This window comes from Zoogloea sp. 1C4 (assembly GCF_009469605.1).
Taxonomy (GTDB): Bacteria; Pseudomonadota; Gammaproteobacteria; order Burkholderiales; family Rhodocyclaceae; genus Zoogloea; species Zoogloea oryzae.
Genome location: NZ_SSXU01000004.1, coordinates 110,957 through 330,327 on the forward strand (window position 1 = coordinate 110,957; position 219,371 = coordinate 330,327).

Genomic DNA, 219,371 nt, shown 5'->3' on the forward strand with positions numbered 1-219,371 from the left:
AGCATTTCAGGTGCCCGGCAAGCGCATTCCGGGTAGAGTCCGCGCCATGCCAGACGCCCGCTCCGCCCCCGCTGCCGCCACCGATCGCCTGCTGATCCTGTCGGTGTTCGTCGTCGCCTCCTGCGGGCTCGCCTACGAGCTGATCGCCGGGGCGCTGTCGAGCTATCTGCTGGGCGATTCGGTGCTGCAGTTCTCGTCGATCATCGGCTGCTACCTGTTCGCGATGGGGGTCGGCTCGCACCTTTCCAAATACGTGCGCGACGAGGACGCGCTGGCCCGCTTCATCGACATCGAGCTCTTGGTGGGCATCGTCGGCGGCGTGTCGGCCACCCTGCTGTTCCTGCTCTTCGCGTGGATGTCGGCGCCTTTCCGCACGGTGCTGTACGCGCTGGTGTTTGCCCTGGGCGTGCTGGTGGGGATGGAGATTCCGCTGGTGATGCGGGTGCTCCACAACCGGCAGGCGCAGTTCTCCGAGCTGGTGAGCCGGGTGCTCACCTTTGATTACCTGGGCGCGCTGGTGGTGTCGCTGCTCTTTCCGCTGGTGCTGGCGCCCAAACTGGGGCTATCGCGCACCGGCTTCCTGTTCGGCATGGCCAACGCCGCGGTGGCGCTGTGGACGCTGTGGCATTACCGCGCCGAGGTGCCCGGCGCCCGCGGCCGCTTCACCCGCGGCGTGCTGGCGATGGCGTTTCTGGTGATCGGGCTGGCGGCCTCGGAGCACCTCACCCGCTGGGCCGAACGCGGGCTGTTCGGCGACGAGGTGATCTACGCCACCACCACGCCTTATCAGCGTATCGTCGTCACCCGCTGGAAGGACGACACGCGCCTGCACATCAACGGCAACCTGCAGTTTTCCAGCCGCGACGAGCACCGCTACCACGAGGCGCTGGTGCATCCGGCGCTGGCCAGCATGCCGTGGGCGCGGCGGGTGCTGGTGCTGGGCGGCGGCGATGGGCTGGCGGTGCGCGAGATCCTGCGCTACCCCAACATCGAGCACATCACGCTGGTGGACCTGGACCCGGCGATGACCGATCTCTTCACCCGCAACGCGTATCTTGCCGGGCTCAACGGCGGCGCACTCTCCGATCCGCGTGTCACGGTCATCAACGCCGACGCCGGCCAGTGGCTGGATGAAAACGCCGAGGTGTTCGACCTGATCGTCGCGGACTTCCCCGACCCGTCCAACTTCGGCCTCGGCAAGCTCTACTCGGTGCCCATCTACCGGCTGATGGCCAAGCACCTGTCGGCAAACGGCGCGCTGGTGGTGCAATCCACCTCGCCGTGGTTCGCGCCCAGGAGCTACTGGTGCATCGACGCGACGCTTCGCGAGGCCGGCTTCGTCACCCAGCCTTACCACGCCTACGTGCCGTCCTTCGGCGAGTGGGGCTTCAACCTCGCCACCCGCCGGCCGGGCTTCGTGCCGCCGGAGAGCTACCCGGTGCCCACCCGCTTCCTCGACGCCGACACCACCCGGGCGATGTTCCGCTTTCCGCCCGACATGCGCCCGCCGGCGGTCGAGCCGAACCACCTCAACAGCCAGACCCTGGTGCATTACTTCGAGCAGGACTGGCGCAACGTGGTGCGCTGATGGACCGCCGCCGGTTGATCCAGGCCGGGCTCGCCGCCGGCGCGCTCCTCGCCCTGCCCGGCTGCCGGCAGCTGCGCGACTTCGGCATCCCGATCACCGTGCTGCGCCCGGGCATGAGCGAAGGCCACGCCCTGCGCGACGCCACTACTCTCCCCGCCCCAACACGGGAGATCCGCTGCGGCGTGGCGATCCTCGGTAGCGGTATCGCCGGGCTCAGCGCCGCGTGGCGGCTGGCGAAGGAAGGCGTCGATGACTTCCTGCTGGTGGAAGGCCCGGAGCCCCTCGGCAACGCCGCCGCCGGCGCGATGATGAGCCCCACCGGCCCCATCCCGCACCCCCGCGGCGCCCACTATCTGCCGCTGCCGTCGCGGGAATCGGCCACCGTGCGGGAGATCCTCTTCGAGCAGGGCTTGATCGAGGCTGACCCGTTCGCCGAGCGCCCGCGCTTTGCCGAGACGGCGCTGGTGCACGCCCCGGACGAGCGCCTGCTGTTTGGCGGGCAGTGGCACGAAGGCCTGCTGCCCACCGACGCCGTCGGGCCGATTGAGGCCGCCCAGCACCGGCGCTTCCTGGCCTTCGTGGCGGATCTCACCCACCGCCGTGGCCGCGACGGCAAACGCCTGTTCTGCGTGCCAATGGTGGAATCCAGCCGCGATGCCGACTGGCGCCGCCTGGATGGCGTGCCCTTCCGCGATTGGCTCATCGCCCAGGGCTACACCTCGCCGACGCTCCACGCCTGGCTCGACTACGTGTGCCGGGACGAATACGGCGCGGGGTCAGATCGCGTGTCGGCGTGGTTCGGGCTGCATTACTTCGCCAGCCGCGGCGGCCATGCTGCCAACGCGGCCGACGGCGCGCTGATCACCTGGCCCGACGGCCTCGCCGGGATCGCCCGCGGCCTGCTGGCCCGGGTACCCACCGAGCGCCGGCTGGCCGGCCACGCGCTGCGGGTGGAGGAAGCCCGCGGCGGGGTGACGATCCTCTGCCACACGCCCGCCGGCGTCGTCCGCATCCACGCCCGCCGCGCCATCTGCGCGATGCCCCTGCACGTGGCGGCGCATGTCGTGCCGACGATCCGCGCACTGGGCCTCGACCCGGCCCGCCATCTGCCGCCCCAGGCCCCGTGGCTGGTGGCCAACTTTCTGCTGGATGGCTTTCCGCAAGAATCCGGCGACGAGCCGCTGGCCTGGGACAACGTGATCCACGCCAGCCCGGGCCTGGGCTGGGTGGTCGCCACCCATCAGCTGATCCGCGCCGCGCGGCCCGCCCACACGGTGTTCACCACCTACCGGGCGCTGGCCGACGCCTCACCCACCGAGGCCCGCCAGCGCCTCGCCACCGCAAGCGCCGACGAGTTGCTCGACCTCGCCGGCATCGACCTGCGCGCGGCCTATGGCGAGCTGGAACTGTGGCGGCGCACCCGCGCGGTGGAGATCACCGTGCGCGGCCACGGCATGTCCACACCGGTGCCGGGCAGCCTCGCCAACGCCGGGCTCGCCGCGCTGCGGGAGGCGGACGGACCGGTGCTGTTCGCCCATGCGGATCTGTCGGGCTTTTCGGTGTTCGAGGAGGCGGTGTGGTGGGGCGAGCAGGCGGCGCGGAAGGCGCTCTGACGCCCGGGGCACGACAGCCCCCTCAGCGGGCCACCACGTTCATGCCGGGCGTCACGTCGGCTTCGTCGATGTAGCCCACAGCGCCGGGCCTGGTGGACACCAGCCGGATCACGTCGGCCGTCGAGGCCACCTCCAGCGGGGGCACGCCCTTGCCCACGTAGCGGCGTACCGTCCAGTAGGCGGTGTAGCGGGCCTCGTCGCGGCTCAGCCAGCGGGAGAGAAAGCGGCTGCGCACGGGACTGTCGGGGGGCAGGTCAAGGGGCATGATGCGCTGGTCGCCCACCTCGACGATCTTGCCGGTGTAGATGCGCTCGACCGCCATCCGGTCGAGGCGCGGCACCGACGGATGGCCGATCAGGACCACATTGCCAGCCGCCCGGAGCGGCACCGGGCCAACCCCGGCAAAGAGGCCCACGACAAAGAGCAGGAGTCGTTTCAGCATCGTCTCCCCTCAGAACGAAAAGCTGTAGGAGAGGGAGAAGACATCCAGCTGACGGCTACCTTCGGGCGTGCCCTCCGGCACGTCGAGGAAGGCGGACTTGCGGCCGACATGGGTGCGCTGCCATTCGGCCTTGAGTACCTGCCCACTGGCGAGCGCGTAGCTCGTGCCCACCGCCCAGGTGCGCTGGTCCGAGAGGATCACCGTGTCGGCGCCCCAGATCTGGCTGGCGTTGAGCAGGGCGGCGTCCGGCACGCTGTCGGGAACCCGGCTGCCATTGAGCTTGGCGTAGAGCTTGCGGGCGCGGGACGACGAACGCAGGCTCGCGGCATAGACGTAGGGCGTCCATGCGCCGGTCGGGCGTAGCAGGGAAAGATAGCCGCCCCAGGCGTCGGTGCCGGCGGCCAGATCCACCCGCTCGCCCCACCGCAGCACGCCCTCGCCCACCGCCCGGAAGCCCGCAGGCAGTTCGTTCTCGAAGCCGACGCTGACGATCTGGGAGCGGATGCGGTCGCGCATCACCACACCGGGGCCGGGCAGGGCGTTGCTGGTCTGGTAGTAGCCGGTGCCCGGGGCGATGGGCACGTAGGGGTACTCCTTGCCGAAGCGCATGGTGTCGAGCCGGGCATCCCAGGCCAGCACGCCCAGGCGGTAGCGGTTGTCGCCCCGGCGGACGGTGAGCACGGTGCCGGCAAGCGCGCCGTGGATGCCCTCGTACCACGCGACAGGCCCATCCGAGCCCGGCCGGTTACGCACATAGACGCGCGCCGACGTGCGGGACCAGCCGGCAAAGCCATCCAGATCCACCTCCAGCGCGCCGGGCGTCCAGTGGCCGCTGGCCGAGACACCGTAGAAATCCCAGGAAGGCAGGATCGCGTAGATCTCCACCGGCAGGCGGGCGAAGGGGAAGGTCGCGCCCACGTCGATGTTCTCGGCGTAGAGCAGCACCGGCAGGCGCATCTTGCCGGCCTGGATGGTGAGCGCGTTGTCGGGCCGCCACGAAAGGAAGGCCCACGGCAGGCGCAGGTTCACTTCCTCGTCGTTGTTGCCGGCCGGCGCCAGGCGGGCCTGGACGGTGGCGCCGAGCTCGGGGGTCAGCGCGGCATCGATCTGCGCGCCGAGCAGGGAGTCGCGCGCCAGCGTGCCATCGTTATCGACGGCACGCTGGTAACGGTGCTCGTCGGTGGATCGGGCGTAGCCGATGGTTCCGAAGGCCGAGTAGCGTACATCCTGGGCGGCGGACGCCTGGGCCAGCAGGGCCAGGCCGACACACAGGATTCGAAGGAAAAGACTCATCGCGGAAGAATGTGGGCATCCCTGGCCAGGCGCCGGGATCGCGGCACATTCTCTCCCGCGCCGCCGGGACGGTTGGCAACAAACTGTCACGAAAAAGCCTCACGGCATAAAACGGCACCGTGAGCGGATAGCATGGCCCCGACCTTCGATGAAGCGCGAGCTGGTCACGCGGTGATCGGGCCGGGCAGCCCGGCGCGGGCGGCCGGCAGCCGCCACGCCCCCGTCAGACGCTTCCCGGGGGGGACGTCTGATCGGGCGACGCGGGCTGCGGGTCGGTCTCGCCGACATCGGGCAGCAGCGCCTTGCCCAGGCCATCGACGAGGGAACGCATCTGGTTCTCGAGCTCGGTGAGCGCGGTCATCGCGCGGAGCGGGTCACCCGCCCGGGCGGCGGCCTCGAGCCGGCCGGACATCATCGAGATCCCGTTCATGCCGAGCAGGCCGGCCCGGCCCTTGAGGGTGTGCGACGACAGCGCCACCGCCGCCCAGTCCCGCGCCGCCACGTCCTTGCGCAGGGCCACCGGACCGTCGGCGAACTGGGCGCGGAACTTGGCGAGCAGGCGCGGGTAGAGGGTCGGGCTGATCCCGGTGTCGTTGATCGCGCAGTTGGGGTCGAGCCCGGGCACCGCTTCGAGCCCCATCAGCGCCGGGCCGCCGGCGGGCACCGGCGCCGGAACCGGTGCGAACTCGGGCCGGTAATGCCGGCTCAACACGTCGAACAGTTCGGGCAGCTCGTAGGGCTTGTTGAGGCAGCCGTTCATGCCCAGCGCGAGGCAGTGCTCCAGCACGCTGCGCCCCCGGTGGGCCGACAGGGCATACACCGGCAGGTTGCCGAATTCAGGCCGGGCGCGGATCTGGCGGATGGCCTCGTAGCCGTCCATCACCGGCATCTGCAGGTCCATCAGCACCAGGGCGTAGTAATCCGGCGCCTCGGCGCCCAGCTGGGCGAGGGCGTCGCGGCCGTCGGCGGCGGTGTCCACCTCGACCCCCCAGCGGCCCAGCAGCGCCACCGCCACGTCGCGGCTGGTGGCGTTGTCCTCGACGAGCAGCACGCGCATCCCGTCCAGGGCGCCGGTGGCCACACCACCGCCCGACTCCTTCGTCTGCAGGCCCAGCACGACGCCACACAGCTGGCGCAGGGTACCGGGCAGGAGCGGGCGGTCGCAGAAGTGCAGGCCGCCGGGGCGCAGCTCGGCGACGTCCTCGCCGAGGGTCCGCGGCACCGACATCAGGGCGATGTGGGCGGGCACCAGCTCGGGCTGCTCGCCGAGGGCGCGCATGATGGCGCCGCCGTCGAGATCGGGCAGCGACCAGTCGAGGAACATCAGGTCGTAGGGACGATCCGTGGCCCGCGCAGCGCGCAGGCAGGCCATCACCTCGCCGCCGCTGCTGACCGCTTCCACATCGTCGATGCCTTCGATGTTGAGCAGGTCGATGAGGGCAAGCCGGGCCTCGGGGTAATCCTCGGCGATCAGCACACGCATCGGCGGCAGGGGCGGCGGGCTCGCCGGCTCGTCGCCGTCGCGGGCCAGGGGGATCTGGATCTGGAAGCGGCTGCCGGCGCGCGGCGCGCTCTGCACGCGGATCTCGCCCCCCATCGCCTCGACCAGCCGGCGGACGATGGCGAGCCCCAGGCCGGTGCCACCGTACTGGCGGGTGGTCGCACCGTCGGCCTGGACGAAGTCGTCGAAGAGGTGCTCGATCTGCTCAGGCCGCATGCCGATGCCGGTATCTTCAACGGTGAGGCTGACCAGGTGACGCCCATCGGCCGTCGCCATGCTGTCGATCCGCAGCGACACGTGCCCGGAGGGGGTGAACTTGACCGCATTGGAGAGCAGGTTGGCGAGCACCTGACCGATGCGCAGGGGGTCGCCCTTCAGGCGTTCGCCAAGCAGGGTCGCGCTGGCGGGACGGACATCGAAGAGCAGCTCGACGCCCTTCTCGAGGGCCGTGCGCTCCACCAGCAGGAAGGCGTTGGCAACCACCTGCTCGAGCCGGAAGGGGATGTCTTCCAGCTCCAGCCGGCCGGCTTCGATCTTGGAAAAATCGAGGATGTCGTTGAGGGTGTCGAGCAGCGTGCGGCCGGCGATGCGGATCTTGCTGACGTAGTCGCGCTGGCGGGGGGAGAGCCGGCTGTGGAGGATCAGCTCGGCCATGCCGATCACCGCGTTGAGCGGGGTGCGGATCTCGTGGCTCATGTTGGCCAGGAACATCGACTTGGCCTGGGTGGCCTGCTCGGCGCGGGCGCGGGCCTCGACCAGCTCCTGGCGGATGTGCTCGCGGTCGAGGATGTCGCTCTCGATGGAGCCCGCCATCGAGTTGAAGGTGTCGCGCAGGGTGCGGATCTCCGCCACGCCGGCCACGTCGGGGATGCGCGCGTCGTACTCGCCGCGGGCCAGCCGGTCGGTGGCGGCGCACATGTCCTCGATGGGCTGGAGCACCCGCCGGCGCACCGTGAAGAAGCCCCGCACCACGAACAGCGCGGTCACCACCATGCCGATGATCGCCGTCACGATCCAGTCGCGCAGGCGGGCCCGGGCGTCGCTCACGGCCGCGCCGGTCCGGCGGTCGACCCGGCCCTTGAGTTCGGCCACCGCCTGGGCCATGCGGGCACGCAGGATGTCGTATTCGCGGTTATGGACGAACTTGACCGCCAGCTCGCGGTGGGGGACGCCTTCCGACACGAAGGTGTCGGCCTTGGGGTCGTAGAGCCCCTGGGTGGCGGCAAAGGCCACCTGCTCGTGGACCTTCAGCGCCTCGGCCTCGGACAGCACCTGCTGAAGGGCTTCGAGCTCGGTGCCGTCGAAGCCCAGGGAAATCATCCGGGCCCGCAGGGAAACCCCTGTCCCGGGCGGGCGCTGGACGAAAGGCGTGGTGCCGGCGATGACCCGGTCCCAGTAGGTGGTGGGGTCGTCATCGACAACCAGCGGCCGCTCGCCTTCGCGGATCGCCAGGATGGCGTAGTAGTACTTGAGGTAGCTCGTCTCGCCGGTGACCACGTAGCTGCGCACGAGACGGCTGAGCATTTCCATCTCGCGCCGCAGGTCATCAACCTGGCGCAGGGCGTCGGCACGGTTCTGCTGCACCGCCTGGACCTTGTCGAAGGCCGCCAGGGCGAGCAGCGAGATCGATCCGTTGATCCCCAGGATCAACAGCAGCACGACCGAGAAGATGAGCGAGAGCTTGGAGAGCTTCATTGGCAAATGCCAGCTTACACCGCCACCACCCTCAGGCAGTTGCAGCAACCCGGCGCCGTCGCACACTTTCACTGAGCAGATCGAGGACGCAATAGAACGCCCCGGCCGCCAGCGGCGGATTGCTCACCGGCCAGCCCAGCCCGGGCAGCGTCGCCCGCCAGGCCCAGTTGCCGAGCCAGGTGCCCCACAACTCCATGACCAGCGACAGCAGGAACATCGTCGCGTAAAGCCGCGGCGCCGGCCCCCAGCGCAGACAGGCCAGAAAGATCAGCAGGAGCGGCGGCCCGAGCCAGTCCACGCCGCCCAGCGCCAGCGCGCTGACGCCCGCCACCGCCAGCCACGCGGTGGCCGTGAGGAGCCGCCCGGGCAGGCGATCGGCGAGGTACAGGCCCAGCCAGTAGAGCAGCACATGCCCCGGCGGCACGAACAGCGGCAGGTTGCCGAGGCGGTAGTCGTAGAGCCCCCAGACCAGCGACAGCACCACCTCGCCCGCGGTGGCGATCACCAGGCAGGCCAGCAGACGCGTGCGCTGGGCCGGATGCGCCACCACCAGCAGCGCGCACAGGGCCCACACCCAGACGCTCACCAGCGGCTGGCCCCACGCGCCGCCAAAGCGATCCGCCACCAGCCCGAAGGCAATGGTGAGCGCGGAGAGCAGCGCAAGGATCGAAGGTTGCGGCATGGGGCTTACAGTCGGTGCGGAATGCGCGATGATACCGGGCAGGCGCCCATAGAGGCGCCGACAGTCGATCCGCCCGCCCGGCGCCGCCGCAAGGCCCGGGCAGGACACCCGAGGACGCCCCATGCCGATGTCCGCTCCTGCCTCACCCCGCTGCCGCATGCCCACGCCATGACTGACGCGGACCGCCCCGGCGCGGGTGACCATCCCTGGGCCCCGGCGGTCCGGCGGGGCTTTCTGCTGACCCTGCCGCTGGTGCTGAGCGGCGCCGTCGCCCTGCTCGTCCTCAACCTGCCGATCCCCGGTTACCAGGCCGCGATGGACGGCTGGTGGGGGCCCGACTGGCGCGCTGCCGTGCAGTCCGCCTGGCAGGCCAGCCTGGGGCTGCTGTCGATCGCCGTGGTGTTCGCCACCAGCCATGCGCTGGCGGCGCTTGTCGCGGCCCGGCAGCGCACCGACACAAGCCCGGTGGCGGTGGCCCTGATCGCCCTGTGCTGCTACTTCATCCTGGTCCTGCCGGGCAAGGGCCTGCTCTCCAGCGAGCTGGCGGTGCCGCGGGGGGTGTTCCTGTCGGTGCTGGTGGGCATCGCCGCCACCGAGCTCTTCCTGCGCCTGCGGCGCGTGCGCGGGCTCGACCTGTCCATGCTGGCCGAGGCGGACTCGGAACTCCCGGCGGTGCTCAAGTCCGTCCTCCCCGGCATGCTCACCATCGGGCTGTTCTGCGTGATCCAGCACGCCCTGATCGCGCCCTACGCCCAGTCGGCCGACGCCATCGGCGACCGGGCGCTGGGCTGGCTGTTCGGGCTGTCGGACAGCGCCCTGCTGCGCACCGTGCTGTTCACCGTGCTGGCCCACCTGCTGTGGTTCGTCGGCGTGCACGGCAACAACGCGCTGGAGCTGTTCTACCGCGACCACCTCTTCCCGGCCAGCGAAGCCAACATCCACGCCCTGCAGGCCGGGCAGGTGCCGCCGGAGATCATCACCAACGCCTTCGTGGATGCCTTCGTGCTGCTGGGCGGGTCGGGCGCCACGATCGGCCTGCTGATCCCGCTGCTGGCCGTCACCCGCGGCAGCCGTCGGCGCCTGAGCTGGCTGGCGGCACCGACGGCCCTGTTCAACATCAACGAGATCCTGATCTTCGGCCTGCCCATCGTCTTCAACCCGACGCTGCTGCTGCCCTTCCTGCTGGCGCCGCTGGCGAGCCTGCTGGTCGCCTGGGGTGCGGTGGCCGCCGGCCTCGTCCCGCCCAACGCCGGCCACGTGCCGTGGGCCACGCCGCTGCTGCTCAACGCCTGGCTCACCGCCGATTCGTGGCGGGGGGTTGCGCTGCAGCTGGTCAACATCGGGCTCTCGGTGGCGATCTACCTGCCCTTCGTGCGCCGCAACGACCGCCTCCAGCGCGCCCGCACCCGGGCCACCTTCGCGCGGCTGATCAGTTCGATGCAGGGTATTCTGGTTCAGCCGGGCCAGCAGCTGCTGGGTCGCACCGACGAGATCGGCAGCCTGGCGCGGAGCCTGGCGGCCCGGCTCGACCAGGATCTGCGCAGCGGCCGCATCCATCTGGCCTACCAGCCCAAGCTCGACCAGGCCGGGCGGGTCACCGGCGTCGAGGCCCTGCTGCGCTGGGATCACCCGCTGCTGGGCGGCGTGCCGGCCCACGTGGCGGTGGCGATCATCGAGGATGCGGGCAAGATCAACGAGGTGGGCGACCGGGTGCTCGAGATGGCCTGCCGGCAGCTGCAGCAGTGGCGCGAGACCGGCCTTTCCGGCATCGAGATGGCGGTGAATGTCTCGCCCCTGCAGCTCGAAGACCCGGCCTTCGCGGCGCGGGTCGAGCGCTGCCTCACGCGCCACCGGCTGGCGCCCGGGGCATTGGAGATCGAGATCACCGAAGGCCATCTGGTGAGCAGCACCGAAACCTCGGCGCACAACCTGTCAGCCCTGGGCGCGCTGGGCGTCAAGCTGGCGATGGACGATTTCGGGATGGGCTACAGCTCGCTGCTGTACATGCGGCGCTTCCGCATCGACGCGATCAAGCTGGATGGATCGCTGACGCGGGAGGTGCTGAACAACGCCAGCTGCCGCGAGATCATCGCCAGCGTCGGCCAGCTGTGCCGGAGCCAGGATGTGCGGCTGGTGGCCGAGTACGTGGAGACCCAGGCCCAGCGCGACCTGCTGGCGAGCCTGGGGTGCGACGGTTTCCAGGGCTGGCTGTACAGCCCGGCGGTGAGCCCGGAAGCCTGCCGCACCTACATCGAGGCGCAGCGGACGACGACCCGGCCGGAAAGCCGCGCCGTCGTCTGAAACCTGCCGGCGGGCTTACTCGATGCCCTGGCTGGCGAGGTATTCCTCGTAGGTGCCGCGGTAATCGACGATGTCGCCGGGGCCACGGATCTCGAGGATGCGGGTGGCGATGGACGACACGAACGCCCGGTCGTGGGAGACGAAGAACAGCGTGCCGCTGAAATCCGCGATGCCCGAGTTGAGGGATTCGATGGATTCCATGTCCATGTGGTTGGTCGGCTCATCCAGCAGCAGCACGTTCTTGCGCTGGAGCATGAGCTTGCCGAACAGCATCCGGCCCTGTTCGCCGCCCGAGATCACCTTGACCGACTTCTTCACGTCGTCGCCCTTGAAGAGCAGCCGGCCCAGCGTGCCGCGGATCAGGGTTTCGGCGTCGTCGCCTTCGTAGCCGCCCTCGCGCACGTAGCCGCTGATCCAGTCGGTGAGGTTTTCGCCGCTGGCGAAGTCATCGGCGTGATCCTGGGCGTAATAGCCGAGCTTGGCCTTCTCGGCCCACTTGACGGTGCCGAACTGGGGCGCCAGGCCGTGCAGGCCGGGGCCGACCAGCAGCTTGAGCAGGGTCGTCTTGCCGATGCCGTTCTCGCCGATGATCGCGATGCGGTCGTTGGCGTCGGCGGTGAAGGTGAAGTTCTTGATGATCGGGTTGGCCGGATCGTAGCCGAAGGTGAGGTTTTCGATCTCGACGGCCTGACGGTGCAGCTTTTCCTTCTCGTCGTAGTCGAAGCGGATCCACGGGTACTGGCGGGACGACGGCTTGAACTCCTCGATCTTGATCTTCTCGATCTGCTTGGCGCGGCTGGTGGCCTGACGGGCCTTGGACTTGTTGGCCGAAAAGCGGCGCACGAACTCCTGCAGCTCCTGGACCTTCTCCTTGGCCTTCTGGTTGGCGTTCGACTGGCGCTCGCGGGCCTGGGTGGACGCCTCGATGTAGTCATCCCACGTGCCCGGCCACACCTGGATACGGCCGTAGTCCAGATCCGCCATGTGGGTACACACCTGGTTCAGGAAGTGGCGGTCGTGGGAGATGATGATCATCGTGGAGTTGCGCTGGTTCAGCACGTCCTCCAGCCAGCGGATGGTGTTGATGTCGAGGTTGTTGGTCGGTTCGTCGAGCAGCAGGATGTCCGGGTTGGCGAACAGCGCCTGGGCCAGCAGCACGCGCAGCTTCCAGCCGGGGGCGACTTCGCGCATCGGGCCGTTGTGCTGTTCGGTGGGGATGCCGACACCGTGGAGGAGCTCGCCGGCACGGGCCTCGGCGGTATAGCCGTCGTACTCCGCGAAGTGGCCTTCCAGCTCGGCCGCCTTCATGTAGTCCTCTTCGGTGGCTTCCGGGTTGGCGTAGATGGCGTCCTTCTCCTGCATGCACGCCCACATCTCGGCGTGGCCCTGCATCACCACGTCGAGCACCCGCACGTCTTCGTAGGCGAACTGATCCTGCTTCAGGAAGGCCATGCGCTCGCCGCTGTCGAGGGCCACGTTACCGGCGGTGGGTTCCAGCACGCCGGCCAGGATCTTCATGAACGTGGACTTGCCGGCCCCGTTGGCGCCGATCAGGCCGTAGCGGTTGCCTTCGCCGAACTTGACGGAGACGTTCTCGAAAAGGGGCTTGGCCCCGAACTGCATGGTGATGTTGTTGGCGATGAGCACGACACGAATTCCTTAAATTCCGGCGGTCGCAGGCGGCGACACGGGCAAAACAAAGGCGCCGGCACGGGGCCGGCGCAGCTTGTCCGAAATTTATCATGTCTTTCAAGCACCTGAGAAATTTTCTCGGTGCTTGATGCAGCGCATCAGACCAGCGACGGCCCCGATACGATGGACGCCGCGTCGGACTCGGAGATCCGGATCGTCGCGGTGGAGATGACGTGGAGCGTCAGCCACTCGTGCAGACGGTCGGCCGCATCGCGGGAAAGGGTGACGAAACGGCAGCCCATCATCCCGCCGTCGGCCCCGAGCACGAAGTTGACGGTCTCGGCCATGCCGCGGATCACGTCGGGGATGCCCTCGAGCTGCATCACGAAAGGAAAGGCCTCCGGCTCGGCCAGCGGCGAGCCCCACGGCACGCTGAAACCTTCCAGGGACAGATCATTGACCGGCATGCGCTCGCCATCGATCACCACCCAGAAGCACACGTTCCCCCAACGCTTGGCCACGAAACGCTGGCGCTTGCGACGCTCACCGCGCGGAACGGCGGGAATGGCAGTCGCGGTCTGAAGCTCCATCACGGCAAACCCTTTCAAAATCTCTGATCCGACAGCTTTGCTCAAAATACAACAAATTCACAAGCAAAACGATATTTTTTACCTAAAAACTCAAATTCATCGGAGGGACGCGGAATTCGATTCGAATTTTCGTGGCACCCATCACGGATACACAGAAATTCACATCAACCTGTCGAGAATTTTTACAAACGAATTTCGGCAAACCAATTTATAAACTTAAGTGATTGATTTAACTAAAACGCCCCAAAGCGGGCACGCGTTTTGCTCAGATTGAGCCAGCAGTCGGGATCGCCCCCATTGCAAAATATTTTTGACGATTTTCAATCTGGAGTTTTCATATGAAAAAACTGCTCGCCTTCGCAGCAGGCTCGCTCATCTCCCTGAGCGTCGTTGCCGCCCCGCTGCTGACCACCCCTGAAACCCTCTCCACCGGCCTGAAGAACACCAACGGGCTCGACAACCCGCTGACCTTCGCCAAGTTCGACACCGCGCTCGGCACCCTGACCAGCGTTCATATCCAGCTGACCGGCTACGAAGAAACTGGCTACACCGCCACCGACCTGGGCGGCGCCAGCAACACCTTCGTGTTCACCAACGATGTGACCGTCAACCTGAAGACCCTGGCCGGCGACGCCCTGACCACGGTCCTGCCGACCGTCACCGACACCCAGACTGTTGGCGCGAACGGCACCTATTCGAGCGCCGGCTTCCCCGCCCGCGCCCTGACCAACACCGTCATCGGTCCTGAGGCTGTCTTCCTGGACGCCGCCACCCTGGCGCTGTTCGTTGGCCCAGGGTCCATCACCCTCAACACCTCCGCCACCTCCGCGAACTCGGTCATCGGCACGGGTGACATCACCTCGACCATCCTGACCCGCTACAACGCGACCGCCAGCGTCTGGTACGACTACGAAGTCCCGACCACCCCGGTTCCGGAACCCACCTCCATGGCCCTGGTTGGCCTTGGCGCTCTGGGCCTGGCCGCTGCCCGTCGCCGCAAGTAATTTGCCTTGCCTCCCGGCTTAGTCCGGGATGCGCTGCAAAGCAAAAAAGCCACCGCAAGGTGGCTTTTTTGTATCCGGCTTCCGCTTAGCGAAAGAACCAATCAGGCATCGTCCATCGCGGCAGAGGTGTACACCGCCTGCACGTCGTCGAGGGATTCCAGCGCGTCGAGCAGCTTCTGCATGCGCACCGCGTCGTCGCCGGCGAGTTCGGTGTCGTTGAGCGGCTTCATGGTCACTTCGCCAAACTCCGCCACAAAACCGGCCCTCTCGAGCGCTTCCTTCACTTCACCAAACTGGTACGGATCGGTCATCACCTCGATGGAGCCGTCGTCGTTGGGCACCACGTCGTCGGCACCGGCTTCGAGAGCGGCTTCCATCAGCGCGTCTTCCGACGTGCCCGGCGCAAACAGGATCTGGCCACAGTGCTTGAACTGGAAGGCCACGCAGCCGTCGGTGCCCATGTTGCCGCCGTACTTGTTGAAGGCGTGACGCACATCGGCCACGGTGCGGGTCTTGTTGTCGGTGAGGCAATCGACCATCACCGCCGCGCCGCCGATGCCGTAACCCTCGTAGCGGGCTTCCTCGTAGGTGACGCCTTCCAGCTCGCCGGTGCCCTTCTTGACGGCCCGGTCGATGTTGTCGGCCGGCATGTTCACCGCCTTGGCGCGATCCACCGCCAGGCGCAGGCGCGGATTGAAGGCGGCATCGCCCCCACCCATGCGTGCCGCAACCGTGATTTCCTTGGCCAGCCGGGAGAAGACCCGACCGCGCTTTTCATCCTGCCGGCCCTTGCGGTGCTGGATATTGGCCCACTTGGAATGACCCGCCATGATTCTGTGTCCTTGGATTGCAACTAAAAGCGGCGATTTTACCCCGCCGCCCGCCCTTCGCGCAGCCCGCGCTTGCCGCGGATCAATTTGCCAATCATTTTTTGGCGCGCCGGGGCAGATTTCATGCCCGTTGCGGGCAGTTGGCCGATAATTGCCGACTGATCCCATTTCGCCCACCCGGAGGATTCCATGACCGAGCCCCTCATCATCGCCAAGTCCAAGGACAAGGAAATTGCCCTGCTGCCCCAGCTTGCCAACCGCCACGGCCTGATCACCGGCGCCACCGGCACCGGCAAGACGGTGAGCCTGCAGAAGATGGCCGAATCCTTTGCCAGCATCGGCGTGCCGGTGTTCATGGCCGACGTGAAGGGTGATCTGTCGGGCATCGGCGCCGCGGGCGTCGAATCGCCCAAGCTCAAGGAGCGCCTGGCCGCCCTGGGCATCACCGAATTCACCCCGCGGGCCAACACCACGGTGTTCTGGGACGTCTTCGGCGAGGCCGGCCACCCGGTGCGCGCCACCGTCTCCGACATGGGCCCGATGCTGCTGGCGCGGCTGCTCAACCTCAACGACACCCAGGCCGGCGTGCTGCAGCTGGTCTTCAAGATCGCCGACGACCAGGGCCTGCTCATCATCGATCTCAAGGACCTGCGCGCCACCCTGCAATACGTGGGCGACAACGCCAAGGACTTCACCACCGAATACGGCAACATCTCCGCCGCGTCCATCGGCGCCATCCAGCGCGGCCTGATGGGCATCGAGGCCCAGGGCGGCGACAAATTCTTCGGCGAGCCGATGCTCGACATCGCCGACCTCATCCAGACCGACGCCGACGGCCGTGGCGTGATCAACATCCTGGCCGCCGACAAGCTCTACAACTCGCCCAAGCTGTACTCCACCTTCCTGCTGTGGATGCTGGCCGAGCTCTTCGAGCAGCTGCCGGAAGTAGGCGACGTGGACAAGCCCAAGCTGGTGTTCTTCTTCGACGAGGCCCACCTGCTGTTCAACGAGGCGCCCAAGGCCCTGCTCGAGAAGATCGAGCAGGTGGTGCGGCTGATCCGCTCGAAGGGCGTTGGCGTCTACTTCGTCACCCAGAACCCGCTGGACGTGCCCGAGACGGTGCTCGGCCAGCTCGGCAACCGCGTCCAGCACGCCCTGCGCGCCTTCACCCCGCGCGACCAGAAAGCCGTCAAGACCGCCGCCGAAACCATGCGCGCCAACCCCGAGTTCGACGCCGCCACGGTCATCACCGAGCTGGGCGTGGGCGAGGCGCTGATCTCCTTCCTCGACGAGAAGGGCCGCCCGCACATGGTGGAGCGCTGCTTCATCATCGCCCCCAACTCCCGCCTCGGGCCGCTCAGCGCCGCCGAGCGCAAGGCCGCCATCGAAAGCTCGGTGATCTACGGGCACTACGAGGAAATCATCGACCGCGAATCCGCCTTCGAGAAGCTCCGCGGCGGCGCGGCCCCGGCCGGCAATGGCGGTGGCGCCGCCCCGGCGGGCGCCCCGGCCGCGCAGGAGGAGGCAGGCGGCGGGTTGCTGGGCGGGCTTTCCAGCATCCTGTTCGGCACCACCGGCCCCCGCGGCGGACGCCATCCGGGCCTCGCCGAACAGGCCGCCCGCAGCGCGGTACGCACGGTCGGCTCGGCCATCGGCCGCGAGATCGTCCGCGGCGTGCTGGGCTCGATCCTCGGCGGAGGCGGCCGCCGCCGCTGACGCCCCCCCGCCCCGGTTCAGACCTTTTTGCTCCCGACCGGGAGCAAAATCGTCCCGACTGGGAGCTTTTTGCTCCCAGCCTGGAGCGGAATCATCCCAACCGGGCGCTTTCTGCTCCCATCGGTCCAGCCCCGCAAACCAGGCACATCCCCTTGGTGAGGCTCGAACTGTAGGTCGGACTTCAGTCCGACAAGACGCTGCACCCACGTCGTCGGACTGAAGTCCGACCTACAACCTGATCTGCACGTCCCCCTAATCCCACACGCCAAGCGCGACGAGCTGTTTGGTCGCCGCCTCCCTCCAGCCGCGGTTGGCCGCCGGGCTGGCCGGGCTGGGGTGGAGCACGCGGCCGAACTTCACCGGCATTCCGCCCAGCGCCTCCCGGGCGCGCTGTTCGGCCCAGGCGCCGACGCCGATCACCCAGTCGGGCTCAAGCGCCTCGGCCACGCGGCGCAGGTGGGCGTCGCAGGCCGCCAGCAGCGGGCCCTGCTCGGCCGCCGGGAGCTTGTCGGGCGTGAGGTTGCGGCCGTTGTCGAAGAAGGCGAGCGGGCAGTAGTTGGCCACAAAGTGATCGGCAAAGAAGGCCTCGGCGCTGCCGAAACGCTCGGCAAATAGCCCCCACAGGCGCCGCCCGCTCACCTCGGAGCGCGGGCAGGCGAAGCCCTCGATGGGGCGTTTGGGGTTCTCGACCGCGGGCTTCGTCACCGCCGCCTCGATGCCCATCCAGTCGCGCACCGCGGCGATCTCGCCGAAGGGCACGCCGGTCTGCACCATGCCGAAGGGGCCGGGGTTCATGCCCACGAAGATCACCTTCTTCTTGCCCTGGCCAAAGCGCTGCAGGTACAGCGCGTTGGGCGCCCAGGCGTAGTCGAGGGGGTTGTACACGTGGCTGACCGGCGCGGCGAAGCGCATCGGGTCGAGGGTGTCGCACAGGCTGCGGGCGGCGGATTCGAGGGGCGTCATGATGGGCATCAATGGAAAATCAGGCGACGGCCGCGGGCGTCTCGCGCCACGGCGCCACCTTGAACAGCAGCAGCATGCCGGGCACCGCCAGCACGCCGCACAGCAGGAAGAAATCGAACCAGCCGAAGTATTCCACCAGCCAGCCGGCCGAGGCGTTGATGAAGGTACGCGGCACCGCCATCAGGCTGGTGAACAGCGCCAGCTGGGTGGCCGTGTAGGCCGGGTGGGTGGTGCGCGCCATGTAGGCCACGAAGGCCGTGGTGCCGAGGCCCACGCCCAGCGCCTCCAGCCCGATCACCGCCGCCAGCACGCCCAGCCGGCCGGCGTCGGCCTCGGCCGGGCCGAGCCAGGCCAGCCACGCAAAGCCGAAGATCGCCAGCCACTGCACCACGCCGAACACCCACAGCGCCCGGTTGATGCCCAGCTTCACCATCCACAGCCCGCCCAGGATGCCGCCGATCACGCTGGGCCACAGGCCGGCGTTCTTGGCGACGAGGCCGATCTCGGTCTTGGAAAAACCCATGTCCAGATAGAACGGCGTGGCCAGCGCGGTGCACAGGGAGTCGCCCAGCTTGTAGAGAAAGATGAAGCCCAGCACCACCAGCGCCGAGCGCACGCCGTGGCGGCCGAAGAACTCGCGGAAGGGCTCGACCACCGCGTCGCGCAGGGTGCGCGGGGCGCCCCTGGCGGCGGCGGGCTCCTTCACCAGCAGCGTCATCACCAGCCCCGGCGCCATGAACAGCGCGGTGACCAGAAACACCTGCGACCACGGCAGGTGATCGGCCAGCACCAGCGACAGGCTGCCCGGCACCAGCCCGGCGAGCTTGTAGGCATTGACGTGGATGGCGTTGCCGATGCCCAGCTCGATCTCGGGCAGGAGTTCGCGCCGGTAAGCGTCGAGGACGATGTCCAGGGTGGCCGACAGGAAGGCGATCAGCGCCGTGAGGCCGATCACCAGCCCGAGCTGATGGGTGGGCGACAGGGTGCCGAGCCACGCCACCGCCGCCAGCAGGAGCAGCATCGTGAGCGCCATCCAGCCGCGCCGGCGGCCCAGCAGGGGCAGCGCGAAGCGGTCGAGAAAGGGCGACCAGACGAACTTCCAGGTATATGGAAACTGGATGAGTGCGAAGGCACCTATCGCCTTGAGTGATAGCCCCTCGGTCTTCAGCCACGCCGGAACCAGGTTGAGCAGCAGGTACAGCGGCAGGCCCGACGAGAAACCGGTGAGCACGCAGATCAGCATGCGGCGGTTGGCGAGGGCGCGCCAGGGGGATTCGGTCATGGGCGGAACGGGGAAGCGGAGGGAAGGATGCAGGCCAGCGGTGGATGATAACAATCGGTTACTTGATCTTGCCGCCGGGCCACCGAAAAATGCGTCAATCAGGGTGGAAAAATAACGAGGAGACCCGAATGTACACCGTCACCGTCGTGTTCCGGGCAGACCGGGAATACGAATTTCATGTGCACGCCGCCGACGTGGCCAATCTCACCAAGGCCAGCGCCCAGGACTGGCTCCACGATGAGTTCGACGAGCTGGAATGCACCCCGAGCAACCCGGTGGGCAAGGTGCTGATGCTCGACGTGATCCTCAACGTGGCCAAATACGGCGGCGAGCAGCGCTTCGCCCAGGGCGGCGAATGGGCGCGGAGCTTCGCCAGCAGCGTCGCGGTGGTGCTCGACCGTCCGGCCGTGCGAATCGACGTGCCGGGCTTCGTGGTGGGCTGAAACGCCACCCCTGCACCGCGCCGCCCCGAGGCCTAGAATGGCGGCTGGCGACGGCATCCGGCCGTCGAACGGGGATGACACGCGGTGGCAGGCACACGGACAGGCAACACGGCCCACGGCTTTCGCCGACGGGCGGATCTGATTTCCGGGGCGCGGCCCCACGCCGGGAGCCGGCCATGACGCGCCGCACGCCCTGGTGGAAAGGCCCACGGGGCGAATGGTATGTGGTCGCCCAGGGCGGCATCTTCGCGTTGATCGCTTTCGGGCCGTCGTCGCTGCCGGGCCTGCCGGCCTGGCCGCGAATGCTGGAATTTCCCGGGCGGGCGCTCGGCGCGATGCTGCTGGCCCTTGGCGTGACGATCTGCGCCGCTGCCGTGCTGCGTCTGGGCCGCAACCTCACGCCGCTGCCCCATCCGCGAGACGACTGCCGGCTGGTGGAAACCGGCCCCTACGGCTGGGTCCGTCACCCGATCTACTCCGGGCTGATCCTGGCCACCTTCGGCTGGGCGCTGATTGCCCAGGGCTGGCTCACCCTGCTGTGGGCCGCGCTGCTGCTGGTGTTCTTCGACATCAAGTCGCGGCGCGAGGAGGTCTGGCTGCTGGAGCGTTTTCCGGCCTACGCCGACTACCAGCGGCGCGTCCGCAAGCTGATCCCCTTGATCTACTGAGCCGCGTCAGCCCAGCTCGGCCCGGTTGCGGCCGTTCTGCTTGGCGCGGTAGAGGTTCGCGTCGGCGCGCCGGAACAACTGCGCCAGGGCACCTTCGGCGCGGCTCATGTGAACACCCCCCACCGACAGCGTGCTCACGCCCCACTCTGCATTGCGCGCATGGGCGATCCCCTGCCTGCACACCGCATCCACCGTGACCCGGGCGATCTCGGCGAGCGCTTCGGGGGTGCAGCGGGGCAGCATCATCGCGAACTCCTCGCCGCCATAACGCGCCACGAAGGCATCGTGGGCAAGGCGCCGGGCATTGACCTCCTCGACCACCTTCTGCAGCGTCGCGGCGATCGCCCGCAGGCAGTCGTCGCCCGCCAGGTGGCCGTAGTGGTCGTTGAACAGCTTGAAGTTGTCCACGTCCATCATCAGCAGCCCGAAGGGCGCGCCGCAGCGGATCGCCTCGCCCCACTGGTGGTCGAGCCGCAGATCCATGTAACGGCGGTTGAACAGGCCGGTCAGCCCGTCCTGGCTGGCCTGGGCCTCGAGCTTGCGGTTGGCGAGGGAGAGTTCGGCCCGCAGGCTGGCGATGCGCGCCATGGCCTTCATCTTGGCCTGGACCACGCCCTCGGGGGCCGACTTGGGGATGAAGTCGTCGCCGCCGGCCTCGATGGCCATGACGAGATTTTCCGGGGTGTCGGAGCCGGTGAGGAAGATGATCGGCGTCCACGCCCATTCCTGGGTGGCTTCGACGGCGCGGATCTGCTTGGCGGCCTCGAATCCGTTCATCACCGGCATCTCGATGTCCATCAGGACGAGATCGGGCGCCGACGCCTGGAAGCGCTCGACGGCAAGCTGCCCGTTCTCGGCGATGACCACCTCGTGGCCGATCTCGACGAGCCGCGCACCGAACACCGTCGTGATGGTTCGGGAGTCATCCACCACCAGAATCCGCATACTCCCTCCCGGAGCGTGTTCTTATATCTAAAGTAATATTAGACGGGAAACCTTTCGCATCTCTGACGGCATGCGCTGGCGCCGTCCGGGCTGGCACTTGGTGCAGATCAAGGCTGGCCGCCCGCCGCCCGCCGATACTCGCGGGCATGGACACCATCGCACCACCCCAGCCAGCCCCCCACCCGGCCAGCGCGCCGCCCGGTGATCTGGCGATCTGGTTCTTCATCCTCGCCGAGCTGCTCGCCTTCGGAGTCTTCTTTGCAGCCTATGCCTTCGGGCGCGCCCACAACGTCGAGCTCTTCAACACGATGCAGGAGACCCTCGACCGCCAGGCCGGTGCATTCAACACGGTGCTGCTGATCACCGGCAGCTGGTGCGTGGCCCGCGCGGTCGAGGCTGTCGGGCGGGCCCGCTCGCAGACCGGCGCCCGCTGGCTGCTGGCCGGCATTGCCTGCGGCGGCGGCTTTCTGGTGGTGAAGGGCTTTGAATACGCGGCCAAGTTTGGTGCGGGCATCAACCTGTCCACCAACACTTTCTACATGTTCTACCTGTCGCTCACCTTCTTCCACTTCATGCACGTCATCCTCGGGCTGGTGATCCTCACCGCCCTGTGGTGGAAGACCCGCCAGGGCGACTACGGCCCGGACAACATGAACGGCATCGAAACCGGCGCGGCCTACTGGCACATGGTCGATCTAGTGTGGATCGTGCTGTTTCCGCTCGTCTACGTGATGCGCTGAGGGATTGCGATGAACACCCGACACCTCAACATCGTGCTGGTCGTGCTGCTCGCCGCCACCGTCGCCACCTTCGAGATCGGCGAGCGCGGCGGCGCCGGAACGGCCGCGATGGCCGCGCTGCTCACCATCAGCTTCATCAAGGGCCGCCTCGTGGTGCTCGACTTCATGGGCCTGCGCGGGGTCAAATTCTTCTGGCGCGGCCTGCTGCTCGGCTGGCTGCTGCTCGTCTCGACGCTGATCGCCGTCGCCTACTGGATCTCCATCCCATGAATGCCCCGATGACCACCAACATCCCGTTCTACGAAGCCGCCGGCAACGAAGTGGAAGTCTTCGAGCAGGCCTGGAAAAACCGCCTGCCGCTGCTCATCAAGGGCCCCACCGGCGTGGGCAAGACCCGCTTCGTCGCCCACATGGCGGCGCGGCTGGGGCTGCCGCTATACACCGTGGCCTGCCACGACGATCTCACCGCGGCCGATCTGGTCGGCCGCCACCTGCTGGGCGACGGTCAGACGGTGTGGTGCGACGGCCCGCTGACCCGCGCGGTACGCGAAGGTGGCATCTGTTACCTGGATGAAGTGGTCGAAGCCCGCCGCGACACCACCGTGGTGATCCACCCGCTCGCCGACGACCGCCGCGTGCTGCCCATCGAGCGCACGGGCGAGCTGCTGCACGCGCCCGACAACTTCATGCTGGTGATGTCCTACAACCCGGGCTACCAGAACTTCCTGAAGGGCCTCAAGCCCTCCACCCGCCAGCGCTTCATCAGCCTGCGCTTCGAGTTTCCGAGCGCCGCGCGGGAGGAGTCCATCCTGCTGGGCGAAGCCGCCTGCGACCCGATGCTGGCGAAGCAGCTCGTCTCCATCGCTGCCCGCCTGCGCAGCCTGAAAGATGTGGATCTGGAAGAAGTGGTGTCCACCCGCCTGCTGGTTTATGCGGCCAAGCTGGTGAAGGTCGGCCTCGACCCCATCGAAGCCTGCCGCTCGGCGCTGGTGGAAAGCCTCACTGACGACACCGACGTGGCCGACGCGCTGCTGGAGGTGGTGAGGGCAACGTTCGGGCGGTGACGGCGGGCGGCATCGCGAGCACTAACGCTGCGGCGGCGCAAGCACGAGACGAACACCTGCGGCCTCAGCGAGGGCTGCAAGACGGCTGCGCTGCGCCTCATCGTCCAGCACCACGAGCAAAGACACGTCGGACACAGCCTTACCCTTGACGTCCTCCAACGCCCGGGCAACTGTTGCTGCAGTCAGGGCGTCATCGTCGCCGACAACCCCCAAGACCTTCACTTTAAATTTGCCCTCAAAAAACTGCCGCACGACACCGGAATTCCCTGAGGGAACGCCGGAATTGAGGGCGCCGACCATCAGCATCGTGGCGAGCGCATTATTGGCCTCCTCAATGCTGACCACAGTCACCGAGTTCTGACCCTGCTCGGCCGCCAGCCCCATGATCCGCTGGTGCTTGGTTTGAGACAGCGGATCAGCAAGTGCGACAACCGAAATCAGGCTGGCAACCAGAACAACCAGCAAGTTACGCAAGCAAAACATATATAAATAACACCAGCAATGAATTAAGCCATTCATCATACCCGATGTTATTTACGACGATCAAATACAGCAGCGATCAGCGCAGAGGTGGAAACCCACTCAATCCACTTTCGCTATGTGCTTGCGACCCGTTTGCGTGCGCGCCAGCTTGCCGTCGCGCATCAGCAGCCCGATCACGCTGTACGACAGATAGTCCTTCGACCCGCCGCCATAGTCGCTGCGCAGCCCCAGCAGGCTGGCGGCGTCGGAATTGGAGATGCCCTGCGGGTTGGCCTTGGCCAGTTCGAGCACGGCATCCTTGAGCAGCGCCAGTCCGATCTGCGCCTTCTCCCGGACACCCGCGGGCACAACCACGGCCGGCCGGCTCTTGCGAGCAAGCCCGGTTGGCATGACGGCATTGGTGAGCAGCCCGCCGGTTTCAAGCGTTCCGAACGCGGCGATCAGCTCGGCCTCGATCTTGAGCGCCTGCGCCTCTGTGAGCGCATCCACCAGCCGGGCCACCAGCACCTTGCCGCCCGCAGCTTCGATCTCCCGGATCCGCCGGCCCTTGGGCGAATCGTCGGGATTGACCAGATGGTCGTAGGAGCGCGTGCCGGTGCCCTTGCCGATGTAAAACGGCATGGCCGGCGATTGCCGGGGGTCTTTCAGTGCATAGACGTAGTACGACGTATCGGTGCTCATGCTCGCCCCCAGGCAAAGGCGGTCTGTTACAGCAACGGCGCCAGCCACCTTTCCGCTTCAGTCACCGTCATGCCGGTGCGCTGCGCCCAGTCTTCCAGCTGATCCCGCCCGATCTTGCTGACCGCGAAGTAGTGGCTGTCCGGGTGGGCAAAGTAGAAGCCGGAGACGGCTGCCGCCGGGGTCATCGCGAAGCTCTCGGTGAGGCCCATGCCGGTGTTGGCGGGCACGTCGAGCAGCTTGAAGAGGTCGCCCTTGACCGTGTGATCCGGGCAAGCCGGGTAGCCCGGCGCCGGGCGGATGCCCTGGTAGGCTTCCTTGATGAGCTCTTCGGTGCTGAAGGTCTCGGCCGCCGAATAGCCCCAGAACTCCTTGCGCACGCGGGTGTGCAGCCATTCGGCGGCGGCTTCGGCGAAGCGATCGGCGAGCGCCTTGAGCATGATCGCGTGGTAGTCGTCGTGGGTGCGCTCGTAGGCGGCGAGGCGGCCCTCGATGCCGAGGCCGGCGGTCACCGCGAAGACGCCCACGTAGTCGGCGACGCCGGATTCCTTGCCGGCGACGAAATCCGCCAGGCAGTAGTTGGGCTTGCCGGCGGGGCGTTCGTGCTGCTGGCGCAGGCCGTGCCAGGTCATCAGCACGTTGCTGCGGGATTCGTCGGCGTAGATCTCGATGTCGTCGCCCACCGCGTTGGCGGGGAACAGGCCGATCACGCCGCGGGCCTTGATCCACGGGTTGGTGTCCTGCTCGGCGACCATCCGGGCGAGCATCACCTCGGCGTCGGATTTGAGCTCGCGGGCGGTCTCGCCGACGATCTCGTCGTCGAGGATCTTCGGGTAGCTGCCGGCCAGATCCCAGGTCTGGAAGAACGGGCCCCAGTCGATGAAATCCACCAGCTCGGCGAGGTCGATGTCGAAGGCGTGCACACCCAGCTGGGCGGGCTTGGCCGGCGTGTAGGCCGGGTCGAGGTTCCACCGGAAGGCGTTGGCGCGGGCGGCGTCGAGCTTGACCATCGCGACGCCCTTCTTGCCGGCGTGCTGGGCGCGGATCTTCTCGTAGTCGGCGGCCACGTCGGCGGTGTAGCCGTCACGCTGGCCTTCGGAGAGCAGGCTGGTCACCACGCCCACCGCACGGCTGGCATCCGGCACGTAGATCACCGGCCCGCTGTAATGCGGGGCAATCTTGATCGCCGTGTGGGCGCGGCTGGTGGTGGCGCCGCCGATGAGCAGCGGGATCGACTGGCCGTCGGCAAAGCCCTGGCGCTGCATCTCCGCCGCCACGTGGCTCATCTCTTCGAGCGACGGGGTGATGAGGCCGGACAGGCCGATGGCCTGGGCGCCGTGTTCGCGGGCGGCGTGGAGGATCTTGTCGCAGGACACCATCACGCCCAGGTCCACCACGTCGTAGCCGTTGCAGCCGAGCACCACGCCGACGATGTTCTTGCCGATGTCGTGCACGTCGCCCTTCACGGTGGCGATGACGATCTTGCCCTTGCTGGTGGCGCCGGTGCGCAGCTTCTCGGCCTCGATGTAGGGGATGAGGTGGGCCACAGCCTGCTTCATCACCCGGGCCGACTTGACCACCTGGGGCAGGAACATCTTGCCGGCGCCGAAGAGGTCGCCCACCACGTTCATGCCGGCCATCAGCGGGCCTTCGATCACCGCCAGCGGCGGCTTGCCGTCGGCTTCGAGCTTGGCGCGCACTTCCTCGGTGTCGGCCACCACGAAATCGGTGATGCCCTTGACCAGCGCGTGGGAAAGGCGCGCCTCGACGGGCTGCTCGCGCCAGGACAGATCCGGCCCGGAATCCTTGGCCTTGCCTTCCTTCACCGTCTGGGCGAACTCCACCAGCGCCTCGCCGGCGCCCGGGTGGCGGTTGAGCACCACGTCCTCGACCTTGGCGCGCAGCTCGGGCTCCAGGTCGTCGTACACGCCCAGCATGCCGGCGTTGACGATGCCCATACTCATGCCGGCCTTGATGGCGTGGTACAGGAACACGGTGTGGATCGCCTCGCGCACCGGGTCGTTGCCGCGGAAGCTGAAGCTCACGTTGGAGACACCGCCGCTGATCTTGGCGTAGGGCAGGTTGGCCTTGATCCACGCCACCGCGTTGATGAAGTCCACGGCGTAGTTGTCGTGCTCCTCGATGCCGGTGGCGATGGCGAAGATGTTCGGGTCGAAGATGATGTCTTCCGGCGGGAAGCCGATGCCGGTGAGGAGCTGGTAGGCCTTGGCGCAGATCTCGGTCTTGCGGGCGAAGGTGTCGGCCTGGCCCTTCTCGTCGAAGGCCATCACGATCACCGCGGCACCGTACTGGCGGCACAGGCGCGCCTGGCGCAGGAACTCGGCCTCGCCTTCCTTCATCGAGATGGAATTGACGACGCCCTTGCCCTGGATGCACTTCAGGCCGGCCTCGATCACGCTCCACTTGGACGAATCGAGCATGATGGGCACGCGGGAGATGTCCGGCTCGGAGGCGATGAGCTTGAGGAACTTCTCCATCGCCGCGAGGGAGTCGAGCATCGCCTCGTCCATGTTGATGTCGATGACCTGGGCGCCGTTTTCCACCTGCTGGCGGGCCACCGCCAGGGCGTCGTCGAAGCGGCCTTCGAGGATCATTCGCGCAAAGGCGCGCGAGCCGGTGACGTTGGTGCGCTCGCCAACGTTGACGAACAGCGAATCGGCGCCCACGTTGAAAGGCTCCAGGCCCGACAGGCGCAGCTTCTTCTCGATATCCGGCACGCTGCGCGGGGTGACGAGGCTGACCGCCTCGGCGATCGCCTTGATGTGCGCCGGCGAGGTGCCGCAGCAGCCGCCGACGATGTTCACAAGGCCGGAGCGCGCCCATTCGACGATCTCGCTCGCCAGCTGCTCGGGGGTCTCGTCGTAGCCGGTGGGCGACAGGGGGTTGGGCAGGCCGGCGTTGGGGTGGGCCGAGACGAAGGTGTTGCAGACGTTGGAGAGCTCCTCCACGTACTGGCGGAGCTCCTTCGCGCCCAGCGCGCAGTTGAGACCGAAGCTGATCGGCTGGGCGTGGGAGAGGGAATTCCAGAAAGCCTCGGCGGTCTGGCCCGACAGGGTGCGGCCGGAGGCGTCGGTGATGGTGCCGGAGATCATCACCGGCACGCGCTTGCCCAGATCCGCGAACAGCTTTTCGACTGCGAACACCGCGGCCTTGGCGTTGAGGGTGTCGAAGATGGTCTCGATCAGCAGGATGTCGGCGCCGCCTTCCAGCAGCCCCTTGGCGGAGTCGTAGTAGTCGTCCACCAGCGCGTCGAAGCTCACGTTGCGGAAGCCCGGATCGTTCACGTCCGGCGAGATCGACAGGGTGCGCGAGGTGGGGCCGAGCACGCCAGCGCAGTAGCGCGGCTTGGCCGGGTTGGCGGCGGTGAACTCGTCGCACAGCTCGCGCACCAGGCGGGCGCCCTCGACGTTGAGCTCGTAGGCCACGTCGGCCAGGCCGTATTCGGCCTGGGAGATGCGCGTGGCGTTGAAGGTGCAGGTCTCGATGATGTCGGCGCCGGCCTCGAGGTAGGCCCGGTGGATGCCGCCCACCACATCCGGCCGGGTGAGCACCAGCAGGTCGTTGTTGCCCTTGAGATCCTTGCCGTGTTCGGCGAAACGCGTGCCCCGGTAGTCGGCTTCACCCAGCTTGTGCTGCTGGATCATCGTGCCCATCGCCCCGTCGAGGATCAGGATGCGGTGGGTCAGTTGATTGTGGAGTTCGGCGGTACGGTCGGGCTGCATGGCGGTTCCTAATAAAATCGGCCGGGGCGCGCAAAGAAAAACGGCGCAACAAACCGGTGAAGGTTTGTGAGCGCCGTTGATCGGTTGCCGAGCCTGGCCTGCTGGATCGAGGGGATCAGCAGGTCGCAACGCTCCTCGGCAAGCGACGGATTTTACAAGGCTTTCGACGTATCCGCCAGCAGTGCGCGGGCGTCGTCGCGCCACCAGCCGAGGGCCGCGTAGAAGCCCTCCCATACGCAGCCGTTGCAGCCGCGGCCGCAGCAGGCGGTGGGCGGCGGCGGCGGATTGCGGTGGTCGAGCCCGCGCCCGGCGAGGCGCTCGCGGATGGCGGCGATCTGCGCTTCGGCCTCGGCCAGGCTGGCGGGCCGGAAATCAAAAGGGTCGGCGGCGGCGTTCATCGGCGGCTCGGGCAGAAAAGGGGGCGAACATATCACCGGCGGCCAGCCGGCGAAAGCGCCCGCCCGCCGCCCGTTCATCTGCCCGTCATTGCCCGACAGCCGGTGGGGCCGTAGAATCCCGCCCGACACGCCATCGGGAAAGCACCTTGGAACCCGTCCATAACATCGTCTTCTTTGGCGAAACCCTGCCGGGCTACGACCGCAGCGTCGCCCGCATGCAGCTCCAGACCCTGCTCGGATGTTCCCACCAGACCATCCATCAGGTGTTCTCGGGCCAGCGCGTGCGTCTGCGCAAGGGCCTCTCCGCCGTCGAGGCCCAGCGCTACGAGCTGCGCCTGAAGGGCATCGGCCTGAAGGTGGCCATCGACCCACCCCTGCCGCCCGACATGCTGGACAAGCGCCTCAGCGCCGCCCGCGATGACACCACCCGCAGCAGCGCCTCGGGCCTGCCCCAGGTAGTCTGCCCGGCCTGTGGCGAGACCCAGCCCCTGCGCACCGTGTGCCGGGCGTGCTCGATCAACATGCCGGGATTTCTGGCCGCCCAGGCGGCCAAGAGCGCCAACGCCGCCCAGCCCCAGGGCGCGATGGACAAGACGGTGCCGGTTGCCAGCGAATTCCTCGGCGTCGGACTCAACGGGCGCTTCGGTCGCGGCCTGATGTTCCAGAGCTTCCTCGTGGGTCTGACCGCCATCAACCTGGGCCTCATCGCGCTCTTCACGCTCGGCTCCATGCCCCTGTGCGTGCTGGCCGGAGTCGCCGGCGGGCTCTTCAAGATCCGCGCCCTCATCCGCCGCAGCCACGATCTGGACTGGCGTGGATGGGTGTGGCTGGCCCAGCTGGTGCCTGTGCTCGGGCTGTATTTCACCTTCAAGCTGGCCTTCTGGCCCGGCCGCGCGGATGCCAACGAATGGGGCCCGCACCGACGCACCAGCCTGCCGGCCTTCCTGCTGGCGCTGGCCGCATACCTGGGCAGCCTCGGCTATCTGGCCCACGTCGCGCCGGCCGATGCGCCGCTGCTGCCGGGCGACGACGCAGGCGCCGTGTTCACCCGCGGGGCTGCACCGTCCGCCCCGGGCCGGGCGGCCGGCTGAACAACATCGGCTTGACGGGACGATAATCCGCTCATGACTGCCCCCCTGCCCCCCTGGCTGGAAGACTTCCGGGCGCGCCACGACGCGACGGTGATCGAGACCCACATCTCGTGGCTGCTGCTGGCCGGCGCGCTGGCCTGGAAGATCAAGAAGCCGATCAGCCTGCCCTTTCTCGATTACGGCAACACCGCGCGCCGACGCTGCTGCTGCGAGGCGGAACTGCGCCTCAACCGGCAGTTCGCGCCGGATCTATACCTGGGCACGGAGGCCATCGGCCACAGCGACGACGGCGAGGAATGGGCCGTGCGGATGCGCCGCTTCCCCGAAGCCCAGCGCCTCGACCGCGTGTGCGCCCACGGCCACCTGCGGCTCGACCAGCTGTCGGCCCTGGCTGCCACCCTGCACCGCTTTCACACCCGCACTGCGGTGGCCGGCCCCGAGAGCCCCTTCGGTGAGCCGGCGCAGGTGTTCGCCCAGGCCATCGAGAACTTCACCGAGCTCGTCACCCTGGCGCCAGCGCACGCCGATCGCCTCGCCGCGCTCGAAGCCTGGACCCGCGACGAGTTCGCGCGCGTCCGCTCAACCCTCGCCGCCCGCAAGGCAGCCGGCCGGGTGCGTGAATGCCACGGCGACCTGCACCTGGGCAATCTGGTGCTGCTGGACGACCGGATCACGCCCTTCGACTGCATCGAGTTCAACGACAGCCTGCGCTGGATCGACGTGGCTTCCGAGATCGCCTTCACCTACATCGACCTTCTCGACCACCGGCGCCCCGATCTGGCCACCTGGCTGCTCAACGAATGGCTGACCGTCTCGGGCGATTTCGAGGCCATGAAGGTGCTGCGCTTCTATGCGGTGTATAGGGCGATGGTGCGGGCCAAGGTGGCCGGGCTGGGCGGCGAGCGCGAAGGCGTGGACGCCTATCTGCGCCTCGCCGGCGAGATCGCATCCCCGCCGCCACCGCGGCTCACCATCACCTTCGGGGTGTCCGGCTCGGGCAAGACCACCGCCAGCGCCGATCTGCTCCTCGCCGATGCAAGCGCCACCACCCTGCGCCTGCGCTCGGATGTGGAGCGCAAAAGGCTGTTCGGCCTCGGCCCCCTGGGCGACAGCCGCACGGTGCCCGGCGGCATCTACACCCCGGACAGCACCCTGCGCACCTACACCATGCTCCACGATACCACCGGGCTGCTGTTGTCGGCCGGCTGGTCGGTGGTGGTGGATGCGGCCTTCCTGCGGCGCGACGAACGGACGAGTTTCCTCGCCCTCGCCAGCGCCAACGGCGCCCGGATGGACATCCTGGCCTGTTCGGCGCCCGACAGCGAACTCCGCCGCCGCCTGCTGGCGCGTCACGGGGATGCGTCGGAAGCCACCGTCGATGTGCTCGACCGGCAGCTTCGCTGGATGGAGACGCTGGACGCCGACGAACTGGCCCGGGTGGTCGGGCCGGCCTGACTAGCGCAGGGAACCCACGTAGCGATCCACCGGATGGGTCGCCGCCGGCCGGCTGGCACGCAGCCGCTCCAGCAGGCTGGCGCGGGCCGGGGCGTCGCTTTCCGGGGGCGGGTCGAGTTCCATGGCCGCCCGCAGGCGGCCGCACAGCTCGATGAGTTCGGCGTGGCCAGTTTCACCGGCGAGCCGCACGATCTCCCGGGCGTATTCCTTGTTGCTACGCATGTACTCCACATCGGTGATGCGGTTGGTCACCCGGCGCATGAGCACATGAATGCGGCCGAGCAGGCCGAGAATGACGGAATCCGATTCCATGACTGCTCTCTCTGATGTAGGTTTTTAACAAACCCACAGCAAATGCCGTGCCGCCCTGAAACCACGGAAATCCGGGCCTGCGCAGCACGGAAACGCCCCATGACGAAGCATTCCGGATGGCTGAAGCACCGCCGTGGTGCATGAAAGCACTTTGCCACCCTGAATGATGCTGCCTGCACCATGTCATGCCGGAAACCACCCCCGAAATGGGCATCGCGCACCGCACTACTCGACCAAAAACGAAAAGCCCGGCTTGCGCCGGGCTCGTCGTACCAACTTACCACCTGAAACAGCTTAAGCTGCGCGGCTCTTGGTCTCGCCGCCCACGAAGAAGCTGGCGATGTAGACCAGCAGACCCACCAGGAACATCACGCCAGTGCCTTCACGCAGCCAGTAGAAGATCGCCAGCTGGTCCTGCGCGGCCATGAACGGGATCGGCGTGGCGCTGTAGCGCTGCAGCCAGACCTGCAGGATGCCCGCGGCGGTCAGGAACAGGGTGATGAACACCATCGCGACGGTCATCAGCCAGAACGACCACATCTCCATCACCTGCGCCTTTTCGCTGTTGGCGGCGCGGCCCCGCAGGATCGGCATGGCATAGCTGATGATGGTGATGACGACCATGGCGTAGGCGCCGTAGAAGGCCATGTGACCGTGAGCCGCGGTGATCTGCGTGCCGTGGGTGTAGTAGTTCACCGGAGCCAGGGTGTGCAGGAAGCCCCACACGCCAGCGCCCAGGAAGGACATCACGCCGGTACCGAGGGCCCACAGGGTGGCAGCCTTGTTCGGGTGTTCGCGGCGGCGGCGGTTCACCATGTTGAAGGCGAACACGGTCATCGCGAAGAACGGGATCGGCTCGAGGGCGGAGAACACGGAACCCCACCACTGCCAGTATTCCGGCGTACCGATCCAGAAGTAGTGGTGGCCGGTACCGATGATGCCGGTGACGAGGGTCAGGGTGATGATCACGTACAGCCACTTCTCGATCACTTCGCGGTCAACACCGGTCACCTTGACCAGCACGAAGGCCAGCAGCGCACCGAGGATGAGTTCCCAGACGCCTTCGACCCAGAGGTGCACGACCCACCACCAGAAGTACTTGTCGAGCACCAGGTTGTGCGGGTTGTAGAACGAGAACAGGAACATCACCGCCAGGCCCCACAGGCCCATCATCAGCACGATGCCGATGGAGGTCTTGCGGCCCTTGAGCATGGTCATGGTCAGGTTGAACAGGAACACCAGCGCGACGACCACGATACCGATCTTGGTCAGCAGCGGCTGCTCGAGGAATTCCCGGCCCATCGTCTCGAGGATGTCATTGCCGGTGAACTTCGCCAGGGTGGCGTAGGGCACGAGCAGATAGCCGAGGATGGTGGCCGCACCGGCGACGAGGAAGACCCAGAACATGAGCAGCGCCAGTTTTGGCGAGTACAGCTCGGTCTCGGCCTCTTCCGGGATCATGTAGTAGGCCGCGCCCATGAAGCCGAAGAGCAGCCAGACGATCAGCAGGTTGGTGTGGACCATCCGGGCCACGTTGAACGGGATGGCGGGGAACAGGAAGTCGCCGATCACATACTGCAGGCCCATGATGAGGCCGAACAGGATCTGACCGAGGAACAGCCCGATGGCCGCGATGAAGTATGGCTTCGCGACCGACTGTGAGGAATATTGCATGGTGGATAGCTCCCTTTCAGATCGGCAATCAGCCTTCGATGTTGGGCGGCCAGTTGGCAGTGTTGATCTCGGACGTGTACTTCAGGAACTCGACGAGATCATTCAGCTGCTGCTCGGTCAGGTGGAAGTTCGGCATCTGCCGACGACCCGGCGTACCGGTCGGCTGGGACTGGATCCACGCCTTGATGAACTCGGGGCCGCGACGCTTGTAGACGTTGCCCAGCTCGGGAGCGAAATACGCGCCCTCGCCCAGCAGGGTGTGGCAACCGATGCAGTTATTGACCTCCCACACCTTCTTGCCCGCCGCGACAGCCGGCGTCAGGTTGGCCCGGTTGTCCCGCTTGGGAAGGGTCTGCATCGAATCGAAGGTCAGCGCGATGAACAGGAGCGCAAAGAAAACAGTGCCCCCGAAGAAGATGTTTCGCGCCATTGATTTTGTGAATGTCCCGCTCATGGAACCTCCCTGGATGGCATCGCTGCACGACGCAGCTTGGCCGGGATGGTGCGGGCTGGAGGGGGGACGAGTCCTTGATGGCGGTCAAGCGGGCCGGGCAGTGGCAGCACCTGACGCCCGCGAGCAGGCGGGAGCCCGCGCCACGACTGCGTTCTGGCGGCAGCCGCGGGGATGACAAAGGAACGGATTAAGGCTAATTCGGCCGTTCAGCCGAGCTCGGAAGCCCGTTGCCGCAGCCAGCAGAGGACGGTCGAGAAGACCCGGTCAGGATCGATCGGCTTGGCGATGAAGTCGTCCATGCCGGCAGCCAGGCACCGCGCCCGGTCTTCGGCGAAGGCGTTGGCGGTCATGGCGACGATGGGGATGTTCCGGCCCTGGAGCAGTTCGCGGATCTGCCGCGTGGCCTCCAGGCCGTCCATGTTGGGCATCTGCATGTCCATCAGGATCAGGTCGTACCCGGCGTCCTGCGCCACCCGCCGCACCGCCTCGGCGCCGTCCTCGGCGGTGTCAACCTGCAGGCCGGCGCCGACCAGCATCAGTTCAGCGATCTCACGGTTGATGGGCTCGTCGTCGGCGAGGAGAACCCTCCGTCCGGCAAAGGACTCCGTGAGGGTGGCCTCGGCGTCAGCGTCAGCGTCGAAGTGCACCGCAGGCAGACCGGCACGCTGACCACGCCCCAGCCGCGCAGTGAACCAGAAGGTGCTGCCCACCCCCGGACAGCTGGATGCGCCCGCAGCCCCGCCCATCCGCTCCGCCAGTTCGCGGGTGATCGCCAGCCCCAGGCCCGTCCCCCCGTGCTTGCGGGTCATGGTGTTGTCGGCCTGCTCGAAGGCGCGGAAGAGCCGGGACAGCACCTCCGGGTCGATGCCGATGCCGGAGTCCTCGACCTCGAAACGCAGCAGGGCAGCGTCGGGGCTTTCCTCCAGCAGCTTCACCCTCAGGATCACGCTGCCGCCTTCGGTGAACTTCACCGCGTTGGCCGCGTAATTGAGCAGCGCCTGCTGCAACAGCGTGGCGTCGCCCAGCAGATCGGCGGGCAGCGGATCGCACTGGGTGATCAGCCGCAGGCGCTTTTCGACGGCGCGGACATGGAGCATCGAGACGACGTTCTGCAGGACGCTCTCGACCCGCAGCGGCGCTTCGGACACGACGATCTTGCCGGCCTCGATCTTCGAGAGCTCGAGGACGCCATTGATGATCTTGAGGAGGTGCTCGCCCGCCCCCACCAGCTTGTCGAGCTGGGCAGCCTGCTCGGGCGTGAGCCCGCCGCGGCGGATGAGGTAGGCCATGCCGGTGATCGCGTTGAGCGGCGTGCGGATCTCATGGCTCATGTTGGCCAGAAAGGCACTCTTGGCCACGCTGGCGGCCTCGGCGGCCTCCTTGGCCTTCGACAGCTCGGCGGTCCGCTCGGCCACGAGCAGCTCCAGGCTGTCCCGATGACGGGCCAGCTCGTCCTGGGCGGCCTTGCTTTCGGTGATGTCGCGGGTGATCGACAGCAGGCAGGGTTCGCCGTTGAACTCCATCGGCGACACCGAGAACATGCCCCAGAAGATCTCCCCGTTCTTCTTGCGGAAACGGGCCTCCAGCCTGACCCGCGCCTGCTCCCGGCGCACCTTCTCGGCAAAGGACACGCGGTCGTTGGTGTCGGCCCAGATGCCAAGCTCCAGGGAGCTGCGGCCGATGAGCTCGTCGCGGCTGTATTGCGTGATGTCCACGAAAGCCTGGTTCACGTCCACGTAAACGCCGCCCGCCAGGGTCGTGATGGCGATCGCATCGAGGGTCGTCTGGAAGGCCGTGCGGTAGCACCGCTCGCTCGCTTCGATGGTCTGGATCGAGCGGACCACCTCGGTGACATCCCGGAAATACCAGATCCGGCCCAGCAGCTCGCCGTTGCCGGCCCGCCAGGGAATGGCATGCCCCCGGAGCGTTCGGCCATCCTTGAGGGGCACATCGCCGGAATCCACCTGCTCCATGAGCGGAAGCACATGGCGCACCCATTCCTGAAAGTGAGCGGGCGCAACAATCCGCGACAACACCGCGTCGTAGATCGGATCGAATGGACTGCGGAATAGCGCGGCCAGCGGTCCGGGCGGACGGGGCACGCCCCACACCGAGAAGAAACGCTCGTTGACGGCGACGAGGCGATTTTCCCGATCTGCCGCCAGCACGCCGTCCTCCGAGCCTTCGAGGATCGCGCTCAGCAGGCAGGCCTGGGATTCGTCATCATTCCGCATGGGAACCAAGAGAGGCCGACTCCGGAGTTCGGGAGAGAAAATGCCAGCCGGGACATCCGGCGGCAGGGGTTACCCGAATATTACTCCAGTCGCTTCACCCTGGCGGCAGTAGGCCTTTCTCCAGACGGAAAACGGGCCGCATGACGCGGCCCGCCTCCCCCCGTTCCCGAGCCTTGCGGCCCGGGGTGCTCCATGTCGGCGGATCAGCCTTTCGCGGCCTTGTCGGCCTCAGGCTTGGCCTCTTCAGGCTTGGGCGTGGGCGGATGGAATTCCTCCGGCGTCGCGCCTTCCTTCGGCGCGCCAATGGCCTGTTCGACTTCCGGCAGCGTGTGGGCGATGCCCTTGTGGCAGTCGATGCAGGTCTTGCCTTCGTTCAGGCCGGTCTGGTGCATCTTGGACGAACGACGGCCCTGCTCGGCGTAGTCGAAGCTGTCGAAATTGTGGCAGTTGCGGCATTCGCGGGAGTCGGTCTTCTTCATCCGCTCCCATTCATGCTTGGCGAGCTCCAGCCGCTTGGCGTTGAACTTCTCGGGCGTGTCGATCGAACCGAGCACCTTGTGCAGGACTTCGTTGGAAGCCTGGATCTTGCGGATGATCTTCGGGCCCCACTCCTTCGGCACGTGGCAGTCCGGGCAGGTGGCCCGCACGCCGGAGCGGTTGGAGGCGTGGATGGTGGAGCGGTACTCCTGATAGACGTTGTCCTTCATCTCGTGGCACGAGATGCAGAAGGCTTCCCGGTTGGTCCATTCCATGGCGGTGTTGAAGCCACCCCAGAACACGATGCCGGCGATGAACAGCATCGCCGCAAACCCCCAGCCGAGGGATCGGATGCGCCCGATCAGGCCCTTGTTGTTGGTATCCATTTGTCCGAACTCCCTTGTCTATCCGTCAACGCATCCCGGTGCCGGGCTTGAAGGTGTTGCCCACCAGCGGCTTGGCGTCGCTCTGGGGCACGTGGCACTGGTTGCAGAAGTAGCGGCGCGGCGACACGCTGGACAGCTCCTGGCCTTCCCGATCCTTGAAGTGGGTCACCGAGATCTTGGTGGCGCCGGTTTCCTTGGCGCGGGCCCAGGCGTGACAGTCGAGGCACTTGTTGAAATTCTTGGTGACCGTATAGCCCTTGATGGTGTGGGGGATCAGCGGCGGCTGCTGGACGAAATCCCGGGGCAACGGGGCGGAATCGCGGCCATAACGGGTGCCGTCGCCTTCCGGGTCGCTGGCGTTGATCTCGGCACCGCGCAGGGTCATGAGCTTGATGGCCGGCTCGCCAGCGGCAACAGCAGCGACAGGAGCAAGGAAAGTCTGGGCAAGGCACACGGCCAGGGCGGCTGCCCGCAGGCGGGCGGAATGGAAGGTCGGCTTGTTCATCACTCGCTCCTTTGATCGAACCTATGGGTCATTTTGAAAACTTGTTTGTCGCACACATCGATGCAGCGGCCGCAGGTGGTGCAGTCTGAGGCCAGGATCAGGGGGCTCTCCTGCCCGACCTGCTTGAGGGCCGGGCGGATCACCTGGGGTTCGGGGCACACCGCGAAGCAGTCCATGCAGTCGTCGCAGGCGGCGCGCTTGCTGGCGGAGACGCGCACCAGCGCCTTCCTGCCGAGCAGGCCGTAGAAGGCGCCCATCGGGCACAGGTGACCACACCAGCCGCGGCTGGCCACCAGCAGGTCGTACAGAAAGATGCCGGCGATCACGAACAGCCCGCCGCCCATGCCGAAGATCAGCCCCCGGTGCAGCAGCGACACCGGATTGACCCATTCCCAGGCCAGGCTGCCGGTGACGGCGGCGGCCACGAGCAGGCCGCCCAGCAGCCAGTAGCGGGTGGCGGCGTCCGGCACCCGGCCGGTCTTGATGCCGAGGCGGCGACGGCTCCAGGCGGCGGCGTCGGTGACCACATTCACCGGACACACCCAGCTGCAGAAGATCCGCCCGCCCACCAGCAGGTAGAAGCCGAGCACGATGGCCGCGCCGATCAACGCCGACGAATAGGGCAAGTGGCCAGTGACGAGGGTCTGCAGCACCAGCAGCGGATCGGTGAGGGGCAGCACGCCAAGGGTGAGGGACGAGGACAGGTTGCCCTTGACGAGCCACACCCCGAACCACGGCCCGGCGAGGAAGGCCAGCAGGATCAGCAGCTGGCTGGTGCGGCGGAGGATCAGCCAGCGCTGGCGCTGCCACAGGCTGCGGGCCGGGGCGCAGGCGGCGTCGGCCGGCTTGGCGGAGGAGATCGTGGTGGTCGCCATGATTTACGGCTTCCAGTGGGAGTTGATGCCGCCGGCGGCCTTCGCGGGCGGCGGTGGCGTGGCCGGCGCGGCAGGGGCCGGCGCCGGGCCAGTCGGGGCGACCACGGTTTCGGTGGCGGCGCGGCCGGCGGTGGGGCCTTCAAAGCCGCGCACCGGCAGTTCGACCTGATCGCCGATCAGCGACCCGCCGTGGCGGGCCTTTTCTTCCCAGCCCTTGCGGTAGTGGGCCGGCAGCGCACCCTGGGCCAGCTGGCGCGGGAAGACCTTGATCGCAGCCACCGGCAGCACGCAGGATTTCTCGCACTTGCCACAGCCGGTGCAGGCGTCGGAGTGCACCGTCGGCAGCAGCATCGCGTGGCGGTCGGAGCGCGGGTTGTGCTGGGTCTCGAGGGTGATCGCCTTGTCGATGACCGGGCACACCCGATAGCACACGTCGCAGCGCAGGCCGAGGAAGTTGAGGCAGCTCTCGTGGTCCACGAGGGCGGCGAGGCCCATCTGCGCCTTGTTGATGTCGGTGAGGCTGCGGTCGAGCGCGCCGGTGGGGCAGGCCTTCACGCAGGGGATGTCCTCGCACATCTCGCAAGGCACCTCGCGCGCGGTGAAATACGGCGTGCCGGTGACGACCGGGTCACCCAGGTCGGCGAGGTGGAGGGTGTCGTAGGGGCAGTCGCGCACGCACAGGCCACAGCGCACGCAGGCCGCGAGGAAGTCGGATTCGGGCAAGGCGCCGGGCGGACGCAGGGCCTGGGCCGGCAAGGCCGACGCGCTCTTCGCGTAAAGCCCCGCCCCGAGCGCCAACAGGCAGCCGCCGCCAGCCGCGGCAGCCACGCTGTTGATGAACTTGCGCCGGGCCGCCGACGCCGGGGAGGCGGCATCGGAGGGCTTGCGGGCGGGTTTCTTGCCGGTGTCCATGATTGTTCTGCTTTGATCCGGGTGGCGGCGACAGGCCAGGCGTCAGCCCAGCCTGCAGCCATTCACCTGGAAGATCAGGCGCGCACCACCTTGACGGCGCACTTCTTGTAGTCGGTTTCCTTCGAGATCGGGCAGGTGGCGTCGAGCGTGAGCTTGTTCACCAGCTTGGATTCGTCGAAGAAGGGCACGAAGATCAGACCGACCGGGGGCTTGTTGCGGCCCTTGGTCTCGATGCGGGCCATCATCTCGCCACGCCGGGACTGGACCTTCACCACCATGCCGCGCTGGAGGCCGCGCTTCTTGGCGTCATCCGGGTGCATGAAGACCTGCGCCTCGGGCACCGCCTTGTGCAGCTCGGGCACGCGACGGGTCATGGTGCCGGTGTGCCAGTGTTCGAGCACGCGGCCGGTGCACAGCCACAGGTCAAACTCGGCATCGGGCTTCTCGGGGGGGTCCTGGTAGGGCAGCGCGAAGATGACCGCCTTGCCGTCCTTGTGGCCGTAGAACTTCACGCCCTCGCCCGCCTTGACGTACGGGTCGTAACCCTCGCGGAAGCGCCACAGGGTTTCCTTGCCGTCGACCACCGGCCAGCGCAGGCCGCGGGCCTTGTGGTACATCTCGAACGGGGCCAGATCGTGGCCGTGGCCGCGGCCGAAGAGGGCGTATTCCTCGAACAGGCCCTTCTGGACGTAGTAGCCGAAGGCTTCGGATTCGTCGTTGGTGTAGTTTTTGATGGCGTGCTCGTTGGCCTTGGCGAGGTCGGCCTTCGGGAACTTGTTCACCACCTTGTTGGCGTAGAGCACGTCGTAGAGGGTCTTGCCCTTCAGCTCCGGCTTCTTGGCGATGAGCTCGGCCGGCCACACTTCCTCGACCTTGAAGCGCTTGGAGAACTCCATGTACTGCCACAGATCGGACTTGGCCTCGCCCGGCGCCTTGACCTGCTGGCGCCAGAACTGGGTGCGCCGCTCGGCGTTGCCGAAGGCGCCTTCCTTCTCGGTCCACATGGCGGACGGGAGGATCAGGTCGGCGGCGAGGGCCGAGACGGTGGGGTAGACATCCGACACCACCACGAAGGCCGCCGGGTTGCGCCAGCCCGGGTAGATCTCCTGGTTGACGTTGGGGCCGGCCTGCATGTTGTTGGTGGTGCTCGTCCAGTAGCACTTGAGCTTGCCGTCCTTCAGGGCGCGGCTCTGGGCCACGGCGTGGTAGCCGATCTTCTCGTTGATGGTGCCTTCGGGCAGCTGCCAGATCTCTTCGGTGTGGTGGCGGTGATCCGGGTTGGTCACCACCATGTCGGCGGGCAGGCGGTGGGCGAAGGTGCCCACTTCACGGGCGGTGCCGCAGGCCGACGGCTGGCCGGTGAGGGAGAACGGGCCGGAGCCCGGGGTGGAGATCTTGCCCACCAGCAGGTGGACGTTGTAGATCATGTTGTTCACCCAGGTGCCGCGGGTGTGCTGGTTGAAGCCCATCGTCCAGAAGCTGACGACCTTCTTCTTCGGGTCGGCGTAGAGCTCGGCCAGCTTCTGCAGGCGATCCTTGGGCACGCCGGAGAGCTTGGCGGTGTAGTCGAGGGTGTAGGTCGAGACGAACTTCTTGAAGTCCTCGAACGTGGCCGGCTTGGCGTCGTTCGGGTTGTTCTTGGGCTTGCCGTCGGCGCCGGGGTAGCCGTTGAACTTGGCGTCCTTCTCCAGCGCGTGGGCCGGGCGCAGGCCAAAGCCGATGTCGGTCTCGCCCATCTTGAAGTTCACGTTCTTCTTGACGAAGTCCTGGTTGACCTTGCCCGTCTGGATGATGTGGTTGCAGATGTAGTTGAGGATCGCCAGATCGGTCTGGGGCACGAAGATCATGCCGTTGTCGGCCAGCTCGAAGCTGCGGTGCTCGAAGGTGGACAGCACGTGCACCTGCACGTCGGTCTTGGTGAGGCGGCGGTCGGTGATGCGCGTCCACAGGATCGGGTGCATCTCGGCCATGTTGCTGCCCCACAGCACGAAGGCGTCGGCCTGCTCGATGTCGTCGTAGCAGCCCATCGGCTCGTCGATGCCGAAGGTGCGCATGAAGCCGGTGACCGCCGAGGCCATGCAGTGGCGGGCGTTCGGGTCGAGGTTGTTGGAACGGAAGCCGGCCTTCATCAGTTTGGCGGCGGCGTAGCCTTCCCAGATCGTCCATTGGCCGGAGCCGAACATGGCGATCGAGCCCGGGCCTTCGGCCTTCAGCGCGGTCTTCCACTTCTCGGCCATGATGTCGAAGGCCTGGTTCCAGGTGATCGGGGTGAACTCGCCGTCCTTGCTGTACTTGCCGTCCTTCATGCGCAGCAGCGGGCGGGTGAGGCGGTCCTCGCCGTACATGATCTTGGACAGGAAGTAGCCCTTGATGCAGTTGAGGCCGCGATTGACCTGGGAATCCGGATCACCCTGAGTGGCCACCACACGGCCGTTCTGCACGCCCACCAGCACCGAGCAGCCGGTGCCGCAGAAGCGGCAGGCCGCCTTGTCCCAGCGCACGGCGGTGGCGTTCTCGGCGGGTGCCGCGGCGTCCTCCTTCTTCGCTGCGAGGGCGGGCAACGAGATGCCGGCCGTGGCGGCGGCCGTGGCGATCGCCTGGGTCTTGATGAAGTCGCGTCGGTTGATGGTCATGATTGAGCCTCCTCGCAGGGGGATTTCAGGGCTTCCGGTTGATTCGAAACAGGGCTGTCGCCGTCCTCGACGCCGCAGTGCTCGTAGGCCAGGGTGGCGGCGAGCACCTGCGGCACGCGGTGCAGGGCGATGAGGGTGTCGGACATGGCGGCGCCTTCGGCGTCTTCGACGGTGACGACGAGCTTGCCGTCGTCCGACATGCCGTGGCATTCGACGCCGGGAAAGGCGGTCAGGGCCGCTTCGGCCTCCGCCCGGGTCTCCGGCTTGATGCGCAGGACGAGACTGACGATGTTCATGATTGCTCCAGGGCGGAAGGAAGGGCCTTGCGGGTCACCGCCACCACCGGGCAGGGCGCAATGCAGGCGCCGCAGCCAGTGCATGCGGCGAGATCGACATCGGGCAGCGGAACGCCACCGATACGGGGACGGAAACGGATCGCGCCGGCATCGCAGGCTTCGCCGCAGATGCGGCACTCGACGTTCTGGGCTGCCAGGCAGCCTTCGCCGATGACGACCCCGAACGACCAGGGCGGCTGCGTGGTGTCGCGGCCGATGGCGCCGCTGGCGCAGGCCTTGGCGCAGTCACCACAGAAAGTACAGGCCGCCGCCGAGAAATCGGCTACCGGATACCCCCCGCCACCCCGCTGCAGGAGCCCGGTGGGGCAAGCCTTCACGCAGTCGTCGCAGCGGGTGCAACGATCGAGGAAAGCGGCCTCCACGACACTCCACGGCGGACGAAACGGCGCCGGGCCGGGCGCACGGGCACCCAGAAAGCGGCGGCGGGAAACATCCATGTTCGGCTCGTGGTCATTGTCGGGAATGATTGATCCTATGCCTCTTCCCGACCGAAATCCTTGATCTATGCGAAGGATTTCCCAGGGTGTCACGCACGCCGCGTCCACCATGCGCACCCCGACCAGACCGCCAGAAACATCACAATCTGATAAAATAATCCATTGACATTTCCAAAGGGCATCACCTTGACACCCAGATCCTTGCCACCTGTGCGTATCCGCCCAAGTGGACTTCTGGCTGGCGTCAGGGACGCCTGGAGGCCGGCCGGGCTTGACGAGGCGCAGCTGCTCGAACGTCAGCTGGGCCGCGCCCGCACCTCGTTGTGGGTCACCGATCTGGCCATGCTGGCGGTCGCCGCGCTCTTCGTGTGGATGGCCGGGCCGTTGATCGACCCCTATCTGGCAGTGGCGTGGCTGGCCGCGATGGCCCTCAACCCCCTGTCGAAGTTCTGGCTGCCGCGCCTCGCCGGGGGCCTCGACAACCCCCGGCTGATCACGCCGGGGCTGGTCTGTCTGCAGGCGCTGGTCACCGCGCTGCTGTTCATCGTGATGACCAGCTGGCTGTTCCTGCGCGGCAACGACGAGCTGCGCATGCAGCTGGGCATCCTCAGCGCCGGCGTGCTGTTTGCCGAAGCCCTCAGCTACGCCCGGTTCCCCCCGGCCGGCATGGTGTGGCTCGGCACCCTGGTGTCGGCGGCCCTGATCACCCTCTGGCAGATCGACCGGGAGACCAGCCTCGCCGCGGCGGTGGCCGTGCTGCTCTACGCCGCCGTGGTCACCCGCGACATGCTCGCCACGTCCCGGGAGTTCGTCGAACGCTGCCTGGCCGAGTTCGAGGCCGAGCGCCAGACCCAGATGGTCGCCCTGCTGCTGAACGATTTCGAAGACGCCTCCCGCGACTGGTTCTGGGCATGCGACGCCCACGGGCGGCTCACCCACGCCTCGACGCGCCTCGCCGAAGCCCTCGGCCGTAGCGACGCCTCGCTGCTGGGCGTCGGGCTGATCGCCGCGCTGGAGACCGCCAACGCCACCCGCCGGACCGATCTCGCCAACGCCACCCGCCTGCTGGCCAGCCGGCTCGCCAGCCACCGGGCCTTCCGCGACCTGATCCTGCCACTGCAGACACCGGCGGGCAGCCAGTGGTGGTCGCTCAGCGGCAAGCCGCTGCTATCCGGCGGCGGCGAGGTGATCGGCTGGCGCGGGGTGGGCGTGGATGTCACCGCCGACCAGATCCACCGCCAGGAACTCGAACGGCTCGCCACCCGGGACAGCCTCACCGGGCTGGCCAATCGCCACGCCTTCAACCACGCCCTCGACGCCTGCTTCCACCCGGCCGGGCCGGCCCAGCCCGTCGGCCTGCTGGTGCTCGATCTGGACGCCTTCAAGGCCGTCAATCATGCCCACGGCCACGGGGTTGGCGACCGCCTGCTCGCGGCGGTCGCCCGCCGCCTCGAGAAGCCGCCCGGCGGCAGCCCCCGGCTGGCCCTGGCCCGCCTGGGGGGCGACGAGTTCGCCATCCTGCTGGCGGGCGGTGGCGGCCCGATGGCGATGGCGGACCACAGCCGGCGCGTCCTCGAAAACCTGAGCCACCCTTTCCTGATCGGCGATCTGCGCCTGGAGGTGCGTACCAGCGCCGGGCTGGCCTTCGCGCCGGCCCACGCCCACAACCGCACCGATCTGCTGCGCTGCGCCGACATGGCCCTCTACGCCGCCAAGATGAAGGGTCGCAACACCCTGGTGGTGTTCGACGAGGAGATCGGCACGCGGGTGTCGACGCGCCTGCGACGGACCCACGAGCTGTCCGAGGCGATCCGCCGCGGCACCCTGGAGGTGCATTACCAGCCCGTCTTCGAGGCCGGCGGCGGCCCGCCGGTGGCGGCCGAGGCGCTGCTGCGCTGGCGGCACCCGCACCTGGGCCTGCTGCCGCCATCCGAATTCCTGGAGCTGGCCGAGGAATCCGGCCTCATCGTGCCCATCGGGCTGTGGGTGCTGCGCCGGGCCTGCGCCGACGCGGTGGGCTGGGATCGCCCCCTGCGGGTCGCTGTCAATCTGTCGGTACGCCAGCTCAACGACCTGGGGCTGGTCGATGCGGTGCGCAAGGCGCTCGCCGACAGCGGCCTGCCGGCCCGCCGGCTGGAGCTGGAGATCACCGAATCGACCCTCGCCGACCGGCGCATCGCGCGCCGCGTGCTCGAAGCCCTGCGGGCGCTCGACGTGCAACTGGCGCTGGATGACTTCGGCACCGGCTTCTCGTCGCTGTCCTACCTGCAGCACTTCGGCTTCGACCGCCTGAAGATCGACCGGGCCTTCATCCAGCCCCTGCTCCAGCCTGGCGGCCAGGCGATGGCGATGCTGCGGGCGGTGATCGGGCTGGCCCGCGCCCTCCAGCTGCAGTGCACGGCCGAGGGCATCGAGGATGCGTTCCAGCTGCGCGCCCTGCAGGAGCTCGGCTGCGACGCCTTCCAGGGCTACCTGCTCGGCCGTCCGCTGACGAACGAGGCGTTCAACGCTCTGCTCGCCACGCCGGAGGCCGTGGGCGCCTGAGCGTCACGCCTTGGGCAGGCGGCCCATCAGGTAGAACTCGTCGTTGGGGCGCATCGAGGTGAGATTGGCCAGGCGGTTGCTCATGGCAAAGAAGGCGGTGATCGCGCCGATGTCCCAGATCGCCTCGTCGTCGAAGCCGTGGGCCTTGAGGGCCTCGATGTCGGCGTCGCCCACCGACGCGGAATCCAGCGCCAGCTTCATGGCGAAATCGAGCATCGCGCGCTGGCGCGGGGTGATCTCGGCCTTGCGGTAGTTGGTGGCGAGCTGATCGGCGACGCGGGGGTTCTTGGCGCGGATGCGCAGAATCGCCCCGTGGGCCACCACGCAGTACAGGCACTCGTTGGCGCCCGAGGTGGCGACGACGATCATCTCGCGCTCGGCCTTGGTGAGGCCCTCGTCCTTCTCCATCAGCGCGTCGTGATAGGCGAAGAAGGCGCGGAACTCGGCCGGGCGGTGGGCCAGGGTGAGGAACACGTTGGGCACGAAGCCGGCCTTCTCCTGCACGCCGAGGATGCGCTCGCGCACGTCGTCGGGCAGGCTGGCGAGATCGGGGATGGGGTAACGGCTGACGGGAAGCGTGGTCATGCAGGTCTCCTGATGTGGGTTGTTGTCACACCAGTGTACGACGCCCCGCCGGGCTGAAAACCCCGCCGGCTCAGATCGGCGGAAAGGTCAATCCGATTGACGGAATTTGCACTGCCCGCCTCAGAAACCCAGCCTGGCGGTGAGCATTGCGGTCCGCCCCAGCTGCGGCATCGTCCAGCGCGCGCCGGCAACGGTCGTGTCGCCGGCGGCGGGCTCGCTGAAGCGGACATCGAAAAGGTTGTACAGGCCCAGCGCCAGCTCCCACGCCTGACCGGCTGGCAGGTAGCGCAGGTTGAGGTTGGCGATGGCGTAGTCGGGGACACGCCGCCCGCCGTCACCGGTGAGCCGGGTGCTGACGTACTGGCCCTCGAGGCCGGCGATGAAACCGCCGCCCAGTTCGGCGCCCAGATTGGCCTTGAGCATGTGGCGCGGCGCGTTCTCCGGACGGCCGCCGTCGCCCCGGGGCTGCTGGAAGGTGTAGCCGGTGCGCAGGCTGTAGCGGTCGAGCCAGCGCTGCTCGTACTCCAGCTCCAGCCCCTGCCCGGTGAGCGGCCCGCTGTTGCGCACCACGCCGGTGTCGGCGTCCGGGGCGATCAGGTCCTTCAGGCGGAACAGATAGGCCGAAGCCATCAGCCGGCCGTTGCCGATCCGTTTTTCCCATGCCGCCTCGACCGACTGCATGCGCTCGGAGCGGAGCACGGGGTTGCCGTAGATGTAGGTCGGGGTGGTGTAGAAGCGCTCGAACACCGTCGGATCGCGGAAGGCGCTGGCGTAGAGCAGCTTGAAGATGCCGGCGTTTGCGGTTTCGTGGACCAGCCCGACGCGGGGGCTCCAGTGACGGTTGCCGCCAAAGCGCTGGTCGAAGCGCATCCCGAGGGTGAGCAAGGTGGCCGGGCCCAGGTTGATCTCGTTCTGGGCATACAGGTTGAACAGGCGACTTTGCTCGCGGCTGTCGAGGCAAGGGCTTGTCGACAGGCCGTAGCAGCCGTAGCCCGGGTCGGCGTTCTTCTGGTCCTGGCGCAGGTTCTCGCGCAGCTCGGCGCCGACCGTCCAGCGCTGGCCGGCCAGCGCACGGCTGACCACCCGCCCCTCCATGCCCCACCACTCGCCCACCACGTCGTCCCGGTTGAGGACGTAATCGGGGGCTTCGGTGTAGGGAAACACGCCCCGGTAACGATAGCGGCCGAAATACACCCGCTCGTGCACCGTGGTGTCACTGTCCAGCGCCTGCACGGCGCCGAGTTCGGCCAGGGTGAAGACGTCCTTCTCCCGGTGCGCCGGGTCGTTGAAATCGGTGGTGTAGCTGCCGGTGGGCACGATGCGGTCCCGCTCGGAGTGGGTCAGCGTGGCGCGCCAGTCGTTGCTGCGCAGCTGGGCGAACAGCCGCCCGCCGGTTTCGCCGCGCAGCCGGGTGGCGCGGGTGTCGATACCGGCCGCGCCCATCTCGGGAAAATCCATCCCCTGGCCCTGGGCATTGAACCCGCTGGCCGACACCAGGTAGCCGATGCCACCATCGGTCTCGCCGCCGCGGGTCAGGCGGGCGCGACGGTCCAGGCCGCTACCGAGCGACAGGGCCGCCTCGTTGCCGTTCAGGCTGTCGCCGCTGCGGGTGACCAGATTGACCACCCCGAACATCGAATCGCCGCCATACACCGAGGCGCTGGGCCCGCGGATCACCTCGATGCGCTCGACGAGGTCGAGATCGAGGGGAAAGGCCGAATCCACCGGCACGCTGGCAAAGACGTTCTCATTGACGCTCATCCCGTCGATGAGCACCTGGAAGCGCTGGCGGTAATCCCCCGGCGCCGACACGCCGCGCACGCCGGCGTACGAATAGGTGTGGTCGTCGGTGACGGTGAAGCCCTGCAGCGAGCGCAGCACGTCGGCCAGGGTGCGCCAGCCAAAAGTGCGGATGTCGGCGCGGGTGACGATGGAGATCGCCGACGGGGAATGTTCGGCGTCCTCGGCAAACTTGGGCGTGGCGAGGATGCGCACCTCGGCCAGCTCTTCGAGGGACATGGCGATGCCGTCGAGCCGGGCGGCGGCCAGGGCGGGCAGCGGCGCCAGGGTGGCGGCGAGCAGCGCCGCGAGCACACGCAGGCGGGGCGGCGGGGCACGGCGGAGGCGAGGTATGGGCATCATGATGCGGATGCACTCCGGAAAGGTCGGGCAATGTAGGTGGCGAAATCCGCCGCCGGCATCGGCCGGCCATACAGAAAGCCTTGAAGGATGTGGCAGCCGAGGCGGCGCAGGTGGCCGGCCTGGGCCTCGGTTTCGACCCCTTCGGCCACCACCGCCAGCCCCAGCGCCCGGCCGAGCCCGACGATGGCGCTCACCAGCGCCTGGTTGCCGGGGTTGCTGTCCAGGTCGGTGACGAAGGAGCGATCGACCTTGATCTCGTCGATGGGGAAGCGCTGGAGGTAGCCGAGGGACGAATAGCCGGTGCCGAAGTCGTCGAGGGAGATCCCGATCTGGCGCTCGCGCAGGGCGTTGAGCACCTGCAGCGCGGCCACGTGGTCGTGCATCAGGGTGCCTTCGGTGATCTCGACGACCAGCTGCGTCGCCGGCACGCCGGTGCGCGCAAGCACCTCGTCGATCAGCCGCACCACCCCGCCGCCATAGAAGCTGTGGGCCGACATGTTGATGCTGACCCGCCCCGGCGTGAGCCCCGCGGCCCGCCACGCGGCGATCTGATCCACCGCCCGGGCCAGCAGCCAGTCGGTCATCGGCCGGATGAGGCCGCTCTGTTCGGCCAGCGGGATGAACTCGCCGGGGCTGACCATGCCGCGCTCCGGGTGCTGCCAGCGCAGCAACACCTCGGCGCCGACCGGTGCCCCGGAGAGGGCGTCCACCTTGGGCTGGAAATACAGTTCGAGCTGGTCTCCGTGGTCGATGGCCACGCGGAGCTGGCGCTCCAGCAAGTGGCGGGCGGCCAGCTCGGCCTCGTGGGCGGGATCGAAGAACACCACCCGGTTGCCGCCCTCGACGGCGCCGCGGATGGCGCTGCGCATGGCGCAGTGGATCAGCCCATGGACATCGCGGGCGTCGGCCGGGCTGCGGCTCACGCCGATGGCGGGAGCCAGGCTGAAGGCCTCGCCCGGATCGTCGGCGGCCACTTCCAGCGGTGCGGCGATGGCCGCCAGCAGGGCCTCGGCGAAGCGCGCGAGCGCCGGCAGCGAATGGTCACCCGGAAGGCTCAGCATGAAATCGGCCTCGTCGTAGCGGCCCAGACCGACGCCTGCCAGGGCGTCGTCCGGCAGCCCGGCCAGGGCGGCGGCATCGGCGGCCAGAAAACGCCGCAGCCGCTCCACGAAGGCCCGCAGCGCCGCATCCGCGCGGGCCTGGCCAAACAGCAGGGCAAACTTGCGCAAGCCGGTGAGATGGACGAAGAACAGGTTGAGGACACCAGCCGCCCCGTCGGGCCCGGCCATCTCGTCGGCCATCAGCTCGACCATCCGCGAGCGGTTGCGCAGCCCGGTGAGGGGATCGAACCACGCCAGCCGACGCACCTGGGCCTCCACCTCGACGCGCTTGGTGATGTCCTGGGTGTAGCCGTGGGCGCCGGGCGGGGCGTCGGGGGCGTTGGGGTAGCCGACCTCCAGCAGGTGGGTGACGGCGCCGTCGGGCCCCACCAGCCGGTATTCGATCTCATAGCCGGCGCCGCCCCGCAGCCCGGCCCGGGCCGCCTCGACCCGCGCCCGATCCTCGGGATGGACGCGGGCCAGCAGCGCGCTGGCCGGACGCGGCGGCCGGCCGATGCCCAGCAGCGCCCGGAACTGCTCCGAACACTCGAGCAAGGCCCCGCTGCTGTCCAGCGTCCAGTCGCCCAGCCCGGCCAGCTTCTGGGTGTTGAGCAGGGTCTCGCGGCTCGTCATGAGCTGCTGGAAGGTCATCGCCGAGCGCAGCAGGTGGCGCACCCGGTGCGGCAGCAGCGGCATGTTGAGGGGCTTGGTGATGAAGTCGGTGGCGCCGCTGAAATAGGCCTCGTCGATGGATTTCTGGTCGTCGAGCGCCGTGAGCATCACGATCGGCAGGTGCTCGTAGCGGGCATCGGCGCGCAGCCGGCGGCAGGCTTCGTAACCGCTCATGCCGGGCATCACCACGTCGAGGAGGATCAGGTCGGGGCGGAAATCGTCGGCCAGGAGCGCAAAGGCCGCCTCGGCCGATTCGGCGGAGCGCACCGTGAAACCCTGGGCCTGCAGCACCTTGTCGGTGATGATGCGGGTCACCGGTTCGTCGTCCACCACCAGCACGCGCACTTCATTCATGGCGGGCCTCCCCTTCGTCCTGCAGGCGGGCAGCGACCGCGGCCCGGACTGGCTCGAAGGCCGCCACCAGCTCGGGGATGTGCCGGCGCATGGCGTCCCAGTCGTCCTCCCGCGCGGCCTGCTCGGCCACCCGGCACAGGGCCGAGAAGGCCTGGGCGCCGATGGCGGCGCTGGAGCTCTTCAGGTTGTGCAGGAGGCGGGTGACCAGCTGGCGGTCGAAGTCGTCGCCGATGCCCGCCAGGGTGTCGACATTCCGCCCGCCTTCGGTGAGATACGACGACAGCACCGCCGGCAGCACATCGGCCGCCCCTACGCCGAGGGTGGCCCGCAGGATCTCGACATCGAACACCGGCAGCGCCGCCTCGGCGGTGGTGACGGGCGCCACCGGCGCGGCGACCTCTCCGGCCTGGGCTTGCGCCAGCCGCCCCGCCGGCATCGAGCGGGTGAAGGCGGCGCGCAGGGCGTCGAAGGTGACCGGCTTGGCGACGTAGTCGTCCATGCCCGCCTCGATGCACATCTCCCGGTCGCCGGCGAGCGCGTTGGCGGTAAGGGCAATCACCAGCTGGCGGGGACGACCCTCGGCAGCTTCGCGGCGGCGCAGCTCGCGGGTCGCGGTGAGGCCGTCCATCACCGGCATCTGCATGTCCATCAGCACCACGTCGAACTGTTGCCCGGCGAGAATCGCCAGGGCCTCCTCGCCGTTGTCGGCGAGGGTGCACGCGCAGCCGCAGTTGCGCAGCATCTCGTTGAGCACCAGCTGATTCACCTGGTTGTCCTCGACCATCAGCACCCGCAGCCCGGCGGGCAGACCGCCCAGATCGGGGCGCACCCGGACAAAGCCGGTATCCACCCCCAGCAGCCCGGCCAGGCCGCGCCACAGGGCGATGTCGGAGACCGGCTCATGCACCTCGGCGCCAACCCACGCCGGCACCGCCAGACGCAGGTCTTCCGGGGTGGCGAAGCTGCGCACGAAGAGCACCGGCACGCCGGGCCCGACAAAATCGGGATGGGCGGCAGCCATGGCGAGGCACAGCGCCTCCTCGACGACCACCGCGTCCACCCGCCCGGCGGCCAGGGCGTCGAGGGCGGTGCTGCAGGCGCTGACGATGCTGGCGTCGATGCCGCCCATGGCCAGCGCGCCGGCACAGCGGGCGCCCCGCTCCAGGTCGGCACAGATCACCGTCACCCGCTGCCCGCGCAGCCCGCCCACCCAGGCCGGCAGGCGCCGCAGCCGGTCGATGGGCAGCAGGGGCAGCGCCAGCTCGAAGGTGGACCCGACGCCCACTTCGCTGCGCACGCTCACCTGGCCGCCCATCAGCGCCACCAGGTCATGGACGATCGCCAGCCCGAGGCCCGAGCCGCCGTAGCGCCGGCTGGTGGAGTTGTCGGCCTGGCGGAAGGGGTCGAAGATCCGCCCGATGGCCTCGGCGTCGATGCCGATGCCGCTGTCGCACACCGCCAGGCGCACGCAGGGCGCCGGCTCCCCGGAGACGAGCGCGCACTGGATGCGCACCTCGCCGCGCTCGGTGAACTTGATGGCGTTGCTGATGAGGTTGTTGAGGATCTGGCGCATCCGGTGCGGATCGCCGCGGAACAGATCGGGCATCGCCGGGGCGATGTCGAGGCACAGCTCGAAGCCCTTCTTGCGGGCAGCCGGCGCAAACACCGCCGCGGTCTGCTCGATGGTCTCGCGCAGGTTGAAGGGCACGGCCTCGAGCTGCAGGCTGCCGGCCTCCATCCGCGAAAAGTCGAGGATGTCGTTGAGCAGATGGAGCAGGGTCGTGGCCGACGAACGCTGGTTGGCGAGGAGATCCCGCTGACGGGCATCCAGCGTGCTGGCGTCGAGCAGCTCGGCGATGCCGATGATGCCGTTCATCGGGGTGCGGATCTCGTGGCTCATGTTGGCCAGGAACTGGCTCTTGGCCCGGTTGGCGCTCTCGGCCGCGTCCTTCGCGAGGCGCAGTTCGGCGGTGCGGGTGTGGACGGTCTCCTCGAGGCGCTCCCGGTGGGCGGCGAGCTCCCGGTCGCGGGTGGCCAGCTCGCCGAGCATGGTGTTGAAGGCGTCGGCCAGCTCGCCGATCTCGTCGCCGGTGGTGCGGGTGGCGCGCAGGGCAAAGTCGCGGGATTCGGACACCTGCCGGGCGGTCTCGGTGAGGGCGGTGATGGCACCGCTCATGGAGCGCTGGAGGCGCATCGCCACCGCCGTGGCCAGGACGAAGGCCAGCGCCAGCGCCACCCCGAAAAGCAGGAACTGCAGCGCGACGGCTCCCCACAGGTTGTCGAGCCGGCTGACCACCGCCAGCGATCCGATCAACTCGCCGCCGCTGTACATCGGCACCATCACCGACAGGGTGACCCAGTCGAAGTGGGTGGTGAAATGCTCGGCGAGGCGGGTCGTCGGCGGCGGCAGGGGCGCCTGCCAGCCCTTCGCCGTGTAGGTGTGGCTGAAACCACCGCCCTTCTGGACGAGGTGCGCCGCGACGATGTCGGGATCGCTTTCGAAGGCCCGGAAGAGGTTGGTGGCGCCGCCGGTGTCCTGAAAGTCGAGCACCGCCGAGGCGTTGAAGGCCACCACGTCGGCCACCGCGCGCAGCTTGGCCACCCGCGCCGCGTAGTTCTCGCGCAGCTCGCCGGCCCCGACGATCACGAACACGAAGGCGAGCCCGACCGCCACCGCGATGGCCACGATCAGCGTCAGCTTGCGGCGGATCGGGAGCGCGGCGATGCGGGCGTCGAGGGCGGGGCCGAAGCGGCTCATCGATGGCCTCCGACAACGTCCCGCGCAAGCCGCAGCATCTGCGGGCTGACCTTCAGCCCGGCCCGCTGCAGCACGGGCAGATTCACGTCGAACACCAGCCGGTTGTCCACCCGCACCAGAGCCACGCCGCCGCCCTGCTCGACAAAACGGGCGTTCTCGCCGACGGTGAGCACCGGCTGCCGGCCCAGGTTGCGGATCGCGCCGGCAAAGCGCTCTTCGTCGCCGTCCGGCACGAACACCTCCTGGCAGTCGGCCAGTTGCTCGGGCTGGCTGACCCGGCGGATGCGGATCTCCCGCCCCTGGATCAGCCGCCCTTCGTAGGACGCCAGCGGCCCGGCCAGGCTGTCACGGCCGAGCACACAGATGTTGGCCCCCGTGATGGCGGCGGGCCATTCGACGTATTTCAGGAAATTGACCAGATACGCGGCCCGGAGCTGGGCCTCGGACGCCGTCTCGGCCGCGGCGCCCCCCGGAAAGCAGGCCGCCAGCAACAGCAGGCCCGCAAGCGCAAGCCGGCTCAGGCGCGGAACCCGGCGCGGCGGCGTGGAGAAGGAAGAGGCCCCCACCGCAACGACGCCCGGAGGGTTGAGCCCCGGCGTCATCGGTCAGGCCGAAAAATGCGCGCAAATCATGACGGAGATAACGGCCGGACGGGTCGATTCTTGACCCCGCCCGGCCCTCCGTCAGTGCTCAGCCCTTGCCCGGCAGGCCCACCAGCACGGCACGGAAATCATTGACGTTGGTGAGCGTCGGGCCGGTGACGAGGGCGTCGCCCAGCGCCCCGAAGAAGCCATGCCCGTCGTTGGCGTCGAGGCTGTCGCGAGGGCGGATGCCCAGCGCCCAGGCGCGGGCGAGGGTGTCCGGGGTGACGAAGGCGCCGGCGATGTCCTCCAGGCCGTCCACGCCGTCGGTGTCACCGGCCACCGCGAAGATGTCCGGCGCCCCGTCGAGGGCCAGGGCGAGGCCGAGCAGGAACTCCACGTTGCGCCCGCCGCGCCCCGCGCCGCGCACGGTGACGGTCGTCTCGCCGCCCGACAGCAGCACGCAGGGCGCGCCGGCCGGCTGGCCATGGCGCTTTGCCTGGAGGGCAATGGCGGCGATCACCTTGGCCACGTCGCGGGCTTCGCCCTCGATGCTGTCGCCGAGGATCACCGGCGTGACGCCGGCCTTGCGAGCCACCTCTGCGGCGGCCTCGAGGGCCATCTGCGGGGTGGCGATGAGGTGGGTCTCGACCCGGGCGAGGCGCGGGTCATCCGGCTTCACCGTCTCGCCCTCGCCGGTCTCGAGCAGCCAGCGGGCGCCCTTGGGCAGCTCGATGGCGTAGCGGCGGACGATGTCGAGGGCGTCGGCGCAGGTGGTGGGGTCGCCCACCGTGGGGCCGGAGGCGATGTCCACCGGGTTGTCGCCGGGCACGTCGGAGATCAGCAGATTGACCACCCGCGCCGGATGGAAGGCCGCCGCCAGCCGGCCGCCCTTGACCGCCGACAGGTGGCGACGCACGCAGTTGATCTCGGAGATGGTCGCGCCGCTTTTGAGCAGCGCCCGGGAGATGGCCTGCTTGTCCTGCAGCATCATGTTGTCGCCGGGCAGCGGCAACAGAGCCGAGCCGCCGCCGGAGATCAGGCAGATCACCAGATCGTCGGCGGTCACCTGGCGCCCCATGTCGAGCATGCGGCCCGCCGCGGCGCGGCCGGCGCCATCCGGCACCGGGTGGGCGGCCTGGACGATCTGGATGCGCTCGCAGGGCACGGCGTGGCCGTAGCGGGTGACGACGAGGCCGGTGAGCTCGCCCGGCCAGTGACGTTCGAGCACCCGGGCCATCTCGGCCGAGGCCTTGCCGGCGCCGATCACGATGGTGCGGCCCTTCTTGGGCGGTTTGGGCAGGAAGCGGGGCAGACAATGCTCGGGCTGGGCGGCATTGACGGCTGCGGTGAACATCCGCGTCAGCAGGTCGCGGGGGGAAATCGACATCGGTTGTCTCCGGGGCGGGTCAGGCGCCGTCCGGCCAAGGGCGGCCGTGGCGTTTGCAGAAGTCCTGGATCAGCCAGAACGACAGGGTTGAACTGAAGCGGAAGGTCTTGGGCAACCGATCCACATGAAAGAAGGCGGCGTCCTCGATCTCGCGCGGGTCGCAGACGATCTCGCCGCCGGCCCACTGGGCCTGGAAACCGAGCATCAGCGAATGGGGAAACGGCCACGGCTGGCTGGTGAAGTAGCGCACGTCGCGGATGGCCAGAGCGGTCTCCTCGAAGATCTCCCGGTGCACGGCCTGCTCGGCGCTCTCGCCGGCATCCACGAAACCGGCCAGCACGCTGTAGACGCCCGGCGGGAAGTGATGGGAGCGCCCGAGGAGGATCTCCTCGCCGCGCTCGACGGCCATGATCACCACCGGCGAGACGCGCGGAAAGTGCTCGCGGCCGCAGGCATCGTTGCTGCAGTGGCGCACGATCCCCGCGCCACGGTGCTCGGTGGGCGCGCCGCAGCTGCCGCAGAAGCGGTGGGTGCGATCCCATTCGAGCACCTCCAGCGCCCGCGACAAGGGCGTGCGGGCCGGGAGCGGCAGGCTGTCGTAGAGGCGCTTCGGGTCGCCGAAGAAGCCGCCGAAGGGCGCATCCAGCGGCAGCTCGACGGCAAAGCACGGCATGCCGTCGAACTCGCCCACCTGCAGCGCCGGCAGCGGATCGAGCCCGAGCAGCGGGTTGGGGCCGCAGGGCACGCCGCCCGTCTCGTCGAGAAGGACTTCCCGGCCGCGCTGGACGAACCACCAGCCTCGGGCGTCGGCGAGTTGATCGGTATCGGAAAGAGGCGAATTCATCGGCAGATGGGCTTCGGGTGGTCGGGGGATATCAGGATTGTAGGCAAAGCGCGCGCCGCCGGGGGGCTCGCAGCGCACTGCAACACGGCTCGAAAGTACCCATTATGAATCACCCGGGGCATTACCTTCGATATATTTCGAAAGGCATAGGGGGTAGCGCCGTGATTTCACCCGGCGAAAGAACGCGGCGGCGCCTCCGGCGAGCCGGAAGAAGTTCGGGCAGAAAAGCGGGGGTCAGCGGCCGGATGACGCCCGGCGTGGGCCATGAAGGCGCGTGCCGAGGCCCCGGATCAGCCTCGGCCAGCCCGGGATCTGCGCTGCAAAGCGCGACGTGCGTTCAGCCGTCGGCGGGGGCGCCGCGGTCGGTGGCAGGCACGGGCGGGCGCTGGGGCATGAAGAGGATCTGCCGCTGGGCGGGCCCCAGCAGCTGGGCGAGGGTCACCTTGTCCAGCGACGCGAAGAAGGCCTCCAGCGCGTCGTCGAGCACGCCCCGCAGCTTGCAGCTCGAGGTGAGCAGGCAGCGGCTGGTGTCGGTGAAGCATTCCACCAGCGACAGGTCGGTCTCCATCTTGCGCACCACGTCGCCAATGCCGATCCCCGCTGGCGGCCGGGCCAGACGCAGGCCGCCGCCCTTGCCGCGGATGCCTTCCACAAAACCATTGCGGATCAGCTGATTGACCACCTTCATCAGGTGACTGCGCGAGATGTCGAAGCGCTCGGAGATTTCCTGGATCGTCGGCAGGCGCTCGTCGTTGGAGGCCAGGTAGATCAGGACGCGCAGAGCGTAGTCCGTGTGCAGGGTGATGTGCATGGTCGGCGGTCGCGATCCGGGGACGTGGGGTGATTGACCCTTCGATTATAGGGGATTTCCGTAAAGATTCATTTTCGTTGACTCTTTAAAAGATGCATTCTAGAGTCCACTTCAAACAACCCCAACGGAGAGCGCCATGATCGAGAAGAAGGACACCCCGCCCGAACACCCCGTGGTCGAGCAGGCCTGCGCCGTGATGCGGCGGGCCTACGAGCTGGGCTGGATCAGCACCCGCGACGGCAACGTGTCGGTGGCGATGACCGACCGCCGCGGCTTTCTGGTGTCGGCCAGCGGCGTGATCAAGCACGCGCTGGTGCCCACCCAGTTCGTGTTCGTCCCGGCCGACCAGACGCCCGCGCCGGACGCCTGGCCGCGGCCGTCGGGCGAACTGGAACTCCACCGCCGCCTGCAGGCCCTGTTCGCCAGCCGCAACCTCACGGTGCTGCACCTGCACCCGACCCACATCGTCGCGGCGCTCTACGCGGGGCACCGGCTGGCCGAGCTGTCGGCGGACTTCCCGGAGGTCACCCGCTACACCCGGGTCGGGCCTGACGTGCCGGCCCTGCCCGCCACCAGCGAGGAACTTGCCGAAGCCTGCGAGGCCGCGTTCAAGCCGGCCCTCGGCCCGGCGCCTCACATCGTCGGGCTCGACCGCCACGGCGTGGTGGCCGTCGGCAAGACGCCCTGGGAAGCCTTTGAACACGTGGAGCGGCTGGAGCACATCTGCCGCATCGCCCTCACCGCCGGCCAGCCGGCCACCGCCACCCAAGGAGCCCACCATGCCCAAGCCCGCCCCTGACCCGCGCCGGGTGCTCACCACCGGCCGGGCGATGATGGTCGTCGCCGGCCTCGGGATGATCGCCTCGACCGCCATCGCCTACCCGCTGGCCGACCGCTTCAGCATGGGCATCCAGATCGCCGGACACCTGGCGCTGCCCGTGTCGGCGGCCTTCTTCAAGCTCGGCTACGTGGCGATCCTGGCCGCCCAGCCCACCTAACGCGCGTTGCGCGCCGCCTGGTGGAAGGCATCGAGCAGCGGGGCGCAGTCGAGCAGGCGTGTCGCGCCGGCGGCGTGGAACTCGGGGTGCCATTGCACCCCGACCACGAAGCGGTGGCCGGAGTGCCTGATCGCCTCGATCATCCCGTCCTCGGGGGCCGTGGCCTCGACGACCAGATCGCGTCCCAGGGCACGGACGCACTGGTGGTGGATGGACACCACCTCCCCGCCACCCGGCGATCCGAACCACCGGGCGAACTGCCCGCCCTCGGTGAAGACCACTCCGTGACTGTGCATGTCATAGGCGTCGGCCTGATGCATGACGCCGGCCCCGAACTGGGTCGGGATGTCCTGGTGAAGCGAGCCCCCGAAGGCGACGTTGATCAGCTGCATGCCCCGGCAGATCCCCAGTACCGGCTTGCCCGCCTCGACAAACTCGTGCAGCAACTCCATCTCGTAGGCGTCCCGCACCCGGTCACCGGCCCAATCCGCCCGGAGAGGCTGCTCGCCGTAGGCTTCGGGGCTGACGTCAGCCCCGCCCTGGAGGACGAGCCCGTCGAGAAAATCCGCGTAATCCCGCAGACGGATGTCGCTGCGGTGGATCGGCCCGTCCTTGAGGATGGACGGCACCATCAGGACCAGCACGTTGCGGGACATCACCCAGTGGGCGATGGATTGCTCCAGCACCTGCAGCGTCTTCGACTGGAGACCGGTCGCGCCGTCCTGGGGATGGAACAGCCTCGCTGACAGGCCAATCCTGATTGTGGCATTGCGGGCCATGATGCCTCCTCCCGGGGCACGAGCCCCTGTTTCGTCAAAGATCGGACAGCGGACGCTCCGCAGACTGCTCATCCCGATCGGTGAGATTGGCCACCACCTGGGCGAGGTTCTGGTGCAACTGAGCCAGCACCTCGGACGGCAACCCCTGCAGCGCCTGGGGCAGCACGCCCTCGAACGGCCCGGGAGCCAGGGCCAGCACCCGGGCGGCCTCGTCCTGCAGATGCAGGCCGACGCGGCGCTGGTCATCCGGCTTGCGCACCTTGCTCACCAGCCCCTTGGCGATGAGCTTCTCGACCAGCTGGCTGCAGGTGGATTGGTGGATCGACAGCCGGCTGGCCAGCTCAGACACCCCGCAGCCAGGCGTTCGCGCAATCTCGTGGATCAGCCACAGCTGCGACCCGGACACCCCGCATCGCTGCTCGACATCCCGGAAGTGCTGGCGCACCGACCCGTAGATCACCCGGAACTGCTTGAGCACCACCAGGGGCATGGTGTCCATGGGCAGTTCATCGGCTGCGTCGGGCAAGCGCGGATTCGTGTTTGCAGAATTCATTGTCGTCAATTATATTTGTACCAATACAAATTTCAAACCGTGTCTCGATGTTGCAGGCTTTCGCCCCAGACATCACGCCCGCACCTGCCGGGCGAAGGCAGACCGGGCCGGTTTTCCCCCACCCGGACCAAGCACCCGCCGCGTTCATGCCGACTCAGCTCTACGCCTTCGAAGCCTCTCCCTTGCTGCTGTTCGGCCTGCTCCTCCTCGGCGGGCTGGCAAGCGGCGAGATCAGCCGTCGCGCCTTCGGGCTCCCGCGCACGACCGGCTTCGTGCTGTTCGGGGTCCTGATCGGTAACAGCGGGCTGCGCTGGATCGACCCCTACATTCTCGACGCCGCGCAGTTTTTCATCTACCCGGGGATCGGCCTGATCCTGTTCGAACTGGGCCACCACTTCCCGCTCACGGGGCGCCGCATCGACCGCCGTCTCGTACTGCTCAGCCTGGCGGAGACCAGCGCAGTCTTCGCAACGATCACGACTCTCATGTACCTGCTCGGTTTCGGGCTTGCCGGCGGGCTGTTCGCCGCCGCCATCGCCGCATCCACTTCGCCGGCGATCACCATCGCCACCACCCGCGACTCCGGCGCTGACGGGCCGTTCACCCGACGCCTGTTCGGCCTCGTGGCCCTGAACGGCTGCGTGGCCTTTGCCGCCGTCAGCGTGATCCTGCCGATGCTCGCTGCCAATGGCACCACCGAGCTGACGCCCGGCTACGCCACTGCGGCCGGCCACGTGCTGCTCTCCGTGCTGCTGGGCGCCGGACTGGCCCTCGCGGCCTGCGCGGCCGCCCGCCGGCTGGGCCCCCAGGTGGAGCACCAGCACCTCATGCTGCTTGGCCTCATCGTGGTCGGCACCGGGCTGCCCCTGACCCTGGAGATGTCGCCCCTGCTCACGCTGCTCACCTTCGGGATCGGCACCCGCATTGCCGACCGGCACAAGGCCGTGCTGGCCATCCGCATCTCGTCGGATGCCCGGGTCTTTCTGGTGGTGACCTTCGTGCTGGCCGGTGCCGCGCTGGAGATCGGCCTGCTCGCAGAATACGCAGCCACCGCCACGGCCTACGCACTGACGCGCTTCGGCGCCCGCTGGGCGGCCCTCCACCTGATGGGACGCCGACTGGGCATCGCCGCCAGGGAATCGCGCTTCACCGCCATCGGGCTGCTGCCCATGTCCAGCGTGGCCCTGGTCCTGCTCGGCGACGCCGGCCCCCTCGAAGGCGGCGTCGGCCCTGCGCTCTCGGGCACCCTCATGGGCGCCATCGTGCTGATGCAGCTGATCGGCCCGCTGTGCACCCAGGCCGCGCTCATCGCTGCCGGCGAGGCACGCCTCGGTGGCATTCCCGCGGCCCGGCACCCGGCCGACGGAGCCCCATCACGATGAGCACCGCACTGCGCCAGGGCTGGGAAGCCCTCCAGGACAGCCTGATCTTCCTGCCCCCCTTCCCCGACCAGCTCGACCCGCTGGTCCTGTTCTCGCTGCTCCTCGTCGGCGGCCTGATCGTCGGCGAGACGCTGTTCCGGACGCTCGGCCTGTCGCGCATCGTCGGCTACGTGCTGGCCGGCGCCATCAGCGGCCCCGGCGCCCTGGGCTGGCTCGACCGGGAGACCATCGCGCTCGCCAAACCGCTGGCCGACACCGCCCTGGGCCTGCTGCTGATGGAGACGGGACGCCACCTCGACCTGCGCTGGCTGAGCGCCAACCGCGGGCTGCTGGTGAGCGCGGCGGCCGAATCCGCGCTGGCATTCCTCACCATCTTCATCTTCGCGCTGCTGGCCGTCGGCCTCTCCCCCGGCTGGAGCGCGGCGACGGCCGCCATCACCATGGCCTCGGCCCCGGCGGTCGTGCTGCTCACCGCCGAGGAGAACCGCGCCCAGGGGCAGGTCACCCAGCGCACCCTGCTGCTCACGGCGATCAGCTGCGCCCTCTCCTTCGTGGTCTTCGCGGTGGTGCTCGGCCTGCTCCACGCAGAGCAGGCCGGCGACTGGCTCAACGCCATCGCCCACCCCCTGTGGGTGGTGGGCGGCGGCATCCTGATCGGCCTGCTCTGCGCCCGCCTGGCGCTGATCATCGCCGGCCGCCAGGCGCGCGGGTCGGTGGCCCGAGTGTTCGTCCTCGTGTCGACCGCCCTGATGGCCATCGGCATGGCGCGCATGCTCGCCGTGCCGGTTTTCCTGACCCTCTTCATGATGGGCGCCGCGCTCAACCTGGCTGACCGGGACAGAACCCTCGCCTACACCGGCCTGCCCCAGGGCCACTGGATTCTCGCCATCCTGCTGTTCGTGGTCACCGGCGCGATGCTGCCCCTGGGCGAGCTGGACTGGACCACCGGCGTCCAGGCGCTGGGCCTGATCCTGATGCGCGGCCTCGCCAAGTTCGTCGGCGTGGTGAGCACCGGCCGCCACGACCTGCCGCTCGACAAACGTCGGCTGGTGGGCATCGGCATCCAGCCGCTGTCGGCGACGGCCATCTTCATGGCCGCCGAGCTCGCTGCCCTGTACCCCGAGGTCAGCAGCCAGCCGCTGCTGCTCCCCCTGATCGCCGCCGCCATGATGGAGTTCGTCGGGCCCCAGCTATGCAAGCGGGCCCTCCAGCGCGCCGGCGAAACCGAACCCACCCGCCCGGAGCCTGCCCGATGAGCGACCTCTCGCAGCTCTCCTTTTCGTCCAGCCGCCCCCTGACCCTGGGCGTCGAACTCGAACTCCAGCTGGTCTCCCTGCGCGACTACGACCTCACCCGCGCCGCCACCGACCTGCTCGCCGGCCTGCGGTACGACGACCGCTTCGGCGAGGTGAAGCTAGAGATCACCGAAAGCATGATCGAGGTGAACTCCCGCCCCCGCCTCGACGCCACCGCCATCGCGGCCGACCTGGACGGCCTGCGCGACGTGCTCGTCACCCACTGCCGGCTGAACAACATCGCCGTGTGCGGCGGCGGCACCCATCCCTTCCACCGCTGGCCCGAGCGCCGGATCAGCCCGGGCGAACGCTTCGCGTTTCTGAACAACCGCTACGGCTATCTGAGCAAACAGTTCACGGTGTTCGGGCAGCACATCCACATCGGCGTCACCAGCGGCGACGACGCGATCTGGCTCACCCACGCCCTCAACCAGTACGTGCCCCACTTCGTCGCCCTGTCCGCCTCCTCGCCCTTCATCGACGCCACCGACACCGGCTTCGACTCGGCCCGGCTCAACGCCGTGTCGGCCTTTCCGCTGTCCGGCCAGTCGCCGGACGTGGCCGACTGGGCCGCCTTCCTCGACCACATGGCCCTGCTCCAGGCCTGCGGCGTGGCCGAGAGCATCAAGGACCTGTACTGGGACGTGCGACCCAAACCCGAATACGGCACCGTCGAGCTGCGCATCTGCGACACCCCGCTGACCATCGACCGGGCCGTCGAGCTTGCCGCCTTCGCCCAGTGTCTGGCCCGCCACCTGCTGCGCACGCGTCCGCCCATCGCCCCCGCCAGCCAGGCCCTGGTCGCCCGCTACAACAAGTTCCAGGCCAGCCGCTACGGCTTCGGCGCCACCCTGGCCGACCCGATCCGACGCCGCCGCGTGCCTATTGGCGACGCCCTGCGCGAGCTGATCGACAGCCTCACCGCCGACGCCGACGACCTGGGCTGCCGGAAGCAGCTCGAGCAACTGCGCGCCCTCGTCATCAGCGAGCGCAACGACAGCGCATGGCTGCGCGAAATCGCCAGGAACACCGGCAATCTGAACGACCTGACCCGGATGGCCGCCGAGCGCTTCGCCAGCCCGTCCTCCTATCGTCCTAACGTCTAGGGGATCACCGTGCGCCGCACGTATCTCATCCTCGCAGCCAGCCTGATCCCGGCAACGGTGCTCGCCGACGCTGCATGCACCCAGGCCCTCCACACCCCGCCAGCGGGGCTCGCCGGCAGCGCGGTCAATGGGAGCAACTGGCTCGACCCCGGCACTCTTCGCTACGGGCTGGGCCAGGCACCGCGCTTCATGCGCGGGATCGCCCTGACGCCCCCCGCGGGCGCTCCGGCGCGCACGCCAGCCCGACAACCCATCGACCCCGACCGGCGCACCGCCACCGACCCCGCCGACGGCGCCCAGCGCAGCTTGCGCCACCTGCCGGAGAACCGCATCGACGCCGACGGCGTGCTGATGCTCCAGCACGGCCAGGTGCTGCTCGACTACCGCCGCAGCGGCTTCGATCCAGCCCGCCCCCAGCTCCTCCTCGAAGCCACCCGCCCGCTGCTGGTCACGATGCTCGCCAAGGCCAGCGCCGAAGGGCGCTTCGCCCGCGGCAAGGCGATTCCCCGCCTGATACCGGAACTGGCGCCCAGCCGCGAGCTGGCCAAGCTCTCCATGCAACGACTGCTCGACGGGCGCACCGGGCTCCAGTGGTCCGACGCCGAGTTCCGCCAATGGCAGAAGGAAGGCGGCTGGATGCCCGCCGGCGGCGTTGGCGGCGTGCGGCCGTGGCTCGTTCGACGCAGCGCGTGGCCCCGGGTCTCCGGCGACCCCGGCAGCGACATGCGCGGCCCCGAAGGCGCCCTCCTGCTCTGGGCCACCGAGAAAGCCTGGAAGAAACCCGCCCCCGACGTACTCTGCGAGCTGCTCGCGATCAGCCGCGCCCGCAATCCCGCCTTCTGGGCAACCGACCCCGCCGGCACCCCCCTGGCCGACGGCCTCGCCCTCAGCCTTGAAGACTTCGCGGCCGTTGGCCAGAGCCTGCTCGACGCGCGCACCCCGTCGGGGCGCCGGACCATTGCCCCACGCTGGTTCGCCGACACCCTGGCCAGCCCGGGCAACCCGGCACAGCCCACGCCCGATGCAATCCGCGCCCTCGGCCCCGACACCACCTGGCAATACCGTTTCGCCCACCCGGGCAAGGGCCACCGCGCCGCCATCATCGGCGCCTACGGCAGCAGCCTCTACGTGGATTTCGATCACGGAACCGTCGTCGCGGTCTTCGCGTCCCATGCCCAGCGCCACTCGCCCCTGCTGATGGCCAGCCTGCGCAGCCTGTGGGATGCCGCCATCCGCACCAAGGAGTGACGATGTCCGATCGGCGACGCTTCAGATCCGGGCTGGCCTGGCTGACCCTGGCCCTGCTGCTGCCCGCCCACGGGCTGGCCCGGGCCGAACCCGCTCCACCCGCAACCATCGAAGCGCAGGCCGAAGACGCCGCCCCCGCCGGCCGGCTCGACCGCTTCAGCCGCGAAGCCGCCCTCGATCTCACCATTGATTCGGAACAGGCTCCCGACGGCACCTCGACCACCCGCGTGGTGATCGACACCCGGGCAGCTTTCGACACCAGACAGGACCGCCTGCGCCCCGACTACGCCCGCTTCCTGTCCCGCGTCGGCATCATGCTGCAACGGCATCGCGGCACCGTGGTCAAGGTGACCGGCTTCGCCCGGCACACCAGGGCCGACTACAACCCGGTCCTGCTCGGCCGGCGTGTGCGCGCCATCCAGGTATTCCTGGCAGAAAACGGCGCGCCCATCGACCAGATCAAGGCCCAGGTAAGAGGCGTGGACGACTACGACGGCCCCGCGGGCACCGCTGACCGTGCCGCCACCGGAACAATCATCATCCTTGACTTCAGCCACGGCTGACCGCCACGGACGCCCCCCACCGGGCTTTCAGCCTTGCCCGGCGCGGCCGTGCCGCCGCCACGCCACGTGATCTGCCCCAAGGCCTCTCGGCTCCGCTGACCCCTGCCTCACTTTGTAGTAGCCTTGGCCCCTTTTTTGCAGTTGGGCGTCGCCCGCCGGCATGACACAAGGCCTGTCCCGAACGCACTCCCATAGCGCCCGGCTGATCCGCGTGCTCGCCGATCTGGCCGTGGCGGAAGCCCCGGAATCCCGGCAGAGCTTTGCCGACCGGCTCGGCCTGTGGCTGGATTTCACCGACGCGATCGCGCTGTTTGCGGTGATCAACAGCGCCGCGGGCAGCGAACCGGTACGTGTGGCACCGTCGACCGCCGGGCGGGCCCTGCGCGACGACTTCACCCGCGTGCGCACCGGGCTGGAAGAATCCATCGCCATCGACGGGCTCCTCACGCCCGGCAAGGCGCGGGTCAAGCTACCCCGGCCGGACTGGCACCCGTCGATTGAAGGCGCGGCGGATTTCCTGCCCTACCAGCGCTATTACCTGGCCCACCAGCGTGACATGGGCGCAGCCATCACGCCGCTGCGGGCCAGCGCCCGGGCCGCGCTGGCCGCCCTGTCGCCGGCCCACAAGCAGCTGGCGCAGGTGGATGGGGTGATGGAACAGGCCCTCGGCCCCCGCGAGCGCAACCTGCTGACCAGCGTGCCGGTGGCGCTGGCCAGGCATTTCGAGCGCCTGCATCAGGCGCACCGGGCGGCCCGCGCCGAAGCCGGCGAGGCCGACAGCCCGGACCAATGGCTGCAGCCCGGCGGCTGGCTGGCCACTTTCTGCAAGGACATGAAGACCATACTGCAGGCGGAGCTCGACCTTCGCCTGCAACCGGTCGCGGGGCTCCTGGAAGCCCTTGGCAATGAGGTGACAAAGTAAGCATGAACAAGAAGATCTGCTGGACGGCCTTCTTCATCGGCCTGTTTGCGGTGGGCTGGGTGGGTGTCGGCTATATCGGCGGCAGCCCGCTGGCGCTCGCCATGACGGTCATCATCGGGCTTGTCTACGTGGCCGGCGCAGCCGAGCTGCGTCGTTTTTCGGCCGCCACCGACAGCCTCACCAAAGCCCTCGCGGCCATCCCCGACAACCTGCCCAGCCTCGACAACTGGCTGGCCGGCGTCGATCCGTCGCTGCAGAACGCCGTGCGCCTGCGCATCGAAGGCGAGCGCGTGGCCCTGCCCGGCCCGGCGATGACGCCTTATCTGGTGGGGATGCTGGTGCTGCTGGGCATGCTCGGCACCTTCCTCGGCATGGTCGTCACCCTCAACGGCGCGGTAATCGCGCTGGAGAGCACCACCGACCTGCACACCATCCGCGCCGCCCTCGCAGCACCGGTGAAGGGCCTGGGCGTGGCCTTCGGCACCTCGGTGGCGGGCGTGGCGGCGTCCACCCTGCTGGGCCTGATCTCGGCGCTACTGCGGCGCGACCGGCTCGCCGCCGGACGACTGCTCGACGCCCGCATCGCCACCGTGCTGCGCGGCTTCTCCCTCGCCCACCAGCGCGAGGAAACCTACCGCGCCCTGCAGGGCCAGGCCCAGGCCCTGCCCGAGATGGTGAGCACCCTGCAGACGATGATGAGCCAACTGGAACGCCACAACCAGCAGCTCTCCGAACAGCTCCTCGCCAACCAGCACAGCCACTACCAGGAAGCCACGCGCATCTACACGGGCCTCGCCGCGTCAGTGGATCAATCCCTGCGCGACAGCCTCACCGAAAGCGCCCGCATCGCCGGCGCCACCATCCAGCCGGTGGTCGAAGCCACCATGAGCGGCATCGCCCGCGAGACCAGCGCCCTCCACGCCCGCGTGGGCGACACCGTTCAGACCCAGCTCGACGGCCTCGCCGAGCGCTTCGGCAGCAGCGTTGCCACCGTCACCGAGGGCTGGACCACCGCCCTCGCCCGCCACGAAGCGGGCAACGACCGCCTCCACCAGCAGCTCGAGACGTCCCTCCAGGCCTTCGCCAACACCTTCGACACCCGCTCCACCGCGCTGGTGGCGAGCGTCGGCGACACCCACGCCCGCATCGCCGATACCGTGCAGACCCAGCTCGACGGCCTCGCCGGCCGCCTGGGCAGCAGCGTCGCCACCGTCACCGACGGCTGGGCCACCGCCCTCGCCCGCCACGAAGCCGGTAACGAGCGCCTCCACCAGCAGTTGCAGACGTCCCTCCAGGCTTACGCCGACACCTTCGATACCCGCTCCACCGCCCTCATCGCCGGCGTGCGCGACACCCACGCCGCGGTGCAGGCCGAGCTGGCCACCGCCCTCGCCGCCAGCCGCAGCGACACCCGCACGCTCCACGAACAGCTCGCCGGCAGCGTCGAAACCCAGCTCGACGGCCTGTCCACCCGCTTCGCCAGCGCGGTGGGCAGCGTGGCCGACACCTGGGCTGCCGCCCTCGCCGCCCACGAGCGCAGCACCGACACCCTCACCCGCGAGACCCGCGACGCGCTGGCCGCCTTCGCGGCGCGCTTCGAGGCCGGCGCCGCCGCGCTCCTCGCCACCCTCAAGGATTCCCACGCCACGCTGCAGGGCGAGCTCGCCGCCGCCGACACCCAGCGCCTCGCTGCGATGACCGGCTCGGTGGAAGCCCTCGCCGCCACCCTCAAGGCCGAATGGCAGAGCGTGGGCGAGCGCACCCTGGCCCAGCAGGAACAGATCTGCCAGACCCTCGGCGACACCGCCCGCGCCATGAGCGCCGACGCCCGCGCCCAGGCCAGCCAGACCATCGGCGAAGTCACCCGCCTGATGGAGACCGCCGCCGAAGCGCCCCGCGCCGCCGCCGCGGTCATCCAGCAGCTGCGCCAGGAGCTCTCCGCCAGCATGGCCCGGGACAACACCCTGCTCGAAGAGCGCAGCCGCATCATGGAAACCCTGGCCACGCTGCTCGACGCCATCAACCACGCCTCCACCGAGCAGCGCGGCGCCATCGACGCCCTGGTGGCCTCGTCCGCCAGCCTGCTGGAAGGCATCGGCAAGCGCTTCGAGGCCCAGGTGGACAGCGAATCCGCGAAGATCGCCGAAGCCACCACCCGCCTTACCGGCGGCGCCGTCGAGGTGGCCAGCCTGGGCGAAGCCTTCGGGCTGGCGGTGGAGTTGTTCAGCGAGTCCAGCGACAAGCTGATGGAAACCCTGCAGCGCATCGAAGGCTCGCTGGAAAAATCCGTCGCCCGCAGCGACGAGCAGCTCGCCTACTACGTTGCCCAGGCGCGGGAGATCATCGACCTGTCGGTGATGTCGCAAAAGCAGATCGTCGAGAACCTGCAGCAGCTTTCCAGCCGGCAGGCCAGCCTCGCCGGCGAGGCTTAACCAATGGAAAGCATCGACGACAACATCGAGCACAGCACGCCGGTCTGGGCCGTCTTTGGCGACCTGATGTCCGGCCTGCTGGGCGCCTTCGTGCTGATCCTGGTGGGCGTGCTGGGGGTGCAGCTGGAGCTCGCCAGCAGCCTCGAGGCCGAGGTGCACAAACGCCAGCAGGAAGAACAGCGCCGCGTGACGCTCGAGAAAGCCCTCGCCGGCCCGCTCGCCTCCGGCCGCGTCACGCTGGATAACGGGCGCATCGGCATCAGCGGCAGCGTGCTCTTCGCCCTCAACTCCGACGAGCTCCAGCCCGAAGGCCGGCAACTGCTGAAGAGCCTCGCCGCGCCGCTCGCCGCCTATCTGGGCACCCGCGACGAGATTCTGATGGTGAGCGGCTTCACCGACGATCGCCCGGTGCGCGACAGCAACCGCAAGTTTGCCGACAACTGGGAGCTCTCCGCCCAGCGCGCCCTCACCGTCACCCGCGCGATGATCGAGGAAGGCGTGCCCGCCGCGTCGATCTTCGCCGCCGCCTTCGGCCCCGAGCAGCCCGTCGCCTCCAACGCCGACGCCGAAGGCCGCGCCCGCAACCGCCGCGTGGAGATGGCCCCGGTGCCCCGCTCCGCCAAGGCCGCCGCCGAAGGCAAATGAGTCTGGCACCAGCCAACGATCCCGCCGCTACCCTAGCCGCCCTGCGCGCCGCGGGCGCCGCGCAGATCGACCCGGTGCGCCTGCGCTACCTCGAAGCCCTCGCCCGGCGCAGCGGCCACCCGCAGGGCGACGCCCGCCTCGCCACGCTGCTTGCCGACTACACCGCCCGCCTTGAAAAAGCCCGCAGCGAGGCCGACGCCCTCCTCGCCCGCGCCTGCGGTGAGTTTCCCGACGCCGCCGACGAACTCACCGCGCTCCACGCCGGCAATCACTTCGCCCAGCTGCGCCAGCGCATCGCCCGGCTGGAGGCCAGCCGGCGCGGCACCCTGCTCACCGACCTCATCACCCACCTCGACCAGCGCAAGCGGGCCGACGCCCCCGGCACCCCGGCCAGCCCCACGGACGACACCGACGCCCCGGTCGACATCAGTTCCCTCGCCTACTTCGAGAAGATCTGGGCCGAGCTGAAGGTCGAACAGCAACTCGCCGAAGCCCTCGCCCAGGCCCCGGAAAACGCCGGCCCCCTCAACTCCCACCTCCTCGCGCTGCAATCCCTCAAGCTCATGCGCGACCTCTCCCCCGGCTACCTCAAGCGCTTCGTCTCCTACGTGGATGCGCTGCTGTGGCTCGACCAGGCCGACAACGCCGGCAAGCCCGCCCCCAAAGGCGCCGCCAAGGGCGAGAAGGACAAGAAGCGCAAGGCCGCGCCCCGGGGCAGGAAAGCCTGACCGCGCCGCACCACGCGGGCGTTCAGAACCAGCCTTCGACCTTGCTCCGGCTCGGCACTCCGCCCGCATGAACCACCTGCCCGTCGATCACCACGCCGGGCGTCGACATCACGCCATAGCCCATGATGGCGGGCAGGTCTTCAACCTTCTCGAGGGTGATTTCCGCGCCGCGCGCCTTGGCGACCGCCTCGATCAGCGCGACGGTGTTGCGACAGTTGGCGCAGCCCGTACCCAGCACTTTGACGCTCTTCATTCGTTGCTCCCTTCCGCTTACAGAACCAGATTGAACACGTAGCCCACGAGCAGGATGCCCGCTGCCACCACACCGGCGAAGGTGGCAATGAGCCGTGGCTTGAGCACCTTGCGCAGGATGATCATCTCGGGCGCCGACAGGGCGATCACGGCCATCATGAAGGCCAGCACGGTGCCCAGCGCGGCGCCTTTGCCCAGCAAGGCCTCGACGATGGGAATGATGCCGGCGGCGTTGGTGTACATCGGCACCCCGAGCAATACCGCGGCGGGCACGGCCCACCACACATCCTTGCCCATGAAGGACGCCATGAAATCCTCCGGCACGTAGCCGTGGATGCCGGCCCCCAGCCCGATCCCTGCCAGCACGTAGGGCCAGACTTTGCCGACGATGCTCCGGACGTGGTCGCGGCCAGCCTCGAAGCGCGCCACCCAGTCCAGCGCCTCCGGCACATAGCTGGCGCGCTGGCCGTTCTGGATCTGCCGGACCCAATCCTCCAGATGCGCCTCCATGCGCAGCTGACCGATCACCAGCCCCGCCACGATGGCCACCGCCAGGCCCAGGCCGAGGTAGAGAAAGGCAACCTTCCAGCCGAACATCCCGAACAGCAGGACGAGCGCCACTTCATTGACCATCGGCGCCGAGATGAGGAAGGAGAAGGTGACCCCCAGCGGCACACCGGCAGAGAGGAAGCCGATGAACAGCGGCACCGCCGAACACGAGCAGAAGGGTGTGACGATGCCGAGCAGCGCGGCCAGCGCATTGCCCACCCCAACGCGCCTGCCCGCCAGCAGGGCCCGCGTGCGCTCTGGCGCGAAGAAGGTCTGGACGATGCCCATGACGAAGACGATGCCGGTGAGCAGCAGCAACACCTTGGGGGCGTCGTAGCAGAAGAAATGCACGGCCTCGCCCAGCGCGGTGTGGCGCGTCAGCCCCACGACGGCCAGTATCCCGTCGGCGAATTCCGTCAGGTGGGCGTAGGCGGCCAGCCAGAGCGCCGACACCGCACAAACGCCCATCAGCCAGGGCAACACGGGGCGCCGGACAGGGTTTTCCAGTGTAGGTTGCAGGGCCATTTGACGCTCCTCGAAGTCTGCTCTCACTTCAGGAGACGAAGGCGTGCGCCAAAGGATGCAGGCTGGGGTGAAACTATCCGCCCGCCGGAGGACGCGGTACAAAGCAGCAGACGTGCCCAAGCTCATCGAACTGCACCTGACAGGCGCTCACCATCTGCTCGCGCAGTCGCCGACGCGCCCGCTGGACACGGGATTTCGCGGCCGGCAACGACAGCCCCAGCCGATCGGCCAGGGCTTGCTGGGAAAGCCCTTCGATGTCGCACAAAGTGATGGCCTCCCGGTCTTCGGGGGACAACTCGCCAAGCACCCGCGGCAGGCACTGGGAGAGCGCCTCCACCGGCGCCAGGTCGTCCGCCACGTCCGCGAGGGCCGGCTCGTCGTCCAGGGGAATCTCGTCCCGGGCCATCCGGTAACGGTCGATCAGCAGATTCCTCGCCACCTGGAACAGCCAGGCACGACGATTCTCGACGCCACACAGGCCCTGATCGAGCCGCGTGGCCCGGAGAAAGACCTCCTGCACCAGGTCATGGGCCTCCTGGGAATCGGGGACACGGGCGGCGACAAAGCGCAGCAGCTCCGGATGGTGAGCATGCCACGCGTCGAGAATGCATTTCATGGTTGAAGTCGGGGCTCCCGCGGCGCCGCACGCGCGGATCACCCGACAGGGATGGAGCGGGCGTCCGCCGCGGCGCATAAGACGATCATAGATGAACCGCGCGGCCGGCTGTGGACCGACCGGCAGGAGCGACCGCCGCGGCCGGATCAGGCGGCCCCTCAAGCCCGACACAATCCGGCCGCCCCGCCCATCACGGCGTCTCGATATACGACTGCGTGCTCCGCTCCGCCACGGCCGGCTTGGTCAGCGTGCCCTTGCTGCGCACGTATTGCAGGAAGGAGTCGGCGTAATCCAGGAAGGTGTCTTCCCGCTGGGCGGCGGGAATGGTCTTGAAGGTGTCGTACTTGTCGCCGCCTTCGGCGGTGAAGTTGTTGGTGATGAGCTTGTAGCTGGCGGCCGGGTCGAGGGCGACCCACGCGCCGCCGGCGTTGCGGATTTCCAGGTTGCTCACCCGGTTGCCCTTGGTCTGGTTCATGTCCACCCGGAAGCGCAGGCCGCCGGTGTAGGGGTAGGCGCCGGTGCCGGTGCCGTTCATCACCGAATCCACGCCGTCTTCCAGCGCCGACTTGACCTGCGCGCCGGTGAGCACCAGCCGGTACAGGGTGTTCTTGAAGGGCAGCAGGGTGTAGATGCGGCCGACGGTGAGGTTGCCGGCAGCCAGATCGACACGCACGCCTCCGGCGTTCTGCAGGCTGATGTCGGCGCCGCCGAAGCGCTGGCCTTGTTCGAGGAAGGCGTCGGCCACGAGCTGCTGGATGTCGCCGCCCTGGGCGATCACGGTGGCGTCCTTGTTGCAGACGTCGCCCAGGCTAGAGCGGCTGGTGTCGCGCTTGGTGCCGGGCACGCGGCGCAGGCACAGGTTGTCGGCGGTGGTGCCGGCCACCTGGGTGCCGAGGGCGTCCTTGGCAGCCTTGAAGGGCGCCAGCGCCGCGGTGGCGGCGGCTGACGGGGTGGTGGTGCGGAACACGCCGGAGGCGTCGAGCTGACTGCGATAGGCGGTGGCGTCGGCCGCAGAGGCAGCCGTGCCGCCCACCTTGTAGGTGTCGCCGATGAGCACCTGGGGCTTGCCGGTGCAGCTGGTCACCACCCCGTCGGCGTCGAACTTCACGTCGAGCGCGCCCACCGCGTAGGCGTATTGCCAGGCCTGGGCGATGCACACCGGGCGGCCGTCCTTGTCGGTGCTGGCGGTGGGATAGGCGCCGGAGGGCGTGAGGCCGAAGTCCTTCATGCTGTCGGGGCCGAGCAGGGTGTGGGAATCACCGCCGACGATCACATCCACGCCGGACAGCCTGGGCGCGATGGCCTTGTCGGCGTCGTAACCCAGGTGGGACATCAGCACGATCTTGTTCACCCCGCGGGCACGCAGGGCGTCGATGGCGGCCTGGGCGGCGGTGGCTTCGTCGAGGAAGGCGGTGGTCGAATCCGGGCGCGAGGCGAACTGGGTCTTGTCCTTGACGGTGAGGCCGATCACGCCGATCTGCTGGCCGCTGCGCTGGATGATGGTGTAGTCGGCGATGCGCGCCGCCAGCGGCGAGCCGGCCGCCGGGCGGACGTTGGCCGACAGCACCGGCGTCTGGCAGCTGCCGGCGTGCAGGTAGTCGATGAACTTCACGAGGCCGGTGTCGGCGCTGTCGAATTCGTGGTTGCCGAGGGTGAAGGCGTCGAAGCACACGGTGTTCATCAGCACCGCGTCGGCCTGGCCTTCGCTCTGGGTGAAGTACAGGTCGCCAGTGATGGCGTCGCCCGCGTGGAGCTTGAGCACGTTGGTCTTGCCGGCGGCAAGCTGTTCGATGGCCGCGGTGACGCGGGCGAAGCCGCCCAGATCCACGGTGACCGAGCGGCTGGCGCCGGCGGCGTCCTTGAGGGTCAGCGCGGTGGTCTCGGCATCCAGGTGCGAGTGGTGGTCGTTGATGTGCAGGATGCTCAGGTCGAGAGGCTCGCCGTGATCGCTGCTGCCGCCACAGGCGGCAAGGGACAGGGCACACAGGGACGCGGCAAGGGTGCGCAGCGGGGTCGTGATTTGCATGGAGGGCATGGCCGTGGGCAGAAGTGGATTTCCCTGCAGGCTAACGGCCTCGCGTTAAACCCCCGTGAAACCAGCCCGGGCGCAAAAAAGCCAACGCCCGATTGGCACCGGGCGTTGGCTTTGGTGTGGCTTGCGGCCCTGCCGGGCCCGGCGCTTACTCGACAGTAACCGACTTGGCGAGGTTGCGCGGCTTGTCCACGTCGGTGCCCTTGACGAGGGCGGCGTGGTAGCTGAGGAGCTGCAGCGGGATCACGTGGAGGATCGGCGACAGCATGCCGTAGTGCTCGGGCATGTGCAGGATGTGCACGCCTTCGGATTCCGGGATCTCGGAGCCGGCGTCGGCAAACACGTAGAGCTCGCCGCCGCGGGCGCGGACTTCCTGGAGGTTGCTCTTGAGCTTTTCGAGCAACTCGTCGGCCGGGGCCACGGCGATGACGGGCATCTCCTTGTCCACCAGCGCCAGCGGGCCGTGCTTGAGTTCGCCGGCGGCGTAGCTTTCGGCGTGGATGTAGGAGATTTCCTTGAGCTTGAGGGCGCCTTCCATGGCGATGGGCCAATGGCTGCCACGGCCGAGGAAGAGCGCGTGGTGCTTGCCGGCGAAGCGCTGGGCCCACTTCTCGATCTCGGGTTCGAGCTCCAGCACCTTGCCCACGGCCACCGGCAGGTGACGCATCTGGGTGAGGTAGCCGGCTTCCTGCTCGGCGGAGAGGCGGCCGTTGATCTTGGCGAGCGCCAGGGTCAGCAGCGCCAGCGCGGCGAGCTGGGTGGTGAAGGCCTTGGTGGAGGCCACGCCGATCTCGGGGCCGGCACGGGTGATGAAGCGCAGCGCGGATTCACGGACGATGGCGGATTCGGGCACGTTGCAGATCGCCAGGGTCTTGGTCATGCCCAGGGCCTTGGCGTGCTTGAGGGCGGCCAGGGTGTCGGCGGTCTCGCCGGACTGGGAGATCACGACCACCAGGGTGTCGGATTCGGGCACCGATTCGCGGTAGCGGTATTCGGAGGCGATCTCGACGGTGCAGGGGATCTTGGCGACGGATTCGAGCCAGTAGCGGGCGGTGAAGCCGGAGTGGTAGCTGGTGCCGCAGGCCAGGATCAGCACGCGGCGGGTGGCCTTGAGGACGTCCACGGCCTCGGCGCCGAAGATCTGCGGGCTGATGGCGCCGGCGCCGGCGATCGGCTCGAGGGTGTTGGCCAGGGCCTGGGGCTGCTCGAAGATTTCCTTCTGCATGTAGTGGCGGTACTTGCCCAGCTCGACGGCGTCGGCCGACAGGCTGGAAATGTTCACCGCTCGCTCGACGGGGGTGCCGTCGGTGAGGGTGACACGGAAGCCGTCGAGGGTCAGCTCGGCCACGTCGCCGTCTTCGAGGTAAACCACCTTGCGGGTGACCTGCAGCAGCGCGGCGGTGTCGGAGGCGGCGTAGTGACCGTCCTCGCCGACGCCCAGGAGCAGCGGCGAGCCCTTGCGGGCGACGATCACGCGATGGGTGTCGATCTCGGCCACCACGCCGATGGCGTAGGCGCCGACCAGCTCGGCCACGGTGGCGCGAACGGCGTCGAAGAGGTCGGGGATGGTCTTGAGCTTGTCGTGCAGCAGGTGGGCGATGGCTTCGGTGTCGGTCTCGGACGTGAAGGTGTAGCCCTTGGCCTGCAGACCGCTGCGCAGCTCTTCGAAGTTCTCGATGATGCCGTTATGCACCACCGCCAGGCCACCGGAGATGTGCGGGTGGGCGTTGCGCTCGGAGGGCACGCCGTGGGTGGCCCAGCGGGTGTGGGCGATGCCGATGTTGGCAGTGAGGCCAGTGGCGTCGGCCTGGGCGGTCAGTTCGGCCACCCGGCCAACGGCGCGCAGGCGCATGACTTCGGGCTTGCCCTCGGTCTTGAGGACGGCGAGACCGGCGGAATCGTAGCCGCGGTATTCAAGCTTGCGCAGCCCTTCGAGCAGCACGGGAACGATGTTGCGACGGGCAATGGCGGTGACGATGCCACACATGAGCGGAAACCTTTCGAAAAGGCCCGACCATCATGGCCGGGCCGAAAAAATGAGGGGATCAGGCTTTCTTGACTTTGACCGGACGCTTCCAGCCCGGGATCGAGACCTGCTTGGCGCGGGAAACCGTGAGTTCGCCCGCCGGGGCATCCTTCGAGAGTGTGGTGCCGGCGCCGAGGGTGGCACCCTTGCCCACGCGGACGGGGGCGACGAGCTGGGTGTCGGACCCGATGAACACGTCGTCCTCGATGATGGTGCGGAACTTGTTCGCGCCATCGTAGTTGCAGGTGATGGTGCCGGCGCCCACATTGACCCGCTGGCCGATGTCGGCGTCGCCCACGTAGGCCAGGTGGTTGGCCTTGGAGTGGTTGGCGATCACGCTGTTCTTCACCTCGACAAAGTTGCCCAGGTGCACGTCTTCGCCCAGCACGGTGCCGGGGCGGGTACGGGCGTAGGGGCCGATGGCGCAGGCGGCGCCCATCGTGGTGTCCTCGATGTGAGAGAACGGGGCGATCTTCGTGCCGGCGCCGATGGTGGCGTTGCGGATCACGCAGTTGGCACCCACGCGCACACCGTCGGCGAGCTCGACCTTGCCTTCGAAGATGCAGTTCACGTCGATTTCGACGTCGCGGCCGCAGGTGAGCGTGCCGCGCACGTCGATGCGGGCCGGATCGATCACGGTGACGCCGGCGTCGGTGAGGCCACGGGCGATGTTGCGCTGGTGGATGCGCTCGAGTTCGGCGAGCTGGGTCTTGTTATTGACGCCGAGGGTTTCCTCGAAGGCGTCGGGCTGAGTGGTGACCACATCCAGGCCGTCGGCCACCGCCATGGCGATGATGTCGGTGAGGTAGTACTCGCCCTGGGCGTTGTCGTTCTTGAGGTTGGCGAGCCAGCCGCGCAGGCGCTCGACCGGTGCGGCGAGGATGCCGGTGTTCACCTCGCGCACCTGGCGCTGCTCGGGGCTGGCGTCCTTCTCCTCGACGATGCAGGTGACCTTGCCGGCGTCGTTGCGGATGATCCGGCCATAGCCGGTGGGGTCGTCCATATCCACGGTGAGGAGCGCCAGCTGGCGGTCGCTGGCGGCGGCCATCAGGCGCTGCAGGGTGGGCACGCCGATCAGCGGCACGTCGCCGTAGAGGATCAGCGCGATGTCGCCGTCTTCGACCAGCGGCATGGCTTGCTGCACCGCATGGCCGGTGCCCTGGGGCGGATCCTGACGGGCCCAAGCGAGATCGGGGGCATCGAGGGCTTCGCGCACCACTTCGCCGCCGTGGCCATACACCACCACGATGCGCCGGGCTTCCAGCACCCGTGCGGTGTCGAGCACATGGCCGAGCATCGGCTTGGCCGCGAGGGGCTGCAGCACCTTGGGCAACACCGAGCGCATGCGCTTACCCTGACCGGCGGCGAGAACGATCACTTCCATGGACATCCCTTAATGCGGTTTGAATTCGATTGCGGCCGATTCTAGCACGCGATGTTTAACGGATATTGCGGCGCAGTTCTCGGAACGGGGCCGGTCGCGCGCCAGGCCTGATGCAACGCAACAATCCTTTGATCTAGTGCTAAAGTTAGTTTCGCGTCTTTCCGTAGAATCGTCGTGCTGCAAGGCAATAATTCAGGACACATCATGACCAATCAAGCTCGCGATTTCATCCAGAACCGCACCTTTGACGAAATCGCCGTCGGCGACTCCGCCCAGCTCGTCCGCACCCTGCTCCCCGAGGACATCCACCTGTTCGCGGTGATGTCCGGCGACGTGAATCCCACCCACGTGGACCCGGAGTTCGCCCGTTCCAGCCAGTTCCGCGAGGTCGTCGGCCACTCCATGTGGGGTAGCATGCTGATCTCGTCGATCCTCGGCACCGAATTCCCCGGCCCCGGCACCGTGTATGTGGGCCAGACCCTCAAGTTCTGGCGCCCGATCACCATCGGCGACACCCTCACCGTCACCATCACCTGCGTCCAGCGCTTCGAGCACAACCACCATCTGCTGCTCGAATGTCTGTGCGTCAATCAGGACGGCCTCAAGGTCATCGACGGCACCGCCGAGGTCATGGCCCCCACCGAGAAGATCAAGCGCCCGCGCATGGCCCTGCCCGAGATCACCATCTCCGACCGCCAGCAGCGCTACCTGCACGTGCTCGAGATGACCAAGGGCATGGAGCCGATCCCCATCGCCGTGGCCCACCCCTGTGACACCGAATCCCTGCGCGGCCCGATCCAGGCCCGCGACGCCGGCCTCGTCATCCCGGTGCTGATCGGCCCCGAAAACAAGATCCGCGAAGTCGCCGAACGCGAGGGCATCGACCTCCACGGCGTGCGCATCGTCGACGTGCCCCACAGCCACGCCTCGGCCGAAACCGCGGTGCGCATGGCCCGCAACGGTGAAGTCGACGCGCTGATGAAGGGCTCGCTGCACACCGACGAGCTGATGAGCGAGGTCGTCGCCAAGGAGACCGGCCTGCGCACCTCGCGCCGCATCTCCCACGTCTTCATGGCCGACGTGCCGACCTACCCGCATCCGCTGCTCATCACCGATGCGGCGATCAACATCTCGCCGAGCCTCGAAGACAAGGTCCACATCATCCAGAACGCCATCGAACTGGCGATCATGATGGGCGTGCCCGAGCCCAAGGTGGCGATCCTCTCGGCGGTCGAGACCGTCAACGTGAAGATCCGCTCCACCCTCGACGCCGCCGCCCTGTGCAAGATGGCCGACCGCGGCCAGATCAAGGGCGGCCTGCTCGACGGCCCGCTGGCCTTCGACAACGCCGTGTCGCTGGTGGCCGCCAAGACCAAGGGCATCCGCTCCGCCGTCGCCGGCCAGGCCGACATCCTGGTGGTGCCCGATCTCGAATCCGGCAACATGGTCGCCAAGCAGCTCGAATACCTCGCCGACGCCCTGATGGCCGGCGTGGTGCTCGGCACCCGGGTGCCCATCGTGCTCACCAGCCGCGCCGATACCGCCGAAACCCGTACTGCATCCTGCGCCATCGCGCAGCTGATGGCCCACAAACGTCGCCAGGGAGTTCGCCTGTGAAAGCTGTCCTCATCCTCAACGCGGGCTCCTCCAGCCTGAAGTTCGCCCTCTTCCCGATGACCCCGAAGCTGGCCGACATGCCGCGCCTGTCGGGGCAGGTCGAAGGCATCGGTGCCGAACCGCTGATGACCGCCAAGGACACCAGCTCCGGCGAACGCTTCACCGAAGCGCTCACCGTGCCCGCTGGCACCGACCAGAACGGCCAGCACCGGCTCGCGCTGGAGTTCATCTTCGACTGGATCAACCGTCACAGCCCGGGCGTCGAGATCGTCGCCGCCGGCCACCGCATCGTGCATGGCGGCGACCACTACGGCGCGCCGGTGGTGCTCACGCCGGAAGTCGTCGCCGAGCTGGAAACCCTGATTCCCCTCGCGCCGCTCCACCAGCCCCACAACCTGCGCGCCATCAAGTCGCTGTTCGGGCTGATGCCGGACGTGCGCCAGGTAGGCTGCTTCGACACCGCCTTCCACCGCACCCGTCTGCCGGTGGCCGAGCGCTTCCCGCTGCCCCGCGCGCTGTTTAACGAAGGCGTGAAGCGCTACGGCTTCCACGGCCTGTCGTACGAATACGTGTCGCGTCAGCTACCGGATCTGCTGGGCGAAGAGAAGGCTCGCGGTGCCATCATCATCGCCCACCTGGGCAACGGCGCCAGCATGTGCGCGCTGAACGAAGGGCAGTCCCGCGACACCTCGATGGGCTTCACCGCCGTCGACGGCCTGATGATGGGCACCCGCACCGGCAGCCTCGACCCCGGCGTGATCCTCCACCTCATCGAGCAGAAGGGCATGGACGCCAAGGGGCTTTCCAACCTGATCTACAAGCAATCCGGCCTGCTGGGCGTCTCCGGCCTCAGCCAGGACATGCGCGCGCTGCTCGAATCCGACGAAGATTCAGCCAAGGAAGCCATCGAGCTGTTCTGCTACCGCGCGGCCTGCATGATCGGCCAGCTGTCGATGGCGGCCGGCGGCCTCGAGGCGCTGGTGTTCACCGGCGGCATCGGCGAACACGCCGCACCGATCCGCGCCCGCATTGCCGAGTGGCTCGAATGGACCGGCCTGCGCCTCTACCCGGCCGCCAACCAGCGCCACGCCACGCGCATCCACACCAAGGACAGCAAGGTCGAGGTGCTGGTGGTGCCGACCAACGAGGAATGGATGATCGGCCACCATGCCGTAAATCTCCTCGGGCTGGGCTGAGCCCTTCCCGACCCCGGCACATCGCCGGGGCAAAAACAAAAAGCCCGGGTCACCCCGGGCTTTTTGCTGGCTGCAATGATCGGTGGATCAGCGCGGCAGGACGGACGAACCCATCAGGAAAGCGTCGACCTCGCGGGCAGCCTGACGGCCTTCGCGGATCGCCCACACCACCAGGGACTGGCCACGACGCACGTCACCGGCAGCGAAGACCTTATCGACGTTGGTGCGGTAGCAGCCTTCGCCGTCGGTGGTCGCCTTGGCGTTGGCGCGGGCGTCCTTCTCGACACCGAAGGCGTCGAGCAGCGAGCCCACCGGGTTGGTGAAGCCCATCGCCAGGAAAGCAGCGTCGCAGGGCAGCTCGAACTCGGATCCGGCCACTTCGGCCATCTTGCCGTCCTTCCAGTCGAGGCGGACAGCCTTCAGCGCCTTCACGTTGCCCTTGCCGTCATCGACGAAGCCCTTGGTCGCCACCGCGAAATCGCGGGAGCAGCCTTCGTCGTGGGAGGACGAGGTGCGCAGCTTGTACGGCCAGTACGGCCAGGTCAGCGCCTTGTTCTCGGACTCCGGGGGCATCGGCATCAGTTCGAACTGGGTCACCGAGGCCGCGCCGTGGCGGTTGGAGGTGCCCACACAGTCGGAGCCGGTGTCGCCGCCACCGATCACGATGACGTGCTTGCCCTTGACGTTGATCGGGTTGGCGATGCCCTGCTGGACTTCCTTGTTCTGGGGAATCAGGAATTCCAGCGCGGCGTAGATGCCCTTCAGTTCGCGGCCCGGGACCGGCAGGTCGCGCGGCACTTCGGAGCCGGCGGCGAGGATCACGGCGTCGAACTCGGCCTTGAGCGCGTCAGCGGAGACGACTTCGGTAGCGTCGTTGTTGATGCCGGCGGGCAGGTTCTTGTCACCCACCAGCACCTTGGTCTTGAAGACCACGCCTTCGGCCTGCATCTGCTCGACGCGGCGGTCGATCACCGACTTGTCGAGCTTGAAGTCGGGGATGCCGAAACCGAGCAGACCGCCGATGCGGCTGCTCTTCTCGAACACGGTCACGTCGTGGCCGACGCGGGCCAGCTGCTGGGCAGCGGCCAGGCCGGCGGGGCCGGAACCGACGACCGCGACCTTCTTGCCGGTCTTGACGGCAGCCGGCTGGGGCTTGACCCAGCCGTTTTCCCAGGCCTTGTCGATGATCGCGTGCTCGATCGACTTGATGCCCACGGCTTCGGTGTTGATGTTGAGCGTGCAGGCGGCTTCACAGGGCGCCGGACAGATGCGTCCGGTGAAGTCCGGGAAGTTGTTGGTCGAGTGCAGGACCTCGATCGCTTCCTTCCAGTTGCCGCGGTAAACCAGATCATTCCAGTCGGGAATGATGTTGTTCACCGGACAGCCGTTGTTGCAGAACGGGATGCCGCAGTCCATGCAGCGCGCGCCCTGCTTGCTCGCTTCTTCGTCGGTCAGGGTGACGACGAATTCCTTGTAGTTCTTGAGACGTTGCTCGACCGGCGCATAAGCCTCGGAGAGGCGCTCAAATTCGAGGAACCCAGTTGGCTTGCCCATGTTACGCGGCCTCCAGTTCTTTCTGTTGTTGCGCGGCCATTTCGGCCAGCGCGCGACGGTATTCGTGCGGCATCACCTTGACGAACTTGCAGCGGTAGGCTGCCCAGTCGGCCAGGATGGCCTTGGCGCGTTCGCTGCCGGTGTAGGTGGCGTGACGTTCAATCAGCATCTTCAGCAGGGCCTCGTCGGCCATGCCCAGGTGACGTACGTCGACACGGCCGTGGCTTTCCAGGTCGTCGCCGGCCTCGGAACCCTTGCGGGCGGCGAACTCCTCCTCAACCGGCTCCAGGGCCACCTGGGCCATGTTGCAGCGGGACTCGAAAGTGCCGTCTTCGTCGAACACGTAGGCAACGCCACCGGACATGCCCGCCGCGAAGTTGCGGCCGGTCATGCCGAGCACAACCACCGTGCCGCCGGTCATGTATTCGCAGCCGTGGTCGCCCACGCCTTCGACGACCGTCGTCGCACCGGAGTTACGCACCGCGAAGCGCTCGCCGCCAACGCCGGCGAAGTAGGCTTCGCCTTCGGTGGCACCGTACAGCACGGTGTTGCCGATGATGATGTTGGACGGGGTGTCGCACTTGAAGCCGGCCGCCGGGCGGACGACGATGCGGCCACCGGAGAGGCCCTTGCCGACGTAGTCGTTGCCTTCACCCACCAGTTCGAGGGTCAGGCCGCGGGACAGGAAGGCACCGAAGCTCTGGCCGGCAGTGCCGTTGAGCTTGATATGCACGGTGTCGTCCGGCAGGCCGGCGTGACCGTACTTGGCGGCGAACTTGCCCGACAGCATCGCGCCGACGGTGCGGTTGATGTTGCGCACCGGCAGTTCGATATTGACCTTCTCGCCGTTCTCGAGGGCCGGCTTGGCCAGCTCGATGAGCTGGTTGTCCAGCGCCTTGCCCAGGTTGTGGTCCTGGGTTTCGGTGTGGATGCGGGGCACGTCGGCGGGGACGTTCGGCAGGTGGAAGATGCGGCTGTAATCCAGGCCGCTGGCCTTCCAGTGCTCGATGCCGGCACGCATGTCGAGGAGGTCGGCACGGCCGATCAGGTCTTCGAACTTGCGGATGCCCAGCTCGGCCATCAGCTCGCGAACTTCTTCGGCAACAAAGAAGAAGTAGTTCACCACGTGCTCCGGCTGGCCGGAGAAGCGCTTGCGAAGGGTCGGATCCTGAGTGGCCACGCCCACCGGACAGGTGTTCAGGTGGCACTTGCGCATCATGATGCAGCCTTCGACGACCAGCGGCGCGGTGGCGAAGCCGAACTCATCAGCACCCAGCAGGGCGCCGATGACCACGTCGCGACCGGTCTTGATCTGGCCGTCGACCTGCACGCGGATGCGGCTGCGCAGGCGGTTGAGCACCAGGGTCTGCTGGGTTTCGGCGAGGCCGAGCTCCCACGGCGAACCGGCGTACTTGATCGACGACAGGGGCGAGGCACCGGTACCGCCGTCGTGACCGGCGATCACCACGTGGTCGGCCTTGGCCTTGGCAACACCGGCGGCAACCGTGCCAACGCCCACTTCGGACACCAGCTTCACCGAGATGTCGGCGATCGGGTTGGTGTTCTTCAGGTCGTGGATCAGCTGGGCCAGATCCTCGATCGAGTAGATGTCGTGGTGCGGCGGGGGCGAGATCAGGCCGACGCCCGGCACCGAGTGGCGCAGGAAGCCGATGTACTCGGACACCTTGTGGCCGGGCAGCTGACCGCCTTCACCGGGCTTGGCGCCCTGGGCCATCTTGATCTGGATCTGGTCGGCGTTGACCAGGTATTCGGTGGTCACGCCAAAGCGGCCGGAAGCCACCTGCTTGATCGACGAACGCAGGCTGTCGCCGGCCTTCAGTTCGATGTCGCGCTCGACGCGGCTGGCGCCGATGACTTCGGACAGGGTCGTGTCCTTGGAAATCGGGAAGAAGCGCTTCGGATCTTCGCCGCCTTCACCGGTATTGGAACGACCGCCGATGCGGTTCATCGCCACGGCGAGGGTGGTGTGGGCTTCGGTGGAAATCGAGCCGAGGGACATCGCGCCGGTGGCAAAGCGCTTGACGATCTCCTTGGCGGATTCGACTTCTTCCAGCGGCACCGGGGCGCCAGCGGGCTTGAGGTCGAACAGGCCGCGCAGGGTCATGTGGCGCTTGCTCTGATCGTTGATGATCTTGGCGTATTCCTTGTACGTGTCGTACTTGCCGGAGCGGGTGGAGTGCTGGAGCTTGGCGATCGCGTCCGGGGTCCACATGTGCTCTTCGCCGCGGACACGGAAGGCGTACTCGCCGCCGGCGTCGAGGGCGTTGGCGAGCACCGGGTCGGCGCTGAAGGCCTGCTGGTGCAGGCGGATCGCCTCTTCCATCACCTCGAACACGCTGATGCCTTCAACCTGCGACGAGGTGCCGGTGAAGTACTTTTCGACCAGCGACTTCTGGAGGCCGATGGCTTCGAAGATCTGCGCGCCGGTGTAGGACATGAAGGTGGAGATGCCCATCTTGGACATGACCTTCATGAGGCCCTTGCCGACACCCTTGATGAAGTGCTTGGTGTACTTCTCGGTGAGTTCGGCGTCGCCCTTGGCGATCTGGGCGAGGGTTTCGAGGGCCAGGTACGGATGCACCGCCTCGGCGCCGTAGCCGGCGAGCACGGCGAAGTGGTGGGTCTCACGGACGGAGCCGGTCTCGACGACCAGACCGGTGCGGGTACGCAGGCCCTGGGTGACGAGGTGCTGGTGGATCGCCGAGGTGGCGAGCAGCGCCGGGATCGCAACGTTGTCGGCATCAACCTTGCGGTCGGAGACGATCAGGATGTTGGAGCCGTTGAGCACCGCGTTCTCGGCTTCGGCGCACAGGGAGGCCAGGCGCGCTTCAACGCCCTGCTTGCCCCAGGCGAGCGGGTAGCAGATGTCGAGTTCGGCGGAGCGGAACTTGTTGCCGGTGTAGCCGGCGATGCCACGCAGCTTCGCCATGTCGGCGAAGGTGAGCACCGGCTGGGTGACTTCCAGGCGGTACGGCGGGTTGATTTCGTTGATGCCGAGCAGGTTCGGACGCGGGCCGACGAAGGACACCAGCGACATGACCAGCTGTTCGCGGATCGGGTCGATCGGCGGGTTGGTCACCTGGGCGAACAGCTGACGGAAGTAGTTGTAGATCGGCTTGTTGCGCGAGGACAGGACGGCCAGCGGGCTGTCGTTGCCCATCGAGCCGGCGGCTTCCTCACCGCTCTTGGCCATCGGCTCGAGGATGAACTTGATGTCTTCCTGGGTGTAGCCGAAGGCCTGCTGGCGATCCAACAGGGAGGCGGAGAAGGTCGGCGCGGCATCGGCTTCGGGCTCGGCACAGGAGTCGAGCTTGATGTTGATGCGGGACAGCCATTCCTGGTAAGGCTTGGCGGCGGCGAGGGACTCCTTGAGTTCCTTGTCGTCGATGATGCGGCCCTGTTCCATGTCGATCAGGAACATCTTGCCCGGCTGCAGGCGCCACTTCTTGACGATCTTCTCGTCGGGGATCGGCAGCACGCCGGATTCGGACGCCATGACCACGTAGTCGTCGTCGGTGACGAGGTAGCGGGCGGGGCGCAGGCCGTTACGGTCGAGGGTGGCGCCGATCTGGCGGCCATCGGTGAAGGCCACGGCGGCGGGGCCGTCCCACGGCTCCATCATGGCGGCGTGGTATTCGTAGAAGGCGCGACGCTTCTGGTCCATCAGCGTGTGGGATTCCCAGGCTTCGGGAATCATCATCATCATCGCGTGGGCCAGGGAGTAGCCGCTCATCACCAGCAGTTCGAGGGCGTTGTCGAAGGCGGCGGAGTCGGACTGACCCGGATAGATCAGCGGCCACAGCTTCTGCAGGTCTTCACCCAGCAGCGGCGAGTGGGTGCCCTTCTCACGGGCGCGCATCCAGTTGTAGTTGCCGCGAACCGTGTTGATTTCGCCGTTGTGGGCGATGTAACGGAACGGGTGGGCCAGATGCCAGGTCGGGAAGGTGTTGGTCGAGAAGCGCTGGTGGACGAGCGACAGCGCGGACACGCAACGCGGATCCTGCAGGTCGAAGTAGTACTGACCAACCTGGTCGGCGAGGAGGAGACCCTTGTAGTTGATGGTCCGGGCGGACATCGACGGGGTGTAGAACTCCTTGGAGTGCTTCAGCTTGAGCGCGGCGATGGCGTTGGCGGCGCGGCGACGGATCACGTACAGCTTGCGCTCCAGGGCGTCGGTGACCATCACGTCGGGACCGCGGCCGATGAAGACCTGACGGATCACCGGCTCCTTGGCCTTGACGGTGGGCGACATGGGCATGGCCGGATCGGTAGGCACATCGCGCCAGCCGAGGACGACCTGGCCTTCGGCACGGGTGGCGCGCTCGATCTCTTCCTCGCAGGCGAGGCGGGAGGCGTGCTCCTTCGGCAGGAAGACCATGCCGACGCCGTAGTCGCCGGCGGGCGGCAGCGTCACGCCCTGCTTGGCCATCTCTTCGCGGAACAGGGTGTCCGGAATCTGGATGAGGATGCCGGCGCCGTCGCCTTGCAGCGGATCGGCACCCACAGCACCCCGGTGATCCAGGTTCTTCAGGATTTCGAGACCCTGCAGAACGATGTCGTGAGTCTTGTTGCCCTTGATATGTGCGATGAAGCCGACACCACAGGCGTCATGTTCGTTGGCGGGGTCGTACAGACCCTGCTCCAGGGGAAGATCCATCTTGTTTTTCCTCGACACAACACACACCGGCGTTCGCGTTGCTGTAACGCCGGACCTTCAAACTGCGGAAAACGCCCCGTCCGAACCGTGAAAAAGCCGGCAAAGCATGGCCGGCCGGCTACGCGAGATCCCGACGAGGAGACCGTTCAAACACATTGGGCGAGGGTCGAATATACCGCCGCAGGTGCCCGTCCTTCAAGGATTTTTTGCGCTGCCGCAAGACCGGCGCGGCTTCAGTAGATTTCGCCGACGGCAAACAGGCGGCGATGTTCCTTCATGGCATAGCGGTCGGTCATGCCGGCGATGTAGTCGGCGATGGCCCGCGGCTTGTCGTTCCGGGCCATCTGCTGGTACTGGGGCGGCAGCAGGCGCGGGTCGTTCATGAAGGCGCCGAAGAGGTCCTGGATGATGCGCCGGGCCTTGTCGGTCATGCGCAGCACCTGGTAGTGGTGGTAGAGGTTGTCACGGAGGAAGCCCTTGAGAATCCGCAGCTCGGGCAGCAGATCGGCGCTGTAGGCCACCAGGCGGGGCGCGCTGCGCACGTCCTCCAGGCTTGTCACATCCGCGGCCTGGATGTTGTGGCGGGTCTGCTCGATGAGATCGACGGCCATCATGTTGATCATGCGTCGGATGGTCTCGTGGATCAGCCGGCGGCCGGCCAGACCGGGATAGGCGGCCTCGACGGTGCGCCGATTGCGGGCAAAGATCGGCACGGCGTCGAGCTGTTCGAGGCTGATGAGCCCCGAGCGCAGGCCATCGTCCACGTCGTGGTTGTTGTAGGCGATCTCGTCGGCGAGGTTGGCCAGCTGGGCCTCGAGGGACGGCTGCCGGCCTTCGAGAAAGCGCCGGCCGATGTCCCCGAGCAGTTCCGCGCTCTTCGGCGAACAATGCTTGAGGATGCCCTCCCGCGTCTCGTGAAGGAGGTTGAGGCCGTTGAAGTCGGCGTAGCTCTCTTCGAGCAGATCGACGGTGCGCAACGACTGGAGGTTGTGCTCGAAACCGCCGAAATCCTTCATGCAGCCGTTGAGCGCCTCCTGGCCGGCGTGGCCGAAGGGGGTGTGCCCCAGATCGTGGGAGAGGGCGACGGCTTCGGCGAGATCCTCGTTGAGGCGCAGCGCCCGGGCGATCGAGCGGGTGATCTGGGCGACCTCGATGCTGTGGGTGAGGCGGGTGCGGAACAGATCGCCTTCGTGGTTCACGAAGACCTGGGTTTTATATTCGAGCCGGCGGAAGGCCGTGCAATGCACGATGCGGTCGCGGTCGCGCTGGAACTCGCCCCGCGCCAGCGGCGGCGCCTCCGCCACCCGCCGGCCACGGGTGTTGGCTTCGCTGACCGCGTAGGGCGCCAGTTCGCTCATCGGCGGGGGCGGCTCAGCAGCACGCCTCGATGGTGGCGCGGATCTCGGCGGTGCTGGCCTCGGCGCTGATCACGGCCTTGCCGATCGCCTTCAGCAGCACCAGCCGCAAAGTGCCGTCGCTCACCTTCTTGTCGTGGGCCATCAGCTCGAGATAGCGGTCGGCGCCGAGGGGCGCGCCCTTCACCGGCAGGCCGGCACGCTCGTGGATCCGGCGGACTCGCGCCACGTCGGCCTCGGTGATCCAGCCCAGCTGGTGCGACAGCTCGGCGGCCATCACCGCACCAGCGGCCACCGCCTCGCCGTGCAGCCACTCGCCGTAGCCGAGGCCGGTCTCGATGGCGTGGCCAAAGGTGTGCCCCAGGTTGAGGGTGGCGCGCTCACCCTGCTCGGTCTCGTCGGCGGCGACCACTTCGGCCTTGTTGCGGCAGGAGCGCTCGACGGCCTCGGCGAGGGCGTCGGCGTCGCGGGCCAGCAGGCGCTCGAGATTGGCCTCGATCCATTCGAGGAAGGGCAGGTCGCGGATCAGGCCGTACTTGATGACTTCGGCGAGGCCGGCCTTGAGTTCGCGATCGGGCAGGGTGTTGAGGGTGGCGATGTCGGCCAGCACCAGCCGGGGCTGGTAGAAGGCGCCGATCATGTTCTTGCCGAGCGGGTGGTTGATCGCCGTCTTGCCGCCGACCGACGAATCCACCTGGGACAGCAGTGTGGTGGGCACCTGGATGAAGGGCACCCCGCGCTGGTAGCTGGCGGCCGCGAAGCCGACCATGTCGCCGACGACCCCGCCGCCGAGGGCGATGAGGGTGGTGCTACGGTCGCAACGGTCGCCGAGCAGGCCGTCGAAGATGAGGTTGAGGGTGGGCCAGTCTTTGTGCGCCTCGCCATCGGGAAGCACGATCTCGGTGACCCGCAGCCCCCGCTCGCGCAGCGCAGCGACGAAGGGCGCCAGATACAGCGGCCCGACCACGGTGTTGGTGATCACGGCGACCCGCTTGCTCTTGAGGTAGGGCAGGATCAGGCCCGGGTCGGCCAGCAGCCCGGTGCCGATGTGGATGGGGTAGCTGCGCGCATCCAGCGCGACGCTCAGTGTTCGCATAGGGCCTGCAATTCCTTCTCTATCAGCTTCACCATCGCGTGGGGCGTGCCACGCCCGCCTTCGACGATGATGTGGGCGACTTCCCGGTAAAAGGGGCCGCGGGATTTAAGCAGTTCTTCGAGGCGGCCCTTTGGGTCGGCCACCTGGAGCAAGGGCCGGCTGCGGTCGTGGCGGGTGCGCTCCCACAGGATCTGCGGCGGCACGCTGAGGAACACCACCACCGCGCGCTCCCGCAGCAGCGCGCGGTTCTCGGGCCGGATCACCGCGCCGCCACCGGTGGCAAGCACCATGTTGGATTCGCGGGTGAGTGCGTCGAGGGTCTGGGTTTCGCGCTTGCGAAACCCGTCTTCACCCTCGATCTCGAAGATGGTCGGGATCTTGACCCCCGTGCGAGCCTCGATCTCGTGGTCGGAATCGACGAAACGCAGACCCAGCCGCTTGGCGAGATCCCGTCCCACGGTGGTCTTGCCCGAGCCGGGCATACCGACGAGGACTACACAAGTTTGCTTCATTAACAGCCCCGGAACGGGAGCAACTCCACCCCCTGAAAAAATCAGTTGATTTGAATGTCGCGAGTTACTGACTCACCACTCGGGCTTGTGAACCGCAAAGTCACAGAACCACTCATTTTTGCGGTACAGGAACCTGCATTTACTATCAAAGTATGAGCGGTTCCACCTGCATTAGGAGTACGTGGAACGACTGAGGGTTCAAGAGAAAAAAGCCTAATGGCACTAGGCTCGGTCGCATTCGTTGGCTCAGGAGTAGGCTGTGTCCACTTTAGAGTATCAGCAACCTTAGTAATCGTTGCACCAGCCGGAAGTGGGTTGTCATTTTCATCCGAAACTACGAACGTATAGTTACCAGAACATCCCTGAGAAGCAAATACGCTCGGAGTGACAGCACCAACTATGTGACTCGAAAGGGTGATAACGGCAACCCTGCGCACATGCGCTGCACCCCAAACATCATCGCAGGTACCAGCCTTGGAGATACCTGCACAAGCTGTTGGGGGAGATTTTGGCGTCGCACCATACGCGATTTCCCGCTCACCGGACTGCCAGGAGCCGTTTTCATTATTGTCGACGAAGGCATCGCCCAGATCACGGAACGGCTCGCCACGATCCCAGGTGTTATTGGTGTTTAAATCGTCGAAACTTTCCTCACCCTGCGCGTACGCCAGGATCGTCACACGACCATCCGCGGGGCGGGAATTAGCGGACGTGAACTTCACCGAACACGCACCGTCCTCAGTGGTACAGAAAGGCTGCACCCCCCCGCCTTCACTGATGAAATTGACCACCGTGCCATTAACAACCGGATTACCCAAACGGTCGTAGGCCCGCGCAGTCAAAGTGGTCTGCACCCCATCGATATGGGCGCCTTCAATATTGAATGTTTCAACCGCCAGCGAGAACCTGTCCTGGGTCGGACGCCCCGTGGAGATCGTCAGATTAGGCGACTGGCTCTTGATCGCCGCGTTGCCGGCGAGTTCCGCGGTCACCCACACCGGGGTAGGCACGGACCCCGCAGTTACAGTTACGCTGACAGTACCATCGGCGCCGGTCGTACCCTGCACGATACCGGCACTTTGGCCATTCAGCTTGATGCCGCCCACTCGGGTCGACAAGTCGAAATTAACCGCCCTACCAGCAATCGGGCTATTCGTACTATCGACCAACTTGAAGGTGACGATCGAGTCGGACGACAGACCCGCCCCCCCCGTCCCAGCCAATACGATCGACGACGGCGTTGCCGAGATAAAGCTTACGTTGGACGGTTGCGGCGCCGCGACCTGCAGCGTAAGAGAACTGGAGGTGCCCTGCACGGAAGCCGTAATCGTGTCCGTACCAGCACAGCCCTTATCGGTATAGGTAGCGGTTGCGACACCGTTCACTGAGGAAACGCTGCGGCTGAGGCTGGCCTTGCCGGCCGTATCACAAGCAGAGGAAAAGCTCACGGTCTGGGCGGAGGTCGCCGGCACACCATTCAACAAAACCTGCACCGAAATCGAAGTACTTGCGTAAGCGCTGAGTGAAGTGGAGTTAGCTGCCAGATTGGCGAGCGCAACGGTACCAGGACTGACGGCATAGCCGATCGTCTTCGTGACCTGTTTGTCAGCGACGGTCGCCGCGACCGTCAGGTTTGCTGCTCCGCTCGCAGCAAGGCTGGCCGCCTGCAGATTGATGGACGCGATCCCATTACTATCGGTCAACGCCGTACCGGAACCGGGCTCGAACACCGCCAGCCCCCCATCCGTCGTGAAGCTCACCACCGCATTCGGGACGACCACTCCCTTGGCATCCTTCACCAGCGCCTTGACCGTCAGGGGCTTGCCCGCGGACAGGGTGTTGCTACTGAGCCCCGACGCGGCATCGGTCAGGGAAAGCGCGATGGTGCCGTCTGCCGCGGCCGTGCCGCCGGTGCCACAGGACGTCGAGAAGGCCGTCGGGCAATCCGAGGACGAACTGCCGCCCCCGCCACCGCCGCCGCAACCTGCGACAGCTAGGGCGAGCGTCACCAGAGACGCGAGACGAACCGGTGGGATGAGACCGAGTGCATCGAAATTACGCATGTGAAGTTCCTTTCAGACCTGGGTGTTCAACGCAGCCCAAGCTGGTCGTTGATGATACGCGGCGTGATGAAGACAAGCAGTTCGGTCTTGTTGTCTTTACGCTCGTTGCTGCGGAAGAGATAACCGAGCACCGGCAGATCGCCGAGCAGCGGGATCTTGGTCGTCGCGTTGGAGACATCCTGGGTGTAGATGCCCCCGATGACGATCGTACCGCCGTTTTCAACGACAACTTCCGTCTTGACGTGCTTGGTGTCGATCGGGACGCCCGAGGTCAGGGCCACATTGTAGTTGGGCGAATCCTTGTTCACCTCGAGCGTCATCATGATCTTGCCATCAGGCGTGACCTGCGGCTTGACCTTGAGCGCCAGATTGGCCTTCCGGAAAGACACGCTGGTGGCGCCGGAGCTGGTCGCAGAGTTGTACGGGATTTCAGTACCCTGCTCGATGATCGCCTCAGCCTTGTCGGCGGTCATCACGCGCGGACGGGACACCACCTTGCCGCGACCGTCGGCTTCGAGGGCAGAGACTTCGAGATCGATGTAGCGCGTGGCAGCGCTGTTCCACAGGGCCAGCGAGAACGCACCGGCCTGCTTGTTGTTGATCGTCGAGGCCGGCAGATTGACGCCGAGGGAATCGTTGAAGTTCGGCATCGTGACGATCTGGCCGGCCTGGTAGCCGGTGTTCGACAGATTGCCGGACCCGAAGGTGTTGCGATAGACCTGCACGCCGCCGGTGGTGGTGCCCAGCAGGCCGCCGGTCTTGCCGCCGAAGCCCAGGCGGACGCCCAGATTGCGCGAGAAGGTGTCGGTGGCTTCGACGATCTGCGCTTCGATCAGCACCTGACGCACTTCCACGTCGATCTCGGCGATCAGCCGGCGCATCTCCTCGAGGCGCGACGGGATGTCGTTCACGAAGATCTTGTTGCTGCGCTCGTCGGGCACCACGCTGCCACGCTTGGACAGCACCGTCTGGTCCTTGCTCTTGAGGAACTCGGCGACGGACTTGGCCTTGTGGTAGTTGATCTGGAAGCTCTCTGTGCGCAGCGGCTCGAGATCGCCGATCTGGGCCTTGGCTTCGAGATCGAGCTTCTCGCGGGCGGCGAGTTCATCCCGCGGCGCGATCCAGATCACGTTGCCGTTCTTGCGCATGTCGAGGCCACGGGCCTGCAGGATGATGTCCAGCGCCTGATCCCACGGCACGTCCTTCAGGCGCAAGGTGAGGTTGCCCTGCACCGAATCGCTGGTGATGATATTGAAGTTCGTGAAGTCGGCGATGACCTGCAGCACCGAACGCACGTCGATGTTCTGGAAGTTCAGCGACAGCTTCTCGCCGCCAAAACGCCCCTTGGCAGAGCCCTGGGTGAGCTTGTTCGGGTCTTCGCGGACCGGCTTCACCTCGAGCACGAACTGGTTGTCGCTCTGGTAGGCGTTGTGCTCCCACAGCCCCTTGGGGGTGATGGTCATGCGCACGTTGCCGCCCTGAGCCTGGGTCAGCACGGTGGACACCGGCGTACCGAAATCCAACACGTCGAGCTTGCGACGCAGCTGCTCGGGCACGTCGGTCTTGAGGAAATCGACGATCAGGCTGGTGCCCTGCTGGCGGATGTCGATGCCGGCGTTCGGATCGGACAGATCCACCACCAGCCGGCCTTCGCCTTCCTTGCCGCGGCGGAAGTTGATGTCGCGGATCGCGTGACGCTCGCCCATACCGACCGCCGACGGTGCCGCAAACTGCGACGACTGGGCCACGCCCACGCCGGTGGCTTCCTTCATCTGGGCCGACGAGAGGGTGATCAGCACGTCCTTGCCATCGATGCGGACATCGTAGGGCGAGACGCGGGTCAGGTTGAGGACCAGCCGCGTGCGGTCGCCCACCTGGACGATATTGACACTGCGCAGATCACCGGCGTTGAGCGCCTGGCTGTTGCGCCCGAGGCCGTTGGCGGTATCGGGAAAATCGAAGGCCACCCGCGCCGGATTGGCCACGCTGAAGCTCGCCGGCACGGCCGCCAGGGGCTGGGCCATGGTGAGCTTGAGCATGACGTTGCCGCCCTGATCGGCGGCGACGATGTTCTCGATGCGGTTGGCTGCCCGGGCTTCAGCCCCCGGCGGCGTCTGCGCCAGGGCTGGCGCCAGCGGGGTCAGCCCCCCGAAACATGCTGCAATGACCCACGCGCCAAGCTTGACGCCACAACGTCCCGTTTTCATTTCTTCGACTCCTGAGGCGCCTGCTCTTGCAATTGCAGCGTGCTGATGCGTTCCGTCCACTCACCGCTCGCATCTTCGACGAGTTCCTTCAATGTGACCTCCGTCTCCGTGATGGCGGTGATCTGCCCGTAGTTCTGTCCGAGATAGTTGCCAACCTTCACCTGATGCAGCGTCTTGTCGGCAAAGATGATGGCGTGGGACTGCCCACGTTTCATCAGCACACCGACCATCTTCAGCGATTCCAGGGGATAGGCTTCGAGCGGCTCACGCCGTCGGTTGGCATCGGGAGCAAACTGCCCCCCTTTTTTGTCCGGCTCAAGTTTGGCGACCCGGAACGGATCAACCTTGCTCGCGCCCTGATAATTCACCGGCACGACCTGCTGGATCGGCGGAAGCGGCTTGAGGTTGGGCTTGAGCCCCTTGGAGTTTTCTTCCATCCAGCTGCGCAGGTCATCCTGCTCGTCCCCGCAGCCGGACAACAGAAGCACCGCAGCCAGCGGCAGCAGCGCGGTCAATCGGACGCTCTTCATTTAGCCGCCTTTTCCTTGGCCTTTTCCTTGCGCAGCTTGGCCACTTCGTCGTCGTCAAGGTAGCGGTAGGTCACGGCCGTCGCATCGAACTTGAGCACGCCATCCTTCTGCGTCTCGATTGCGATGTCGTTGAGGGTGACGATCCGCGGCATCTGCGCCACATCGCTCACGAACTCACCGAGGTCGTGGTAGTTGCCGATGACGCGCACCGCGATGGGCAGCTCGGCGTAGAAATCCTTCATGACTTCCGAGCCCGGCTTGAACAGCTCGAACTGCAGACCGCGGCCAAGGCCCGCCTGGTTGATGTCGGCCAGCAGGGCTTCCATCTCGGAGCGGTTGGGCAGTTGCTTCAGCAGCGCGCCGAACTGGCGGTCGATCTCGCTCAGCTGGCGCTTGTACTCGGGCAGATTGACCGCCTGCTCCTTCTTTTCCTTCCACTCCTGCTTGAGGCGGCTTTCCTCTTCGCGCTTGGTTTCGAGCTGCGACCACTGGGTGCTCCAGTCGAGCCACCAGCCGCCGACGACGATGGCGAAGAAGATCGCGATGAGGAAGCTTACCCGCGGCAGCAGCGGCCACTGGCCCGGATCGTTGGGATCCAGGCCCTTGAAATCCCGCATCAGGCTCTGGTAATCCCGGCCCCGGATCTGCTCCATTGACACCCTGAGACCCATTACGGCTTACCCCCTACGATCACGGGCGTCTTTCCCTTCAGCTTGCCGACCGGCTCTTCGGTCTTGGGGCGCTCGATGGTGAAGTTGAGGCTGAACTCGCTGACCCGGCGGTTGTTCAGCGTGGCGGCCTTGACCTCGACGAGATCGGCGCGCTCGAGATTGGGCGAAGCCTCCAGATTGCGCATCAGGTTGGAGACCCGCGCGTTGGACTGGGCGTAACCCGTCAGATTGATCCGCGAACCGCTCTGCTTGAGGCCCTTGAGATAGACGCCTTCGGGCATCTGGCTGGCGAGTTCGTTGAAGATCTGGACCGTTTCGGTCCGGTTGGTCTGCAGGGATTCGATCACCTGCTTGCGCGACAGCAGCGCCTCGGCCTGCTCGCGCAGGCCCTTGATCTCGGCGATTTCCTTGTCGAGTTCGACGATGCTTTCCTTCAGGAAGACGTTCTTGGCTTCCTGACCATCCACGTAGCCAGCGATGATCGTGTGGCCAACAAACCACACCGCCACGCCGGACAGCGCCGCGACCGCGGCAAACAGCCAGAACTGCTGGCGTCGGGCCTTACGTTTTTCCTCCCGGTGGGGGAGCAGGTTGATGCGAATCACGAATCAAACCTCCGCAGCGCCAGTCCGCAGGCCACGAGCAGGGCAGGTGCGTCGGCCGCCAGATTTTTGGGGCGAATCTTGGAACTCAGGCTCATGTTCGCAAAGGGGTTGGCGACCTGGGTCTCGACCTGGGTGCGGCCCGCGACGGTGTCGGCGAGGCCCGGAATGACCGCACAGCCACCGGCCAGCACGATGTGATCCACCTGATTGAACTGGGTCGAGGTGAAGAAGAACTGCAGCGCGCGGGAGACCTCCAGCGCCAGGGCGTCCATGAAGGGCCGCAGCAGTTCGGGTTCGTAGCTCTCGGGCAGGGAGCCGGTGCGCTTGGTGCTTTCGGCCTCCTCGAGGGACATCCCGAAGTGGCGCATGATGTCCTGGGTGAGCAGGAAGCCGCCAAAGGCCTGCTCCCGCGCGTAGATCTGGACGCCGTTACGCAGCACCGACACGTTCATCACGTTGGCGCCCGCATCGACGAGGGCGATGATCTTGTCTTCCCCCTGGCCGGGCAGCTGGGCCTGGACCAGCTCGAAGGCCGACAGCGCCGCGTAGGACTCGACATCCATCACCAGCGCCTTGAGGCCGGCGGCTTCTGCGGCGGCCACGCGGTCTTCGACCTTCTCCTTGCGCGACGCGGCAATCAGCACCTCGTCCTCCTCGGTGCTGGACGCAGCCGGGCCGATGACCTGGAAGTCGAGATTCACCTCGTCGAGGGCGAACGGGATGTACTGGTTGGCCTCGGATTCGACCTGCACCTCCAGCTCCTGATCACGAAGCCCCGCCGGGAGAATGATCTTCTTGGTGATGACCGCCGAGGCGGGCAGCGCCAGCGCGACGAACTTGGTGGTGGTGCCGAGACGGCGCCAGCCGCGCCGGATCGCTTCGGCGACGGCGTCGAGGTTGGCCACATTGCCATCGGACACGGCTTCGCGGGGAAGGGCTTCGATCGCATAGCGCTCGACCCGGTACCCGCCCCCGGAAACAGCCGACAACTCGACCATCTTGACCGACGACGACGAAATGTCGACGCCGATCAGGGGACGTGTCCTGGGGCTGAGAAAGGATAGGTCGATCACAAAAAATCCTGAAAATTCTTTATGTTAGGCGCAATAACAACAATCTACATGAAATCCTAGCAACAACCATGACAGGTGTAAAGCAACACCCTGTAAAACACCGCCGTCGCCCGAACAGGCGGGCAGCAGTGCGTACTCGTATAATGCCGCACTTTACTTGCACCTTCTTTCCGCCATGCGCTGGGTTCTCTACCCTCTTGCCGTCCTGCTCGGCCTCCTCGCGGTCGGCATCGCAATCGTCGCCATCGCTGTCGCCTTTGCCTGGCCCACGCTCCCGTCGCTGGAAGCCCTGACCGACTATCACCCCAAGATCCCGCTGCGCGTCTACACCGCAGACGGCGCGCTGATCGGTGAGTACGGCGAGGAGCGCCGCGCAGTGGTGCACATCCAGGATGTGCCGCCGGTCCTCAAACACGCCATCCTCGCCGCCGAGGACGACCGCTTCTACCAGCACTCGGGCGTCGACTTCCTCGGCATCCTGCGCGCCGCGGGCGCCAACCTGGCCACCGGCGGCAAGCGCCAGGGCGCCTCGACGATCACCATGCAGGTGGCGCGCAACTTCTTCCTGACCCGCGAGAAGACGATCTCCCGCAAGCTGTACGAAATCCTCCTGGCCTTCAAGATCGAGCAGAACCTCAGCAAGGACCAGATCCTCGAGGTCTACATCAACCAGATCTTCCTCGGGCGCCGCGCCTACGGCTTCGCGGTGGCTTCCCAGACCTACTTCGGCAAACCGCTGCGTGACCTGTCGATTGCCGAAGCGGCGATGCTCGCCGGTCTGCCCAAGGCGCCGTCGGCCTACAACCCGATCGTCAACCCGAAGCGCGCCGCGCTGCGCCAGCAGTACGTGCTGCGCCGGATGACCGAACTCGGCTTCATCACCCCGACCGAACAGCAGCAGGCCATCGACACCCCGCTCAAGGTGGCCACCGGCAACAACACCGCCGGCAACCTGGATTTCGGCGGCAGCGCCGACTACGTGGCCGAGATGGCCCGCCAGATCGCCTTCGAGCAATACCGCGAGGAGGCCTACACCCGCGGCATCAAGGTCATCACGACGATCAACAAGGCCGAGCAGGATGCCGCCTACCACGCCCTGCGGCGCGGCATCATGGATTACGACCGCCGCCACGGCTACCGGGGCGCCGAGGCTTACGTCGATCCGGCCCGCATGAACGCCGAGCAGACCGAGACGCTGGACGAACTCCTCGCCGAAACCCCCGACTACGACGACATGCTGGCCGCCATCGTCACCAAGGTGGGCGGTGGCGCCGTCACGGCCTACCGGTATGGCGAATCCATCAAGATCAGCGGCGAAGGCGTGCGCTTTGCATCCGCCATGCTCGGCGACAAGGCGCCGCCCAACAAGCGTATCCGCCCCGGCGCCGTGATCCGCATCACGCGAATCGACAACCACTGGGAGATCACCCAGCTACCCGAAGTCGAAGGCGCACTCGCCGCGGCCGACCCGCGAACCGGCGCGATCCGCGCACTTGCGGGCGGATTCGACTTCAATCGCAACAAGTTCAACCACGTCACCCAGGCGTGGCGGCAGCCCGGCTCCAGCTTCAAGCCCTTCATCTACTCGGCGGCCTTCGAGAAGGGCTACGGCCCCAACAGCGTGGTGGATGACTCGCCGCTGTCCTTCCCGGCCGGCGAGACGGGCAGCCAGGCGTGGGAACCGAAGAACTACGACGGTCGCTACGATGGCCCGATCACCGTCCGCACCGCACTGGCCCGCTCCAAGAACATGGTGTCGATCCGCCTGCTCAAGTCGGTCGGCACCCGCTACGCCCAGGACTACGTCACCAAGTTCGGCTTCGACGCCGAACGCCATCCGCCCTACCTCACGATGGCGCTCGGCGCCGGCTCGGTCACCCCGTGGCAGATGCTCCGCGGCTACTCGGTGTTTGCCAACGGCGGCTACCGCATCGAACCCTATCTGGTGAAGGAGATCCGCGATGAGGCCGGCAACGTGCTGGCGCGGGTCGACCCGCCGGTGGCCGGCGAAACCGCCGAGCGCGCCATCGACGAGCGCAATGCCTACCTGATGGATTCGATCATGAAGGACGTGGTCCGCCGCGGCACCGCCACCAAGGCGCTGGCGCTCAAGCGGGGCGATCTGGCCGGCAAGACCGGCACCACCAACGAATACGTGGACGCCTGGTTCTGCGGCTACCAGCCCACCGTGGTGGCCGTGGCGTGGATCGGCTTCGACCAGCCCAGAAAGCTCGGCAGCGGCGAGACCGGCGGCGCCGCCGCCCTGCCCATGTGGATCAACTACATGCGAAAGGCCCTCGACGGCGTACCGGAAACCTACCCGACCGCCCCCGCCGGACTGATCCGCGTCCAGCCGACCGGCAGCACCACGGAAGAGATGATCTACAAGGAAAACCTGCCTGCCGCGCCGCCCGACGTGCCCCACGAACCGGCCAACGCGCCCCCCGCCGACGAAGCCCCCGCGCCGGCGGCAGCGCCTCAGCCGACCGCCGCCGCAGCGGCGGCCGAGTAGCCCCCGCGAAGCCCGGTCAGCCCGCCAGGCTGACCGGCTCGCCGGCCTGTTCCGTCATGCAGCGGGACAGCACCGCGTAGAAATCCGCCCCGTCCCGCGTCCCCAGCCAGCGCCCGCCTTCCGGCCGGAAGTGAAAGCCGCCAGACTTTGCCGCCAGCCAGATCTCCCGCGCCGCCGTGTGGCGATTGACGATGATCTTGGTGCCGTTTTCAAACTCCAGCTCGACGATCCCGCCGGGCTTCAGTTCGTAATCGAAATCCAGGTCGCACTTGTCCAGCAACCCTTCCAGGCGGGCCAGTTCGGCATCCGCCAGTGCGTTGAAATCTGCTTCGTTCATCGCCGTCTCCGTTGATCTGTTAACATTCCCGTTTTTGCGCGGAATCCATGCGAAACATCGCCATTGCCGCCGCGGCCTGCGGCCTGCTCGTGCTGGGCGGATGCGGCATCAAGGGGCCGCTGTACATGCCGCAGCCCCCCAAACCGGCCGCCAAACCCGCACCCAAGCCCGTTCCCGCCCCGGCCGCCACCCCGGCGCCGGGCGCCGATCATAACAAACCCGCCTCCCAGGACTCTGCCCAATGACGCTCGCCCTGCCCGTGCCGACGCTTGCCGCCGGCCCCGCCGGCCTGACCCTCGAAGGGGTCGCCCTCGCAGACATCGCCGCCCAGTTCGGCACCCCGACCTACGTTTACTCCCGCGCCGCCCTCACCGCCGCCTTCAACGCCTATCAGCAGGCCCTCGGCCTGCGCAAGTCGCTGGTGTGCTACGCGGTCAAGGCCAACTCCAGCCTCGGCATCCTGTCGGTGTTCGCCAAGCTGGGCGCCGGTTTCGACATCGTCTCGGGCGGCGAACTCGCCCGCGTACTGGCCGCCGGTGGTGACGCCGGCAAGGTGATCTTCTCGGGCGTCGGCAAGACCCGCGACGAGATGCGCTACGCGCTCGAATCAGGCATCGGCTGTTTCAACGTCGAATCCGCCGCCGAGCTCGACCGCCTCGCCGAAGTGGCCGCCAGCATGGGCAAGCGTGCGCCGATCGCCTTCCGCGTCAATCCGGACGTGAACCCCAACACCCACCCCTACATCTCGACCGGCCTGCGCAGCAACAAGTTCGGCGTGGCCTTCACCGAGGCGCTCGACCTGTACCGCAAGGCCAGCAAGCTTCCGAACATCGAGATCTCCGGCATCGACTGCCACATCGGCTCCCAGCTCCTCGACCCGGCGCCGATGGCCGAAGCCGCCGAGAAGATCCTCGGCCTGGTGGATCAGCTCGGCCGCGAAGGCATCAAGCTCGACCACATCGACCTGGGCGGCGGTCTTGGCATCCGCTACCGCGACGAAGAGCCGCCCACCCCCACCGAGTACCTCGCCCCGCTGCTGGCCCGCTTCGAAGGCCGCGACGAAGCCCTGTGCTTCGAGCCGGGCCGCTCGCTGGTGGGCAACGCCGGCCTGCTGCTCACGCGCGTCGAATACCTCAAGCCCGGCGTCGAGAAGAACTTCGCCATCATCGACGCGGCGATGAACGACCTCGCCCGCCCGGCGCTGTACGACGCCTACCACGAGATCGTCGCCGTTGCCCCGCGCAACCTGCCCGCCACCCGCTACGAAGTGGTCGGCCCGATCTGCGAGAGCGGCGACTTCCTCGGCCACGACCGCGACCTGTCGGTCGAAACCGGCGACCTGCTGGCGATCCTCTCCGCCGGCGCCTACGGCATGACCATGAGCTCCAACTACAACACCCGCCCCCGCGCCGCCGAGGTGCTGGTGGATGGCAACGAGGTTCATGTCATCCGCGAGCGGGAAACCCTCGAGCACCTCCTGAAGGGCGAACGCCCGCTGCCCTGATCCCGCCCACACCGGCCAGTCCGACGTCACCGACCATGCGTTCAGTTCCCTGCATCGCCTTGTTCCTTGCCATCGGACTCGCCGGCTGTGGCGACAAGCAGGCGCCTGCGGCCAGCAAGCCGTCCGGCCCGGCAGCCACCCCGGTCACCGCCTTCAAGGCCGCCAGCATCGCGCTGGACGTGACCGAAAACACCCTGGGCACGCTTGAGGCGCTGGTCGACCCGAAGATCGGCGCCGAAGTGGCCGGACGCGTCACCAACGTGATCGCCCACGGCGGCGACCACGTGAAGAAGGGCCAGCGTCTCGCCGAGCTCGACCCCACCGACTTCCAGATCCAGGGCCAGACCGACGCGGCCGAGATCACCCGCCTCGAATCCCTCGTCGCCCAGGCCGAACGCTTTGCCGAGCGCCAGCAGAACCTCGTCGCCAAGGGCTTCATCTCGCGTAACGGCGCCGACGACGCCCTCGCCCAGCGCGACGCCCTGCGCGCCCAGCTGGCCACCGCCCGCGCCAGAAGCGGCAGCAGCCGCAGCAACCTCGCCCGCACCAAGGTGGTTGCGCCGGTGGATGGCATCATCGAAACCCAGATCGTCTCACCGGGCGATTATGTAAAGGTGGGCGACCCGCTGTTCAAGCTGGTCTCCAACCGGGTGCTGCGCGCCCACCTTCCGTTTCCCGAATCCGCCGCCGGGCGCATCCGCCCCGGCCAGACGGTGCGCCTCGGCCTGCCCCACCAGCCGGGCAAGGTCGTCACCGGCGTGGTGGAGGACGTGAAGCCCACCATCAACGATCTGTCCCGCGCCATCGACGTGCAGGTGCGCCTCGACAACGACGGCTCCATGCTCTCGGGCGGCACCGTCAACGCCGCCATCGTCACCGGCCAGAAACCCGCCGCGGTGGTGGTGCCCGAGCAGAGCGTGGTGCTGCGCCCGGCCGGCAAGGTGGTCTATGTGATCGCCGACGGCAAGGCCAGCCAGCGGATCGTCGAGACCGGCGTCAAGCAGGACGGTCGGATCGAGATCGTCAAGGGCCTGGCCAGCGGTGAAACCATCGTCGAGGACGGCGCCGGCTTCCTCACCGACGGCGCCCCGGTCAGCATCAAGACACCCGCCGCCACCAAGGCCGCAGCCCCCGCCGCCAAGCCATGACCCTGCCCGAGCTGTCCATCAAGCGCCACGTGCTGGCGTGGATGATGAGCGCCGTGCTGGTGCTCGTCGGCATCATCGGCTACCAGCGGGTCGGGATGGACCGCTATCCCTACATCGAATTCCCGGTCATCTCGATCACCACCACGCTGAAGGGCGCCAACCCGGACATCGTCGATTCGAGCATCACCAATGTCATCGAATCCGCCGTGAACAGCGTGCCGGGCATCGAGCACGTGCAGTCCACCTCGTCGCCGGGCGTATCCACCGTCAACATCACCTTCTCGCTGGAGAAGAAGGTGGACGTGGCCTTCAACGAGGTGCAGTCGAAGGTCAATCAGGTGCTGCGCCGGCTGCCCAAGGACGTGGACCCGCCGGTGGTGGCCAAGGTCGAGACCAACGCCCAGCCGGTGATGTGGCTGGCGCTGCAGGGCGACCGCACCCAGCAGCAGCTCAACCAGTACGCCATCAACACCCTTAAAAAGCGCCTCGAGACCATCGACGGCGTGGGCGAAGTGCGTATCGGCGGGCGGCGCGACCGCACCATCCGGGTCAATCTGCTGCCCGACCGGATGGCTGCCCACAAGATCACCGCCCAGGACATCACCGACGCCTTCGCCAAGGAGCACGTCCAGCTGGCCGGCGGTTTCGTGGTGGGCAAGACCACCGAGAGCCTGGTCAAGCTCGATCTGGAATTCCACCAGGTGGAGCAGCTCAGGGAGCTCGTCCTGGCCTGGCGCGAGAAGGCGCCGGTGCGCCTGGGCGATGTTGCAGAGATCGAGGACGGCCTCACCGACAACCGCCAGCTCGCCCGCTTCAACGGCAAGACCACCGTGGGCCTTGGCATGGTGAAGATCGCCAACGCCAACACCGTGGCGATCACCGAGCGCATCCAGGAACGCCTCGACCGCGATCTGCGCCCCATGCTGCCGCCGGGGATGACGCTCTCCGTCGTCTCCAACGACGCGGTGTTCATCCTCGAGATCGTGCAATCCCTCAAGGAACACCTGATCGAGGGCACCCTGCTGGCCGCGCTGGTGGTGTGGATCTTCCTGCGCTCGGTGCGCTCCACCCTCATCATCTCGCTGGCGATCCCGGTGTCGCTGCTGGGCGCCATCGCGGTGATCTACTTCGCAGGCTTCACCCTCAACTCCCTCACGATGCTGGCGCTGCTGCTGCTGATCGGGGTGGTGGTGGACGACGCCATCGTGGTGCTGGAAAACATCTTCCGCCACCGGGAAGAGCTCGACCCCGACCCGGTCTCGGCGGCCGTCAATGGCAGCAACGAGGTGGTCTTCGCGGTGATGGCGGCCACCCTGTCGCTGGTGTGCATCTTCGCGCCGGTGGCCTTCATCTCGGGGATCATCGGGCAGTTCTTCCGCAGCTTTGCGCTGGTGGTCACCTTTGGCGTGCTGGTGTCGCTGTTCGTCTCGCTCACCCTCACGCCCATGCTGTGCTCGCGCTACCTCAAGGTGGAAAAGCAGCACGGCCCGATCTACCGCTTCTTCGACCGCGTTTTCGAGGGCCTGGACGCGCTCTACGTGCACCTGCTGGAGGCCGCCCTCACCCACCGCCTGTGGGTGCTGCTGGCGACCCTGGCGGTGGTCGGGTCGAGTGCCTTCTTCTTCGCCAACGTGGGCAAGGCCTTCGCGCCTGAGCAGGACGAGGGGCGCTTCCTGGTGTCGCTGCGCACACCGCTGGGTTCGAGCATCGACTACACCGACAGCAAGCTGAAGGAAGTGGAGGCCATTCTCGACCGTCATCCCGAGGTGCGCTCCGAGTTCGCGCTGATCGGCCTCGGCACCGCCGGGCAGGTGAACCAGGGCACGGTGGTGGTGCGCATGGCGCCGCGGGAGGAGCGCACCGTCAAGCAGCAGGACATCATCCCGCTGCTGCGCAAGGAGTTCGCCCAGATCGCCGGCGCGCGTGTGTTCGCCGCGCCTTACCCGATGGTCCAGGGCCAGCGGGGCGAGCCGCTGCAGTTCGTGCTCACCGGCGAGAACCTGCAGGAGCTCGGCCGCCACGCCGTGGCCCTGCAGAAGAAGCTCACCGCGATGCCCGGCATCGGACGGATGGACACCGACCTGCAGCTCGACCTGCCCCAGCTGATCTTCGCGCCGGACCGCCTGCGCATCGCCGACGCCGGCCTCACCACCCAGGACGTGGCGCTGGCCATCAACATGCTCACCGGCGGCGTGGACATCGCCAAATACAACGACGAACCGGGCGACGGCCAGCGCTACGACATCCGCGTGAAGGCCAGGGAAGGCACCTTCACCCAGCCAGCCGATCTTTCGAAGATCTTCCTGCGCAACAAGGGCGGCGAGCTGGTGCGCCTGGATAGCGTGGCGGGCTTCCGCGAGGCCCTGGGCCCCGCCATCGTCGGCCGCTTTGATCTCCAGTACGCCGCCACCTTCTTCGCCACCCCCACCCTGCCCCTGGGCGAGGCGGTGGAGGTGGTCAAGGCCACCGCCGCCGAGTTGCTGCCCACCGGCTACCAGGTCAAGCTGATCGGCCAGGCCGAGGAGTTCGGCAAGACCCAGAAGTACATGAGCTTCACCTTCGCCCTGGCCATGACCCTGCTCTACATGGTGCTCGCCAGCCAGTTCAACAGCTTCCTGCAGCCGGCCATCGTGATGCTGGCCCAGCCCCTGGCCATCGTCGGCGGCGTGGCGGCCCTGTGGCTCACCGGGCAGACCCTCAACATCTACTCGATGATCGGGCTGGTGCTGCTGATCGGGCTGGTGGCCAAGAACTCCATCCTGCTGGTGGATCTCACCAACCAGCGCCGCGCCGACGGCCTCAAGGTGGACGCCGCCCTGCGCAACGCCTGCCCGATCCGGATGCGCCCGGTGCTGATGACGTCCATGACGGTGATCCTCGCCCTCGCCCCGGCCGCGGCCGGTTTTGGCGCCGGCAACGAGACCAACCAGCCGCTGGCCATCGCGGTGATCGGCGGCATGATCAGCTCCACCCTGCTCACCCTGGTGGTGGTGCCGGCGGTGTATTCGCTGGTCGAAGGCTGGCGCGAACGCCGCGCCGCCACCCGCGAAGGCCAGGCGCCGGCCTGAGCTGAGCCCCGGAGTATCTCCGGGATAGTCGCGAGTATCTCGGAGATACTCGCGAGCACCTCGCGGATAGATCGTCCTATCCCGGAGTCCCGGCCGACAAACGCCAGGACAGGATGGTCCGGTCTCCGAGTCTCTCCCGTGCTGCAAAAAGCAGCACCCGACAAGCTCGCCGAATGGACAGGTCTATCTCAAAGCCCCAGGCGAGCATCTCCCGGACAGGATGGTTCAGTCTCAAAGTCCCGCCCGAGCTGCAAAGAGCAGCACTCGACAAGCTCACCGAATGGACGGGTCGGTCTCAAAGCCCAACGGGAGGATCTTCGGGATAGTCGCGGCCCTTCCTGCAGGTCGGGCTTCAGCCCGACAGACTCAGCCGGGCAGTAACAAAGTCGCCCCGAGCACCACGGCGACACTCGCGACGGGCCCGCGGATACTCGCGAGCAGCGATGCGGGGCCGACGAGGGAGGATCAGCCCAGGGGCGTGACCGCGCTGCGGCCGGCGGGGGTGTCCAGCCAGCGCTGGAGGATGCGGTAGGTGTCGAGGTCGAAGCGGCGGGGCGGCAGAGCTTCGAGCAACGAGCCCAGTTCGGCCTCGTCCTCGACGCTGCCCAGCAGGCACCAGCGATCCACCACATGCACCGCGCTGCGGCCGGTGTCCGGGTGGTGTTCGCGCACCGCCACCGGGCCGTCCCACGGCCAGCGGCGGATGCGCAGGCTCTCGAGCACCTTGAGCAGGCGCTCGTCGTGCTCGGCGTGGGTTTCTTTGCCGCAGCACACGCCGGCGCAGCGCTTCATCTGGTGGGCCATGCAGGCGCCGTCGCCCCACGGCTCGGTGCCGATGCGCCGCGGGCACAGCTTGTAGAGCAGGGCCAGCTCACGCAGGGCGTTGTCGGCTTCCTTCTTGGTGCGGAAGGCGCCATACACAGCGTCCCAGCCGGCCGGGTCGGCCCCGTTGAGGGCTTCGCGCACCAGCACCGGGCCGCGCTTCTTCGTCGGGTCGTAGCGCAGGCCGAACACGGCCTCGGTCTCGCGCAGCTTGCGGTTCTCGGTGGGCTTGCGTTCCTTGACGAGGCGCGCCTCCAGCAGCAGCGCGCCCAGCTCGCCCGCGGTGGGCAGCCATTCGACGCGCCGCACCTGCTGGGCCAGCTTGGCCTCCTTGGTGCTGGAATGATCGGACGAAAAGTGGCTCATCACCCGGGAGCGCAGGCTGACGCTCTTGCCGATGTAGACGGGCAGCTCGTTCTCGCCGTAGAAGAGATACACGCCGGGGCCTTCGGGCACGCCTTCGAGCACGCCCTCGGGCAGCCCCACCGGCCGGCTCGGGGCCTTCATGGCCTTGGCGATGGCGATGCCGAGGATCTCCGGCGGAAATTCGTCGGCGACGATGCCGGCAAACTGGAACAGCGCCTCGGTGTCGCCCATCGCCCGGTGGCGGGCCGAGCAGGTGAGGTTGTGGCGGGCGATCAGCGCGTCCAGCCCGTGGCGGTGGTGCTGGGGGTAGAGCGCCCGGGACAGCTTGACGGTGCACAGCACCGGCGCGTCGAAGCGCTCGCCGATGCGCGAGAACTCGTTCTTGATGAAGCCGTAGTCGAAGCGCGCGTTGTGGGCCACGAACACGCAGTCGGCGAGCAGCGCCCGCACCCCGTCGGCGAGATCGACGAAGGCCGGAGCCTCGGCGACCATCGCGTCGGTGATGCCGGTGAAGCCCTGGATGGTCGGCGGAATCGCCATGCCCGGATTGACGAGGCTGGACCAGCGCTCGACCAGCACGCCGTCCTCGATGCGCAGGATCGCGATCTCGGTGACCCGGTCGACCACCGGATTGGCGCCAGTGGTTTCAACGTCGATGAAGGCGATCTTGGGGGCGAACACGGCGGAGGCGTCGAGAAAACGAAAAGACGGCGTGCGGCCAACTGGCGGCACACCTGGGAAAGACGTCCCGCCCCGCGGTGCAACGCCGTCGGGCGCGCGCAGCGGGGCGGGAGGCTGAACGTGCAACCGCGGCTGAAGCCCCGGCGGGGCGTCAGCCGGCGGGCTTATTCAGTGGCGTAGGGGTAGGGCTTGTGGGCGACCTTGCCGGCGGCGTATTCGCCCTGGGTCTGCAGATCCTGCGGCTTGTCCCACCACAGGGCGCGGCCCTTCTGCTGCTCTTCGCGCTCTTCCGGATGGGCCTTCATCCATTCGCGCATGAACTTGGTGTGCTCGGATTCGTAGATTGCCATTGAGTGTTCTCCCGTTTTAGCGGCGTGATTCTATCAGCGTCGGGGCGCGCTGGCCCCGGCGGTTCATTTCTGGTCGCCCCGCATCCGCCCGATGCGCACCACTTCGGGAATGGTGCGCAGGCCGCGGATGACCTTGGCCAGATGCAGGCGGTGGGTGACCTGGACGGTGATGTAGAGCGAGGAATAGGTGCCCTGCTCGCCATCGGTGGAAACGTTCTGGATGTTGCAGTCCTGCTCGGCGATGGCGTTGGCCACCTTGGCGAGCACGCCCCGGGCGTTCTTGGTGAGCAGCTTGAGGGTGACGTCGAACAGACGGTCGGTGGAGGGTTCCCACTCCACGTCGATCCAGCGGTCGCGCTCGCTGCGCAGCTTGCGGGCCTGGGGGCAGTCGTGCATGTGCACCTCCAGCCCCTGCCCCTTGCGGATGATGCCGACGATCGGATCGCCCGGAATCGGCCGGCAGCAGCGGGCGAGCTGCACCGCCACACCTTCGGTGCCACGGATCAGGATCGCCCCGGCGGGCCGCGGCTTGACCACGTCGGCGCGGCCGGATTCGACGTCCTGGATCTCGGCTAGCCGCCGCGCGACGATGGCCGGCAGGCGTCGGCCGAGGCCGATGTCGGTCATCAGCTCGCGGCGGGTGGCGAGGGTGAATTGGCGCAGGAAGCGATCCCACGCAAAGGTGCTGACTTGGCCCAGGGTGAGGCCGTGGGGCCGCAGGGCCTGGTTGAGGAGTCGCTCGCCAAGGGTCGAGGCTTCTTCCTGCTGGGCGTTTTTAAGGAAATGCCGGATCTGCGCGCGGGCCTTGCCGGTGCGCACATAGCTCAGCCAGGCGGGGTTGGGGCTGGCGTGGGCGGCGGTGATGATCTCGATCTGGTCGCCGTTGTGGAGCTCGGTGCGCAGGGGCATCAGCTCGCTGTTGATGCGCCCGGCGACGCAGCGGTTGCCCACATCGGTGTGCACCGCGTAGGCAAAATCGACCACCGTGGCACCCCGCGGCAGGGCGAATATCTTGCCCTTGGGGGTGAAGGCGTAGACCTCGCCCGGGAAGAGATCGACCTTGACGTGCTCGAGGAACTCGCTGGAATCGCCCGAGGTGGATTGCAGCTCGAGCAGCGACTGCAGCCAGGAGTGCGTCTTGTGCTGGAGCTCGGTGAGGGTCTTCTCGTCTTCCTTGTAGAGCCAGTGGGACGCCACGCCGCTCTCGGCCACGTGGTTCATCTCCGGCGTGCGGATCTGCACCTCGACCGGCGTGCCGAAGGGGCCGATCAGCGTGGTGTGGAGCGACTGATAGCCGTTGCCCTTGGGGATGGCGATGTAGTCCTTGAACTTGCCGGGCACCGGCTTGTACAGGCCGTGCAGCGCGCCGAGGGCCCGGTAGCAGGTTTGCACATCCGGCACGATGACGCGGAAGCCATAGATATCAAGCACCTGGGAGAAGCTGAGGCGCTTCTCGGCCATCTTGCGGTAGATGCTGTAGAGGTGCTTCTCGCGGCCACGCACTTCGGCCTCGATGTGCCACTGGGGCAGGCGCTCCTCGATGGCGGCGAGGATCTTGCCGACCACCTCACGGCGGTTGCCCCGGGCAGAGAGGATGGCCCGCGACAGCACCCGGAAGCGCATCGGGTGGCGGTGCTTGAAGGCGAGCTCCTGGAGCTCGCGGTAGATGCTGTTGAGGCCCAGCCGGTTGGCGATGGGCGCGTGGATCTCCTGGGTCTCGCGGGCGATGCGGCGACGCTTGTCGGGCCGCATGTGGTCGAGGGTCCGCATGTTGTGCAGACGATCGGCCAGCTTGATGAGGATCACCCGCAGATCGCTGGCCATCGCCATCAGCATCTTGCGGAAGTTTTCGGCCTGGGCTTCTTCGTGCGACTGGAACTCGATCTTGTCGAGCTTGGACACGCCATCGACGAGCTCGGCCGTGGTGCGCCCGAAGCGCTCGGCGATCTCGGCCTTGGTGATGTGGGTGTCCTCCATCACGTCGTGAAGGAGGGCGGCGCACAGGGCCTGGGCGTCCAGGTGCCAGCCGGCGAGGATCTCGGCGACAGCGACCGGATGGGAGATGTAGGGTTCGCCGCTCTGCCGCATCTGCCCCTGGTGGGCATCAGCGGAGAAGTGGTACGCGGCCTCGATGCGGCCTACGTCTTCGGCGCGGAGATAGGTGGAGACGAGCGCCCGCAGCCGACCGAAGTCGAGGGGCACGACGCTGGAGGTTGGAGGCTGGAAAACGCCGCCACCGCTAACGGGAACCGGGGCGGCGGATTCCATGACATTGCTCTCTGGCGGGAGGCCGTTCAGGCCTGACCGCGGTTGAGGACTTCGGTGCCGACCTTGCCGGCGGCGATTTCGCGCAGGGCGATCACCGTGGGCTTGTCCTTGTCGTGGCGGTCGAGGTCCACCTGCGGGGTAGCGCCGGCCGTCAGCTGACGGGCACGGTAGGTCGCAGCCAGGGTGAGCTGGAAGCGGTTGGGGATTCTCTTCAGACAGTCGTCAACGGTTACACGGGCCATATTTGCCTCAATCCTGTTCCAGATAACGGAAAAACTCCGGCTTGCGCGCCTCCTGGTTGGCGTAGCGCAGCCGCGATGCTCTTACCACGCCCACGAGATCGTCGATGGCTGTGGGCAGGTCTTCATTGATTATAACGTAGTCGAACTCTGCCACATGGCGCATCTCGCCGCGGGCGGCGAGCACCCGGCGGGCGATCACATCCTCACTGTCGGTACCGCGGCCGCGCAGGCGGCGCTCGAGCTCTTCGACCGACGGCGGCAGGATGAACACCCCGACCGCCTTCGGAAAGACCTTGCGCACCTGCTGGGCGCCCTGCCAGTCGATCTCGAGGAGGATGTCCTTGCCGGCGCTGATCTGCGCTTCAAGCCAGCCCTTCGAGGTTCCGTAGTAGTTGTTATGGACCTCCGCCCATTCGAGAAATTCCCCCTTGTCGCGCAGCTGGCGGAAGGTGGAGACGTCCACGAAATGGTAGTGGCGGCCGTCCTCCTCGCCAGCCCGCGGCGCGCGGGTGGTGTAGGAGATCGACAGCTTGACCAGCGGATCACGCTCCAGCAGCCCGCTGACCAGGGTGGTCTTGCCGGCGCCGGAGGGAGCGGTGACGATGAACAGGGTGCCGGGCATGGCCGCTCCTTACTCGATGTTCTGCACTTGCTCGCGCATCTGCTCGATGGCCAGCTTGAGCTCGACGGCGATGGCGGTCATGTCGGCAGCCATGGCCTTGGAGCCGAGGGTATTGGCCTCGCGGTTGAGTTCCTGCATCAGAAAATCCAGCCGCTTGCCGGCAGCGCCGCCAGCCTTGAGGATGCGCTCGACCTCGTCCAGGTGGGTGGACAGGCGGGAGAGTTCCTCGGCCACATCGACCCGCTGGGCAAACAGGCCCACTTCGGTGCGGATACGGTCGTCGTCGAGGGTGGCGGCGGCATCGCGCAGGCGGGTGGCGAGCTTTTCCTGGTATTCGGCCACCAGCGCCGGCACGCGCGGGGCCACTTTCGCGACGAGTTCGCGCATGTGGGCGATGCGGCCACGGATCATCTCGGCGAGCTTGTCGCCCTCGCGACGGCGGGTGGCGATGAGCTCATCCAGCGCGGCGCTCACCAGCGGGCCGATTTCAGGCTGCAGGGCCTCGAAGGTGACGCCGTCATCGGCCAGCATGCCCGGCCAGCGGAGAATCTCGGCTACCGAGAAGGGCGCGGCCTGGGGCAGCTCGGCAAGAATGGCGGCCTGGGCCGTTTTGAGCTGTCCGAAGAGCACATCGTTAATCGCGAGATCACGAGGTGCGCTATCCTTCGCCTGCAGGTTGAACCTGCACTCGACCTTGCCCCGGCGCAGTCGGGAGGTGATCGCCTCGCGGATCAGCGGCTCGGACTGACGCAAGTCGTCATTGATGCGAAACGCAAGATCGAGGTAGCGGGAGTTAACGCTTCGCAATTCGAGGTGCAGGGCAACACGGCCCAGGTCACGAACCTGGACGGCAAAGCCCGTCATGCTGTGGATCATCCTGTTTTTCCCGAGAAAGTGCGGCAGTCGAAGTAAACTAGCAGACCCGAACGCCACCAAAAGACGAAGTGTAGCGCCCCGCCCGATGGCCACTCAACAGAACTGCGCCCTCCCGCCAGGTTTCCTCCTCGACCACTACCGGGTCGAGCGGCAACTGTCGCTGGGCGGATTCTCGATCGTCTACCTGGCGTACGACCAGGATGGCTCGCCCGTGGCCATCAAGGAATACCTGCCGAACTCCCTCGCCCTGCGTAGCGAAGGCGAGGTCACGCCCCACGTCACCGAAGCGCACGAGGGCGCCTTCCGCTACGGCATGAAGTGCTTCTTCGAGGAAGGCCGGGCGCTCGCCAAGCTGGTGCACCCCAACGTGGTGCGGGTGCTCAACTTCTTCCGCGCCAACGGCACCGTTTACATGGTGATGCAGTTCGAGCGCGGCCGCACCCTCCACGACTACGTCCAGAAGAACAAGGGCAACGTCCGCGAGCGCTTCATCCGCGGGGTGTTCACCCGCATGCTCAACGGGCTGCGCGAAGTCCACGCCCACAAGCTGCTGCATCTCGACATCAAGCCCTCCAACATCTACCTGCGCGCCGACGGCACGCCGGTGCTGTTGGATTTTGGCGCCGCCCGCCAGACGCTGATGTCCGACACCCCCATCCTCAAGCCGATGTACACCCCCGGCTTCGCCTCGCCCGAGCAGTTTGCGAGCCGCGAAGCCCTCGGCCCGTGGAGCGACATCTACAGCGTGGGCGCGTCGATGTACGCCTGCCTCGCCGGCACCTCACCCCAGCGCTCCGACGAGCGCATCAAGCACGACACCGTCGTCCCGGCCACCAAGGCCTGGGCCGGGCAGTATTCGCCCCACTTCCTTGCGACCATCGACTGGTGCCTGCAACTCGACCCGCTCAAGCGCCCGCAGAGTTGCTTCGCCCTGCAGAAAGTCCTCGCCCAACGCCACCGGGAAGCGCCTCCGCAGCAGAAGACCTGGCTCGAAGGCCTCGGCTCCCGACTAAAAACAATGATAGGCCGTACATGAGATTCACGATTTTCCAGGAGAGCCGGATCGGCAAGCGACGCACCAACCAGGATCGTGTGGCGTATTCCTACACCCGCGACGCCCTGCTGATGGTGCTCGCCGACGGCATGGGCGGGCACCTCTACGGGGAGGTCGCCGCCCAGATCTCCGTGCAGTTCATCGCCCAGTCGTTCCAGCAGGAGGCGCGCCCCAAGGTCACCGACCCGGTGCTGTTCCTGTCGCGGGTGCTCAGCAACGCCCACCACGCGATCCTCGACTACGCCTTCGACAAGCACCTGGCCGACATCCCGCGCACCACCATCGTCGCCTGCCTGATCCAGGAAGGCGTCGCCCACTGGGCCCACGCCGGCGATTCGCGCCTCTACATGATCCGCAAGGGCCGCCTGGTGGCCCAGACCCGCGACCACTCCCGCGTCCAGCTGATGCTCGACCAGGGCCTGCTCGACGCCGAGGCCGCCGCCGTTCACCCCGGCCGCAACCGCATCTTCAGCTGCCTGGGTGGCAACCACCCGCCCCAGATCGAGTTCTCCCGGGGCGCATCGCTCGCCAACGGCGACGTCATCGCCATCTGTTCCGACGGCGTGTGGGGCCCCCTCGAACCCGAAACCCTGGTCAAGTCCCTGGCTGACGGCCGGGTCATGGAAAGCGTGCCCAAGGTCATGAACGAGGCCGAGCTCCTCGGCGGCCACCAGTGCGACAACATGACCCTGATCGCCATGACCTGGCACGACGATCACCAGGAAGACATCCCCGACACCGTCTCCACCCGCACCATGCCCGCCGACGCCTACACCACCCAGATGGAAGGCTTCGGCCGCGGCAAGCGCGAGCAGGAAGACCTCAGCGAAGACGAAATCGAACGCGCCATCCGCGAAATCAACGCAGCCATTCACAAATTCAAATGACCCAGACCCCCGATACCTTCGCCCGCCCCAGCGGCCGCGCCCCCGCCCAGCTTCGCCCGGTTCGCATCACCCGTGACTTCACCCGCCACGCCGAAGGTTCGGTTCTGATCGAGTTCGGCGACACCCGGGTGCTGTGCACCGCCAGCGTCGAGGAGTCGGTGCCGCCCTTCCTGCGCGGCAAGGGCCAGGGCTGGCTGACCGCCGAATACGGCATGCTGCCCCGCTCAACCCACACCCGCAGCCCGCGCGAGGCCGCCAAGGGCAAGCAGAGCGGCCGCACCCAGGAGATCCAGCGCCTCATCGGCCGCAGCCTGCGCGCGGTGGTGGACATGCACGCCCTGGGCGAACGCCAGATCACCATCGACTGCGACGTGCTGCAGGCCGACGGCGGCACCCGCACCGCGTCGATCACCGGCGCCTGCATCGCCGTGCATGAAGCCCTCGACGGCCTGGTCAAGGCTGGCAAGCTGCCCGCCAACCCGATGCGCGACTTCGTCGCCGCCATCTCGGTGGGCATCTACAAGGGCAAGCCGGTGCTCGACCTGGACTACCCCGAGGACTCCGACTGCGAGACCGACATGAACGTGGTGATGACCGGCGCCGGCGGCTTCGTCGAAGTCCAGGGCACCGCCGAAGGCACGCCCTTCTCCCGCGCCGAACTCGACGCCCTGCTGGAACTTGCCGGCGACGGCATAGCCCAACTGGTCATCGAACAGAAAAAGGCCCTCGGGATCGCCTGAGCGCCGGGAAGGAAGCCCGCCATGAAACAGCTCGTCCTCGCCAGCGGCAACGCCGGCAAGCTCAAGGAACTCTCCGCCCTGCTTGCCCCGCTGGGCATCGAGGTGCTGCCGCAATCGGCCTTCAACGTGAGCGAAGCCGAGGAGCCCCATCCCAGCTTCGTCGAGAACGCCATCGCCAAAGCCCGCCACGCCGCCCGCGCCACCGGCCTGCCGGCCCTGGCGGATGACTCCGGGCTGTGCGTCGACGTCCTCGGCGGTGCACCCGGCGTGCTGTCGGCACGCTTTGCCGGCGAGCCCAAGTCCGACCAGCGCAACAACGATCTGCTGCTCGAACGCCTCGCCGGCCAGGCGGACCGCCGCGCCCGCTTCTACTGCGCGCTGGCCCTCGTACGCCATGCCGACGACCCGCAGCCGCTCATCGCCACCGGCGAGTGGCGCGGCGTGATCCTCGACGCGCCCCGCGGCCAGGCCGGCTTCGGCTACGACCCGCTGTTCCTGGTGCCCGATCTCGAGCAGACCGCCGCCGAGATCCCCGCCGAACTTAAAAACGTCCTGTCCCACCGCGGCTCCGCCTTCCGCCAGCTACTCGACAAGCTCCGCGCCGAAGCCGCCTGACGCCCTGCATGTCCGAACCCCGCATCATCCCGATCGCCGCAGCTCCCGCGCGGCCAGCGCAGCCTGCCGCCGGCCCGTGGGAATCGCGCCTCACCGCCTCGCCGCCGCTTTCGCTGTACGTCCATTACCCGTGGTGCGTGCGCAAGTGCCCGTACTGCGATTTCAATTCCCACGCGGTGAAGGATGAAGGCATCCCCGAGGCGGCCTACATCGAAGCCCTGATCGCCGATCTGGAAGGCGCGCTGCCGCAGATCTGGGGTCGCCGCGTGCACAGCATCTTCATCGGCGGCGGCACGCCCAGCCTGATGAGCCCGGAAGGGCTGGACACGCTCCTCACCGCCATTCGTATGCGCGTGCAGCTCGATCCGCTGGCCGAGATCACCCTCGAGGCCAACCCGGGCACGGTGGATTCGGGGCGCTTCAAGGCCTTCCGCGAGGCGGGCGTCAATCGGCTGTCGGTGGGCATCCAGAGCTTCGACGAGCGCCACCTGAAAGCCCTCGGGCGCATCCACGGCCGGGCAGATGCCATCGCCGCCGCCGAGGCCGCGCTCACTCACTTCGATGCGGTCAATCTCGACCTGATGTACGCCCTGCCGGGCCAGACCCTCGCCGAAGCCGAGGCCGACCTCGCCACCGCCCTCGCCCTGGGCCCGACGCATCTGTCGTGCTACCACCTGACGCTGGAGCCCAACACCGCCTTCGCCGCCAACCCGCCCGAAGTGCCCGACCCGGACGCCTCGGCCGACATGCAGGACCACATCGAAGGCCGCCTGGGCGACGCCGGCTACATCCACTACGAGACTTCGGCCTTCGCCAGGCCCAACCGCGAGTGCCGGCACAACCTCAATTACTGGACGTTCGGCGACTACCTGGGCATCGGCGCTGGCGCCCACGGCAAGCTGTCATCCCACGAAGGCATCGTCCGCGAGACGCGGCCCAAGCACCCGGCCGCCTACCTCGCCGCCCACCAGGACGGCAGCTTCGTGCAGGAGCGCCGCACCATCGGCGCCGCCGAGCTGCCTTTCGAGTTCATGATGAACGCCCTGCGCCTCAACCGGGGCTTCCCGAAGCGGCTGTTTGCCGAGCGCACCGGTCTGCCCTTCGAGGCCGCCGAGGCCGGGCTGATCAAGGCCCGGGCCGAAGGCCTGATCGAAGTGGACGGCGAGACGATCCGCCCGACCACCCGCGGCCGCCACTTCCTCAACGAACTGCTGATGCGCTTCCTGCCGGCCTGAGCCCCGGCCCCGCAGCCGGAGTCAGGCCCGCTCGCCCAGCAGGGTCTGGATTTCCTCGCTGACAGCCTCGGTGGCGGTGTTGTCCTCATCCCGCCGCTGCAGCAGGGCGTGCGCCCCCAGCAGTAGCCTATGAAACAAATTTCGTTTCAATTGCAACACAGTCGCAGCCCGCAGCGAACCGTTGGCGAACTGGCGCTTCACCTCGCTCTCGCCAGGACGGAAATCCAGCAGCCGGAAACAGCCATCCGCAAACAGCAGGCGGAGCGCCGCCAGATGCAGGATCGTCCCCGCAGACCACTGGCGGAAGTCATCCCGCTCGCCACCGCCTGTGTACTGCAGCGTGTCACCCACCGCGCGCAGGCACACGAAGGCCACCGGCGCACCCTTTGCAAACAGCACCAGGCCATGCAGGCGCCCCTCGGCTGCCGTATCGCGCAGCTCGCTGCCGGGCGCATAGCCGGGGCTCACGATCGCCGCGTGCCGGACGAAGGCCTCGACCTCGGCCGGGGTGCGGAAGTCCTGGATGTCGAGCCTACCCCCATCTTCCCCGAAGGCCTCGGCAAAGCGGGCCTCGTCGCGGGCGAAGGATTCGCGGGTCTTGGCCGAAAAGCGGCCTTCCAGGTAGGCCTCGTAGCTGCCGGGCCAGGCAAGGTAATGCCACGCGTCGCGCTTCACCACGTACATCACCCGGTCGTCGAGCACGCTGTGGGTGCGCCAGCCCTGATCGACCACGCCGCACAGCAGATGACCGTCCAGCCCGGCCGGCAGAGGCTGGGCGGCGAGCTCGCGGGCGTTGCCGGCCAGCACGTCGACCAGCGTCGTCTGGCGTACGGAGAGGTTCAGCGGCACCGCGAAACGGCGCTGGCCACGCAACACGACAGGCAGTGACAAACGCCTGCCCGAGGTGAGATCCATAAAATGCCTTTGAAATTTCCAAAATACCTAAAACGAGCATTTACGCGGGTTTCAGGCGACAACGTTTAACAGTTCGAATTATGCCCCGGTCCGGCCCGGCTTGTCTGACGTTTCGATGACGAAGTGTTATACACAGTCGCAGAGCGATATTCAGCCCGTATAACCGCCTTTTGTTCTCAGCTTGGGCAGCGCTGGCCCCGTGCTTCCGCTTCCTGCACAATGCGCGCCAGACCCTCGCGCCGCCGCCTGCCCCATGGCCCACACTGCCCCGCCCCCGCCCCCGCCGACCGTGTCCCCGCCAGTCCAGACCGACGTCGCCAGCCTCGGTCAGGTGTTCACGCCGGAGCCGGTGGTGCGCGCGATGCTGCGCCTGCGCCAGAACACCGGTCGGGTGCTCGAGCCCTCCTGCGGCGACGGCGCCTTCCTGCGCGTGCTGCATCACGCTGTCGGGATCGAGTTCGATCCCCGTCACTGCCCGCCGGGCGCCCACAACATCGACTTCTTCGCCTACCCCGAGGACGAGAAGTTCGACACCGTGATCGGCAACCCGCCCTACGTGCGCTACCGGGACATCGCGCCCTCCACCCGCGCGCTGCTGCGCCGGGACGGCTTCGACGGGCGCAGCAACCTCTACCTGTTCTTCATCGAGAAGTGCGTGCGCCACCTGCGGCCGGGCGGCGAGCTGATCTTCATCACCCCGCGGGATTTCCTCAAATCCACCAGCGCCCGCGCCCTCAATCGCTGGCTGCACCAGCGCGGCACCATCACCCACGCCATCGAGCTGGGCGACGCCCGGGTGTTTGCCGACGCCCTGCCCAACTGCCTGATCTGGCGCTACGAACTGGGCGAGACCGGCCATCACACCGCCTGGGCGCGGATCAGCCAGGGCGACGACCTCGCCCACAGCCTCGAACACCCCCAGTGGCAACGGCGCAACTTCCTCGAAAGCGCCGGCCACCTGCTGTTTTCCCACGGCGAGTACGGCCTGAGCCTGGCCGACGTGGCGAGCGTGAAAGTGGGCGCGGTGTCGGGGCTGGATGCGGTCTTCGCCAGCGAGGCCCACGGCAACCGGGATTTCGTCACCTCGGCCACCGCCCGCACCGGCCAGACCCGCCGGATGATCTGGTGCGAACCCGACGCCCCGACCCCCGAGGCGCTGCTACCCCACAGGGACGCCCTGATCGCCCGGCGTATCCGCAACTTCGACGAGACCAACTGGTGGCACTGGGGCCGCAGCTACCCCCAGACCGACGCCCCGCGGATCTACGTGAACACCAAGACCCGCCGCCCCAATCCCTTCTTCGTGCACCCGTGCACGAACTTCGACGGCGCCGTGCTGGGCGTCTTTCCCCATCGCCCTGATGTGGATCTGGAGGCCTTCCGCGACGCCCTCAACGGTGTCGACTGGGCCGATCTGGGCTTCGTCTGCGACGGGCGCTACCTGTTCTCCCAGCGCAGCCTCGAGAACGCGCCGCTGCCCGGGCGCTTCCGCGCCTTCCTGCCGGCGCCGGGCTGAGGCCCTCCGGGGGTGCCGGACGGATGGTGTAACATCCGGCCAGAACAATCACGGGCCGCGCGGGTCCACGGTGCTGCTGCGCCGCAAACCACCCGACGCATCGCCCCTTCGAGAACAGTCCGCGAGGTCTCCATGGTCCCCCATCTCACCACCGCGCTCACCGGCCCCCTGCTTGAGCTGGAAAAGCATTTCCTCGACAACGCCTGTGCGATCGAGCGCTGGATGCGCACCCAGTGGCAGGAACACCTGCCGCCCTTCTACGGCTCCACCGATCTGCGCAACTCCGGCTTCAAGCTGGCGCCGGTGGATCTCAACCTCTTCCCCGGCGGCTTCAACAACCTCAACGACGCCTTCCTGCCCCTGTGCGTGCAGGCCGCCCAGGCCGCCATCGAGCGCATCTGCGTTGGCGCAAAGTCGATCCTGCTGGTGCCCGAGAACCACACCCGCAACCAGTTCTACCTCCAGAACGTGGCCAAGCTGGTGTCGATCCTGCGCCTCACCGGCCTCGAAGTACGCCTCGGCAGCCTGCTGCCCGAGATCACCGAACCCACCGTGGTCGAACTCGCCAACGGCGCCACCCTCACGCTGGAACCGCTGATCCGCAACGGCCGTCGCCTCGGCGTGAAGGATTTCGACCCCTGCGCGGTGCTCCTCAACAACGACCTCTCCGCCGGCATCCCGGCGCTGATGAAGGATCTCCACGACCAGTGGGTGATCCCGCCGGTGCACGCCGGCTGGCACGCCCGCCGCAAGTCCAACCACGCTGCCGCCTATGATCGCGTCACCCGCGACTTCTGCGCCGAGATCGGCATCGACCCGTGGCGCATCAACCCGGCCTTTGACACCTGCTCGGGCCTGGATTTCCACGCCCGCACCGGCGAGCAGGAGCTCGCCGACAAGGTCTCGAAGATGCTTGGCGATATCCGCACCAAGTACAAGGAATACGGCGTCACCGACGAACCCTTCGTCGTCGTCAAGGCCGACGCCGGCACCTACGGCATGGGCGTGATGACGGTGAAGGACGCCGCCGAGCTGATCGGTCTCAACCGCAAGCAGCGCAACAAGATGAGCGTGGTGAAGGAAGGCCTGGAAGTCCACGACGTCATCATCCAGGAAGGCGTGCACACCTTCGAGACCCTCAACGGCGCGGTGGCCGAGCCGGTGGTCTACATGATGGATCACTACGTGGTGGGCGGCTTCTACCGCGTCCACACCCAGCGCGGCCGCGACGAAAACCTCAACGCCCCCGGCATGCACTTCGAGCCGCTGGCCTTCGAGGCCCCGTGCAGCCTGCCCGACTGCAACCAGAGCCCCGACGCGCCACCCAACCGCTTCTACGCCTACGGCGTGGTGGCCCGGCTGGCGCTCCTCGCCGCGTCGGTCGAGATCGAGGAAACCGAGCCGCAGATCCTCGAAGAAGCCACCGCCTGACGGAACCGCCCGATGAAATTCGCCTTCATCCTCGACCCCCTCGACAAGCTCAAGGCCTACAAGGATTCCAGCATCGCCATGATGCGGGCCGCCTCCCGCCGCGGCCACGAGCTCTTCGCCATCCAGCGCGAGGCGCTGATCTGGGAAGGCGGCGTGGTGTCGGCCCGCTGCCTGCCCATCGGCGTGTCGGATTTCGACCACGCCTGGTACGCGCCCAGCGGCGCCGAAGCGGTGATGCCGCTCACCGGTTTCGACGCCGTGCTGATGCGCCAGGATCCGCCCTTCGACTTCGAATACGTCACCGCCACCTGGCTGCTGGAACGCGCCCAGCAGGCCGGCGCGCGCATCTTCAACCACCCGCGCTCGATCCGTGACCACTCCGAGAAGCTCGCCATCACCGAGTTTCCCCAGTTCACTCCGGCCACCCGGGTCGCCCGCGCCGCCGTCGACATCAACGCCTTCATCGACGCCCACGGCGACACCATCCTCAAGCCCCTCGACGGCATGGGCGGCAGCCAGATCTTCCGCGTGCGCGCCGACGACCCCAACCGCAACGTCATCATCGAGACCCTCACCCAGGATGAGCGCCGCACCATCATGGCCCAGGCCTACCTGCCGGCCATCTCCGGCGGCGACAAGCGGGTGCTGGTGATCGGCGGGCAGGTGATTCCCTATTCGCTGGCGCGCATCCCGATGGCCGGCGAGACCCGCGGCAACCTCGCCGCCGGCGGGCGCGGCGTGGCCATGCCGCTCACCGACGGCGAGCGCGCCATCGCCGAATACCTCGCGCCCATCCTGTGGGCCCGCGGGCTGCTCATCGTCGGCCTCGACGTGATCGGCGACCGGCTCACCGAGATCAACGTCACCAGCCCCACCTGCATGGTCGAGATCACCGACCAGACCGGCTTCGACGTGCCCGGCGCGGTTATCGACGCGCTCGAAGCGGTGTGCGCCTGATCAGCCTCCGCCGCGCCGCCGTCTGGCTGGCCGCCCTCGCCCTCACCGCGGGGCTGCTGGCCGGCTGCAGCCGGGAGCGCATCCACCAGCAGGAATCCTACGTCTTCGGCACCCGCGTCGAGGTGCTCACCTGGGACGCGTCGGAAGACAAATCCCGCGCCGCGGTGGCCGAGGTGCTGCGCGAGTTCGACCGCCTGCACCGGGCCTACCACGCCTGGGAGCCGTCCGAGCTCACCGCCCTCAACCAGGCCATCGCCGCCGGCCAGCAGGGCATCCCGGTCTCGCCCGAGCTCGCCGCGATGCTCACCGAGGCCAAGGCCATCGCCGCCACCGGCGACGAACTCTTCGACCCGGCCCTCGGCAAGCTCATCGCTCTGTGGGGCTTCCACACCGACACCTTCGTGCCCGTGCGGCCCGACCCTGCCAAGCTCGCCGAGCTGGTGCGTGCCCACCCGACGATGGCCGACCTCACCATCGCCGACGGCAAGGTGACGAGCCGCAACCCGGCCGTAGAGCTCGACCTGGGCGGCTACGGCAAGGGCTACGCGCTCGATCGCGCCGCCGCCATCCTCAAGGCCCACGGCATCGCCAACGCCCTCATCAACATCGGCGGCAACGTGCTGGCCCTGGGCAGCAAGGGCGACCAGCCCTGGCGCGTAGGTATCCAGCACCCGCGCGAACCCCGCCCGCTGGCCACCCTGCCCCTGCGCGACGGCGAGGCAATCGGCACCTCCGGCGACTACCAGCGCTACTTCGAGCTCGACGGCGAACGCTTCTGCCATCTGCTCGACCCACGCACCGGCCGCCCCGCCAGGGGCACCCAGGCCGTCACCATCCTGATCACCCCGCGCCCCGCCGGCGGCCCCCAGGCGGGCACCCTGTCGGATGCCGCCAGCAAGCCGATCTACCTCGGCGGCGATCACTGGCGCGACTATGCGAAGCGGTTCGGCATCGAGCACGCCCTGCGGGTGGACGCCGACGGCAAGGTCGAAGTCACCCCCGCGCTGCACAGCCGGCTCCAGTACGGCGACGGCATCAAGCCGGCCATCGTCGTTAACTGATACAAATACCCCGCTTTTTTCGGCTTGCCGCCCGGCCCACATTGGATAGAATGGGCTGGATGATCGGGATCCTCTTGATAACCCACGGCAGCCTCGGCGAAGCGCTCATCCAGTGCGCCTGCCACGTGCTCAACCGTCGCCCGCCCCAGCTCATGCAGCTGGGCGTCGCCGGTCAGGACGATCCCCTCGACGCACTGCCGCTGGCCCGCCGTCTCCTCGAGATGGTCGACGACGGCAGCGGCGTGCTGGTCCTCACCGACATCCTCGGCGCCACACCTGCCAACATCGCCGCCAAGCTCCTCGAGCCCGGCCGCATTGCCGGCGTGGCGGGCGTCAATCTGCCAATGCTGCTGCGGGTCATCACCTACCGCGAACGCAGCATGGATGTCGTGCTCAAGAAGGCCATCGCCGGCGCCTGCGAAGGCGTCGTCCACATGAAGTAGTCACCGGAAACCAGAATAAGAAGAATCAGCGAGGAAGGAAGACAAGCGCAATGCCACGCCAGGAAGCCAACATCATCAACAAGCTCGGGCTCCACGCCCGGGCCTCCGCCAAGCTCACCCAGGTCGCCAGCGCCTACAGCTGCGACGTGTGGCTCGAACGCAACGGCAGGCGGGTCAACGCCAAGAGCATCATGGGCGTCATGATGCTCGCCGCCGCCAAGGGCAGCACCATCGTGATCGACACCGAAGGCGCCGACGCCGATCAGGCCATGACCGCCATCCAGGCCCTGATCGCCGACAAGTTCGGCGAAGGGGAGTAAGGCGGGGAATCGGGCATCGGGAAGTGGGAAATGGGTAGGCAACCACCCGCCCCGGCCCAGTGCCCTCCGCTCCTCAGCCTGCTGCCCACACCCATAAAGGCCCCGCCATGAGCTTCACCGTCCACGGTCTTGCTGTCTCCCAGGGCATCGCCATTGGCCACGCCCACCTGGTTTCCCACGCGCTGCTCGAAGTCGCCCACTTCACCGTGGCGCCCAAGCACGTGGAAGCCGAGGTCACCCGGCTGCGCAGCGCGGTGGCCAAGGTCAAGACCGAACTCGCCGGGCTCAAGGCCGCGTCGGGCTCGGCGCCCTCCGAAGTGGATGCCTTCCTGGGCATGCACATCATGTTCCTCGAAGACCCGATGCTGGTCGACGCCGCCGAGGCACTGATCCTCACCCGCCGCGCCAACGCCGAATGGGCGCTGGTGCAGCAGATGGAGCTGCTGGTCGAACAGTTCGAGGCCATCGAGGACGCCTACCTGCGCGAGCGCAAGGCCGACGTGGTGCAGGTGGTCGAGCGCGTCGTGAAGGTGCTGCTGGGCCACCCGGGCCACCTGCCGCCCAAGCGCAAGGACGGCCTCGGCACCATCGTCGTCGCCCACGATCTGTCGCCCACCGACACCATCGGCTTCAAGGATCACGCCGTCGCCGGCTTCATCACCGATGTGGGCGGCCCCACCGGCCACACCGCCATCGTCGCCCGCAGCCTGTCGATCCCCGCGGTGGTGGCTCTGCGCCACATCCGCCACGTGGTGAAGGACGACGAGCTCATCATCATCGACGGCATCCGCGGCGTGGTCATCGTCGATCCCGACGAGCGGGTGCTCGAGGAATACCGCCTGCGCAAGGCCGCGGTCGAGCTCGAACGCTCCAAGCTCAAGCGCCTCAAATCCACCCGCGCCGCCACCCTCGACGGCGAAGAGGTGCAGATCCTCGCCAACATCGAACTCCCCCCCGACGCCATCCAGGCCAAAGGTGTCGAGGCCGACGGCGTGGGCCTGTTCCGCACCGAGTTCCTCTTCATGAGCCGCGACTCCTGGCCCGACGAGGACGAACAGTTCGAAGCCTACAAGTCGGTGGTCAAGACCATGGCCGGCAAGCCGGTCACGGTGCGCACCCTCGACGTGGGCGCCGACAAGGAGCTCGAAGGCGCCACCCGCGCCGAGGACAACCCGGCCCTCGGCCTGCGGGCCATCCGCTACTGCCTGGCCGAACCCAAGATGTTCCTCACCCAGCTGCGGGCGCTGCTCAGGGCCAGTCACTTTGGCCGGATGAAGATCCTCATCCCGATGCTCGCCAGCAGCAACGAGATCGACCAGACCCTGGTCCTCCTCGAAAAGGCCAAGGCCCAGCTGCGCGAACGCAAGATCAAGTTCGACGAATCGGTGCCGGTGGGCGGCATGATCGAAGTGCCCGCCGCCGCCCTGTGCCTCGGCGCCTTCACCAAGCGCCTGCAGTTCCTGTCAATCGGCACCAACGACCTGATCCAGTACACCCTCGCCATCGACCGGGGCAACGAGGCCGTCGCCCACCTCTACAACCCGCTCCACCCGGCCGTGCTGCGGCTCATCCACCAGACCATCCAGGCCGGCGCCAAGGCCGGGGTGGATGTCTCGGTGTGCGGCGAGATGGCCGGCGACCCGGACTGCGCGCGCCTCCTGATCGGCATGGGCCTGCGCCAGTTCTCGATGCACCCGGCGCAGATCCTCGAGGTGAAGCAGGCCATCCTGCGCGCCGACGCCGCCGACCTCACGCCCAAGGTCCAGCGCCTGCTCAAGCTGGACGACCCGGACCGGGTCCGCGAGGCAGTCGAGAAGCTCTAGGCCGCGCACAGGCCCGGGGTTTGACTTGCCCCCGGCCATCGCGCTAATCTTGGTTCTCAGCGCCGATTTGAACCCTTCAGCTTGCGGGCGCTTTAAAAGTACGGCTAAAGCGACGGCAGCCCAGTCCGCGACCGTTCGCCGGCTGGGTTTTTCGTTTTGGGACGAAACACGAATGCAAGAAGCTCAATCCGTTGCACAATCGGTTGGTCTGGTCGTACCCCAGACAGCGCACTTCACCGAGCCCCTGCCGCTCAAGAGCGGCGGCGTGCTGCCCCAGTACGACCTCGTCTATGAAACCTACGGCACCCTCAACGCCGCCCGCAGCAACGCGGTGCTTGTGTGCCACGCCCTGTCCGGCTCCCACCACGTAGCCGGACAGTACGCCGACGGCAGCGTCGGCTGGTGGGACAACCTGGTCGGCCCCGGCAAACCCCTCGACACCAACCGTTTCTTCGTGATCGGGGTGAACAACCTGGGCGGCTGTTACGGCAGCTCGGGGCCCAACAGCACCAACCCGGCCACCGGCAAGCCGTGGGGCGCCGACTTCCCCTTCGTCACCGTCGAAGACTGGGTCGACGCCCAGGCCCGCCTGGCGGATCGCCTCGGCATCGAGCGCTTTGCGGCGGTGGTCGGCGGCAGCCTCGGCGGCATGCAGGCCCTGTCGTGGACGCTGCAATACCCCGACCGCGTCGCCCACGCGCTGGTGATCGCCTCGGCGCCCAAGCTCACCGCCCAGAACATCGCCTTCAACGAAGTCGCCCGCCAGGCGATTTTGAAGGATCCGGATTTCCACGCCGGCCACTACTACGAGCACGGCGTGGTGCCCACCCGCGGCCTCGCGCTGGCGCGGATGATCGGCCACATCACCTATCTGTCCGACGACGCCATGGGCCAGAAATTCGGCCGGGCGCTGCGCCACGACAAGCCGGTGTTCAGCTACGACGTGGAATTCGAGATCGAATCCTACTTGCGCTACCAGGGCGACAAGTTCGCCGGCTACTTCGACGCCAACACCTACCTGCTCACCACCAAGGCGCTGGATTACTACGACCCAGCCTTCGACTACAACGGTGATCTGGTGGCCGCCCTCGAGCGCGCCAAGGCCGACTACCTGGTGGTGTCCTTCACCACCGACTGGCGCTTCGCCCCGTCCCGCAGCCGCGAGATCGTCTACGCCCTGATGCACAGCGACCGCCGCGTGAGCTACGCCGAGATCGACTGCGCCGCCGGCCACGACTCCTTCCTCCTCGACGAGCCCCAGTACCACGCCGTGCTGCAGGCCTACATCGACAACATCCAACTGTGAGGGCGGCACGATGAGCTTCCACCGCTTCGACTACGACGTGATCGCCAACTGGATCGAACCCGGCGAGCGCGTCCTCGACCTCGGCTGCGGCGACGGCAGCCTGCTGCGCTATCTGGGCGACGTGCGCCAGGTGCGCGGCTACGGCGTCGAGAACGACCCGGCGCGCCTGCTGGCCTGCGCCCGCAACGGCGTCAACGTGATCCAGATCGACATGGAACAAGGCCTTGCCGGCTTCGACGACGGCTTCTTCGACCACGTCATCATGAGCCTCTCCCTGCAGGCCATGCGCAACACCCAGGGCATCCTCAAGGAAATGCTGCGGGTCGGCCACGAGGCCGTCGTCAGCTTCCCCAACTTCGCCTACTGGCGCCACCGCCAGTCCATCCTCAACGGCCGCATGCCGGTGTCGAAGAACCTGCCCTACCAGTGGTACGACACGCCCAACGTGCGCTTCTTCACCATCGCCGACTTCGACGCCCTGTGCGAACAGGAAGGCATCGTGATCCGCGAGCGGCTGGCCTTCGACGAGGACAAGGTGATCGTGGACGAGCCCAACTTCCTCGCCAGCGTCGCCCTCTACCGGCTCGCCCGGGCCGACGGCGCCGCCGGCTGACGGCCCGGCGGGGATTGAACACTCATCCCCGCCGCCCCCTGCATACGTTCCGGAGCCTGCCATGCCCACCCCGCAACCCGGCATCCTTCAGCCGCTGCCGCCCCTCTCCCGCTATCTCGTCTTCGCCCTTGAGCCCGACACCGACGTCGCCGCCGGCCTCAAGGCCCTGGTGGAGCTCGTCGATGGCGACGCCACCGTCGCCGGCATCGGCGAAGCGCCCCTGTCGGCCATCGGCCGCAGCGTCCCCGGCCTGCGCCCCTTCCCGCCCCTGGCCGGCCCCGGCGTGAGCATTCCATCCACGCCCGCCGCCCTGTGGCTGTGGCTGCGCGGTAACGACCGAGGCGAACTGCTGCTGCGCGGCCGCCGCATCGAGCAGGCCATGGCCCCGGCCTTCCGCCTCGTCGAAACCTGGGACGGCTTCAAGCACGGCAGCGGTCGCGACCTCACCGGCTACGAGGACGGCACCGAGAACCCGGAAGGCGAAGAAGCCGTCGCCGCCGCCATCGCCGCGGATGGCTCCAGCCTCGTTGCCGTGCAGCGCTGGGAGCACAACTTCAGCCGCTTCGAGGCCATACAGCCCGAAGAGCGCGACCACTGCATCGGCCGCCGCAGGTCCGACAACGAAGAGCTCGACGACGCCCCCGAATCCGCCCACGTGAAGCGCACCGCCCAGGAAAGCTTCGACCCCGAAGCCTTTGTGGTACGCCGCTCCATGCCCTGGGCCGACGCCAGCGCCGCAGGCCTGATGTTCGTCGCCTTCGGCCACAGCCTGGATGCCTTCGAAGCACAGATGCGGCGCATGGTCGGGCTGGACGACGGCATCGTCGACGCCTTGTTCCGCTTCACCCGGCCGCTATCCGGCGCCTATTTCTGGTGCCCGCCGGTCAAGGGCGGCAAGCTGCAGCTGCCCCTGTAATCCCCAAACGATGACGGCGCCCGAAGGCGCCGTTGTCGTCTTGCGGCCCGGGTAGGTCAGCGCCTGCGGCGAGCCATCCCCAGCAGGCCCGACACACCCAGCGCCACGAGCGCGCCGCTTGCCGGCTCGGGAATCTTCAGGTCAAACGCCACCGTCCGCGCGCCATTGACGTCGTGGTAGGCGAGCGTCCCCGAACCGGCCAGTTCGAGAAATGCGCCCTCAACGAAGTCGTCCGCAGCGTTGAGGCTCGCGGCCGTCACGTCGATGGGCACCGTGAACACCAGCATCTCGTCAGGGTGGATGACGAAGCTATAGCCGCGGGTGAATGCCGCCAGCACGTCATCCGGGAAGAAAGGTTCGAGATCCTCGTCCAGCAGCGAGAAGTCGATGCCGTCGAGGGTGAGATCCAGGCTGCCGTCGTTGGTGACCACGATCTGCATGAAATCGAGGATGCCGGTGTCGAAGCCGCCCAAAGGCACCCGCAGCAGGCGCTTGAGGTTGTTGCGCAGCAGACCGACGCTTCTCACCGACAGATTCCCTCCGGCAACCGGCTGATAGACCGGCAGCAGGCTCGAGTCGATGGCGCTCAGGCCGGTGGACGCCAGCACGCTGGCCTTGTAGAAGTCGGTGCCGGTCAGGCCGGCCGACAGGGAAGGCGTATCCCGCAACTGCACCGTGTAGCTGTCTGCCTTGCCCACAAAGGCGTAGTCGTCCATGCGGACTGGCGAGACGTAGGATGCGTCGAGTGTCGATGTCTCCCCACGGCCATCCCAGGTAACGTTTGCGCCGACGGAAATCGTCTTGCTCGCAAAGCTGCCACTGAAGCTGAAATCCACCGACTTGACGCGCTCCTCTTCCAGCGAGAACGACGCCGCCGATCCATTCACCGACCCCGTGGCCACCGAACTGCCATTCACCAGCAAGGTGGTGATCCGGTCGGCCTTCGCGGCCACCGTCACCGACTGGGAGCCGGCGTAGGTGTTCTCGATGGACCCGTAACCCTGGAGTGTGGCGCTGAGATCCGCTCCACCCTTGAAATACGCCCCGACGTAGCTGCACACGCCAGTCCTGGTGCCGGCCGCCCCCACCGTGAGCGGGCAGCCGGCCTCGCCGGGCAGCAGGTAGCTGCGGGTGAGGGCATACGACTTGTCGAACTGGGCGTAGCTACCGGCCGGGTTGGCGTAGCCGGTCAGGCTCTGCCAGCCCGCCGGGATCGGGTGCTCGTTGGTCACACCGGCGCCGGGATTGACGAAGTTGATGCGGTCCACGTCGGTCTGCAGGACGCCCTTGCTCTGGTCGAGCAGGCTGACTTCCCAGGCTTCCTGGTTCTCGGTTTCGAATTCACCGCGGAAGGTGAGCGAATAGGATGGCGATGGACCGGCGGTCGAGCTCATCGTGCGGCTGCCGCTGGCGTACTGTTTGTCGCCATCGGTACAACCGAGGAAGGGGATGCACACGTTGTCCACGTTTTCCGCCCGGAACCCGGCGCTGACGGACGACGGCAACGTGCCGGTGTAGGACCAGCCCGACTGGTTGAACAGCGACGCCGATCCGTAGAACTGCCCATCGGCGAGCACCGGCAAGGCATGGGCTGCCGTACCGATCACCATCGTCGCGCCCCCGAACGCCATGCGAAGCAAGCGCAAATGCGGTCCGTATCTCATCTGACACCTCCCTTGAATGCAGTGACCTGACATCGGTTCGACGCCCGCCTGCCAAGCGGAGCGACACTGCGTTCAGGCTACATGCGGCGAGGTTCCAGAACGGTTACACCGTCAGCGCACCCTTGGCCCGCTCCAGCATCTCGCGCAGATGCTGCCGGTAGCCGACGACCCACGGAGCGGCGGTCTCACCGGGGAGGAACTCGCCCGCGTAAAGCCGGACGGCCTCGGCCACGCGGTCCTGCCGCCCGCCGGCGCTGGCCAGACGGCCAAGCAGTTCGCAGGCATCGACCGAACACAGGCTGCTTGGCAGGCTGACGAAGCCGTGCTTCACATTCACCCAGTTCAGCGGCGGCTCGCCTTCGCGGCGCCCGAGGCGGCGCAGGCGGTGGAGGGCGACCTTCAGGTTCTGCATGGCCTGGGCGCCTTCCGAATCCGGCCACAGCATGTCGGCGAGGCGTTCCGCCGGCACCTTCTGGCCGCCGGCGCAGATCAGGGCGATCAGCAGCATCTTGGTGCGCACGCCCTTCCAGTCCCGGTCATAGATTCGCCGACCGTCGATCTCGACGACAAACTCGCCCAGGGTGCGGATGTTCACCCGCGCGCCGGTCTCGGTCGATCCGCGGGACGCGGGGGTCAAGACAGATTCCAGCTCGGCCAGCCAGGCGGCGTTGCGGTGGAGCGGCACCAGCCGCTCGCCGACGGGCACGAGTTCGCGGGCGGCAGCGAGCATCCGCCGGGCCCGGTCGAATTCGCCAGCGCGCACGTCGAGCATCGCCTGCTCCTGACGGGCCACCGCGGCCACCCGACGCAGGCCCAGATGCAGCCAGCGGAGCACCCAGACGGCGGCCAGGGCGCGGGCTTCGGGACCGCGCTGCAGGTCGGCCAGGGCCTGGATCCGCAGCAGGCGGGCGATCGTCGAGGTCATCCGGCAATCGTCCGGTGCGCAGCCGGACAGGCATTCGTCGCCATGCACCAGCGCCCGCAGGGGCTGCCCGTCCCGCAAGGCCAGCGCGCCGAGGGCGAGGTGGCGGTAGGCCTGGAGCAGCGCCTGGCGCGCCGGGATGACCCGCTCGCCGAGCGCCTGGGCCAGCTTCCGCACCTCGTCGCAACGGCCCAGATCGGCCGCGGCGTAGGTCCGGTGGGCCAGCAGCGGCAGGGCCACGGCGTCGGACAGCGTCTCCACCCCGGGCAGCCCCGCGCCCGCCGAGAGGATCCCATGGGCCCGCTCCGCATCGCCGGCCAGCAGGCCGATGAGGCCGAGGGCGCTGTGCACCAGCCCCCGCGGCAGCAGACCGGCGCCATCCAGATGGCACAGGAGCTCGACGTCGGAGAGCCTCACGTCGGCCCGCGTCACTTCGCCGGCCAGGCAATCGACAAAGCAGGCCAGCGTGCGGTGGACCAGCTCCAGCGGCAACGAGCCCACCGCGACGGCAATCCGCTCGCCTTCGGCAAAGGCGGCGCGGGCGAGGTCCACATTGCTGTCGAGGATCAGGGTCAGCAACCCCTTGCGCAGCAGCAACGCCGAGCGGGCATGGGGCGACAGGGCTGCGTCCCGGGCGATCAGCTCGGCCAGGCGGGCCCGCAGGATGTCGAGGGGCTCGTCGCCGGCATCGCCCCGCAGCCGGGCGTCGCAGGCTGCGGCGCAGCCCAGGGCCTGGAGGTCGGGCGGCGCTTTGCCGGCCGGATCGACCAGCCGTGACGCCAGTAGCGCGATCTCGGCGCGGGGGTCATCCACGAGGCCAAGGAGCTCGACGCTGCGGGCGCCGGCCGCCTGCAGCATGAGCAGGCCCGCCCGAGCGCCGTGAAAATCCATCTCGAACCAGCGTCGCAGGCAGGTCCGTTCCAGCGTGGCGCAGGGATAGGGCAAGGCTAGCGGGGAATTCTCGGGCGTCTCGGTCATGGCTCCCACACCGGGGTCGGGCTGGCGCCCGTGACCCGCTTGATCTCGTCCACCATTTAGCCATGAGATGTGTGATCCCCTGACGGCGGCAGGGGATTGTTGGTGATTTTTTACAAAAATCGCATTTATCCAGTTTTTCCGCCTGACGCGACAAACCCACCGGAAGGCCGTAAAGTCGGCCCTGCCCTCCCCTGCCGGTCTTCCATCGCTGCCGTGACTCGCCCCGCTCCCCTCCCGCCGCCCGCCGACGCCTGGCTCATCTGGTTCGACGGTGCCGCACACCCCAATCCCGGGCGGATCGGCCTTGGTGCGCTGCTGCTGGGGCCCGAGGGCCAGCGGATGGATGTGTCGGAGCCCGGCGGGCGCACCGGCTGCAACAACGAGGCCGAGCTGCTGGCCCTGGGACGGGCGCTGGAGCTGGCGCTCGCCGCCGGCGCGCAGCATCTGGTGGTGAAGGGAGACAGCGATTTTGCGGTGCGTCACCTGCGGGGCGAGGCGCACACCGCAGTACCGCGGCTGGTCGGCCTCATCGACGGCACCCTCGCCCTGCTGGCGCGCTTCACGTCGGTGCGGCTGGAATGGGTGCCCCGCCACCGCAACCCGGACGCCGACCGGCTCTCCCGGGCCGCCATCGGCCTGCCCGACAAGCCTCCGCTACGCCCCGTCTCGCGGCGCCGCCGGCGCTAGTTCGGCATCCAGCAGCCGGGCCGCGACGAGGCCGTTGACCAGCCCGAAGAGCGTCGCAGCCAGCGCAAACACCGGCACCAGATAGAACACCCCGTCGTGGGGCACCAGCCACAGGCGGGCCACCACCAGCTGGCCGCCGATGTGGGCGAAAGCCGCCAGCACGCTGTGGCTCACCGGCCCGAACCAGCGCCTGGGCAGATGCATCGCCGCCCCCAGCACGGCCAGGCTGGCGAGGCTGCCGGCGAGGCTCAGGAAGAAGCCCGGCGCCAGGAACTGCCCCAGCACGAGGCTCCCCACCAGCACCCGCAACAGCGCCACCCAGGCCGCTTCGCGCCAGCCCCAGCGGGCCAGCACCACCAGCGTCACGATGTTGGCGAGCCCCGGCTTGACGCCAGGCAGCGGGAGCGGGATCGCCGCCTCGGCCACCGTGAGCACGATGGCGGCCGCCGCATGACGCGCCACCCGGTGGTCGTCGGCGGTGGGGACGAGGCGGATCTCAGTAGTTGAGGGAGTCATAGTCGGCCCGCCGCCCGGAAAGGGCGAGGCTCACCTGATTGGGCGCGCAGATCGCCACCGCCCCGGCGCTGGCCAGCCAGCCCTGGCGCACGCAATACTGGCGCGGCCCCGGATCGCTGGCCACGCGAGCCCGGCCGGGCTGCACCTCGATGCGCGTGGTGCCGAGCGGGCCGGGCACCTCGACGATGCGCGGGGCGGAGAGATCCACCTCGGCGAACACCTGCCCGCCGGCCTTGATGATGGCCTTGTCCGGTCGGCCGCCCTGCCACAGCACGAGGGCCGATCCAACACAGAAAGCCAGCGCCGCCGCCAACACCAGCCCGTCGCCCATCCGCAGATGGACGGCCCAGGCGGCCAGCCAGCGGCGCACGGCGGGCAGATCCGGCACGGGTCAGGTCTTGAAGGAGCGGTGCCGCACGAGCACCCGGGCGCTTTCGCGGAAGCGCTCGGCGAGCTGTTCGGCGATGTACACCGAGCGGTGCTGGCCTCCGGTGCAGCCGATGGCCACGGTGAGGTAGCTGCGGTTGTCGTTTACGTAGGACGGCAGCCACTGGGCCACGAAGCGGTAGATGTCGTCGGTCATCTGGCCGACCTCGGGCACCCGCTCGAGGAAGTCGATCACCGGCTGGTCGCGCCCGGTGAGGGGCCGCAGCACCGGGTCGTAGTGCGGGTTGGGCAGGCAGCGCACGTCGAACACCAGGTCGGCGTCCATCGGGATACCGTGCTTGAAGCCGAAGGACTGGAACAGCAGGGTGATCTGGTCGCCCGCTTCCAGCCGCATGAAGCTCTTCACCCAGTTGCGCAGGGTGTTGGCGGACAGATCGCTGGTGTCGATGCGGTGGCCGAGTTCGGAGATCAACGCCAGCGCTTCCCGCTCGCGGGCGATGGCCTCGGCGAGGGTCACGTCGTCGTCGCCCAGCGGGTGCTTGCGGCGGGTTTCGGAGAAGCGTGCGATGAGGGTGTCGTCGCGCGCATCCAGGAACAGAAAGCGCACGTCACCAATCATGGCGCGCAGGGATTCGATCTGCTGGGGCAGTGCGGCGATGCCGGCGCCGGAGCGCACGTCCACGGCCACCGCGATGCGTTGATAGCCGGAGCCCCGCAGGTGGGTGACGAGTTGCGGCAGCAGCGCCGACGGCAGGTTGTCGACGACGTAGTGGCCGCAATCCTCCATCACGTTGAGCGCCACGCTCTTGCCGGAGCCGGACAGACCGCTGATGAGGACGAGTTGCATGGTGGAACCTGTTTTGGGGAGCGCCGCGGTCAGAAGTCAGCGGCCAGCCTGCGGCGGAATGCCGCAGTTTTTTTGGAGAGCATAAACAATGTTGGCGCAGCGAACTATCGAGCGTTCTACAAAAAATCACATATCTGTTAAATCATGTGGCAACGAGGCATTTCTCACGGATTTTGGCGACGCCGCTGCGCTGCAGCTCAGCCACCAGCCGGTCGGCAAGCGCAGGCAGGCCGCGCTCCAGCACCCGGATGCCGGGGGCGGCATGGTGCGCTCAGTCGGCGGCTTCGGTGTGGTCAGCCGCGGGCGGGGGCGCTTCGGCCACCGCCTCGCTGCCGGCGGGATCGGAGTCGGTCTCGCCGAAGATCTCGTCGGCACTGCGGCCACAGCCGGTGCAGTAGCCGTCCTCGATCTCGCAGACGCCGATGCAGGGGTTCTCTTCGCTCATCGCCGCCTCACCCGTTGCCCACGCACTCGCCGCGCAGGCCGCCCTCGAAGAGGTCGGCGGCAGCCCGGCGGCTGGCCACTTCGGCCAGGATCGCGCGCTTGCGGTCGTCGTCGGCGCGGCCCCAGTCGGTGATTTCGGGGATGGTGCGGAAACAGCCTTCGCAGTAGCCCGTGGCCGGGTTCATGCGACAGACAGCGGTGCAGGGAGATTGGATGGTCATGATGCGCTCTGGGGGTCGACGCCCGCCGCTCGTTGTCGGCGGGTCTTCGTGGACCTTGGAGCTTATACGGGCTTGGCCCGCTTCGCCAGCACCGCCCGCGCCACCTTTGATGCCGGCGGGCGGCCCAGGCGCTCGCTGATCCAGCCTGCGGTATCGACGAGCTTGTCGAGGTCGATGCCGGTGTGGATGCCGAGGCCGTCCAGCAGATACACCACGTCTTCGGTCGCCACGTTGCCCGAGGCGCCCGCCGCGTAGGGGCAGCCACCGAGGCCTGCCACCGCCGCGTCGAACACCGCCACGCCTGCTTCGAGCGACGCGTAGATGTTGGCCACCGCCTGCCCGTAGGTGTCGTGGTAGTGGCCGGCGAGCTTTTCGACCGGCACCTTGCGGGCCACCACGTCCAGCATCTGCCGCGTCTTGCCCGGGGTGCCCACGCCGATGGTGTCGCCGAGGCTCACCTCGTAGCAGCCCATCTGATAGAGCGTGGCGGCCACGTCGGCCACCGCTTGCGGATCGACTTCGCCCTCATACGGGCAACCCAGCACGCACGAGACGTAGCCGCGCACCTTCACCCCGGCCGCCTGGGCTGCGGCCATCACCGGCTCGAAGCGCTTGAGGGATTCGGCGATGCTGCAGTTGATGTTCTTGCGGCTGAAGGATTCGGACGCGGCGCCGAACACCGCCACCTCGGTCGCCCCCACCGCCAGCGCCGCCTCGAAGCCCTGCAGGTTTGGGGTGAGCACCGGGTAATCAACGCCCGGCAGGCGCTGGATGAGCCGCAACACCTCGCTGTTGTCGCCCATCTGCGGCACCCACTTGGGCGACACGAAGGACGTGGCTTCGATGGCGGGCAGGCCGGCGGCGCCCAGGCGGGCGATCAGCTCGACCTTGGTTTCGGTGCTGACGACCTGCTTTTCGTTCTGCAGGCCGTCGCGGGGGCCCATCTCGACGAGGCGGACATGGGTGGGGAGGGTCATCGGATTTCCTTGGCAGCGCTTCAATGCACCGCCAATTTTAATTGCATAACCTCGAGATTTCCGCACTATTTATCCGCTTGTCTTTATGCGGAGGGCGGAGCGCGCTTTAAATTCAGCCGACGAAGCACCGCCGGGCCTTGTCAGCCCGTGGCCTGGGGCCGCCGCCGGAAGATGCGGGCGACGAAACGCCACAGCATCACGATCATCACCACCGCCAGCACGCAGAACACCGCCAGCGCACCGAGAAAAAGCAGCGGCTGGTGGATCAGCGTCCACATGCCGCCGGCGAACAGCGCGTCCTCGCCCAGCGACGTGACCACGTTGCTCACCGGCTCCGGCGAGGTGTTGATCGCCGCCCGGGCGCTGGCCTTGGCAAAGTGGGTGCCGGCCGCCAGGGTGCCGCCGAGCAGGCCCATGGCAATCTGCAGCGCACCGCCCTGGTCGCCCATCACCGCCGCGGCCAGCGCCGCGCCAGCGGGGATGCGGATGAAGGTGTGGGCGGCATCCCAGAGGGAATCCAGCCAGGGCAGCTTGTCGGCGAAGAACTCGACGAGCAGCAGCAGGCCAGACACCCCGAGCACCAGCGGATGGGCCAGCACGCCGAGGCCGCCCGGCAGGTGCACGCCGGCGAAGCGCGCCAGCGCGCCGAGCACGAACACCAGCGCGTAGAGGCGCAGCCCGCTGGCCCAGCCGAGGCCGGCCGCCAGCGCCGCCAGCGAGGCGAGGTCCACCGGCACGTCGCGCCAGTCGAGCAGCGGCTTGACGCTCTCGGCGAGGGTGGCGGGATCAAGGCCGGCGATGTCCATCCGGCGGGCCTAGGCTTTCAGGAACTGCGCATGGTGGGCCAGGTGGTCCGCCATGAAGGTGGAGATGAAGTAGTAGCCGTGGTCGTAGCCCTCATGCAGGCGCAGGGTGAGGGGCTGGCCGTCGCAGCACACCCACTCGAAGCGGTCCGGGTTGAGCTGGGTGGCCAGAAACTGGTCGGCCATGCCCTGATCGATGAGGATCGGCGGGCAGCGCCGGCCGTCCTCCACCAGCGCGCAGGCGTCGTGCTCGCGCCACACTGCCCGGTCGGTGCCGAGGTAGCCGCTGAAGGCCTTCTCGCCCCACGGGCACAGGCTGGGCGCGGTGATCGGCGCGAAGGCCGACACCGAGCGGTACAGATCCGGATGGCGCAGGGCCAGGGTGAGCGCCCCGTGGCCGCCCATCGAGTGCCCGAAGATGCCGCAGCGCTTGAGATCGGCCGGGAAGCGCAGGCCGATGAGCTGGCGCAGTTCGCCGGTGATGTAGCTTTCCATCCGCCAGTTGCGGGCCCAGGGCTCGCGGGTGGCGTCGAGATAGAAGCCCGCGCCGATGCCGAAATCCCAGGCGTCGGCCTCGCCGGGGATGCGCGCGTCGCGGGGGCTGGTGTCGGGCGCGACCAGCATCAGCCCCAGCTCGGCCGCCAGCCGCTGGGCGCCGGCCTTGATGGGGAAGGTCTCCTCGGTGCAGGTGAGGCCGGCGAGATAGAACAGCACCGGCACCGGCCCGTTGGCTGCCTGGGGCGGCACGAAGACCGAAAAACGCATCGCCAGCCCGATTTCCCGCGACTGGTGGCGGTAAAACCCCTGCCGGCCGCCAAAGCAGAGGTGCTGGGAGAGGGTTTCGAAGGGCATGGCGGCGTTCTTCAGTAGATGACCACCGAGCGGATCGACTCGCCGCGCTTCATGAGGTCGAAGCCGTCGTTGATCTGGTCGAGGCTGAGAGTGTGGGTGATGAGGTCGTCGATGTTGAGCCTGCCTTCCATGTACCAGTCGACGATCTTCGGCACGTCGGTGCGGCCGCGGGCGCCGCCGAAGGCCGAGCCCTTCCACACACGCCCGGTGACCAGCTGGAACGGCCGGGTGGATATCTCGGCGCCGGCCTCGGCCACGCCGATGATCACCGACTGGCCCCAGCCCTTGTGGGTGCATTCGAGCGCCTGGCGCATCACCTTGGTGTTGCCGATGCACTCGAAGCTGTAGTCGGCGCCGCCGTCGGTGAGCTGGACGATGTGATCGACGACGTTTTCCACTTCATTCGGGTTGATGAAGTGGGTCATCCCGAACTTGCGGGCCATGGCTTCGCGGCCGGGGTTGAGGTCCACGCCGATGATCTTGTCGGCGCCCACCATCTTGGCGGCCTGGATCACGTTGAGGCCGATGCCACCGAGGCCAAAGACGACCACGTTGGCACCGGCCTCGACCTTGGCGGTGAACAGCACGGCGCCCACGCCGGTGGTCACGCCGCAGCCGATGTAGCAGACCTTGTCGAAAGGCGCGTCTTCACGGATCTTCGCCAGAGCGATCTCGGGCACCACGATGTAGTTCGAGAAGGTGGAGGTGCCCATGTAGTGCAGGATCGGCTTGCCGTCGAGACTGAAGCGGCTGGTGGCGTCGGGCATCAGGCCGCGACCCTGGGTGCTGCGGATCTTCTGGCACAGGTTGGTCTTGCGCGACAGGCAGAACTTGCACTCGCGGCATTCCGGCGTGTAGAGCGGGATCACGTGATCGCCGGCCTTCAGCGATTTAACATCCGGGCCCACATCGACGACGACGCCGGCGCCTTCGTGGCCGAGGATGGCCGGGAACAGGCCTTCGGGATCGGCCCCCGACAGCGTGTAGTAATCGGTGTGGCAGATGCCGGTGGCCTTGACCTCGACCAGCACTTCACCGGCCTTGGGGCCTTCCAGGTCGACGGTTTCGATGGTCAGCGGGGCGCCGGCCTTCCAGGCGACGGCAGCTCGGGTCTTCATGGGTGTTCTCCGGGGGGATCGGGTTATTGGGGTGTTATAGGTGTTTTTCGTCGCGAATGCGCTTACCCACGGCGGGCGGGTGATATGCAGCCATCGACCGCAGGAGCGCGAAGAGGTTGTCCTCGACGAGCAGCAGGCCGCGGTTTTCCTGCTTCATGAAGCCTTCTTCCACGCCCCGCTCCATCATCTGGACAAGGGGCAGGTAGTAGCCTTCGACGTTGAACAGGGCCACCGGCTTGTTGTGGAAGCCGAGCTGGGCCCAGGTGAGGATTTCGAACAGCTCTTCAAAAGTGCCAAGCCCGCCGGGCAGGGCGATGAAGCCGTCGGCGAGCTCCGCCATCCGCGCCTTGCGGGTGTGCATGGAATCGACGACTTCGAGCCGGGTGAGGCCCTCGTGGCCCACTTCCCAGTCCATCAACACCCGCGGGATGACGCCGACCACCTTGCCACCGGCAGCCAGGCAGGCATCGGCGACCACGCCCATCAGCCCGACGTTGCCGCCCCCGTAGACCAGCTCGATGCCGCGCTCGGCGAGCAGCTTGCCGAGGGCTTCGGCCGCCGCCCGATAGGCCGGCCGCACGCCGGAGCGGGAACCACAGAAGACACAGATGCGCCGCATGGTTGGCGCTCCGTCAGAAGGGGCCTTTTTCGAGCCAGCGCTCGAGCTGCGGGAGGCGGTCGTTGCCCCAGAAGCCTTCACCTTCGACGATGAAGTAGGGCGAACCGAACACGCCGCGGGCTTCGGCCAGATCGATCTCGGCCTTCAGGCGGGCCTTGGTGGCCGGATCGGAAAAGGCGTCGGCGACTTCCTCCCGATTGATCTTGAGGGCGTCGGCGATGTCGAGGAGGACGCTGGTCTCGGCGATGTTGCGGCCATCGACGAAATAGGCGCGGAACACCGCGTGGGCGAAGGCGCGGGCCTCTTCGGGGTCGCGGTCGGACAGCCACTGGAAGGCGCGGGCGGCATGTTCGGTGTGCACCGGGTAGGGGCTGGGCTGCTTGAAGGGGATGCCGAAGAAGGCGGCGGTGCGCTCGGTGTCGCGCTGCACGTACTCGGTGCGCATCAGGCCCGCCGGGATCTTCATGCCGCCCTGGGGCTGGAACTGGGCGTCGAGGACGATGGCGTGCCACATCACGGCACGCCCGTGGCGGGCGGCGAGTTCGTCGATCTGCTCGGAGGCCAGGTAGCCGTAGGGCGAGGAGAAATCGAAGTAGAAGTCGATGGGGGCGGACATGCGGGTCTCCGGGAGGCGAATTTTCTGTGATGCCGGTTGGGTCGGTCAGCCCGCATTATCCATGCCGGGCGACCGAAGGGCATCACATTGCGTGTCGCTCCGACGACCGGCCGCTCAGAACCCGCCTTCGGCCAGCCAGCGCTCCACCTGGGGCAGCCGGTCGGCCCCCCAGAAGGCTTCGCCGTCGACGATGATGAAGGGCGAGCCGAACACCCCGCGCGACAGCCCCAGATCCACCTCGGCGGCGAGCCGGGCCTTGATCTCGGTGCCGGACAGCACCGCCGAGAGCTCGTCCCGGTCGATGCCCTGCCCGGCGGCGATGTCGAGCACCGCGCCGAGATCGGAGATGTTCACGTCATCGACGAAATACGCCCGGTAGGCGGCGAGGCCAAAGGCCCGCGCCTTTTGCGGGCTGCGGTCGTTGATCCACAGAAAGGCCCGCGCGGCGTGCTGGGTGGGGATCGGGAAGGTGCTGGGCTGCTTGAAGGGCAGGCCGAAGTAACGGGCCGAACGTTCGATGTCGTGCATCGAATAGGCGCCCTTGAGGGGAATCGACGGCAGCGGCGCGAGGCCGGTGACCTTGAAGGTAACCCCCAGCAGGAAGGGATGCCACAGCACCGTGCGCCCGTAGCGTTCGGCCAGGGCGTCGATCTTCTCGGCGGCGAAGTAGCCGTAGGGCGAGGAAAAATCGAAGTAGAAGTCGATGGGGGCAGTGCTGCGCCGGGGTTCGGTCATGGGTCGGTCTCCGTCTCAGGGGGTCTTGGGCCACAGGATCAGCTGGGTGCAGCGGAACAGCGCCAGCCGCCGGCCGCAGCCGCCGCTGGTGACTTCGGAATCCCACACCTGGGTGTTGCGCCCGATATGCACCGCCGTGGTGTTGCACAGGAGCACTCCGTCGGTCTGGGTGCCGAAGAAGTTGGTCTTCAGCTCGATGGTGGTGAAGCTCTTGGCGCCTTCAGGCAGGTGGGCGCGGGTGGCGTAGCCCGCCGCGCTGTCGGCCATGGCGATGATCGTCGCGGCGTGGAGATAGCCGTTGGGGGCCAGCATCTCGGGGCGGATCAGCATCCGAGAGCCCATTCGCCCCGGTTCGAGGGTCACGGCCTCGAAGCCGAACCAGCCCGGCAGATGGCCCGCACCCCGGGCGTTGAGGAAATCGAGGTCGATGCCTTCGGCGAGCCGGGGTTCGGCCATCACGGGTCTCCGGTATCAGCTTTCCAGGGCCTCGAGGGCACCCAGGTAACGGGGCATGAGATCCTCGCGCCGGCTCACGTTGATGCCCAGGTCGCGGATCAGGCCGTCCTTGAGGCCATACACCCAGCCATGCACAGTGAGCCGCTGACCGCGCTTCCAGGCATCCTGGACGACGATGGTCTGGCAGACGTTGACCACCTGCTCGATGGTGTTGAGCTCGCACAGGCGGTCGTGGCGCATCTCGGGCGGCAGCAGATCGACGCGGCTGACGTGCTTCACGTGAACATCCTGCACATGACGCAGCCACAGATCGACCAGCCCGACACGATCCCGCTGCAGCGCCGCGCGCACGCCGCCGCAGCCGTAGTGGCCAACGACCATGATGTGCTTCACCTTCAGCACATCCACCGCAAACTGGATCACCGACAGGCAGTTGAGGTCGGTGTGCACCACCACGTTGGCCACGTTGCGGTGGACGAAGACCTCGCCCGGCATCAGGCCGATGATCTCGTTGGCCGGCACGCGGGAATCGGAGCAGCCGATCCACAGGAACTCGGGCGCCTGCAGGGTCGACAGCTTCTCGAAGTAGCCGGGATCGACCTGGCGCATGCGTCGCGCCCAGGCCAGGTTGTAGTCGAAGAGGTGGAACAGGTTTTCGTTCTGGACGTCGGACTCGTTCCAGTTCTCCAGATCGAGGGCGAGGAACATCGCGCCTTCGACAGGCGTCGGGTAGTAGGCCGGCGCCTCCTTGAAACCCAGCTCCCGATAGAGCTTCACGGCGATGCGCATGGCCGGCAGGGTGTCGAGCATCACCTTGCGATAGCCCAGCGTCTTGGCGGCCTTGATGGCGGCCAGGGCGAGTTCGCGGCCGACTCCGGTGCCGCGCATATCGGGCTCCACGTAGAGCCGCTTCATCTCGCAGACGCCGCCCGTGGCCGGGCGGATGCCCACGCAACCAGCGGGCTTGCCGTCGAGCTCGGCAAAGAACAGCCGCCCCGCGGGCGCAGCGTAGGCGCCGGGGAGGGAGGCCATCTCCTCGCCGAAATTCTGGTAACCGAGATCTACGCCCAGCCAAGCGGCGTAGTTGCGGAAAAACTGGCGGACATGCTCGATCTCGGCGTGGTCATCGGCACTGAGGATGCGAAGGGTAACGGCCATCGATCAATTCCATTACAAGTCGAAACAACCCAGCAGGATACTCGTTCAGGCCGGCCGTTTCACCCCCGGGCATGGCCCAAGCCACGCCTTTTTGTGTACGAAGCCCTTTCAGGCAGGCTTTTCCTGACGGCCGTGCATGACCATGATCGTCTGCTGCATCACCGCGCAGAGCGTCCATTCCTCGGCCTTCACCGCAAAGACTTCGGCCTTGGTGATGATCAGCGTGCGGCCCGGGCGGATCACCTCGCCCCGGGCCACCAGCCGCTCGCCGTCCGCGGGGGCGATCAGGTTGATCTTGTACTCCACCGTCAGCACGCTGGCGTCGGCCGGGGTGAGCGTGTTGGCAGCGTAGCCGGCCGCCGAGTCGGCGATCATCCCCACCACCCCGCCGTGGATGAAGCCGTGCTGCTGGGTGATGCCCTCCCGGTACGGCAGGTGGATCTCGGTGTAGCCGGGCTCGACCACCGCCATCTTCGCGCCGATCAGGGCCATCGCGTGCTGCAGGTCGAAGCTCGCCCGGACGCGGGCGGCGTAGTTCGGGTCGCGGGGGCGAAAAGGCTCCAGGGGCGGACGGCTCATCGCTTGTCTCCTGTTATTGGCAGGGCCTTTGCTGGCGCCTTGAATTACGTTTACGTAAACGTAATTTTGGTGGTAAAAAAGATCAAGCGCCTTCGCCCAGACGGGCAGCCAGCGCGGCGTGGGCGGCGGCAGCGCCTTCCGGGTTCTCGGCCAGCTGTTCGGCACACTGCTTCTCGAGGATGTCGATCTCGCCGAGCACCGCGGCGATGTCCTCGCGCTGCTGCTCGAGGGCCCGCCGGCGCTCGGCCAGCACCACCAGCAGGCGGCGCAGCTGCGGGGCCGAATCGCGCAGGCCGTCGTACATGCCGAGCAGTTCGCCGATCTCGGCCAGCGACAGGCCGAGCCGCTTGCCGCGCAGGATCAGGCCCAGACGGGTGCGGTGGCGCTTGTTGTAGATGCGGTTGCGGCCGGCACGGACGGGCGCGAGCAGGCCTTCGTCCTCGTAGAAGCGGATGGCACGCGGGGTAATCCCGAACTCGCGGGCCAGATCACCGATGGTGTAGGTTGTTTCCTCGATCATCGAATCAGTAAATCAGATTTCCCGAGGCCGGACAACGCGGCCGACGGATTTCCAGGAGAACAGCAGCAATGAGCACCCCGACCCTCGAATACCCCTTCGACAGCGTGCCGGAGGCCGGCGAGACCCGCGAGGTCGCCCCCGGCGTGTCCTGGATCCGCATGCCGCTGCCCTTCGCCCTCGACCACATCAACCTGTGGCTCATCGAGGACGGCGAAGGCGTGGCGATCGTCGATACCGGCTACGCCCTCGACGCCACCCGCGACGCCTGGGAGACCATCCTCGCGCGCCTCGGCAAACCGGTGACACAGATCATCGTCACCCACTGCCACCCGGATCACCTGGGCCTCGCCCGCTGGCTCTCCGACAAGACCGGCGCCGGCGTGGTGATGTCCCAGGGCGAGTACCTCGGCGGCTACGCCCTGTGGCATCAGCTCACCGGCTACGACGTCACCTCGATGGTGGCCCACTTCCGCCACCACGGCCTCGACGACGACCGCGCCGCGGCGCTCGAAGGCCGGGGCAACGCCTACGCCCGCGGGGTACCGTCGCTGCCCGCCACCTACCAGCGCCTCATCGACGGCGACACGCTCTCGATCGGTGGCCAGCAGTGGCAGATCATCGTCGGCTACGGCCATGCGCCGGAGCACGTATCCCTCTACTGCGAGGCCATCGGCGTGCTGATTTCGGGCGACATGCTGCTACCCCGGATATCCACCAACGTCAGCGTTTTTGCTGCGACGCCGCATGACGACCCGCTCGGCCGCTTCCTCGATTCGATCAGCGCTTTCAAGCAGTTGCCAGACACGTCGCTCGTGCTACCATCCCACGGGAGGCCGTTCCGCGGCATCGCCCTCCGGGTTGATCAGCTCGTCCAGCACCACGACGACCGCTGCGCGGAACTGCTTGCTGCATGCACCGATCCCCGCAGTGCGGAAGAGATTCTTGCGACCCTCTTCCCGCGCGAGCTGGATACGCATCAGGTCATGTTTGCAATGGGGGAGGCCATCGCCCACCTGAACCACCTCGAACACAAGGGCGAGCTGGTAGGCCGGGTCGGAGACGATGGGGTGGTTCGTTTCGTCAAAAGCATCTAACAAGGAGTGCCCAACAATGGCTGCGCCAGAAAAAGAAGTCGCCAAGTCCGAACTGCCGGACCCGAAGGAAGTCGCCAAGACCTACGCCGAAGTCGCCCAGCGCGCTTCCAAGCTGCTGGCCGACCACATCCAGAAGCAGGTCCAGAAGGGCATGTCCGCCCCCACCGACGAACTGGGCATCGCCCAGGCCTTCATGGACATGATGGGCAAGCTGCTGGCCAACCCGTACCGTCTGGCCCAGGCCCAGATGAACCTCGTCTGGGATTACTTCTCCCTGTGGCAGCACTCCATGATGCGTTTCACCGGCATGGCGCCCAGCGCCCCGGTCGCCGCCCCCGCCAAGGACGACAAGCGCTTCAAGGATGAAGAATGGCAGGAGCACTTCCTGTTCGACTTCATCAAGCAGTCCTACCTGATCACCGCCCGCCACATCCACGACACCGTCTCCGGCGTGGATGGCCTGGACGACCAGACCCAGAAGAAGGTCAACTTCTACACCCGCCAGTACATCGACGCCCTGTCGCCGTCCAACTTTGCCCTGACCAACCCGGAAGTCTTCCGCGAGACCGTCAAGAGCCACGGCCAGAACCTCATCAAGGGCCTCAACAACCTGCTGCGCGACGTGGAAGAAGGCGACGGCAACCTGCGCGTCAAGATGACCGACACCACCGCCTTCGAGCTGGGCCGCAACGTGGCCACCACGCCGGGCAAGGTCGTCTTCCAGACCGAGATGATGCAGCTGCTGCAGTACACCCCGACCACCCCGGACGTCTCCAAGCGCCCGCTGCTGATCGTCCCGCCCTGGATCAACAAGTTCTACATCCTCGACCTGCGCGAGAAGAACTCCTACATCAAGTGGTGCGTCGATCAGGGCCACACCGTGTTCGTGATCTCCTGGGTCAACCCGGATGAGCGCCTGGCCGAGAAGAGCTTCGACGCCTACCTGCTCGAAGGCACCCTGGCCGCCGTCGACGCCATCGTCGAACAGACCGGCGCCAAGGAAATCAACGCCGCAGGCTACTGTCTGGGCGGCACGCTGCTCGCCACCACCCTGGCCTACATGGCCGCCAAGAAGGACAAGCGTCTGGCGTCCGGCACCTTCTTCACCACCATGACCGACTTCGCCGATCCGGGCGAACTGTCCGTCTTCCTCGACGAAGGCCAGATCTCCAGCCTCGAGAAGAAGATGTTCGAGCGCGGCTACCTCGAAGGCTCCGAAATGGCCGGCACCTTCAACATGCTGCGCGCCAACGACCTGATCTGGTCCTTCGTGGTGAACAACTACCTGATGGGCAAGGATCCGTTCCCCTTCGACCTGCTGTACTGGAACTCCGATTCCACCCGCATGCCGGCGAAGATGCACAGCTTCTACCTGCGCAACATGTACCTGAACAACCTCCTCAAGGAGCCGGGTGGCATCGAGATCGCAGGCGTGCCCATCGATCTGTCCAAGATCAAGGTCCCGACCTACTTCATCTCCACCATCGAAGACCACATCGCCCCGTGGAAGAGCACCTACTCCGGTGCCCGCAACTTCGGCGGCAACGTGCGCTTCGTACTGGGCGGCTCCGGCCACATCGCCGGCATCGTCAACCCGCCCGCAGCCAACAAGTATGGCTACTGGACCAACCCGGCCGCCAAGCTGCCCGCCACCGCCGACGAGTTCTTCAACGGCGCCGAGCAGCACCCGGGCTCCTGGTGGACCGACTGGCAGGCCTGGCTGATGGCCCAGGACAGCAGCAAGGTTCCGGCCCGCGATCCGCTCAACGGCAAGTTCAAGGTGCTCGAAGATGCACCGGGCTCCTTCGTCAAGGCCCGTCTCGACGCCAAGAAGAAGGCCGCCTGATCCATCGGCAGCCTGCATGAAGAAAGGGGGCCTCGGCCCCCTTTTCCTTTTTCCGCCTCAGCCTCACTCGCCCCACTTCACCAACCGTGGCCACCTACCCGCTCGAAACCCCGCTCCCCCACGGCCTGCCCGTCGTCCTCGACACCAACGTGGTGTTGTCCCTGTGGATGTTCGAAGATCCCGCCCTCGTGCGCCTGCGCGCGGCCGTCGAGAGCGGCGCGCTCCGCCCCCTCAGCCGGGAAGACTGCCTGGGCGAACTCGCCCGCGTGCTCGCCTACCCGCAGTTTGCCCAGAGCCCCGAACGCCAGGCCGAGATCGCCGCCACCTACCGGGCCCGCTGCACGCTCGTCGAACCGGTCGCCCCGCCCGCCTGCGAACTGCCCAACTGCCTCGACAGGGATGATCAGAAGTTCCTCGAGCTCGCCCGCGACAGCGGCGCCCGGGCGCTCCTGACCCGCGACAAACTGGTGCTCAAGCTCGGCAAACGCCCGGTCATCGCCGCGCGTTTCGCCATCCTCACGCCCGAGAAGCTGCAAATCCAGCTGGCGTAAAGCCCACCACATCACAGAGCCTTGCACATCGACACAACAATTCACATATCATGGCAGCCCCGGACACCCAGTCTGGATAGACTGGGGACTCAACCCTCATGACGGAGCACGCCATGGCCACTGAAATGTCTTTCGACGTTGGCAACCTCATCACCACCTACCTCATTCCCCTCGGCTGGAAACTCGCCGGCGCCGTCGCCCTCTGGATCATCGGCGGCTGGCTGATCAACATCATCGGCAACCTGTCCAACCGCGGCATGACCCGCCAGAAGGTCGAGCCCACCCTCGTCCGCTACGTCGAGGCCACCCTGCGGGTGGTCATGCGCATCGTGCTGGTCATCGTGATCCTGTCGGTGTTCGGCATCGAAACCACGAGCTTCGCCGCCCTCATCGCCGCAGCCGGCGTGGCCATCGGCGTGGCGTGGAGCGGCCTGCTCTCCAACTTCGCTGCCGGCGCATTCCTGATCATCCTGCGCCCGTTCAAGGTGGGTGATTTCATCAGCGGCGCGGGCGTCACCGGCACCGTCAAGGAAATCGGCCTGTTCGCCACCACCATCGACCAGCCCGACAACGTGCGGACGACCATCGGCAACAACAAGCTGTTCTCCGACAACATCGTCAACTACACGCTGAACCCGTCCCGCCGGGTGGACCTGACCGCCCAGCTGGCCCACAGCGTGGATCCGAAGCAGGCGATGGAACTCATCCGCGCCCGCATCAAGCAGATCCCCAACGTGCTGACCGACCCGGCGCCGGATGTCGAGATCCTCGAGTTCAACGCCGCCGGCACCAAGCTGGTGGTGCGCCCCTATTGCCACAACGACCACTATTGGCAGGTGTATTTCGACACCAACAAGGCCCTGGCCGAAGTGGGCGGCGCCAACAACTGGCCGATCCCGGCGCCCCATCAGGTGCTGCGTCAGCCCAGCTGATCGCCCCCGGCTTCAGCGCAAACGCCCACTCCGGTGGGCGTTTTTCATGGCGCGCCGGCCAGCGTGCGGCGCAGCTCGGTGAGATAGCGCAGCCCGGCCACCGCCCGACTGCCGTACCACGAGGCCATCTCGCCATCGATCAGCGCCGCCGGACGCCCCGACGCGGCGGCCACCTCGGCCAGATGGCTGTCGCGAAAGCGATAGGGCTCGGACGACAGGAAGACCCGCGCCACGCCCGCCAGCCACGGCGCATCCCATTCGAAGGCCGGATAGCGCGGCTCGTCGGCCTCGGGAACCGTCTGCCAGCCCACCGCCCCCAGCATCGCCGAGATGTAGGTGCTGCGCGCCACGGTCATCCATGGCTCGCGCCAGATGAGGTAGAGCACCTTCTCGGCCGGCAGGCTGGCGCCCACGGCCCGCGCGTCGTCCAGCGCAGCGGCTAGATCGGCGCACAGCCGCTCAGCCTCGGCCTCACGGCCAAAGATGCCACCCAGCAGGCGATACACCGGCAGGTTGTCCTCGGGCGTGCAGGGGTGGGTGACGATCACATGGGGCACGCAGGCGGCGATCTCCTCGACGCATTCGCGCCGGTTTTCGTCCACATTGACGATCACATGGGTCGGCGCCAGCTCGCGCAGGCGCGCGAGGTTCACGTCCTTGGTGCCGCCCACCTTGGGGATGGTCTTCAGGGTCGCCCGTGGGTGGATGCAAAAACCTGTCCGCCCGACCAGCTGCCCGGCCAGCCCCAGATCGCACACCAGCTCGGTGAGCGAGGGCACCAGCGAGACGATCCGCGCCGGGCCCGAATGGGGCTGGTGGCGATGGCCGCTTGCGTCCACCAGGAAATCTTCATCATTCTTGTTCTGCATCATCGCGCAAGTATCTCAGGAGCCGCACCGTTATTGGATGGTACGTGGAACAAGCATCCGCGCCCGCACTCTCACCTGAAGCAAGCAAACCCTTCCAGCCACGGAGAAGATCATGAAAATCGGCGTTCCCAAGGAAACCAAGAACCATGAACATCGTGTCGGCCTGACCCCGGGTGCAGTCCGGGAGGTCGTCGCCCATGGCCACCAGGTGTTCGTCGAGACCGGCGCCGGGCTCGGCATCGGCGCCACGGATTCCGATTACGAACGCGCCGGCGCCACTATCAGCGCCAGCGGCGCCGAGGTCTTCGAAGCCGCCGAGATGATCGTCAAGGTGAAGGAGCCGCTCCCCGACGAGCAGGCCCGCCTCAAGCCCCATCACATCCTGTTCACCTACCTGCACCTCGCCCCGGCACCCGAACTCGCCGAGGCGCTGCTTGCCAGCGGCGCCACCGCCATCGCCTACGAAACCGTCACCGCCCCCGGCGGCGGCCTGCCGCTGCTGGCGCCGATGTCCGAAGTGGCGGGGCGGATGAGCATCCAGGCCGGCGCCGCTGCCCTCGAAAAATCCCATGGCGGCCGCGGCGTGCTACTGGGCGGAGTGCCCGGCGTGGAGCCGGGCCGGGTCGTCGTGCTGGGCGGCGGCACGGTGGGCAACAACGCGGCCCACACGGCCGTCGGCATCGGCGCCGACGTCACCATCGTCGATAAATCCCTGGCCGTGCTGCGCCACCTGGACGAAGTGTATGGCGGCCGGGTAAAGACCCTCTACGCCACCCGTGACGCCATCGAAAGCGTGCTGCCCCATGCCGATCTGGTGATCGGCGCGGTGCTGATCCCCGGCGCCACCGCACCCAAGCTGGTCACCCGACCGATGCTGGCCACCATGAAACCCGGTGCGGTGATCGTCGACGTGGCCATCGACCAGGGCGGCTGCATCGAGACATCCCACCCCACCACCCACGCCGACCCGACCTTCGTGGTGGATGGCGTGGTGCACTACTGCGTCGCCAACATGCCCGGCGCAGTGGCCCGCACCGCCACCTACGCCCTCAACGCGGCCACCCTGCCCTACGTGCTGGCGCTGGCCGACAAGGGTTGGAAAGATGCGCTGAAGGACGACGCCGGCCTGCGCGCGGGCCTCAACGTGTGCAACGGCCACGTCACCCACCCGATCGTGGCCGATGCGCTGGGCAAGAAGTACCTGCCCGCCATCACCCAGCTCGGCTGAGGGCGCCGGCTACAGATCGAGCCCGCGCGGCTTGCGGCCGGCGCGGGCAAAGACGCGGTCGAACACCGCGTTGGGCAGGAGGCGCAGCAGCCTGGCCACCACGCCCATCTGCCAGGGGATCACCGTGTAGGTGGTGCCGGCGTCGATGGCCCGCACGAAGCGCCGGGCGGCTTCATCCACCGGCAACATGAAGGGCATCGGGTAGCGGTTCACCGCGGTCATCGGCGTCTCGATGTAGCCGGGGGCGATGGTCACCACCCGCACGCCGCTGCCGTGGAGCTCGACCCTCAGGCTCTCGAGATAGGCAATCGCCGCGGCCTTGGAGGCGCTGTAAGCCCCCGCGCCGGGCAGGCCGCGGATGCCCGCCACCGACGCGATGCCCACCAGCCGCCCGCTGCCACGGGCCCGCATGGGTGCCGCGAAGGGCTGAAAGGTGGCCACCATGCCCAGCACGTTGGTGCGCATCACCCGCTCAAAGGCGGGCAGATCGTCGGCTTCTTCGGTGAGCGTGCCCACCGACACGCCGGCATTGGCGATCACCACGTCCGGCAGGCCGATGCGCGCCACGAAATCGGCCGCCGCAGCCTGCAACGCCGGGCCGTCGGCCACATCGACAATGTAGATGGCGTGCTCGCCGGGCAGGCTCGCCACCAGCGCAGTGAGGGCGTCACGACGCCGGGCTACGAGGCCCAGCACCGCGCCCCGGGCCGCGTAGTGGCGTGCCAGGGCGGCGCCGATGCCGCTGGAGGCACCGGTGATGAAGACGCGTTCGGTCACGGGATGAGAAAGGAAGCACGCCGCCCGGCACGGAAGCCAGGCGGCGTGGCGGGCTTACTTGCGGCCCTGTTCGCTGCGGGCGCGGGCGATCAGCTGATCCGCCACCTTGAGCGCCGCCTCGTGGGAGCCGGCGAGGGAGCCGGAGGTGAAGTACTTGCCGTCGATCGCCAGGGTCGGAACGCCGTCGATCTTGTAGTTGCGGGCGATTTCCTCGAAGCGCTTGACGCGCACGTTGGTGGTGAAGCCCCGGTACGCGTCGGCGAACTTCTTGGCATCCACACCCTTCTTGACGACCCATTCCTGGGCAGCGGCTTCGGTGTTGAGCGGCAGCTTCTCGGTCTGGACAGCGTCGAAGATCTGGCCGTGCAGGCGCGGCAGATCGCCAGTGGCGTCGAGCGTCGCGTACAGCCGGGCGAGGCCCACCAGCATCTGCTGGCCCCACATCACCGGGATGCGGGTGAACACCACGTCGGACGGCAGCTTCTTGACCCAGGCGTCGAGCACCGGATCGAACGAGCGGCAGTGGGGGCAGCCGTAGTGGAAGAACTCCAGCACTTCGATCTTCCCCTTGGCCTCGGTGGGCTGGGGCGGCGAAACGAGTTCGAAGCCCTTGCCACTGCCCTGCGACCAGGCGGGCAGACCAAGGCCGCCGAGGGCTGCGAGGGCGGAGAGCTGTTTGAGGACGTCACGACGCTGCATTAGGGTTTCTCCTTCGATCCAAAGGACTCATTGAGCGGCGGTGGCCGGCTTTGGTTCCTTGGGTTTGATCTTCACGATGGCGGTGGTGATGCCGTTGGCGGTGAGGTTGTCCCGCGCCTTGGTCATCACGTCCTGCCCGAGGTAGGGGCCGGTGCGTACGCGGTGCATCGTGCCTTTATCGGGCACTTCGATCTTCTGGACGCTGGCCTCCACCCCCATCAACGCAAGACGCGCCTTCAGGTTGTCCGCTTCGGACGGGTCTTCGAAGGCGCCGGCCTGCAGGTAGAACTTCTCGGGCGCGGGGGCCGGCTTGTCGAGCAGCGCCGCCTCGGCCTTGGCGCGCTCGGCGCTGTCCATGCCTTCGGTGGACTTGGTCTTGTCGGCCTTGGCGGTGTCGGTGGTGGCGGCCTTGTCGGCTTTGTCGGACTTGTCCTTGGCGGGCTTGTCGGTCTTCACGACCTCGGTGGTTTCCTCGGGCTTGGTGGGCGCCGGCAGCGCATCCGAACCCTTGGGCAGCACGTTGTAGAAATCGAAGCGGGGCTTCTCGACAGGCTTGTCGCCGGCCTTGCCGGGCAGCGCGATGGGCTCGCCGCCCTGGGGCTTGGCCGGCGGCGCGACGACCGTCCGCTCGTCAGCAGGCTTGGGCTTGCTGAAGGGCGACGAGGCGGTGAAATACAGCGCGATCCCGGCAGCCACCAGGGCCCCCAGGATCAGGCCGACAAAAATGCCGACAAGGGTGCCGCCACGGCTGCCCGATTTGGGCTTCCTGGCTTGAGGACGTGGCTTGAGATCGCGACTCATGGATGGAGAAGTCCGGGATTACATCGAATCGGGAGCAGAAACGCCAAGCAGCGCGAGGCCGTTGCGGATCACCTGACGCACCGCGGCGGCCAGGGCCAGACGGGCCAGCTTGAGCCCCTCGTCGTCCACCAGCATCCGTTCGGCGTTGTAGTAGCTGTGGAACTCGCCGGCCAGATCCTTCAGGTAGAAGGCGATCTGGTGCGGCGCGTAGTCGGACGCGGCGCTCTGGACGACTTCCGGGAAGGCGGTGAGGCGGGCGCACAGGGCGAGTTCGCGCTCGTTGTCGAGACGGCCCAGATCGGCTTCGGTCAGATCGGCGAGCACGCCGTTCCACTGGCCAAGCACCGAGCACAGGCGGGCGTGGGCGTACTGGATGTAGTACACCGGGTTCTCGTTGCTCTGGCTCTTGGCGAGGTCGAGGTCGAAATCCAGATGCTGGTCGGCCTTGCGCAGCACGTAGAAGAAGCGGCAGGCGTCGTTGCCCACTTCGTTGCGCAGCTCGCGCAGGGTGACGAACTCGCCGGAGCGGGTGGACATGGCCGCCTTCTGGCCGTCGCGGTAGAGCACCGCAAACTGCACCAGCGCCACGTCGAGCTTCTCGGGCGGCAGGCCCAGCGCGGTGAGCGCGCCCTTCACGCGGGGGATGTAGCCGTGGTGGTCGGCGCCCCAGATGTCGATGATGCGGTCGAAGCCACGCTCGTACTTGTTGGCGTGGTAGGCGATGTCGGAGGCGAAATAGGTGTAGAGGCCGTTCTCGCGCTGGACGACGCGGTCCTTCTCGTCGCCGAAGGCGGTGGAGCGGAACCACTTGGCGCCGTCCTGTTCGTAGAGGTGACCGCGGGCTTCGAGCTCGGCCACGGCCTTCTCGACGAGGCCGGTGTCGAACAGCGAGCGCTCCGAGAACCACATGTCGAAGGTGACGCCGAACTCCTTGAGATCCTCGCGGCCGTCGCCGAGCTGCTCGTTGAGCGCAAAACCATGCACCCAGGCGTAATCGGGCCCGAGCAGGCGCTTGGCGTTGGCGATCAGCGCATCCAGGTGGCCTTCCTTGTCGGCCTCGACCGACGGGGCACCGGCCAGCACATCGGCGGCGGAAACCTGGGCGAAGCGGTCGGCGTGGCCGGTCTTGATCTGGGCCGCCATGTCCTTCACGTAGTCGCCCTGGTAGGCGTTTGGCGGGAAGGCGATGGCGATGCCGAAGAGATCGAGGTAACGCAGCCAGGTGGACAGCGCGAGGATGTCCATCTGCCGGCCGGCGTCATTGATGTAGTACTCGCGGGTCACGTCGAAGCCGGCGAAATCCAGCACGTCGGCGAGCGACGCGCCATAGGCGGCGCCACGGCCGTGGCCCACGTGGAGCGGGCCGGTGGGGTTGGCCGACACGAACTCGACCTGCACCTTCACGCCGGCCTTCACGCCGCGGCCGAAGGCCTCACCGGCGCCCAGCACCGCGGCAACCACCGCCGTCTTGGCGTCGGAAGCGAGGGTGAAGTTGATGAAGCCGGCGCCCGCCACTTCGGTCTTGGCGACCAGCGGCGACTTGGGCAGCTCAGCCATCAGCAGGGCGGCGAGTTCGCGGGGATTGCGCTTCAGCGGCTTGGCCAGTTGCAGCGCCAGGTTGCTCGCAAAATCCCCGTGACCGGCCTGCTTGGGCCGCTCGAGGTTGATCGGGGTTTCGGCCTGGTCGGGCGCCACACTGATGAGGGCGGCACGCAGGAGGTCGGCAAGCTGGGTTTTCGGATCGGCGCTCATGGCAAATACTGCGACTAAAAGCACAGGATTATATCCAAGCGCCGGGCGTCCCGCCTGTCGTGCAAACTTTCGTGCGAATTAAGCCCGCCGACAAAGCGCTTGCTACGTGGCAAACTTGCCTCGTGAGCACTTTTTTCCGTCGTCTTCCGGTCCGCTTCGCGGCTTTCGCCGCCAGCCTGCTGCTGGCGACGGGCGCCGCTGCCGACGCGCCCACCCTCGACTGGCGCGTGCCGCTGCCGGCCGGCCAGGGCTGGCGGATCATCGACCTGCGCGAAGGCAACGGCATCCGCCATGAAGAATACGTGCCCCGCGGCCAGGGCATCGAGGACTACCGCGACCGCCTGCTCGTCCAGCGCTTTGGCGCCCAGGAGATGAGCCCCGAGGCCTACCTCGGCCACATCGCCGCCGGCCTGGCCCGGCACTGCCCGGAGTTCACCACCAGCGGCCTCGTCACCGGTGCCCGCGACGGCCTCGGCCATTCCACCCGCACCGCCTACTGCAGCCGCTTCGGCGACCGGCCCTATGGTTATGTGGTGGCCCAGAAGGCCATCCGCGACGGCGACTTTCTTTTCGTGGTCGAGCGGGAATGGCGCCTGCCGCCGTTCTCCATCGATCCCGACGGCACGGTCAGCTTCGGCACCGCCGACGAAGCCGTGAAGCGCGACATCCGCAGCACCGTGCGCTGGCTCACCGAGCAGGTCCATCCGATCGCCCCGCCGCCCGCGCCAGCCCCTGCGCCGGCGCGTCCCCGCATCAGGCGCTGAAGCCCCCGCCCACGCTTCCGCCGGCCCGGCTTTCGGGGCACAATCCGCGTTTTCCTTTTCACCTGCCGCCGTGCGCCTCTTCCGACTCGTCAAGATCGTCTCCGTCAGCCTGAAATACGGCCTCGACCAGATGATCCTCTCCAGCGAGCCGACCGGCCGGCTGGCCTGGCTGGCGCGCCTGTCCCGCTTCGGCCGCCGCTTCGACGAGCCCTCGGGCGCCCGCCTGCGCCAGGCCCTCGAATCCCTCGGCCCGATCTTCGTCAAGTTCGGCCAGATGCTGTCCACCCGGCGCGACCTGCTGCCGCCAGCCATCGCCGAAGAGCTCGCCCGCCTGCAGGACCGCGTCCCCCCCTTTTCCAGCGACGAAGCCCTGGCCCAGCTCGAAGCCGCCTACGGCAAGCACGCCGACGAGGTGTTCGCCCGCTTCGAGCGCGAACCCATTGCCTCGGCCTCCATCGCGCAAGTGCATTTTGCCGAGTTGCCCGACGGCACCGAGGTCGCCGTCAAGATCCTGCGCCCCGGCATCGCGCCGGTGATCGCCCACGATCTGGCCCTGCTCGACGCCGCCGCGACCATCCTCGAAAAAATCTGGCCCGAAGGCCGCCGCCTCAAGCCGCGGGAAGTCGTCGCCGAGTTCTCCAAGTATCTGCGCGACGAGCTCGACCTGATGCGCGAGGCCGCCAACTGCTCGCAGCTGCGGCGCAACTTCAAGGATTCGGAACTGCTGGTGGTGCCCGAAGTGCACTGGGACTGGTGCACCACCAACGTGATGGTGATGGAGCGGATGAAGGGCATCCCCATCTCCCAGCTCGACACCCTGCGCAAGGCCGGCATCGATCTCAAGGCGCTGTCCCGCGCCGGCGTCGAGATCTTCTTCACCCAGGTGTTCCGCGACGGCTTCTTCCATGCCGACATGCACCCGGGCAACATCTTCGTCGCCACCGAAGGCGCCACCCGCGGGCGCTACATCGCGCTGGATTTCGGCATCATCGGCACCCTCAACGACACCGACAAAAAATACCTCGCCACCAACTTCCTGGCCTTCTTCCAGCGGGATTACCGACGCGTGGCGCTGGCCCACATCGAGGCCGGCTGGGTGCCCGCCCACACCCGCGCCGACGAGTTCGAAGGCGCGATCCGCGCGGTGTGCGAGCCCATCTTCGACCGCCCGCTCAAGGACATCTCCTTCGGCAAGACACTGCTGCGGCTCTTCCAGACCGCCCGCCGCTTCGAGATGGAAGTCCAGCCCCAGCTGGTGCTGCTGCAGAAGACGCTGCTCAACATCGAGGGCCTCGGCCGCCAGCTCGACCCGGACCTCGATCTGTGGAAGACCGCCAAGCCCTTCCTCGAACGCTGGATGAACGACCAGATCGGCTGGCGCGCCCTCGTTCGCCACATGAAGGACGAAGCCCCAGCCTGGGCCGCCACCCTGCCCCAGCTGCCGCGCCTCGTGCATCAGGCGCTGGCCTCCGAGAAGCGCGACGACGCGGCCCGCGCCGAGATCGCCCGCCTCGCCGCCGCCAACACCCGCCAGCGCCGGTGGCTCGTCGGTGCCGGCGTGGCGCTCGCCGCCCTGGCCGCCTTCGAGGCCTGGCGCTGGCTCGCCTGACAATTTCTGTCTCGCCGCCCGATCCTCCAGCAACCGCAACAATCGGGCCGCTACCATCCACTTCGTCAAACCGCCGGCCGCCCGCGTGATGCCCTCACCCGGCGGCCATTCGATCTTGCCCGGCGCCCGCGGCGCCACCGGGCCATCGCCAGGTCTCCCCGGCCGGCGCTGAACAAACGCCCGCCGGCGCGCTCAAACCAGCATCGAACGCCGCCCTCGAAGGAAGACCATGCCAGTCCCGTTCGTGCCACCCCGCCCGGTCCGTATCGTCGGTGTCGGCTCCTGCCTCGGCGCGCCGATCTTCGGCCCCGCCGCCGGCCCCCGCGCCCTGCGCGACTACGGCATCGAATCCCGGCTCGTGCAGCGGGGCATCCTCGCCCGCTGGGAGACGCTGCTCGAACCCTCCGCCCCCAAGCCGCCCCACCCGCCGATGCACGAACGCCTCGGCACCGTGAGCCACCTGCTCCACGATCTGGCCGACATCACCGCCGCGATCCGCGCCGATGACGCCATTCCGCTGGTGCTCGGCGGCGACCACGTGATCGGTGCCGGCACCTGGCGCGGCGTGGCCCGCCAGCTCGCCCCCCGCGGCAAGCTCGGCCTGATCTGGGTGGACGCCCACCTCGACGCCCACACCCCCCAGACCACCCACTCCGGCAACATCCACGGCATGCCCCTGGCGGCCCTGCTGGGCATCGGCGACGAGACGCTCACCGGCCTGCCCGGCCCGCACCTCGACCCGGCCCACGTGGTGATCGTCGGCGCCCGCTCGTGGGAGCCCGAAGAGCCCAAGCTCCTCGAAAAACTCGGCGTGAAGATCTTCTACATGCCCGAAGTGCGCGCCCGGGGCCTCGCCGCGGTGATGTGCGACGCCATGACCATCGCCCGCGAAGGCACCGCCGGCTTCGGCGTGTCGGTCGATCTGGACTCGATGGACTGCGCCAAGCTGCCCGCCACCACCTGCCTCGAACCCGACGGCCTCGACCCGCAGGAGCTGGTGGACACCCTCCACGGCCTGCGCAGCTGCGCCGATTTCGTCGGCCTCGAGATCGTCGAGTACGTGCCCGAACGCGACCGGGGCGACAGCGGCGCCCGCTGGGTGGTCGAGCTCGCCGCCGCCGCGCTGGGCCCCACCACCGCCCAGCTGCGCTACCGGGAAGACACCTTCGGCGCCCGCAACTACGCGCCGCTGCCGGTGGTATTCAGCCGCGGCGAAGGCCCGTGGCTGTGGGACGTGGAAGGCCGCCGCTACCTCGACATGATGAGCGCCTACTCGGCGGTGAGCTTCGGCCACAGCCACCCGCGGCTGGTACGCGCCCTCACCGAGCAGGCCGGCCGCCTCGCACTCACCTCCCGCGCCTACTCCAACGACCGCCTGCCCCTGATGCTCGAACGCCTGTCGGCGCTGCTCGGCTACGACCAGGCGCTGCCGGTCAATACCGGCGTCGAGGCCGTCGAAACCGCCATCAAGGCCGCCCGCAAATGGGCCCACACCATCAAGGGCGTGCCCGAAGGCCAGGCCGAGATCATCGTCTGCGCCGGCAACTTCCACGGCCGCACCACCACCGTGGTCGGCTTCTCGTCCGAAGCCCAGTACCGCACCGGCTTCGGCCCCTTCGCGCCGGGCTTCAAGACGATTCCCTTCGGCGACGCCGACGCGCTGGAAACCGCCATCGGCCCCAACACCGCCGCCTTCCTGTTCGAACCGATCCAGGGCGAAGGCGGCATCAACATCCCGCCCGCCGGCTGGCTCACCCGCTGCGCCGAGATCTGCCGCACCCGCAACGTGCTGCTCATCGCCGACGAAGTGCAGACCGGCCTCGGCCGCACCGGCAAGCTGCTGGCGGTCGACCATGAAGGCATCCGGCCGGATGGCGTGATCCTCGGCAAGGCCCTCGGTGGCGGCCTGCTGCCCATCTCCGCCTTCCTCGCCGACGAGCGCCTGATGCAGGTCTTCCGCCCCGGCGACCACGGCTCCACCTTCGGCGGCAACCCGCTCGCCGCCGCCGTCGCCAGCGAAGCCCTGGCCCTACTGGCCGACGAGAAGCTCGCCGAGCGCGCGGCCCGCCTGGGCGCCCTCTTCCTCACCCGCCTGCAGGCCATCGACAACCCATTGATCCGCGAAGTGCGCGGCCGCGGCCTGCTCATCGGCATGGAGCTCGACGTCACCCGCGTCACCGCCCGCACCGCCGCCGAATGGCTGCTCGCCCGCGGCCTGATGACCAAGGACACCCACGACAGCGTGCTGCGCTTCGCCCCGCCGCTGATCATCGACGAAGCCACCCTGATGAAGGCCGCCGAAGTGGTCGGCGACGCCCTCGGCGACCTCGCCCGCCGCACCACCTGATACAAAGCCATGAGCGAAAAACTCGACCGACTCGTCCTCGAAGCCCGCCGCGCCGCCGACAAACGCGCCGAGGGCTACCGCGAAAAAGCCCTCAAGATCTACCCGTGGGTCTGCGGCCGCTGCGCCCGCAGCTTCACCCACGCCAACCTGCGCGAACTCACCGTCCACCACCGCGACCACAACCACGACAACAACCCGCCCGACGGCAGCAACTGGGAGCTTTTGTGCGTGTATTGCCACGACAACGAACACCAGCGCCAGCTGGAAGCCACCCAGGGCAGCGTCACGGGCAAGCAGCCCGGCAAGGCAGCGACGCATTCACCGTTTGCTGGGCTGGCGGGGTTGTTGAAGAAGGATTGAGGGGAATGCGGATCGCTAAGCAGGAAACCACGTAGGTCGGGTTAGCCCCTCGGGCGTAACCCGACAGCCCATGCTCGAGCCCTCGCCTCAGCGGCCTCCTGACGCCTTGCCCCGAACCGTAATCTGACAACTGCGGAGGAAGTGAGTCGGGTTACGCCCTGCGGGCTAACCCGACCTACCTGGCTGGGGCCAAGTCAGAGGGTTTCACGAACTGACCTTCTGTTCTCTGGCTCCCAGTAGCCTCCGCTGCCGTGATACGTCTCGGCATGAAGTGAGAACAACTCGCCACACGAGCTACAGCGGAAACGATGGCCAACAATGTCATCCCACTGCGCGCCTTCGGCAAGGGCCGCAAAGGTGACTTGCGAAATTGGGTCAGATTCGGGCACCTCACTGATGGTGCCGTCATCGCAGTTCTGCTTCGCGATTTGAATTGCTCGGCGCAAATCATTGGGCTGCCGAATTGCAAACCGCACGCAAAGGTCTTTGCACTTCTCACATGACATGGACTGGAGGCCTTTAACGTCGGAGCTCACCGGGCTGCGCGGACAGAAGGGCGTCAAACATGCCGAAAGCGAAAAGACAAAATCTTGTCATGGAGCAGACAGCTACCCGCGCGTCTGAGGCCACAGCGAACTCAGGTTGCCTGACGCTGGGGCCGTAAGGTGAAGATATTTCGACTAGCCATTTGTTATCAACCTCTCCGGAGAGGCGATCGTGGGTAGACGAAAACTGCAGGAAGCCAGCCTTGATAATTTCCTGGATGAGTGAAGAAAAACTTGCGTCAGGTTCAATGCTGTATTCAGCCTCCAATGGCCCACATTGATCATCTTGGGGACAGCAAGCCTGTCGATGCACGGTGATCTTCATAGGTTGCCTAATGTGTAGCAAATGACTGGCACCCAGGACGCGGGATTCTTCAAACCTGCAGCTCGTGACAAAGTGACCCATCGCTTTCCGCGTCGGGCCGGCGTCCATTCTTCTTGTGACGAAACACCTCACCCCGCGCGCCAACGACCAGCAATCGGCTTCGCGACGGCGCCAGCCGCTTATGCCAATCAAACCTATCGCCAACCAGCCCTCATGACAAGTTCTTCGTCGTGGTCGTGCTGGTCGCGTGGGGCGTGCCTCGTCTGTCGGGGGTATCGGCGGCGTCGGGTGTCGGACTGAAGTCCGACCTACAGGGTGGGTGGGCTGGCGGGATGCCCCGAAAGGCCGTCCAGCCCCGAGGCGCGGCCTTCGGGGCCTCCGGTTTTTCCCGGTTGCCTCCAGAAAAATTGCTGGGCAGCAATTTTTAAATCCCTCGACAGGCCAGGTTAATCCGAATTTTGCAGGGGCTAAACGCAAACCTGCAATTTATTAATCCCGAATCCACCCAGCTTTTTTCCGATTCGTTCGAGAGTCACGTCGAATCGAGAAGAATAAATTGCTCCGGGGAATTAATTAATCCGATTTTTTTCGCAGCCCCGGCCCGGCGCAGCAATTTTTTAATTGCTTCGAGCAATTAATTATCTGGCTGGCGGATTCAAGCTGGCGCTTTTCGGGAAAAAGCTGCAGGGCTGCGGAGTCAAGCCTGCCCGCCCGGGGATCGGGTTGGGAGGGGCCGGGGACAAGCTGGCGGGATTTCATCCAGACCTGGAACATCTCGCCATTTTTCTGGCGCGTTCTGGCGTCCGGCTGCGGGTTTTTCGGGATAAATGCGGGCGGCGTGCCGGGCATGACAGCCCTGCCGCCTGAGGTGGGCGGCGCCCTCTTCCTCGCCACCCCCAACCGGCGTAACATCCGCCCCCCGCTCTCCCCACGCCAGTCCATGAATGCCGCTCCCGCCCGCGCCTGCGGAATCGACTTCGGAACCTCCAACTCCACCGTCGGCTGGCTGCGGCCGGGCGCACAGACGCTGCTGACCCTCGAGGATGGCAAGCCCACGCTGCCGTCGGCGGTGTTCTTCAATGCCGACGAGGAATCCACCCACTTCGGGCGCGATGCGCTGGCCGAGTACCTGGAAGGCTACGAGGGCCGGCTGATGCGGGCACTCAAGAGCCTGCTGGGCAGCAAGCTGATGGAGGGCAGCACCGAGGTGGGCGGCCGCGCCCTGCCCTTCAAGGATCTGCTGGCGAGCTTCATCGGCGAGCTCAAGCGCCGGGCCGAGGCCCAGGCGGGCCGTGGTTTCGAGCAGGCGGTGTTCGGCCGGCCGGTGTTCTTTGTGGATGGCGACCCGAGCGCCGACCAGCGCGCCGAGGACACCCTCGCCGCCATCGCCCGGCAGGTGGGGTTCAAGGAGGTGAGCTTCCAGTTCGAGCCCATCGGCGCGGCGCGGCACTACGAGGCGGGGCTGGACCGGGAGGAGCTGGTACTGATCGCCGACATCGGCGGCGGCACGGCGGATTTCTCGCTGGTGCGCCTGTCGCCCGAGCGGGCCCGCCACGTGGATCGCAAGGACGATCTGCTGGGCAACGCCGGCCTGCACGTGGGCGGCACGGACTTTGACCGGGCCCTGTCGCTGGAATGCGTGATGCCGCTGCTGGGCTACCGGGGCCTGATGAAGAGCGGCGCCGAGGTGCCGTCGGGGCTGTTCTTCCAGCTGGCCACCTGGCACACCATCAACTTTGCCTACACCCGCCAGGCCTTTGCCGATTTCCAGCAGATCTACCGGGACGCCGCTGCCCGCCGTGAGCTCGATCGTCTGGCCCGGCTGATCGGCCAGCGGGAGGGCCACTGGCTGGCCCTGCAGGTCGAGCAGGCGAAGATCGACCTGTCCACCGCCAACACCACCCGGCTGCACCTGGACAGGCTCGAAGCGGGCCTCGTCCACGACATCACCGCAGAGGCCTTTTCGGCTGCCACGCGCACGCTGGTGGAACGGGTTGCGGCCACGGTGGCCGAGCTGCTGGATCAGGCCGGCGTCGCACGGGATCGGGTGGATACGCTGTATTTCACCGGCGGGGCGAGCGGCGTGCCGCAGCTCCGGGCGCGCATTGCGGCCGAGTTGCCGGCCGCGCGCAGCGTGGAGGGCGATCTGTTCGGGAGCATCGGCGCCGGCCTCGCGGTGGAGGCGGCCCGGCGTTACGGCTGAGGCAGGGGTTCGCTCGTCCGCTCCATCACGAAATCGGCAAAGCGGCGGAGCAGGCTGGTCGCGGCGTGGGTTTCGGTGACGGCTGCGGTCAGCGCGTCCGGATTGGCGCCGCCCTGGCGCAGGCGGCTTGAGAGCTGGGCGATGTAGCACTTCATCGCCACCGTGTCGAACTCCGGGTGGAACTGCACGCCCCAGGCCGCCTCGCCAAAACGGAAGGCGTGATGGGGCTCGAAATCGCTCGAGGCCAGGCACTGGGCGCCCGGCGGCAGGCCGCGGGCGGTCTGGCTGTGCACCACATGGGCGGGAAAGGTGTCGGGCAGATCGGCGAACAGCGGGTCGTGCCGCGCGGCGTCGGACTTGCGGACGCAGACGGTGCCGATCTCCATGCCTTGCGGATGCCAGTCGGCCTCGCCACCCAGCGCATGGGCCAGCAGCTGGTGGCCGTAGCAGATGCCCAGCACCGGCAGGCCTTCGGCCACCCGACCGGCGAGCCAGCGGGCGGTGGCTTCGCTCCAGGCCTCGCGGTCGGTGACCATCGAGGGCGAACCGGTGAGCACCGCGGCCGCCACCTCACCCGCCGCCGGCAGGGCTTCGCCCTTGCGTGGGTCGACCACCCGCACCGGCACATCGCCCAGCCCGGACGAGATCCAGCTTTCGAAGTCGCCCTCGCGGTTGGCGAGGACCGGGGTGTAATCGCCCAGCTTAACGATGAGCAGCGGTGGCACGGCAACAGGCTCCGGTTGTTTGGGATGATTCTCGGATATCCAACGCGCGAGCACCGTTAAGTGTTGAACGGCGCTGGGTGTTAAATCGGCATCTGATGCAAAAAAGTTCAGCGCGCTCGCGTCGGGCGTCGCCGAGGTGTGCGGTGAGGAAGGCCCATCGCGGCACGAACGGGCGCTTCCATCCCGGATTCCGAATCACCGCCCCCTGTAGGTCGGACTTCAGTCCGACAGCACGGATTAAGCTCGCCAGCGCTTGTCGGACTGAAGTCCGACCTACAGGACGAGGCTGGGGGCGCTGCAGAAAAAAAAGGGGCCGTCCTAGGACGACCCCGATCCCTCGACAGGAACCCGCCCCGAAAGACGAGTCTCCCTCCCCATCGAACGAAAGCGTTTTCTCGCCTCGCCGGGCTGGAGCGGCCCGGCGAGGCGGCGAATCGATTACTCGAACTCGATGATGACTTCGTCCACCGCCAGGCTGGCGCCGCCGGCGGCAACGATCTTCTTGACCTTGCAGTCCTGCTCGGCCTTGAGGATGTTTTCCATCTTCATGGCTTCGATGACCGCCAGCTTCTCGCCGGCCTTCACTTCCTGACCAACCTGCACGGACACTTCGCGCAACAGGCCCGGCATCGGGGACAGCAGGAACTTGGACAGGTCGGGCGGCAGCTTCTCGGGCATCAGGGACAGCAGTTCGGCGGCACGGGCGCTCATGACCATGAAGTCGGCGCGGGTGCCCCAGTGGAACAGGCTGTACTTGGTCTTGTGGCGCTCCACCTGAAGGGTGAAGGGCTCGCCGTTGCAGGTGCCGTTGAAGAGCGATTCGCCGAGCTTCCAGCTGGACTTGAGCTCGTAGCTCTTGCCCTTGTATTCCACGTGGTAGCCGCCATCGATGGGCTTGGCGACGACCGGGTGGTGCTCGTTGCCTTCCTTGTTCAGGCGGATGACCATCCAGTCTTCGCTGACGATGCGCTCGTGGCCCTGGAGCTGGCCGGAGATCGAGGCGGAACGGTCGGTGAAGGCGCGGTAGACGTAGGCGGCCACCGAGACCAGCAGCGCCGGATCATCGTGGGGCACCATCGAGGCGTCGAAGCCGGTCGGGTAGTGCTTGGGGATGAAGCCGGTGTCGAAGATGCCCGAGTGGAAGACCGGGTGCTGCATCAGCGCGGCCTGGAACGGGATGTTCGACGAGATGCCACGGATCACGAAGCCGTTGAGGGCGTCGCGCATGCGGTCGATGGCCTGGGCGCGGGTCGGGGCGTGCACGATGAGCTTGGCGATCATCGAGTCGTAGAACATGGAGATCTCGCCACCGTCGTACACACCGGTGTCGACACGGGTGGTGCCCTTGTCGTCGGTGGTCTCCTTCGGCGGCAGGAACTTCACCAGACGGCCGGTGGAGGGCAGGAAGCCGCGGAACGGGTCTTCGGCGTTGATCCGGCATTCCATCGACCAGCCGTTGATCTTCACGTCGGCCTGGGCGAGGGGCAGCTTTTCGCCGTAGGCAACGCGGATCATCTGCTCGACGAGGTCGAGGCCGGTGATGAGTTCGGTGACCGGGTGTTCCACCTGGAGACGGGTGTTCATCTCGAGGAAGTAGAACTCCTTGGTCGCGCCAGACACCACGAATTCGACGGTACCCGCGGATTCGTAGTTGACCGCACGGGCCAGGGCCACGGCCTGCTCGCCCATGGCCTTGCGCATCTCGGCGTCGACGAAGGGGCTCGGTGCCTCTTCGATGACCTTCTGGTGACGGCGCTGGATGGAGCAGTCACGTTCGTTGAGATACACGTAGTTGCCGTGGGAGTCGCCCAGCACCTGGATTTCGATGTGGCGCGGCTCGAGCACGTACTTCTCGATGAAGACGCGGTCGTCGCCGAAGGAGTTGCGGGCTTCATTGACGCAGGAGGAGAAGCCTTCGTGGGCTTCGGCGTCGTTGTAGGCAACACGCAGACCCTTGCCGCCGCCGCCAGCGGAGGCCTTGATCATCACCGGATAGCCGATCTTCCTGGCGATCTCGACGGCTTCGTCGGGGCCGGCGATGGCATCGTTGTAGCCGGGAATGGTGTTCACACCGGCTTCGATGGCGAGCTTCTTGGACTCGATCTTGTCGCCCATCTTGGCGATGGAGTAGTGCTTCGGACCGATGAACTTGATGCCTTCTTCTTCAAGACGGCGGGAGAACTCGGCGTTCTCGGACAGGAAGCCGTAGCCGGGGTGAACCGCCTGGGCACCGGTCTGCTTGCAGGCGGCGATGATCTTGTCGGCGACCAGGTAGGACTCTTTCGAGGCGGCCGGGCCGATGCAGACGGCTTCGTCGGCCAGCTCGACGAACAGGGCGTCCTTGTCGGCCTCGGAGTACACGGCGACAGTGGCGATGCCCATCTTGCGGGCGGTCTTGATGACGCGGCAGGCGATTTCGCCGCGGTTTGCAATCAGGATCTTGGTAAACATGTTCTTGGCGTCCTCGGCGATCACAGCGGAATGTTGCCGTGCTTGCGCCACGGGTTGTCGAGCTGCTTGTCCTTGAGCATGGCCAGCGAGCGGGCGATACGCTTGCGGGTGGCGTGCGGCATGATGACGTCGTCGATGAAGCCACGGGCGCCGGCCACGAACGGGTTGGCGAACTTGGCCTTGTACTCGGCTTCACGCTCGGCGAGCTTGGCGGGGTCGTTCTTCTCTTCGCGGAAGATGATCTCCACCGCGCCCTTCGGGCCCATCACCGCGATCTCGGCGGACGGCCAGGCGAGGTTCACGTCGCCGCGCAGGTGCTTGGAGGACATCACGTCATAGGCGCCGCCGTAGGCCTTGCGGGTGATGACGGTAACCTTCGGCACGGTGCATTCGGCGTACGCGTAGAGCAGCTTGGCGCCGTGCTTGATGATGCCGCCGTATTCCTGGGCGGTACCCGGCATGAAGCCCGGCACATCGACGAAGGTGACGACGGGGATGTTGAAGGCGTCGCAGAAGCGCACGAATCGGGCAGCCTTGATCGCGGACTTGATGTCCAGACAGCCGGCGAGGACCAGCGGCTGGTTGGCGACGATGCCGACCGGCGAACCATCGATGCGGCCAAAGCCGATGATGATGTTCTTGGCGTAGTCGGGCTGCAGCTCGAAGAAGTCGCTGTCGTCGACAACCTTGACGATCAGCTCCTTCATGTCGTACGGCTTGTTGGCGTTGTCCGGCACCAGGGTGTCGAGGGAGTAGTCGAAGCGGTCGGCCGGGTCGTTGGTCGGCGTGACGGGCGGCTGCTCGCGGTTGTTGGCCGGCAGGAAGTTCATGAAACGACGCAGCATCGAGAGGGCCTCGACGTCGTTCTCGAAGGCCAGGTCGGCCACACCGGACTTGGTGGTGTGGGTGACGGCGCCGCCGAGCTCTTCAGCGGTCACGTCTTCGTGGGTCACGGTCTTCACGACTTCCGGACCGGTCACGAACATGTAAGACGAATCCTTCACCATGAAGATGAAGTCGGTCATCGACGGCGAATACACCGCGCCACCGGCACAGGGGCCCATGATCATGGAGATCTGCGGCACGACGCCGGAGGCCATCACGTTGCGCTGGAACACGTCGGCGTAGCCGCCGAGGGAGGCCACGCCTTCCTGGATGCGGGCGCCGCCCGAGTCGTTGAGGCCGATCACCGGGGCACCGACCTTCATGGCCTGGTCCATGACCTTGCAGATCTTCTCGGCGTGGGTTTCGGACAGGGAGCCACCAAACACGGTGAAATCCTGGGAGAACACGAACACCAGGCGGCCGTTGATGGTGCCGTAACCGACGACGACACCGTCACCCGGGGTCTTTTCGGCCTGATCCATGCCGAAATCGACGCAGCGGTGCTCCTTGAACATGTCCCATTCCTCGAAGGAATCCGGGTCGAGGAGCAGTTCGATACGTTCGCGGGCAGTCAGCTTGCCTTTCTTGTGCTGGCTGTCGATACGCTTCTGGCCGCCACCAAGGCGGGCCGCTTCGCGCTTCTTTTCCAGCTGGTGGATGATGTCGTGCATTTACAGCCTCCAGTCAATGATTCGGGTGTGTTCTTTTCAGCCCAGATGGCCGAGCAGCCGGGCTGCGGCTGCGGAAGGCGTGGTCTGGCCGGCCTCGACGGCCGCCTGCAAGCCGGGCAGATCCTGTTGAACCGCGGCGTGGCCTGCAAACCGGGCCCGCAGGCCCTGGTCAATGAGTTCCCACATCCACGCCCGGGCCTGTTGGCGCCGGCGCGCGTCGAACTCGCCGCTCCGTTTCATGGTGGAGCGGTAATCCTCAATGGTATTCCAGAATTCAGCGACGCCCTGCTTCTGCAACGCAGAAAGCATGAGCACCGGCGGCGTCCAGTTGGGCGACGAATGGCGGAGCATCCCCAGCGCGCTCTTGATCTGCGAGCGGGCCACGTTGGCGGCCTGGGGGTTGATGTCGGCCTTGTTGATGACGATCAGGTCGGCGATCTCCATGATCCCCTTCTTGATCGCCTGCAGGTCGTCGCCGGCGTTGGGGAGCTGGAGCAGGCAGAAGATGTCGGCCATGCCGGCCACGGCGGTCTCGGACTGGCCGACGCCGACGGTCTCGATGATGATGACGTCGAAGCCGGCGGCCTCGCACACCAGCATCGCCTCACGGGTCTTTTCGGCCACGCCGCCCAGGCTGCCGGCCGACGGGCTGGGGCGGATGAAGGCGCCGGTGTTCTGCGAGAGGAGTTCCATCCGGGTCTTGTCGCCCAGGATGGAGCCGCCGGTGACGCTGGAGGACGGATCGACCGCCAGCACCGCCACCTTGTGGCCCTGCTCGATGAGGTACAGGCCGAGGGCCTCGATGAAGGTGGATTTGCCGACGCCCGGCACCCCGGAGATGCCGATGCGCATCGAGTTGCCGGTGTGGGGCAGCAGGCCTTCGAGCACGCTGCGGGCCCGCGCCTTGTGGTCCGGGCGCTGGGATTCGATCAGGGTGATCGTCTTGGCGAGCGGACGCAGCTGATGCTTGAGCACGCCGTCGACCAGGGCCTGATCGATGGCGTCACGCTGCGGAATGTCGGCAGGCATGTTCATGGAAGACATCAATGACGCGCACGCCGGCTTTCGCCGGCGCGCTGTTCCTCACGGGTAGGCTCAGGCCTTGCGGGCTGCGCGGATCTGCTTCAGCACTTCGCGGGCGGCGGTCGGGATCGGCGTGCCGGGCCCGAAGATGCCGGCCGCACCGGCCTTGTAGAGCGCGTCGTAGTCCTGGGCCGGGATCACGCCACCGACGAAGGTGATGATGTCGTCGGCGCCCTGATCCTTGAGGGCCTTGATGACGGCCGGCACCAGCGTCTTGTGGCCGGCGGCGAGGCTGGAGCAGCCCACCGCATGCACGTCGTTCTCGACGGCGTGACGGGCGGCTTCTTCCGGAGTCTGGAAGAGCGGGCCGATGTCGATGTCGAAGCCCAGGTCGGCGAAGGCCGAGGCCACCACCTTGGCGCCGCGGTCGTGACCGTCCTGGCCGAGCTTGGCGATCATGATGCGCGGACGGCGGCCTTCTTCGGCCACGAAGGCGTCGATGTCGGCCTTGAGGGCCTGCCAGTCTTCGTTGCCTTCGACCACCGAGTTGTAGATGCCGGAAACGGCCTGCGGGTTGGCGCGGTAGCGGCCGAAGACGACTTCCAGCGCGTCGGAGATCTCGCCGACGGTGGCGCGCAGGCGCACGGCCTTGACGGCCAGATCCAGCAGGTTGCCTTCGCCGGTCTTAGCGCATTCGGTGAGGGCGGCCAGGGCCGCGTCGACGGCAGCCTGATCGCGGGTGGCGCGGATGCGGGCCAGGCGCTCGATCTGGGCCTCGCGCACGACGTGGTTGTCGATGTCGAGAATGTCGATCGGATCTTCCTTGGCGAGCTTGTACTTGTTGACGCCGACGATGACGTCCTTGCCGGAGTCGATGCGGGCCTGCTTTTCGGCGGCGCACTCTTCGACCTTCATCTTGGCCCAGCCGGATTCGACGGCTTTGGTCATGCCGCCCATGGCTTCGATCTCTTCGATCAGCGCCCAGGCCTTGTCGGCCATGTCCTGGGTGAGCTTTTCCATCATGTAGGAGCCGGCCCACGGGTCGACCACGTTACAGATGTGGGTCTCTTCCTGGATGATGATCTGGGTGTTGCGGGCGATGCGGGCCGAGAACTCGGTGGGCAGCGCGATGGCTTCGTCGAGGGCGTTGGTGTGCAGCGACTGGGTACCGCCGAACACCGCAGCCATGGCCTCGATGGTGGTGCGCACGACGTTGTTGTACGGGTCCTGCTCGGTGAGCGACCAGCCGGAGGTCTGGCTATGGGTGCGCAGCATCATGGACTTCTGGCTCTTCGGCTCGAACTGCTTCATGAGACGCCACCACAGCATGCGCGCGGCGCGCATCTTGGCGATCTCGAGGTAGAAGTTCATGCCCACCGCCCAGAAGAAGGACAGACGGCCGGCGAAGGTGTCCACATCCATGCCGGACTTGATGCCGGTGCGCACGTATTCGACGCCGTCGGCGAGGGTGAAGGCCAGTTCGATGGCCTGGTTCGCGCCCGCTTCCTGGATGTGGTAGCCCGAGATCGAGATGCTGTTGAACTTGGGCATGTGGGTCGACGTGTAATTGAAGATATCGGCGATGATCTTCATCGACGGCGTCGGCGGGTAGATGTAGGTGTTGCGGACCATGAACTCCTTGAGGATGTCGTTCTGGATGGTCCCGGACAGCTTGTCCTGCGAGACGCCCTGCTCTTCGGCGGCCACGATGTAGCCGGCGAGGATCGGCAGCACGGCGCCGTTCATGGTCATGGAGACGGAGATCTTGTCGAGGGGGATCTCGTTGAAGAGGATCTTCATGTCCTCGACGGAGTCGATGGCCACGCCGGCCTTGCCGACGTCACCCACCACGCGGGGGTTATCGGAGTCGTAGCCGCGGTGGGTAGCCAGGTCGAAGGCCACCGACACGCCCTGACCGCCGGCGGCGAGCGCCTTGCGGTAGAAGGCGTTGGATTCCTCGGCGGTGGAGAAGCCGGCGTACTGGCGGATGGTCCAGGGGCGGGCGGCGTACATGGTGGCCTGGGGGCCGCGCAGGAAGGGCTCGAAACCCGGCAGGGTGTTGGCGTACTTGAGGCCTTCGAGATCGGCCGCAGTGTACAGCGGCTTGACCGTGATGCCTTCCGGCGTCACCCAGTTCAGCTTGGCGACATCGCCTTCAGGCGCCGACTTGGCGGCAGCCTTGTTCCAGGCGGCCAGATCGGGTTGGGGGAAGGTCGGTTCGTTGTTGTTCGCCATGGTTCTACCCTCGCTAGTGCGGGCCGCGGAAGCAGCCTCTTTTCTGTCCTGAAGACGTGTCGCCCGTTGCGGCCGACCCGGTCGATGCGCCGGACTCGTCTGCAAACCGGGACGCCAGTACCGGCCGTGGTCCCAGACCACGGCCGGCTGCCGTGCCCTGCGCGGGCAGTTTTCTCCCTCCCTCTGTTTTTCGAGCGTCGATGGCCGAGGCCACCGGGCTGCAACAAGGTTTACTTCCCGCGCAGGAACTTGACTTGCTATCCACGGGATAATACTTTATCCATAATTATGGATGCAATACCCGAAACCACCTCATCCACCCACAACTCCACATCCTCCATGAACGCCGGCCGCATCGCCCCCCTCGCCCTCTACCAGGAAGTCGCCGAACGCCTGCGCCAGCGCATCTTTGCCCACGAACTCCCCCCTGGCACCTGGGTCGATGAGCAGGCCCTCGCAGCCGACTACGGCATCTCCCGCACGCCGCTGCGCGAAGCCCTCAAGGTGCTTGCCGCCGAGGGTCTGGTGACGCTCAAGCCGCGCCGCGGCTGCTACGTCACAGAAATTTCCGAGCGCGATCTGGACGAGATTTTCACCGTGCTGTCGCTCCTCGAAGGGCAGTGTGCTGCCGACACCACCCACAAGGCCACCGAGGAAGACCTCGCCCGCCTGCGCAGCATCCACGACGACCTGGAGCGCGCCGCCGCCGACAAGGATATCGACGGTTTCTTCGAGGCCAACCAGACCTTCCACCAGGAAGTCCAGCTGATCGCCGACAACCGCTGGCTGACCCAGACCATCACCGATCTGCGCAAGGTCATCAAGCTGTCGCGGCACCACTCGCTGTTCAGCGAGGGCCGGCTGGAACAATCCCTGGCCGAGCACCGGCTCATCCTCGAGGCCCTTGGCCGCCGCGACGCCACCGGCATCGAACGGGCGATGCGCGACCACATCTCCAGCGGCCGCCGGGCGCTGGCCAAGATCGCGTCCCGCAAGGAAAGCACGGCCTGAAGCAACCCGCGGCGCCAGAAAGACAAAACCCCCGTCCGGTCGCCCGGCGGGGGTTTTTGTTTGACCATGCGCCCCGAAGGGCGCATCGGGATCAGTGGCTGCTGGCTTCAGCAGCACCAAAACCGGTCTGGGCACGCACGTACTGGTCTTCAAACGCAGCACGCTCAGCCTGGGCTTCGGCGCTGTTGTCGAGCTTGGACACGATGAACGTGATCAGGAAGGCCAGGGGCATGGAGAACAGGGCCGGCTGGTCGTACGGGAACAGCGCCTGGGCGTTGCCTAGCACGGTGACCCACACGGATTTGGAGAACACCACCAGCAGCACCGCCGCCACGAGGCCGGCGTAACCGCCCGCAATCGCGCCACGGGTGGTCAGACCCCGCCAGTACATGGAGAGGATCAGCACCGGGAAGTTGGCGGAAGCAGCGATACCGAAGGCCAGGGCCACCATGAACGCCACGTTCATCTTCTCGAAGGCGATGCCGAGGACGATGGCCACGAGGCCCAGGCCGACGGACGCAAAACGGGACACGCGCAGCTCTTCGGTCTCGGTCGCCTTGCCCTTGCGGATCACGCGGGCGTAGATGTCATGGGAGATGGCAGCCGCACCGGCCAGCGCCAGACCGGACACCACGGCCAGGATGGTCGCGAAGGCCACGGCCGACAGGAAGCCCAGCAGCAGGTTGCCACCCACGGCCTTGGCCAGGTGCATGGCGATCATGTTGCCGCCGCCGACGATCTTGCCGCCGATCTTGCCACCTTCGAAGAACTCGGGGTTCTGGCCGACGATGATGATGGCCGCGAAGCCCATCAGCAGGATGACGTTGAAGAAGTAGGCCACGAAACCGGACGCGTAGAGCACCGACTTGCGGGCTTCCTTGGCGTTGGTCACGGTGAAGAAGCGCATCAGGATGTGCGGCAGGCCGGCGGTACCGAACATCAGGCCAAGGCCCAGCGACAGGGCGGTGACCGGATCCGGCAGCAGCGAGCCCGGGAACAGCAGCTTTTCGCCCAGCGAGTGCAGCGAGATCGCCTGGCTCATCATGTTCTCGAAGCTGAAGCCGAACTGGGACATGGCCAGCACCATCACCAGCGTGCCGCCGGCGAGGAGCATGCAGGCCTTGATGATCTGCACCCAGGTGGTGGCAACCATGCCGCCGAAGGTCACGTACACCATCATCAGCGCGCCAACGACGAACAGGGCGATGTTGTAGTCCAGACCGAACAGCAGCTTGATCAACTGACCGGCACCGACCATCTGCGCCACCAGGTAGAAACACACCACGGTCAGCGAGGACACCGCCGCCATCGTGCGCACCTTGCCCTGGTTGAGGCGGTAGGAGGTGATATCGGCGAAGGTGAACTTGCCGAGGTTACGCAGGCGCTCGGCCATCAGGAACAGGATGATGGGCCAGCCGGCGAAGAAGGCGATCATGTAGATGTAGCCATCGACGCCCTTGGTGTAGACCAGCGCGGTGAGGCCCAGCAGGGTCGCGGCCGACATGTAGTCGCCGGCGATCGCGAGGCCGTTCTGGAAGCCGGTGATGCCGCCGCCCGCGGTGTAGAAGTCGGACGCCGACTTGGTGCGGCCAGCCGCCCAGTAGGTGATGCCGAGGGTCATCGAGACGAACAGCACGAACATCCCGATGGCGTGCAGGTTGAGCGGCTGCTTTTCGGTGGCGGAGATCGCGTCACCGGCGAAAGACAGGGCCGGCGCGAGGAGCGCCAGCAGCGCGAGATTCAGACGGGCCAGCATTACTTCACCTCCTTGGATGCATCACGGATGACTTCGGCGGTGATCTCGTCGAACTCGCCATTGGCGCGCTTCACGTAGACCGCGGTCAGCACCCAGAAGAAGATGAACATGAACAGCTCGAAGGCGATCCCGACGGTGAGGTAGGAACCTTCGGACAGACGCTTGCCGATCACTTGCGGCTGGAAGGCCACGACCATGAAGAAGCCGTAGAAGATCGTCAGGACGATCACGGACAGGATGGTGGCAAAGCCCTGGCGCTTGGACACCAGTTCGGCAAAGCGCGGGTTGCGTCTGATGCGTGCGTAAACCGCACTCTGAGACGAGGTGCTCGACATGATTTCCCTCCCTATGGAAATGCATTGAATGCGGCGCGATCTGCCTGTTGGACCCAAACGGCGATCAGAGCGAATATTTTTTATGGATGCTTCTCGCAGGGCGAAGCCGCGCCAATACAACGCCCAGCCGGATGATATAACATACAGAAGACTCCATACCACGCCGTATGGAAATATTTTTGCACCGCATCAAATAATTTTATCGACCCCAGCCGACGGAACCGCCCACCCATGCCCGGAGAAATCCTCTTCTGCCAGGATGCTGGCATCGCCACCCTGACCCTCTCCAACCCGGACAAGCTCAACGCCGTCGATGCCGGCATGTGGCGCGGCCTGCAGCGCCGCATGAGCGAACTCAACGCCGACCCCGACCTGCGCTGCGTGGTGCTGCGCGGCGCCGGCGACAAGGCCTTCGCGGCCGGCGGCGACATCGAGGAGTTCCTGGTCGTGCGCGCCACCGTGGACGACGCCCTGCACTATCACGAGGAACTCGTGGCCGCCGCCCTCGACGCCATCCGCGCCTGCCCGGTGCCCACCGTGGCGATGATCCAGGGCGCCTGCATCGGCGGCGGCGTGGAGATCGCCGGCTGCTGCGATATCCGCATCGCCGGCGAATCGAGCCGCTTCGGCGCGCCGATCAACAAGCTGGGCTTTTCGATGTATCCGGGCGAGATGGCCGGCCTGCTGGAACTCGTCGGCCCCGCGGTGCTGCTCGAGATCCTGCTCGAAGGCCGCATCCTCAACGCCCGCGAAGCCCTCGCCAAGGGCCTGCTGACCCGGGTGGTGGACGACGAAGAGGTCGAGAAGGAAGCCCTCGCCACCGCCGGCCGCATCGTGAGGGGCGCACCGCTGGTCGCCCGCTGGCACAAGCAATGGGTGCATCGCCTGATGAAAGGCACGCCCCTCACAGCCGAAGAAAAGCGCGCCGCCTTCGATTTTCTGGCCACCGACGACTACAAGGAAGGCCTGGACGCCTTCCTGGGCAAACGTTCGCCGGTGTTCAAGGGGCGCTGAAGCCCCTCGTCAGCCCGCCTGCCAGCGGGCGAGCAGCGCGGCCCGGTGGGGCACCAGCTGTTTCACCGCCACATCGAGCACCGGGCCGGTGAGGGTGTGGCCGGAGCACTCCGCGGCCAGCACCACGTCGGTTTCGCCCACCGCCACCCGCAGCGGGCCCTGGGCCTGTTGCAGGCGCGTCTGGCGATGGGACGCATCCAGAAAAATGTGGCCGTTGGTGAGGTTGAGCTTGCCCTCGATCTGGGTCGGCTTGCCGTTCGACAGCAGCGCATCCACCCGGCAGCCCACCAGCCGGTATTCATTGACGAGGGCCAGGGCCTGGCTGCGCAGGTAGGCCGCCTGGTCCGCCTCTCCGGCCGGCAGGCGCGCGGCGGCGCGGGCGGCCAGGGTTGCCACCTCGGCGTCGGTGAGATGGGGCGCGGCCTCGACGATGCGCGCCGGCTCGATGCGGGCGACCGCCCTCGCCACGGCGTCGAGCCGGTGGTGGTGCTTGACGACCCGCACCTCGGCCTTGGCCAGCTGCTTGCCGGCGATCACCGGCAGGCCCTGGATCACCGTCGGGCCCAGCAGTTCGGCCAGCTTCTGGCAAAGCCGCGCGTGGTCGAGGGCGGCCACGGATGCGGGGACGGCCAGTTCGAGATCGAACTGGAGCTGGAGGCGGACATTGGCTGCGGACATGGAACCACCCGAACGGTATAGGTCGGAAGGTTCACGGACAGAAACCCGCCCACTTTAGGCGTTCAGCTCCCCAGCACGGTGTGCAGCATCTTGGCCGACAGCAGCACCAGCACGCCGGCGAAGATCTTCTTCAGCGTGGCCACCGGCAGCTTGTGGGCCAGCCGGGCGCCGACGGGCGCGGTGAGGCTGGAGAGCAGGCTCAGGAGCACCAGCGCCGGCAGGTAGACGAAACCCACCGACCACTCGGGCAGGCCCTGCACCGACCAGCCATTGATCAGATAACCCAGCGCGCCGGCCAGGGCGATCGGCAGGCCGATGGCGGCCGAGGTGCCGATGGCGTTGTGCACCTTCACGTTGCACCAGGTCATGAAGGGTACAGACAGGGAGCCGCCACCGATCGCCACCAGCGACGAGATCGCGCCGATCACGCCGCCCACGCCGATCAGCCCGGCGGTGCCCGGCAGCTCGCGGGTGGGCTTGGGTTTCACGTTGAGGATCATCTGCACCGCCACGTAGGCGGTGAAGCACGCAAAAAAGATCGCCAGCGGCTTCGTGGGCGCCTGGGACGCGACGAAGGTGCCGGCAAAGGTGCCCGCCAGCACACCCGGGGCGATGCCCTTGACGATGTCCCAGCGCACCGCGCCGTGGGCGTGGTGGGCGCGCAGGCTGGATATCGAGGTGACCACGATGCCGGCCATCGAGGTACCCAGCGCCAGATGCACCATGTGCTCCTTCGGAAAACCCTGGGCGGCGAACAGCGTGGTGAGCATCGGCACCATGATCGCGCCCCCGCCCACGCCGAGCAGCCCGGCGAAGAAGCCGACGAAGGCCCCGAGGGCGAGATAGGCGGCCAGCCATTCGATACCGATGTTCATTTCCAGTCCTGAAGATCCATTGCGCCGAGCAGTTGCCCGACGATGAAGCGCCATTCGGCCGGCTCGACCGGCGTGATCGACAGCCGGTTGCCGCGGGCGAGGACGCGCATGTTCTCCAGTTCCGGGTGGCTGCGCAATTCGGGCAAACCCACGAGCCGGGTCTTGCGCACAAAAGCGACGTCCACGTGCAGCCAGCGGGGGCTTTCGGGCGTGGATTTAGGGTCGAAATACTTGCTGGCCGGGTCGAACTGGGTGGCGTCCGGGTAGGCGCTGCTCGCCACCTTCGCGATGCCGGCAACGCCCGGCTCGGCGCAGCCGGAGTGATAGAACAGCACCCCGTCGCCCACCTGCATGCCGTCACGCATGAAGTTGCGCGCCTGGTAGTTGCGCACGCCATACCAGGGCACGGTCTGGCCGGGGCGCTGGGCCAGGTCGTCGATGGAGACGTCGTCGGGTTCGGATTTCATCAGCCAGTAGCGCATCGGGGGCTCCTTGTTGGACATGGGCGCCCCGGCACGATCGACAGGGGCAACCTGCGACGTTTTCGCCGAATTCGCCCCGCGACACAAGCGGGATGTCCGCGCCCGCCGCCGAACCGCCTCCGCACGGCTATGATGTCGGGGCATTCCCGATCAATCCCGGCTAGCCTGCCCACCCGACCCACGAGCGAGGCCTCCGCCATGCCATCCGCCCTCCTGCGCCCCAACCCGCTTTCCTGCAGCCTGATCCGCCTTGTGCTGGCGATCTGCGCGGCGCTGATGCTGATCCTCGCCCCCGGCGCCCAGGCCGCCCGACAGGCCACGCCGCCGCCGGCCGCACCCGCGCCTGCTCCGGCACCGGCCGCCGACGCCCCGGCGGTCGAAGAGGCCGACCTGATCCTGATGAACCGCACGATCGTACGCTTTCGCGCCAAGTTCCTCGGCGCATCGCCCCGTCAGCGGGCCGAGCGGGGGCAGGCGACGATCAGCGCGATCCTCGAACGGGCCACCAGCGACGACGTGGTCGTGCAGCCCAACGCGGTGGGCAACATCCTCCTGATCGACGGCCAGCTGGCCTTCGTGCTCACCCCCGACGACACCGACAAGCTCGCCGGCGAGACCCTCGCCGCCCTCACCGACAAGACCGTCGCCGTGCTGCGCACCGTGGTCGCCGAATCCCGCGAGAGCCGCGACAGCCGAAGCCTGGCCGAGGGGCTGGCGGTATCGGCCGGAGCGACGCTGGTGTTCATCACCCTGCTCTACCTGCTCGGCCGGCTGCAGGCGTGGATCACCCGACGCCTCGCCGCCGCCATCGACGCCCGGGCCGAGCGGCTCAAGCTGGGCGGCACCGAGCTGATCCGCCGCGACCGCATCCTCGCCGCCGTGGGCTGGCTCTCGCGGGCGCTGTTCTGGCTGCTTGCGGCCCTGCTCGCCTACACCTGGCTGGCCCGCATCCTGGCGCGCTTTCCGTACACCCGGGCGTGGGGCGAGAACCTCGACGACTACCTGCTGGGCGTGCTGGGCAGGCTCGGGGTCGGCATCCTGCAGACCCTGCCCAACCTGCTCATCGCGCTGCTGATGTTCCTGGTCGCCCGGGCGGTGGTGGGTCTGCTCAAGCCGGTGTTCGACCACGCGGCCGGCAACAACACCGGCCTCGGCTGGCTCGACAAGGACACGGTGGAGCCGACCCGCAAGATCACCAACATCCTGATCTGGATCTTCGCGCTGGTGATGGCCTACCCCTACCTGCCCGGCGCCCAGACCGAGGCCTTCAAGGGCATGTCGGTGCTGATCGGCCTGATGGTGTCGCTGGGCGCGTCGAGCATCGTGGGCCAGGGCGCCGCCGGGCTCATTCTGATGTACTCGCGCACCCTGCGCACTGGCGAATACGTGCGCATCGGCGACCACGAAGGCACCGTCGTCGCCATCAGCCTGTTCAACACCCGCCTGCGCACCGGCCGCGGCGCCGAGATCACCCTGCCCAACTCGCTGATCGTCGGCAACGCCACCCGCAACTATTCGCGCACCCAGGGCGGGCGCGGCTTCATGCTCGACACCACCGTCACCATCGGCTACGACACCCCCTGGCGGCAGGTCGAGGCGATGCTCATCGAAGCCGCCCGACGCACCCCCGGCATCTCCGCCGACCCCGCCCCGCGCATCTTCCAGACCGCCCTGTCGGATTTCTACCCCGAATACTGCCTGGTGGTGCACGCCACGCCGGTCGGCGCCGAGCCGCGGGCGCAGCTGCTGTCGCGACTCCACGCCAACATCCAGGATGTCTTCAACGAATACGGCGTGCAGATCATGTCGCCCCACTACATCGCCGATCCGGCAACAGAAAAACGCGTTGCGCCCGATAACTGGTATGCACCGCCCGCGCGCAGGCCCGACCCGGCCTGAGCCGCGGGTTATCATCCATCGTCGTCTGCCCCGGAGCCACGCCATGAGCATCACCCCCGAACGTCGCAAGAACCTCTCCCTGCGCGAACTGGTCGACAAGGCCTACCTCATCATCGAGCCCTTCTTCGACCCGACCAACGCCTGGAACGGCCAGACCCTCGAGCACCTGGCCTACCGGGTGGTGCGTGACCAGCTCCCCGACATTCCGCCCGAGGACGTCCAGATCATCGTCTCCGCCTCCACCCGCATCTACCGCGCCAAGCACCCGGGCGCCTGACCGCCCCGCCCGGCGGGCCCCACTGCCCGCCCCACGCCCCCATCGCCATCCGTCGTGACCCGCTTCTATCCCCTCCTGTTCGTCCTGCTGTGGAGCACCGGCTTCATCGGCGCCAAGTACGGCCTGCCCTACGCCGAGCCCATCACCTTCCTGTGCGTGCGCTACGGGCTGGTGATCGGGCTGATGGGCCTCGTCGCCCTCGCCACCCGCGCCCCGTGGCCGGCAGCGCCCCGCCAGTGGCTGCACATCGGCATCACCGGCCTGCTGGTCCATGCGCTCTACCTGGGCGGCGTGTTCTCGGCCATCCACCAGGGCCTGCCGGCGGGGATCACCTCGCTGGTGGTCGGGCTGCAGCCGCTCCTCACCGCCCTCGGCGCCGGGCTGTTGCTGGGCGAGCGCGTGCTGCCGCGCCAGTGGGCCGGGCTGGTGCTGGGCTTTGGCGGCGTCGGGCTGGTGGTGTCGAGCAAGGTGGTGGCGGTGGCCGGTGGCAACGGGCTGCAGGCGATGCTCGTCCCGGCGCTGCTGGCACTGGCCGGCATCACCGCCGGCACCCTCTACCAGAAGCGCTTCTGCCCCAGCTTCGACCTGCGCACCGGCGCGGTGATCCAGTTCGTGCCCTGCCTTGTGGTGAGCAGCCTGTTTGCCGCCAGCACCGAGACCATGGTGATCGACTGGTCCGGCCAGTTCGTCTTTGCGCTGCTGTGGCTGGTGCTGGTGCTGTCGGTGGGCGCCATCAGCCTACTCAACCTGCTGATCCGCAGCGGCAGCGCGGTCAATGTGGCGAGCCTGTTCTACCTCACCCCGCCCACCACCGCGCTCATCGCCTGGGCGGCCTTCGGCGAGACCCTCACCGGCCTCGCGCTGGTGGGCATGGGCATCACCGTGTTCGGCGTCTGGCTGGCCCGCAAATGAGCGCACCCGCTGCCTCGGCCACCGTCGCCACACGCATCCTGGGCATCGACCCGGGCCTGCGCCACACCGGCTTCGGCGTCATCGACACCCTCGGCAGCCAGCTGCGCTACGTGGCCAGTGGCGTCATCAAGAGCGGCGAAGGCAGCCTGCCCGAGCGCCTCAAGGTGATCCTCGACGGGGTGCGCCAGGTCATCACCACCTACCAGCCCGACCAGGTGGCGGTGGAGATCGTCTTCGTGAACGTCAATCCACAATCCACCCTGCTGCTGGGCCAGGCCCGGGGCGCGGCGATCTGCGGCGCGGTATCCCACGACCTGCCGGTGGCCGAATACACCGCGCTGCAGGTCAAGCAGGCGGTGGTCGGCCACGGCAAGGCCGCCAAGGAGCAGGTGTGCCACATGGTCGAGCGTCTGCTGGCCCTCGAGGCGAGCCCCTCGCCAGACGCCGCCGACGCGCTGGCCTGCGCCATCTGTCATGCCCACGGCAGCACCGGTCTGGCCGCGCTGGCCGGCGTGGGCACCCGCAAACGGGGCGGCCGGCTGACCCGCTGAACATCACGGCCGCGCCGTGGCGAAACATGCGCCGCCGTGGGCAGTAATGCACAGCGGGTTTTTTGTAATCGCGTATAAAGCCTTCATGCTGGCGCGCCGTCGACAGTTCGATCTCGTCATATCCGGACCATGCCTCCGTCTTCGCCTTTCCCCTCCGTCCTGACGAACAACCTGTTGATCAGCCTGGCGTATATCGCCCTCGGCTGGCTGGCGACTGGGCTGGCCGTGGCGGGGGGCTACGCCAGCCCCGTCTTCCCCGCTGCCGGCCTGGCGCTGGCGGCGGTGCTCTATCTGGGCGTGCCGGCGCTGCCGGGGGTGTGGATCGGTTCGATGGCGCTTCACCTGCTGCTCGCTTATGTCAATTCGTCCCTGAGCACCGCCGACACCATCGCCGCGATGGCCATCGCCAGCGGCGCAACAGCCCAGGCCTGGCTGGGCCGGGCGCTGATCCAGCGCTGGCAGGGCGACCAATGGCGCACCCTCGACAACGCCACCGCGGTGTTCCGCTTCCTGCTGCTGGGCGGCCCGCTGGCGTGCCTGGTGTCGGCCACCATCGGCATCCTCAGCCTGTTCCTCACCGGCGTGCTCAGCCGGCCGGCGCTGCCCTTCGCGTGGTGGAACTGGTTTGCCGGCGACGCCTTCGGGGTGCTCACCTTCACTCCGCTCACCCTGTGCTTCCTGCTCACCAACGATCCCCTCTGGCAGGCCCGGCGGCGGCGCATGGTGATCCCCGTCGCGGCCACCCTGGCGATGGCCACCGCGGCCTTCCACGCCGCCGCGAACTGGGAGCGCAGCGAGGTCGAACACCACCTGCAGAACGACGGCCTGCGCATCCACCAGCGCATCAGCGACCGCCTGCTGAGCCACCGGGAAGTCCTGCAGTCCCTGCGCAGTTTCATCGAGGTCACGCCCGACCTCACCGACAGCCGCTTCAACGCCTTCACCCGGTCGCCCCTGCAGAACAACCCCGATCTCCACGCCCTCAGCTTCAACACCTTCGTGCGCGATGCCGACCGGGCTGCTTTCGAGGCCGCCATGGGCCGTCAGCTCGGCCGCGCCGATTTCCAGATCACCGAGCGGAGCATCGACGGCATCCTGCAGCGCGCCGGCAAGCGCGACACCTACGTGCCGGTCACCCTCATCGCCCCGGCGGCAAGCAACCAGCGCGCCATCGGCTTCGACATCGCCTCCGAGGCGATCCGCTGGGATGCGGTCAACCGGGCCCTCGGCCAGCGCAGCGGCATCTACGTCACGGCCCCCATCCTGCTGGTCCAGGAGAACCAGGTGGCGGTGCTCACCCTGGCGCCGGTGCTGCAGCCCGGCAGCACCCAGCTCCGGGGCTTTGCGGTGGCCATCATCCAGGTCGGGCAGCTGGTCGAGCGCGCCCTGCGCGACACCCTGCCCACCGGCCTCAACGTGTCCCTCACCGACCCCTACGCCATCGGCAGCGTACGCCGCCTCGACAACGGCGAATCCCCCGTGAGCAGCGGCAAGCCGGAGCACCAGTGGGAGCACAAGCTCGCCTTCGGCGACCGGGAATGGCTGCTCAAGGTGAGCGCCGACGAGCGCTACCTCGAATCCCAGCGCTCCCTCAACGCCTGGGCCGTGGGCGTCGCCGGCCTGCTGTTCACCACTCTGCTGCAGGCCCTCTTCATGAGCCTCACCGGGCGCAACTGGATCATCCAGCGCCAGGTGGACCGCCAGACCGCCGACCTCGCCGCCAAGAACCGCGAGCTCGCCCTCGCCACCATCTCCATCAACAAGTCGCCGGATGCCGCCTTCTGGGTGCTGCCGGACGCCCGCATCGTGCGGGTCAATCCCGCCGCCTGCCGGCTGCTCGGCTATCCGGCCGAGGCGCTGCTCACCCTGCGCGTGCCCGAGATCGCGCCGGACATCAGCGAAGCCAGCTGGAGCGCCCTGTGGAATCGGGTGTGGGCCAACGGTTCGGATGTCTTCGAATCCATCCACCGCTGCAAGGACGGCAGCGAGATCACGGTGGCGGTGGTCGCCAGCCTGGTCAGCGCCGACGGCACCGACTACCTCTACGCCAGCGTGCGCGACATCTCCGAGCGCAAGGCCGCCGAGGCCGAACTCACCCGCCATCGCGACTACCTCGAGGAGCTCGTCGCCGCCCGCACCGCCGACCTCTCGGTGGCCAAGGAGGCCGCCGAAGCCGCCAACCGGGCCAAGAGCAGCTTCCTCGCCAACATGAGCCACGAACTGCGTACCCCGATGCACGCGATCATCGGCCTCACCCACCTGCTCCACCGCAACAACGCCGATCCCGCCCAGCACGACCGCCTCGACAAGATCTCCAGCGCCGCCACCCACCTGCTCCAGCAGCTGGGCGACGTGCTCGAACTTGCCCGCATCGACGCCGAACGGATCGCCATCGAGCAGACCCGCTTCACCATCGACGAACTCATCCACCGGATCATCGACCTGCTCGGCGCCAGCCTGGAAGGCAAGGGCCTCGGCCTGCAGCTCGACATCGACCCCGACCTCGCCGGCCGCCCGCTGATCGGCGATCCGCTGCGCATCCAGCAGGTGCTCGCCCACGTCGTCGGCAACGCGGTGAAGTTCACCAGCACCGGGATGATCGTCATCCGCGCCCGCCTCACCGACGCGCACGCCAGCGGCGCCCTGCTCCACATCGAGGTGCAGGACAGCGGGATCGGCATCACCGCGGCCGACCAGGAACGCATCTTCAACCCCTTCGAGCAGGCCGACGGCTCCGTCACCCGGCGCTTCGGCGGCACCGGGCTGGGCCTCGCCATCTGCCGCCGCCTCACCCGGCTGATGGGCGGCGACATCGGCGTGACGAGCGAACCGGGCCACGGCAGCACCTTCTGGATCACCCTGCGGGTCGGCGTGCTGCCCGGCGACGCCAGCGGCGCAGCGCCAGTCGAGCTCACCGCCGCCGAAGCCGAACGCCGGCTGCGCGCCGAGCACGGCCACCGCCGCCTGCTGCTGGTGGAAGACGACTGGGTGAACCAGGAAGTCAGCCTCGAGCTGCTCCGCAACGAGCTCGGCCTGCAGGTCGACCTCGCCCCCGACGGCGCCGAAGCCGTGCGGATGACCACCGACACCGCCTACGACCTGATCCTGATGGACGTCCAGATGCCGATCATGGACGGCCTCACGGCCACGCGCACCATCCGCGCCCGCCCCGGCCCCTGCGCCCGGGCGCCGATCGTCGCGATGACCGCCAACACCTTCGACGAAGACCGCAAGGCCTGCTTTGATGCCGGCATGAACGACTTCATCCCCAAGCCGGCCGACCCGGACCAGCTCTTCATCACCCTGCTGCGCTGGCTCGAAGGCCCCGCCCCCGCCGCCTATCCGGCCACGGCGTCCCACAGCAGCTTGACCCCCGACAGCCCCAGCGCTGCGGTGGCCAGCAGATAGAAGGGCCGCTCCGGGATGCGCTGGAGCAGGCGCATCCCCGTCCACACCCCCACCGGCACTAGCGGCAACAGCATCGCCGACATCACCAGCGTGTCGCGGGTGAACAGGTCCAGCCCCAGATAGAACGGCAGCTTGGCCAGGTTGAGCGCCGCAAAGAAGAACACCGACGTCGCCGCAAAGGCCTGCCGCGGCAGGCCGCGGGTCAGCAGGTAGATCATCAGCGGCGGCCCACCCGCGTGGGCCAGGGTGCTGGTGAAGCCCGCCCCCACCCCACACAGCCGGGCCAGACGCGGCAGCGGCGCCGTGTGGGCTTCGGCCTTCGGCTTGCGCAGCAGCCGGTCCGCGGCAAACACCACCGCAATCAGCCCCACCGCGCCCTTCACCATCCGGTCCGACATCACCCCGAAGGCCAGCGTGCCCAGCGCGATGCCCGCCAGCGACGCCGGCAGCAGCAGGCGCAGCTCGGCCCAGTCGGCCTTGCCCCGCCAGGCGCGGATGCCGAAGAGGTCCATCGCGATCAGCACCGGCAGCATCACCGCCACCGCGTCCCGCGGCGACATCCACATGGACATGAAAGGCACTGCCAGCCCGCCCAGGGCGCCGCCAAGGCCGGACTTGGAGATGCCGGTAAGCAGGATGGCGATCGCGGTGACGATCCAGCCGGTAGCATCGAGGTGCATGGGCGCATTTCGGAGAACGGGCGTGAACGATGCCACAAACTGCGCAACGCTTTTCCGATGCACTAAACTTCCTGACGCCACCGCCGAAAATTGGGCATTGCCCCTCGCCGCCCGCACCATGCCGCCCGAGCCTCCCCAGGACCATCTCGTCACGCCCGAACAGTTGTGCGTCGGCCTGTTCGTCCACCTCGACCTGCCGTGGTTCAGCCACCCGTTCAGCTTCAACAGCTTCAAGATCCGCTCGGCGGACCAGCTGAAGACCCTGCGCGAGCTGGGCGTCACCCGTTTCCGCTACGACCCCGAACGCTCCGACGTGCAGCCCCGCGGCACGGCGCCGGCCGCCCCCGCCGCGCCGCCCCCGCCGCCGGTCGAGGAAGACCCCGCCACCTGCGCGGCCCTCGCCGCCAAGCGCGAGCGGATCGCCCGCCTGGCCCAGCGCAAGCGTCAGGTCATCGAAGTCGAAAAAGCCTTCGTGAAGGCCGCCGGGGTGATGCGCAACATCAACAAGAACCTCTTCGCCCGCCCCAAGGAGTGCCTCGAAGAGGTGGACGAGCTGGTCAACCAGATGGTTGTCGCCTTCCTCGACCAGCCCGAGGCCGCGCTGCATGTGATGGGCGAGCACGCCGCCGGCGAGGAGGCCTATTTCCACGGCCTCAACGTGTCGATCCTGTCGATGATGCTCGCCAAGGATCTCGGCTTCTCCCGCAGCCAGAGCCAACTGCTGGGCGTCGGGGCGCTGCTCCACGACATCGGCCTCGCCGACATCCCCGAACGGATCGCCCGGGCGCGGCACGAACTCACCACCCCCGAACGCAACCTGCGCGAGCTGCACTGCGAATACGGCGTGCGCCTCGGCAAGCAGATCGGCCTGCCCGAGCCGGTGCTGCGCATCATCGCCCAGCACCACGAACTCGCCGACGGCAGCGGCTACCCGCGCCACCTGAAGGGCGACCAGATCGACCCGCTGGCCCGCCTCGTCGCGCTGGTGAATTACTACGACAACCTGTGCAACCCGGGCGACCTCGCCAAGGCCCTAACGCCCCACGAGGCCCTGTCGATGATGTTCGCCCAGCGCCGCAACAAGTTCGATGGCCAGGCCCTGCAGGTGATGATCCGCAGCCTCGGCGTGTATCCGCCGGGCTCGGTGGTGCGCCTGTCCAATGACGCGCTGGCGCTGGTCTCGTCGGTCAATCCGGTCAAGCCCCTGCGCCCGTGGGTCACCGTGTTCGACCCGGACATCCCCCGCGACGAGGCGATCATGCTCGATCTCGAACAGGAGCCCGACATCAACATCGCCAAGGCCCTGCGCCCGATCCACCTGCCGCCCGACGTGTACGAATACCTCAGCCCCCGCAAGCGCGTGACCTACTACTTCGACGCCGACTCCCGGCAGGGACGCAACCCATGAACAGCCGCTACCAGGACATCCTGCTCGGCGCCGCAGGGGAGATCCTGCTGCTGGTCGACCCGGCCAGCCTCACCATCCTCGCCGCCAGCCCGGCCACCGCGCGCCTGCTCGGCCAGCCCGTGGAGGCGCTGGCCGGCCTGCCCATCACCGAGATCGAATGCGCGCTCTCCGACGTGTTCTTCTGGGAAGAGGTGCGCACCGGCGGCATCACCGAAGAGCAGACCATGGAGGGCCTGTACCGGCGTGCCGACGGCAACCTGCTCGAAGCCCGCAAGACCGTCCGCCGCCTGCCCGAGGGCATCCTGGTGTGCGCCACCGACGTGGGCGCCCAGCGCCGCGCCGAGGACGAACTGGCCGAGATGACCTCCCGCCTGCGGGCCACCCTCGAAGCCACCGCCGACGGCATCCTGGTGCTCGACGGCAACGGCCGCATCGCCAACATGAACCGCCGCCTCGCCGGCCTGTGGGGGCTGCCCGAGGCGCTGCTGGCCCGCCACGACGACCAGGCCATCCTCGAACACCTGATCCACGCGGTCGAAGACCCGGCCGCCCTGCGCACCCTGCTCACCACCCACAGCCAGGATCTCAGCGAGACCTTCGACACCCTGCCCCTGCGCGACGGGCGGATCTTCGAGGCCAGCTCCCGCCCCGCCCGCCACGACGACGAGGTGATCGGCCGGGTGTTCTGCATCACCGACGTCACCGAACGCCACAAGGCCGAGCAGGCCCTGATCGCCGCCCGCGACGCCGCCACCTCCGCCAGCAAGGCCAAGAGCGACTTCCTGGCGATGATGTCCCACGAGATCCGCACCCCGATGAACGGCATCATCGGGATGGCCCAGCTCCTGCGCATGACGCCCCAGAGCGACGAGCAGCGGGACTACATCACCACCATCCTGTCGAGCAGCGAAGCCCTGCTGTCGATCATCAACGACATCCTCGACTACTCGAAGATCGAGGCCCGCAAGCTCAACCTCGAAAAGATCAGCTTCGACCTGCGCCAGGTGGTCAGCGACGTGGACAAGCTGTTCCGCCCGAAGGCCGTCGAACAGGGCCTGACCTTCGCCACCGCGGTCACCAGCGACGTGCCCCACGTGCTGCTGGGCGACCCGATCCGCGTCCGCCAGATCCTCGTCAATCTGGTCAGCAACGCCTTCAAGTTCACCGCCAGCGGGCGCATCGACGTGATGGTGGCGGTGGGCGAGCGCGAAGGCGGGCGCATCCAGCTGCAGGTCAGCGTCACCGACACCGGCATCGGCATCGGCCCGGACAAGTGCCGCAACATCTTCACCCCGTTCGAGCAGGCCGACATGTCCACCACCCGCCGCTACGGCGGCACCGGCCTCGGCCTGTCCATCTGCCGCATGCTGTGCGACCTGATGGACGGCGAGATCGGCGTGGACTCCGAGGAAGGCGTCGGCTCGCGCTTCTGGTTCACCATCCGGCTCGAGGCGGGCGCCGACGAGACCATCGCCGGCAGTGCCAGCGCACCGCGGCCGATCCTGCGCCAGGGCACGCGCATCCTGGTGGCCGAAGACAACCCCATCAACTGCACCGTGATCGCCCGGATGCTCGAACACTTCGGCGCCCAGGACATCACCTTCGCCGCCAACGGCGAGGACGCCCTCACCCGCTGTGCCGAGCGCAGCTTCGACCTCATCTTCATGGATGCCCGCATGCCGCGGATGGACGGCCTTACCGCCACCCAGGCGCTGCGGGAAAGAGGCACCACCACCTACATCATCGGGGTGAGCGCCGACGCGATGACCGAGGAGCGGGACGCCGCCCTCGCTGCCGGCATGGACGACTACCTGCCCAAGCCGATCAGCCAGGTCGCCCTGGCCGCGGCCATCGAAGGCTGGCGCCAGCGGATGGTGGCGATGCGTCAGCTGGAACAGCGCCGCGACGGCGACAAAATGTAAGCTTTCTCCCGCCCCGCGCCCGGTGGCGACGGGGAATAGCCGCCGCCAAGCCACAGATTCACTTACAAATCCCCGCCGGGGCGCCGCCCCGCGCCGGCTATTCTTGGCTCAGCCGGGTAACTCGCCCGGGACCCGAGGAGAAGCCAGATGCGCAACACCCGTCAGATGATCGCCGCCGCCGTGCTCGGCAGCCTGGCCTTCGGCATGGCGCTGCCCGCCAGCGCCCATGGCGACCGGGGCCGGGGTTGGGGCGAACGCCACCACCATCACCTGCGTCATTACCACGATTACCGGGGCGGCTACGCCTATGCGCCGGCGCCGGTCTATATGGCGCCGCCGCCGATGGTCATCGAACGGCCGGTCGTCTATCGGCCCGCGCCCGTCTATGCCTACCCGAGCGCGCCCGCCATCACCATCGGCCTGCCGCCGGTGGTCATTCCCCTGCGTTGATGCGCGCCCGACGCCGCACCCGGCCAGCCGCCGGCACGTGCGTGGGCGGTGTGAAGGCCAGCAGCTGCGCTGCCGCCTCCTCCGGCATGACCGGGCGGAAGCTCGCCGCCACACAGCAGATCTGCGCCTGGGTGAGCTCCTCGATGTAGGTGCGCATGATCGTCACCACGCCTTCGCTGCCGGCCTCCATCAGCAGCACGGTACGCTCCTCGACCTCCGCCAGATCGGCCGCGTAGAAGGTTTCGTCCACCCGCTGGATATGCTTGCGTGCGTGGCTTTCGAGCAGCCCGATGGACAGGCGGAAAGCCAGGAACTGCATGCGCTGGGCCAGATCGACCTGGGCCAGCCACACGCGCCCGAACAGCTCGGCGACGGGTAGCGAACAGGCGGCGGGGGAAATCGGCAAAGGGGACGTTGGCAGCATGATCGGGATCTCGTGGAGAGGTCGGGCGGACCGAATTCTTTTTGTAGCCTAGCGGCCGGGAGAGTCAAGCAGCCAAGCCGCGCGCTCGCGCAGCCGGCGGGCCCAGTCGGCATTGAGCCCCGCCGCCTCGGACAGGCGGGTGAGCTCGGCGGCGTCGGGGCGATGGGCGGTGTGGGCCGCCCACAGGCGGGCGAGGGTCAGGCCCGGCGCCGGTCGCTCGACCAGTTCGAGCACATCGCCGGCGCGGATCGTGCCTTCCTGCACCACCCGGAAATACCAGCCGGTACAGCCCAGGTCGGCGATCAGCCGCGACATGGGGTCGTGTTCGAGGCGGTGGCTGATCTTCCAGCACGGCTGACGCGGCTGGCTCACCTGCAGGCGGCAGGTGCCGGCGGCGTATATGTCGCCGATGCACACCGTCGCCTCGGTAAGGCCAATCCCCGAGAGATTCTCGCCCAGCACGCCGGGCACGAGGCTCGCCGCGATGGCCGGCACCCGCGCCGCCAGCAGGGGGTAGTGCTCGGCCGGGTAGTAATGCACCGCCTTCTCGGGGCCGCCATGGACGCGGCGGTCGCCCTGGATGTCACCGGCGAGGCCGCTCGTGCCGACCGCAACCGGGCCGCCTACCGGCGACTTGAAGATGCCGGTCTGCTGCCCTTCGGGCGGCAGGGCGCGGAGGGTTCCGACATAAACTGCTCTTATCGGCGCATTCATCTCGCTGAAATATCTGGCCACAAAATCAAACGTCCCCCATTGTGCGCCCGATCGCCCGCCTGTCAAGCCGGCCAGAGCCAGGCCGCGCCTCTCACGCCGGAAGAATCGCCATGCGCCGCCCGCACCAGACGGGTCGACACCGCATCCGAAAACACGTGGGGCAGCCATCGATGGGGCACTTCGTCATAAAGTGCATCAATGTTCGAAAGCCCGCCGCCGAGCACGATCACGTCGGGGTCGAGCAGGTTGATGACCCCCGCCAACGCCCGCGCAAGGCGGTCGGCGTAGCGTGCCAGGGTCGCCGCGCAGTCTGCCTCGCCTGCCGCCGTAGCGGCGACGATCTCGGCGGGCGACAGCGCCGCCCCCGCCATGCGCAGATGATCCGCCGCCAGACCGGGGCCGGAAAGGTAGGTTTCCACACAGCCCGCGCGGCCGCAGTAACAGGCCGGCAGCGGCAGATCGCCCCCCGCCGGCAGGGGCAGCGGGTTGTGGCCCCACTCGCCGGCGATGGCGTTGGGGCCTTCCAGCACCCGCCCGCCCACCACGATGCCGCCGCCCACGCCAGTGCCGATGATGACCCCGAACACCACGTCGGCCCCCGCCGCCGCACCGTCCGCCGCCTCGGAGAGGGCAAAGCAGTTGGCGTCGTTGGCGAGGCGCACCGGCCGGCCCAGCAGGTTTTCCAGATCGCCCTGCAGGGGCTTGCCGATCAGGCAGGTGGAATTGGCGTTCTTGACCAGCCCGGTGCGCCGCGACAGCGCCCCCGGCATGCCCACGCCCACGCTGCCGCGCTGGCCCAGCTCGTCCTCGACCGCCGCCACCAGCCCGGCCACCGCCGCGAGGGTCGCCGGATAGTCGCCCTGGGGCGTCGCCACCCGCCGCCGGGCGAGCACCTCGCCGCCGTCGCCGAGGGCGATGATTTCGATCTTGGTGCCGCCGAGGTCGATGCCGATGCGCATGGTGCCGCTGTCCGGAAGAAAGGATGGGCGGATGATATAGCCCCGTGCGCTGGCGCGCGGGCTGGCATATTCTTGAGGGCGACGACAAACCACCTCCACCGCCCACCGCGCCATGCCCCACGAAGCCGACATCCCGGAAATCCGGCAGATCTTCCTGAGCGCCACCGCCCAGGACTGCCGGACATACCGCGAGGCCGTGCGGGATTTCATCCACGACAACATCGAGCACGCCAAGGTCTTCCTTCAGGAGAACTGGGCCGAAGGCGGCAACTTCGTCGAGCCGGTGTGCAAGCGCAAGGTGGACGAGTGCGACGCCTACATGGGGCTGTTCGGCTTCCGCTACGGCTGGACGCCGCCGCTGCAGCGCAGCTCCATCACCGAGCTGGAGTTCCGCTGGGCGGTGGACCGCTGGCGCGAGGGCGAGGCGCCGATCTTCGTGCTCCGCCCGCGCCCCGGCACCGAGGCCGAGCAGCACCTGCGCGAGCAGGCCGCCCGCTTCCACGACAAGCAGCCCCCCGCCGAGGCCGAGGCCGACCGGGCGGCTCAGCGCGCCTTTCTCGCCAGCGTTGACCAATGGGCCTCCAACGGGCGCATCCAGGTTTTCTACGACGACCAGCGGCAACTGGAGGCCCGCGCCGCCTTCTGCATCACCAACTGGGATCTCAAGGTTCTGCGCAAGGCCCGTCACGGGCGCTACCAGGCTTCGGGCGACATCGACCGAGGAGAACTCGGGCGGATCGGCCGCAAGCCCCAGATCGCCGCCCTCCAGGACGCACTCAACGCCCTGCGCGACCGCCGCAGCGAGCGGGCCGCCGCCTTCCTCGTCCACGGCCCCGAGAACCACGGCCAGCTGGAGTTCATCGAGTTCCTGCGCGAATGGCACGACGAGTGGGAAGGCATGGACATCCGCTGCGGCCAGGCCGACGAACCCGACAGCGCCGAATCCCTCATCTGCTGGACCTGCAGCCAGCTGGGCGAACCCCTGCTGGGCGAGCCGACCATCGACGCCCTGGCCGGCCTGCTGGCGACCCGGCTGGCCAGCCGCTCGGTGGTGCTCATCCTGCGCACCGCCGGACGCGAGGCCAACCGCCTGGCCCTGTTCCAGCAGCGCTTCTGGCAGCCCCTGCACACCGCCCTGGCCACCCGCCAGCCCGGCGGACGGGGCCGGCTGTACTGCTTCATGGCCGACCACGCCCCCCTCGCCGACCCGCCGCCCGCCGGCTTCCGCACCCTCGATCTGGACGCCGACGACGTGGACTACCGCCAGATCCTCGCCCTTCCGCCCCTCACCCGCCTGACGGCCGGCCAGGTGCGCAACTGGCTCAGCGACATCCGCAAGAGCGCCGGGGTCCGCCTGGACGAAGACGAGCGCGACGCAATCGCCACCTACGCCACCACCCCCGACGGCAACCCGCCCGACGTCTATAACCGCCTGAACCTGCACGGCTTCTGGAGCCGCGCCCGCTGAGGACCATCACCGTGCCCGACACCCCCGCCTACGCCGACTTCACCGGCAAGCGCTCTGCCCACTACGTGGCCGCGCCCCACACCGCCACCATCGTCAACCTGGCCATCCGCCTGGGCCGGCCGCTGCTGGTCGAAGGCGAAGCCGGCTGCGGCAAGACCCGCCTCGCCAGCGCCATCGCCGAAGAGCTGGGCGTCGGGCTCACGGTGATGACCGTCAAGAGCACCAGCCAGGCCAAGGATCTGCTCTACCGCTTCGACGCCCTGCGCCGCCTTCAGGACGCCCAGGACCCGGCCAACACCAGCGCCCGCCAGGTCTTCCCCTACATCGAGCTGGAGCCCCTCGGCCACGCCATCCGCGAAGGCCAGCCCCAGGTGGTGCTCATCGACGAGGTGGACAAGGCCGACATCGATTTCCCCAACGATCTCCTCGACGTGCTCGACCGCTTCGAGTTCGACATCGAAGACCTGCCCCGCACCGAGGACGACGCCTGCCGCGCGGCGCGGGGCCACGGCCGCCACGTGGCCGGCCCCGAGGGCGGCGTTCGCCCCATCGTGCTCATCACCAGCAACCGCGAGAAGCAGCTCCCCGAGCCCTTCCTGCGCCGCTGCCTGTACGTGCAGCTGGATTTCCCCGCCAATGATCCGGCCATGCTGGCCGAAATCGTGCGCAAGAACCTCGCCGCCCGGGCCGAGACGATCAGCGACGAACTCATCACCGGCGCCGTGGAGCGCCTGTGCCGCATCCGCGAGCGCGGCCGCGAGTTGGGCATGCAGAAGCTCCCCGCCACCTCCGAGCTCGTCGACTGGGTGCGCGTGCTCCACTGGCAGGGCCGCAAGGCCGAGGCCATGTCGGTGGACGCCCTCGACGCGGTGGATCAGGCCGTGCTGTTCAAGATCCGCCAGGACATCGAACGCTACCGCGCCCGCACCGACGCCGAGGCCGGGCGGTGACCCACCCCCTGCCGCCCCTGCTGCTGGGGCTGTTCCGTGAGCTCAAGGCCAATGGCGTGCCGGTGGGCATACGCGACTACCTGGACGGCATCGAGGCCCTGCGCCTGGGCTTCGGCCAGGATAGCCGCGCCGCCCTGCGCGACCTCGCCATCGCCCTGTGGAGCCGCAGCGACGAGGAGCGCCGCGTCATCAACCGCTGGTTCGACGTGCTGCCCGCGCCCGACGACGCCCTCGCCGCCACCATCGACGACCAGCTCGACCGCCTAGACACCACCGCTTCCGAACCCACCGGAGCGCCCACCGCGCCAACCGCCCGGCCCACGGCCCAGCCCGGCGCTGGCACCACACCCGCCCCTGCAACCAGCCTCTCCCCCGAAGCCACCGCCACCCAGGCCGAGCGCGCCCGGGTCTCCTTCGCCGCCGCCCGGGAAGGCAGCGGCCTACCCATCCCGCGCCTCGCCAGCGCCCCGGCCATCGACGAGGACTACGTCCTCACCCCCCAGCCCCTCGTCAGCCCGCGGGACATGGCCGTGCTGTGGCGGCGCTACCGGCGCAGCACCCGCCACGGCCCACGCACCGAGATGGACCTCGCCGCCACCCTGCGCGAACGCTGCCGCCGCGGCCTACTGTGCCGCCCGGTGTGCCGCCCCCACCGCAGCAACAGCGCCCGGCTGCTGATCCTCGCCGACGCCAGCCCGAGCATGGACCCATGGCGCCCCTTCCTCGCCACCCTCGCCGAATCCCTGCCCCTCGGGCGGCTGGCCCGGGCCGAGGTGCGCTACTTCAGCAACCAGCCGCGCCGACAGCTTTACGCCACGCCCGGCCTGACCGAGCCCGAAACCCGGGACGACGTGCTGCGCCGCCACGCCGGCGCCGCGCTGCTGGTGGTGAGCGACGCCGGCAGCGCCCGGGGCGCCCTCAACCGCCGTCGCGCCCTGCAGACGGCCGATTTCCTCAACGAAGCCCGGCGCCACTTCCCCGCCACGGTGTGGCTCAACCCCATGCCCAAACGGCGCTGGGCCGGCACCACCGCCGGCCTCATCGCCGACGGCCCGGTGCCCATGCTGCCGGTGGACGCGCCGCACCTGCTGCGCGCCATCGACATCCTGCGCGGCAACAAATAGACCGCCATGCCCTATCCCGCCGCCCTCGGCCAACGCCCGCTGGAAGTCCACGAAGCCTACGCGGCGCTGGAGCAATACGCCGCCGACTACGGCCGCGACCCGCTGCTCCTGCTGATGCACGCCGCGGTGCCCGAAACCCTGCGGCCGGATCTCCTCAACCTGATCCGGGTGAACTTCCTCGCCGCCCACGGGCCCGACCCCAGCCTCGAGGCCGACGTACTGTTCTCGCCCCTCGCCACCGCCCTGGGCGGCGGCTACTACCGCATCGACGCCCAGGTGCGCTGGCACTGCCTGGTGATGCTGCGCTCCCTCTACCGCCACGACCCGCGCCCGCGCATCCGGCGCATCGCCGAGCTGCTGTGGCGCTACGTGGAAGCCCGCGAACACCAGGCCAGCCGCGCCGCCGACCCGCAGCTGGCCGAATTCCTCGACATCCAGCGCTGGGTCGCCCTGGCCTTCCTCGAACCCGCCAGCGCCGCCCACGCCTTCGCCGACGCCCTGCGCCAGACCCACGCCGACGGCAGCACCGTGGCCCTGCGCCTGGGCGGCCTCGCGTCCGCCATCGAGCTCCCCCTCGCCGGCCAGCCCGAGCTCCTCGCCTACGCCCGCGGCCTCGACGCCCTCGCCGGCGGCAACGACGCCGAAGCCGAACGCCTGCTGGGCGCCCTGGGCAGCGACGAGATCCGGGTGGGCGACATCGTGCTGAAGGCGCCGGAGGCGGTGCTGGCGGATTACCGGGCCACCGGGGCAAGGGCGGGCGATCTGGCCTCCAGCGGCAAACCACGGCGGACGTGTCTGGTGATCCAGCCCGTCGGCACCTGGACCGACCCCGACAACGGCCGCATCGTGGACCTGGATGCCGCCTATCGGGTGATCCGCGAGACAGCCGCCGACGCTGGCCTTGACTGCCACCGCACCGACCTCCTCGCCCTCGTCGTCAGCGCCAACGAGCAATGGCCCGCCCTGCTCCGCAACATCCTGAGCGCCGACGTGGTGATCTGCGACCTGAGCACCGGGGATGTCGCAATGCGCTATCTGGCGGGTGTGTGCTTCGCGCTGGGGGCCCACAAGGTGTCGCTCATCGCCGAAGCGCAGGCGTCTAAGTGGCAGCCACCGGCGCTGTTCGGCAGCGTGATCCGCTATTCAGCCTCGGAGAATCCGGAAAGCTGGGGCAAAGCTGCACTGGGCACGCAGCTCACCGCCACCGAGGCGTCGCAGCCCCCTGTCGGCCACAATCCGATTCACGGGGCGTTAGCTGAGCCTCCGACAAGCATGGCGGCCCCGCCGTCACTTGCAGCCGACGGGGAGATGGCCGACCAGACGCCACCCTACGCCACGTCGCCGGGCGACCTCACCTCCGTCTGCCCGGTGATCCAGGGCTTCGGCTTCAGGACCGATCCCGTCACCGGCCGCAGCCTTGATCTGGACCAGTCGTACGCGGTGATTGCCGCAGCGGTGACGGCGGTCGGCTTCGAATGCACCCGACCGGACATCACCTCCGCCGGCCTGCCCAGCGAAGCGCTCGACCTCCTCCTGCGGGCGCCCGTCGCCATCGTCGACCTCTCCCTCGGCCTGCCCGACGTGCTGCTCCAGCTCGGCCTGCGCCACGGCCTGCGGCCGGGCCGCACCCTGCTCCTCGCCGAAGAGGGCTACCGCATCCCGCCGGAACTCGCCTCGCTGCGCATCCTGCGTTACAAGGATGGCGTCAACCAGAGGGACAGCACAGAAGCCCGGCGCCTGCAGGTCGAAATCACCCGCTGGCTCAAGGAAGCCATGGCCAACCCTGCCGTGGACAGCCCGGTTTACCTCACCCTCCCCAACCTGCGCCCACCCGTGCGTCGCCCGGCAGCGCCCGAGCCGGAAACCCTCGCCGAAGATCCCGCCCCACCCCAGTCTCGGCCCCGGGTGTTCATCTCCTACGTCCACGAATACCGCCAGTACGCCGCCCCCCTCGCCCGGGCCCTGCAGGCCGAGGGCATCGACGTGGCCTGGGACATGGACCTCAAGGCCGGCGACAACTGGCAGGAAAGGCTCACCGCGATGCTCGACGAGGCCGACGCGCTGGTGGCCGTGGCCGGTACCCTCACCGCCGGCCGGCCCAATCCGCTGGCCGAGATCGAGCGGGCGAAGCAGCAGGGCAAGCGCCTGTTCCCGGTACTCGTCGATCCGATCAAGGAGCCCGCCACACTTCTCGAAAGCTGGGCGGCGAACACCGATGACAGTGGCTACGTCCGGTGGCTGGCCACCGTGTCCGAGGCCGAGCGCCCGGCCGCCATCACCGAGACCGCCCAGCGCATCGCCGAAGCCATCTCGCTGAGCGCCGCGCCCGCCGAAGGGGCTGAAGCAGAGGAGGTGGCTGAATCGGAAGAAGCGGCGGCAGCCACCACCGCCACCTGGGAGCTCACCATCCGCCAACGGGGCGAGGGTGGGCTGCAATTCGTCCTGCTGATCGACGGCGAGCGCATCGAGGCCACCGTACACTTCCAGCAGACGTTGGTGGTCAAGCTGGTAGACGAACTCCTCGCCGGCATGTATCTGCTCCCCGACGCCGCGCAGGCGCTCCGCCAGCTGCTGCTACCCCGGGAGTTCATCGCCCTGGGCGCGCCCGCCCGCTACCGTCTCACCCTCGGCCCCGGCTCCGCCGCGCTGCCGTGGGAGCTGATCTTCCACCACCCGGACGACCCCTTCGCCCACCTGGGCCCGCGCAACGTGTTGCGCCGTCTGGACGGCCTGCGCATGCCGCAGCCACGCCGCACGCTCAGCGCCCGGGCGCTGCTGATCGGCAATCCGCTCATCGTCGGCACCTTCCCCATCCACGAAGACGGCCAGCCAACCCTGCTGGGTGTGGAGCAGGAACTGGCCGGGGTGGCCCGATCGCTGACCGCAGCCGGCCTGGAGGTGAGCGTGGGCACCGAAGAGAGCGCCTCCACGGTGATGAGCCGGCTGTTTGGCCGGGATTACCGCGTCCTGCTCATCAGCGGCAACGCGGTCTATCGGCACCTCCTGCCCGACGGGCATCGGGTAAGCGGCTTCGTGCTCAGCGACGGGGTGTTCCTCACCGCGCTGGAGCTGAAACAGATGCGCACGATGCCGGAACTGGTCTTCCTCAACGGCTGCCACGTGGGCCGCGCGGCACTTGGGGGCGACGACGGCCCATCGGAAAACATGGTGCTGGCGCTCCTGAAGGCCGGGGTGCAGGCGGTGGTGGCCCCCGGCTGGGTGGTGGATGACGATGGCGCGGCCGAGTTCTCCGAAACCTTCTTCGCCGCCCTGTCCGAAGGCCAGCGCTTCGAGGATGCTGTGGCCGCCGCCCGGCAGGCGACCTTCCGGACCGCGCCGCAAGCCACCACCTGGGCCGCGTACCAGGCCTGGGGCGACCCGGACTACCGGCTGCTGCCGCCGCCCGCGTCCGAAGCCGCCTGACCCGCCGCCCGGTACTTCTGCCAGCCGCTCCAGCTGTAGAACACCAGCCCGATCCAGATCAGCGCGAAGGTGGCGAGCCGGGCCGGCGGCAGATCCTCGCCGAACAGCCACACCGCGGTGACCAGCTGCATCGTCGGGTTGATGTACATGAGCATGCCCACGGTGGCGAGGTTGAGGCGCTGGGTGGCCGCCGCAAACAGCATCAGCGGCAGCGCCGTCAGCACCCCCGACATGGCCAGCAGGAACAACGTGGTGCCGTCGTGGCCGGTGACCACCCCGTGCCCGCGGGCGCCCTGCCACAGGGCGTACAGCCCCACCAGCGGCAGCATGGTGAGGGTTTCGAGCCACAGGCCGGAGATCGCATCCACCGGCACCTGCTTTCTCACCAGCCCGTAAAGCCCGAAGGTGCCCCCCAGGAACAGCGACACCCACGGCAGGCTGCCCAGCGCGGCAAACTCGTTGCCCACCGCCGCCACCGCCAGCCCCACGGCCAGCCACTCCTTGGGGTTGAGGCGCTCCTTGAGCACCAGCATGCCCAGCATCACATTGACGAGCGGGGTGAGGAAATAGCCCAGGCTCGCGGCGATCACCAGGCGCTGGTCCACCGCCCACAGAAAGCCCAGCCAGTTGGAGCCCACCAGCAGCGCAGCCAGCGCCAGCCGCGGCACCGCGCCGGGATGCCGGGCCGCCGCGCCGAGGCGCGCCCAGCCCCGGTTGGCGGTGATGATGAGGCTCACGAACAGGCACGCCCACAGGGCGCGGTTGCACAGCACGTCGGCCGGGCTCACGTGGCCCAGCTGCCGGAAGAACAGCGGGAAGAAACCCCAGATGCCGTAGGCACCGAGGCCAAAGCCGATGCCGGCGAGGGTTCTGCCTTTTTCCACGATCGGGGATTTACGGAGATTCGGAGCCGCACGATAGCACCGGCCATCGGCCAATGACCGTCCGGGTTTTCCCAGGCGCTACAATGGCGCCATTCCACTGCAAGGAAGGCCCGTCATGTTGATCATCTTCAAATCCCCCGCCAGCGGCGACGTGATCATGTTCGAGAAGAACGGCAAGGAAATGCTCACCGTGCTCGAAAAAGACCCGGCCGACCCGAAGGGCATCTTCACCGTCGAACAGCTCCCCGCCGCCATCACCACCCTCAAGGCTGCCATCGAAGCCGACAAGGCCAAAAAGGCCGAACAGTCCGACGACGCCGACAAGGACGACGAGCCCAAGACGCCCGGCGGCGTGGTGAGCTTCTTCCAGCGCGCGGTGCCGCTCCTCGAGCTGCTCGAACGCTCCCTGAAAGACAAGGTGCCGGTCACCTGGGGCGTCTGATCGGGCCGGAGCCACGCCGTCATGACTCAACGCGACATTGACCTGGCCCTCGAACTCGTGCGCGAGCACCTGCCTGACCTGGGCATCCCCCGGCGCCTGTGCACCCGCCGCCTGTCACCGGCGGGCCGGGTGCTCGGCCAGTACCGCTGGCACTCCGACACCCTGCGCCTCAACCCGCGCTACCTCGCCCGCCTGTCGGACGACGACGCGCTGGACCTGCTCGACACCCTGCTCCACGAACTCCTCCACAAGGCCTCGCCCCTGTGGAAGCAGCTGCGCGACAGCTTCCGCCCGCACCCCGAAATCTGGATGCGCGCCGAATCCCTCGCCACCCAGCTCGGCCCCACCTACCTCGCCCGCCGCCGGACGGCGGAGGTGACGGCCTGACCGGCCCCGGCTGGCACCCGCCAGCCGGATTTCAGGTTTCTTGATTTACCCAGCCCCCGTGGCTAACATCGATTTGCGCAGCCAGATCCGGCTCGCGTCACTTTTAGAGGTTTGGATGTTGGAGCTTGCAGTAATCCGATAACCCGATCCCTGCTCCGGCAGGCGTATTCAGGTTATCGCGATCAAAAACGTTTGGCGTGCCGCCCGCTGGTGGCCTGCCGTTTCTGTTCGTTCAGATTACTGCCAATGGTTTTCCAACATGACCACTTCCAGACCGAAGCAGGCGCATTCTCACGCGCCCGCCAATTCATTCCCCACGTCTCATTCAGGCGAAGCCATCGCCAGGATCACGGCGGTCGATCGCGACCATTACATCGTCAGGCGTGACGAGCGCGAGGTGCCCGCAAGGCTCACCGGCCGGGCCGTCCATTCCGCCGATTCCCCGGTGGAGCTTCCCTGCGTCGGTGACTGGGTCAGCGTGACGTTTCACGACGCCGGCGCCCATGCGAGCATCCTCGACATCCAGCCGCGCACGTCGTTTCTGAGACGTCGCCGCCCCGGTGGCAACGCTGAGTTCCAGATGATCGCCGCGAACATCGATGTGGCCTTCATCGTTCAGTCGTGCCACTTTGATTTCAATGTGCGACGGCTCGAACGCTATCTCGTCATGACGCGCGACGGGCAGATCGAGCCGGTCATCCTGCTCACCAAGACCGACCTGATCAGCCCCGAGGCGCTGGATGATTTGCTCGCAAGCATTCGCCGTGCAGGCATCGACGCCCGCGTCATCCCCATCAGCAACGTCAGCGGTCAGGGCGTTGAAACGGTGCGCGAGTTGATCCTGCCGGGAAAGACGTACTGCCTGCTCGGCTCGTCCGGCGTTGGCAAGACGACGCTCGTCAATGGCCTGATCGGCAAATCCGATCTGGCCACCGGCGTGGTGAGTCACTCCGGCGAAGGCCGGCATACGACCACCCGGCGCCAGCTCATCGCGCTTGAAAACGGCGGGCTGTTGATCGACATGCCGGGCATGCGCGAACTGGGCATGCTCGATGTCAGCGAAGGCCTCGACGCCAGTTTTTCCGATGTCGAGGCCTATTCATCGAGGTGTCGCTTCGCCAACTGCACGCACACCAGCGAGCCGGGCTGCGCCATTCAGGCTGCCATCGCCCAGGGCGCGCTGGACTCTTCACACCTTCAGAGCTACCAGAAGCTCAGGCGGGAATCCGAATTTCACGGCATGTCCCACCCTGAGAAGCGCAAGAAGGACAGGGCCTTCGGAAAGGTCGTGCGGGCCACCATCAAAGCCAAGGGGAGGCGATACGACGATTAGCAGCTAGCACATAGGCAAAAGGGCGTTTCCCGGTACGCGGGGAAACGCCCTTTGCCGCGCGCATTTTCTACCGATCAACACCCGCTTCGGCTTGCCGATGCAGTCGGTCAGCCGGCTCAGGCATCGGCAATCGCCGCGCCGTTCGCCACCACCAGCGCGAACGCGTCCGACATCCCGGCCAGGTTGGCCCGCTGCACTTCTGCCGCCGGCACCACGCTGCCGTCCGGGCCGGGCAGGTCGCGGGTGGCGGTGGCCGACGCCGGCACGCACACCGGCCAGCCCAGGTTCACCGCGCCGCGAGCGGTGGAATTGACGCAGTTGTGGGTCATGAAGCCGCAGATCACCAGCTGACGTTTGTCACCCAGCGCGTTGAGCTGCGCCTCCAGATCGGTGCCGATGAAGCCGTTGGCGTGGCGCTTCACCACGCGCCCCTCGCCCGCCACCGGCGCCACCTGGCTGGCAATCGCGCCGTTCTCGCCATTCACGTCGAAGGGCGATCCCGGGCCAGCATCGTGCTGGATGTGGATCACCGGCGCACCCACGGCCCGGGCCCGGGCCAGCAGCGTCGCGCATTCGTCCATCGCCGCCTCGATGCCGTCGAGCTTCATCAGGCCGCTCAGGTAGGTGTTCTGGGCATCGACGATGATGAGCACCGACTGGGACAAGGGCGCCGGCGCGGCGGGTTTGCCCATCAACTGGCGCAGGGTGAAGGCTTCGGTCATGACGTGTCTCCTTGTGTTGGTTGGGATGGCTGCAGATTAGGCCCGGCGACATCCTGCGTAAATGCACACGATTGCCGGCCGCTCCTGCAAAATTGCAACACCCAACCCGGAGCCCCGCCCATGAACTGGGACGACCTGCGCTTTCTCGTGGTGATCGGCCGCGAAGGCACCCTGGCCGGCGCCGCCCGCCGCCTGAAGGTGGACCAGACCACCGTCGCCCGCCGCCTGCGCGCGCTGGAAGACGCCCTCGGCACGCCCCTCTTCGAGCGCAGCGACGGCCGCTGGCAGCCCACCGCCACCGGCGCCCGGGTGCTGGAGCGCGCCACCCGCATCGAGGAAGACGTGGCCGGCCTCACCCGCATCGCCGACGCCGGCCGGCCCGGCATCCACGGCACGGTGCGCATCACCTCGGTAGGGGCGATCATCGCCGACTGGCTGGTGCCGCGCCTGCCGGATCTGTACGCCCGCCACCCGGGGCTCGACGTGGCGCTGGTGGGCAGCAACGACAACCTCAACGTGGCCCGCCGCGAGGCCGACATCGCCATCCGCCTGGCCAGGCCAGAGACCGGCGACTTCGTGATCCGCAAGCTCGCCGACGTGGGCTTTGCGGTCTATGCCTCCGCCGCGGGCGAGCCCCCCGACTCCTGGGTGTGCTACGACGAAGACCTCGCCCACACCCCCGAGATGCGCTGGCTCGCCCCCCGGCTGGCCGACAGCCGGGTACGCCTGCGCAGCAACGGCGTGGAAGCCCTCACCCGCGCGGTGGCCGCCGGCATCGGGCAAGCCGTGCTGCCCTGCTTCATCGCCGACACCCACACCGGCCTCACCCGCCAGAGCGGCCCGGCGCCCGTGGTGACACGGGAGTTGTGGCTGCTGATCCACCCGGACGCAAAGCAGCAACCGCGGGTGGCCGCCGTGGCCGAATGGCTGGCAGCCCAGTTCGCCGAGCATCGCCCCGCCTTCCTCGGCCCCCCGTAGGTCTTCTGTAGGTCGGACTTCAGTCCGACATCGCTGCCGCACAAGCCGACGCATGTCGGACTGAAGGCCGACTTACGGGCGCACCGGCGTGCGGGTCGGGCCGTCCGCCATGCGGCATAACGACGCACATTAGAAAACACTAATAAACCAAGGCTATATTGAAAGTGACCGGCCAGCCTGCCGGTCCACCGCCGCCCGGTCGCATGACCGTCTCTCCCTCGGCCTGTCTCCGGGCGGTCCCTCCCCGCAAATCCGGAGACCGCCATGACATCGCGCCACATCCTGTCGCTTGCCGCCCTGTGCTGCCTCGTGCTGACCGGCCCCGTCGGCGCCGCCGACACCACCTACGGCAGCCAGCTCATGACCCCGCAGGAGCGCGCCGAACACCGCGCCACCCTGCGCAACCAGGCCACCGAGGCCGAGCGCAACGCCTACCGACAGCAGCACCACGACGCCATGCAGGCCCGCGCCCGCGAACGCGGCGTCCAGCTGCCCGACACCCCACCTGCCCAGGGTGGCGGCGCCAATCGCCGAGCCGGCGGGCAGGGCATGGGCCCGCGCGGCGGACGCTGATCCGCTCCACCTCCTGCCTCTCACACCACCGACCGCCATGAAAACCCATCGCCTCAGGATCGCCTCGACCCTCTTCGCCGCCTGCCTCCTCGCTGCCTGTGGCGGGAGCGGTGGCGGCACCCAACAAGGGGGCGCCCCCTTCGTTGTCAATGCCGACGGCACTTCCAGCTTCGTCAGCAGCGCCCTCGGCACCACGCTGGCGGCGCTGCCCCTCGAAAGTCTCAGCACCGCGGAGAGTGCCTCGCTCACTTACATGCGCGAGGAAGAGAAGCTGGCCCACGACGTGTATGCCCGCCTGAACACCCTGTGGGGCAGCCAGACGCCCGTTTTCGGCAACATCGCCCAGAGCGAGGCCACCCACACCGAAGCCGTCCGGCTGCTGCTGGTGCGCTACAGCCTGCCGGACCCCGCCGCCAACCTGGGCGAAGGGCTGTTCGTCGCACCGGTGCTGCAACAGCTCTACTACGACCTCACCGCCCAGGGCAGCACGTCGCTGATCAACGCCCTGCGGGTAGGCGCCGCGATCGAGGAGATCGACATCCTCGACCTGGAAAACGCCCTGCCCACCATCGACAACCAGGACATCCGGCAGGTGTACGCCAACCTCCTCAAGGGCTCGCGCAACCACCTGCGCGCCTTCGTGCAGGCGCTGGCCCAGCAGGGCGTGACCTACACCCCGGCCTACCTCACCACCGACGCCTACACCGCCATCGTCACCACCGCCTTCGAGCGCTGAGGCCCTCGCCCACCTGTAGGTCGGGTTAGCGCAGCGTAACCCGACATGCATTTCCACGACTGACGTGACGTGATTCGATCACCGGTTGTCGGGTTACGCCCTGCGGGCTAACCCGACCTACAGGTCCTACAGGTGCGCAAGAATCAGCCGCCGGTGAGTTGGGCGTAGAGCAGCGGCAGGCGGGCGGGGAGCTCGGCCGGGTTGCGGAGGATGGTGTAGCCCGCCGGGCCGAAGAGGTGCGGCAGATAACCCTGGCCTTCCTTGTCGATGGTCACGCAGAAGGGCCGCACGCCTTCCTGCCGCGCCGCGTTGAGGCTCATCCGGGTGTCTTCGATGCCGTAGCGGCCTTCGTAGTGATCCACGTCGTTGGGCTTGCCGTCGGAGAGGATCAGCAGCAGGCGCAGGGCTTCGGGGCGTTTGGCGAGGATCTGGGTGGCGTAGCGGATCGCCGCGCCGATGCGGGTGTAGAAGCCCGGCTTCAGCGCCCCGATGCGGCCGCGGATGCGGTCGTCGGCGGGCTCGTCGAAATCCTTGATGCGGTGAAAGCGGATGTTGTCGCGCTTGCGGGACGAGAAGCCGTACAGCCCGAACGGATCGCCGGTGGCGCCCAGCGCTTCGGAGAACAGCCACAGGCTGTCGCGGATCACGTCGATCACCCGCTGCTCGTCGCTCACCCAGGTGTCGGTGGAGAGCGACAGATCGGCCAGCACCAGACAGCACAGATCACGCTCGCGGCGCTCGCACGACAGATAGCCGCCGGTGTCGCCAGTGACGTGGCCGGTTTTACGATCGGCAAAAGCGCGCACCACGGCGTCGATGTCGAGCTCGGGGCCATCCGGCTGGTTCTTCAGCCAGCGGCGGGCCGGGGTGAGCGCCTCGAACTGGTGGCGCAGGCGCCGCGCCGGGCGCAGCAGGTGCGAGGGCAGCGCGCAGGGCTGGGCGTCGCGAGGGTCGAGCACGGTCAGGCTGCACACGTCGCGCTTGAGCTGCTGCTTCTTCCAGTCCCACTCGGGCAGCAGGATGCCGGATTGGAGCGGCACGTCGTCCTGGGCCGCAGAGGGCAGGTCCAGGTCGAAGCGCACCTTGGAGGCGGTGTCGGTGCCGTCCTGGGCCACCGATATCTTGTCCATCTCGGCAGCAGCGCGGGCGGGGTTGTCGTCGGCGTCGTCGTCGTGGCCGCGGTTGACCTTCACGAACTCGGCAAACGACAGCAGGCTCTCGGCCCGGAAGGGCAGGATCAGGCCGTTCTTGCCGTCTGGCATGTCCTCGCGCTGGGCCTGACGGCGGCGGTCGGTGGCGTCGGCAGACTTGGCGCCGCCTTCGCGCTGGTCGGCCGGGGTGGGCGTAGCGGATTTCTCTCGGCGGTCGATGGCCACCGGCGCCGGGTAGAGCCACAGGGCCACCGGCGTGGGCGGGCGCTTGGCGGCGGGCAGGCTGGCCACGCTGCCCGGCTCCAGCAATGCCTGGCGGATCGCCCGCTCGGCGGCGGCTTCGTCGGCCGACAGTTTGGTCGGGTCGGGGCGCTCGGCAATCACCGCCTCCACCAGCCGGCGGTAGCGCGCCGCAAAGCCGGGGAAGGCATCCAGCGTGGCGCGGCTGGCGGCCTGGTTGGCGGCGATCCAGCCGTCGGCGTCCAGCCCGCCATCGGGCAGCGCCGCGCCCTGGGCGATCAGCCACAGGTAAAGATCGCGGTTGAGGCTGCGCGCGGGAAAGAACTCGATGCTCGCCGGCAGGCGCAGGGTTTCGGCGTCCCGCGCGGCGTGGGCGGCCTTCTCGCCCACGTGGGCGATGCGCTGCAGCCAGTTGCGCCGGGCGCCGTGCTCGATCTCGGCCGCCGGCGCCACCCGCAGGCCGGGGTCGCCCCCCAGCGCCCGGAAGAGGATGCCGGCCGTGCGCTCGATGTCATCCAGCCGCACGGCGGCATCCGGGTAGCTGCGCGTAGCCGCCCGGGTGATGAACTTGTGCCACAGACCGCCGATGAACTCTTCCATGCCCACTCCACCTTCCACAGGCCGGGTTTGTACCCGGCAAAAACACACCGCGACATCCCTGTAGGTCGGACTTCAGTCCGACATTCCCCACACGGGAGCACGGGGCAACAATGAGCGGCAATCCGGCCTGCGGTGGGTGGAGGGGTGTCGGACTGAAGTCCGACCTACAACCGACCTACACAACCACCTAGCGCGCCGTCCACCCGCCATCGATCAGCGGCGCCGACCCGGTGACCGACTTGGCCGCATCCGAGCACAAAAACACCGCATACGCCGCCACTTCGTCGGCCTCGACAAACTGTTTGGTGGGCTGGGCGGCGAGGATCACCTCGCGGATCACCCGCTCCTCCGGCAGGTTGTGCACCTTGGCCTGATCCACCACCTGCTTCTCGATCAGCGGCGTGCGCACATAACCCGGGCACAGCGCGTTGCAGGTGATGCCCTGCTCCGCCACCTCCAGCGCCACCGCCTTGCTGAACCCCACCACCGCATGCTTGCTGGCCGTGTAAGGCGCCTTGAACGGGGAGGCCACCAGCCCGTGGGCCGACGCGATATTGACGATCCGCCCCCAGCCCTGCGCCTTCATCCCCGGCAGCGCCGCCTTGGTGGTGTGAAACACCGACGACAGGTTGATTGCCAGCAGTTGATCCCAGGTGTCGTCGGGAAACGCATCCACCGCCGCCACATGCTGGATGCCCGCGTTGTTGATGAGGATGTCCACCCCGCCAAAGGCCGCGATGGTCGCCTCCACCAGCCCCCGCGCCGAAGCCGGGTTGGCCAAATTGGCCGGCGTATAGCCGATCTCCACGCCCGTCTCGGCGGCGAGCGCCGCGCGGACCAACTCCGCATCCGCCGCCACCCGCGAGCCGTTGAGCATCACCTTCGCCCCCGCCTGGGCCAGCGCCCGCGCCACCGCAAGGCCAATCCCCGAAGTGGAACCCGTGACCAACGCCCGCCTGCCTGCCAGAACTGCCATCTGATCTCTCCTCGAATCCCCGAGCCCACGCCCGGCTGTGCGGGTGATGCTACCGCAGGGCGGGGATGCGGCGATGACTATAGCGGCGGGGAAAGACGGGTGCCCTGTTGTGGGTCAAGAATGGGGGGAGGCGGGGCTATGACTTATGGCATATGGGCAAGAAAAGGAGGGAGGGCTAAGATTCGAGCGGCTGTTCAGCCTAGCGCCAATCAAACAGTCGTCTGCGAAGGCGGTCATCGAGCAACCCGCCTGCGCGAAACCGCAGCTCCTGCCACCACGCCTGCTGGGGCAGTTTTTTTGAATTTGAGGAGACGCTAGATGCCTGACAAGTCGGTTGCCCATCAGCACCACGCCACCTTTGAAGGCATCCGCCACGTTGACGACGAAGGCAACGAGTTCTGGCTGGCCCGCCCGCTGGGCAAGGTGCTGGACTACTCGGAGTACCGCCACTTTCTACCCGTAGTGGAGCGCGCCCGCGAAGCCTGTCGCAACAGCGGTCACCCGGTGGAAGACCATTTCGAGGACATCCTCGAAATGGTCGAGATCGGCTCGGGGGCCCGGCGCGAGCTGCCCGATGTACGGCTCTCGCGCTACGCCTGCTACCTGATCGTCCAGAACGGCGACCCGAGCAAGCCGGTCATCGCCAATGGTCAGACCTACTTTGCGATGCAGACCCGCCGGCAAGAACTGGCCGACGACGCCAAGTTTGCTCAGCTGAGCGAGGGCGAGAAGCGCCTGGCCATCCGCAACGAGCTTGCCACCCACAACAAGCATCTCGCGGCTGCGGCCAAGAGCGCGGGCGTCGAAACGACTACGCAATCTTCCAGGATCACGGCTACAAGGGGCTCTACGGTGGCCTGGGCCACAAGGAAATCCACGCCAGCAAGGGGATGCAGAAGAAAGAGCCTTGATGGCACGAAGCAGAAATCAACACCCCACGCCCGACACCGGATCGGCCAGATTGGCCGGCGTACAAAGGATATCCCTCGGTATGGGCAGCAAGCTGGGAGTGCGGTAGCAACACGACAGCGGCGAGAGAGGGAGGCCACCACCCAAGAAGCATGACAAACGGGCAATCAATAACCCCGGCGCCACCATCGTCAGCGCCCTCGATGCCACCAAGGCTCCTCGCGTGATTCCAAACCACCAACACCAGAAACTCCTCCGCCTTCTTAGCCACCGTCGTGCAATTTCCACGCTCGACCTGTTGAACGAGCTGGAGGTCTCGCGCCCCACTCTCACCCGCTACCTGCGCGATCTACGCGACACCTATGGCGTACCTTGGGTGTTCGATCGGGACCAGGACGGCTATCGGCTGGAATCCGACAATCACGAACTTGGGCGCCAGTTCGAACTACCCGGCCTGTGGTTCAGCGCCGAAGAAATCCATGCCCTGCTCACTATGCAGCACCTGCTCGTCAATCTGGACAGCAGTGGCCTGCTTGGCCCGCACATCGAGCCACTGCTCAACCGGCTAGGACGGGCACTCGGAACCGCCGACGATTCGGCCATCGAAGTAGCCCGCCGCATCCGCATCCAGACCGTTGGCGCCCGCAGCTTCCAGCTCGACCACTTTCAGGCCGTCGGCTCCGCCACGCTGCGCCGTCGCCGGCTTCTCATCGAGTACCACGCCCGCGGCAAGAACGAGACCGTACGCCGGGAGGTATCGCCCCAGCGCCTGATCCACTATCGGGACAACTGGTACCTCGACGCCTGGTGCCATCTGCGCAACGAACTGCGCAGTTTTGCCGTGGACGCGATCCACCGCACCGAGATTCTCGACACCCCCACCCGCGACATCGACGACGCCACCCTGGATCACGTCCTGGGCAGCGGCTACGGCATCTTTGCCGGCGCCGAGGTGCGCTGGGCGCGGCTGCGCTTCTCCGCCGAACGGAGCCGGTGGGTAGCCCATGAAAAATGGCACCCCGACCAGCAAGGCCGGCACCTTGACGACGGCAGCTTCGAACTGCGCGTGCCCTACAGCCAGGAGCCCGAACTGCTGATGGACATCCTTCGCCATGGTGCCCATGTGGAAGTCCTCGAACCCCCCGATCTACGCAACGCGGTCAGCCAGGCCCACAAAGAAGCTGCCGCATTGAATGCCGGATGATCACGTTATGAGCATGGGGGTACGGAAAATCTGCAGCACGGACTTCAAGAGGCTATCGCGATGAGTTTCCCCTCCGACATCTTCCTGGCTCACACCGCAGAGCGCACCGACGGCAACCCCCGCCAGCACGAACTGGGCGAGCACCTGCGCTGCGTGGCCGCGCTCGCTGCACGCAATGCGGCCCCCTTCGGCAGCGCCGACTGGGCATCCGTTGCCGGCCTGTGGCATGACCTGGGCAAGTACCGGGAAGGCTTCCAGCGCTATATCCGCAGCTGCGCCGATGCTCACATCGAGGGGCGGGTCGCAGGCCCCGAAAAGACCCATTCCGCAGCCGGCGCACTGCACGCCCTCGAAACGCTCAAAGCACGGCACGGCCCACGGGGACAACTGGCCGCCACCGTGCTGGCCTACCTCATCGCCGGCCACCACGCGGGGCTGGCCGACTGGCATGGCGGGCTCAAGAGCCGGCTGATCGACCCAAAGGCGCGCCGCGAGTACGACGAGGCGCGCACGGCCGCGCCCCAAGCCATCCTCTCCCACGCAACACCCGATCTCGCACTGCAAACCGCCGTCCCTGGCGGAATCACCACCCCCGGGGCTTTCGCACTATGGGTGCGGATGCTGTTCTCCGCCCTGGTCGATGCGGATTTCCTCGATACCGAAGCCTTCATGCGCAGCGACAAGGCCGGGGCGCGCGGTGAATTTCCGCAGCTATCCGAGATGCGCGACGCCTACAACGCCCACATGGCCTGCTTTGCGGCAGACACACCGGTGCGTCGCATTCGGGCGGATATCCTGCGCCAGTGCCGCAGCAAGGCCGGATTGCCGCCGGGCCTGTTCACCCTCACCGTCCCCACCGGCGGCGGCAAAACCCTTGCCAGCCTCGGCTTTGCCCTCGATCACGCTCAGGCCCACGGCAAGCGTCGCGTCGTCTACGCCATCCCCTACACCAGCATCATCGAGCAGACCGCCGACGTCTTCCGCAATGTGTTCGCCTCGATTGGCCGCGAATGCGTCGTCGAGCACCACAGCCAGGCCGAAAGCGATCCCGCCGCCGAAACCAGCGCCTCTCGCCTCGCCTGCGAGAACTGGGACGCCCCGCTCGTCGTCACCACCAACGTCCAGCTCTTTGAATCCCTGTTTGCAGCCCGCACCTCCCGCTGCCGCAAGCTGCACAACCTCACCCACAGCGTGCTGATCCTGGACGAGGCCCAGCAGCTGCCGGCCGAATTCCTCCAGCCGATCCTCGATGTGCTGCGCCTGCTCGTCCAGCACTACGGCGTCACCGTCGTACTTTGCACGGCCACCCAGCCGGCGCTCTCCACCACGCGCTACTTCGACCCCGCGATGAACCTGCGCGGACTCGATGACGCCACCGAGCTGATGGACGCCCCGGACGCCCTCTACGCCGCGCTCAAGCGGGTAGACGTTCAACTACCCGCCGACTTCACCACGCCCACCGAATGGCCTCAGCTCGCCGACGAACTGGCGTCCCATGATTGCGCGCTTGCCATCGTCAACACGCGCAAGAGCGCCCGCGAGCTGTTCCGCCGCATGCCCACCGGCACCCTGCATCTCTCGGCGCTGATGTGTGGCGCCCATCGCAAGGACGTCATCGACGGCATCAAGCACCAGTTGGCTGCCCGCAAGACAGGCCGAAGCAACGCCCCCCTGCGGGTAGTCAGCACGCAGCTTGTCGAAGCCGGGGTCGATCTGGACTTTCCGGTGGTCTATCGCGCCCTCGCCGGGCTCGACGCCATCGCCCAGGCTGCCGGACGCTGCAACCGGGAGGGGCAGTTGCCGCACCCTGGAAAGGTCGTCGTCTTCGTGCCACCCGACGCCATTCCGGCCGGCAGCCTGCGCAAGGCCGCCGACGCCTGCCGCAGCGTGCTCCACAACCACACCGGCGATCCGCTCGACCGCGTGCTGTTCGAGCCCTATTTCCGCCAGTACTACGCCAGCACCGATCTCGACCGCAGCCGCATCGGCGACCTGTTGAAACCCGAGCCCAGCCGCGACGATCCGCTTGCCGTCGCCTTCCGCAGCGCAGCCGACGCGTTCCGCCTCATCGACGACGACCAGAGCCCGGTTGTCGTCCATTACCGCGGCGCAGATGGGCAGGACACCACGGTGGACATGCTCCTCGGCAAGCTCGCCAAGGACGGCCCCGAACGCTGGCTGCTACGCGCACTTCAACGTTACACCGTCAGCCTGCGCCAGAAAGACGCCGAGCGACTGCTCGCCCAGGGCGACCTCGCGCTCGTTCCGGCAGTGCCCGGTCTTTATGTGCAAGCCAGCGACGTGCTCTACGACGCACAGCTGGGCCTGCGCATCGACGATCAACCTCTACCCGCCAGCGGACTCGTGTGCTGAGTCCGGCCCCGACAACCCAATCAACTGGAGTCCAAGCGAGCCAACGATGAACACATTCTGTCTGGAAGTCAGCGGCCCCTTCGCCTGCTTCACCCGACCGGAGATGAAGGTCGAGCGGGTCTCGTACGACGTCATCACGCCCTCGGCCGCGCGCTCGGTGTTCGAGGCCATCTTGTGGAAGCCCGAGATCCGCTGGACGGTCACGCGGATCGAGGTGCTCAAGCCTGTCCGCTGGATCAACCTGCGGCGTAACGAGGTGGGCGCCGTCGTCTCCACCCGCAACGTGCAGCAGGCCATGAACGCCGGCAGCGGCAAGCTCGCGTTGTTCATCGAGGACGAACGCCAGCAGCGCGCCGGCCTTTTCCTGCGCGACGTGGCCTACCGCCTGCACGCCGAGCTTGCCCTCAGCCCCAAGGCCCGCGACCCGCTCGTCAAATACACCGAGATGTTCGCCCGACGAGCCGCCAGGGGGCAGTGCGTCAATCAACCCTACCTGGGCTGCCGGGAATTTGCCGCCGACTTCCGCCTCGTCACCGACCCCGCGAGCGAGCCCGCCGCACTGGCCGAGAGCCGTGATCTGGGCTGGATGCTCCATGACCTGGATTTCGCCAACCCGGCCGACCCGCAACCCCGCTTCTTCCGGGCCCACATGACCAATGGCGTGATCGACGTTCCGCCCTTCTCCGGCGAGGGGGCACGGTCATGATCCTGCAGGCCCTGTACGACTATTACCAGCGCAAATGCGCCGCCCCCAATCCGGCCGATCGTCTTCCCGCCTACGGGCTGGAGGAAAAGGAGATTCCGTTTGTCCTCGAGATCACGACCGAGGGCGAGTTGGTGAACCTGCGCGACACACGGAGCCTTGAGGGCAAGAAGAAGGTTGGCAGGCGCTACCTCGTTCCCCAGGGCGTAAAACGAGCGAGCGGCATTGCGGCCAACCTGCTCTGGGACAACCTGGAGTACGCGACAGGCATCGACACCCGCGGCAAACCCGACCGGGTAGTCGACCAGCACGCGGCTTTTCGCGCCCGAATCGCGGCGCTTCCCGAGTCGGCCCAGGCCGACGTCGGCATCCGCGCGGTTCAGACATTCCTCGACCGTATTGATCCGTCCCGCCTGGCGCAGGAGCCGGCCTTTGCGGAAATCCAGGAAAGCAACGCGCTGATCACGTTTCAGCTCCAGGGCGATATCGAGCTTGTCTGCCAGCGCCCATCCGTCATCGCAGCCGCTGGGCAGCAGGAACCGGGCACCGATGAACCATCCTCCACTCGCTGCCTGATCACCGGCGAGGTCACCGAGCCAGAACGCCTGCACACGGCGATCAAGGGCGTCTGGGGTGCCCAGACTTCCGGCGCCAACATCGTGTCGTTCAACCTCGATGCCTTCAACTCCTACGGCAAGGCTCAAGGTGCCAACGCCCCTGTCGGCAAGCCCGCGGCCTTCGCCTACACCACCGCCCTCAACCACCTGCTGGCCAAGGGCTCACCCAACCGCTTTCAGGTGGGCGACGCCTCGGCGGTGTGCTGGGCTGCGCCGGTGGAAGGCTCGGATTCCGAGTTCGACACCCTGCTGGCCGATCTCTTTGGCACCCATGACAGCCCGGACACCGGCGTTCGGGCCGTCACCACGTTGTTCGACGCCATCCACAGCGGCCGCTTCGACGGCACCGAAGGCCAGACCCGCTATTACGTGCTGGGTCTCGCCCCCAACGCGGCGCGGATCAGCGTGCGTTTCTTTCACACCATGACCCTGGCCGAATTGGCGCCCCGCATCATCCAGCACTTCACCGATCTCACGCTCCGGCACGCCCCCCACGAGCCGGACTATCCGCCGCTGTTCCGCCTGCTCACCGCCTGCGCGGTGCAAAGCAAGGCCGACAACATTCCGCCCAACCTCGGCGGCGGAATCGTCGACGCCATCCTCGCCGGCCCCGATGCCCCCTACCCTAGCCTGTGGCTCAACGCTGCGGTCAATCGCTGCCGCGCCGAACGGGAAGTCAGCTACTACCGCGCCGCCGCCATCAAGGCCTGCCTCAACCGTTCCATCCGCCGTTTCAAGCAGGAAAAGGAGTTCCAACCCATGCTCGACCTCGACAACACCAACGCGGCCTACCGGCTCGGCCGGCTGTTCGCCGTGCTCGAAAAGATTCAGGAAGAAGCCTCGCCCGGCCTCAACGCCACCATTCGCGATCGCTACTACGGCGCCGCGTCGTCCACGCCCGTGGCCGTATTCACCACGCTGCTTCGCCTGAAGAACGCCCACCTCAAGAAACTCTCGCAAGGCCGCGTGGTGGGTTTCGAAAAGCTTCTCGGCGAAGTGCTCTCCGCAGTCACCGATTTCCCTGCCCATCTTGCGCTGGCTGACCAGGGCCGCTTTGCCCTTGGCTATTACCACCAGCGTCAGGCCTTTTTCACCAAATCCGACAAGACCGAATCCACCGAGGAGAAAAACTGATGACGCTCAACAACCGTTACGACTTCGTGCTGCTGTTCGACGTGAAGGACGGCAACCCCAACGGCGACCCGGACGCCGGCAACCTGCCCCGCCTCGACGCCGAATCCGGCCACGGGCTGGTCACCGACGTATCGCTCAAACGCAAGGTGCGCAACTTTGTGGGGCTGGTGAAGGGCGAGACCCCGCCCTACGACATCTACGTCAAAGAGAAGGCCGTGCTCGTCCAGGCCCACGAGAAAGCCTATATCGCCATCGGCGCCGAAGACGCGCTCAAGGGCGAGGACAAGAAACGCAAAGGCAGTGGCGAGACGGTCGACCTTGCCCGCAAATGGATGTGCCAGAACTTCTTCGACGTGCGCACCTTTGGCGCCGTGATGTCGCTCGGGGTCAACTGCGGCCAGGTGCGCGGCCCGGTCCAGCTGACTTTCGCCCGCTCCATCGCCCCGGTCGTCGCGCTGGAGCATTCCATTACGCGCATGGCCGTCGCCACCGAGGCCGAAGCCGAAAAACAGCAAGGCGACAACCGCACCATGGGCCGCAAGCACACGGTGCCTTACGGCCTCTACATGGCCCACGGCTTCGTCTCGTCCTTTCTCGCCAAGCAGACCGGCTTTGGCGAAGAAGACCTCGAACTGCTCTGGCAGGCGCTTGAGCAGATGTTCGAGCACGACCGCTCCGCCGCCCGCGGCGAGATGGCGACCCGTGGGCTGTATGTCTTCAAGCACGACTCGGAGCTCGGCAACGCCCGGGCCCACCAGCTGTTCGAGCGCATCCAGGCGGCCCCGAAGGTGGAGATTCCGCGCAGCTTCAACGACTACGCCGTGACCATCGACGAAGCCGAGATGCCCGCCGGCGTCACGCTGATTCGCCGCGTCGGCTGAACGACGGAGCGCACCCCCGCCAGATTCCCAGCGCAGGGGTGCGCAAGCCCGTGTTGACTCATGGAACCACCATGCCGGAAGCGCTCGACCCCATTCCCCTTTCAGCCCTCCAGCACTGGGCCTACTGCCAGCGCCAGTGCGCCCTGATTCATCTGGAACAAGCCTTCGAAGACAACATCTTCACCCTGCGCGGGCAGGCCGTTCATGCCCGCGCCGACCAGCCGGGCATGGAACTACGGGCCGGGCTGAGGGTTGAGCGGGCGCTCCCGGTGTTCAGCGATCGCCTGGGCCTGATCGGCAAGGCCGATGTGGTGGAATTCTTGCCCGATGGCACGCCCTATCCCGTCGAATACAAACACGGCTCCCGCAACAAGAAAGCCGCCATCGCAGCTTGCGACGACCTTCAACTCGCCGGCCAGGCCCTGTGCCTTGAAGAGATGAGCGGCCATCCCGTGCCCGAAGGCGCGCTCTTCTATGCAAGCTCCAAGCGCCGCCGCATCGTGCCCATCACCCCAGCCCTGCGCGCTGCCGTCGAATCCACGATTGGCGAGATCCGCACCATGCTGGCTGCCGGCCGAAGCCCGGCGCCTGTCAACGACGAACGCTGCCACGCCTGCTCGCTCCGCGATCTCTGCCAGCCGGAGGCACTTACAGACGAACGCAGCACGGCCAACCTCCACGCCCAGTTGTTCGACCCGGACGCCTGACCCATGCAACTGCTCAATACGCTTTACGTCACAACGGCCGACAGCTACCTGCACCTCGACAACGACACCCTGCGGGTCGAGGTCAGTCACGAAACCCGCTTGCGCGTGCCCCTGCACCACGTGGGCAGCGTGGTGTGCTTCGGCAATGTGATGCTGTCCACGCCGCTCATGCACCGCCTTGCCGACAGCGGAGTCGGGCTTGTGCTGCTCGACGGCAACGGGCGCTTCAAGGCGCGGCTCGAAGGCCCCGTCTCGGGCAACGTGTTGCTCCGCCAGGCCCAGCATGAACGCAGCCGCGATGCCGGCTTCGCCGTGGGCATCGCCCGCAACTGCATCGCAGGAAAGGTACGGAACACCCGCCAGGTATTGCTCCGCGGCGCCCGCGAAGCGAAAGACACGGACGAGGCAACTCGGCTCGGACGGGCCGCGGACGATCTCGCCGCAACGCTCAGGGCGCTTCCATCCGCAATGGACATGGACACCTTGCGCGGCCTTGAAGGCGAAGCCGCCCGACAGTACTTCGGTGGGCTCAATCTCATCGTCCGGCCCGAGGCACGCGCTGCCTTCCAGATGGACGGGCGCAGCCGCCGACCACCCCGCGACCGGCTCAACGCCCTGCTGTCCTTCCTGTACTCGATGCTGATGAATGACTGCCGATCGGCAATCGAAGCTGCGGGTCTCGATCCCCAGGTCGGGTTTCTGCACGCGCTACGCCCGGGCCGCGCCGCCCTCGCCCTGGATCTGATGGAAGAGTTTCGTGCTGTCGCCGATCGACTTGCCCTGACGCTGATCAACCGCGGTCAGCTCGGCGCCAATGATTTCATCGAACGGGAAGGAGGCGCCGTACTGCTTGAAGGTGATGCCCGCAAAGCGGTCGTCGTCGCGTGGCAAGAACGCAAGCAGGAGGAGCTTACGCATCCTCTGCTCGAACAGCCTGTACCCCTGGGCGTGATCCCCCTCGTACAAGCGCGCCTGATGGCGCGCAGCCTGCGCGGAGAAACGCCCGAATACCTGCCCTTCCTCATCCGCTGACCGCCGCCAATCATGCTCGTGATCGTCTGCTACGACGTAAATACCGAAACCAGCGCTGGCCGCCGCCGCTTGCGCCGAGTCGCCAAGGTGTGCGAAAGCACCGGCCAACGCGTCCAGAAGTCCGTGTTCGAATGCCAGGTCAACCTGATGCAGCTTGAAACCCTGGAGCGCGAGCTGCTGGCAGAAATCAATGAAGCCGAAGATAACCTCCGCCTCTATCGGCTTCCGGAGAGCCGAGGCTCCGAAGTAAGGGAATACGGCAAATTCCGCTCTACCGATTTCAACGGCCCGCTGGTATTGTGAGCCGCGTTGCTCACAAAACAAAAGCGCGAACCCCAAGTGACCGGCTTAACCCCGGCCATTTCGCGCACCACGCAAATCGTTGATTCATTTGAGAACTTCCTTTCAGGCAATGACCCACCCCATCCGCTATCAAGCTTCGTCTGCAGGTTCGCGCAACGCGGATCATTTTGGACAGCGGATCAGACATTTGCAGATGAAGCGCTTCGTCCGTCAGCAATGACGGACGTGGGTTGAAACCGCCTTAACCCGTCCTTCGGCTGGAAGGGTTCCGCCTGCTTCGTCCGTCAGCAATGACGGACGTGGGTTGAAACCGGTCGATGCCGTGTGAGATTCCCGTACAGTGCCGCTTCGTCCGTCAGCAATGACGGACGTGGGTTGAAACGCCGAACTCAAGGCCGCCCACGAGAAGCTCCTCACCGCTTCGTCCGTCAGCAATGACGGACGTGGGTTGAAACGCCAAGAGCGGCGAGGCCTACCTCGTCGGCCTCGCCGGCTTCGTCCGTCAGCAATGACGGACGTGGGTTGAAACAGGCCACTGGCAGTTCGGACCGCGCCGTCGAGCGTGCTTCGTCCGTCAGCAATGACGGACGTGGGTTGAAACAATGCCTTCCTCGCGGCCGTTGCCGAGGTCAATGGGCTTCGTCCGTCAGCAATGACGGACGTGGGTTGAAACGTCCCCATCATCCAATGGGCCGAGCAGAACCAGCCCGCTTCGTCCGTCAGCAATGACGGACGTGGGTTGAAACACAAACCAATACTTCGCCGCCGCACTCCGCGGCTGCGCTTCGTCCGTCAGCAATGACGGACGTGGGTTGAAACACCGCCCAGGTCCTGGAACACGGCGACGCCACCCAAGCTTCGTCCGTCAGCAATGACGGACGTGGGTTGAAACTCAAAGGTCATCTCCACATAGACGAGCGACGGGTGCTTCGTCCGTCAGCAATGACGGACGTGGGTTGAAACACTCAGATGTACTGCGACCTTGAGCGCGATCTGCGCTTCGTCCGTCAGCAATGACGGACGTGGGTTGAAACAGCATGCTCCCTCCAGTAGGACATTTATATTAATGCTTCGTCCGTCAGCAATGACGGACGTGGGTTGAAACAAGTTTAGATACTTTATCTTGCTCTGCTTTAAGTGGCTTCGTCCGTCAGCAATGACGGACGTGGGTTGAAACATTTCTAAACATATCAAGATAATCTTGATACATTGCTTCGTCCGTCAGCAATGACGGACGTGGGTTGAAACGTGTTATTGGTGTTATTGACCTCAAAAAGCCTTTAAAAGCTTCGTCCGTCAGCAATGACGGACGTGGGTTGAAACTTTGTAGTACCCGATTTTGTTGCAAAAAATCGGGAGCTTCGTCCGTCAGCAATGACGGACGTGGGTTGAAACTTTCGGACACGATCAACGTCGGAAATACGCTATGGGGCTTCGTCCGTCAGCAATGACGGACGTGGGTTGAAACATCCACTCCCACGCCGAGCCGGCCGGCGCTTCCACCGGGCTTCGTCCGTCAGCAATGACGGACGTGGGTTGAAACGCAGACGACGGTATCTGCCGCCGACGTGGTGACGTTGCTTCGTCCGTCAGCAATGACGGACGTGGGTTGAAACCGGTTGCCGGGCCTTCGTCGTCGCGGTGGGGTGCCGCTTCGTCCGTCAGCAATGACGGACGTGGGTTGAAACTCGGTTTAAAGTCTGGGATGTTCTTGTAATGAAAGCTTCGTCCGTCAGCAATGACGGACGTGGGTTGAAACATCCAACAGAGCACGAAGAGGGCAAAAACAAATAAAGGCTTCGTCCGTCAGCAATGACGGACGTGGGTTGAAACATAACGGGCGGCAGGTGGAGCACCGATAGGCCGTGCTTCGTCCGTCAGCAATGACGGACGTGGGTTGAAACCATCGCGCTCTCGGCAATCTCCGAAAGACTAGCCGGCTTCGTCCGTCAGCAATGACGGACGTGGGTTGAAACAATGTCGAGGCCGCGTATATTCGTACAGACTCGCCTGCTTCGTCCGTCAGCAATGACGGACGTGGGTTGAAACGTTGGTGAGGTCGAAGTATTCACCGGCAGCGCCAGCTTCGTCCGTCAGCAATGACGGACGTGGGTTGAAACCTGCAGGACCGCATCGGCCATGGCCGTGCGGCGCGGCTTCGTCCGTCAGCAATGACGGACGTGGGTTGAAACAGGCACTTAGACACATACCGCGCGCCGCCAGTCGGCTTCGTCCGTCAGCAATGACGGACGTGGGTTGAAACAGCCCCAGCTCGCGCGCCAGCAGCAACAGCCGATCATTGCTTCGTCCGTCAGCAATGACGGACGTGGGTTGAAACTTCCGTGATGAGTTCGCGGTATCCGGTGATCTTGCGCTTCGTCCGTCAGCAATGACGGACGTGGGTTGAAACGAGCGACGACGAGCCGTCGCCCAGCACCCGGCGGTTGCTTCGTCCGTCAGCAATGACGGACGTGGGTTGAAACTGTTGATCGCTGCCGGCAGTGCCCCCGGCGGCTTGGGGCTTCGTCCGTCAGCAATGACGGACGTGGGTTGAAACTTGGCCATGCCGAACGGCCTCCTTATTAAAAGTCTAGGCTTCGTCCGTCAGCAATGACGGACGTGGGTTGAAACATCCGCAACTACAACGTCGACGGGAGCGGCGTACCGGCTTCGTCCGTCAGCAATGACGGACGTGGGTTGAAACGATCCCGAGGTGGAGCTGAAACGCGAGCGCTTGCGGGCTTCGTCCGTCAGCAATGACGGACGTGGGTTGAAACCAATTTTCATCTACGAGGAAACTGCCAAGGGCCGGGCTTCGTCCGTCAGCAATGACGGACGTGGGTTGAAACCCTTGAGCGGGACGTATCGAAGGTACCGCTGCCCTGGGCTTCGTCCGTCAGCAATGACGGACGTGGGTTGAAACAAACGTACGGCTTTGGCCCCCCGACGCGGGGTGAGCTTCGTCCGTCAGCAATGACGGACGTGGGTTGAAACAAATCTATCTCGAGCTGACCAAAGACGACGACTCGAGCTTCGTCCGTCAGCAATGACGGACGTGGGTTGAAACTCGATCGAGCAGTACGAGTGGCTCAACAGCGAACGCGCTTCGTCCGTCAGCAATGACGGACGTGGGTTGAAACGTGTCGGGGCTGCCCGGCAGGGCGTAGCCCTCCAGCTTCGTCCGTCAGCAATGACGGACGTGGGTTGAAACAATGGCAGTATCGGATTACGGTAGTGCATTCTTAGGCTTCGTCCGTCAGCAATGACGGACGTGGGTTGAAACCCTTGCCCACCTGGACGATCAGCGCGTTGATCTCATGCTTCGTCCGTCAGCAATGACGGACGTGGGTTGAAACGTGCACAGCCAGCGTGACCAACGCATCTCAATGGCGCTTCGTCCGTCAGCAATGACGGACGTGGGTTGAAACCGGCGGAACCCGCAAACGCATGCCGGAGGACCTCGCTTCGTCCGTCAGCAATGACGGACGTGGGTTGAAACTCCTGCGGCTTGGGAATGAGGTGCGCCATCTCGGGAGCTTCGTCCGTCAGCAATGACGGACGTGGGTTGAAACTGTAGCCGGTGATGATGGGGTAGCGCGGGTCGCCGCTTCGTCCGTCAGCAATGACGGACGTGGGTTGAAACCTCGCCACCGACAGCACCGGCGCCACCGTCACCGGCTTCGTCCGTCAGCAATGACGGACGTGGGTTGAAACTCGACGACACCGTACTGGGGAACCCATTGCGTCCGCGGCTTCGTCCGTCAGCAATGACGGACGTGGGTTGAAACTTGCTGAACGTGGCGATAACGTTTGCCGTCCATGCGGCTTCGTCCGTCAGCAATGACGGACGTGGGTTGAAACATCCCCCCGCGCAAATACGCCGCCAGCCTGCGCGGAGCTTCGTCCGTCAGCAATGACGGACGTGGGTTGAAACGACGTTTTGCCTCGGAAACGGCGCGCTGAAGTGCGACGGGTGCTTCGTCCGTCAGCAATGACGGACGTGGGTTGAAACGGCTCGCCACCCAGTGGCGCACCGGCATCAACGGGCTTCGTCCGTCAGCAATGACGGACGTGGGTTGAAACCGCGCTGGCGCACGTCGTGACGAAGGCCTATCAGCAGCTTCGTCCGTCAGCAATGACGGACGTGGGTTGAAACAGCAGGGCACCCGTCATGGTTCCGCCCGCCGCAGGGCTTCGTCCGTCAGCAATGACGGACGTGGGTTGAAACCCGACAGGTAGGCAAGCGCCTGCGTCTGATCGTCATGCTTCGTCCGTCAGCAATGACGGACGTGGGTTGAAACTTGCTGGCCACGCCATTGATGACGTCCTTGGCGGCGCTTCGTCCGTCAGCAATGACGGACGTGGGTTGAAACCATGATGATGGCGGCAGCCCCCGGCAGTTCGTCAGGCTTCGTCCGTCAGCAATGACGGACGTGGGTTGAAACTCCGTGGTGTGGCGCGGCCAGACCTACACCATGGGCTTCGTCCGTCAGCAATGACGGACGTGGGTTGAAACTCCTATGAAATCTGCCCTCCGAATGCGAGCTGAGGGCTTCGTCCGTCAGCAATGACGGACGTGGGTTGAAACTCTCGGCAGTAGCTGAAGACATCCATCGCGGACCGCTTCGTCCGTCAGCAATGACGGACGTGGGTTGAAACTGCTGCGCGGTGATGGTTTCCGTCAGATTCACCGGCTTCGTCCGTCAGCAATGACGGACGTGGGTTGAAACCGTGGAGCCTGTACAGCGTCGTTGCGAAAAGACCCGCTTCGTCCGTCAGCAATGACGGACGTGGGTTGAAACAGGATGCCAACGGGCTGATCTGGATTAGCATCGAGCTTCGTCCGTCAGCAATGACGGACGTGGGTTGAAACTGCTCGATCCCAAGCCCACGTTCATCGCCCCCGTGCTTCGTCCGTCAGCAATGACGGACGTGGGTTGAAACGATCTGCCCGTGTGCTTCACCTCCGACACCTTCTGCTTCGTCCGTCAGCAATGACGGACGTGGGTTGAAACGGTAATGACGTTGGTGCCAAGGGCGGCGGCGACCTCGCTTCGTCCGTCAGCAATGACGGACGTGGGTTGAAACCCTCCTGTATCACCTGATCAAAGTCGATAGACGCCTGCTTCGTCCGTCAGCAATGACGGACGTGGGTTGAAACGTAACGCAGCTGCTCAGACCGCGCCTGCGCCAGCAGGGCTTCGTCCGTCAGCAATGACGGACGTGGGTTGAAACAGGTAAGCCGGGTCAGTCCAAGCCCATGAAACAGAGTGCTTCGTCCGTCAGCAATGACGGACGTGGGTTGAAACATTTGCCGCTTCTGCGAAGATGTTTGGAATGGTCAGCTTCGTCCGTCAGCAATGACGGACGTGGGTTGAAACGACTGGTCTGGTTGCGATCACACCGACCGGCTATGCTTCGTCCGTCAGCAATGACGGACGTGGGTTGAAACACGCCGTGAGAGATAAGGTCGATATTGACGATCTGGCTTCGTCCGTCAGCAATGACGGACGTGGGTTGAAACTTAGTGGTCAGTGTGTCGCCGTCTTTTGCTGCAAAGCTTCGTCCGTCAGCAATGACGGACGTGGGTTGAAACTTTGCGGAACATAACATCCAGCTCGACGCCTTCCGGGCTTCGTCCGTCAGCAATGACGGACGTGGGTTGAAACAGGAAGGAATACTGACCGGCAACACGTTCAGCAGGCTTCGTCCGTCAGCAATGACGGACGTGGGTTGAAACACGCATGATTAGCAACCTCGAAAAGCTACATGCGGCTTCGTCCGTCAGCAATGACGGACGTGGGTTGAAACCTTGATTACAACACTTATGACCGATACACCCCTGTAGGCTTCGTCCGTCAGCAATGACGGACGTGGGTTGAAACGACTCGTTCAAGACCTATCCGGGCAATCAGACCAATGCTTCGTCCGTCAGCAATGACGGACGTGGGTTGAAACAGGGGCACGCGATTCGCCTGACTCGCGGCATGAAGCTTCGTCCGTCAGCAATGACGGACGTGGGTTGAAACAGCGACGGAACCGCCATAGGTCCGGACGGCACCTATGCTTCGTCCGTCAGCAATGACGGACGTGGGTTGAAACCGACGCGTATAGGCAGTAAGCCGCCCCGGCCAACGTGCTTCGTCCGTCAGCAATGCTCCCAACTTAAGCCCCCTTATATGCCAAATGCTGGTGCGGCTTGACGCGTCGTGGCCTGGGGTAACTTCGATCAGGTTGGATGTGGCAGCGGGCACACGCGATGGCGTCAAGCACGGTCTG

189 protein-coding genes, 1 CRISPR repeat array and 1 riboswitch are annotated in these 219,371 nt (G+C 67.2%); of the genes, 86 read left to right on the forward strand and 103 right to left on the reverse strand.

From position 1 onward, the window contains the following. The first annotated feature begins 46 nt into the window (after positions 1-46). Complete coding sequence (locus GH681_RS06480) at positions 47-1,588, forward strand: polyamine aminopropyltransferase (protein WP_153160624.1); 1,542 nt, start codon at positions 47-49, stop codon at positions 1,586-1,588. Continuing rightward, complete coding sequence (locus GH681_RS06485; protein WP_153160625.1) at positions 1,588-3,201, forward strand: NAD(P)/FAD-dependent oxidoreductase; 1,614 nt, start codon at positions 1,588-1,590, stop codon at positions 3,199-3,201. The genes GH681_RS06480 and GH681_RS06485 overlap by 1 nt, the downstream gene beginning before the upstream one ends. A gap of 22 nt (positions 3,202-3,223) precedes the next feature. Here the strand turns inward: GH681_RS06485 and GH681_RS06490 are convergent, their stop codons facing one another. The 4 genes from GH681_RS06490 to GH681_RS06505 all read right to left on the reverse strand — a co-directional run bounded on the left by GH681_RS06490 (position 3,224) and on the right by GH681_RS06505 (position 8,814). Then, a complete protein-coding gene (locus GH681_RS06490; RefSeq protein ID WP_153160626.1) occupies positions 3,224-3,643 on the reverse strand; it encodes a hypothetical protein in 420 nt (139 codons plus the stop codon). 9 nt (positions 3,644-3,652) lie between these two features. Beyond that, a complete protein-coding gene (locus GH681_RS06495; protein WP_153160627.1) occupies positions 3,653-4,936 on the reverse strand; it encodes a hypothetical protein in 1,284 nt (427 codons plus the stop codon). A 223-nt stretch (positions 4,937-5,159) separates the two neighbouring features. Continuing rightward, positions 5,160-8,132 (reverse strand): response regulator, encoded by a 2,973-nt coding sequence (locus tag GH681_RS06500; RefSeq protein WP_153160628.1) that lies wholly within the window; start codon positions 8,130-8,132, stop codon positions 5,160-5,162. 31 nt (positions 8,133-8,163) lie between these two features. Continuing rightward, positions 8,164-8,814, reverse strand: a complete 651-nt coding sequence (locus GH681_RS06505; RefSeq protein ID WP_153160629.1) for a hypothetical protein — start codon at positions 8,812-8,814, stop codon at positions 8,164-8,166. A gap of 168 nt (positions 8,815-8,982) precedes the next feature. On the opposite strand from GH681_RS06505, the gene GH681_RS06510 reads away from it, so the two are divergent. Then, a complete protein-coding gene (locus GH681_RS06510; RefSeq protein WP_194271156.1) occupies positions 8,983-11,115 on the forward strand; it encodes an EAL domain-containing protein in 2,133 nt (710 codons plus the stop codon). 15 nt (positions 11,116-11,130) lie between these two features. On the opposite strand, the gene GH681_RS06515 is transcribed toward GH681_RS06510, so the two are convergent. Together GH681_RS06515 and GH681_RS06520 are read right to left on the reverse strand one after the other, a co-directional pair. Beyond that, on the reverse strand, positions 11,131-12,762 hold the full coding sequence (locus GH681_RS06515) for an ABC-F family ATPase (protein ID WP_153160631.1): 1,632 nt from the start codon (positions 12,760-12,762) through the stop codon (positions 11,131-11,133). A gap of 143 nt (positions 12,763-12,905) precedes the next feature. Beyond that, positions 12,906-13,337 (reverse strand): PilZ domain-containing protein, encoded by a 432-nt coding sequence (locus GH681_RS06520; protein ID WP_153160632.1) that lies wholly within the window; start codon positions 13,335-13,337, stop codon positions 12,906-12,908. 338 nt (positions 13,338-13,675) lie between these two features. Between GH681_RS06520 and GH681_RS06525 the strand changes: the two genes are divergently transcribed. Then, a complete protein-coding gene (locus tag GH681_RS06525) occupies positions 13,676-14,341 on the forward strand; it encodes a choice-of-anchor E domain-containing protein (RefSeq protein WP_153160633.1) in 666 nt (221 codons plus the stop codon). A gap of 101 nt (positions 14,342-14,442) precedes the next feature. Here the strand turns inward: GH681_RS06525 and GH681_RS06530 are convergent, their stop codons facing one another. Beyond that, entirely contained in the window at positions 14,443-15,171 is a 729-nt protein-coding gene (locus GH681_RS06530) for a YebC/PmpR family DNA-binding transcriptional regulator (protein WP_153160634.1), read from the reverse strand. Between the two features lie 38 nt (positions 15,172-15,209). Continuing rightward, on the reverse strand, positions 15,210-15,362 hold the full coding sequence (locus GH681_RS06535) for a hypothetical protein (protein WP_153160635.1): 153 nt from the start codon (positions 15,360-15,362) through the stop codon (positions 15,210-15,212). On the opposite strand from GH681_RS06535, the gene GH681_RS06540 reads away from it, so the two are divergent. Next, complete coding sequence (locus GH681_RS06540; RefSeq protein ID WP_153160636.1) at positions 15,361-16,887, forward strand: helicase HerA-like C-terminal domain-containing protein; 1,527 nt, start codon at positions 15,361-15,363, stop codon at positions 16,885-16,887. The genes GH681_RS06535 and GH681_RS06540 overlap by 2 nt on opposite strands. A 252-nt stretch (positions 16,888-17,139) precedes the next feature. Here the strand turns inward: GH681_RS06540 and GH681_RS06545 are convergent, their stop codons facing one another. Both GH681_RS06545 and GH681_RS06550 read right to left on the reverse strand, forming a co-directional pair. After that, positions 17,140-17,850 (reverse strand): uracil-DNA glycosylase family protein, encoded by a 711-nt coding sequence (locus tag GH681_RS06545; protein WP_153160637.1) that lies wholly within the window; start codon positions 17,848-17,850, stop codon positions 17,140-17,142. Between the two features lie 19 nt (positions 17,851-17,869). Beyond that, the gene (locus GH681_RS06550; protein WP_153160638.1) at positions 17,870-19,132 is read right to left on the reverse strand and encodes an AmpG family muropeptide MFS transporter; all 1,263 of its coding nucleotides are present in this window, start codon (positions 19,130-19,132) and stop codon (positions 17,870-17,872) included. A gap of 128 nt (positions 19,133-19,260) precedes the next feature. Here GH681_RS06550 and GH681_RS06555 point away from each other — a divergent pair, with 128 nt between their 5' ends. Together GH681_RS06555 and GH681_RS06560 are read left to right on the forward strand one after the other, a co-directional pair. Beyond that, a complete protein-coding gene (locus GH681_RS06555; RefSeq protein WP_153160639.1) occupies positions 19,261-19,575 on the forward strand; it encodes a hypothetical protein in 315 nt (104 codons plus the stop codon). A 176-nt stretch (positions 19,576-19,751) separates the two neighbouring features. Continuing rightward, complete coding sequence (locus GH681_RS06560; RefSeq protein ID WP_153160640.1) at positions 19,752-20,243, forward strand: isoprenylcysteine carboxylmethyltransferase family protein; 492 nt, start codon at positions 19,752-19,754, stop codon at positions 20,241-20,243. A gap of 6 nt (positions 20,244-20,249) precedes the next feature. Here the strand turns inward: GH681_RS06560 and GH681_RS06565 are convergent, their stop codons facing one another. Further along, a complete protein-coding gene (locus GH681_RS06565) occupies positions 20,250-21,173 on the reverse strand; it encodes a diguanylate cyclase (protein WP_255425180.1) in 924 nt (307 codons plus the stop codon). Between the two features lie 161 nt (positions 21,174-21,334). Here GH681_RS06565 and GH681_RS06570 point away from each other — a divergent pair, with 161 nt between their 5' ends. Genes GH681_RS06570 through GH681_RS06580 form a run of 3 tightly spaced genes read left to right on the forward strand, consistent with a single transcriptional unit; the run spans position 21,335 to position 22,992 of the window. Further along, the gene (locus GH681_RS06570; protein WP_153160642.1) at positions 21,335-21,928 is read left to right on the forward strand and encodes a cytochrome c oxidase subunit 3 family protein; all 594 of its coding nucleotides are present in this window, start codon (positions 21,335-21,337) and stop codon (positions 21,926-21,928) included. A gap of 9 nt (positions 21,929-21,937) precedes the next feature. After that, positions 21,938-22,198: a cytochrome C oxidase subunit IV family protein gene (locus GH681_RS06575; RefSeq protein WP_153160643.1), complete on the forward strand. Its 261-nt coding sequence runs from the start codon at positions 21,938-21,940 to the stop codon at positions 22,196-22,198. After that, entirely contained in the window at positions 22,195-22,992 is a 798-nt protein-coding gene (locus GH681_RS06580; RefSeq protein ID WP_153160644.1) for a CbbQ/NirQ/NorQ/GpvN family protein, read from the forward strand. Before GH681_RS06575 ends, GH681_RS06580 begins: the two co-directional genes overlap by 4 nt. A gap of 21 nt (positions 22,993-23,013) precedes the next feature. On the opposite strand, the gene GH681_RS06585 is transcribed toward GH681_RS06580, so the two are convergent. The 4 genes from GH681_RS06585 to GH681_RS06600 form a co-directional block, all read right to left on the reverse strand. Continuing rightward, a complete protein-coding gene (locus tag GH681_RS06585) occupies positions 23,014-23,514 on the reverse strand; it encodes a hypothetical protein (protein WP_153160645.1) in 501 nt (166 codons plus the stop codon). Between the two features lie 60 nt (positions 23,515-23,574). Further along, a complete protein-coding gene (locus GH681_RS06590) occupies positions 23,575-24,156 on the reverse strand; it encodes a GIY-YIG nuclease family protein (RefSeq protein WP_153160646.1) in 582 nt (193 codons plus the stop codon). A gap of 26 nt (positions 24,157-24,182) precedes the next feature. Continuing rightward, positions 24,183-27,896 (reverse strand): methionine synthase, encoded by a 3,714-nt coding sequence (gene metH / locus GH681_RS06595; protein WP_153160647.1) that lies wholly within the window; start codon positions 27,894-27,896, stop codon positions 24,183-24,185. Between the two features lie 61 nt (positions 27,897-27,957). Further along, a riboswitch (S-adenosyl-L-homocysteine riboswitch) is annotated at positions 27,958-28,039 on the reverse strand. A gap of 9 nt (positions 28,040-28,048) precedes the next feature. Continuing rightward, positions 28,049-28,294 carry an oxidoreductase-like domain-containing protein gene (locus tag GH681_RS06600; RefSeq protein ID WP_153160648.1) on the reverse strand — a complete coding sequence of 82 codons (246 nt, stop codon included), beginning with the start codon at positions 28,292-28,294 and terminating at the stop codon, positions 28,049-28,051. A 146-nt stretch (positions 28,295-28,440) separates the two neighbouring features. Here GH681_RS06600 and GH681_RS06605 point away from each other — a divergent pair, with 146 nt between their 5' ends. Both GH681_RS06605 and GH681_RS06610 read left to right on the forward strand, forming a co-directional pair. After that, complete coding sequence (locus GH681_RS06605; protein WP_153160649.1) at positions 28,441-29,385, forward strand: DUF805 domain-containing protein; 945 nt, start codon at positions 28,441-28,443, stop codon at positions 29,383-29,385. Positions 29,386-29,418: 33 nt separating this feature from the next. Then, complete coding sequence (locus GH681_RS06610) at positions 29,419-30,840, forward strand: bifunctional aminoglycoside phosphotransferase/ATP-binding protein (RefSeq protein WP_153160651.1); 1,422 nt, start codon at positions 29,419-29,421, stop codon at positions 30,838-30,840. Here the strand turns inward: GH681_RS06610 and GH681_RS06615 are convergent, their stop codons facing one another. From GH681_RS06615 to napF, 11 genes are all read right to left on the reverse strand, one after another. Then, a complete protein-coding gene (locus GH681_RS06615) occupies positions 30,841-31,152 on the reverse strand; it encodes a hypothetical protein (RefSeq protein WP_153160653.1) in 312 nt (103 codons plus the stop codon). It lies immediately after the preceding gene. Between the two features lie 294 nt (positions 31,153-31,446). Beyond that, a complete protein-coding gene (locus GH681_RS06620; protein WP_153160655.1) occupies positions 31,447-32,826 on the reverse strand; it encodes a cbb3-type cytochrome c oxidase subunit I in 1,380 nt (459 codons plus the stop codon). A 28-nt stretch (positions 32,827-32,854) separates the two neighbouring features. After that, positions 32,855-33,280, reverse strand: a complete 426-nt coding sequence (locus GH681_RS06625; RefSeq protein WP_153160656.1) for a cytochrome c — start codon at positions 33,278-33,280, stop codon at positions 32,855-32,857. Between the two features lie 206 nt (positions 33,281-33,486). Further along, complete coding sequence (locus GH681_RS06630) at positions 33,487-35,514, reverse strand: response regulator (protein ID WP_228111812.1); 2,028 nt, start codon at positions 35,512-35,514, stop codon at positions 33,487-33,489. A gap of 203 nt (positions 35,515-35,717) precedes the next feature. After that, positions 35,718-36,377 carry a NapC/NirT family cytochrome c gene (locus tag GH681_RS06635; RefSeq protein ID WP_153160660.1) on the reverse strand — a complete coding sequence of 220 codons (660 nt, stop codon included), beginning with the start codon at positions 36,375-36,377 and terminating at the stop codon, positions 35,718-35,720. 25 nt (positions 36,378-36,402) lie between these two features. After that, entirely contained in the window at positions 36,403-36,882 is a 480-nt protein-coding gene (locus GH681_RS06640; protein WP_153160662.1) for a nitrate reductase cytochrome c-type subunit, read from the reverse strand. After that, positions 36,882-37,757: a quinol dehydrogenase ferredoxin subunit NapH gene (gene napH / locus GH681_RS06645; protein ID WP_153160664.1), complete on the reverse strand. Its 876-nt coding sequence runs from the start codon at positions 37,755-37,757 to the stop codon at positions 36,882-36,884. The genes GH681_RS06640 and napH overlap by 1 nt, the downstream gene beginning before the upstream one ends. 3 nt (positions 37,758-37,760) lie before the next feature. Beyond that, the gene (napG, locus tag GH681_RS06650; protein WP_153160666.1) at positions 37,761-38,669 is read right to left on the reverse strand and encodes a ferredoxin-type protein NapG; all 909 of its coding nucleotides are present in this window, start codon (positions 38,667-38,669) and stop codon (positions 37,761-37,763) included. Between the two features lie 74 nt (positions 38,670-38,743). After that, positions 38,744-41,302: a nitrate reductase catalytic subunit NapA gene (gene napA, locus GH681_RS06655; RefSeq protein WP_153160667.1), complete on the reverse strand. Its 2,559-nt coding sequence runs from the start codon at positions 41,300-41,302 to the stop codon at positions 38,744-38,746. Then, positions 41,299-41,598 carry a chaperone NapD gene (locus GH681_RS06660; RefSeq protein WP_194271157.1) on the reverse strand — a complete coding sequence of 100 codons (300 nt, stop codon included), beginning with the start codon at positions 41,596-41,598 and terminating at the stop codon, positions 41,299-41,301. The genes napA and GH681_RS06660 overlap by 4 nt, the downstream gene beginning before the upstream one ends. Continuing rightward, positions 41,595-42,095, reverse strand: coding sequence for a ferredoxin-type protein NapF (gene napF / locus GH681_RS06665; RefSeq protein WP_153160672.1), 501 nt, complete (start codon positions 42,093-42,095; stop codon positions 41,595-41,597). The genes GH681_RS06660 and napF overlap by 4 nt, the downstream gene beginning before the upstream one ends. Positions 42,096-42,305: 210 nt before the next feature. Here napF and GH681_RS06670 point away from each other — a divergent pair, with 210 nt between their 5' ends. Next, entirely contained in the window at positions 42,306-44,639 is a 2,334-nt protein-coding gene (locus GH681_RS06670; RefSeq protein ID WP_153160674.1) for a bifunctional diguanylate cyclase/phosphodiesterase, read from the forward strand. 3 nt (positions 44,640-44,642) lie between these two features. Here the strand turns inward: GH681_RS06670 and GH681_RS06675 are convergent, their stop codons facing one another. The 8 genes from GH681_RS06675 to GH681_RS06710 all read right to left on the reverse strand — a co-directional run bounded on the left by GH681_RS06675 (position 44,643) and on the right by GH681_RS06710 (position 55,876). Continuing rightward, positions 44,643-45,224, reverse strand: coding sequence for a peroxidase-related enzyme (locus tag GH681_RS06675; RefSeq protein WP_153160676.1), 582 nt, complete (start codon positions 45,222-45,224; stop codon positions 44,643-44,645). A 120-nt stretch (positions 45,225-45,344) separates the two neighbouring features. Then, positions 45,345-47,366 (reverse strand): TonB-dependent siderophore receptor, encoded by a 2,022-nt coding sequence (locus GH681_RS06680; RefSeq protein ID WP_153160678.1) that lies wholly within the window; start codon positions 47,364-47,366, stop codon positions 45,345-45,347. Then, entirely contained in the window at positions 47,363-49,492 is a 2,130-nt protein-coding gene (locus GH681_RS06685) for a bifunctional diguanylate cyclase/phosphodiesterase (protein ID WP_153160679.1), read from the reverse strand. The genes GH681_RS06680 and GH681_RS06685 overlap by 4 nt, the downstream gene beginning before the upstream one ends. Continuing rightward, the gene (locus tag GH681_RS06690; RefSeq protein ID WP_153160680.1) at positions 49,485-52,250 is read right to left on the reverse strand and encodes an ATP-binding protein; all 2,766 of its coding nucleotides are present in this window, start codon (positions 52,248-52,250) and stop codon (positions 49,485-49,487) included. Before GH681_RS06690 ends, GH681_RS06685 begins: the two co-directional genes overlap by 8 nt. Continuing rightward, positions 52,247-52,816: a YfiR family protein gene (locus tag GH681_RS06695; protein WP_194271158.1), complete on the reverse strand. Its 570-nt coding sequence runs from the start codon at positions 52,814-52,816 to the stop codon at positions 52,247-52,249. Before GH681_RS06695 ends, GH681_RS06690 begins: the two co-directional genes overlap by 4 nt. Before the next feature lie 124 nt (positions 52,817-52,940). Continuing rightward, positions 52,941-54,221 carry a glycerate kinase gene (locus tag GH681_RS06700; RefSeq protein WP_153160682.1) on the reverse strand — a complete coding sequence of 427 codons (1,281 nt, stop codon included), beginning with the start codon at positions 54,219-54,221 and terminating at the stop codon, positions 52,941-52,943. 19 nt (positions 54,222-54,240) lie between these two features. After that, positions 54,241-55,065 carry an NAD(+) diphosphatase gene (gene nudC, locus GH681_RS06705; RefSeq protein ID WP_153160683.1) on the reverse strand — a complete coding sequence of 275 codons (825 nt, stop codon included), beginning with the start codon at positions 55,063-55,065 and terminating at the stop codon, positions 54,241-54,243. 337 nt (positions 55,066-55,402) lie between these two features. Then, entirely contained in the window at positions 55,403-55,876 is a 474-nt protein-coding gene (locus GH681_RS06710) for an Rrf2 family transcriptional regulator (protein ID WP_153160684.1), read from the reverse strand. Between the two features lie 136 nt (positions 55,877-56,012). Here GH681_RS06710 and GH681_RS06715 point away from each other — a divergent pair, with 136 nt between their 5' ends. After that, entirely contained in the window at positions 56,013-56,675 is a 663-nt protein-coding gene (locus tag GH681_RS06715) for a class II aldolase/adducin family protein (RefSeq protein ID WP_153160685.1), read from the forward strand. Further along, positions 56,656-56,874: a hypothetical protein gene (locus tag GH681_RS06720; protein ID WP_153160686.1), complete on the forward strand. Its 219-nt coding sequence runs from the start codon at positions 56,656-56,658 to the stop codon at positions 56,872-56,874. Before GH681_RS06715 ends, GH681_RS06720 begins: the two co-directional genes overlap by 20 nt. Here the strand turns inward: GH681_RS06720 and GH681_RS06725 are convergent. Beyond that, on the reverse strand, positions 56,871-57,653 hold the full coding sequence (locus tag GH681_RS06725) for a gamma-glutamyl-gamma-aminobutyrate hydrolase family protein (RefSeq protein WP_153160687.1): 783 nt from the start codon (positions 57,651-57,653) through the stop codon (positions 56,871-56,873). The genes GH681_RS06720 and GH681_RS06725 overlap by 4 nt on opposite strands. A 34-nt stretch (positions 57,654-57,687) precedes the next feature. Beyond that, complete coding sequence (locus tag GH681_RS06730; protein WP_153160689.1) at positions 57,688-58,152, reverse strand: MarR family winged helix-turn-helix transcriptional regulator; 465 nt, start codon at positions 58,150-58,152, stop codon at positions 57,688-57,690. Between the two features lie 200 nt (positions 58,153-58,352). On the opposite strand from GH681_RS06730, the gene GH681_RS06735 reads away from it, so the two are divergent. The 9 genes from GH681_RS06735 (at position 58,353) to GH681_RS06775 (ending at position 68,527) form a co-directional block, all read left to right on the forward strand. Continuing rightward, a complete protein-coding gene (locus tag GH681_RS06735) occupies positions 58,353-59,588 on the forward strand; it encodes a cation:proton antiporter (RefSeq protein WP_194271159.1) in 1,236 nt (411 codons plus the stop codon). Beyond that, positions 59,585-60,844, forward strand: coding sequence for a cation:proton antiporter (locus GH681_RS06740; protein WP_153160692.1), 1,260 nt, complete (start codon positions 59,585-59,587; stop codon positions 60,842-60,844). The genes GH681_RS06735 and GH681_RS06740 overlap by 4 nt, the downstream gene beginning before the upstream one ends. Continuing rightward, positions 60,841-61,989 carry a YbdK family carboxylate-amine ligase gene (locus GH681_RS06745; protein WP_153160693.1) on the forward strand — a complete coding sequence of 383 codons (1,149 nt, stop codon included), beginning with the start codon at positions 60,841-60,843 and terminating at the stop codon, positions 61,987-61,989. Before GH681_RS06740 ends, GH681_RS06745 begins: the two co-directional genes overlap by 4 nt. 9 nt (positions 61,990-61,998) lie before the next feature. After that, complete coding sequence (locus tag GH681_RS06750) at positions 61,999-63,237, forward strand: hypothetical protein (RefSeq protein ID WP_153160694.1); 1,239 nt, start codon at positions 61,999-62,001, stop codon at positions 63,235-63,237. Between the two features lie 2 nt (positions 63,238-63,239). Continuing rightward, positions 63,240-63,800: a hypothetical protein gene (locus GH681_RS06755; protein WP_153160695.1), complete on the forward strand. Its 561-nt coding sequence runs from the start codon at positions 63,240-63,242 to the stop codon at positions 63,798-63,800. 160 nt (positions 63,801-63,960) lie between these two features. Beyond that, entirely contained in the window at positions 63,961-64,722 is a 762-nt protein-coding gene (locus GH681_RS06760) for a DUF3348 domain-containing protein (protein WP_153160696.1), read from the forward strand. A gap of 2 nt (positions 64,723-64,724) precedes the next feature. Then, complete coding sequence (locus GH681_RS06765; protein WP_153160697.1) at positions 64,725-67,154, forward strand: DUF802 domain-containing protein; 2,430 nt, start codon at positions 64,725-64,727, stop codon at positions 67,152-67,154. 3 nt (positions 67,155-67,157) lie between these two features. Further along, entirely contained in the window at positions 67,158-67,799 is a 642-nt protein-coding gene (locus GH681_RS06770) for an OmpA family protein (RefSeq protein ID WP_153160698.1), read from the forward strand. Next, positions 67,796-68,527, forward strand: a complete 732-nt coding sequence (locus tag GH681_RS06775; RefSeq protein WP_153160700.1) for a DUF2894 domain-containing protein — start codon at positions 67,796-67,798, stop codon at positions 68,525-68,527. The genes GH681_RS06770 and GH681_RS06775 overlap by 4 nt, the downstream gene beginning before the upstream one ends. Before the next feature lie 22 nt (positions 68,528-68,549). On the opposite strand, the gene GH681_RS06780 is transcribed toward GH681_RS06775, so the two are convergent. From GH681_RS06780 to glmU, 6 genes are all read right to left on the reverse strand, one after another. Continuing rightward, positions 68,550-68,780, reverse strand: coding sequence for a thioredoxin family protein (locus GH681_RS06780; RefSeq protein WP_153160701.1), 231 nt, complete (start codon positions 68,778-68,780; stop codon positions 68,550-68,552). Between the two features lie 17 nt (positions 68,781-68,797). Further along, positions 68,798-69,853, reverse strand: a complete 1,056-nt coding sequence (locus tag GH681_RS06785) for a permease (protein ID WP_153160703.1) — start codon at positions 69,851-69,853, stop codon at positions 68,798-68,800. A gap of 73 nt (positions 69,854-69,926) precedes the next feature. After that, positions 69,927-70,469, reverse strand: coding sequence for an RNA polymerase sigma factor SigZ (sigZ, locus tag GH681_RS06790; protein WP_153160704.1), 543 nt, complete (start codon positions 70,467-70,469; stop codon positions 69,927-69,929). Between the two features lie 190 nt (positions 70,470-70,659). Continuing rightward, positions 70,660-72,495: a 5'-nucleotidase C-terminal domain-containing protein gene (locus GH681_RS06795; RefSeq protein ID WP_153160706.1), complete on the reverse strand. Its 1,836-nt coding sequence runs from the start codon at positions 72,493-72,495 to the stop codon at positions 70,660-70,662. Positions 72,496-72,649: 154 nt separating this feature from the next. Next, positions 72,650-74,488 carry a glutamine--fructose-6-phosphate transaminase (isomerizing) gene (glmS, locus tag GH681_RS06800; RefSeq protein ID WP_153160707.1) on the reverse strand — a complete coding sequence of 613 codons (1,839 nt, stop codon included), beginning with the start codon at positions 74,486-74,488 and terminating at the stop codon, positions 72,650-72,652. A 58-nt stretch (positions 74,489-74,546) separates the two neighbouring features. Beyond that, entirely contained in the window at positions 74,547-75,911 is a 1,365-nt protein-coding gene (glmU, locus tag GH681_RS06805; RefSeq protein ID WP_153160709.1) for a bifunctional UDP-N-acetylglucosamine diphosphorylase/glucosamine-1-phosphate N-acetyltransferase GlmU, read from the reverse strand. A gap of 204 nt (positions 75,912-76,115) precedes the next feature. Here glmU and GH681_RS06810 point away from each other — a divergent pair, with 204 nt between their 5' ends. Both GH681_RS06810 and GH681_RS06815 read left to right on the forward strand, forming a co-directional pair. After that, entirely contained in the window at positions 76,116-77,528 is a 1,413-nt protein-coding gene (locus tag GH681_RS06810) for a bifunctional enoyl-CoA hydratase/phosphate acetyltransferase (RefSeq protein ID WP_153160711.1), read from the forward strand. Beyond that, on the forward strand, positions 77,525-78,724 hold the full coding sequence (locus GH681_RS06815) for an acetate/propionate family kinase (protein WP_153160712.1): 1,200 nt from the start codon (positions 77,525-77,527) through the stop codon (positions 78,722-78,724). Before GH681_RS06810 ends, GH681_RS06815 begins: the two co-directional genes overlap by 4 nt. Before the next feature lie 87 nt (positions 78,725-78,811). On the opposite strand, the gene GH681_RS06820 is transcribed toward GH681_RS06815, so the two are convergent. The 11 genes from GH681_RS06820 to GH681_RS06870 all read right to left on the reverse strand — a co-directional run bounded on the left by GH681_RS06820 (position 78,812) and on the right by GH681_RS06870 (position 95,068). Then, positions 78,812-80,278 carry a glutamate synthase subunit beta gene (locus tag GH681_RS06820; RefSeq protein WP_153160714.1) on the reverse strand — a complete coding sequence of 489 codons (1,467 nt, stop codon included), beginning with the start codon at positions 80,276-80,278 and terminating at the stop codon, positions 78,812-78,814. Between the two features lies 1 nt (position 80,279). Further along, positions 80,280-84,956 (reverse strand): glutamate synthase-related protein, encoded by a 4,677-nt coding sequence (locus GH681_RS06825; RefSeq protein ID WP_153160715.1) that lies wholly within the window; start codon positions 84,954-84,956, stop codon positions 80,280-80,282. A gap of 233 nt (positions 84,957-85,189) precedes the next feature. Beyond that, complete coding sequence (locus tag GH681_RS06830; protein ID WP_153160717.1) at positions 85,190-86,314, reverse strand: deoxyguanosinetriphosphate triphosphohydrolase; 1,125 nt, start codon at positions 86,312-86,314, stop codon at positions 85,190-85,192. Between the two features lie 13 nt (positions 86,315-86,327). Continuing rightward, a complete protein-coding gene (gene aroB / locus GH681_RS06835; RefSeq protein WP_153160719.1) occupies positions 86,328-87,407 on the reverse strand; it encodes a 3-dehydroquinate synthase in 1,080 nt (359 codons plus the stop codon). Next, positions 87,395-87,919, reverse strand: a complete 525-nt coding sequence (locus GH681_RS06840) for a shikimate kinase (protein WP_153160721.1) — start codon at positions 87,917-87,919, stop codon at positions 87,395-87,397. Before GH681_RS06840 ends, aroB begins: the two co-directional genes overlap by 13 nt. A 41-nt stretch (positions 87,920-87,960) precedes the next feature. Next, positions 87,961-89,982 carry an Ig-like domain-containing protein gene (locus GH681_RS06845; protein ID WP_153160722.1) on the reverse strand — a complete coding sequence of 674 codons (2,022 nt, stop codon included), beginning with the start codon at positions 89,980-89,982 and terminating at the stop codon, positions 87,961-87,963. Positions 89,983-90,008: 26 nt separating this feature from the next. Beyond that, on the reverse strand, positions 90,009-92,189 hold the full coding sequence (gene pilQ, locus GH681_RS06850; protein ID WP_153160724.1) for a type IV pilus secretin PilQ: 2,181 nt from the start codon (positions 92,187-92,189) through the stop codon (positions 90,009-90,011). Next, complete coding sequence (locus tag GH681_RS06855; protein ID WP_153160726.1) at positions 92,186-92,719, reverse strand: pilus assembly protein PilP; 534 nt, start codon at positions 92,717-92,719, stop codon at positions 92,186-92,188. The genes pilQ and GH681_RS06855 overlap by 4 nt, the downstream gene beginning before the upstream one ends. After that, on the reverse strand, positions 92,716-93,372 hold the full coding sequence (locus GH681_RS06860; protein WP_228111803.1) for a type 4a pilus biogenesis protein PilO: 657 nt from the start codon (positions 93,370-93,372) through the stop codon (positions 92,716-92,718). The genes GH681_RS06855 and GH681_RS06860 overlap by 4 nt, the downstream gene beginning before the upstream one ends. A 17-nt stretch (positions 93,373-93,389) precedes the next feature. Continuing rightward, positions 93,390-93,995 (reverse strand): PilN domain-containing protein, encoded by a 606-nt coding sequence (locus GH681_RS06865; RefSeq protein ID WP_153160730.1) that lies wholly within the window; start codon positions 93,993-93,995, stop codon positions 93,390-93,392. Then, on the reverse strand, positions 93,992-95,068 hold the full coding sequence (locus tag GH681_RS06870) for a pilus assembly protein PilM (protein WP_153160731.1): 1,077 nt from the start codon (positions 95,066-95,068) through the stop codon (positions 93,992-93,994). The genes GH681_RS06865 and GH681_RS06870 overlap by 4 nt, the downstream gene beginning before the upstream one ends. A 175-nt stretch (positions 95,069-95,243) precedes the next feature. Here GH681_RS06870 and GH681_RS06875 point away from each other — a divergent pair, with 175 nt between their 5' ends. After that, entirely contained in the window at positions 95,244-97,580 is a 2,337-nt protein-coding gene (locus GH681_RS06875; protein ID WP_153160733.1) for a penicillin-binding protein 1A, read from the forward strand. Positions 97,581-97,596: 16 nt separating this feature from the next. On the opposite strand, the gene cyaY is transcribed toward GH681_RS06875, so the two are convergent. After that, positions 97,597-97,917: an iron donor protein CyaY gene (gene cyaY / locus GH681_RS06880; RefSeq protein WP_153160734.1), complete on the reverse strand. Its 321-nt coding sequence runs from the start codon at positions 97,915-97,917 to the stop codon at positions 97,597-97,599. A 47-nt stretch (positions 97,918-97,964) separates the two neighbouring features. On the opposite strand from cyaY, the gene GH681_RS06885 reads away from it, so the two are divergent. The 4 genes from GH681_RS06885 to GH681_RS06900 are packed head-to-tail and all read left to right on the forward strand — an operon-like array spanning position 97,965 to position 103,637. Then, positions 97,965-98,162 (forward strand): lipoprotein, encoded by a 198-nt coding sequence (locus GH681_RS06885; RefSeq protein WP_153160736.1) that lies wholly within the window; start codon positions 97,965-97,967, stop codon positions 98,160-98,162. Then, positions 98,159-99,421 carry a diaminopimelate decarboxylase gene (gene lysA, locus GH681_RS06890; RefSeq protein ID WP_153160737.1) on the forward strand — a complete coding sequence of 421 codons (1,263 nt, stop codon included), beginning with the start codon at positions 98,159-98,161 and terminating at the stop codon, positions 99,419-99,421. The genes GH681_RS06885 and lysA overlap by 4 nt, the downstream gene beginning before the upstream one ends. 35 nt (positions 99,422-99,456) lie before the next feature. Next, a complete protein-coding gene (locus GH681_RS06895) occupies positions 99,457-100,569 on the forward strand; it encodes an efflux RND transporter periplasmic adaptor subunit (protein ID WP_153160738.1) in 1,113 nt (370 codons plus the stop codon). Next, on the forward strand, positions 100,566-103,637 hold the full coding sequence (locus tag GH681_RS06900; protein WP_153160739.1) for an efflux RND transporter permease subunit: 3,072 nt from the start codon (positions 100,566-100,568) through the stop codon (positions 103,635-103,637). The genes GH681_RS06895 and GH681_RS06900 overlap by 4 nt, the downstream gene beginning before the upstream one ends. 465 nt (positions 103,638-104,102) lie before the next feature. Here GH681_RS06900 and GH681_RS06905 read toward each other — a convergent pair whose 3' ends face one another. The 6 genes from GH681_RS06905 to GH681_RS06930 all read right to left on the reverse strand — a co-directional run bounded on the left by GH681_RS06905 (position 104,103) and on the right by GH681_RS06930 (position 109,864). After that, positions 104,103-105,506 (reverse strand): 3'-5' exonuclease family protein, encoded by a 1,404-nt coding sequence (locus tag GH681_RS06905; protein WP_153160740.1) that lies wholly within the window; start codon positions 105,504-105,506, stop codon positions 104,103-104,105. 164 nt (positions 105,507-105,670) lie between these two features. Continuing rightward, positions 105,671-105,856 carry a DUF3460 family protein gene (locus tag GH681_RS06910; RefSeq protein ID WP_153160741.1) on the reverse strand — a complete coding sequence of 62 codons (186 nt, stop codon included), beginning with the start codon at positions 105,854-105,856 and terminating at the stop codon, positions 105,671-105,673. Positions 105,857-105,919: 63 nt separating this feature from the next. Next, positions 105,920-108,124: a bifunctional (p)ppGpp synthetase/guanosine-3',5'-bis(diphosphate) 3'-pyrophosphohydrolase gene (locus GH681_RS06915; RefSeq protein ID WP_153160742.1), complete on the reverse strand. Its 2,205-nt coding sequence runs from the start codon at positions 108,122-108,124 to the stop codon at positions 105,920-105,922. Positions 108,125-108,150: 26 nt separating this feature from the next. Further along, positions 108,151-108,366: a DNA-directed RNA polymerase subunit omega gene (gene rpoZ, locus GH681_RS06920; RefSeq protein ID WP_079434420.1), complete on the reverse strand. Its 216-nt coding sequence runs from the start codon at positions 108,364-108,366 to the stop codon at positions 108,151-108,153. A 7-nt stretch (positions 108,367-108,373) separates the two neighbouring features. Then, entirely contained in the window at positions 108,374-108,988 is a 615-nt protein-coding gene (gene gmk, locus GH681_RS06925) for a guanylate kinase (protein WP_153160743.1), read from the reverse strand. A 9-nt stretch (positions 108,989-108,997) separates the two neighbouring features. Further along, complete coding sequence (locus GH681_RS06930; RefSeq protein ID WP_153160744.1) at positions 108,998-109,864, reverse strand: YicC/YloC family endoribonuclease; 867 nt, start codon at positions 109,862-109,864, stop codon at positions 108,998-109,000. 85 nt (positions 109,865-109,949) lie between these two features. Between GH681_RS06930 and GH681_RS06935 the strand changes: the two genes are divergently transcribed. The 5 genes from GH681_RS06935 to hemW are packed head-to-tail and all read left to right on the forward strand — an operon-like array spanning position 109,950 to position 114,395. Then, a complete protein-coding gene (locus GH681_RS06935; RefSeq protein WP_153160745.1) occupies positions 109,950-110,900 on the forward strand; it encodes a serine/threonine-protein kinase in 951 nt (316 codons plus the stop codon). After that, positions 110,897-111,805: a PP2C family serine/threonine-protein phosphatase gene (locus GH681_RS06940; protein WP_153160746.1), complete on the forward strand. Its 909-nt coding sequence runs from the start codon at positions 110,897-110,899 to the stop codon at positions 111,803-111,805. Before GH681_RS06935 ends, GH681_RS06940 begins: the two co-directional genes overlap by 4 nt. Continuing rightward, complete coding sequence (rph, locus tag GH681_RS06945; RefSeq protein ID WP_153160747.1) at positions 111,802-112,545, forward strand: ribonuclease PH; 744 nt, start codon at positions 111,802-111,804, stop codon at positions 112,543-112,545. Before GH681_RS06940 ends, rph begins: the two co-directional genes overlap by 4 nt. A 21-nt stretch (positions 112,546-112,566) precedes the next feature. Further along, positions 112,567-113,160, forward strand: a complete 594-nt coding sequence (gene rdgB / locus GH681_RS06950) for an RdgB/HAM1 family non-canonical purine NTP pyrophosphatase (RefSeq protein ID WP_153160748.1) — start codon at positions 112,567-112,569, stop codon at positions 113,158-113,160. A gap of 8 nt (positions 113,161-113,168) precedes the next feature. Further along, positions 113,169-114,395, forward strand: coding sequence for a radical SAM family heme chaperone HemW (gene hemW, locus GH681_RS06955; protein ID WP_153160749.1), 1,227 nt, complete (start codon positions 113,169-113,171; stop codon positions 114,393-114,395). Positions 114,396-114,416: 21 nt separating this feature from the next. Here the strand turns inward: hemW and GH681_RS06960 are convergent, their stop codons facing one another. Next, positions 114,417-115,286 carry a GNAT family N-acetyltransferase gene (locus GH681_RS06960; protein ID WP_153160750.1) on the reverse strand — a complete coding sequence of 290 codons (870 nt, stop codon included), beginning with the start codon at positions 115,284-115,286 and terminating at the stop codon, positions 114,417-114,419. Positions 115,287-115,563: 277 nt separating this feature from the next. On the opposite strand from GH681_RS06960, the gene GH681_RS06965 reads away from it, so the two are divergent. The 10 genes from GH681_RS06965 (at position 115,564) to GH681_RS07010 (ending at position 125,696) form a co-directional block, all read left to right on the forward strand. Further along, complete coding sequence (locus GH681_RS06965; protein ID WP_153160751.1) at positions 115,564-116,826, forward strand: class I SAM-dependent methyltransferase; 1,263 nt, start codon at positions 115,564-115,566, stop codon at positions 116,824-116,826. A gap of 132 nt (positions 116,827-116,958) precedes the next feature. Further along, on the forward strand, positions 116,959-118,257 hold the full coding sequence (gene gshA / locus GH681_RS06970) for a glutamate--cysteine ligase (protein WP_153160752.1): 1,299 nt from the start codon (positions 116,959-116,961) through the stop codon (positions 118,255-118,257). A gap of 12 nt (positions 118,258-118,269) precedes the next feature. Next, the gene (gshB, locus tag GH681_RS06975) at positions 118,270-119,214 is read left to right on the forward strand and encodes a glutathione synthase (RefSeq protein WP_153160753.1); all 945 of its coding nucleotides are present in this window, start codon (positions 118,270-118,272) and stop codon (positions 119,212-119,214) included. Further along, entirely contained in the window at positions 119,211-120,275 is a 1,065-nt protein-coding gene (locus tag GH681_RS06980) for an FAD:protein FMN transferase (protein ID WP_228111813.1), read from the forward strand. The genes gshB and GH681_RS06980 overlap by 4 nt, the downstream gene beginning before the upstream one ends. 59 nt (positions 120,276-120,334) lie before the next feature. Further along, positions 120,335-120,718, forward strand: a complete 384-nt coding sequence (locus GH681_RS06985) for a PTS sugar transporter subunit IIA (RefSeq protein WP_153160754.1) — start codon at positions 120,335-120,337, stop codon at positions 120,716-120,718. A gap of 50 nt (positions 120,719-120,768) precedes the next feature. Then, on the forward strand, positions 120,769-121,038 hold the full coding sequence (locus GH681_RS06990) for an HPr family phosphocarrier protein (RefSeq protein ID WP_153160755.1): 270 nt from the start codon (positions 120,769-120,771) through the stop codon (positions 121,036-121,038). A gap of 107 nt (positions 121,039-121,145) precedes the next feature. Continuing rightward, positions 121,146-122,861 carry a phosphoenolpyruvate--protein phosphotransferase gene (ptsP, locus tag GH681_RS06995; RefSeq protein ID WP_153160756.1) on the forward strand — a complete coding sequence of 572 codons (1,716 nt, stop codon included), beginning with the start codon at positions 121,146-121,148 and terminating at the stop codon, positions 122,859-122,861. Positions 122,862-123,033: 172 nt separating this feature from the next. Next, entirely contained in the window at positions 123,034-124,167 is a 1,134-nt protein-coding gene (locus GH681_RS07000) for a homoserine O-acetyltransferase (protein WP_153160757.1), read from the forward strand. 10 nt (positions 124,168-124,177) lie between these two features. Further along, positions 124,178-124,780 (forward strand): methionine biosynthesis protein MetW, encoded by a 603-nt coding sequence (gene metW, locus GH681_RS07005; protein ID WP_153160758.1) that lies wholly within the window; start codon positions 124,178-124,180, stop codon positions 124,778-124,780. Positions 124,781-124,841: 61 nt separating this feature from the next. Then, a complete protein-coding gene (locus GH681_RS07010) occupies positions 124,842-125,696 on the forward strand; it encodes a Dyp-type peroxidase (RefSeq protein ID WP_153160759.1) in 855 nt (284 codons plus the stop codon). A 56-nt stretch (positions 125,697-125,752) separates the two neighbouring features. On the opposite strand, the gene GH681_RS07015 is transcribed toward GH681_RS07010, so the two are convergent. Then, positions 125,753-127,327, reverse strand: coding sequence for a PEP-CTERM sorting domain-containing protein (locus tag GH681_RS07015; RefSeq protein WP_194271161.1), 1,575 nt, complete (start codon positions 127,325-127,327; stop codon positions 125,753-125,755). A gap of 136 nt (positions 127,328-127,463) precedes the next feature. Next, positions 127,464-129,260: a hypothetical protein gene (locus GH681_RS07020; protein WP_153160761.1), complete on the reverse strand. Its 1,797-nt coding sequence runs from the start codon at positions 129,258-129,260 to the stop codon at positions 127,464-127,466. 213 nt (positions 129,261-129,473) lie between these two features. On the opposite strand from GH681_RS07020, the gene GH681_RS07025 reads away from it, so the two are divergent. Next, positions 129,474-129,947: a ribonuclease HI family protein gene (locus GH681_RS07025; protein ID WP_228111804.1), complete on the forward strand. Its 474-nt coding sequence runs from the start codon at positions 129,474-129,476 to the stop codon at positions 129,945-129,947. Here the strand turns inward: GH681_RS07025 and GH681_RS07030 are convergent. The 16 genes from GH681_RS07030 to GH681_RS07105 all read right to left on the reverse strand — a co-directional run bounded on the left by GH681_RS07030 (position 129,915) and on the right by GH681_RS07105 (position 140,795). Continuing rightward, positions 129,915-130,463: a Gx transporter family protein gene (locus GH681_RS07030; RefSeq protein ID WP_194271162.1), complete on the reverse strand. Its 549-nt coding sequence runs from the start codon at positions 130,461-130,463 to the stop codon at positions 129,915-129,917. The genes GH681_RS07025 and GH681_RS07030 overlap by 33 nt on opposite strands. Then, positions 130,444-130,794, reverse strand: coding sequence for a NusG domain II-containing protein (locus GH681_RS07035; RefSeq protein ID WP_153160840.1), 351 nt, complete (start codon positions 130,792-130,794; stop codon positions 130,444-130,446). The genes GH681_RS07030 and GH681_RS07035 overlap by 20 nt, the downstream gene beginning before the upstream one ends. A gap of 60 nt (positions 130,795-130,854) precedes the next feature. Continuing rightward, positions 130,855-131,697, reverse strand: coding sequence for an RNase adapter RapZ (gene rapZ / locus GH681_RS07040; RefSeq protein ID WP_153160762.1), 843 nt, complete (start codon positions 131,695-131,697; stop codon positions 130,855-130,857). 271 nt (positions 131,698-131,968) lie between these two features. Continuing rightward, complete coding sequence (locus tag GH681_RS07045; protein ID WP_153160763.1) at positions 131,969-132,142, reverse strand: DUF1289 domain-containing protein; 174 nt, start codon at positions 132,140-132,142, stop codon at positions 131,969-131,971. 7 nt (positions 132,143-132,149) lie between these two features. Then, positions 132,150-132,362, reverse strand: a complete 213-nt coding sequence (locus tag GH681_RS07050; protein ID WP_153160764.1) for a DUF1289 domain-containing protein — start codon at positions 132,360-132,362, stop codon at positions 132,150-132,152. A 62-nt stretch (positions 132,363-132,424) separates the two neighbouring features. Continuing rightward, the gene (locus tag GH681_RS07055; protein WP_153160765.1) at positions 132,425-133,339 is read right to left on the reverse strand and encodes a hydroxymethylglutaryl-CoA lyase; all 915 of its coding nucleotides are present in this window, start codon (positions 133,337-133,339) and stop codon (positions 132,425-132,427) included. 140 nt (positions 133,340-133,479) lie between these two features. After that, on the reverse strand, positions 133,480-134,145 hold the full coding sequence (locus tag GH681_RS07060; RefSeq protein WP_153160766.1) for a DUF4126 domain-containing protein: 666 nt from the start codon (positions 134,143-134,145) through the stop codon (positions 133,480-133,482). A gap of 9 nt (positions 134,146-134,154) precedes the next feature. Continuing rightward, the gene (gene fghA / locus GH681_RS07065) at positions 134,155-134,994 is read right to left on the reverse strand and encodes an S-formylglutathione hydrolase (RefSeq protein ID WP_153160767.1); all 840 of its coding nucleotides are present in this window, start codon (positions 134,992-134,994) and stop codon (positions 134,155-134,157) included. 11 nt (positions 134,995-135,005) lie between these two features. Next, positions 135,006-136,112, reverse strand: coding sequence for an S-(hydroxymethyl)glutathione dehydrogenase/class III alcohol dehydrogenase (locus GH681_RS07070; protein ID WP_153160768.1), 1,107 nt, complete (start codon positions 136,110-136,112; stop codon positions 135,006-135,008). Between the two features lie 34 nt (positions 136,113-136,146). Continuing rightward, positions 136,147-136,731 carry a TIGR00730 family Rossman fold protein gene (locus GH681_RS07075; RefSeq protein WP_153160769.1) on the reverse strand — a complete coding sequence of 195 codons (585 nt, stop codon included), beginning with the start codon at positions 136,729-136,731 and terminating at the stop codon, positions 136,147-136,149. A 13-nt stretch (positions 136,732-136,744) separates the two neighbouring features. Beyond that, the gene (locus tag GH681_RS07080; protein WP_153160770.1) at positions 136,745-137,347 is read right to left on the reverse strand and encodes a 2-hydroxychromene-2-carboxylate isomerase; all 603 of its coding nucleotides are present in this window, start codon (positions 137,345-137,347) and stop codon (positions 136,745-136,747) included. Positions 137,348-137,461: 114 nt separating this feature from the next. Next, positions 137,462-138,082 carry a 2-hydroxychromene-2-carboxylate isomerase gene (locus GH681_RS07085; RefSeq protein ID WP_153160771.1) on the reverse strand — a complete coding sequence of 207 codons (621 nt, stop codon included), beginning with the start codon at positions 138,080-138,082 and terminating at the stop codon, positions 137,462-137,464. Between the two features lie 15 nt (positions 138,083-138,097). Continuing rightward, positions 138,098-138,538: a PaaI family thioesterase gene (locus GH681_RS07090; protein WP_153160772.1), complete on the reverse strand. Its 441-nt coding sequence runs from the start codon at positions 138,536-138,538 to the stop codon at positions 138,098-138,100. A gap of 15 nt (positions 138,539-138,553) precedes the next feature. Further along, the gene (gene can, locus GH681_RS07095) at positions 138,554-139,696 is read right to left on the reverse strand and encodes a carbonate dehydratase (protein WP_153160773.1); all 1,143 of its coding nucleotides are present in this window, start codon (positions 139,694-139,696) and stop codon (positions 138,554-138,556) included. A gap of 108 nt (positions 139,697-139,804) precedes the next feature. Beyond that, complete coding sequence (locus GH681_RS07100; protein ID WP_153160774.1) at positions 139,805-140,275, reverse strand: PaaI family thioesterase; 471 nt, start codon at positions 140,273-140,275, stop codon at positions 139,805-139,807. 82 nt (positions 140,276-140,357) lie between these two features. Next, on the reverse strand, positions 140,358-140,795 hold the full coding sequence (locus GH681_RS07105) for a MerR family DNA-binding transcriptional regulator (RefSeq protein ID WP_153160775.1): 438 nt from the start codon (positions 140,793-140,795) through the stop codon (positions 140,358-140,360). 68 nt (positions 140,796-140,863) lie between these two features. Between GH681_RS07105 and GH681_RS07110 the strand changes: the two genes are divergently transcribed. The 4 genes from GH681_RS07110 (at position 140,864) to GH681_RS07125 (ending at position 145,218) form a co-directional block, all read left to right on the forward strand. Beyond that, complete coding sequence (locus tag GH681_RS07110; protein ID WP_153160776.1) at positions 140,864-141,889, forward strand: MBL fold metallo-hydrolase; 1,026 nt, start codon at positions 140,864-140,866, stop codon at positions 141,887-141,889. Positions 141,890-141,905: 16 nt separating this feature from the next. Further along, entirely contained in the window at positions 141,906-143,735 is a 1,830-nt protein-coding gene (locus GH681_RS07115) for an alpha/beta hydrolase (protein WP_153160777.1), read from the forward strand. Positions 143,736-143,821: 86 nt separating this feature from the next. Beyond that, positions 143,822-144,286, forward strand: a complete 465-nt coding sequence (locus GH681_RS07120) for a putative toxin-antitoxin system toxin component, PIN family (RefSeq protein ID WP_228111805.1) — start codon at positions 143,822-143,824, stop codon at positions 144,284-144,286. A 125-nt stretch (positions 144,287-144,411) separates the two neighbouring features. After that, positions 144,412-145,218, forward strand: a complete 807-nt coding sequence (locus GH681_RS07125) for a mechanosensitive ion channel family protein (RefSeq protein ID WP_153160778.1) — start codon at positions 144,412-144,414, stop codon at positions 145,216-145,218. Positions 145,219-145,262: 44 nt separating this feature from the next. Here GH681_RS07125 and GH681_RS07130 read toward each other — a convergent pair whose 3' ends face one another. Further along, positions 145,263-146,090, reverse strand: a complete 828-nt coding sequence (locus tag GH681_RS07130; RefSeq protein WP_153160779.1) for a helical backbone metal receptor — start codon at positions 146,088-146,090, stop codon at positions 145,263-145,265. 109 nt (positions 146,091-146,199) lie between these two features. Between GH681_RS07130 and ald the strand changes: the two genes are divergently transcribed. After that, entirely contained in the window at positions 146,200-147,315 is a 1,116-nt protein-coding gene (ald, locus tag GH681_RS07135; RefSeq protein WP_153160780.1) for an alanine dehydrogenase, read from the forward strand. A 9-nt stretch (positions 147,316-147,324) separates the two neighbouring features. Here the strand turns inward: ald and GH681_RS07140 are convergent, their stop codons facing one another. The 4 genes from GH681_RS07140 to argS are packed head-to-tail and all read right to left on the reverse strand — an operon-like array spanning position 147,325 to position 151,344. Continuing rightward, complete coding sequence (locus GH681_RS07140; protein WP_228111806.1) at positions 147,325-148,092, reverse strand: SDR family oxidoreductase; 768 nt, start codon at positions 148,090-148,092, stop codon at positions 147,325-147,327. A 54-nt stretch (positions 148,093-148,146) separates the two neighbouring features. Beyond that, positions 148,147-148,791, reverse strand: coding sequence for a thiol:disulfide interchange protein DsbA/DsbL (locus tag GH681_RS07145; protein WP_153160781.1), 645 nt, complete (start codon positions 148,789-148,791; stop codon positions 148,147-148,149). A 27-nt stretch (positions 148,792-148,818) separates the two neighbouring features. After that, positions 148,819-149,592, reverse strand: a complete 774-nt coding sequence (locus GH681_RS07150; protein WP_153160782.1) for an SPOR domain-containing protein — start codon at positions 149,590-149,592, stop codon at positions 148,819-148,821. An 18-nt stretch (positions 149,593-149,610) separates the two neighbouring features. Continuing rightward, positions 149,611-151,344 (reverse strand): arginine--tRNA ligase, encoded by a 1,734-nt coding sequence (gene argS / locus GH681_RS07155; protein ID WP_153160783.1) that lies wholly within the window; start codon positions 151,342-151,344, stop codon positions 149,611-149,613. Positions 151,345-151,466: 122 nt separating this feature from the next. On the opposite strand from argS, the gene GH681_RS07160 reads away from it, so the two are divergent. The 4 genes from GH681_RS07160 to GH681_RS07175 all read left to right on the forward strand — a co-directional run bounded on the left by GH681_RS07160 (position 151,467) and on the right by GH681_RS07175 (position 156,424). Next, positions 151,467-152,108 (forward strand): hypothetical protein, encoded by a 642-nt coding sequence (locus GH681_RS07160; RefSeq protein ID WP_153160784.1) that lies wholly within the window; start codon positions 151,467-151,469, stop codon positions 152,106-152,108. A 70-nt stretch (positions 152,109-152,178) separates the two neighbouring features. Continuing rightward, positions 152,179-153,717 (forward strand): ubiquinone biosynthesis regulatory protein kinase UbiB, encoded by a 1,539-nt coding sequence (ubiB, locus tag GH681_RS07165; RefSeq protein ID WP_153160785.1) that lies wholly within the window; start codon positions 152,179-152,181, stop codon positions 153,715-153,717. 229 nt (positions 153,718-153,946) lie between these two features. Further along, on the forward strand, positions 153,947-156,064 hold the full coding sequence (rocD, locus tag GH681_RS24035; RefSeq protein ID WP_153160786.1) for an ornithine--oxo-acid transaminase: 2,118 nt from the start codon (positions 153,947-153,949) through the stop codon (positions 156,062-156,064). 9 nt (positions 156,065-156,073) lie between these two features. After that, entirely contained in the window at positions 156,074-156,424 is a 351-nt protein-coding gene (locus GH681_RS07175) for a YajD family HNH nuclease (RefSeq protein ID WP_153160787.1), read from the forward strand. 1,443 nt (positions 156,425-157,867) lie between these two features. On the opposite strand, the gene GH681_RS07180 is transcribed toward GH681_RS07175, so the two are convergent. After that, on the reverse strand, positions 157,868-158,143 hold the full coding sequence (locus GH681_RS07180) for a hypothetical protein (protein ID WP_153160788.1): 276 nt from the start codon (positions 158,141-158,143) through the stop codon (positions 157,868-157,870). Between the two features lie 91 nt (positions 158,144-158,234). Here GH681_RS07180 and GH681_RS07185 point away from each other — a divergent pair, with 91 nt between their 5' ends. After that, complete coding sequence (locus GH681_RS07185; protein ID WP_153160843.1) at positions 158,235-159,497, forward strand: Hsp70 family protein; 1,263 nt, start codon at positions 158,235-158,237, stop codon at positions 159,495-159,497. Here GH681_RS07185 and GH681_RS07190 read toward each other — a convergent pair. From GH681_RS07190 to scpA, 5 genes are all read right to left on the reverse strand, one after another. Then, positions 159,488-160,222, reverse strand: coding sequence for a glutamine amidotransferase (locus GH681_RS07190; RefSeq protein WP_153160789.1), 735 nt, complete (start codon positions 160,220-160,222; stop codon positions 159,488-159,490). The two genes, GH681_RS07185 and GH681_RS07190, sit on opposite strands and share 10 nt — an antisense overlap. 438 nt (positions 160,223-160,660) lie before the next feature. Continuing rightward, positions 160,661-162,673, reverse strand: coding sequence for an acetyl/propionyl/methylcrotonyl-CoA carboxylase subunit alpha (locus GH681_RS07195; protein ID WP_153160790.1), 2,013 nt, complete (start codon positions 162,671-162,673; stop codon positions 160,661-160,663). Positions 162,674-162,693: 20 nt separating this feature from the next. Beyond that, positions 162,694-164,229: an acyl-CoA carboxylase subunit beta gene (locus GH681_RS07200; protein WP_153160791.1), complete on the reverse strand. Its 1,536-nt coding sequence runs from the start codon at positions 164,227-164,229 to the stop codon at positions 162,694-162,696. Between the two features lie 36 nt (positions 164,230-164,265). Beyond that, entirely contained in the window at positions 164,266-165,264 is a 999-nt protein-coding gene (meaB, locus tag GH681_RS07205; RefSeq protein WP_228111807.1) for a methylmalonyl Co-A mutase-associated GTPase MeaB, read from the reverse strand. A gap of 60 nt (positions 165,265-165,324) precedes the next feature. Continuing rightward, positions 165,325-167,487, reverse strand: a complete 2,163-nt coding sequence (scpA, locus tag GH681_RS07210; RefSeq protein WP_153160793.1) for a methylmalonyl-CoA mutase — start codon at positions 167,485-167,487, stop codon at positions 165,325-165,327. Positions 167,488-167,826: 339 nt separating this feature from the next. Between scpA and GH681_RS07215 the strand changes: the two genes are divergently transcribed. Continuing rightward, positions 167,827-168,498, forward strand: coding sequence for a GntR family transcriptional regulator (locus tag GH681_RS07215; protein ID WP_153160794.1), 672 nt, complete (start codon positions 167,827-167,829; stop codon positions 168,496-168,498). Between the two features lie 91 nt (positions 168,499-168,589). On the opposite strand, the gene GH681_RS07220 is transcribed toward GH681_RS07215, so the two are convergent. Together GH681_RS07220 and GH681_RS07225 are read right to left on the reverse strand one after the other, a co-directional pair. Further along, positions 168,590-170,254 (reverse strand): cation acetate symporter, encoded by a 1,665-nt coding sequence (locus GH681_RS07220; RefSeq protein ID WP_153160795.1) that lies wholly within the window; start codon positions 170,252-170,254, stop codon positions 168,590-168,592. Beyond that, on the reverse strand, positions 170,254-170,589 hold the full coding sequence (locus GH681_RS07225) for a DUF485 domain-containing protein (RefSeq protein ID WP_153160796.1): 336 nt from the start codon (positions 170,587-170,589) through the stop codon (positions 170,254-170,256). Before GH681_RS07225 ends, GH681_RS07220 begins: the two co-directional genes overlap by 1 nt. 231 nt (positions 170,590-170,820) lie before the next feature. On the opposite strand from GH681_RS07225, the gene GH681_RS07230 reads away from it, so the two are divergent. Then, positions 170,821-171,603: an enoyl-CoA hydratase/isomerase family protein gene (locus GH681_RS07230; RefSeq protein WP_153160797.1), complete on the forward strand. Its 783-nt coding sequence runs from the start codon at positions 170,821-170,823 to the stop codon at positions 171,601-171,603. A 9-nt stretch (positions 171,604-171,612) separates the two neighbouring features. Here the strand turns inward: GH681_RS07230 and GH681_RS07235 are convergent, their stop codons facing one another. From GH681_RS07235 to GH681_RS07245, 3 genes are all read right to left on the reverse strand, one after another. Next, a complete protein-coding gene (locus GH681_RS07235; protein ID WP_153160798.1) occupies positions 171,613-172,281 on the reverse strand; it encodes a hypothetical protein in 669 nt (222 codons plus the stop codon). A gap of 62 nt (positions 172,282-172,343) precedes the next feature. Further along, the gene (locus tag GH681_RS07240) at positions 172,344-173,156 is read right to left on the reverse strand and encodes a sulfite exporter TauE/SafE family protein (RefSeq protein WP_153160799.1); all 813 of its coding nucleotides are present in this window, start codon (positions 173,154-173,156) and stop codon (positions 172,344-172,346) included. Continuing rightward, the gene (locus GH681_RS07245; protein WP_228111808.1) at positions 173,153-173,659 is read right to left on the reverse strand and encodes an EVE domain-containing protein; all 507 of its coding nucleotides are present in this window, start codon (positions 173,657-173,659) and stop codon (positions 173,153-173,155) included. Before GH681_RS07245 ends, GH681_RS07240 begins: the two co-directional genes overlap by 4 nt. A 177-nt stretch (positions 173,660-173,836) precedes the next feature. Between GH681_RS07245 and GH681_RS07250 the strand changes: the two genes are divergently transcribed. From GH681_RS07250 to GH681_RS07270, 5 genes are all read left to right on the forward strand, one after another. After that, entirely contained in the window at positions 173,837-175,537 is a 1,701-nt protein-coding gene (locus GH681_RS07250; protein ID WP_153160800.1) for a mechanosensitive ion channel family protein, read from the forward strand. Between the two features lie 43 nt (positions 175,538-175,580). After that, positions 175,581-175,814, forward strand: coding sequence for a hypothetical protein (locus tag GH681_RS07255; protein WP_153160801.1), 234 nt, complete (start codon positions 175,581-175,583; stop codon positions 175,812-175,814). Between the two features lie 54 nt (positions 175,815-175,868). Then, entirely contained in the window at positions 175,869-176,726 is an 858-nt protein-coding gene (locus GH681_RS07260; protein ID WP_153160802.1) for a DMT family transporter, read from the forward strand. Beyond that, positions 176,723-177,277: a crossover junction endodeoxyribonuclease RuvC gene (gene ruvC, locus GH681_RS07265; RefSeq protein ID WP_153160803.1), complete on the forward strand. Its 555-nt coding sequence runs from the start codon at positions 176,723-176,725 to the stop codon at positions 177,275-177,277. The genes GH681_RS07260 and ruvC overlap by 4 nt, the downstream gene beginning before the upstream one ends. A 174-nt stretch (positions 177,278-177,451) precedes the next feature. Continuing rightward, entirely contained in the window at positions 177,452-180,685 is a 3,234-nt protein-coding gene (locus tag GH681_RS07270; protein ID WP_194271163.1) for a CHASE domain-containing protein, read from the forward strand. Here the strand turns inward: GH681_RS07270 and GH681_RS07275 are convergent. Beyond that, on the reverse strand, positions 180,616-181,365 hold the full coding sequence (locus GH681_RS07275; protein WP_153160805.1) for a sulfite exporter TauE/SafE family protein: 750 nt from the start codon (positions 181,363-181,365) through the stop codon (positions 180,616-180,618). The two genes, GH681_RS07270 and GH681_RS07275, sit on opposite strands and share 70 nt — an antisense overlap. Before the next feature lie 97 nt (positions 181,366-181,462). Here GH681_RS07275 and GH681_RS07280 point away from each other — a divergent pair, with 97 nt between their 5' ends. The 3 genes from GH681_RS07280 to GH681_RS07290 all read left to right on the forward strand — a co-directional run bounded on the left by GH681_RS07280 (position 181,463) and on the right by GH681_RS07290 (position 185,145). Continuing rightward, on the forward strand, positions 181,463-182,773 hold the full coding sequence (locus tag GH681_RS07280; RefSeq protein WP_228111809.1) for an HD-GYP domain-containing protein: 1,311 nt from the start codon (positions 181,463-181,465) through the stop codon (positions 182,771-182,773). Continuing rightward, a complete protein-coding gene (locus GH681_RS07285) occupies positions 182,770-184,695 on the forward strand; it encodes an ATP-binding protein (RefSeq protein ID WP_153160806.1) in 1,926 nt (641 codons plus the stop codon). Before GH681_RS07280 ends, GH681_RS07285 begins: the two co-directional genes overlap by 4 nt. Before the next feature lie 147 nt (positions 184,696-184,842). After that, positions 184,843-185,145 (forward strand): hypothetical protein, encoded by a 303-nt coding sequence (locus GH681_RS07290; protein WP_153160807.1) that lies wholly within the window; start codon positions 184,843-184,845, stop codon positions 185,143-185,145. On the opposite strand, the gene GH681_RS07295 is transcribed toward GH681_RS07290, so the two are convergent. The 3 genes from GH681_RS07295 to GH681_RS07305 form a co-directional block, all read right to left on the reverse strand. Further along, complete coding sequence (locus GH681_RS07295; protein ID WP_153160808.1) at positions 185,129-185,569, reverse strand: hypothetical protein; 441 nt, start codon at positions 185,567-185,569, stop codon at positions 185,129-185,131. The two genes, GH681_RS07290 and GH681_RS07295, sit on opposite strands and share 17 nt — an antisense overlap. 48 nt (positions 185,570-185,617) lie before the next feature. After that, positions 185,618-186,283 carry an MOSC domain-containing protein gene (locus GH681_RS07300; RefSeq protein ID WP_153160809.1) on the reverse strand — a complete coding sequence of 222 codons (666 nt, stop codon included), beginning with the start codon at positions 186,281-186,283 and terminating at the stop codon, positions 185,618-185,620. Between the two features lie 62 nt (positions 186,284-186,345). After that, positions 186,346-187,242, reverse strand: a complete 897-nt coding sequence (locus tag GH681_RS07305) for an ROK family protein (RefSeq protein WP_153160810.1) — start codon at positions 187,240-187,242, stop codon at positions 186,346-186,348. Positions 187,243-187,354: 112 nt separating this feature from the next. Here GH681_RS07305 and GH681_RS07310 point away from each other — a divergent pair, with 112 nt between their 5' ends. Genes GH681_RS07310 through GH681_RS07325 form a run of 4 tightly spaced genes read left to right on the forward strand, consistent with a single transcriptional unit; the run spans position 187,355 to position 194,207 of the window. Then, positions 187,355-188,710, forward strand: coding sequence for a DUF4062 domain-containing protein (locus tag GH681_RS07310; RefSeq protein WP_153160811.1), 1,356 nt, complete (start codon positions 187,355-187,357; stop codon positions 188,708-188,710). Positions 188,711-188,721: 11 nt separating this feature from the next. Further along, the gene (locus tag GH681_RS07315) at positions 188,722-189,660 is read left to right on the forward strand and encodes a MoxR family ATPase (protein WP_194271164.1); all 939 of its coding nucleotides are present in this window, start codon (positions 188,722-188,724) and stop codon (positions 189,658-189,660) included. Then, positions 189,657-190,784, forward strand: coding sequence for a VWA domain-containing protein (locus GH681_RS07320; protein WP_153160813.1), 1,128 nt, complete (start codon positions 189,657-189,659; stop codon positions 190,782-190,784). The genes GH681_RS07315 and GH681_RS07320 overlap by 4 nt, the downstream gene beginning before the upstream one ends. Positions 190,785-190,790: 6 nt before the next feature. Beyond that, complete coding sequence (locus tag GH681_RS07325; RefSeq protein ID WP_153160814.1) at positions 190,791-194,207, forward strand: CHAT domain-containing protein; 3,417 nt, start codon at positions 190,791-190,793, stop codon at positions 194,205-194,207. On the opposite strand, the gene rarD is transcribed toward GH681_RS07325, so the two are convergent. Beyond that, positions 194,168-195,091, reverse strand: coding sequence for an EamA family transporter RarD (gene rarD, locus GH681_RS07330; RefSeq protein ID WP_153160815.1), 924 nt, complete (start codon positions 195,089-195,091; stop codon positions 194,168-194,170). The two genes, GH681_RS07325 and rarD, sit on opposite strands and share 40 nt — an antisense overlap. Before the next feature lie 115 nt (positions 195,092-195,206). Between rarD and GH681_RS07335 the strand changes: the two genes are divergently transcribed. From GH681_RS07335 to rsgA, 3 genes are all read left to right on the forward strand, one after another. Then, complete coding sequence (locus GH681_RS07335) at positions 195,207-195,533, forward strand: DUF1840 domain-containing protein (protein WP_153160816.1); 327 nt, start codon at positions 195,207-195,209, stop codon at positions 195,531-195,533. A 21-nt stretch (positions 195,534-195,554) separates the two neighbouring features. Further along, positions 195,555-195,920, forward strand: coding sequence for a hypothetical protein (locus tag GH681_RS07340; RefSeq protein ID WP_153160817.1), 366 nt, complete (start codon positions 195,555-195,557; stop codon positions 195,918-195,920). 259 nt (positions 195,921-196,179) lie between these two features. Further along, entirely contained in the window at positions 196,180-197,253 is a 1,074-nt protein-coding gene (gene rsgA, locus GH681_RS07345) for a ribosome small subunit-dependent GTPase A (RefSeq protein WP_153160818.1), read from the forward strand. 116 nt (positions 197,254-197,369) lie between these two features. On the opposite strand, the gene GH681_RS07350 is transcribed toward rsgA, so the two are convergent. Further along, a complete protein-coding gene (locus tag GH681_RS07350) occupies positions 197,370-197,975 on the reverse strand; it encodes a cysteine hydrolase family protein (protein WP_153160819.1) in 606 nt (201 codons plus the stop codon). 120 nt (positions 197,976-198,095) lie between these two features. Between GH681_RS07350 and GH681_RS07355 the strand changes: the two genes are divergently transcribed. From GH681_RS07355 to GH681_RS07365, 3 genes are all read left to right on the forward strand, one after another. Continuing rightward, complete coding sequence (locus GH681_RS07355; protein WP_153160820.1) at positions 198,096-198,953, forward strand: LysR family transcriptional regulator; 858 nt, start codon at positions 198,096-198,098, stop codon at positions 198,951-198,953. 264 nt (positions 198,954-199,217) lie between these two features. Beyond that, complete coding sequence (locus GH681_RS07360) at positions 199,218-199,526, forward strand: hypothetical protein (protein ID WP_153160821.1); 309 nt, start codon at positions 199,218-199,220, stop codon at positions 199,524-199,526. A 37-nt stretch (positions 199,527-199,563) separates the two neighbouring features. Beyond that, positions 199,564-200,262 (forward strand): DUF2202 domain-containing protein, encoded by a 699-nt coding sequence (locus GH681_RS07365; RefSeq protein ID WP_153160822.1) that lies wholly within the window; start codon positions 199,564-199,566, stop codon positions 200,260-200,262. 143 nt (positions 200,263-200,405) lie between these two features. On the opposite strand, the gene GH681_RS07370 is transcribed toward GH681_RS07365, so the two are convergent. Both GH681_RS07370 and GH681_RS07375 read right to left on the reverse strand, forming a co-directional pair. Further along, entirely contained in the window at positions 200,406-202,253 is a 1,848-nt protein-coding gene (locus GH681_RS07370) for a nitric oxide reductase activation protein NorD (protein WP_153160823.1), read from the reverse strand. A 187-nt stretch (positions 202,254-202,440) separates the two neighbouring features. After that, positions 202,441-203,229: a 3-hydroxybutyrate dehydrogenase gene (locus GH681_RS07375; RefSeq protein WP_153160824.1), complete on the reverse strand. Its 789-nt coding sequence runs from the start codon at positions 203,227-203,229 to the stop codon at positions 202,441-202,443. 318 nt (positions 203,230-203,547) lie between these two features. Between GH681_RS07375 and dinD the strand changes: the two genes are divergently transcribed. From dinD to cas2, 9 genes are all read left to right on the forward strand, one after another. Then, a complete protein-coding gene (dinD, locus tag GH681_RS07380) occupies positions 203,548-204,294 on the forward strand; it encodes a DNA damage-inducible protein D (RefSeq protein ID WP_228111810.1) in 747 nt (248 codons plus the stop codon). 142 nt (positions 204,295-204,436) lie between these two features. Then, complete coding sequence (locus tag GH681_RS07385; RefSeq protein WP_228111811.1) at positions 204,437-205,342, forward strand: YafY family protein; 906 nt, start codon at positions 204,437-204,439, stop codon at positions 205,340-205,342. Positions 205,343-205,402: 60 nt separating this feature from the next. After that, the gene (locus GH681_RS07390) at positions 205,403-207,715 is read left to right on the forward strand and encodes a CRISPR-associated endonuclease Cas3'' (protein WP_153160826.1); all 2,313 of its coding nucleotides are present in this window, start codon (positions 205,403-205,405) and stop codon (positions 207,713-207,715) included. Positions 207,716-207,761: 46 nt separating this feature from the next. Then, positions 207,762-208,421: a type I-C CRISPR-associated protein Cas5c gene (gene cas5c, locus GH681_RS07395; protein WP_153160827.1), complete on the forward strand. Its 660-nt coding sequence runs from the start codon at positions 207,762-207,764 to the stop codon at positions 208,419-208,421. Then, on the forward strand, positions 208,418-210,169 hold the full coding sequence (cas8c, locus tag GH681_RS07400; RefSeq protein WP_153160828.1) for a type I-C CRISPR-associated protein Cas8c/Csd1: 1,752 nt from the start codon (positions 208,418-208,420) through the stop codon (positions 210,167-210,169). Before cas5c ends, cas8c begins: the two co-directional genes overlap by 4 nt. Next, positions 210,169-211,050 (forward strand): type I-C CRISPR-associated protein Cas7/Csd2, encoded by an 882-nt coding sequence (gene cas7c / locus GH681_RS07405; protein ID WP_153160829.1) that lies wholly within the window; start codon positions 210,169-210,171, stop codon positions 211,048-211,050. Before cas8c ends, cas7c begins: the two co-directional genes overlap by 1 nt. A 71-nt stretch (positions 211,051-211,121) precedes the next feature. Continuing rightward, positions 211,122-211,757 carry a CRISPR-associated protein Cas4 gene (cas4, locus tag GH681_RS07410; protein ID WP_153160830.1) on the forward strand — a complete coding sequence of 212 codons (636 nt, stop codon included), beginning with the start codon at positions 211,122-211,124 and terminating at the stop codon, positions 211,755-211,757. Positions 211,758-211,760: 3 nt separating this feature from the next. Next, positions 211,761-212,789 carry a type I-C CRISPR-associated endonuclease Cas1c gene (gene cas1c, locus GH681_RS07415; RefSeq protein ID WP_153160831.1) on the forward strand — a complete coding sequence of 343 codons (1,029 nt, stop codon included), beginning with the start codon at positions 211,761-211,763 and terminating at the stop codon, positions 212,787-212,789. A 12-nt stretch (positions 212,790-212,801) separates the two neighbouring features. Further along, positions 212,802-213,092, forward strand: coding sequence for a CRISPR-associated endonuclease Cas2 (gene cas2 / locus GH681_RS07420; protein ID WP_153160832.1), 291 nt, complete (start codon positions 212,802-212,804; stop codon positions 213,090-213,092). Between the two features lie 200 nt (positions 213,093-213,292). Continuing rightward, positions 213,293-219,267: direct repeats of the CRISPR family, unit length 37 nt; unit sequence GCTTCGTCCGTCAGCAATGACGGACGTGGGTTGAAAC. Positions 219,268-219,371: the final 104 nt, after the last annotated feature.

What these genes read in the sequence shown, in the direction of transcription:
- GH681_RS06480 (WP_153160624.1), top strand. Translation starts at nt 47, where the DNA reads ATGCCAGACGCCCGCTCCGCCCCCGCTGCCGCCACCGATCGCCTGCTG.
- GH681_RS06485 (WP_153160625.1), top strand. Translation starts at nt 1,588, where the DNA reads ATGGACCGCCGCCGGTTGATCCAGGCCGGGCTCGCCGCCGGCGCGCTC.
- GH681_RS06490 (WP_153160626.1), bottom strand. Translation starts at nt 3,643, where the DNA reads ATGCTGAAACGACTCCTGCTCTTTGTCGTGGGCCTCTTTGCCGGGGTT.
- GH681_RS06495 (WP_153160627.1), bottom strand. Translation starts at nt 4,936, where the DNA reads ATGAGTCTTTTCCTTCGAATCCTGTGTGTCGGCCTGGCCCTGCTGGCC.
- GH681_RS06500 (WP_153160628.1), bottom strand. Translation starts at nt 8,132, where the DNA reads ATGAAGCTCTCCAAGCTCTCGCTCATCTTCTCGGTCGTGCTGCTGTTG.
- GH681_RS06505 (WP_153160629.1), bottom strand. Translation starts at nt 8,814, where the DNA reads ATGCCGCAACCTTCGATCCTTGCGCTGCTCTCCGCGCTCACCATTGCC.
- GH681_RS06510 (WP_194271156.1), top strand. Translation starts at nt 8,983, where the DNA reads ATGACTGACGCGGACCGCCCCGGCGCGGGTGACCATCCCTGGGCCCCG.
- GH681_RS06520 (WP_153160632.1), bottom strand. Translation starts at nt 13,337, where the DNA reads ATGGAGCTTCAGACCGCGACTGCCATTCCCGCCGTTCCGCGCGGTGAG.
- GH681_RS06525 (WP_153160633.1), top strand. Translation starts at nt 13,676, where the DNA reads ATGAAAAAACTGCTCGCCTTCGCAGCAGGCTCGCTCATCTCCCTGAGC.
- GH681_RS06530 (WP_153160634.1), bottom strand. Translation starts at nt 15,171, where the DNA reads ATGGCGGGTCATTCCAAGTGGGCCAATATCCAGCACCGCAAGGGCCGG.
- GH681_RS06540 (WP_153160636.1), top strand. Translation starts at nt 15,361, where the DNA reads ATGACCGAGCCCCTCATCATCGCCAAGTCCAAGGACAAGGAAATTGCC.
- GH681_RS06535 (WP_153160635.1), bottom strand. Translation starts at nt 15,362, where the DNA reads ATGGAATCCTCCGGGTGGGCGAAATGGGATCAGTCGGCAATTATCGGC.
- GH681_RS06545 (WP_153160637.1), bottom strand. Translation starts at nt 17,850, where the DNA reads ATGACGCCCCTCGAATCCGCCGCCCGCAGCCTGTGCGACACCCTCGAC.
- GH681_RS06550 (WP_153160638.1), bottom strand. Translation starts at nt 19,132, where the DNA reads ATGACCGAATCCCCCTGGCGCGCCCTCGCCAACCGCCGCATGCTGATC.
- GH681_RS06555 (WP_153160639.1), top strand. Translation starts at nt 19,261, where the DNA reads ATGTACACCGTCACCGTCGTGTTCCGGGCAGACCGGGAATACGAATTT.
- GH681_RS06560 (WP_153160640.1), top strand. Translation starts at nt 19,752, where the DNA reads ATGACGCGCCGCACGCCCTGGTGGAAAGGCCCACGGGGCGAATGGTAT.
- GH681_RS06570 (WP_153160642.1), top strand. Translation starts at nt 21,335, where the DNA reads ATGGACACCATCGCACCACCCCAGCCAGCCCCCCACCCGGCCAGCGCG.
- GH681_RS06575 (WP_153160643.1), top strand. Translation starts at nt 21,938, where the DNA reads ATGAACACCCGACACCTCAACATCGTGCTGGTCGTGCTGCTCGCCGCC.
- GH681_RS06580 (WP_153160644.1), top strand. Translation starts at nt 22,195, where the DNA reads ATGAATGCCCCGATGACCACCAACATCCCGTTCTACGAAGCCGCCGGC.
- GH681_RS06585 (WP_153160645.1), bottom strand. Translation starts at nt 23,514, where the DNA reads ATGATGAATGGCTTAATTCATTGCTGGTGTTATTTATATATGTTTTGC.
- GH681_RS06590 (WP_153160646.1), bottom strand. Translation starts at nt 24,156, where the DNA reads ATGAGCACCGATACGTCGTACTACGTCTATGCACTGAAAGACCCCCGG.
- metH (WP_153160647.1), bottom strand. Translation starts at nt 27,896, where the DNA reads ATGCAGCCCGACCGTACCGCCGAACTCCACAATCAACTGACCCACCGC.
- GH681_RS06600 (WP_153160648.1), bottom strand. Translation starts at nt 28,294, where the DNA reads ATGAACGCCGCCGCCGACCCTTTTGATTTCCGGCCCGCCAGCCTGGCC.
- GH681_RS06610 (WP_153160651.1), top strand. Translation starts at nt 29,419, where the DNA reads ATGACTGCCCCCCTGCCCCCCTGGCTGGAAGACTTCCGGGCGCGCCAC.
- GH681_RS06615 (WP_153160653.1), bottom strand. Translation starts at nt 31,152, where the DNA reads ATGGAATCGGATTCCGTCATTCTCGGCCTGCTCGGCCGCATTCATGTG.
- GH681_RS06620 (WP_153160655.1), bottom strand. Translation starts at nt 32,826, where the DNA reads ATGCAATATTCCTCACAGTCGGTCGCGAAGCCATACTTCATCGCGGCC.
- GH681_RS06625 (WP_153160656.1), bottom strand. Translation starts at nt 33,280, where the DNA reads ATGAGCGGGACATTCACAAAATCAATGGCGCGAAACATCTTCTTCGGG.
- GH681_RS06630 (WP_228111812.1), bottom strand. Translation starts at nt 35,514, where the DNA reads ATGCGGAATGATGACGAATCCCAGGCCTGCCTGCTGAGCGCGATCCTC.
- GH681_RS06635 (WP_153160660.1), bottom strand. Translation starts at nt 36,377, where the DNA reads ATGGATACCAACAACAAGGGCCTGATCGGGCGCATCCGATCCCTCGGC.
- GH681_RS06640 (WP_153160662.1), bottom strand. Translation starts at nt 36,882, where the DNA reads ATGAACAAGCCGACCTTCCATTCCGCCCGCCTGCGGGCAGCCGCCCTG.
- napH (WP_153160664.1), bottom strand. Translation starts at nt 37,757, where the DNA reads ATGGCGACCACCACGATCTCCTCCGCCAAGCCGGCCGACGCCGCCTGC.
- napG (WP_153160666.1), bottom strand. Translation starts at nt 38,669, where the DNA reads ATGGACACCGGCAAGAAACCCGCCCGCAAGCCCTCCGATGCCGCCTCC.
- napA (WP_153160667.1), bottom strand. Translation starts at nt 41,302, where the DNA reads ATGACCATCAACCGACGCGACTTCATCAAGACCCAGGCGATCGCCACG.
- GH681_RS06660 (WP_194271157.1), bottom strand. Translation starts at nt 41,598, where the DNA reads ATGAACATCGTCAGTCTCGTCCTGCGCATCAAGCCGGAGACCCGGGCG.
- napF (WP_153160672.1), bottom strand. Translation starts at nt 42,095, where the DNA reads ATGGATGTTTCCCGCCGCCGCTTTCTGGGTGCCCGTGCGCCCGGCCCG.
- GH681_RS06675 (WP_153160676.1), bottom strand. Translation starts at nt 45,224, where the DNA reads ATGACCACGCTTCCCGTCAGCCGTTACCCCATCCCCGATCTCGCCAGC.
- GH681_RS06680 (WP_153160678.1), bottom strand. Translation starts at nt 47,366, where the DNA reads ATGATGCCCATACCTCGCCTCCGCCGTGCCCCGCCGCCCCGCCTGCGT.
- GH681_RS06685 (WP_153160679.1), bottom strand. Translation starts at nt 49,492, where the DNA reads ATGAATGAAGTGCGCGTGCTGGTGGTGGACGACGAACCGGTGACCCGC.
- GH681_RS06690 (WP_153160680.1), bottom strand. Translation starts at nt 52,250, where the DNA reads ATGAGCCGCTTCGGCCCCGCCCTCGACGCCCGCATCGCCGCGCTCCCG.
- GH681_RS06700 (WP_153160682.1), bottom strand. Translation starts at nt 54,221, where the DNA reads ATGTCGATTTCCCCCCGCGACCTGCTGACGCGGATGTTCACCGCAGCC.
- nudC (WP_153160683.1), bottom strand. Translation starts at nt 55,065, where the DNA reads ATGAATTCGCCTCTTTCCGATACCGATCAACTCGCCGACGCCCGAGGC.
- GH681_RS06710 (WP_153160684.1), bottom strand. Translation starts at nt 55,876, where the DNA reads ATGCACATCACCCTGCACACGGACTACGCTCTGCGCGTCCTGATCTAC.
- GH681_RS06715 (WP_153160685.1), top strand. Translation starts at nt 56,013, where the DNA reads ATGATCGAGAAGAAGGACACCCCGCCCGAACACCCCGTGGTCGAGCAG.
- GH681_RS06720 (WP_153160686.1), top strand. Translation starts at nt 56,656, where the DNA reads ATGCCCAAGCCCGCCCCTGACCCGCGCCGGGTGCTCACCACCGGCCGG.
- GH681_RS06725 (WP_153160687.1), bottom strand. Translation starts at nt 57,653, where the DNA reads ATGGCCCGCAATGCCACAATCAGGATTGGCCTGTCAGCGAGGCTGTTC.
- GH681_RS06730 (WP_153160689.1), bottom strand. Translation starts at nt 58,152, where the DNA reads ATGGACACCATGCCCCTGGTGGTGCTCAAGCAGTTCCGGGTGATCTAC.
- GH681_RS06735 (WP_194271159.1), top strand. Translation starts at nt 58,353, where the DNA reads ATGCCGACTCAGCTCTACGCCTTCGAAGCCTCTCCCTTGCTGCTGTTC.
- GH681_RS06740 (WP_153160692.1), top strand. Translation starts at nt 59,585, where the DNA reads ATGAGCACCGCACTGCGCCAGGGCTGGGAAGCCCTCCAGGACAGCCTG.
- GH681_RS06745 (WP_153160693.1), top strand. Translation starts at nt 60,841, where the DNA reads ATGAGCGACCTCTCGCAGCTCTCCTTTTCGTCCAGCCGCCCCCTGACC.
- GH681_RS06755 (WP_153160695.1), top strand. Translation starts at nt 63,240, where the DNA reads ATGTCCGATCGGCGACGCTTCAGATCCGGGCTGGCCTGGCTGACCCTG.
- GH681_RS06760 (WP_153160696.1), top strand. Translation starts at nt 63,961, where the DNA reads ATGACACAAGGCCTGTCCCGAACGCACTCCCATAGCGCCCGGCTGATC.
- GH681_RS06765 (WP_153160697.1), top strand. Translation starts at nt 64,725, where the DNA reads ATGAACAAGAAGATCTGCTGGACGGCCTTCTTCATCGGCCTGTTTGCG.
- GH681_RS06770 (WP_153160698.1), top strand. Translation starts at nt 67,158, where the DNA reads ATGGAAAGCATCGACGACAACATCGAGCACAGCACGCCGGTCTGGGCC.
- GH681_RS06775 (WP_153160700.1), top strand. Translation starts at nt 67,796, where the DNA reads ATGAGTCTGGCACCAGCCAACGATCCCGCCGCTACCCTAGCCGCCCTG.
- GH681_RS06780 (WP_153160701.1), bottom strand. Translation starts at nt 68,780, where the DNA reads ATGAAGAGCGTCAAAGTGCTGGGTACGGGCTGCGCCAACTGTCGCAAC.
- GH681_RS06785 (WP_153160703.1), bottom strand. Translation starts at nt 69,853, where the DNA reads ATGGCCCTGCAACCTACACTGGAAAACCCTGTCCGGCGCCCCGTGTTG.
- sigZ (WP_153160704.1), bottom strand. Translation starts at nt 70,469, where the DNA reads ATGAAATGCATTCTCGACGCGTGGCATGCTCACCATCCGGAGCTGCTG.
- GH681_RS06795 (WP_153160706.1), bottom strand. Translation starts at nt 72,495, where the DNA reads ATGCAAATCACGACCCCGCTGCGCACCCTTGCCGCGTCCCTGTGTGCC.
- glmS (WP_153160707.1), bottom strand. Translation starts at nt 74,488, where the DNA reads ATGTGTGGCATCGTCACCGCCATTGCCCGTCGCAACATCGTTCCCGTG.
- glmU (WP_153160709.1), bottom strand. Translation starts at nt 75,911, where the DNA reads ATGGAAGTGATCGTTCTCGCCGCCGGTCAGGGTAAGCGCATGCGCTCG.
- GH681_RS06810 (WP_153160711.1), top strand. Translation starts at nt 76,116, where the DNA reads ATGACCAATCAAGCTCGCGATTTCATCCAGAACCGCACCTTTGACGAA.
- GH681_RS06820 (WP_153160714.1), bottom strand. Translation starts at nt 80,278, where the DNA reads ATGGGCAAGCCAACTGGGTTCCTCGAATTTGAGCGCCTCTCCGAGGCT.
- GH681_RS06825 (WP_153160715.1), bottom strand. Translation starts at nt 84,956, where the DNA reads ATGGATCTTCCCCTGGAGCAGGGTCTGTACGACCCCGCCAACGAACAT.
- GH681_RS06830 (WP_153160717.1), bottom strand. Translation starts at nt 86,314, where the DNA reads ATGAGCGAACTGGCGCCCTACGCGGTCAGCGAAGCCAACACCCGTGGC.
- aroB (WP_153160719.1), bottom strand. Translation starts at nt 87,407, where the DNA reads ATGCGAACACTGAGCGTCGCGCTGGATGCGCGCAGCTACCCCATCCAC.
- GH681_RS06840 (WP_153160721.1), bottom strand. Translation starts at nt 87,919, where the DNA reads ATGAAGCAAACTTGTGTAGTCCTCGTCGGTATGCCCGGCTCGGGCAAG.
- GH681_RS06845 (WP_153160722.1), bottom strand. Translation starts at nt 89,982, where the DNA reads ATGCGTAATTTCGATGCACTCGGTCTCATCCCACCGGTTCGTCTCGCG.
- pilQ (WP_153160724.1), bottom strand. Translation starts at nt 92,189, where the DNA reads ATGAAAACGGGACGTTGTGGCGTCAAGCTTGGCGCGTGGGTCATTGCA.
- GH681_RS06855 (WP_153160726.1), bottom strand. Translation starts at nt 92,719, where the DNA reads ATGAAGAGCGTCCGATTGACCGCGCTGCTGCCGCTGGCTGCGGTGCTT.
- GH681_RS06860 (WP_228111803.1), bottom strand. Translation starts at nt 93,372, where the DNA reads ATGGAGCAGATCCGGGGCCGGGATTACCAGAGCCTGATGCGGGATTTC.
- GH681_RS06875 (WP_153160733.1), top strand. Translation starts at nt 95,244, where the DNA reads ATGCGCTGGGTTCTCTACCCTCTTGCCGTCCTGCTCGGCCTCCTCGCG.
- cyaY (WP_153160734.1), bottom strand. Translation starts at nt 97,917, where the DNA reads ATGAACGAAGCAGATTTCAACGCACTGGCGGATGCCGAACTGGCCCGC.
- GH681_RS06885 (WP_153160736.1), top strand. Translation starts at nt 97,965, where the DNA reads ATGCGAAACATCGCCATTGCCGCCGCGGCCTGCGGCCTGCTCGTGCTG.
- lysA (WP_153160737.1), top strand. Translation starts at nt 98,159, where the DNA reads ATGACGCTCGCCCTGCCCGTGCCGACGCTTGCCGCCGGCCCCGCCGGC.
- GH681_RS06895 (WP_153160738.1), top strand. Translation starts at nt 99,457, where the DNA reads ATGCGTTCAGTTCCCTGCATCGCCTTGTTCCTTGCCATCGGACTCGCC.
- GH681_RS06900 (WP_153160739.1), top strand. Translation starts at nt 100,566, where the DNA reads ATGACCCTGCCCGAGCTGTCCATCAAGCGCCACGTGCTGGCGTGGATG.
- GH681_RS06910 (WP_153160741.1), bottom strand. Translation starts at nt 105,856, where the DNA reads ATGGCAATCTACGAATCCGAGCACACCAAGTTCATGCGCGAATGGATG.
- GH681_RS06915 (WP_153160742.1), bottom strand. Translation starts at nt 108,124, where the DNA reads ATGGAATCCGCCGCCCCGGTTCCCGTTAGCGGTGGCGGCGTTTTCCAG.
- rpoZ (WP_079434420.1), bottom strand. Translation starts at nt 108,366, where the DNA reads ATGGCCCGTGTAACCGTTGACGACTGTCTGAAGAGAATCCCCAACCGC.
- gmk (WP_153160743.1), bottom strand. Translation starts at nt 108,988, where the DNA reads ATGCCCGGCACCCTGTTCATCGTCACCGCTCCCTCCGGCGCCGGCAAG.
- GH681_RS06930 (WP_153160744.1), bottom strand. Translation starts at nt 109,864, where the DNA reads ATGATCCACAGCATGACGGGCTTTGCCGTCCAGGTTCGTGACCTGGGC.
- GH681_RS06935 (WP_153160745.1), top strand. Translation starts at nt 109,950, where the DNA reads ATGGCCACTCAACAGAACTGCGCCCTCCCGCCAGGTTTCCTCCTCGAC.
- GH681_RS06940 (WP_153160746.1), top strand. Translation starts at nt 110,897, where the DNA reads ATGAGATTCACGATTTTCCAGGAGAGCCGGATCGGCAAGCGACGCACC.
- rph (WP_153160747.1), top strand. Translation starts at nt 111,802, where the DNA reads ATGACCCAGACCCCCGATACCTTCGCCCGCCCCAGCGGCCGCGCCCCC.
- rdgB (WP_153160748.1), top strand. Translation starts at nt 112,567, where the DNA reads ATGAAACAGCTCGTCCTCGCCAGCGGCAACGCCGGCAAGCTCAAGGAA.
- hemW (WP_153160749.1), top strand. Translation starts at nt 113,169, where the DNA reads ATGTCCGAACCCCGCATCATCCCGATCGCCGCAGCTCCCGCGCGGCCA.
- GH681_RS06965 (WP_153160751.1), top strand. Translation starts at nt 115,564, where the DNA reads ATGGCCCACACTGCCCCGCCCCCGCCCCCGCCGACCGTGTCCCCGCCA.
- gshA (WP_153160752.1), top strand. Translation starts at nt 116,959, where the DNA reads ATGGTCCCCCATCTCACCACCGCGCTCACCGGCCCCCTGCTTGAGCTG.
- gshB (WP_153160753.1), top strand. Translation starts at nt 118,270, where the DNA reads ATGAAATTCGCCTTCATCCTCGACCCCCTCGACAAGCTCAAGGCCTAC.
- GH681_RS06985 (WP_153160754.1), top strand. Translation starts at nt 120,335, where the DNA reads ATGATCGGGATCCTCTTGATAACCCACGGCAGCCTCGGCGAAGCGCTC.
- GH681_RS06990 (WP_153160755.1), top strand. Translation starts at nt 120,769, where the DNA reads ATGCCACGCCAGGAAGCCAACATCATCAACAAGCTCGGGCTCCACGCC.
- ptsP (WP_153160756.1), top strand. Translation starts at nt 121,146, where the DNA reads ATGAGCTTCACCGTCCACGGTCTTGCTGTCTCCCAGGGCATCGCCATT.
- GH681_RS07000 (WP_153160757.1), top strand. Translation starts at nt 123,034, where the DNA reads ATGCAAGAAGCTCAATCCGTTGCACAATCGGTTGGTCTGGTCGTACCC.
- metW (WP_153160758.1), top strand. Translation starts at nt 124,178, where the DNA reads ATGAGCTTCCACCGCTTCGACTACGACGTGATCGCCAACTGGATCGAA.
- GH681_RS07010 (WP_153160759.1), top strand. Translation starts at nt 124,842, where the DNA reads ATGCCCACCCCGCAACCCGGCATCCTTCAGCCGCTGCCGCCCCTCTCC.
- GH681_RS07015 (WP_194271161.1), bottom strand. Translation starts at nt 127,327, where the DNA reads ATGGCGTTCGGGGGCGCGACGATGGTGATCGGTACGGCAGCCCATGCC.
- GH681_RS07020 (WP_153160761.1), bottom strand. Translation starts at nt 129,260, where the DNA reads ATGACCGAGACGCCCGAGAATTCCCCGCTAGCCTTGCCCTATCCCTGC.
- GH681_RS07030 (WP_194271162.1), bottom strand. Translation starts at nt 130,463, where the DNA reads ATGACTCCCTCAACTACTGAGATCCGCCTCGTCCCCACCGCCGACGAC.
- GH681_RS07035 (WP_153160840.1), bottom strand. Translation starts at nt 130,794, where the DNA reads ATGGGCGACGGGCTGGTGTTGGCGGCGGCGCTGGCTTTCTGTGTTGGA.
- rapZ (WP_153160762.1), bottom strand. Translation starts at nt 131,697, where the DNA reads ATGCAACTCGTCCTCATCAGCGGTCTGTCCGGCTCCGGCAAGAGCGTG.
- GH681_RS07045 (WP_153160763.1), bottom strand. Translation starts at nt 132,142, where the DNA reads ATGAGCGAAGAGAACCCCTGCATCGGCGTCTGCGAGATCGAGGACGGC.
- GH681_RS07050 (WP_153160764.1), bottom strand. Translation starts at nt 132,362, where the DNA reads ATGACCATCCAATCTCCCTGCACCGCTGTCTGTCGCATGAACCCGGCC.
- GH681_RS07055 (WP_153160765.1), bottom strand. Translation starts at nt 133,339, where the DNA reads ATGACCCTCCCCACCCATGTCCGCCTCGTCGAGATGGGCCCCCGCGAC.
- GH681_RS07060 (WP_153160766.1), bottom strand. Translation starts at nt 134,145, where the DNA reads ATGGACATCGCCGGCCTTGATCCCGCCACCCTCGCCGAGAGCGTCAAG.
- fghA (WP_153160767.1), bottom strand. Translation starts at nt 134,994, where the DNA reads ATGCCCTTCGAAACCCTCTCCCAGCACCTCTGCTTTGGCGGCCGGCAG.
- GH681_RS07070 (WP_153160768.1), bottom strand. Translation starts at nt 136,112, where the DNA reads ATGAAGACCCGAGCTGCCGTCGCCTGGAAGGCCGGCGCCCCGCTGACC.
- GH681_RS07075 (WP_153160769.1), bottom strand. Translation starts at nt 136,731, where the DNA reads ATGCGGCGCATCTGTGTCTTCTGTGGTTCCCGCTCCGGCGTGCGGCCG.
- GH681_RS07080 (WP_153160770.1), bottom strand. Translation starts at nt 137,347, where the DNA reads ATGTCCGCCCCCATCGACTTCTACTTCGATTTCTCCTCGCCCTACGGC.
- GH681_RS07085 (WP_153160771.1), bottom strand. Translation starts at nt 138,082, where the DNA reads ATGACCGAACCCCGGCGCAGCACTGCCCCCATCGACTTCTACTTCGAT.
- GH681_RS07090 (WP_153160772.1), bottom strand. Translation starts at nt 138,538, where the DNA reads ATGGCCGAACCCCGGCTCGCCGAAGGCATCGACCTCGATTTCCTCAAC.
- can (WP_153160773.1), bottom strand. Translation starts at nt 139,696, where the DNA reads ATGGCCGTTACCCTTCGCATCCTCAGTGCCGATGACCACGCCGAGATC.
- GH681_RS07100 (WP_153160774.1), bottom strand. Translation starts at nt 140,275, where the DNA reads ATGAGCCGTCCGCCCCTGGAGCCTTTTCGCCCCCGCGACCCGAACTAC.
- GH681_RS07105 (WP_153160775.1), bottom strand. Translation starts at nt 140,795, where the DNA reads ATGATCGAGGAAACAACCTACACCATCGGTGATCTGGCCCGCGAGTTC.
- GH681_RS07110 (WP_153160776.1), top strand. Translation starts at nt 140,864, where the DNA reads ATGAGCACCCCGACCCTCGAATACCCCTTCGACAGCGTGCCGGAGGCC.
- GH681_RS07115 (WP_153160777.1), top strand. Translation starts at nt 141,906, where the DNA reads ATGGCTGCGCCAGAAAAAGAAGTCGCCAAGTCCGAACTGCCGGACCCG.
- GH681_RS07125 (WP_153160778.1), top strand. Translation starts at nt 144,412, where the DNA reads ATGTCTTTCGACGTTGGCAACCTCATCACCACCTACCTCATTCCCCTC.
- GH681_RS07130 (WP_153160779.1), bottom strand. Translation starts at nt 146,090, where the DNA reads ATGATGCAGAACAAGAATGATGAAGATTTCCTGGTGGACGCAAGCGGC.
- ald (WP_153160780.1), top strand. Translation starts at nt 146,200, where the DNA reads ATGAAAATCGGCGTTCCCAAGGAAACCAAGAACCATGAACATCGTGTC.
- GH681_RS07145 (WP_153160781.1), bottom strand. Translation starts at nt 148,791, where the DNA reads ATGCAGCGTCGTGACGTCCTCAAACAGCTCTCCGCCCTCGCAGCCCTC.
- GH681_RS07150 (WP_153160782.1), bottom strand. Translation starts at nt 149,592, where the DNA reads ATGAGTCGCGATCTCAAGCCACGTCCTCAAGCCAGGAAGCCCAAATCG.
- argS (WP_153160783.1), bottom strand. Translation starts at nt 151,344, where the DNA reads ATGAGCGCCGATCCGAAAACCCAGCTTGCCGACCTCCTGCGTGCCGCC.
- rocD (WP_153160786.1), top strand. Translation starts at nt 153,947, where the DNA reads ATGCCAGTCCCGTTCGTGCCACCCCGCCCGGTCCGTATCGTCGGTGTC.
- GH681_RS07175 (WP_153160787.1), top strand. Translation starts at nt 156,074, where the DNA reads ATGAGCGAAAAACTCGACCGACTCGTCCTCGAAGCCCGCCGCGCCGCC.
- GH681_RS07180 (WP_153160788.1), bottom strand. Translation starts at nt 158,143, where the DNA reads ATGCCCGGCACGCCGCCCGCATTTATCCCGAAAAACCCGCAGCCGGAC.
- GH681_RS07185 (WP_153160843.1), top strand. Translation starts at nt 158,235, where the DNA reads ATGAATGCCGCTCCCGCCCGCGCCTGCGGAATCGACTTCGGAACCTCC.
- GH681_RS07195 (WP_153160790.1), bottom strand. Translation starts at nt 162,673, where the DNA reads ATGTTTACCAAGATCCTGATTGCAAACCGCGGCGAAATCGCCTGCCGC.
- GH681_RS07200 (WP_153160791.1), bottom strand. Translation starts at nt 164,229, where the DNA reads ATGCACGACATCATCCACCAGCTGGAAAAGAAGCGCGAAGCGGCCCGC.
- meaB (WP_228111807.1), bottom strand. Translation starts at nt 165,264, where the DNA reads ATGAACATGCCTGCCGACATTCCGCAGCGTGACGCCATCGATCAGGCC.
- scpA (WP_153160793.1), bottom strand. Translation starts at nt 167,487, where the DNA reads ATGGCGAACAACAACGAACCGACCTTCCCCCAACCCGATCTGGCCGCC.
- GH681_RS07215 (WP_153160794.1), top strand. Translation starts at nt 167,827, where the DNA reads ATGAACGCCGGCCGCATCGCCCCCCTCGCCCTCTACCAGGAAGTCGCC.
- GH681_RS07220 (WP_153160795.1), bottom strand. Translation starts at nt 170,254, where the DNA reads ATGCTGGCCCGTCTGAATCTCGCGCTGCTGGCGCTCCTCGCGCCGGCC.
- GH681_RS07225 (WP_153160796.1), bottom strand. Translation starts at nt 170,589, where the DNA reads ATGTCGAGCACCTCGTCTCAGAGTGCGGTTTACGCACGCATCAGACGC.
- GH681_RS07230 (WP_153160797.1), top strand. Translation starts at nt 170,821, where the DNA reads ATGCCCGGAGAAATCCTCTTCTGCCAGGATGCTGGCATCGCCACCCTG.
- GH681_RS07235 (WP_153160798.1), bottom strand. Translation starts at nt 172,281, where the DNA reads ATGTCCGCAGCCAATGTCCGCCTCCAGCTCCAGTTCGATCTCGAACTG.
- GH681_RS07240 (WP_153160799.1), bottom strand. Translation starts at nt 173,156, where the DNA reads ATGAACATCGGTATCGAATGGCTGGCCGCCTATCTCGCCCTCGGGGCC.
- GH681_RS07245 (WP_228111808.1), bottom strand. Translation starts at nt 173,659, where the DNA reads ATGTCCAACAAGGAGCCCCCGATGCGCTACTGGCTGATGAAATCCGAA.
- GH681_RS07250 (WP_153160800.1), top strand. Translation starts at nt 173,837, where the DNA reads ATGCCATCCGCCCTCCTGCGCCCCAACCCGCTTTCCTGCAGCCTGATC.
- GH681_RS07255 (WP_153160801.1), top strand. Translation starts at nt 175,581, where the DNA reads ATGAGCATCACCCCCGAACGTCGCAAGAACCTCTCCCTGCGCGAACTG.
- ruvC (WP_153160803.1), top strand. Translation starts at nt 176,723, where the DNA reads ATGAGCGCACCCGCTGCCTCGGCCACCGTCGCCACACGCATCCTGGGC.
- GH681_RS07275 (WP_153160805.1), bottom strand. Translation starts at nt 181,365, where the DNA reads ATGCACCTCGATGCTACCGGCTGGATCGTCACCGCGATCGCCATCCTG.
- GH681_RS07285 (WP_153160806.1), top strand. Translation starts at nt 182,770, where the DNA reads ATGAACAGCCGCTACCAGGACATCCTGCTCGGCGCCGCAGGGGAGATC.
- GH681_RS07290 (WP_153160807.1), top strand. Translation starts at nt 184,843, where the DNA reads ATGCGCAACACCCGTCAGATGATCGCCGCCGCCGTGCTCGGCAGCCTG.
- GH681_RS07295 (WP_153160808.1), bottom strand. Translation starts at nt 185,569, where the DNA reads ATGCTGCCAACGTCCCCTTTGCCGATTTCCCCCGCCGCCTGTTCGCTA.
- GH681_RS07300 (WP_153160809.1), bottom strand. Translation starts at nt 186,283, where the DNA reads ATGAATGCGCCGATAAGAGCAGTTTATGTCGGAACCCTCCGCGCCCTG.
- GH681_RS07305 (WP_153160810.1), bottom strand. Translation starts at nt 187,242, where the DNA reads ATGCGCATCGGCATCGACCTCGGCGGCACCAAGATCGAAATCATCGCC.
- GH681_RS07310 (WP_153160811.1), top strand. Translation starts at nt 187,355, where the DNA reads ATGCCCCACGAAGCCGACATCCCGGAAATCCGGCAGATCTTCCTGAGC.
- GH681_RS07325 (WP_153160814.1), top strand. Translation starts at nt 190,791, where the DNA reads ATGCCCTATCCCGCCGCCCTCGGCCAACGCCCGCTGGAAGTCCACGAA.
- GH681_RS07335 (WP_153160816.1), top strand. Translation starts at nt 195,207, where the DNA reads ATGTTGATCATCTTCAAATCCCCCGCCAGCGGCGACGTGATCATGTTC.
- GH681_RS07340 (WP_153160817.1), top strand. Translation starts at nt 195,555, where the DNA reads ATGACTCAACGCGACATTGACCTGGCCCTCGAACTCGTGCGCGAGCAC.
- rsgA (WP_153160818.1), top strand. Translation starts at nt 196,180, where the DNA reads ATGACCACTTCCAGACCGAAGCAGGCGCATTCTCACGCGCCCGCCAAT.
- GH681_RS07350 (WP_153160819.1), bottom strand. Translation starts at nt 197,975, where the DNA reads ATGACCGAAGCCTTCACCCTGCGCCAGTTGATGGGCAAACCCGCCGCG.
- GH681_RS07355 (WP_153160820.1), top strand. Translation starts at nt 198,096, where the DNA reads ATGAACTGGGACGACCTGCGCTTTCTCGTGGTGATCGGCCGCGAAGGC.
- GH681_RS07360 (WP_153160821.1), top strand. Translation starts at nt 199,218, where the DNA reads ATGACATCGCGCCACATCCTGTCGCTTGCCGCCCTGTGCTGCCTCGTG.
- GH681_RS07365 (WP_153160822.1), top strand. Translation starts at nt 199,564, where the DNA reads ATGAAAACCCATCGCCTCAGGATCGCCTCGACCCTCTTCGCCGCCTGC.
- GH681_RS07370 (WP_153160823.1), bottom strand. Translation starts at nt 202,253, where the DNA reads ATGGAAGAGTTCATCGGCGGTCTGTGGCACAAGTTCATCACCCGGGCG.
- GH681_RS07375 (WP_153160824.1), bottom strand. Translation starts at nt 203,229, where the DNA reads ATGGCAGTTCTGGCAGGCAGGCGGGCGTTGGTCACGGGTTCCACTTCG.
- dinD (WP_228111810.1), top strand. Translation starts at nt 203,548, where the DNA reads ATGCCTGACAAGTCGGTTGCCCATCAGCACCACGCCACCTTTGAAGGC.
- GH681_RS07390 (WP_153160826.1), top strand. Translation starts at nt 205,403, where the DNA reads ATGAGTTTCCCCTCCGACATCTTCCTGGCTCACACCGCAGAGCGCACC.
- cas5c (WP_153160827.1), top strand. Translation starts at nt 207,762, where the DNA reads ATGAACACATTCTGTCTGGAAGTCAGCGGCCCCTTCGCCTGCTTCACC.
- cas8c (WP_153160828.1), top strand. Translation starts at nt 208,418, where the DNA reads ATGATCCTGCAGGCCCTGTACGACTATTACCAGCGCAAATGCGCCGCC.
- cas7c (WP_153160829.1), top strand. Translation starts at nt 210,169, where the DNA reads ATGACGCTCAACAACCGTTACGACTTCGTGCTGCTGTTCGACGTGAAG.
- cas4 (WP_153160830.1), top strand. Translation starts at nt 211,122, where the DNA reads ATGCCGGAAGCGCTCGACCCCATTCCCCTTTCAGCCCTCCAGCACTGG.
- cas1c (WP_153160831.1), top strand. Translation starts at nt 211,761, where the DNA reads ATGCAACTGCTCAATACGCTTTACGTCACAACGGCCGACAGCTACCTG.
- cas2 (WP_153160832.1), top strand. Translation starts at nt 212,802, where the DNA reads ATGCTCGTGATCGTCTGCTACGACGTAAATACCGAAACCAGCGCTGGC.